This is a genomic window from Streptomyces sp. NPDC096310 (assembly GCF_044763125.1).
Lineage (GTDB): Bacteria > Actinomycetota > Actinomycetes > Streptomycetales > Streptomycetaceae > Streptomyces.
Window position 1 is genome coordinate 286,875 of the sequence record NZ_JBIWFO010000001.1, and the last position, 230,686, is coordinate 517,560.

Sequence of the window (230,686 nt, forward strand, 5' to 3'; positions counted from 1 at the left end):
CCCGTACCTCCTCGATCAGCAGCAGATCGCCCGGTGACAGATCCAGCGCGCGCTCCGTACACTCCTCGTCCGTCCACGCGTCCCGCAGGGTGGCGGAGACGGCGCCCGGGGGCAGCGAACACACCTCGCCGCCCCAGGTCCAGAAGCGGATGGTGTTGTGTTCCGGCCGCAGGACCAGGTGCGCCGGGCGCGCCGGCGGGCTCTCGGGGACGACCGGCTCGAAGATCTCCACCGACCCGCGCTCCTCCAGCACGGCCAGCTCCCGGTCGTCCAGGACGGTGCCGGTCTCGGGCCGGTCGCGCGGACCCAGCCGCCGTACGTCGACGGCCGCGAAGCGGAACGTCCCAAGCCCCAGGGACAGTTGACGTACCGTCTCGACGGCCACGAAGGCGCGCGCGTTGACCCCGTCGTGCATCGGATAGTCGATGAGCCGTACGTGCCGCCGTACCGAGACCCGGCGCCTGGCCGTGTCGAGATACGCCTCCGTCGCCACCGCGTCCTGCTGATAGCCGATCAGATCGCCCGTGTGGGCGAGGAGTTCGACCAACGTCATGCCGAGATCGGCGGCGTTGCGCTCGACCCAGCCCGGAGTGGTCAGCGCCAGCCGGTCCAGGATCACCTTGCGGATGGAGTCGTAGTCGCGCGCCGTGTAGTCGATGACCGGCGCGGGACGGTGGTCCGGCGGGCACCCCGGCGCCTCGTCCACACAATCGAAGGGCGTCGGACCGCCGGCCCGGAAGTCGAACCCGGCGGAGAAATACCGCTGGTCGAAGCCGGGGAACGGCTCGGTGCCAGGACGTCCGTACGGGTCCGTGTCGACGAGGGAGAGCCGGTAGCGGGACGTGTCCCCGGTCCGGTCGAGGGTGACGAACAGCCGGTCGTCGAGTTCCGGGTCCTCCTCGCGCTCGACGGAGACGTCCACGGCCTCGATGCCCGTGATCCGCCGGCCGCCGTCGATCCGTACGTTCTCCGGGCACAGCCCGTGCGGAGACTTCCCGAGAAAGGTGACGGTGAGTGTCAGCCCGTCGTCACCGACCTCGACCGCGTCCACCCCGCCGAGCCGCGCGGCCCGCACCCGCGCGCGCCGTCCGTCCTTCCGGCACTCCACCTGGCCTCCGGGCCCGCTCATGCCGGACCACTCCCCTCGAACACCTCGTCGCGCCGGCTCGCGGTGGAACGCACCACGTACCGCAGATACACCCGCACCACGTTCTCCTCGCTGATCACGTCCAGCGCCTCCACCTCGATCAGGTCCCCCAGCCAGCGCTGGAGCGACGCCTGTACGGACAGCTCCACCGCGGAGGCGAGTTCGGGGCTGTTGGGCGTGAAGACCAGATCGAGCAGGCCGCACCCGAAGTCGGGGCGCATCACCCGCTCACCCGGGCTGGTGAAGAGCAACTGCTCGATGAGGTCGCGCACATGGTCGTCGTACGCGGCATGTGCGGTACGTCCCCGGCGGTCGACCCGGAACGGAAAGGCGATGTCGCTCCGTACGGTCCCGTACCTCATCGCGTACACACCCCCCGCTCCGTCAGCGGAGTCACGACCGGCGGCCCCTGCGGCACGAGCGCGGCGCTGAAGCAGAGCGCGGACGTGCTGTCCAGCAGCGCGGCCGAACCGTCGATCCGTACAACATCCCTGCCCTGGCCCGGCGTCCAGCGGACCGTGACACACGGATACGGCACCCGGTCGACGGTGTGACGGCAGCCGGTGACGGTGAACGTGTCGGTCGCCGCGGGCACGGGCAGCCCGTCGAGCCGTACCCCCGACGAGGCACCGGACGCCGGTGCCACCCGGCCGCCGTGCGGACAACTGATCGTGAAACCCGTGCTGATGAGATTCCCGGACACCATATTTCTCCCCGTCGCTGTACTCATCGCTGCTGCGCTCGCCGCTTCCGCTTCCGCCTTCGTCGCGGCCGCGTTCATCGCTTCTTCGGCACGGTCAGCCGGCCCCCGTTGATGCTGACCTCGTCCCCGATCAACTCGATCGTCGCGCCACTGCCGTTGCCGACCGTCACGCCCCGCTCGTCGATCCGGATGTACGCGCCGCCCTTGGCCTCCAGCAGAATTCCGGTGCCGCCGGGCACGTCCGACATCACCAGCTTGTGGTTGCCGGGGGTCTGGATCACCACGGGCTGCGAGCCGGGCAGCTCCGCGCTCGCACGCGGCGGCAGCTCGGAGACGTCCCCATACCAACTCCCGGTCCAGATGGGGAAGCTGGGGTCGCCCTGCTCGAACTCCATCCACACGCCCGACCCGATCTCCGGGACGACGTACTGACCCGACTGACGCCCCGTGAACGGCAGGCAGGGCAGCGCCCAGGTGGACGCCTCGTCCCCGAGCACATCCGGCACCTGCGCCGTGATCCGCCCGATCCGCAGCGGATCCCTGTTGTCGACCACCCGGCCCCGGAACTTGCCGAGGAAGCGGTTGTTCGGTGCCGCCATACGAAGTAGCTCCTGCTTCTGGTCTGGTCCCTGGTGTCCTCTACGGACGGACGGTGGTGCTCCTGGCGATGAGGCCCTCGCGGGAGAGCGTGAAGTTCTGCTGGTACGAGCCGGGCCTGAGGTTGTGGGTGACGGACTTGACGTAGTAGTCGCCGTCGTACGTCACCCCGGCGCCGCGCACCCCCACCAGCTCGCGCGGGCGCAGGATGTAGCCGTGCCGGTTCACATCGAGCGACCCGGACCCGGAGATGGCGTCGGCGGACGTCGCGGCACGCGCCAGCGCCTCCGCCTCGGCCTGCCCCGGGTCCTTCTTGGCGGTGCCGGAGAGCGTCCTGCGCTTGAGCGCGGGCGTGGCGCGGCGGCCGAGAGGCGGGCGGAGCGGAGTGATGTCGGGCTGGGTAAGCAGGGTGACATCGCGGGTCCGCGGATCCTGCACGCGCGCCTGCGGCTCCTCGCGGGCGGTCCCGTCGTACGCGAACGTGAGCTGGTCGACGGTGGAGTTGTTGTCCATATTGACGTTGAGTGCGTGCTGCCGCTGCCCGAGCCGCTGCTCGGGCCCCCAGAACGCGACGGACCGCCCGGGGCGCGGCCCCGGATCGAGATAGAACGTGAAGCCGTTGGCCCTGGCCAGGTCGTTCACGTAACCGAGATCGGTCCCGGTCTGGTAGTCCACCCGCCACTGCTCGCGCGGTGGTTGCTGCACCTGCTCGCGGATGATGCGCGTATCGATGCCGTAATCGGCGTACTTGGCGAGGATCCGCTCGACCCGCTGGGACGGCGCGAGATTGGGATACCGGTCGGTCCGCTCCTCCAGGTCCATCAGCAGGGTGAGATCCTCGCCAGTGACGGTGAGGGTGGTCTGCCCCGGCTGATTGCTGGCCCCGACCTCCTGCCGCACGATCAGCCCGTCGAGCAAGACGGTCGAAACCCCTTTGACGGAGGCGCTGACGATGATCCGCGTACGGGGATCGAAGAACCCCTCGGGCAGCAACCGCCGGTTGATCACCCCGGTCTTGGTCAGATCGAACGCGATCTGGAACCCGCTGCGCTCCCCGGCGGTCGTCGTGATCTGCGCGGAGAGCAACGCCTCGGAAACTTCGGCGGGCACGGGCCGGGTGAGCTTGGGCCCCATGTGCAGGGTCAGATGAACAGGCCCGTTCCCGACCGGCTCGTCAGCCACGGCCACCCCCGGCGAACCCGCCAGGCAGCGGAACGTCGATGCGCCGACCGGGCTCGGCGGTCAACTCCCGTGGATCGAGCACCGGGTTCGCGTCGGCGATCTGCCACCACTGCCCGGGATCGCCGAAGTACCGCTGCCCGAGATGATCGGGCCGCTCACCACTGCTGACGGTATGCGGCGCGGTCGCACTCTCCGCGTCACCGAGGGCCGGCAGCAACCGTCGCTTGGCATACCGCACTTCGGTCCCGTCGGCCTGGACGTGCACCCCGATCTCGACATCGTGGTACCGACTGTCGCGGGGATACGGATGCGATCCGGGGATCGCGTCGAGGGCGCTCTCGTACGGCTCGATCATTCCGGTCTACCTCCCGATCCCGGCGCTGAAGCCAACGCCACCACTCAGCCCGAGACTCCCGAGCTGCCCACCCACAGCGGCGGCGGCGAGCCGCTCCTTCTGCGCGAGATGCGCCAGATACAACTCCGCCCCGCGATGCCCCGCGGGCAGATCGCTGACGGTGAGCACCTTGAGCCCGATGCTGAGGCTCGCCCGAATGGGATTGAGGTTCACGTCGAACGCCGACTCATTGACGGACAACTCGGTGAGCCGGACGGGCATCACCCGCTTGCTGCCCCAGGTGAAGAGGGTGAGCGGCGTCTCGATCGGACTGATCTCAATGGTCCCGTTCTGCGCGAGCCGCGAGGCGGCGCGGAGCTGCGCGGTGGTCGGCTGCACGAGCATTTCGAGCACGGCGAGCTGAGGATGAATCCCGTCGGGCGCGGCCACCTCGAACTGATCGGTGGCATCGATCTCGGCGGTGAACTTCCACGTCTCCTGCGCGGGCCCCTTGAGGCGCAGCGCCTCGTTGCGGTCCCCGCTTCCGCTCCCGCCACCGCCGGAATCTCCACTGCCGCCGGCCGATTGGGGCGAGACGGAGCGTTCGAGGGTGTCGGGGTTGAACTGGAGCACGATGATGCGCTGCGGGGTGCCGCGTTCGGGGTCGACGATGACGATGCCGGAGCGGATGGGTTTGGGTATGTCGGCGTAGCGGGTCACAGTCAACCGTCCTTCAAGCTCTCGATCAGCATCCGGGACCCCTCCCGGACCCGCTCGTCCGGGTCGTTTTCCGCAAGCCTCCGCAGCAGGAATTCACATTCGGCCCAGGAGAGGTAGACGGTCGCCCAGGCCGCGGCATTGCGGATTTCCGGATCGGAGTGCCCGGCGGCTGTCTGAATTTTCTCGAAGATTTCCGCGTCGAAGGCCTCGGACGCGGAGAGTGCCAGGCGGACGAGGTGGCGTGCTACCTCCGGCTTCGGCGTGTCCTCGCTGGGCGTAGTCAGGACATCTTGTCGTGAATAGGGCGTCAGGAGAGCGGAGATTCGGAGGGTGAGCGCCTCGACGGCGTTCCGGTCCACCCCGAACACGATCACGACGGAGACCTGGGTGATGAGGTCCTCGACATAGGTCACCCAGAGTTCGGATGTCACCCCCCAGGTGACGGTCTTCTTGTAGTTCGTGTCGCCGCGTTCCGCATTGGAGTCAACGACCTGCCAGCCGGCGCTGCGTGTGATGGCGTCCACAGCTTCCCACCCGGGCAGCTGCCGCAAGGGTAGATGGATCTCGGTGTAGTCGCTCTCAGACATTGATGCCTCGTTTCAGCCTGCTTTCAAATGCACTGTCTGCCGGAATTCCCACGATTCTGACCAGGTCCCGATAAATCTCCATCAAGAACTCCCCCTTGGCTTGGGGGTCGTTCGGGGAATAGGTGAGACCCTTGGCGTCCGCCCAGAGCTTCAGATTTGCGGCGGTGCGCCGAAGAACCTCTTCCGATGCCCTGCTGGGAGGCTGTAGTGCGGTCTTGTTCTTGATTTCCGACCCTACCTTCTGCCACAGTGCCGGGCCAACTCGCATATCCCCTTGTCCGCCGAGAGTGTAGGCTTTCTGAATCATCCAGCCCGGGACGCCCTTGAACTGCTTCCTCAGTTCATCGATACCGGGAGCGGGATGCCCGTTCTGCTTGACGTTCGGATTCTTCAGAAATCCTTTTCCTATCTTCTCGGTCACGGAGACGCCCGTACTGGTGTCCATGTAGCTGTCGCGTCCGGACTCGCGGCGTGCGGCAAGGAGCCAGGCCGTCTGCCGTCCCGCTGCCTGGCCGCCGACGACTTCGTAGCTGTCCCTGCCGAACTTCGCCACCTTGTCCTTCCGGTCGAAGCGCGCCGCGGCCCCGGACAGCGGAAGCCCTGTCACGAGGTCCGCGATATGCGGCCCGCCCAGCTTCGACGCGCTGACCGCAGCGATGTTCGGGACCATGGTGAACGGGGTGCGCCCCGTCTCGATGAGGCCGATGAGCGTCGCGGTGAACACGGCCTGGTCCAGAGTCTGGGCGTTGGGGACGGTATTGCCCTGCCACAGGTTCCGGTTTCCGGCCAGGGCGTCGAGGACGTGCTGGCCCATGAGAGCCCCGTTCGGCTCGGCCTCTCGCAGCGCCCTGGACTCCTGCCGGTACGACGGCAGATCTTCGCTGCCCTCGCGTTGGAGGGTGGTGCCACCGCCGCCCGCCTCCGTACGCTCCAGTGTCAGTCGGGAGTTGTACTGGGAATCCCCGGCCTCGACCTGGAACGTCTCCGGCTTCCGGTGCTCCGTCGGGCTGTCCATCACATTGCGCAGCATGGGAGCGGCGCCGACGTCCGAGGGGATCACACGGGTGCGTGCGGCAGCGGGACCGCCAGGGGGCGGGCCGATGCGCTGCGACTGGGCGATGACCTGGTTCGACTGCAGGACGTGGGCGACCATGGCGTCGACGGCGTCGGCGAGTTCGATGGTGTCCATCTTCAGCCCGTTGGCGACCGTTTCCTTCGGGTTGAGCAGGGCCTCGATCTGGAAGCGCTCGTTCTCGCCGGCTCTGAGCTCGGTGAGCCGGTACCAGGCGCGCATCGCAGCGAGGGACGCACGCAAGATAGGGCGTCCGATACCTCGGCGCAGCATGCCGTCGACGCGCGGGCGGATGCGGGCCACGATCTTCCGCAGCCGCTCGTCCTTCGACTCCTTGGAGTCCTCGCTCTTCTTATGCTGGTCCTTCTTGTTCTCCTTCTCCGGATCCTTGTCCTTCGGCCTCCGGTCCTCATGCCTGTCGCGCTTCAGCTTCTGGGCACCCTTTGTCTCGTGCTTGGGCTTCGGCTGTCTGGCGTCGTCGTTCTTCTTCGGCCTGCCCGGCTTGTCCCCGTCCTTGTCGGTCTTCGGCTTGCCCAGAGTGTCCTTGCCGCCGTCCTTGTTCGTCGGCTTGTGCGGGTCCTTGCCTTCGTCCTTCGGCTTGGCGGATTTCTTGTCCTGGGTCTTCGGAGCGGCGGAGTCCCCGCCCTTCGTCGGCTCGGGCCTCGGCTTGGCCGGAGGCTCTGCCTTCGGCGTCGGCTTGGCTTCCTCGTTCTTCGCCTTGCCGTTGTTGTCCTTGCCCGTGGTGGGCGTGGGTGTCTTGCCGTCACCCTGCGCCTTTGGCTTCCCAGACGTGCCGCCCCTGCCCTGGCCAGGCTTCGGCGCAGTAGCCGTCTGCGTCTTCGCGTCCATGCCCGGCTTCTTTGCGCTGTCGGTCGGGGGCTTCTTGCTTTCGCCCTTGTCGTCCGGGCTCTCCCTGCCCTTGCCCTTTCCGCCGCCCGGCTTGTCGCCCTTGCCCTTGCCCAGCCTCGCGGCCACGCCCTTCAGGCGCCGGCCCACCTTCGAGACGTACTTGCCGATGCCCGTCAGCAGCGCCTGGTACAGGACCTCCAGGAGGGCGACCACGCCGGCGGCCACTGCCTTGGCGAACAGGAGGCCCGCGCCGCCCAGGCGTACCGCCTTCAGCCAGTCCAGGACCATGCCGAGTGCGCTCAGGATCGCGCTCAGGGCGCCCCAGGCCGTGCGGATCGCGTCGATGACGGCCAGGGCCCAGCCTGCTCCCGGGATCAGTTTGGCGACGACCTTGGTTATGACCAGTTCGCCAATGATCAGGGGGAGTTGGGGGACGACCGCGTTCCACGCCTCCTCCACGATCTCCGACATCTTCATGCCGCCCTTGACCAGCTTGTCCAGGGTGGCCTTCGGGACGCCGATGATTTCCTGGATCTTGTCCTGGAACCACTGCTTGACAGCAGCCGAGACCTCCCGGAACAGGTGGTTCCGCGCGCCGTCCGCCGCTGAACTGCCTGCGCCGCTCAGCCAGCCGCCCGGGTCCATCAGGAAGTCGACCGCGATCATCATCCAGTCGCCCAGGGAGCTGAGAAGCTGGGACGCGAAGTCCAGGACCTGCTTCACCACGCTCATGACCGCGTCCACGACCGCCTGGAGCATCTTCTTCAGGAAGTCGAGGATGCTGCTCAGCATCTTGCCGATCGCGTCCAGCAGGTCGGTGATGATCTGCTTCAGCGCGTTGGCCAACTCCTGGACGAGGGCGATCGCTGCCTGGATCAGGTTGGTGATGAAGGTCCGGATCCGGTTGGCCAGTTCGACGATCGCCCGCACCATCGACTTGGCGAACTCGATCAGATCATTGATCAGGTTCTTGATCGTGTCGACGATGAACGTGCGCGCCGCGTTGATCCAACCCTCGACCGTCTCCTTGAAGTTCTTGATGAAGCCGATGACCGCGTCGCGCGCCTCCCGGATGACGCGGACGATCGCTTCCTTGATCTCGATGACCTTCTGCTTGATCCAGTCGAAGGCCTTGCTGACCCAGTTGCCCGACTCCTTGACGCTGTCGTCGCGCTGCTTCTCCGCGTCCTCCTCGGCCTTGGTGTTCGCGTCCTGGATCTTCTTGTCGCCGCTCTCCTTCTCCCTGCCTACGTCGTCGTCGGTGTCCTTCTCCTTCTTCTCGACGTCCTCACGGACCTGATCCTGCTTGTCGGTCTTCTTTGTACCGAGTGTCTTGAGTTCTTCGTCCTGCTCCTCGCGCCACTCCGTGCGCTCCGTCGTGACCTCGTCCAGGGCCTTGTCGCGCTCGTTCGTCTGGCTCCTGGTGTTGGCCTGGATCTCCTTCTCGACCTGCTGCTTGTGCTTCTCCTGGGAGGTACGGGAATCCTCGTCCTTGGTCTGCCGCCCGTCGGACATGCCCTTCTGACCGTCGGTGAACGCGGCCTGGAACTCATCCCCGCGCTCGTGCTCGGCCACCTCCGACAACGCCTCGGGGGGTACGGAACCGGACGGTGCCCCGAACTTCGGCGCGCCACCCCCGCCGCCCTTCCCGCCCGGGACCGTCGCCGCCATCCGCTCCGGGGGAGCGTCCGGGTAGACCTGGCGCTCACCCAAGTCGCGGGCGGCGTCGTCGCGGCCCGTCGTCAGGGTCTCCTGGCCCTTGGCGTCGACACTCGCCCCCTGCTCGGAGGAGGTCTCGCCCGCCGCCCCCTGCATCTCCACGCCCGGCGCGTTGCCTGCCTGGGCCTGCTTCAGCGCCTCGTCCTTGGTCGGCAGGCCGGCGAACTTCGCCGCCAGCTCCTGAGGGTCGACAACGGGCTCGTCGGCTCCGAAGAAGCCGGTGACCGCATTGACGACCTTGCCGCCGATGAAGCCCAGCGCCATCTTGAACGTGTCCCAGCCGCCCGGCTCCTCGGCCTTCTCCGCCTCGATCTCGCCCTCGGGCTCCTTGGCGCCCGTGACCTCGGCGTCCTCGCCCTCCGGGGTCTCGGACTTCTGAGCGGGGTCCTCGGAGTACTGGGCCGGTGCGTCGGTGCTCGGAGCCCCCTGGAGCGTCTGCGGCGCCCCCGACGGGCGCTGCATCGCGGGTGGCGACGCGGCAAGCGTCTTGTGCTCGTCGTCGACGGTACGGTCCACCGCGCCGTCCACACCCGACATGGCCTCGGCCGCCAGATGCGGCTTCAGCTTCGACGCCGTTGACAGGCCCGCCTCAGGGGTCGCCGCCGACAGGTCTGGCGCCGCGGCCGTGCTTTTCTTCGCCCTGGCCGCCCCTGCCGCCTTGGCACCCTTGCCACCGGCACCGCCGGCGCCCCTGCCCTTCGGCGGCTTGGCCGTGGGCGCCGGGGCGGTGGTGCGCCTCGCCTTCGTCGATGGGGCGGGCGATTCGACCGGCTCTGGAGACGAGGGCGGAGGTGGGGACACGGACGTAGTGGGTGCGGCCGGTGCGGGCTCCGATGTGGGGGTGGGGGAGGGGGCGGTCGTGGGCGCGGCTGATGCCTCGGATGCGGGCGCCGCCGCGCGCGTGGCGGCGGCCGGAGCCGTGTTCCTACGCTCTTGACTCGCCCCGGACTCCGGCGCCGCCGACGTACCGCCGACCGCCACCGGGGACGCCTTCTCCTGCCCGCCCGCCGATTCGGCCCCACCGGGCGCGGCCCCGCCCGCGACCGACGCCGCGCCCGTAGCACCCGTCGTGCCCGTGCCGGACTCCGACGTGCCGCCCGGTGCCTCCGCCACCGTCATCTGGGCGGCGACCGGACCCGCCTTCGGGTCCGCCCCGCTCTTCGGATCCTTCGACGCCGACCCGGGTGCGGGCACCGGTACGGGCGCTGCCGCGAGATCCGGGCCCGGTCCCTCGTCCGCGAGACGGCCCTGGGAATCGTCCCGCTCCGTCGACAGATCCGGCGTGTCCTCCGCGGGCTGCGGCTCGGTCTCGGCTTCCGCCGCCGCGTCCTCGGCGTCCTCCGCGTCCCGCTCCGCGTGCACCTGGTCGGCCTTGGTCGGCGGCGGCGAGGGGAACGTCGGCATAGGCGGTGTGGCGGACGAGGACGGGTCCAGCGTGTCAGCCGTCGGTACGGCGGAGACGTCCAGGTCCTGGGCGGGAAGGAAGTCCTCCGGCCGGAGCTTGACGTCCCAGGCGCTCTTCTCCTCACCGCCGACCTCCACCTCCGACTCGCTGCCCGCCCCGAACGGGTCCTCGTCCGGCGTCTCCTCAGGAGCCTCGATGTCCTGGTTGCGCGCACCGTCCAACGTGGACCGCACGCCCGGCAGTTCGGCGTCCTTCCCGGACGTCGTCGGTGAACCGGTCACCTTCTCCTGGCCGCTTCTGTCCTCCTGTTTCGGCTGCCGGTCAGCCACGGCCGGCTCCACCGCGCCCGTACGGTTCTTGGCGGCCGACTCCTCCTTGCTCGCCGCCGGAGCCGACTCCTGCCCTTGCGCCTCCGCCGATGCCGACTTCGATCCGTCTGTCTTGTCGCCGTCCGCCCCGCCGGACGACGTGGAGGTGCTCGCCGCGCTCCGCGGAGCCGCACCCTCCGAGCCCTCGCCGGACGGCGTGTTCGTGCCGGTCTGGGCGGTGCCTCGCCGGGCGTCCGCGCCCGCCTTCCCCTTCTGCCCAGGAGCAGGAGCAGGAGTGGGAGTGGGAGCAGGGGGCGCTTCCGGCGACGCGCTCGACTCAGGGTCGGGCTCCGGGGACTCCTGCCGCCGCTCCTCCTCGGCCTGCTGATCCGTCCTCTCCTCCGCCTCCGAACGGTGCTCCCGCTCCCTCTCTTCCTCGTACCACCACTCCGCCGCCGGGTCCGGCTCCACGGCCGGCGCGTCCAGCGCGCTCAGCTCCGGCTCGCCCTCGTACGCGACGTCGTCCACCAGATCGAGCAGCCGCTCGTGCTCCGGGGTCAGCAGCCTGGTCTCCAGCCGCTCCAACACCGCGTCCTGCAACTCGTCGGACATCCGGCCCAGTTGCAGACGGGTCCGCTTCGACCGGTCCTGGGGATCGCCGCGCAGCGAACGCACCACAGCGTTCGCCAGCCGGTCCACCAGCGTCGCCGGGTCGATCTGCTCCATCCGGTTCCGGTCCGCGTCCACCGTCGCATAGCGCAGCCATCCCGGAGTGGCCGGAGCCGGCGCGATTTCCGGGGCCGTCTCGGGGCCTCGCTCCTGGTTCCGTACGAGGGCCTGGGCCGTCCCCTCCGCCTCGCGTTCCATTCCGTCCTGCGGCAGGCTCACCGCGCCCAGGTCACGGCCCGCGCGCAGGGTGCCCAGGCCGTCCGGGTTCTGGATCGTGTGCAGCAACTCGTGGGCCAGCAGCCGCTGTCCGTCCACCGTGCCCGGGCGGTAGGCGCCCTCGCCGAAGAAGATGTCCTGACCCACGGCGACCGCGTCCGCGCCCAGCAGGTCCGTGAGGGTGCCCGCGTCGCGGTCGGTGTGGAGGCGTACCCGGCTGAGGTCATGGCCGAGCTGTTCCTCCAACTCCCGCCGCACGCTCGGGTCCAGCGGCTGGCCCGCGCCGCTGACGATGTCCTTGGGCTCGGGCGTACGGGACGCCGCCGCGCGCTCCTTGCGCCTGCGCCGTCTGGCCTCCTGCGCCGCCGTGGACGCCGTGTGCGCGCTCATCGCCCGCCCCCTCGTGGTCCGTCCGGCGAGGTGTACGTCGCCTCACCGCGGCCAGAAAGTCCGGCGTGCACCGCGCGGGCCAGTGCCTCGCCCAGACGGTGCGGCGAGGTGGTCGCGGGGAGGGGCGGCAGGCCGGAGAGGGTGTTCAGGGCACGGCCGCCGTCCGTGGCGAGGGGGATGCCCCGGTCGCGTACGAGCCGGGCCAACTCCGCCTCGAAAGCCGCCGATACGCGGTCGGGGTCCACCCGGTCGAAGCCGTCAAGGACCAGCGCGCCGATGTCCACCCGCAGGGTGCGCGGTGCCTCGTTCAGATCCATCCCTGGACCTCCGAAGGCGTCAAGGAACGGTCCAGCTTGAGATATTCGGTACGCGCCGCCGCCAGCATGTGGCGCATCTGGACGTGGTCGCCCTCCTCCGCCGCGAGGAAGGCGCCCGACAGTGCGATATTGCGGATGGAACCGCCCGCCACGGTCAGTTGGGCCAGCCGCGTGGGATCGATGCCCTTCATCGGGGCCCGCTCGGGCAGTACCCGCTGCCAGATCTCGGCCCGTTCGGACTCGCCGGGGAAGGGGAAGTCGACGACGAAGCGGATCCGGCGCATGAACGCCGTGTCCAGCGCCTGCTTCATGTTGGTCGTGAGGATCGCCAGCCCCCGGTACGCCTCCATCCGCATCAGCAGATAGCTGACCTCCAGGTTGGCGTACCGGTCATGGCTGTCCTTGACCTCGCTGCGCTTGCCGAAGAGTGCGTCCGCCTCGTCGAACAGCAGGAGCGCGCCGCCGCGTTCGGCCGCGTCGAAGACCTTGCGCAGGTTCTTCTCGGTCTCCCCGATGTACTTGCTGACGACCTGGGACAGATCGATGATGAAGAGATCCAGCCCCAGTTCCTTCGCCATCACCTCGGCGGCGAGGGTCTTGCCGGTGCCCGATCCGCCCGCGAAGAGCGCGGTGACGCCGAGGCCACGGCGCAGCGTCGAGGCGAAACCCCACTCCTGGTAGACGGTGGCCCGCTGACGTACATGGGCCACGGTCTCCCGGAGGATTTTCAACTGCCGCTCCGCCAGCACAAGGTCACTCCAGGCCGCCTGGGGCTCGATCCGCCGGCCCAGCTCGTCCATGCCCATCCGGGCTTCTTCCAGACCTGCCTTCCATGCCAGTGCGGTGGCGCCCGCGCCGTTCACGTGCGGAAGGTCCCGTACGACGGCGGCTCCGGCGGACCTGATGAGATGCGGCGGCAGCGAGAACTGCTCCACCAGGTTGCGCAGATCGTCCTCGGAGATGTCCGGTACGCCGTCGAAGGCCGCTGTCCACACACCGAGTTGTTCCTCGGAATCGAGTGCCGGTACGGTGACCCGCTCGCCGCGCTGTCGTTCGCTCGGCCGGGGATCGGTGCTGGAGACGCAGAGCGGTACGGCCGCGCTCTCGACGAACGCGTCCGCTGCGGCAGCCTGTTCACGGTCCAGGCTGTCGCCCGCCTCCACCAGCAGCGCGGCCGGCAGCAGTACGGCCTCGCGCTGCCAGAGCCGGGCCAGCAGGTCGCGTTCGGCCGGGGCGGCGGGCACGTCCTGCGCCGTGAGGGTGTAGAGCCCGAGCCCCGAACGGCGCGCCGCCGTCGCGGCGATGTCGGCGCGCGAGCGCGCGTCGCCGCCGACCAGTTCGACCCGGAGCGGAGCCCGCCCGGTGCTGGAGGCCCAGCCCGCCGCGATCCGGTCCGCCGCCAGACCGTACGAGGCGGGCAGTGTGTCCGGTACGGAGGTACGGCGCAGCAGCCCGTGCAGCCGGGCGTCGAGATAGGGCGAGCCGGCCAGGAAGTGCAGGATGCGTTCGTCGAGCCGGAGCCGGGACGTGGTCAGCCGTGTCTCGTCGGCCAGTTCGATCAACCGCCAGCGGCGCAGCGGAGCCACGGGTGTCAGCGCGCTCCAGTGCGGATCGGTGAGCGCGGCCAGGGCCAGGGAGAAGGTGGGGAACGCCCTGTCCTGGTCGCCGCAGGCCGCGGCGCAGCGGGCGCCCGTGGTGGGGTCCAGCTCCGCCGCCGCGGCGAGGAGCACCACCTCGCGTTCGAAGGCGCTGAGCCCGAAGCAGGAGGCGAGCGCTTCGAGAGGGGAGAGGCGGGGGGAGCGTGCGGGGGAGTGTGGCGGAGCGTGCGGGGGGTCGTCTTCGGAAGCGGTCGGCGCGTTCTCGGGGTGCGCGCGCCGTGCGTGGGCGTCGACGCGGGCGAGGACGGAGCGTACGGCCTCGGTCAGCGCGCTGCCGTCCGCAGCCGTGTCCGTGTGTCCCGCTTCCGTACGTGTGTCGTTGCGCCTGTCTGTGCCCATGTGCTCGCCTGCCCCCGTCTCGTCCACCTCCCTCAGTTCTCCTTGCCGTCGTCGCCCGCGCCCGCTTCGGTGTCGGTGTCAGTGGCGCGCGACGCCGTCCGGCCGCGTCCGCCCGTGGCCGTGGCCTTGCGGGTACGGGAGGCCGACGCCGCCCGTTTGGCCGCAGGGGCCTTGCCCTGGGTTCGCTTCTTCGTGGGCGAGGGCGGCGGGGCCTTTTCGTCGGCGGATTCTGCGGATTCGGCGGACGCGGCGGATTCGGCCGGCCCGGCGGGCCCGGCCGGTGCCCTGAGAGGCACCGCCCGTACCGTCCGCCGCTGTACGGCTTTCGCCGGCACCGGCTTCTCACGGCCCTCGATCAGCACCAGCGACGCCTGATAGGCCACGGACAGCGCGTACGGCGTCTGGTGGAGCATCCCCCAGAGCTTGGACGTCTCATCGATGTCCATCACCGTCGGCGTGAAGCGCACCCGCTGTGCGGACGCGGCGAGGTCGCTCCCGGCCAGATACGGCCGCTCGGCGGCCAGTTCGATCAAGTCCTGCGGCAGGACCGGGATTTCGTGCAGCGTCCGGACCACGCAGCCGATCAGCCGCTGCCCGACCAGTGTGGTCTCGTCCCCGTACGCGCTGATCAGGAAGTGCAGATCCAGCGCCGCCGCCGGGCGGTTGAGCAGGGTGCCGTCCGAGGCGCGGGTCGGCAGGTCGGTGTGGCGCATCGAGGGGTTCGGCGCGACCTGGTAGAGGAAGACGTGGATCGTCGGCTCGGTCGGCGGTTCGGCGGGTGGCTTACGGGTCTCCACCGTGACCGCGATGTCCATCTCGGGAGACAGGTTGTTCCCGATCAGCAGGGCCAGGGCCTGGGTGACCGTCGCGATGGCAAGTGCGTTGCTCATGGGGTCAGTTCCTCCTCTCGCCGCGGGCCAGGTAGTCGTCCAGGTTCAGCACGGGTGCGCGCCGGCCGGCGGGGGCCGGGCGGTCGGCGGCCCGAGCGCCGGGTGGTGGTGCCGCGCTCACCTCCAGCCGGCCAATCTGTACGTGGACGACCCGCTCGGCCGGCCGGGGCGCCCGGCGTCCCACCCCGTGCTGTGCGGCCCCGCGCGCGGTGGTCGTATCGGCGTCGCGGGGCCGGGGCGGTCCGACGGCGGCCCGGAGGGCGCCACTCGCGCCGGGCGCAGGGGCGGCGGGGGCGATGTCCGGCGCCGACCCGGCCCCGGTCTGCGCCGTACGGCGCGCGGAGCGCGAACCGTCGGCCGTGCCGTCGCGTCCTCCCGGTCGAGGAGCCGGAGCCGGGGAGGGCCTGGCCGAGGGCCTGGCCCGCTCCACCTCACGGAAGGGGTCCATGGCCCTCGCCCGTTCCACCGGGTCACCGGGCCGGGCCGCCTCGGTCCGTACGATCGTGTGCCGGTCCGTCCGTACCTCCCGTTCGCGCTCCACCAACTCGGCTGCTCCCCAGCCGGGTTGCGGAGCAGAGGGGACGAGGGAGGCGGGCGCGTCGGGCTCCTGCGCCGCCGTACGCAGCGCCTCGACGCGTTCGTACGGCCCGGGGAGCCGGGGCCGTATCCGGACCACCCTGTCCGTACCGCCCGCGTCGGTGATGCCCCCGCCGCCGTTGCCGGAGCCGTCCGCCGCCACCGGTGTGTACCGGGCGAGCAGCCGGTCGAAGTAGTCAGACATCCGCGCACAGCTCCAGGTAGTAGCGGCGCCGCAGCGGACTGAGCGCCAGGATCTCCGGCTCGCTCCACCCGTAGGCGGTGGCGAGCAGATGCACATCGAGGAGCAAGTCCCTTGCCCAGGTGTCGAGTTCCGCCCACAGATAGGAGGCGATGTCCAGCTCGGCGGGGGTGGCTCCACCGCACTCGGGACAGCTCACGTTCAAGGTCACCTCGGCCGCCGGGTCGGCCTCGGCCGCCGCCTCGGCCAGCCGCCGCCGCACCTCGGCCGGCAGCAGCGCCTCCAGCCGTTCCGGCGGAACGGCCTCCGCGCCCCGTACGGCCGAGACCGTGCAGCGCGCCACCAGCAGTCGGCGCGCCTCCACCGGATCGTCGGCGGCGCCGGCCGCCGCGAGATCGGCGACGGTGGGTGGCCGGAACTCGACGACCCACTCGCCCTCCGTCACGCGCAGTGGCCCGTCCTGGTCCTGCCCCCGGACGCCGAAGACCGTGGCGTCGAGGTCGAACTCCATATCGGCCCCGCAGGCGCCGCACTCGATCCGTACCTGCATGCGCTCGCCGAACAGCGCCCGGCGCAGCGCGAAGAGGTCCGCCTCCCGCTCGCCGACGGGCAGCGAAAGGAGGGTGTCGGTGGCGGCCCCGGGGCGGGCCGCGTGGTGCAGGAGCAGCGACCTTTCCGAGTCGTGCTGTGCCAGCCCGGCTTCCCAGGTGGCGAGCAGCTCGGCGGGGCCCGTCGGCGTCATCCCTCGTTCCTCCGTGTCGGGATCCGTGTCGGGAGAGGGAGGTCGTTAGGCCGGGTGGGTGAAAGAAGGTTCCACGGGCTCCTCCACCTCGTAATCCCGTTCCCAGCCCTCGCATTCGAGCTTGACGCTCTGGATGGCGACGGCGTTCGCGTTCGCGTCCAGCTCGCCGAGCACCTGGTATTCGCTCACCCAGGCCCGGTAGAGCTTGTGTGAGACGGCGACCTGACCGGCCTCGTTGAGAACCTGGATGATGATGTCCTTACGGAAATCACGCAGCGACACCTCGGCGCCGAGTCCGGCCCCGACCTGCCAGACCTTGTTGGCCCAGCGGTCGAACTCCGGGTCGTGGGTGACGCCGCGCTCCAGCGTGACGCCCTCGAATTCGGAGCGGCCGGGTGATTTGCGCGGGGAGCTGGGGTCGCCGCCGTGGCGGTGTTTGACCACCTCGGTGGTGCGCTTCAGCGGACTGATCTTGCTGACGCCCGCGACCGTTCGCCCGTCCCAGAGAACCAGGAACTTGAAATTCTTGTACGGGTCGAAGCGATGGGCGTTGATCTGGAACTCAGCCATCGGTTTCCTTCGGGTTCCTTTTTCCTCGGTCTGGTTTCCTCGGTCCGGTCAGGAAAGGTCGAACTCCCCGGCGACCTGCTGGATCTTCACGATGACGAACTCCGCGGGCTTGACCGGCGCGATGCCGACCACCACGTTGACCACCCCGTTGTCGATGTCGGCCTGGGTGGTGGTGTCCTTGTCGCACTTGACGAAGTACGCCTCGCGCGGCGTGCCGCCCTGGAACGCGCCCTGCCGGAACAGGTCGTTGAGGTACGCGGAGGCCTTCAGCCGGATCTGCTGCCACAACTGCTCGTTGTTGGGCTCGAAGACGACCCACTGGAGACCGCGGTACAGGGACTCCTCGACATGCAGCGCGAGCCGCCGCACCGGCACGTACTTCCACTCGCTGTCGAGCGCGTCGGAGCCCGCCAGCGTCCGGGCGCCCCACACGAGCGGGCCGACCACCGGGAACGTACGCAGGCAGTTCACGCCGAGGGGGCCCAGCAGGCCGTTCTCCCGGTCGGTAAGTTTGACCGTCAGCGAGCGCACCCCGGCCAGCTTCGCCTCGGTGCCGGCCGGCGCCTTCCACACCCCGCGCTCGCTGTCGACCCGGGCGATCACCCCGGCGACCGCACCCGACGGCGGGAACGCGCGCAGCCGCCCGGTGAGCGGATCAGTGAGCTGTACGTGCGGGAAGTACAGCGCCGCGTGATCACCGCGTACGGCGTCGAAGGCGCCGATCCCGGCCCGTGCGGCGTCCACGCTGCCCCAGGCGGAGGGCGAGTCCACGAGCAGGAAGATCCGCCGCTCCTGGCAGAGTTGGCCCGCCGCGGAGACCACCGTGACCATGTCCGCGGTGGACTCGTACGCCGAAAGCTCCGGCAGGACCAGCAGGTTGACGTCGTCGACATCGCGCAGGGCCTGCATGCCGGTCTTGGCCGTCTCGCTGCCGATGAGGTCGCGGGGGCCCGGCGGGTCGCCGTCCTCGCCGCCCTCCAGGGCGAAGGCGGGCGGGTTGACGGAGCCTTCCAGCCCCAGGTCGTTGGCGCACTCCCCGACGAAGCGCACCACGTCGGCGGGGTCGATGGACCCGGCGACGACCTGGATCCGGCGGCCGAACGGCGTGACCTGGACCCCGGCGTACGTGTGCTTCCCCGGCGCGTCCGGCAGCGAGCGCAGCTTGCGCTCCAGCAGCAGCGCCAACTCCACCACATTGGCGGGCTTCTCACCGTCGTGGTGCGGGTCGTGGAGTGTGAACTCGCGCTCCACATCGCCGATCTTCACCTTCAACTCGACGTGCAGATTGGGGAGTTTCGCGGCGAACGGCTTGGAGACGGTGCCGGAGGGGTCCGGCCGGTCCCGGTCCACGGCCTTGACCCGGACGAGGCCGGAGCCGCTGTTGACCACCGTCTCCACGAACCGACCGTGGCCGGGATCCATGGACAGGCCGGTGAAGGACTCGCGTGCCCCGCCGCGCGCGTCGAGGACCTGGAGGTTGAACGTACGGTCCGGGGCGGGGGTGTCGTGGTCGACCGCCACCCGCAGCCGTGAGCCCCAACTCCCCGGCTCCTTGGCGTGCACCTCCAGCACCGGGCAATCGCTCTTGCCCTCCGTGGAGTTGAGCGTGACGCACGCCTCCTTGCCGGTGCCGGCCCTGGCCACGCGCACGATCACCGCGACCGTCCCGCCGTTGCCGAAGAACTGGTGCACGGCGTAGCCGACGGCGCCGCGTGCGCTGAGCCCGCCGAAACGGCGCTCGAAGTCCGCGAAGCTGGTGACCCGTACCGGCTGATGGAGCGGGCCCCGGCGGGTGTGGCCCACGAACGCGGTCACCGAGGTGGTGACCGACGCGATGGTACGGACGCTGCTGGGGAGTTCTTCGATGTAAACGCCGGGGTAGCCCATATGCGTCGGCATTCCCCCTCCATTCCCTTCGCGCACCAAGATATGAGGAGGAAAGGTGAAGGTGTGGCGTCCGTGCGTAGAAGTCGAATACGCATGCGCACGCAATCCCTACGTTCCCCCGTCACACCCCCATGCGATAGCGGTACCGGTCTCGCGTGGTCATTCGTCCGACCGCCGACGGTGGTCATCCGCCCGGTCATCCGCATGATCATGCGTTGTGTCTCTTGATGTATGAGTGCCGCTTGCGAGTCTCGTTTCTTTCTCAAGGAATGGTCAAGAGATCGATTCAGTCATTGGCTGATCCTTTCCCCGGCGGACCGCCGGAATGGTGTAGCGCGTGGTCAGCGGCGCGTGACCGGAAAAATATGGAGGAGGATTCACGGTGGCTTCACAGAAGGGTCTCCGACCGTGGTACGAAACAAGCCGAAAAGAATTTCCTGCGGCGCGCCGCTTTGCCCGGGGATCGTGTCCGTGCGGGCCGCGGCGGGCGCCGGACGCTGATGTCGTTTTTCTGCCAGCCGGGATGCTCCGCATGCCCGATGCTTGACCCATGCACACCGCCACGCACCTCGCGATGCACGCCGACACGGAGCGCTGTGTCCGGGCCGTCAGGTCCAAGGACGCGCGCTTCGACGGCTGGTTCTTCACCGCGGTCCTCACCACCCGCATCTACTGCCGGCCGAGCTGCCCGGTGGTGCCACCGAAGGCCGAGAACATGACCTTCTACCCGAGCGCCGCGGCCTGCCAGCAGGCCGGGTTCCGCGCCTGCAAGCGGTGCAGGCCCGACACCAGCCCCGGCTCCCCGGAGTGGAACGCCCGCGCCGACACCGTCGCCCGCGCCATGCGGCTGATCCAGGACGGCGTCGTCGACCGCGAGGGCGTCCCCGGCCTCGCCACCCGCCTCGGCTACTCCGCCCGCCAGATCGAGCGCCAGCTCCGCGCCGAACTGGGCGCGGGGCCGCTCGCCCTCGCCCGCGCCCAGCGGGCGCAGACCGCACGGCTGCTCATCGAGACGACCGGGCTGCCGATGGCCGAGATCGCCTTCGCCGCCGGGTTCGCCTCGATCCGGGCGTTCAACGACACCGTGCGGGAGGTCTTCGCGCTCCCGCCGGGCGAACTGCGCGCCCGGGCCGCCCGGAGCGCGCGCGGTGCACACGCCCCGCGCCCCGGCGGACAAGCCCGCACGCCCGAGCGGAGCCGTACGTCCCCACAGCCCCCCGCCGCCGAGCTCGGCCGTACGTCCGCGCGGCCCCGTACCACCGCCGAGCAGACCCGCACCCCCGGCGTGATCTGTCTGCGCCTGCCGTTCCGCGCGCCTCTCACCCCGGACAATCTCTTCGGGCATCTCGCCGCGACCGCCGTCCCGGGCGTCGAGGAGTGGCGGGACGGCGCCTACCGCCGCACGCTCTCCCTCCCGTACGGGCACGGCGTCGTCGCCCTCACCCCGCGCCCCGACCACATCGCATGCCGGCTCTCCCTCACGGATCCGCGCGATCTCACGGTCGCCATCAGCGGCTGCCGCCGGATGCTCGACCTCGACGCCGACCCGGTCGCCGTCGACGAGCAACTGTGCGCCGATCCGCTGCTGGCCCCGCTGGTCGACAAGGCACCGGGGCGGCGGGTGCCCCGTACCGTGGACGCCGCCGAGTTCGCCGTACGGGCCGTGCTCGGCCAGCAGGTCTCCACCGCCGCCGCCCGGACGCACGCCGCCCGCCTCGTCCGGGCGTACGGCGAACCGGTCGACGACCCCGAGGGCGGGCTCACCCACCTCTTCCCCTCCCCGGTGGCGCTCGCCGCGCTCGACCCGGAGGGCCTGGCCCTGCCGCGCAGCCGGCGTACGACGCTCACCACCCTGGTCGCTGCGCTCGCCGACGGCAGCCTGCGGCTCGGCCCCGACAGCGACTGGGAGGAGGCACGGGCCCGGCTCACCGCGCTGCCCGGGTTCGGGCCGTGGACGGTCGAAGTGATCGTCATGCGCGCGCTCGGCGACCCGGACGCGTTCCTGCCCACGGACCTCGGGATCCGCCGGGCCGCCGCGGGTCTCGGGCTGCCCTCGACGCCCGCCGCGCTGACGGCGCGCGCCGCCGGCTGGCGGCCGTGGCGTGCGTACGCCGTGCAGTATCTGTGGGCCACCGAGGACCACGCCATCAATCACCTGCCAGCGTAAGGGAGTTGACCTCGTCATGAACGCCACGCGCACCACACGCACGGCTCTCACCGCTTACACCGCTCACACCGCTCACACGGTGATCGACAGTCCGTACGGGCCGCTGACGCTCGTCGCCACCGACGGAGTCCTGAGCGGCCTCTACATGCACGAGCAGCGCCACCGCCCGCCCGAGGAGTCCTTCGGTGTCCGGGACCCCGGGCCGTTCCCGGAGACCGTGCGTCAGCTCACGGCCTACTTCGAGGGTGAACTGACCGTGTTCGACGTGCCGTTGGCGCTGCATGGCACCCCGTTCCAGCGCCGGGTGTGGGAGCAGCTTCTGCGGATCCCGTACGGCGAGACCCGCTCGTACGGCGAACTCGCCGAACACCTCGGCAAGCCGGGCGCCTCACGCGCGGTCGGGCTGGCCAACGGCAAGAACCCGGTGAGCATCATCGTCCCCTGCCACCGGGTCATCGGCTCCACCGGCGGCCTCACCGGATACGGCGGCGGGCTGAGCAGCAAGCAGCGGCTCCTCGCCTTCGAGGGCGCCCCGGCGGCCGGTGGGGGAGTGGTGACCGACGGGCTGTGGTGAGGCGCGGCGCCGGGTGCGCGGCGGCGCGCCGGCCGCTCGTGCGCTGGGCGCCGGCACCCGGCCCGTGGTTCAGGACGTGCCCGCCGGTGTGAACGGGTTCGGTGTCAGCCCCGCCCAGCGGTGCAGGACCGCGCGGCCGGTCTGCCGGGTCACACCGCCGGGCTGGACGGTACCCGCCTCGGCGACGTAGTAGCGCCCGTCGTCCAGCGCGATCAGCCCGTACTGTCCGGCCGCCTCCCAGCCGTACACACCGGACGCCGCGTGGTGCAGCCCGCGCGGCAGCAGGGACAGCAATGTACCGCGCTCCGCGAGGCGTTGGCCGCGTACGGCGGCCCGCACCGGGCGCTTGGAGCCGTCCACGACGAAGAGGGAGTAGTTGGGGAACGCGGTCTTCTTTCCCTTGTACACGGCCATCAGCCAGTTGCCGCTGCGCGCGTCGTACTCCAGATTCTGCACGCCGTACGTGGTGTTGCCGGTGTACGCGAAGTACTTGCCGTCCGGCGCGGGCGGGCCCGAGGTGTGCGGGGCGTCCTCGGTCAGCGGGCGCTCGTACTTCCTCCATGCCCGGACGTCGTACTGGAGCAGGACCTGATGGTCGTTGTCCCGCCGGGCGGTGTTGGAGTAGATCCCGTACGCGACCGTGAGTTTGAGGCCGCCCCTCCCGTCGAACGAGGAGCCGAAGGCGACCCCGTCGATCCCGCTGCAACCGTAGCGGTGGTCCGGGGTGTCGGCGGTGTCGCCGTCGAAGACACCGTCGCCGTTCATGTCGGCGGTGTAGTCCTTCACGACCTCGTCGAGATGGACGGTGGAGACCACACCGGTGGACGCCGCGTCCATGTTCATCCGGTCGATACGGTCCCCGTCGAACACGGCGATGTAGAACGCCTTCGCCGCCTTGTACTCCAGGGAGCCGTACACCCGGCCGTCCGCCGTGTTGAAGTCCAGGTCCCCGAGATGGCCGGTGAAACCCGAGACGGAACCGAGGGGTCTGCCGTTCAGATCCGTCTTCACCAGCAGATTGGTGAAGGAGAAGTACATGACACCCTTGACGCGGTCCACGGCCATGCCCTGGAGATGCCCCGACTCCCAGGCGCCGCCGTCGACCGCCGCGGGCAGCGTGGGCAGGGCCGCCCCGGCGACCGGTGCCGCCGGTTTCCGTACGGTACGGGCCGCCCCCGCCTCCTCGGCATGGGCCGCGCCCCCACCGGCCACGACGGCGGAGCCGACGAGCACCGACGTGAAGAGGGCCGCCGTGAGCCGGCCGCGTGGCTGCCTTCGCATGATGCCTCCGGGGGTCGTGGGACTCCAGTGGGACACCAGGATGGTGCCGCGACGGCGTGCACGGGGGACCAACGCGGAATGAACGCGCGATTCGGCTCGAACGGCCCGTCATATCGGCTGTACGGCCGCCCGGTTCCTGGTCGCGTCCGCGAGCGCGCGCTGAGCGCAGGGTCTCGCGCGGGGTGGGCTGATGGCGGGCGAGGTAGTGCGCCGCGACACACGCCTCGTAGTCGTTCCCGGCCGCCTCCGCCTCCCAGGCCCGCAGGAACAGGGCCCGCGCCTCGTCGGCCCTGCCCTCGGTCTCGGCCCGTACGCCCTGCGCGCAGAGGACCACGACGGGGTTGCGCGGGTCCATCTCCGGGTCGGGGCGGCTGGTCGGCGTCATGTCAGTCCTCCGGGGCGGAGGTGAGGGCGACGGGCATGACCAGGGTGGTGAAGCTGCCCTGGTCCGCCGAGCGCACCACCACCGGTTCGGTCACGCCGGAGATCTCCAGCAGGACGTCGGGGCCGACGCTCGCTTCGAGCGCCGGGGCGAGGACCGCCGGGTCGAAGCCGATCCGCAGCGGCGACTCGCCGATACGGAGGGCGCGCAGGGTGGTGGACCCGTCGTCGGGCCCGGCCGGGCGGGGCGGCTGGTCCGGCCGTACGGACGGCGAGATGTGTACGTCGTCCTCGCCGAGCCGCAGGGCGACCGCCGGCACGCCGTCGCCATCGGCCCCGCCGTACGACCCGGCGCAGGCGGTCACGGCGTCGAGGAGCGCCGTCCGGTCCACGATCAGCCGGTGCCGGGCCTCGGGCAGTGCGCTGAGCAGATCGCGGTAGGCGGGGAACTCGCCGTCCCACAGCTTCAGTTCACGGGAGCCCGAGCCGTCCGTGTCGGATATCCGGGCCTCCTCGGTGTCGATCTCGACGGTCACCGCCGCACACCGCGCGGCCCAGGAGCCCGCCTCGGCCAACGGCCCCGCGTCCAGCAGGACGCGGCGGTCCCGGCCCTCCACCGCGACCACCGGCTTCAGGACCCGGGTCGAGAGGCGGTAGCGGTCGGTGGCCACCAGCCGGACCTCGCTGTCGTCGATCTCGACCAGGACACGGCCGAGGGCCGGATGGTCCGGATCGTCACCGACCGCCGCGGCCACCTGCCGTACGGCACCGGCCAGTTCGGCGCCGCCGAGCCGCACCCGGGTGACCGGCCCTGCCCCGTCATCGGTACCGCTCCCGTCCGCGGCCCAGGGCGCGCCGTCCGCGCCCCGCGCACCGGGCAGGGAGCGCAGCACGGCCGCGATCGTGGCATCGGCCGTCCGTGACCGCTCCCGTACGGTGCCGCGGTGGCGCTCCAGCACCGTACGGGCCGCGTCCGGGTCGCCGTCGAGCACGACCATGACCTCCGCGAGGGGCAGCCCCGCCTCGCGCAGGCTCCGCAGGACGCGGGCCCGCATCTCCTGGTCGAGGCTGTAGGAGCGGTAGCCGGTCGTGGCGTCGACCCGGGCGGGGACCAGGACGCCGCAGTCGTCGTAGAAGCGCAGGGCGCTCGGTGCGAGGCCGACGCGCCGGGCGAAGGCGCTGATGCTCAGCAGCTCCGGCTGGAAGAGGCCGATGGAGACGTCCACGGGGGTGGGGCGCGCGGGGGCCGATCCTGGCGGCGTGGCTCCGGATGGTGTGGTTCCGGACGAGGTGGCTCCGGACGGGGTGGGGTCTGAAGGGGCGGAGTCTGAGGATGGGGCGCCTGTAGTGCTGTCCATGGCGGTGATTGTCGAGGTTCAGGCAACCTGAAAGTCAACTCCGGGCTTCCGCTGCCGCCCGGCCACCGGTTCTCACGGATAGCTCGCCGTCAGCATCGAGGTCGCCAGCTCCACCCGGGAACGCAGCCCCGTACGCTGGAAAAGCCTGGTCAGCCGGCTCGCCACACTGCCCTCGCTGACCCCGAGCGCCGCCGCGAGCTGGCGGTTGGACAGCCCCTCCGCGACCAGCGTCGCCAGCAGCCGTTCGTTCTCCTCGGTCACGGTCCGCCGGTCCGGCACCGACAGCCCCGCGTCGCGCAGCGCCGTCCGGGTCCGGTAACGCCACAGCAGCGCGTCCACCTCCCCGAACAGGTCGTACGCCTCCCGGAGCCGCGCCTCGCGGAGGCGTATCTCGCTCCCCGGCCCCGTGCCCGCCGCCGTGCTTCCGGCGGCGCTCACCGGCGACGCGACGGCCAGCAGCGTACGGGCCGTCTCGAAGGGACGGCCGGAGGCCCGGGTCAGGGCCAGGGCCTCGCGTACGCACACGTCGGGGGCGGGCAGCGGCGAACCCAGCCCGGGGCAGTGCCGAAGGACCAGCACGCAGGTCAGCAGCGAGAGCAGCCGGGCGCTGTCACCGCCCACGGCGGCGGCCGTACGGTCCAGCCGGCTGAGACAGGCCGCCGCGCGGTCCTGGTGGCCCCGCTCGGCCTCAAGGACCGCGAGAGCCGCCCACAGGGGCTCGGTGCCGAAGACATAACCGTGTTCCGACGCCTGGGCCAGCCCCCGGCGCAGTGCCTTCTCGGCGCGTGAGTCCTCGCCCATCAGCCGGTGCACGGCGGCCTGTTCGGCGTCGAGCAGATACGTCATGGAGTTGGTGACGGACCGCGCGGTGTCCAGCACCGTCCGGGCGCGCGACGGCCAGCCACGGGCCAGTAGCATGGTCGAGGTCCGGGCGCGGGCCAGGACACTGGCGGGCATCCGGGCGGTCGCCGGGCTGTTGGCCATCAGCGAACGCGCGCCCGCCATCGCGTCGTCCCAGGACCCGCTCAGGTAGTTCATCAATACGGCGTGCCTGACGGGAAGTCGGTCCGCCGTCACGCCGCGCCGGGTGAGAAGTGAGCGGGTCTCGGTCAGTTCACCCATGCCGAGCAGGAAGTCGCACTGGAGAACGGTCAGTTCGAGCATCAGATGCGGTGCGGACGGCGCCTGCGCGAAGTGGTGCAGCGTACGGCGGAAAGGGGCGGCGTCCCCGGTCATCAGCCGCGCCGCCGTCTCGCACATCGTGACGAAGAGCCGGGCCACCGGATGCGGGTGAGTGTGGGCACGCGACCGCGCGATCAGCTCCAGGGCCTCGGACCAGAGGCCCAGCAGACAGAGGGCGACCACCCCCAGGACCTCCGGCTCGCGGTCGGCTCCCGCGCCGACGGCCCGGGCCCGGTGGAGGGTGGCGGGACCGCGTAGCGCGGTCAGGTCGCCGGAGGAGGCCAGCGCCGCCAGTTCGACCACCGCCAGCTCCAGCCGGGTCCCCGGTTCCATCTCGCGGGCGTGGCGCTCCAGCAGGGCCGCCGCGGCCTCCGCCGCGCCGGGCCCGTTCCCGGTGGAGTCGGCGGTGGCCGCGTACCGGGACAGGGTCGAGGCGAGCAGCGCGGGATCGTCGGTCAGCCCGGCGGCGGTCTCCAGCCAGCGGGACGACTCCGGCACCTCGGCGGCGTCCGACTTCCGTGCCGCGGCGAGCAGTTCGGCCGTCGCCCTGCACCGGTCGACGAACGGGCCGGCCTCGACGATGCGGTTCGCCAGATAGGAACGGCGTACCTCCGCGGCGTCCCGTGGCCCGGCCACCGCGCCACGGTGGGTGGCGGCCGCACCGTCCGCCGGGGCCAGGGGATCCGGTACGGCGGGCGGCGTGCGGTCGGTGGCCTCCCACAGGGCGTGCACGGCGGCGGCCGAGACGGCGCGGCGCTCGTACGGTCCGAGCCTGGCCGTCGCGGCGACGGCGACCAGCGGGATACGGAACGTCCAGCCCGGCCCGCGTTCCGTCGCGGCACCGTGCCCCGGCGCCGGGCACCGGCCGCCGGGCCCCACGAGGAGACCGGGTTCGGCCAGCCGGTGCAGCTCCCGGAGCACGGTGCGCTCGGGCAGCCCGGTGGCCGCCGCGACGAGCCCGGCCGTCCGCCCGCCCAGCGGCTCCAGCACACTCAGCGCCTTGGCCACACGCCACGCCGTGTCGCCGAGCCCCCGCAGGGCACGGACGAAGCGGTCGTCGTCCGGGAGTACGGGAACGGGCGCGCCCGCCACGAGATGCGCGTGGCCGATCAGGGTCCGGATCGCCCGCGAACCCGCCTGGAGCGCGGCCACCAGCGCCCCTGGATTGCCGCCGGTCAGCCAGTGCGCCTCGTCGACCAGCGGCTGCTCCGGCACGGCGCGCAACCGGTGGGTCAGGAACCGCGCGACCTCCTCCACCGTCAGCGGCGCCAGATCCACCACGCCGGCCGACCCGCTGTCGGCGAGCGCCAACAGGGCTTCCTCCCCGGCCTGTTGACCCCCGGTCCGGGCCGGCCCGAGAGGCGACACCCCGAGGATCAGCCGTACGGGGGATGAGACGAGCCGGGGCGCGAGCGCGCACAGCACCTCGGTGGTCTCCGGGTCGGCGAACTGCACGTCGTCGACCAGGACGACGGCCGGGGTACGGGCGCGCAGTGTGCGGGCCAGCAGGACGGACACCGCCTCGCCGGAGCCGCGAGGCTCGGTGTGGGAACGCAGCGCGTCGGCCAGCGACCTGTCCTCCGGGACGGCCCCGCCGGTCCCCATGCCTGCCGTACCGCCGACGCCTGCCGTACCGCCGGCGCCTGACGCACCACCGGAACCGGCCGTACCGCCGACGCCTGCCGTACCGCCGACGCCTGCCGTACCGCCGGCGCCTGACGCACCACCGGAACCGGCCGTACCGCCGACGCCTGCCGTACCGCCGGCGCCTGACGCACCACCGGAACCGGCCGTACCGCCGATGCCTGTCGCACCGCCGGCCCCGGCCACACCGCCCGCCCCGGGGGCACCGCCGCTGCCAGCTGTACCCGGAGCGGCGCCGGCCGGCTGCGCGGTGTCGCGCGCGGGCCTGGTCAGCGCGGTGATCAGCCGGTGGGCCAGCAGATGGGCGAGGAACTGGTCACCCGGCCGGCACGCCACCGAGTGCACCGGGAGGTCCGCCGCCCGTAATCGCTCCGCGAGCGCCCCGAGCAGTGCGGTCCGGCCGGCCCCGATCCCACCGCGTACGAGATGGATCGCCGGAGCCGACGGTGCGGTGGCGGCGTGCAGCATCCGTTGGATCACTTCGTCCCGGCCGAAGAGCTCGGGCCCCGCACGGGACAGCGGCCTCTCGCCCCCGGCCCGGAGGTCCCCCGTGATGTGCCCCGTCACCATCACCCCTTTTGCGCCACCGGGGCAGACAGCATCACCACCTGGCCCCCGTTGACCGATCGATCAATAGTAGACGAACGTCTGGACGAGGAATGGGAGGTTCGATCAACTCGTGAAGCCACCGGCGGATACGTTGAAGCCGGGCCCTCCCAACGGGCCCGCGGGGCTCTGGACGGGGGAGTGGTGCCGAACGATGTCGACCAACCGGAAGACCCAGTTCATCGGACGGAAGGAAGAACTGCGCGAGCTCGGGGCGGCGCTGCGCGGCACCGAGGGGGACGCCCGGCTGCTCGTCGTGCACGGCGAACCCGGCATGGGCAAAACCGCCTTGCTGGACGCGGCGCTCCAACCCGCCCTGCGGGAAAGGACGCTGGTGGTCCGGATCGGCCTTGCCGACTGCGCCGAACCGGTGTTGGACACCGTGGCGGACCGCCTCTGCGATCTGCTGACAGCCCAGGGCGACAACGCCGCCCTGGCCCTCGTCGCCGCCGTACGGCGCGCCCAGGCAGGGGCGGCCAGGGACCGGCGGCACTCCCTCCATCTGCTGCTGGAGGCACGGGCCGCCGTCCGGCACATCGCGGCCCACCGTCCGCCGGCCGTCGTCGTCGACGACGCGCACCTCGTCCCCGAGGCCGAGGTCGGCGCCCTCGGCGCACTGCTGCGCGCCATCCGCTCCGACGGTGTGCCGGTCGTGGTGTGCGGGCGCACGGAGCGCGGGGCCCCCGGCGTCGTCCACGCACTGGCGACTGCGGCCGACCGGGTTCTGGAGCTGCCGCCGTTGACCTGGGCCCAGACCAGCGCGCTGGCCGGCCGCAGGCTGGGGCTGCCGGCCGCCCCGGAACTGGTCTCCGCGCTGCGCCGGGCGCTCGGCCCGCTGGCCGGTAACCCCCGCGCCGTCCTCTCCGCCGTCGGCACGCTGTGGGAGCGCGACCGCCTGCTGCTGGTGGATGGCTCCGCGTGTCTCTCCGGCCCGGACACGCCCGTACAACTGCCCATCGGACGCGCGGAGGTTCACCGGATCTGGCGGATCGCCGGCGGCCCCGACTTCGCCGACGAGGCGTTCCTGGAGGAGACCCTGGCGCTGCTCACCCGGCTGACCGAGGCGGCGCGCACGACGGTGGACGACTTTCTCGACCTGGCACCCGAACTCGGCGGATCGGTGGCACACCTCGGCCGCGTACTCGACACTCTGGTCGAACACCGCCTGATCACCGTGGACGACAAGCAGAGCCTCAAGTGCGCCGTCCCCGGTCTGGGCGCCGATCTGCGCACCGTACGGACCCGGCGCCAGCTCGCCAGACTCCACGCCCGCGTGGTGACGAACGCGAGACGCCGGCTGGGCACCAGGAGCGGCACACCGGACCCGCGCCTGTGCGACCACGCGCTCGCCGCGGGTGCCGAACTGCCCGTCGCGCTCTCCAACGAGATCCTGCTGGCCGCGGTCCGCCGCGGCGGGGCGGGCGTGGAACGCCGGCGGGCGGCGCGCGCCGCCCTCGCGCTCACCCGCCAACTGGCCTCCGACGACGAGAGCCTGCCCGGCGTGCTGCGAACCACGATCGCGCTCATGCTCGACCACGGCGACGCCGGCGGGCTGCTGGAACTCGGCGGGCGGTTCCTGCCCGCGGGCACCCCCTGCCCGCCCCGGTCCCGGGAGTTCCTGCCCGACCTGGCCTCCGCGTGGGCGCTCGCCGCGCTCCACGAGCAGTGGCTCGGAACCCGCGTCGTCGACCACGACAGCCCGGCGGCCCGTACGGCGGTACGGTTCCCGTCCGCGGCGGCGCTGATGGCGATGGCCGCGCACACCCGCGGCGAGGCGCCGCGCGGGAAGCCGGTGGACGCGCCCGCCCATGCCCCGCTGTGCGGCTTCCACTTACCCGGCCGCCTCTTACCCGACGCACCGAGGGAGAGACCGGAACCGGAACCATCCGAGGGTTTGGACGATTCGGGCGGTCCGGCCGGTCCGTACGGACCGGGGGAGCCGGGGGAGCCGCGAGAACCGGAAGGACGGGGCTCGCCGGACGGACCGGGCGGAGGGCGAGAGCCGGACAGGACGGGAGGGCCCGGGACGAGACGGCCGTCGGAGGCACCCGCGCACCTGCCCCTCTCCTTCTCCCGGGACACCGACCTACCCGTGGGACTCGTCCCGGCCGCCGCCGAAACCCGCCTGGTCACCGGGACGTTGGGCACCCGCGCCGAGTTCGACGCCGCCCTGGCCGCCGTGCGGGGCCTGCGTTCTTCCAACGGCCTCACTCCGCTCGACGACACCGAACGGCTGCGCGAGGCAGCCTCGCTGGGCGACTGGGCCAGCGCGTTCGAGACGGTCCTCGGTGACCGCTGCGCGCAGTTCGAGGACAGTCCGCTGCGCACCTACCAGTCCCTGGTCCGCGAGTATCTGACCGGATCGTGGGAGGTCGCTCTCGCCCTGGCCCGCCGTATCGAGATGCACGCCGAGGGCGCCGGGCGCGGACCGCTCTACGACCACAGCCGCGGTCTGGCCTCCGAGATCTGCCGCTGGCAGGGCGACACCGACCGCGCCGCCGCGTGGCTCTCCGGCGTCGAGGCCCCCAGGGGCTGGGGACCGCTGCCGAGTTGGGCCCGTACGGGGCTGCGACATGTCGCGGGAGACCCCCTCGGCGCGTGGCGGGACGGGTGGCGCGACTACCGGATCCTGCGGGCGACCGGCCATCTCGCCGGACTGGAAAGGCTGTTGCTGCGCCTGCTGGGGTACGCGGTGGTCCAGGGGCACGACCGTGCGGTACGGGAGTCACTGGAGGCCCTGGAGGAGCTGCACGCGTCCGTCGACTCGCAGGCGACCCGCGTCACCACCCTGCTGGCCCGCGCGGTGGCCCACGACGACGTGAACAGCGCCCTCGCCGCCTACGGTCTCCTCGCCCGGCACGGTGACCAGAGCCTGTCCTTCATCGCCTGCCTGTGGCTCGCCCGCACCACCGGTACGGAGAAGTGGCTGGCCGAGGCGTGGGAGTGGAGCGAACGGCTCGGCGCACGGCGGGCCCGGCAGTCACTGGCCGATGTCGCCCACGGCCTCGGACACCCGCTGCCGAGGCGCCGCGCGACCCGGTCCGTCTTCAGCAGGCTGGAGGTGGAGGTGGTCGGGATGGTCGCCGACGGCTGGACCAACCGGCAGATCGCCGCCGTGCTGGCGCGCAGCGAGAAGAGCGTCGAGACGTATCTCGCCCGGATCTTCGAACGCACCGGCTGCCGCTCGCGGTTGGAGCTGGCCACCGCGTGGCTGGACGGCGGACTGGCGCGCTTCGTACCCGGCTGAGCGGCGCCGCCACGCTCCTACGGCCCCTCGGGGCGGCCCGGGACACCCCCGAGGCGGGCGGCCGCCCCGCACGATGTTCGGGCAGGGGTGGAGGTACGAACAGGCACGGAACGCGGTCGTGGTTGCGTCGGCGCGCGCGGCGGTGTTTTTCTGGGACCCGTTCAGGGTGAGGCCCGCGCGCACCCTCACAAGGCGCTCCGAGAGACCCGGAGTGCGGACGAGCGATCGCTGCACACAAGGGTGTTGGCACGGTGTGATCGGAGGCGCGCTGCGCGATGGACGACAGAGGACACCGCCGCCCCGCCGCGCCCGGATCACGGGACGACACCGTCCCGTACCCCATCACGGTCGCCCCTGCCGCTGCTGCCGTCGCCCCTGTTCCTGCCTCTGCCTCTGTCACCGTCGCCCAGGTCCCCGTATGCCGCCCGTCCTGACCGGCCCCGGGGTGCCTGGCGCGCCCGCCGTCGACCGCGCCGCACCGGGCCCCGCCGGCCGGTGCCCGGAGGCGGCGATGGCGCGGGCCGTGGTGCTGGCCCGCTCGGGCCGAGGCGGCGCGGCCCTCGACCTGCTCGACGCGGTGAGCGCGGATCCGGCCGCGGCCGACGACACCATCAGGGACGCGCGGGCGCTCCGTACGCTCGTCAGGGGCGAACACCCCGGCGAGCGCGGCGCGCCCAGGGCCCCGGCGCCCGGCGACTGGGGCCGCGCCCTCGCGGACGGGCCCGTGCGCGCGGCGGCCGACGCCTGGGCCGGGGTGCCGGCGGGCCTGCCGGCGCACGAGATCGCCCCGCGCGCCGACCAGGCCCTGGCCGCCCTCGCCGCGCCCGCCTTCCGCGTCCCGGGAGGCCCGTGGAGGGCGGCGGCGGCCGCCGCCGCGATCCGGGCCCTCCTGCACACCGACCGGCTCGGCGCCGCCGCCGCGTGGGGCGGGCGGCTGGCCACCCGGGCCGAACAGGACGATGACCGGGAGCGGCGGGCCGAGTTCCTGGTCCTGCTCGCCGTGACGGAGTACCGGCAGGGCGAGTTGACGGCAGCCCGCGCCCATCTCGCCACGGCCCTCGGCCTCGTGCCCGGCGGTGACGCCCAACCCTGGCGGCTGACCGCACTGTTGACGCGGGGCAGGGTCCTGGCCCTGACCGGTCACGCGGGGGATCCGGCGCCCCCGCCCGCCCCGGCCCACACCGCCGTGCCCGCATCCGCCTCCGTACCCGTACCCAACACACTCGCCCGGCACGCCGACGCCGTACCGCGCGCGCCGTCCCCCAACAGCCTCCAATGGGTGGACCACCTGTACTTCCGCGGCGAGACACGGCTGGCGCGCGGCAGGCCGGCGGAGGCGCTCATGGACTTCGTACGGTGCGGTCGCGCACTGCGCGACTGGGGCGCCGACCGGCCGACCGTCACCCCCTGGCGCTCCGGCGCGGCCCGCGCCCACCTCGCGCTCGGCAACCGCGGTCCCGCGCTGTCCCTCGCCCTCGCGGAGGTACGGCTCGCGCGGGAGTGCGCGGCCCCCCGGGCGCTCGGGATCAGTCTCCGTGAGGCCGCCACGGCGGCCGACCCGCTGTTCCGGATGGATCTCCTCCAGGAGTCGGCCCGGCTGCACGAGACCGCGGGCGCCCGGCTCGAACTGGCCCGCACCCTCTGTCTCATCGGCCGGGAGCGCCACCGAGCGGGCGACCGGAAGGCGGCCCGCGCCGACCTCAGCACCGCGTGCGAGGCCGCCCACGCGTGCGGTGCCGTGGCGCTGGAGAAGCGCGTACGCCAGGAACTCGCCGCGGCGGGCGGCCGGGTGTGCGGCAAGGCCGTACGCGACTCGGGAACACTGACGGCCCGTCAGCAACGGGTCGCGGAGCTGGCCGTCCAGGGCCACGGCAACCGCGAGATCGCGGCGCGGCTCTCCCTCACCGAAAGCACTGTGGAACAGCACATGACGCAGGTCTACCGGAAACTCGACATCGGAAAGAGAAGCGAGATACAGATCTCCCGGGAAACCCTCGGATAACGCCCGCCGGTGGGCGGTACGGCGCACGGATTTCATCCGGATCAATGCGGCACGGCGATGTCGGATCGCCGTGCCGCATCGCGCTGTCGTGGGTGGGAAACGCGCGGGAAAATCACTGTCCGATGCGCCACGGCATCACCTTCTGCATACCCCTCAAAACTGCCAGAATCGGGGAGTTGACTTAACGGCGTACACGGAGGCGGGGGACCGGTGGACCAGGAGAAGACGTCCGGAGCGGGCCGGCTGGCGGACCATATGGCGATCGCGCTGCTGACGACGGTGTTCCCACGCGCGGAGGTATGCGCGGCGGTCGAGGCGGCCGGCCGGCGCGAGCGGCGCCACCGGGCGCTGCCCGCCTGGCTGACGGCCTATCTGGTGCTGGCGATGTGGCTGGACCCGGACGCCGGGTATGTACGGGTGCTGCGCACCGTCCTCGGGGGGCTGCGCTGGGGCGAGCGCGAGCCGTACGCGTGCGGGGACACGGTGCCGACCGACGGGGCGATCTCCCGGGCCAGGACCCGGCTGGGCAGCGAGCCCCTGCGGCTCCTCTTCGAGGGCACCGCGCGGGCCGCCGCCCTGAGCGGGGCCGTCCCGGCGGGGGTCGGTGCCGGGCCCGGGGGTGAGCCCGGGGGCGGGCTGCGTGCGGTCGCCGTCGACAGCGCGGTCGTCGACCTCCCGCCCAGTGCGCGCAACCGGGCCGAGTTCGGCACACCGGCCGGTGACGTACGCCCGCAGGCCCGGCTCGTCGTGCTCGCCGACTGCGGGAGCCTGGCGCTGCTCGGCGCCGTACTCGACCCTCTCGACATCGGTGAGCGCCCGCTGTTGGAGGCCCTGTTCGACCGCCTCGGCCCCGGGACGCTGCTCCTGGCCGGGCGCGATGTCCCCACGTACGCGCTGTGCGAGCGGGCGGTGGCCGGCGGTGCCCAGATGCTGTGGGGGGTGACGGGATCCTTCGCCCCACCGCTCGGGGAACGCCTCCCGGACGGCACGTACCGGGCCGAACTGCGCGGCACGCACGCCGGTCAACGCCTGCCGGTCCGGGTGCTCGACCCCATGTTCCCCGACCCTATGTTCCCCGACCCCATGTTCCCCGGCCCCATGTTCGTCGGCCCTATGTTCCGCGCCCCCATGTTCCCCGGCCCCACGGCGCTGATCACCACGCTCCTCGACCCCGTGGCGGCCCCGGCGCCGTGGCTCGTACGCCGCTACGCCGCCCGGTGGCGGATCGCGGACCTGTGCCGCCCGCTCGGCCTCGACCTCCGCGGGCCCGGCGGCGCCCTGCGCTCGCGTACGCCCGACGGCGTACGCCAGGAGCTGTGGGCGCTGCTCTGCGTCTACCAGGCGCTGCGCACCCTGATGCCCCACCCCGAAACCCTTAAGTCATGACCCCGGGGGTGTAGGGGCTGGCCAGGGCGGACGGCGCGTCGATAGCTTCTCACCGGAATTCTCGGGCCTCGGGAATGTTCTCGTAGATCTCCCCGGTCTCCGAAAAGGAGCGGGAGGGATTCGGACAGTCTCGACCGTCCCGAAAGCCTCGACTACCACAAAGAGAAGAAGAGGTGGCCATGAGTTCTTTGGCTGACGCCTTGATCGGCGGCGCGGCGCCCGACAAGATCGAGCGGCTGTCGCTGCCCCGGGAATATCTGGCCACCCATCTCCGCAAGGACGACGCGGACATGTTCCGCGGCGTGGCCGACAAGGACGTACGGAAGTCGCTCCGGCTCGGTTCCGTACCCATGCCGGAGCTGGCGCCGGACGAGGTGGTCGTCGCCGTCATGGCCAGCTCGATCAATTACAACACCGTGTGGTCGGCGATGTTCGAGCCCATTCCGACCTTCCGCTTTCTGGCGCAGTTCGCCCGGCAGGGCGGCTGGGCCGCCCGGCACGACCAGCCGTACCACGTCGTGGGCTCCGACGGAGCCGGCGTGATCGTACGGGTCGGGTCCGGCGTACGGCGCTGGCGGATCGGCGACCATGTCGTGCTCAGTCCCGCCCATGTGGACGAGCAGGAGGCCGCCACCCACGCCGACGGGATGCTCGGCGCCGAGCAGCGGGCGTGGGGGTTCGAGACCAACTTCGGCGGACTGGCCGAGTACTCCGTCGTACGGGCCAGCCAACTCATCCCGAAACCAGGCCACTTGACCTGGGAGGAGGCTGCCTGCAACACCCTGTGCGCCGGGACGGCCTACCGGATGCTCGTCGGGGAGCACGGCGCCAGGATCAAGCAGGGGGACGCCGTGCTGATCTGGGGCGCGGCGGGCGGACTCGGTGCGTACGCCGTGCAGTTCGTCAAGAACGGCGGCGGCATTCCGATCGGTGTGGTCAGCTCGCCGGCCAAGGCGGACGCCGTTCGCAAGCTCGGCTGCGACATCGTCATCGAGCGCTCCGAGATCGGCCTCGATGACGATCCGTCGGACGACCCCGCGCGGGTCATCGAGACGGGCAAGCGGCTCGGCGCGATCATCCGCGGCCATATCGGGCGCGACCCGGACGTCGTCTTCGAGCATGTCGGACGGGCCACCTTCGGGATCTCCGTCTTCGTCGTACGGCGCGGTGGCACTGTCGTGACCTGCGGATCGAGCACCGGCTATCACCACGTCTTCGACAACCGCTACCTCTGGATGAAGCTGAAGCGGGTCATCGGCAGCCATATCGCCAACCTCCAGGAGCAGTGGGAGTGCGGCCGGCTCATCGACGCGGGACGGGTCGTGCCCACGATGTCCGCGCTCTACCCGCTGTCCGAGGTGGGCGAGGCGACCCGGCTCGTCCAGACCAACCAGCACCGGGGGAAGGTCGCCGTCCTGTGCATGGCCCCGGAACCGGGCCTGGGCGTCACCCGCCCCGAACTCCGCGCCCGGATCGGTGCGGAACGGCTCAACCCGCTCTGGGCGCCCGAGGGTTCCGAGGACTCCACCGGCGCTCCGGCAGAGGAGAGGTGAGGGCGATGACACCACGAGCCATCGGGTTCCTGGGCACCGGCTCGTACGTACCCGAGCGTGAGGTGACCAACGACGAGATCGTCGCGAAGGTCCCGGACATCACCGCCGAGTGGATCGAGCGGAAGACGGCCATCCTGTGCCGGCGGTACGCGGCCGAGGACGAGGCCACCTCCGACCTGGCGGCCAAGGCGGCGCTCGCCGCGCTGGACCGGGCCGCACTGACCGCCGACGACATCGACTACATCATCCTGTCGACCTCGACCGGCGACTTCCCGCAGCCCCCCACGGCGAGCATCGTCCAGCACCTCATCGGCGCCCACGACGCTGCCTGCTTCGACATCAACGCGGTGTGCGCCGGGTTCGTGTACGGCGTCGAGCTGGCCCGCGGCCTGGTGACCGCGCGCCCCGGCAGCCGCGCCCTGGTGATCGGCGCCGATGTCTACTCCCGCATCCTGGACTTCGACGACCGGCGCACCGCCGTACTGCTGGGGGACGGAGCCGGCGCCGTCGTCGTCGGCGAGGTCGCCGAGGGGTACGGGGTGCTCGCACTCGACCTGAGCACCCACGGGGAGGCGCAGGACCTCATCAAGGTGCACGCGGGCGGCAGCCGGACGCCGACCTCCGAGCGGACCCTGGCGGAGGGCGGACACTTCTTCACCATGCGGGGCCGCGGGGTCCGTGACTTCGTGATGGACAACGTGCCGCCCATGCTGGAGCGGCTGCTCGGCCGCGCCGGGGTCGGAGTCGACGAGGTCAACTGCTTCGTACCGCACCAGGCGAACGGCGTGCTGCTCGGCGAACTCGTCAAGCGCTGCGGTCTGACGGGCGCGCACACCCATCTCGTCGTCGAGAAGTACGGCAACGTGGGCAGCGCCTCCGTACCCGTGGCCCTGGACGACGCCGTCCGGTCGGGAGAGATCATCGACGGTGATCTGGTGCTGTTGTCGGCGTTCGGCGGCGGCATGTCCGCGGGCGCCTGCCTGCTGCGCTGGTCGTCCGCAGGGGGGCCGTCATGAGCGGTTTCGAGAGGATCGGCGTCGTCGGATGCGGGCTGATGGGCTCGGGGTTCGCCGAGGTCTGTGCCCGTGCGGGGCTGGGCGTGACCGTCGTGGTCCGTGGCGAGGACGCCGTGGACCGGGGCAGGGGACGGCTGGTGAAGTCCCTCGAACGAGCCCGGCGCAAAGGGCGGATCAGCGAGACCGAACGGGACGACGCGCTGGAGCGGGTCTCCTTCTCCACCGCTCTCAAGGACCTGCGGGACCACGACTTCGTCCTCGAATCGGTCAGCGAACGCCTCCAGGACAAGCTGGAGGTCTTCGCCGAACTGGACGAGATCGTCGAGGACCGGGACGCCGTACTCGCGTCGAACACGTCCTCCATCCCCATCATGAAACTCGGGCGCGCCACCCGGGACCCGGGCCGGGTGGCCGGGGCGCACTTCTTCAACCCCGTCCCGATGATGCCGCTGGTGGAGCTGATCGGCTCGCTGCGGACCCGGCCGGAGACGCTGGACCGGGTGGGTGACTTCGTCACCGGGCCGCTCGGCAAGGAAGTGGTACGGGGCCAGGACCAGCCGGGCTTCGTCGTCAACGCGCTGCTCGTGCCGTACCTCCTGTCGGCCGTCCGGATGCTCGAATCGGGCGCGGCCACCGCCGAGGCGATCGACCGGAGCATGATCCTCGGCTGCGGCCACCCGATGGGGCCGCTGGCGCTGATCGATCTGATCGGGCTCGACACGATCGCGTCCATCGGTGAGTCCATGCACGAGGAGCTGAAGGAGCCGCTGTACTCGCCCCCGCCGCTGCTGCTGCGGATGATCGAGGGCGGGTTCCTGGGCAAGAAGAGCGGCGAGGGCTTCCACTCGTACGCCTGAGCGAGGTCCGGCCCGTGCGTGTGTCACCTCGCGGGTATGGACGGATCGGCAAGTACGCGGGTGCGAACGGGCAGTTGTCGCCCGGCGTGGTTGCCCCCGCGCACACGGTGTGTTTCTCTGTCGGACGTTCCGGTCCGACGGGGGAGTGGGAGTTCACCGGTGACCGAGGTGCGGCGCGCGTCCGTCACGACGGACCGGCACGATCCCGGGGAACGCCTCGCCCGGCTGGGAGCGGCCCTCCGCCACGGACGTGATCCATGGACCGTGCTCCACCTCGCCGAACGGCTGATCAGGGCGGGGCACGGGGCACGGACCCTCGCCGTACTGGGGGAGTGGGAGAAGGGGCCGCCCGGCGCGCCGGGCGGGGCCCTGGGGGACGGCCGGTCGCGGGACGACCTGCGCGCCGTGCATACCCTGATGCGCTGCGACCACCCGGGAATCGACGGCGCCCCGCCCCCACCCGCGCCCGGGGCGTGGGAGGAGGTCCGGGCAGCCGGTCCCGCCGTGGCCGCCACCGCCGCACTGGCCGGCGCACTGGCGGGACTGCCCGCGTACGAGATCGCTCCCCGCGCCGAACTCGCCCTGACAACAATGGAGTTGGGGCGCCGATCGGCGCCCGCGGCCCTGCTGGCGATCCGGGCGCTGCTCCACGCGGACCGGCTCGTCACCGCCGCAACCTGGAGTCTGCGGCTGGCCCGCGAGGCCGACCGGGGCAACGCGCCCGCCTGGCAGGCGGAGTTCCTGGTCCTGCTGGCCGTCGCCGAGTACCGGCAGGGCCAACTGCCCTCGGCCAGAACCCACATCACCTCGGCGCTCGACACAACGCCGGCCGGGGAGCGCCGGCCGTGGCGGCGGTCCGCGCTGCTGATGAGGAGCGGGATCGACGCACTGATCGCCGGAGACCGAGCAGCGACCGGAGACGGAGCCGGTGACGGAGCCGGGCAGGGCGCCGGTGACGGGGACGGTGACGGAGAGGTTCATGAGGGCGCTTCGCCTCCGACCAGCCTGCTCTGGGCCGACCAGCTCGCTCTCCGGGGCCAGTTGAGGCTGGCGCGCGGCAGCAACAGCGCCGCGCTCGCCGACTTCCTGCGCTGCGGACGCGCCCTGCGCGCCTGGGACGTCGACCGTCCCACGGTGATCCGCTGGCGGTCGGGCGCCGCCCGCGCCCACGCGGCCCGAGCCGCACACGACGGCCGCCCCGGCCGGGGCCCGGCGGACGCGCTCGCCCTCGCGCTGGAGGAGGTACGGCTCGCCCGCGCCTGCGCCGCGCCCCGGGCCCTGGGGATCAGTCTGCGCAGGGCCGCGTCCCTCGCCGACGCCCCGTTCCGGCTCGACCTGCTCCAGGAATCAGCCCGGTCGCACGAGATAGCCGGTGCCCGGCTGGAGTGGGCGCGCACCTTGTACGCCACCGGTACGGAGCTGCTGGCCGCGCGCGACCGGGGCGCGGCGCGAAAGGCGCTGGACCAGGCGGCCCAGGCGGCGGGGGAGTGCCGGGCGACGGCACTGGCGGAGCGGATCCGTGTCGTACTCGCGGCGGCCGGCGGCGGGGGTCCGGGCGCCAGGACGCCGGTTCCGAGCCGGCCGGACCCGCGTCCGCCGGACCCGCTGACGGCGGGTCAGCGGCGAGTGGCACGGCTGGCGGCGGCGGGCCGCAGCAACCGCCTAATTGCCGAGGAGCTGTCGCTCACGGTCGGCACGGTGGAACAGCACCTCACCCGGATCTACCGGAAGCTCGGAATCAGGAACCGGGCGGAACTGGTCCGGCCGCCCGCGACGATCCCGTAACAGGTACCGCACGGCAACGGAACAACGTATTCCGTGTCCCCCGCACCGCTGCATATCGTGGAGGGAGCGGTTGAGATCGCATTTGGTAACCTGTTTGGAAAATAACTGTCGCAGGCGGTTCACATGGGAGAGCACCGCTGGTCGGTCGTGCCCGCAGGGCATGTCCGCGCCGCCCCGGGATTCGCGTGATTTTTCCCTACAACTAGCCCTCGGCCGGGGCGGAGTCGAAAATTCCTGCGGTGAGCGTGCGAGCATATCGATGCGTGTAACGCTGCGTGCTGTGGAAGGACCATTCGACCTGGGGGGAACGTTGGGGTTAATACGAGTGGCGGTCCATGCGGAAGATCCCATCACGTGCATGGGGCTGGTCGGTCCGATCGAGGCCAATCCGCACCTGGCTCTGAGTCAGTCGGAACCGGGGGTGGAGGCCGACGTCATGGTGGTGGCGGTGGAGACCGTCAATGCCACCACCATGGACCTGCTGAGGAAGCTTTGCACTGAATCGACCCGCTTTTGTCTGGTGGTGGACAATAGCTGGAACGCCGATTATTCGACGGCCGCCGAATACGGGGTGAGGGCGGTTCTCTGGCGCGCCGACTTCACTCCTGACAGGTTTGTTCATGTGATCCGTCTGGTCAATGATGGATGGGCAGACTTTCCTTCGTCTTTACAGGGCGGATTGGTCGATCACGTTCGTCGCGTTCAATGCGACGTGCTCACTCCGAGAGGACTCACCGCCTCCGGCCTTTCCGCCAGGGAGATCGATGTGCTGCGACTGGCGGCCGAAGGCCACGCCATCGCCGAGATCTCCCGGGAACTGTCCTACTCGGAACGGACGATCAAGAACATCTTCTACGGCCTGATGAAACAGCTCAATCTCAGGAACCGGACCCATGTGGTGTCGTACGCCATAAGGGCCGGTCTGATCTGATCTGATCCCGTGACACACGGCTGAATCGCCTGCCCGTACCACTGCGGCGGTTCAGCCGTTTCGTCATGCCCGGACATCCGCCGGGCGCGTGCAGCCGGGCAGTACGCCGGCCACGTGAAGGACGGAGGAAGGGCTCCGGGCCCGGGTCGCGATACATGGGCAACGTTGAGGTACGAACAGGCAGTCACCCCCGGCCGAGGTTGCCGCGCCGTCGCCCGTGGTGCTTGCCTGAGGGCCCGAACCGGGACCGCCCGTCATGGGCGCACCGAACCGGTCGGCCGCCGAGGGGATCGGCATTCGCACACTCACGATCGGCGTTCACCCAGAACTGTCTGGAGCTGCGATGTCTGAGACACACCTGCCGCACGACGAGGCGATAGCCGTCGTCGGGCTCTCCTGCCGGCTGCCCGGGGCCGGCAGCCCCCGGGAGTTCTGGTCCCTGCTCCGCGGCGGGACGAGCGCCATCACGCGGGTTCCGTCCGGGCGGTGGAGCACGGCCCGGTACCACGCGGGGGAGGAGCGGGCGGAGGGATTCGACCCGGACACACTCCCGGCGCCCCTGGCCGACGCGCGCTGGGGCGGATTCCTCGACGACGTGGCCGGCTTCGACGCGCCCTTCTTCGGTATCTCGCCCCGCGAGGCCGCCGCCATGGACCCGCAGCAGCGGCTGATGCTGGAGCTGGGCTGGGAGGCGCTGGAGAACGCCGGCCGGCTACCGGCCGAGCTGCGCGGCAGCAGGACAGCGGTCTTCGTCGGGGCGATCTGGGACGACTACGCCCTCCTCAACGACCGTCACGGACATGGCACTTCGGACCACCGTACGCTCACCGGTCTGCACCGCGGCCTTATCGCCAACCGGCTCTCCTACGTGCTCGGCGCGCAGGGTCCGAGCCTCACCGTCGACTCCGGTCAGTCCTCCTCGCTCGTCGCGGTGCATCTTGCCTGTGCCAGCCTGCGCGCGGGAGAGTCCGTGCTCGCACTCGTGGGCGGTGTGAACCTCAACCTCGTGGCGGAGAGCGCGTTCACCGTCGCGCGGCTCGGCGCGCTCTCCCCTGACGGCCGGTGCTACACCTTCGACTCCCGCGCCAACGGGTTCGTACGCGGCGAGGGCGGCGCCATGGCCGTCCTCAAGCCCCTCTCCCGCGCCCTCGCCGACGACGACCGCGTCTACTGCGTCATCCGGGGCAGCGCCGTGAACAACGACGGACCCAGTACCACCCTGACCACCCCCAGCGCGGACGCCCAGAGCGCCGTGCTGCGGAGCGCGTACCGGCGCGCCGGAGTGGACCCCCGCGCGGTGCACTACGTCGAGCTGCACGGGACCGGGACCAAGGTCGGGGATCCGGTCGAGGCGTCCGCCGTCGCCGCCGTGCTCGGAGCGGTGCGCACGGAGAGCGATCCGCCCTTGCTGCTGGGGTCGGCGAAGACCAACGTCGGCCATCTGGAGGGCGCGGCGGGCATCGTGGGCTTCCTCAAGACCGCCCTGGCGCTCAGCGAGGGCGAGATACCGCCCACGCTCAACTTCGCCGAGCCGGCGCCGGGGATCCCGCTCGCGGAGTGGAAGCTGCGGATGGCGCAGGACCTCACGCCCTGGCCGGCCGGGTCGCAGGACGGCCAACGGCTCGCGGGTGTCTCGTCGTTCGGTATCGGCGGCACCAACTGCCATCTCGTACTGGCCTCGGCACCGGCGAGCGGTTCGGCACCGGCGACCGGTTCGGCACCGGCGACCGTCGCCGCACGGGTACCTGCCTCCGCCCGAACACCCGACGTCGACTCCGACTCCGAGCGCGGTGTGCTCCCGTGGGTGGTGTCGGCGCGGTCCGCGGCCGGAGTGGCCGCACAGGCCGCCCGCCTGGCGGAGTTCGTGAAGGACCGTACCGGGGCCGGGTCCGGGGCCGGGTCCGGCTCCGGTACGGTGCCGCGCCCGGTGGACATCGGTCTCTCCCTCACCACCACACGCTCCGCGTTCGAGCACCGCGCGGTGGTCCTCGGGGAGACCCGTGACGACCTGCTGACCGCGCTGGACGCCCTGGCCGGCGGCGAGACCGCGGGCCAGGTGGTGACCGGGCGGGCCGGCTCCGGCCGTACGGTGTTCGTCTTTCCCGGCCAGGGCAGCCAGTGGACCGGCATGGCGGACGAACTGCGGTGCTCCTCACCCGCGTTCCGTGCCCGGCTGGAGGAGTGCGCGGACGCGCTCGCCCCCCACACCGGCTGGTCGGTGCTGGACGTACTGCGCGGCGCCGAGGGAGCGCCGCCGTACGACCGGGCCGACGTGGTGCAGCCCGTGCTCTTCGCGATGATGGTGTCGCTGGCCGCCGCCTGGAGCGCGCTGGGTGTGCAGCCGGACGCGGTGGTCGGGCACTCGCAGGGCGAGATCGCCGCCGCGTACGTGTGCGGCGCGCTCTCGCTGGACGACGCGGCCCGCGTCGTGGCTCAACGCGCCGACACCGTCCGTGCGTTGATGGGCACGGGCGGGATGGCTACGGTCCCGCTCCCCGCCGACGAGGTACGCGCGGACCTGGCCGCGTACGGCGACCGCCTCGGCATCGCGGGGATCAACAGTCCCGCGCGGACGACCGTGTCCGGGGAGCCTTCGGCGGTCGAGGAGTTGGCGGCCGCCTACCAGGCCCGGCAGATCCGGGCCCGCGTCCTCCCCTCCGTGGAGTACGCCTCGCACACCCCCAGGGTGGAGCCCGTCCGCGAGGAGCTGCTGACCCGGCTCGCGCCGATCGAGCCCCGTAGCTCGGACATCCCCTTCTACTCGACGCTGACCGGCGGGCTCTTCGACACCGCCGGGCTCGACGCCGCCTACTGGTACGCGAACCTGTCCCACCCCGTACGGTTCGAGGACGCCACCCGCGCGCTGTCCGCCGACGGATACACCGTGTTCGTCGAGAGCAGCCCCCATCCGCTGCTGACGTTCAGTGTCGAGGAGACCCTGGGCGACGCGGCGCTCGCGGTCGGGTCGCTCCACCGGGAGCAGTCCGGCCGCACCCGGATGCTGATGTCCCTGGCGCGGGCCTACGCGCACGGCACGCCGGTGGACTGGACGTCGTACTGGTCCGGCAGCGGCGCGCGCCGTGTCGCCCTGCCCACGTACGCCTTCCAGCGCGAACGCCACTGGCTGGACACCACCACCACGGCGGTGGACCCCCCGGTCGCGCCGGGCACCCCGGTCCCGAACGCACCGGTGGAAAAAGGCACTTCGCGCAGTGCCGTGGATCGTGCGCCCGCCTCCCTGGCCGGTCTCGTGCAGGGGGCGACCGCCGCCGTCCTCGGTCATCTGCGCCCCGGATCGGTCGAGTTGGACCGTACGTTCAAGGACCTCGGACTGGACTCCGTCAGCGGTGCCGAACTCGGCCGGCGGCTGTCCACCGCCACCGGCCTGAACCTGCCCGCCGGTCTCATCTTCGACTGCCCCACCCCGGACCAGGTCATCGCCCATCTGCGCGCCGCACTCGACACATCGCGGGCGCGGGACACCGGTTCCCCGGAGCGCGCCGCGCCGGACACCGACGGGCCGGACACCGGGGCGCGGGAGACCGGCGAACCCATCGCCATCGTCTCCATGGGCTGCCGCTACCCGGGGGACGTCCGCACCCCCGAACAGCTATGGGAGCTGATCGCCGCGGGCGGCGAGGGGCTGTCGGACTTCCCTGCCGACCGTGAGTGGGATCTCGACGGGCTCTACCACCCCGATCCCGCCCACGCGGGCACCTCGTACACCCGCAGGGGCGGCTTCCTGCACGACGCCACCCGGTTCGATGCCGGATTCTTCGGTATCTCGCCGCGCGAGGCGGCCTCCCTCGACCCGCAGCAGCGCCTGCTGCTGGAGGTGGCGTGGGAGACGGTCGAACGGGGCGGGATGGACCCCCGCACGCTGCGCGGCGGGCAGGTCGGTGTGTTCGTCGGCGCGATGGCGCAGGACTACGGGCCACGGATGCACGAGACGTCCGAGGGCACCGAGGGCGGCTTCATCCTGACGGGCACCACCGCCAGTGTGCTCTCGGGCCGGATCGCGTACGTCCTCGGCCTCGAAGGCCCCGCCGTGACCGTCGACACCGCCTGCTCGTCCTCGCTGGTGGCGCTGCATCTCGCGAGCCGCGCCCTGCGCTCCGGCGAGTGCGCGATGGCGCTGGCCGGCGGGGTCACGGTGATGTCGACCCCGGGGATCTTCGTCGAGTTCAGCCGTCAGCGCGGGCTCTCGGAGGACGGCCGCTGCAAGGCGTTCGCGGAGGGCGCCGACGGCACCGGCTGGGCCGAGGGCGTCGGGCTGGTGCTGCTGGAGCGGCTGTCGGACGCGCGGCGCCTGGGCCATCGGGTGCTCGGCGTGGTACGCGGCTCGGCCGTCAACCAGGACGGCGCGTCCAACGGGCTGACGGCGCCCAACGGCCCGTCGCAGCGCCGGGTGATCCGGCAGGCTCTGGCGGACGCCCGGGTACCGGCGTCCGAGGTGGACGTCGTGGAGGCGCACGGTACCGGAACCCGGCTGGGCGATCCGATCGAGGCGCAGGCGCTGCTGGCCACGTACGGGCAGGACCGCCCGGCGGACCGGCCGCTGCTGCTGGGCTCGGTGAAGTCGAACATCGGCCACGCGCAGGCCGCGGCCGGGGTCGCGGGCGTCATCAAGATGGTGCAGGCGATGCGCCACGGACTCGTCCCGCCCACCCTCCACGTCGACACCCCCTCCTCCCGTGTCGACTGGTCGGCGGGCGCGGTGGCGCTGGCGACGCGGGAGACGGCCTGGCCCACCACCGGGCGCCCGCGCCGCGCCGCGGTCTCCTCCTTCGGCATCAGCGGCACCAACGCGCATCTGGTGCTGGAGGAGGCCCCGGACACCGAACCGGCGGTGTCGGGTCCAGCGGATCCCGGCCCCGGTGCCACCGCCGGTGTGTGGTCCGGGGAAGCCGGCCCGGCGACGGCCTGGGTGGTCTCGGGGCGCGGCGCCGAGGCGCTGGCCGAGCGGAGCGGTCAACTGGCGTCCTGGGTACGGTCCCGGCCGACCGCGGGCTCGGACGCGGAGACGGCGGATACCGGTGCGGATTCGACAGGTACGGGTACGGGCACGGAGTGCGGCGAGGTGGCCCTCGCCCTGGCGACCGGCCGGTCGCACTTCGAGCACCGGGCGGTCGTCCTCGGCCAGGACACCGCGAGCCTGACGGCCGGCCTGGACGCGCTCGCCACCGGAACGGGCGCCCCCGGGGTGATCACCGGTGTCGCCGCGGGCTCCGGCACCGCCAGGACCGTGTTCGTCTTTCCCGGCCAGGGCCCCCAGTGGGCCGGCATGGCCGCCGGACTGCTGCGCGACTCACCGCTCTTCGCCGAGCGGATGGACGCCTGCGCACAGGCCCTGGAGCCCTACACCGACTGGCGGTTGCTCGACGTACTGCGCGGGCTGCCCGGTGCGCCGGGGCTGGACCGCGTCGATGTCGTCCAGCCCGCGCTGTTCGCCGTCATGGTCGGCCTGGCCGCACTGTGGCGCGCCCACGGCGTCGAACCCGACGCGGTGATCGGGCACTCCCAGGGCGAGATCGCCGCCGCCCACGTCGCCGGTGCCCTGACCCTCGACGACGCCGCCCGGATCGTCGCCCTGCGCTCCAAGTCGCTCTCCAGGGTGGCCGGTACGGGCGGAATGGCCTCCGTGCCGGTCCCCGCCGACCGGGCGCGTGCCCTGATCGGCGACCGTCCCGGACTGCATCTGGCGGCGGTCAACGGCCCGGCCACCACGGTCGTCGCCGGTGACACCGACGCACTGGCCCAACTCCTCGCCCACTGCGCGGCCGAGGACATCGACGCCAAGGCGATCCCCGTCGACTACGCCTCGCACACCCCTCATATGGCGGTACTGCGCGAGGAGTTGAGTGTCCTCCTGGAACCGGTGCGTCCCAACGTCGCCGACGTGCCCTTCTACTCGACCGTCACGGGCGGTCCGCTCGACACCACCGCGCTGACCGGAGCGTACTGGTACGAGAACCTGACCAGCCCGGTCCTCTTCCACTCCACCCTGCGCCAACTGGTGGACGACGGACACGGCCTGTACGTCGAGACCAGCCCGCACCCCGTACTGATCCCCAGCATCCAGCACATCCTGCACGCCGCCGGAGCCGACGGTGAGGGCGCCACCGACGGCCCGGGGGCGGTCGCCGTCGGGAGCCTGCGCCGGGACGCGGGCCGGTGGCCGCGGTTCCTGACCTCGCTGGCCACGGCGTACGCGCACGGCGCACCGGTGGACTGGCGCAGTGCGCTCACCCGGCCGGGCGAGCCTCCCGCGTACTCCTCCGTGGCGCCCGACCTGCCCACGTACCCCTTCCAGCGGCAGCGCCACTGGCTCACCTCCGCGCCCGTCCGCACCGACGCGGCCGGGCTCGGGCTCCAGAGCGCCGGACATCCCCTGCTGGCGAGCGCCGGCCATCTGCCCGACGGAACCTGGCACGCCACCGGCGTCCTGAGCACCGGCGGCACGCCCTGGCTGGCCGACCACGCGGTCACCCGCACCCCGCTGCTGCCGGCCACCGCGTATCTCGATCTCGCGCTCCACGCGGGCACCGCCACCGGCTGCCCGGCACTTGCGGAACTCACCCTGCACGCCCCGCTGATCCTCGACGGCGACCGGGCCGTCCATCTGCACCTCACCGTGACACCGCCCGATCAGGACGACGGTACGGGAGGCGGCGAGCGACGGCGCGTCGAGATCCACTCCCGGCCGGGGACCACCGACCCGGGACAGCCCTGGACCCACCACGCCACCGGCACCCTCACCGCCGCGTCGGCCGGGGCGGAAGCGGTGTCCGCGACGGAAGCGGCGTCCGGGGCGTGGCCGCCCGCCGGGGCCGAGCCGGTACCGGTCGACGGCCTCTACCCCGGGCTCGCGGAGCGCGGCTACGACTACGGTCCCGCTTTCCGTAACCTGCGGACCGCGTGGCGGCGGGACACCACCCTGTACGCCGACGTACGCCTCGCGGCCGACGCCCCCACCGGCGGCTTCGGGATCCATCCCGCGCTGCTGGACGCGGCCCTCCACACGCTCTTCCTCGCCCCCGGGCACACCGGGGAGACCGAGGGCGCCGGGGCCGCCCGGGGCGGGATCGAACTGCCGTTCTCCTGGGGCGGCGTCCATCTGCACGCCACCGGCGCCGACACCCTCCGCGTCCACCTCACCCCGACCGGCGAGCACACCGTGCGGCTCACGGCGAGCGACCCGGCCGGCCGGCCCGTCGTCACCGTCGACACCCTCACCCTGCGGCCCCTGGACGCGGGCGGGCTGACCCCCGAACACGACACCCGGCGCTCCCTGTTCCAGCTCGACTGGCATCCACTGCCGGAGGACGGGCCGCCCCCGGCCACCGGGGTACGGCGCCTCGCGCTGCTCGGGGCCCCGGGCCCCGGCCTCGACGCCGGCCCCGGCCCGTACGCGTCCCTCCCCAGGACCTCCGGTCCCACCCTCACCCGCCACGCGGACCTGGCCGGGCTCACGGCCACACTGGACGCGGGCGCCACGGGAGACGCGGTAGATTCCCCGGAATCCGATGTGCCCGTCCCCGACGTGGTGATCGCCGTCCTGCCCGCGCCCGCCCCGGAAGCGGAGAAGGGCGAGGACCGGGACGGTGACGCGAGCAGCGCGGACCGGAGACTGCCCGCCCGTACCGCGGCCCGTACCGCCACCGTCCTGCGGCTGCTCCAGGACTGGCTGGCCACACCCCACTACGTGGCGGGCACCCTGGTCCTGGTCACCACCCACGCCGTCGTCACCTCGGTCGCGGGCGCCCCGCCCGCCAATCCGGCCGACGCCGCCGTCTGGGGCCTGGTCCGGTGCGCGCAGGCGGAGAACTCCGGCCGGTTCCTCCTGCTCGACACCGACCACCACCCCCTGTCGGCCGAGACGCTGCCCACCGCGGTCGTCGCCGCACTCGCCGCCGGGGAGAACCAACTCGCCCTGCGCGAAGGCCGGATCACCGTGCCCCGGCTCACCCCGGCCACCGCGGGCGGCGCACTCGTCCCGCCCTCGGGCACCGACGACTGGCACCTTGAGGCGTCGGGCCGTGGCGGCACCCTCGACCAGGTGGTGCTGGCCGCCTCCGAGGAGCGCCCCGGGCCACTGGGCCCTGGGGAGATACGGATCGCCGTACGCGCCGCCGGTCTCAACTTCCGTGACGTCATGGTGTCGTTGGGCCTCGTCCCGATCAAGGTGCCGATCGGCGGGGAAGAGGCGGGGACCGTCACCGAGGTCGGCGACGAGGTCACGGGACTGGCCCCGGGGGACCGGGTGATGGGCATGTCCACCGTCGGCGGCATCGGCCCGGTCCGCGTCACCGACCCCCGGCTGGTCACCCGTATCCCCGACGACTGGTCCTTCACGGAGGCCGCCACCGTACCCGCGGCCTTCCTCACCGCCTATCACGCCCTGGCCGATCTCGCCCGGATCCGGCCCGGTGACAAGATCCTGATCCACACCGCCACCGGCGGCGTCGGCATGGCCGCGCTCCAGCTCGCCCGGCACTTCGGCGCGGAGATCTACGCCACCGCGTCCCCCACGAAGTGGGACACCCTGCGCGCCCTCGGGCTGGACGACGACCACATCGCCTCCTCGCGCACCCTCGACTTCGAGCAGGACTTCCTCGCCCACGCCCCCGAAGGGCTGGACATCGTCCTCAACTCCCTGGCCCACGAGGCCGTCGACGCGTCCCTGCGGCTGCTCGCCCCGCACGGCCGGTTCATCGAGATGGGCAAGACCGACATCCGTGACGCGGACGAGGTCACCGCGGACCACCCCGGCCTCCTCTACCGCGCCTTCGACCTGCTGGACCTCGGCCCCGACCGGATCGGCGCGCTCTTCGCCGACCTCGCCCGCCTCTTCGCCGACGGTACGCTGCGGCCCCTGCCGGTCACGACCTGGCCGCTCTCCCAAGCACGCCACGCCCTGCGCCACTTCAGCCTGGCCCGGCACATCGGGAAGATCACACTCACGCTGCCGCCCGCGCTCGATCCGGCCGGCACCGTACTGATCACCGGAGGCACCGGCACCCTCGGCGGACTCGTCGCCCGCCACCTCGTCACCCGCCACGGCGTCCGCCACCTCCTGCTGACCAGCCGCAGCGGCCCGGACGCCACCGGCGCGGCCGGACTCCGTACCGAACTGACCGCTCTCGGAGCCCAGATCACCGTCGCCGCCTGCGACGCCGCCGACGCGGACGCCCTCGCGTCCCTGCTCGACACGGTCCCCGCCGACCATCCCCTCACCGCGGTCGTCCACGCGGCGGGCACACTGGACGACTCCACCCTGGAGAACCTCACACCGCGCCACCTCGACACCGTCTTCCGGCCCAAGGTCGACGCCGCCTGGAACCTGCACCGGGCCACCGAAGGGCTCGACCTGGCCGCCTTCGTCCTGTTCTCCTCGGCCGCCGCCACCCTGGGCAGCGCCGGACAGGCCAACTACGCGGCGGCCAACGCCTTTCTCGACGCACTCGCCGCCCACCGGCGTGCCACCGGGCTGCCCGCCTCCTCGCTCGCCTGGGGGCTGTGGGCGGAGGCCAGCGGCATGACCGGCCATCTCGACACCGGTCAACGCCGGCGCGTCATCAGCCACGCCGGGATCACCCCGCTCGCCACCGACCACGCCCTCGCACTCCTCGACACCGCGCTCCGGCTCGACCAGCCCTTCCTGCTGCCGTCGCCGCTCACACCGCCCGACGACCCCGCCACCGTTCCCGCCCTGCTGCGCGCCCTGCCGGGCGCCCCCACCCGGCGTGCGGCGGCGACCACCGGCGGAGACCGCAACGGGAAGGGGGACGGCCACGGAAACGGCAACGGCGCCGGAAACAGCGACGGCAACGGACTGGCCGACGAGTTGGTCAGGCTCTCGTCCGAGGAACAACACCACTACCTGCTCGGCCTGGTACGGAGCCACGCCGCCACCGTCCTCGGCCACCCGACCCCCGACACCGTCACCCCGGCGCACGCCTTCAAGGAGATCGGCTTCGACTCCCTCACCGCCGTCGAACTGCGCAACCGGCTCACCGCCGCGACCCGGCTCCGGCTCTCGCCCACCCTGGTCTTCGACCACCCCACACCCACCGCGCTCGCCACCCATCTGCACACCCAGCTCAGCCCGCGCGCCGCCGACGTCGCACAGGACGTACTCCGGGACATCGACCGCCTCGACAACGCGCTGTCCGCACTCTCCGCGGACACCGCACGAGGCGGTGCGATCGCGAAACGCCTCGAAGGTCTGCTGTGGAAATGGCGCGAAACAACGGAGAGCGTCTCGCCGGACGGATCCGACGACGATCTCAGCTCCGCGACGGACGACGAGATATTCGACGTCATCGAGAACGAGTTCGGAATCTCCTGACCTTCAACGTGAGGATGGTCGCTTCTGATGTCGGACGAAGAGAAGCTCCGGGATTATCTGCGCCGTGTGACCGCCGATCTGCGCCGGGCCCGTCAGCGGCTGCGCGAGGTCGAGTCCGACCGGTTCGAACCGGTCGCGATCGTCGGCATGGGCTGCCGCTACCCCGGGGGCGTGGAGTCGCCGGACGACCTGTGGCGGCTGGTCAGCGAGGAGCGGGACGTGATCTCCGGCTACCCCACCGACCGCGGCTGGGACCTGGAGACGCTGTACGACCCCGACCCGGACGCCCAGGGCAAGAGCTACGGCCGCCAGGGCGGATTCCTCCACGACGCCGGTGATTTCGACGCCGCCTTCTTCAACATCAGCCCGCGCGAGGCCATCGCCACCGACCCGCAGCAACGCCTCGTCCTGGAAACCGCGTGGGAAACCCTGGAACGGGCCGGAATCGATCCGACCAGTCTGCGCACCACATCGACCGGCGTTTTCACGGGCAGTTACGAACACGATTACAGCACCCTGCTGACGGCGCATTCCTCCGCCGAGGTCGAGGGATACATTCCCACCGGCGGATTCTCCTCGGTGATCTCGGGCCGGGTCGCGTACGCGCTGGGCCTGGAGGGGCCCGCGGTGACCGTGGACACGGCGTGCTCGTCCTCGCTGGTGGCGATGCACCTCGCGTGCCAGTCGCTGCGCGCGGGGGACTGCACCCTCGCCCTGGCGGGCGGCGTCACCATCATGGCGACCCCGACCCCGTTCATCGCCTTCAGCCGGCAGCGCGGTCTGGCCCGTGACGGCCGGTGCAAGGCGTTCGCGGCGGCGGCCGACGGGACGAACTTCTCGGAGGGTGTGGGGCTGGTCCTGCTGGAGCGGCTGTCCGACGCGGAGCGCAACGGGCATGAGGTACTGGCCGTGATCCGGGGCAGCGCGGTGAACCAGGACGGTGCCTCGAACGGGCTGACCGCGCCCAACGGCCCTTCCCAGCAGCGGGTGATCCGCCAGGCGCTGGCCAACGCGCGACTGTCGGCGGCCGATGTCGATGTGGTCGAGGCACACGGTACGGGCACCACACTGGGCGATCCGATCGAGGCACAGGCCCTGCTGGCCACGTACGGGCAGGACCGCCCGGCGGACCGGCCGCTGTGGCTCGGCTCGCTCAAGTCGAACATGGGCCATACCCAGGCGGCGGCCGGGGTGGCGGGCGTGATCAAGATGGTGCTGGCGATGCGCCACGGCCTGCTGCCGAAAACACTGCATGTGGACGAGCCGAGCCCGCACGTCGACTGGTCGGCGGGTGCGGTCTCCCTGCTGACCGAGGAGCGGGCGTGGCCGGTGGTGGACCGGCCGCGGCGTGCGGCGGTGTCCTCGTTCGGTGTGAGCGGGACCAACGCGCATGTGGTGGTGGAGCAGGCCCCGGTGGCCCCCGAGCCGCCGGCGACGGCCGGGGACCCGGGCGTGGTGCCGTGGGTGGTGTCGGGAGCCACGGCAGCGGGCTTGCGGGCGCAGGCGGGGCGCTTGGAGCGGTATGTGCGGGAGCGGCCTGAGCTGGGGCCGGGTGAGGTGGGTCTGGCGCTGGCGGTGGGGCGCGCCCGGCTCGATCACCGTGCGGTGGTGGTGGGCACCGACCGGGACGCGTTGCTGTCGGGCCTGGCCGCGCTCGGACGAGGGGAGCCGGCCGCCGGTGTGGTGAACACGGAGGGGTCTCCGGCGACGGTCGACGGCGGCAGGGTGGTCTTCGTCTTCCCCGGCCAGGGCTCCCAGTGGGCGGGCATGGCACTGGAGTTGGTGGAGTCCTCGGAGGTCTTCCGGGACCGGCTGCTGGAGTGCGAGGAGGCGCTGCGCCCGCTGGTGGGCTGGTCGGTGCTCGATGTGTTACGCGGGGTGGCGGGCGCCCCCGACCTCACCCGGGACGATGTCGTGCAGCCGGTGCTGTTCGCGGTGATGGTGTCGTTGGCGGCGCGGTGGCGGGCGGCGGGGGTGGAGCCCGAGGCGGTGGTGGGCCACTCCCAGGGTGAGATCGCCGCCGCCTGTGTCGCGGGCGTGCTGTCCCTGGAGGACGCGGCGCGGGTCGTCGCCCTGCGGAGCGGGCTGCTGATGCGGCTGGCGGGACGCGGCGGACTGGTGTCGGTCGCGCTGCCGGTGGCCGAGGCGGAGAAGGGGATCGCGCGCTGGGGCGGCCGGCTGACCGTGGCGGCCGTCAACGGCCCCTCCGCCGTGGTGATCGCGGGCGACGCGGACGCCCTGCCCGAACTGCTCGCCTGGTGCGCGGAGTCCTCCGTACGGGCCCGGCAGATCCCTGTCTCCTTCGCCTCCCACTCCGCCCATGTCGAGGAGATCGAGAAGGACCTGCTGGACGTGTTGGCGTCGGTCGTGCCGCGTTCCGGCGGGGTGCCGTTCTTCTCGACGGTGACGGGTGAGCTGGTCGACGGTGGTGAGCTGGACGCGGGGTACTGGTACCGGAATCTGCGGGAGCCGGTGCGGTTCGAGCCGGTGGTGCGGTCGTTGATGGAGCGGGGCTTCGACACGTTCGTCGAGGTCAGCCCGCATCCGGTGATCACGGCCGCCGTGGAGGACATCGCGGCGGGAGCGGGCATCACCACCGTGACCGGGGGCACACTGCGCCGGGACCAGGGCGGCGAGGACCGTTTCCTGCTGTCGGCGGGACATCTGTCGGTGTGCGGGGTGCGGGTGGACTGGGGGTCGGTGTTCGCCGGGCGCGGTCTGCGGCCGGTCGCGCTGCCGACGTACGCCTTCCAGCGCGAGCGGTACTGGCTGTCCGGCGGTGGTGCCACGGGCGACGTGGCGGCGTACGGTCTGACCGCGACGGGCTCCCATCCGCTGCTGGGCGCCGTGGTCGAACTGCCGGACTCCGGTGGTGTGGTGGTGAGCGGCCGGCTCTCCGTGCGGGACCAGCCCTGGCTGGCCGGGCACCGGGTGCTGGGTGAGGTGGTGGTGCCCGGGGCGGCGCTGGTGGAGATGGCGATCCGGGCCGGTGACGAGGCCGGCTGCCCCGACCTGGACGAACTGGTCATCCACGTGCCGCTCGTGCTGGCCGGGTCCGATGCGTCGTTCGTACGGATCACCGTGGGCGACCCGGAGGACAACGGCAGCCGGCCCCTGACCCTGTACGCGCGGGCTCAGCGGGACGACGGCCCCTGGACCACCCACGCCACCGGGCTCCTGACCCGGCCAGGCGCCGCCCCCGCCGACGCGGTGGACGCGCTGGACGTGTGGCCTCCGGCGGGCGCGGAAGCCGTTCCGGTGGGTGGTGTGTACGAGGAGTTCGCGGCCCGTGGTCTGGAGTACGGCCCGGTCTTCCGCGGCCTGGAGGCGGTGTGGCGCCGGGGCGAGGAGACCTTCGCCGAGGTGGCCCTGGGCGAGGAGGGCCGGTCCGGCGTCGCCGGATTCGGTGTCCACCCGGCGCTGCTGGACGCCGTACTGCACGCGGTGGTGCTGAGCGACGCGGTGCCCGGTGTCGAGTCCGGTGTGCCCTGGCTCCCGTTCGTCTGGTCGGGGGTGCGGCTGCACGCGGTGGGCGCGTCCCGCGTACGCGTCAGGATCACCGCCGCCGAATCGGGAGTCCTGCGGGTCGAGGTCGCCGACCCGGCCGGCGGTCCGGTCCTCTCGGTGGCCGGACTGACACTACGGCCGCTGCCCTCCGGCGAGTTGACGGCGCGGACCCGGCGCGGCGACGACCTGTTCCGGCTGGACTGGGTGCCGGTGGCGACCGCGCCTGCCACGCCCGGGGCCGGGGCGCCGGAAACCGGCCCGGCGGACCCGGACGGAGACTGGGTACTGGTGGGCGAGGACCACCGCGGCCTGGGACTCAGGGCCTTCGCCGCTCTGGCCGAACTGGCGGGCCAAGAGCCCGAGGTGGTGGTGTGGTGTGCCCCGGGCGGCGCCGACCCGGCGGGTGCGCGGGCGAGCGCGTGCACCGCACTGGAGACGGTCCAGGGCTGGCTGGCCGAGAAGGCGTGCGCCGGCTCCCGGCTCGTCGTGGTGACCTCGGGCGGGGTCGCGGCGGACCCCGGCGCGCCGGTGGACGCGGGTGCCGCCGCCGTCTGGGGTCTGGTGCGCTCCGCGCACTCCGAGAACCCCGGCCGGATCACCCTCCTGGACCTCGCCCCGGGCGCCGAACCGACCGTACCCCTGCTGGCCGCGGCACTGGCCACCGGCGAACCCCAACTCGCCCAGCGCGACGGTGAATTACGAGCGGCACGCCTCGCCCGTGTCACGGACGAGCCCACGGGCACCGTCACCCTCGACCCGGCCGGGACCGTACTGGTCACCGGCGGAACGGGTGACCTGGGCGCCCTGGTGGCCCGGCATCTCGTGGAGCGGTACGGCGTACGGCATCTGGTGCTGGCGAGCCGGCGCGGCGCGACCGCCGAAGGAGCCGAGGAGCTACGGGCCGAACTGGCGGCCCTCGGCGCCGGGACGGAGATCCGCGCCTGCGATGTGACGGATCGCGAGGCCGTCGCGGAGCTGCTGGCCGGGATCCCGGCCGACCGTCCGCTCACCGGTGTCGTGCACTGCGCGGGCGCGCTGGACGACGGTGTCGTCCAGGCGCTGGACGCCGAGCGGATACAGCGGGTGTTCGCCCCGAAGACGGACGCGCTGAGCCATCTCGATTCCCTCACCCGCCATGCCGACCTGGGAATGTTCGCGGTGTTCTCCTCTGCGGCCGGTGTGCTCGGCACCCCGGGGCAGGCCAACTACGCGGCGGCCAACGCCGCCGTCGACGCCCTGGTGACCTCGCGCAGGGCGGCCGGACTGCCCGGTGTGTCCCTGGCGTGGGGCTGGTGGGGCAAGGGCAGCGGGCTGACCGGCGACCTGACCGAGACGGACCGGGAACGGTTCGCGCGGGGCGGTGTGGCCGCCATGACGGCCGACGAGGGCCTGGCGCTGTTCGATACGGCCCTGGCACACGACCTGCCGGTGGTGGTGCCGGTGAAACTGGACCTCGCCACGCTGACGGAAGCGGCGGGCACCGGGCCGGGCCCGGGCGCGCCGGCCACGGGCGCGCTCCCGCCGCTGCTCAGCGGCCTGGTCACCGGAGGAACGGCGGCCCGCAGGACCGCGCACGACGGGACCGCACAGAGCGGCGCCGACGCCCTGCGCCGCCGGCTCGACGCACTGCCGGAAGGCGAACAGACCCGGGAACTGGTCGAGTTGGTAACCGGACAGGTCGCCACGGTCCTCGGCCACGCGCGTGCGGCCGGACTGGAGGTGAGCAAGCCGTTCAGCGCACTCGGCTTCGACTCGCTCACCGCCGTGGAGCTGCGCAACCGGCTCTCGCAGGTCACCGGGTTGCGCCTGCCCGCCACCCTGACCTTCGACCATCCCACCCCGCTCGCCCTCGCCCACCACCTGCGCGGCGAACTGGTCCAGACCGAGGCGGAAACCCTCGAAAGGGTGCTGGGAGACCTCGACAAGGTGGCGGACATCCTGTCGCGGCTCGATCCGGACGACGCGGTACGCGCACGGGTCACCGAGCGGGTCAGGGCACTCCTCGCCACCGCCGGGGAGAACCCGGCGGAGACATCCGGGGACGAAGTGACGGAGCAACTGCAACTTTCCTCCACCGAAGAGCTGTTCCAGTTCGTCGACAAGCAATTGGGAGCCTGATCCGATGGATGAGAACGCCAAACTCCGCGATTATCTCGCCCGGGTGAGCGGGGAACTCCAGAACGCCCGGCTCCAACTGCGCGACCAGGACGAGAAGAACGCGGAGCCGATCGCGATCGTCGGAATGGCGTGCCGTTTCCCGGACGGGGTGGACTCCCCGGACGACCTGTGGCGACTGGTGGCCGAGGGGCGGGACGCCATCGCCCCGTTCCCCGAGAACCGCGGATGGGACGTCGAGGGGCTGTACGACCCCGACCCCGACGCGGCGGGCAAGACCTACTCGCTCACCGGCGGATTTCTCTACGACGCGGACGAGTTCGACGCCGGCCTCTTCGGGATCAACCCCCGCGAGGCCCAGTCGATGGACCCCCAGCAGCGGCTGCTGCTCGAATCCGCGTGGGAGACCTTCGAACGGGCCGGAATAGCACCGGAGTCGATCCGCGGCAGCCGCACCGGTGTGTTCGCCGGGGTCATCCAGCACGACTACGGCTCCTGGTCCGGCGCGGCCCTGGAAGCCATGGACGGTTACCAGGGCACGGGCACCGCCGGTGGCGTGGCCTCGGGCCGTATCTCCTATGTCTTCGGCCTTGAGGGCCCGGCCGTGACGATCGACACGGCGTGCTCGTCCTCGCTGGTGGCGATGCACCTCGCGTGCCAGTCGCTGCGTGCGGGGGAGTGCTCGATGGCGCTCGCCGGGGGCGCCTCCGTCATGGCCACCCCGGGCATGTTCGTGGACTTCAGCCGGCAGCGCGGTCTGGCCCGTGACGGCCGGTGCAAATCCTTCGCCGACTCCGCCGACGGGACGAACTTCTCGGAGGGTGTGGGGCTGGTCCTGCTGGAGCGGCTGTCCGACGCGGAGCGCAACGGGCATGAGGTACTGGCCGTGATCCGGGGCAGCGCGGTGAACCAGGACGGTGCCTCGAACGGGCTGACCGCGCCCAACGGCCCTTCCCAGCAGCGGGTGATCCGCCAGGCGCTGGCCAACGCGCGACTGTCGGCGGCCGATGTCGATGTGGTCGAGGCACACGGTACGGGCACCACACTGGGCGATCCGATCGAGGCACAGGCCCTGCTGGCCACGTACGGGCAGGACCGCCCGGCGGACCGGCCGCTGTGGCTCGGCTCGGTGAAGTCGAACATCGGTCACACGCAGGCGGCGGCCGGGGTCGCGGGCGTCATCAAGATGGTGCAGGCGATGCGCCACGGCATCGTCCCGCGCACCCTCCATGTCGACACGCCCTCCACCCACGTCGACTGGTCGGCGGGCGCGGTCTCCCTGCTGACCGAGGAGCGGGCGTGGCCGGTGGTGGACCGGCCGCGGCGTGCGGCGGTGTCGTCGTTCGGTGTGAGCGGGACCAACGCGCATGTGGTGGTGGAGCAGGCCCCGGTGGCCCCCGAGCCGCAGGTGACGGCCGGGGACCCGGGCGTGGTGCTGTGGGTGGTGTCGGGAGCCACGGCAGCGGGCTTGCGGGCGCAGGCGGGGCGCTTGGAGCGGTATGTACGGGAGCGGCCTGAGCTGGGGCCGGGTGAGGTGGGTCTGGCGCTGGCGATCGGGCGCGCCCGGCTCGATCACCGTGCGGTGGTGGTGGGCACCGACCGGGACGCGTTGCTGTCGGGCCTGGCCGCGGTGGGACAGGGCGCGCCGGCCACCGGTGTGGTGAGCGCCGAGGGGTCCCCGCTGGTGGCCGACGGCGGCCGGGTCGTGTTCGTCTTCCCCGGCCAGGGCTCCCAGTGGGAGGGCATGGCACTGGAACTGATGGAGTCCTCCGAGGTCTTCCGGGACCGGCTGCTGGAGTGCGAGGAGGCGCTGCTGCCCCTGGTGGGCTGGTCGGTACGGGACGCCCTGTGCGGCGGCGAGGACGCCCCTGACCTCAGCGAACTCGATGTCGTACAGCCGGTGTTGTTCTCGGTGATGGTGTCCCTGGCGGCGCTCTGGCGCTCGATGGGGGTGGAGCCAGAGGTGGTGGTGGGCCACTCCCAGGGCGAGATCGTCGCGGCCTGTGTCGCGGGCGCGCTCTCCCTTCAGGACGCGGCGCGGATCGTCGCCCTGCGCAGCCGGCTGCTCCTGCGGCTCGTGGGCCGCGGCGCGCTGGTGTCGCTCGCCCTGCCGCACGCGGAGGCGGAGAAGAGGATCGCGCGCTGGGGCGGCCGGCTGACCGTGGCGGCCGTCAACGGCCCCTCCGCCGTGGTGATCGCGGGCGACACGGAGGCCCTGGACGAACTGCTGGCGCTCTGCGGGACGGAGTCGGTACGAGCCCGCGAGATCGCGTCCTCCGTACCCTCCCACTCCGCCCATGTCGAGTTCCTGGAGGACGAGGTACGGGATGTGTTGGCGTCGGTCGTGCCGCGTTCCGGCGGGGTGCCGTTCTTCTCGACGGTGACGGGTGAGCTGGTCGACGGTGGTGAGCTGGACGCGGGGTACTGGTACCGGAACCTGCGGGAGCCGGTGCGGTTCGAGCCGGTGGTGCGGTCGTTGATGGAGCGGGGCTTCGACACGTTCGTCGAGGTCAGCCCACATCCGGTGATCATCGCCAGTGTGGAGGACATCGCGGCGGCGACCGGTTCGGGTGCGGTCGCCGGAGGCACACTGCGCCGGGGCGAGGGCGGCCTGGACCGCTTCCTGTTGTCGGCGGGACATCTGTCGGTGTGCGGGGTGCGGGTGGACTGGGGGTCGGTGTTCGCCGGGCGCGGTCTGCGGCCGGTCGCGCTGCCGACGTACGCCTTCCAGCGCGAGCGCTTCTGGATGACCGGCACGGAGACCGCCGGCGATGTCGGCACATACGGTCTGACCGCGACGGGCGGCCACTGCCTGCTGGGCGCCGTGGTCGAACTGCCGGACTCCGGTGGTGTGGTGGTGAGCGGCCGGCTCTCCGTGCGGGACCAGCCCTGGCTGGCCGGGCACCGGGTGCTGGGTGAGGTGGTGGTGCCCGGGGCGGCGCTGGTGGAGATGGCGATCCGGGCCGGTGACGAGGCCGGCTGCCCCGACCTGGACGAACTGGTCATCCAGGTACCGCTCGTGCTGACCGCGACCGGCGCCGCGGTGGTGCGGATCGTGGTGGACGAGGCCGACGGCTCCGGCCGGCGTGCCGTCACGGTCCACGCACGGGCCGAGGAGGGCACGGCCGCCTGGGTCCGCCATGCCACCGGCAGTCTGGCGAGCGCCGGGGAAGCCCCCCGGCCCGCCGCCGGGGAGCCGGCGGCCTGGCCGCCGGCGGGCGCCGAACCCGTACCGGTGGGCGAGGTGTACGAGGAGTTCGCGGCCCGTGGTCTGGAGTACGGCCCGGTCTTCCGCGGCCTGGAGTCGGTGTGGCGCCGGGGCGACGAGACGTTCTCGGAGGTCGGGCTGGCCGAGGAGGGCCGTGCGGAGATCGACGGGTTCGGTATGCACCCGGCCCTGCTCGACGCCGTACTGCACGCGGTGGTGCTCAGCGGCGCCGTGCCGGGCATCGAGTCCGGGGTGCCGTGGATGCCCTTCGTGTGGTCGGGGGTGCGGCTGCACGCGGTGGGCGCGTCCCGGGTACGGGTCAGGATCACCGCCGCCGAGCCGGGCGCGATGCGGCTGGATGTCACCGACGAGGCCGGCGGCCCGGTGCTCACGGTGGACTCGCTGACCCTGCGGCCGCTGCCGGAGGGCGGGTTGGCGCCCCCGGTCCGCACGGACGATCTGTTCCGGCTGGACTGGGCGCCGCTCGACGCCGAACCGGTCGCCGTCTCCCCGGACGAGAACTGGACGGTGGTGGGCGAGGACCCCCATGGTCTGGGCCTGCCGCCCTGCCGCTCGCTGACCACGTCCGCCGAAGCCGCCGGATCCGTCGAGGAGGCGCCGCCCACCGTGGTCGTGTGGTCGGCCCCCCACGAGGCCCGCGCCGGTTCCGTACCCGACGCCGACTCGATACGGTCGGTGACCTGCCAGGCCCTGGACACCCTTCAGCGGTGGCTGGCCGACGAGACGTGCGCCGACTCCCGGCTCGTCGTGGTGACCTCGGGTGGCGCCGATGTGGCCCCCGGCGAACCCGTCGACGCCGGGGCCGCCGCGGTGTGGGGCCTGGTCCGGTCCGCGCAGGCGGAGAACCCCGGCCGGATCACCCTCCTGGACCTCGCCCCGGGCAGCGAACCGACCGTACCCCTGCTGGCCGGTGCGCTGGCCACCGGGGAGCCCCAACTAGCCCTGCGCGCCGACGGGTTACGTGCCCCACGTCTCATGCGGATGGCGACCGGCGGAGCCGGGGTCCCGCTGCCCCTCGCGCCCCAGCGGCTCGCCGCACCGGAACCGGTGCTCGCCTCACCGGAACCGGCCGACGGACACAGCGACACCTTCGACGCGGTACGGATCGGCATGCGGGCCGCCGGATCGGCCGAGAACATGGAATGGCTCCCCGCCGACGACGTCCGGCGGGAACTGGCCCCCGGCCAGATCCGGGTCGCCGTCCGGGCCGCGGGGCTCAACTTCCGTGACGTTGTCGCCGGGTTGGGCATGATCGGCGGCGATGTGGGCCTGCTGGGCACCGAGGCCGCCGGTGCGGTGCTCGATGTCGGAGCCGAGGTCACGGATCTGGCGCCCGGCGACCGGGTCGCCGGGCTCGCGCTCGGCTCCTTCGCCACGGTGGTGGTGAGCGACCGGCGCGGCTGGGTGCGGATCCCCGACACCTGGTCGTTCGCGCAGGCCGCGACGGTCCCCGTGGTCTTCCTGACCGCCTACTACGGGCTGAACCGGCTGGCCCGGCTGCGGGCGGGGGAGACCCTGCTCGTGCACGCCGCCTCCGGCGGCGTGGGCATGGCCGCGATCCAGCTCGCCCGCCACATCGGCGCCGAGGTGTTCGCCACCGCCAGCCCGCCCAAGTGGCCCACCGTGGAAGGGCTGGGGATCTCCCCGGACCGGATCGCGAACTCCCGGACGCTGGACTTCGAGGAGACGTTCCGCGCCGCGACCGGCGGCCGGGGCGTGGACATGGTGCTCAACTCCCTCGCCGCGGAGTACGTGGACGCCTCGCTGCGGCTGCTCGCCCCGGGCGGACGGTTCCTGGAGATGGGCAAGACCGACATCCGCGACCCCGAGCAGGTGGCCGCCGTCCGTACCGACATCGCCTACCAGGCGTACGACGGTCTGGACGCCGGCCTCGACCGGGTCGCCGAGATGCTCGCCGAGGTGATGGAGCTGTTCGAGCGCGGGGTGCTGTCCCCGCTGCCCACCACCCTCTTCGACGTACGGCAGGCGCCCGAGGCGTTCCGCCTCATGGCCCAGGCCCGGCACACCGGGAAGATCGTCCTCACGGTGGACCGCGCCCCCGACCCGGCCGGTTCGGTCGTCGTGACCGGCGGGACCGGCGACCTGGGCGGGCTCGTCGCCCGCCACCTCGTGTCGCGGTACGGCGTACGGCGCGTGGTCCTCGCCAGCCGGAGCGGCGAACAGGCCGAAGGGGCTGCGGAGTTGCGAGCCGGGCTGGAGGCCCTCGGTGCCGAGGTCGACGTGGTGGCCTGTGATGTGACGAACCGTCAGGCCGTGGCGGAGCTGCTGGCCGAGATCCCGGCCGAGCGCCCGCTGACCGGCGTGGTGCACTGCGCCGCCACCCTGGACGACGGGGTGATCCCCGCCCTCGACCCCGAGCGGATACGGCGGGCCTTCGCCCCGAAGGTGGACGCCGTACACCACTTCGACGAGCTGACCCGCGGCGCGGACCTGAGCCTCTTCGCGGTGTTCTCCTCGGCGGCCGGTGTGCTCGGCAGCCCTGGGCAGGGCAATTACGCGGCGGCCAACGCGGCCGTCGACGCCCTGATGGCCGGGCGCAGGGCCGCCGGGCTGCCCGGCGCCTCGCTGGCCTGGGGCTGGTGGGGCCAGGGCAAGGGCCAGACCAGCGGACTCGGCCAGGCCGACCGGGAGCGGTTCGCGCGCGGCGGTGTGGCGCCGATGAGCCCCGACGAGGGGCTGGCCCTGTTCGACGCCGCGCTCGCGCACAACCTGCCGCTGACCGTGCCGGTGAAACTCGACCTCGCCCGGCTCGCCCGCTCCGGCCCGCTGCCCCCGCTGCTCAGCGCCCTGGCGCCCGCCTCGGCCGCCGGCCGGCGCACCGCGCTCGGCGGCGCCGAGCGGGACGGCGACGACGGCGCGCAGGGGCTGCGCCGCAGGCTCGCCGCCCTGTCCGCCGCCGAGCAGGACCGCCATCTGGTGGACCTGGTGGCCCGTCAGGTCTCCACGGTGCTCGGGCACGCGCCCTCCGTCGTCCTCGATGTGAGCAAGGAGTTCACGGCGCTCGGCTTCGACTCCCTGACCGCCGTCGAGCTGCGCAACCGGCTCTCCCGGTCCACCGGACTGCGGCTGCCCGCCACACTCACCTTCGACCACCCCACCCCGCTCGCTCTCGCCCACCACCTCCAGAACGAACTGGTCGACGGTCTGGCCGAGTTGACGGCGCCGCCGGAGTCCGCCGAGCCGACCGGACCCGTCGGGCACCGGCCGGGATCCGCGCACCCGGCCGGCGTCGTGGCGCTGCCCGCCGGAGGCCGGGCGCTGCCCGCCGCCCCGGCCGCGTCCGACGGGCCCATCGCGATCGTGGGCATGGGCTGCCGCTTCCCCGGCGGCGCCGCCGACCCGGAGCTGTTCTGGCAGAACCTGCTCGACGGCGTCGACGCCGCCTCCGAAGTGCCCCCGGACCGCTGGGACATGGACGCCTACTACCACCCCCGCAAGGGCGTACCGGGCAAGGCCTACACCAGGAAGGCGTCCTTCGTCCCCGATCTCGCCGACTGGGACGCCGAGTTCTTCGGCTGCACCCCGCAGGAGGCGTACCGGCTCGACCCCCAGCACCGGCTCCTCCTGGAGATGGTGTGGACCGCCATGGAGGACGCCGGGATCCCGGCGGAGCGGCTGCGCGGCAGCAGGACCGGGGTCTTCCTCGGGCTGAGCGACTCCAGCCAGTACTCGCGGCGGCAGGTGGAGACGGAGGGTCTGGCCTGCTTCGACGACCCGAGCTTCTTCCTCGGACTGTCCTCCAGCGCCGCCGCCGGCCGGATCGCGTACCACCTGGACCTGCGCGGCCCGAGCATGACCGTGGACACCGCCTGCTCCTCCGCGCTCACCGCCACGCATCTCGCCGTGCAGAGTCTGCGGCGCGGCGAGTGCGACCTGGCGATCATCGCCGCCGCCTCCGCGCTCATCGACCCGAGCGCCCTCGTCCAGGCGTGCAAGATGAGCATGCTCGCGGCGGACGGCCGGTGCAAAACCTTCGACGAGGCCGCCGACGGCTTCGTCGCGGGCGAGGGCAGCGCCGCCATCGTCCTCCAGCGCGCCGAGGACGCCGAGGCGGAGCACCGCCCCGCCCACGCCGTCATCCGGGGATCCGCCATGACCCAGGACGGTCGGAGCAACGGGCTGACCGCCCCCAGCAGGCCCGCCCAGGCGGCCGTGGTGCGCGCCGCGCTCTCCGACGCGGGCCTGCAGCCCGACGACATCGGCTTCGTCGAGGCACACGGCTCCGGTACGAGCCTGGGCGACGCCATCGAGTTCGGCGCCCTCCAGGAGGTCTTCGGCGACCGCCGGGTGGACCATCCGCTGCTGATCGGCGCGGTCAAGACCCATGTGGGGCATCTGCTGACGACCGCGGGAATGGCCGGCCTGATCAAGTCGGTGCTCGCCCTGCGCAGCGGCGAACTCCCCGCCAACCTGCACCTGGAGCGGCCCAACGCGGACGTGTCCCTCGACGGCCCCGTGCGCCCGGCGCAGTCCCGGCAGCCGTTCCCGGCCGCGCCCGGCGCCCCGCGGCGCGCCGGGGTCAGCTCCTTCGGCTGGTCCGGCACCAACATCCATCTGGTGGTCGAGGAGGCCCCGCCGGCGCCACAGCACGAGGAACCGGCCGACGAGCCCGCGGCGACCGAGCCGCGCCGGCTCGTCACCCTCTCCGCGACCAACGCCGCGAGTCTGCGCGAGGCCGCCGCCGCCCTCGCCGCCCATCTGGAGCGGGAGCCCGGGCTCGACCTGGCGGACGTGGCGTTCACCACCCAGACCGGACGCACGGCCTTCCCGGTCCGCAGGGCGCTGCTCTGCCGGGACCTCCCCGACGCGATCGAGCGGCTGCGCGACCCGGCCGGCGCCGACGGCACCGTCTCCCCGGCCCGCAAGCACCGCATCGGTCTGCTGCTGCCCGCCGACGAGGCGCCGTCCGGGGCCACGGGCGGGCTGTACGGTACGGAACCGGCGTTCCGCGCGGCGGTCGACGCGTGCGCCGAGCTGGCCGCCGAGCGGTTCGGCACCGACCTGGGCGGCCTGCGCGACACCCACCCCGGGCCGGTGGGGGACGGCGGGACGGCGGACGCCGCCGTACTGTCGGCCTTCACCGTGCAGTACGCGCTCGTCGCGCTGCTGGAGGCGTACGGCGTACGGCCCGCCGTCCTCCTGGGCCACGGCGTCGGCGCGTACGTGGCGGCCTGCGCGGCCGGGGTGTTCGCGCTGCCCGACGCGATGAGCCTGGCTCTGGACCCGGGCCGCGCCGCGTCGGTGACGCTCTACGAGCCCCGCGCCGGTCTGTTCTCCGCCGCGACGGGCCGCCCGCTCACCCCGGAGGAGTGCGCCGACCCCGCCTACTGGGCCGCGTTGCCCGGCCGCCCCGTCGCGGACGCCGACAGCGCGCAGGGTCTGGCGCGTTACGCCACCGTGCTGGTGGAGGCGGGCTGGGGCGGCACCCTGGACGCGACAGCCTCCCCGGAGGGGGCCCCGGTCACGGACGCCGCCGAGGCCCCCGTCCCCCCGGTGACCGTACGGCTGCTGCCCGCGCCCGGCGGCGCCGTCGACCGCGGGACATGGCTGGCGGGGATCGGCCGGCTGTGGGAGCTGGGCGTCACCGTCGACTGGGGCGCGGGCCGCACCGTCCGGCGGGAACTCCTGCGGCTGCCGGGTTACCGGTTCCAGCGCGCCCGCTACTGGCCGATGCCCGCCGCGCGGCCCGCCGCCACGGCCGGATCCGTCACCGCGAACGGCGACGCTCCCGCCGCGGACGCCCGGGGCACCCGCTTCCTCGCCTCGGCCTGGCGCCGACAGGACGCCCTGCCGACCGCGCCCGGGCCGACCGAGCCCGCGACCGTACTGGTCCTGGCCGACCGGGCCGGACTCGGCCGCCAGGTGGCCGAACAGGCCGAGGCGGCCGGGGACGAGGTGGTGTTCGCCGAGGCGGGCGACGGATATCTGCGGACCGGGGGAGGCGTGACGATCGACCCCCGGAGCCCGGAGGACTACGAGCGGCTGCTGACGGAGCTGAACCCGCCCCCGGCACCCGGCCCCAAGAACGCCAACGGCTCGAACACTACCGACGGCACTCACACCACCAACGGCACGAACGGCAGCCACAGTTCCGCCGCCGCGGCCGGTCCGCTCCGTATCGTGCACGCCTTCGGCCACCACCCCGACCCGGCGGCCGGGCTCGAACACGCCCTGGACCACGGCTTCTACAGCGTGCTGTGGCTGGTCCAGGCGATCGGCCGGGTCCTGCCGGGCCGGGACGTCGAACTCGTCGTCGCGCTCTCCGGGACCTTCGACGTCCTCGGCGGCGAGCGGGTGCGTCCGCTCTCCGCGCCGGTCGTCGGCCTCGCCCGCTCCATCGGCGTGGAGTACCCGCGGATCCGCACCCGCTGCGTCGACCTCGACCCGGAGGCCGGGCCGGACCGGGCGGCCGGCCAACTCCTGCGCGAGTTCGGCCTGCTGACGACCCCCGCCACCGCCCCCGCCGCCACCGGCTCCGACTCCTCCCCGAGCGCCTGGCGGCGAGGACGCCGCTGGCTCCCCGGCCTCGAAGAGGTGGGGCTGCCCGCCGTCTCCGACGACCAGGTCTGGCGGCCCGACGGTGTGTACGCGATCACCGGCGGCCTCGGCGGCCTCGGCATGGCGCTCGCCCGCAGGCTCGCCCCGATGGGCGCCAGGCTCGCCCTGATCGGCAGGACCGAACTGCCCGAACCCGACCTGTGGGACTGGTGGATCAGCAGCCACCGCGCCGACGACCGGATCAGCGCCGTCCTCCTCGCGATCAGGCAGCTCCGCGCGGCCGGCGCCGAGGTGCTGCCCGTCCCGGCGGACATCAGCAGGCCCGACGAGGCCGCCGAGGCGTTCCGTACCGTACGAGCCCACTTCGGCGAGGTGTACGGAGTGATCCACACCGCGGGCGTACCGGGCGAGGGGCTGCTCCAGTACAAGACCAAGGAGCAGGCCGCCGCCGTACTGGCCCCCAAGATCGCCGGAACGCTCGCCGTCGCCGACGCGCTGCGCGAGGCGCCGCCCGAACTGCTCGTGCTGTACTCCTCCACCGTCACCGCGGTCGGCGGACACGGCGAGGGCGACTACGGCGCGGCCAACGCCTTCCTCGACGCCTTCGCCGCGGCCGAGGACGGGGCGGGCGCGGTGGCAGGCCGTGTCGTCTCCGTCGGCTGGGGGGCGTGGCAGCACGACAGGTGGCAGACCAAGGCGTACGCGGCGGCCCCCGCCCTGCGGGACCGCGCCCGCCGGATCCGGGAGGAGTACGGCTTCACCGACGAGGAGGGGACCGCGGCGCTCGGCCGGATCATCGCTGCGGGACCGTCCCATCTCTACGCGCTCAACCAGCCGCTCGACGACCTCGTCGACGCCATGCGGATGCTCTCCGACCCGGACGCGCTGGCGGGGACCGGCACCGGACCGGGCACGGGTGCGGGGGCGACCGCGCCCGAACGCCGCTATCCCCGGCCCGACCTGCGGGTCTCGTACATCGCCCCGCGCGATGACACCGAACGCCGGGTCGCCGACACCTGGGGCGAACTGCTCGGTATGGAGCGGGTCGGCGTGCACGACCCCTTCTTCGAGCTGGGCGGCACCTCGCTCGTGGGGCTGGCCCTGGTGAACCGGCTTGCCGCCGAGTTCGGGGTCGAGCTGGCCGCGGCGAGCCTGTTCGAACACCCCACCGTCGCCCAGCTCGCGGAGCTGCTCGACAGCCTCGGCGCCGGTGGCTCCGGTACGGCCGGCTCCGGTACGGCCGGCTCCGGTGCGGGTGGCGCGGGCGGCGACGCCGACGTGCCCGCAACCCCCGCACCGGGCCGGGAGGACGGCAGTGCGGCACGTGGACAGCGGCGCAGGGCCCAGGCCGGTGCCTCGACCATCAAGCGCAGGAGGACAGGCAAGTGACGTTGAGCTGGCAGACGAGCGAGGACGACCCGCAGAGCGGCGCCGAGGGCACGGACATCGCCCTGGTCGGCATGGCGGGACGGTTCCCCGGCGCCGACGGCGTCCGGCAACTGTGGCACAACATCCGGGCGGGCAAGGACACCATCACCCGCTTCACCGAGGAGGAGCTGCGGGCCGAGGGCGTGTCCGAGGAGCTGCTCGCCGACCCGTCGTACGTACGCGCCGGATCGGTGCTCGACGGCATCGACCTGTTCGACGCGGGCTTCTTCGGCCACACCCCCAAGGAGGCCCAGCTCCTCGACCCGCAGCAGCGGCTGTTCCTGGAGACCGCCTGGCACACGCTGGAGGACGCGGGCGCCGACCCGGCGCGCTTCGCCGGATCGATCGGTGTGGTCGCCGGGACCGGCATCAGCTGGTACATGATGAACAACCTGTCCACCCGGCCCGACCTCGCCGAGTCCGTCGGCGAGGTGCAGATCGGTCTCGGCAACGACAAGGACTCCCTGGCCACCCGGGCGGCGTACGCCTTCGACCTCACCGGGCCCTGCTACAGCGTCCAGAGCTACTGCTCCACCTCGCTGGTCGCCGTGTCGCTCGCCTGCTCCGCGCTGGTCAGCGGCGAGGCCGACATGATGCTGGCCGGCGGGGTCTCCGTCCTCGTGCCCCACCGGGTGGGCTACCTCTACCAGGAAGCCGGGATGTCCTCCCCGGACGGTCGCTGCCGGGCCTTCGACGCCGCCGCCCAGGGCACCCCGGTCGGCAGCGGTGTCGGGGTCGTCGCCCTGCGCAGGCTGGCGGACGCGCTCGCCGACGGGGACCGCGTCTACGCGGTCATCCGGGGCTGGGCGGTCACCAACGACGGCGCCAACCGGGCCGGATTCACCGCTCCCGGCGTACGGGGCCAGTCCGGTGTGATGGCGGAGGCCCTGGCCAGCGCCGGGCTGACCGCGCCCGACATCGACTACGTGGAGGCCCACGGCACCGGCACCGGCCTCGGGGACGCCATCGAGATCGCCGCCCTCCAGCGCGTCTTCGACGTCGACGGGGTCACCCGCTGCGCCATCGGCTCGGTCAAGACCAACCTCGGCCATCTCGACCGGGCCGCCGGGGTCACCGGACTGATGAAGACCGCACTCGCCCTGCACCACGAGGAGATCCCGCCCACCCTCCACTTCGACCGGCCCAACCCTCAGCTCGCCCGCTCGGCGGGCCGCCTGGAGGTCGTGACCGACCTGCGGCCCTGGCCCCGGGGCGAACGGCCCCGCCGCGCCGGTGTCAGCGCCTTCGGCATGGGCGGCACCAACGCCCATGTCGTCCTGGAGGAGACCGCCGCGCCCACGCGGGACCCCCGCCCCGCCCCGCGCGACCACCAGGTACTGGTGTGGTCCGCGCGGACGGCGGACGCGGCCGACGAGACGACCGGGCGGCTGCGCGCCCTCCTCGCCGACCAGGGCGAGGGCCGCGCCTGGGAGCCGGAGGCCACCGGGGCGCGGGGCGTCACCGATGTCGCCTACACCCTTCAGACCGGCCGGGCCGTCTTCGACCACCGCCGCGCGCTGGTCACCTCCTCCGGCGCCGCCGGTACGGACGGGGGCGCCGTCGCCGACGCGCTGCGCGCCCTCGGCGAGGACGCCGACCACCGTGTCCTCGCCCGCCACGACGCCGTCACCCGCAGGCCGGCCGGCTTCCTGCTCGCCGGGGTCGGCGAGCACTACCAGGGGATGGTCGGCGGCCTCTACCGCTCGGAACCCGTCTTCCGTACGGCGATCGACGCCTGCGCCGACCTCTTCCGCGACCGGCTCGGCGTCAACCCCGTGGAGACCTTCCTCGCCCAGCGGCGCTCCGGCGCCCCCGACCTGGCAGGGCTCCTCGGCCGTACGGACACGGCGGCGCGGGACTCCGACGAGCCGGTCGCCACCGAGATCGTCCAGCCCGCGATGTTCGCCGCCGACTACGCGCTCGGCACGCTCCTGATGTCCTGGGGCGTCCAGCCCCGGCTGCTGCTCGGGTACAGCGTCGGGGAGTTCGCCGCCGCCTGCCTGGCCGGCGCGCTCACCCTGCCCGAGGCGACCGCGCTGACCGCCCACCGCGCCCAGCTCATCGCGGAGCTGCCCGCAGGCGCCATGACGGCCGTACCGCTCTCCGTCGCCGAACTCACCGGCCGCATCGGCCCGTTGGCCGGCACCGGGGTGGATGTCGCGGCGGTCAACGGGCCCGGCTTCACCGTGCTCTCCGGGCCCGTCGACGCCGTGGCCGAGATCTCCGACCGGCTCGCCGCCGCCGACGTACCCAGCCGCGGCCTGCGTACGACGCACGCCTTCCACTCCGCGACGCTCCGGCCGGTCGCGCCCGCCCTCACCGCGTGGGCCCGCTCCGAGCTGAAGCCGCGGGCCCCGAGGATCCCGTACCTCTCCAACGTGACCGGCGCGCCCGTCACCGAGCAGCAGCTCCGCGACCCCGGCTACTGGGCCGAACACATGTGCCGCACCGTGCGGTTCTCGGACATGCTCACCCACACCTTCGCCCAGGGCGACGACATCCTGCTGGAGCTGGGCCCGGGCCAGTCCCTCGGCGCGATGGCCCGCAACCACCCCGACTGCCCGCCGGAGCGCTGGCCGCTGCTGCTCCCGACACTGCCCGCCCAGGCCGATCCGTCGAGCGACGGCGAGGTGCTGGCCGGCTCGCTCGCGCGGATGTGGCTGGCGGGCGTCGACATCGACTGGCAGGCGTACCACGACGGCAGGAACCCCCGTAAGGTCTCCGTGCCCGACTACCCCTTCCAGCACGAGCGTTACTGGATCGACGCGGCCACCCCCGCACCCCGGCCCGCCATCGCGGAGCCCGTCGTGGCGTCCCCTGTGACCGCGCCGACCGACGCGGTGGACCCGCACGCCGCCCAGGGGCTGTTCGTCCCGCGCTGGACCGAGCGCCCGCTGCCCGCCGCCCCGGCGGCGCCCGCCCCGGCCGAAGGCCCTGTCTGGATCTTCGCCGACGATCGCGGCGTCGCCGACGCGCTCGCCGCCCGGCTCACGGCCGACGGCCGCGAGACCGTGCTCGTACGCCCGGACGGCGCCCCCGCCCCGGCCACGGGCCGGACCGTACGCCCTGCCGAACAGGACGACTACCAGGCCCTGTTGGAGAGCGCCGGAGCGCCACGCACCGTCCTCCACCTCTGGGGACTCGACCAGGACACCACCGGCCGCCACGCCCGCGAACGGGGCTTCGACAGCCTGCGCGCGCTCACCGCCACACTCGGCGACGCCACGCCCGCGGGACCGGTCTCCCTGCTGGTGGCGACCGAGTCGGCGCGCGCCGTCCGCGCCGACGACCCGCCGGTGGTCCCCGAACGCGCCACCGTCTTCGGCCCCTGCCTGGTCGCCCCGCAGGAGTACCCCGCCCTCGACGTCCGCACCCTGGACGTGACGCTCGGCGCCGAGGCGGACGCGGCCGACTCCCCGCAGGCCGTGGCGGCGGCCCTCCACCGCGAGCTGGCGGGCGACGGCCAGGGCCGGGTGGCCGCCCTGCGCGCCGGGACCCGGCTGGCCCTCGACCACGTACCGGCCCCGGAACCCGCCCCCGCACCGGTGGAGGACGGAACCTCCGACCCCCGGGACGGCGCGGTGACGCCCCGGCCCGGCGACGTCTGCCTGATCACCGGCGGACTCGGCCCCGTGGGCCTGCTCCTCGCCGAACACCTCGGGCGTACGTACGGCGCGAAGCTTGTGCTCACCGGGCGGCGCGGCCTCCCGCCGCGCGAGGAGTGGGACCGTATCGCCGCCGACGACACGGCCGAACCCGCCCTGCGCACCCGCGTCACCGTGCTGCTGCGCCTCGCGGAGCAGGGCCTCTCCGTGGAGGCGGTCGCCGCCGACGTCACCGACGACGACGCGCTGCGCGAGGTCGTCTCCTCCGTCGTGGCCCGCCACGGCGCGCTGCACGGCGTGATCCATCTCGCCGCCGTCACCGACGCCGAGAGCCTGAGCCCGATCTCCGGGCTCGCCCCCGAGCAGCGCGACGCGCACTTCCACGCCAAGACCGGTGGCGCGCTGGCACTGGAACGGGTGCTCCAGGACGTGCCCGCCGCGTTCTGCCTGCTGTTCTCCTCGATGTCCGCCGTGCTCGGCGGGATCGGCTTCGCCGGCTACACCGCCGCCAACTCCTTCCTGGACGCCGTCGTCGACCGCCACCGCACGGACGCCACCCGCTGGCTCGCCGTCAACTGGGACACCTGGCCGTCCACCGCGGCCGGCCTCGGCGGTCAGTCGTTCGGCGCCTCCCTCGTGCAGTACTCGCTGACCGAGCGCCAGGCACTGGACGCCGTCGACCGGGTACTGGCCCGGCCCCGGCCGCGTACCCTCGTCTGCGCCGGGGACCTTCCCGCCCGGCTCGTCCAGTGGGTGGAGCGGCCCGCCGCCCCGGCGGCGCCCGCCCCGGCCAGGCCCTCCGGCGAGCGCTTCCCCCGGCCCGAACTCGCCCAGCAGTACGTGCCCCCGAGCGGCGAGCGCCAGCGCAGGCTGGCCGAACTCTGGGCCGACCTGCTGGGGATCGACCGGGTCGGCGCCCGCGACAACTTCTCCGACCTCGGCGGCACCTCGCTGATGGCGCTCCAGCTCGTCAAACGTATCCGGCAGGCGTTCGGCGTCGCGGTCTCCCCGATCACCCTGTTCGAGGCGCCCACCGTGCACGCCCTGATCCAGCGGATCGACAGCCTCGGCGGCGACGGAAGCCCCGCCGCCGTACCGCACCCGGCACCGGCACCACGGGCCGCGGCGGTACGGGAGCCCGCGCGCGGCGACACACCGCGCACGGCGGAGACCGGCACCGTCCCCATCGCGGTCGTCGGACTGACCGGCCGCTTCCCCGGGGCCTCCGACATCGCGGCCTTCTGGCACAACCTCAGCCACGGCCTGGAGTCCGTCACCCGGTTCTCCGAGGAGGAACTGGTCGCCGCCGGACTCTCCCTGGACCAGATCCGTGACCCCGACTACGTCCCGGCGCGCCCGGTCCTCGACGACATCCGCACCTTCGACGCCGGATTCTTCGGCTACAGCCCGCGCGACGCGGCCCTCGCCGACCCGCAGCACCGGCTCTTCCTCGAATGCTGCTGGGAGGCGCTGGAACACGGCGGTTACGGGGCGGCCCGCGACCGGGGCCGGGTCGGGGTGTTCGCCGGGTCCAACCTCAGTACGTATCTGATGCTCCAGGCCGCGAACCTGGCCACGGCCGGTGAGGCGGACCTCTACTCCACGGTCATCGGCAACGACAAGGACTCGCTCGCCACCGGTGTCTCCTACAAACTGGGGCTCACCGGGCCCAGCCTCTCCGTGCAGACCTTCTGCTCCACCGCCCTGGTCGCCACCCATCTCGCCTGCCAGAGCCTGCGCGCCGGGGAGTGCGAGATGGCCATGGCGGGCGGTGTCGGCATCCATGTGCCCGACCGGGTCGGCCATCTCTACACCCCCGGTGGCATGGAGTCGCCCGACGGCCGCGTCCGTACCTTCGACGCCCGCGCCAAGGGCACCCTCTTCGGGGACGGCGTCGGAGTGCTGCTGCTCAAGCGGCTCGACGCCGCGCTCGCCGACGGCGACACCGTGCACGCGGTCATCCGGGGCTCCGCCGTCAACAACGACGGTTCCCTGAAGGTCGGTTACACCGCGCCCAGCGTCGTCGGCCAGGCCACGGTGGTCTCCGACGCGATGGCGTCGGCCGGTGTCGGCCCCGACGACGTCAGTTACGTGGAAGCGCACGGCACCGCCACCGAACTCGGCGACCCGATCGAAGTCACCGCGCTCACCCGGGCGTTCGGCGCCACCGACCGCAAGCAGTACTGCGCCATCGGCTCGGTGAAGACCAACATCGGGCATCTCGGCGCGGCCGCCGGGGCCAGCGGACTGATCAAGACCGTCCTCTCGCTGAAGAACCGCCAGATCCCGCCGAGCCTCAACTTCGAGGAGCCCAACCCCGAGATCGACTTTCCGGACAGCCCGTTCTTCGTCAACACCGCGCTCACCCCCTGGCGGGTCGAGGAGGGCCGCCGCCGGATCGCCGGCGTCAACTCCCTCGGCATGGGCGGCACCAACGTCCATGTCGTCGTGGAGGAGCCGCCCGAGCAGTCCCGCGTACGCCGGGGCGACGGCGAAGGCCCCGACCGGCGGTACGAGATCCTGCCCGTCTCCGCGCGGAGCGAGAAGGCCGCCGACGAGGCCGTCGCCCGGCTGTGCGCCCGGCTGCGCGAGGAGACCGACGCGGCCCCGCTGGACGTGGCGTACACCCTCCAGGCCGGGCGCGAACGGTTCGAGCACCGCAGGATCCTGGTCGCGGACTCCCTCGACGCCCTGCGCGCGGCCCCCGAGGGCGAGGAGGCGCCCGCACCGGTGGCGGGGATGATGCGCCGCACCGACGCCGTGCTCGACCGTCCCGTGGACTTCCTGCTCGCCGGAGTGGGCGAGCAGTACCCCGGAATGATCGGCGAACTCTACCGGCGCGAACCGGAGTTCCGTACCGCCGTCGACGAGTGCGCCGCACTGCTGGGCGACACCCTCGGCGACGGCGTCGACCTCGTCCGGCTGCTCACCACCGGCCGCGACCGCCCGGCCGGCGACGACGGCGCACTGTCGGCCATGCTCGGCCGGGGCCCCGCCCCCGACGCCGAGGCGGCAGCGGCAGCGGCGGAGCTGGCCAGGACCGAGATCGCCCAGCCCGCGGCCTTCGTCACCGACTACGCCCTCGCCCGGCTGCTGATGAGCTGGGGCGTGCGCCCCACCAGGATGCTCGGCTACAGCCTCGGCGAGTACGTCGCCGCCTGCCTGGCCGGAGTCCTCACCCTGCCCGACGCGCTGCGCCTGGTCACCTTCCGCGCCCGGCTCATCGCCCGGCTGCCCGCCGGGGCGATGCTGGCCCTGCCGCTCTCGCCCGCACAACTCGGCGCCCGGTTCGGCGACCTCGCCGGCCAGGGCATCGACATCGCCGTCGTCAACGGCCCCGAACTGACCGTCGTCGGCGGGGCGTGCGACGTCATCGACGCCTTCGCCGCCCGCCTCGCCGAGGCCGGCGTCCCCGGGCGGAAGCTCGCGACCACCCACGCCTTCCACACCCGGATGCTCGAACCGGTACGCGACGAACTCACCGCCTGGGCCGCCGCCCACCTGCGGCCCCGGGCACCCGAACTGCCCTACCTGTCCAACGTCACCGGCGAGCCCGTCACGGCCGGCCTGGTCGCCGACCCCGGCTACTGGGCCCGCCACATGTGCTCGACCGTACGGTTCTCCGACGGCCTGGCCCATCTCCTCGCCGACCCCGACCCGGTCCTGCTGGAGATCGGCCCCGGCCAGTCCCTCGGCGCCATGGCCCGGGTGCACCCCGACTGCTCCCGCGACCGGTGGCCGCTGGTCGTACCGACCCTGCCCGCCGCCGCCGACCCCCGCCCCGACGACCTGGTGGCCGCCGAGACCCTGGCCCGCCTCTGGCTCGCCGGCGCCGACATCGACTGGAACGCCTACCAGCGGGGCCGGGCGCCGCGCCGGATCCCGCTGCCCACCTACCCCTTCCAGCGCGCCGAGTACTGGCTCGCGCCGGCCGCGCCCCGGCCCACCGGCGGCGCCGCGCCCGTCCTCGAAGTGACCGACCTGGACGACGTACGGCGCTCCCCGCTGCCCCTGCTCCCCGAGGAGGAGTGGCTGCACGCCCTGGTCTGGCGGCAGACCGCGCCCCGCGGCGGACGGCTGCCGCTGGGCCGCTGGCTGATCCTCACCGACACCGGCGCCGCCGACGAGGTGAGCGGGCCGCTGGTCCGCCGCCTCACCGACGCGGGCGGCAGCGTCGTCCTCGTACGCCCCGCCACCGGACCCGAGGGCTTCGAGGGGCCCGACGAGACCGGCGCGTACCGGGTACGGCCCGGCGACGGCCCGCGGATACGCGAGCTGATGCGCCGGCTCAGGGACGACGGCGGACTGCCCGAGCGGATCGTCCACCTGTGGACGCTCTCCCTCCCCGAGTCCGAAGGCGCCACACCCTCCGCCGAGGAGGTCGAGACCGCACTGGTGCGCGGCACCGACACGCTCGTCGCGCTCGCCACCGGGGCCGGCGACGTCGGCGCGGAGAAGTGGTCGCTGGACGTGGTCACCTGCGGCACCCGCTCGGTGACCGGCGCCGAACGGATCCGCCCCGAACTGACCACCGTCACCGGCCCCGTACGCGGCATCCCGCTGGAGTACCCGGAGGTCTCCTGCCGGCTCATCGACATCGACCCCGTGCACCCCGCCACCGCGGAGCGGCTGGCCGGGCAGATCGCCGCCGAACTCGGCGACGGCGACGGCGAACCGGTCGTCGCGCTGCGCCACGGCCGGCGCTGGCTGCCCGACTACGAGACCCTGCCCGACCACACCCCGCAGCCCGCCGACGCCGAGGCGGGCCGACCGGTGCCCGAGCCGCTGCGCGAGGGCGGCGTCTATCTCGTCACCGGCGGCCTCGGCGGCATCGGCCTCGCCATGGCGGAGCGCCTGGCCCGCGACTGCCAAGCCAAACTGGTGCTGTTCGGCCGGACCGGGCTGCCGCCCCGCGACACCTGGGAGGCCGCGCTCGCCGACCCGGCGGTCAGCGACGAGGTACGGCGCCGGCTCACCGGCGTGCTCCGACTGGAGGAGTACGGCGCCGAGGTGGCCGTCGTCACCGGCGACGTGGCGGAATCCGCCGACACCGCACGGGCCGTCACCACCGCGCTGGAGCGGTTCGGCGCCCTGCACGGTGTCCTGCACGCGGCGGGACTCCCCGGCATCGGGCTCATGCAGTTCAAGACCACCGCCGAGATGCGCAAGGTGATGGCGCCCAAGATCCGCGGCACCCTCGCCCTGGCGGACGCACTCGACGGCGTACCGCTCGACTTCCTCGTGCTGTTCTCCTCCATCACCTCCGCGACCGGCGGCGGCCCGGGACAGGTCGACTACAGCGCGGCCAACGCCTTCCTCGACGCCTACGGGGAGGCGGCCCCCGCCGGCCGGGACGGCGCCGGCCGCCGGACCCTGACCATCGGCTGGGGCGAGTGGCAGTGGAACGCCTGGGAGGCCGGACTCGCCGGGTACGACGTGGAGATCCAGGAGTTCTTCCGCACCAACCGGCAGAAGTTCGGTATCGGCTTCGACGCCGGCTGGCGCGCCCTGCTCCGGGCGGTCTCCCAGGACCTGCCCTATGTCGTGGTGAACAGCCAGGAGTTCTCCCAGATGGAGCGGATGAGCCGGCACTTCACCATCGAACTGGTCGGCGGCGGCAAGAGCGCCCAGCGCCAGGAGGGCACCCGCCATCCGCGCCCCGACCTGGTCACCGAGTTCGTGCCGCCCTCCGGGGAGGTCGAGAGCGCGATCGCCGACGTCTGGTGCGACCTGCTCGGACTGAACGAGATCGGCGCCGACGACAGCTTCTTCGACCTCGGCGGCTCCTCCCTCATCGGCATGGAGGTGATGGCGCGCATCCGGCGCCGCCTCTCCGTCGACGAACTCGCGCCGCACATCCTCTACGAGGCGCCGACCGTCGCCCGGCTGGCACGGCTGCTCGCCGCGCGCACCGCCGGGGCACCCGGGGACGGCGCCGCGGACACCACCGCCGAGGACCAGGCCCGCAGCGACCGGCGCAGGCGCAGCCTGCGCCGTACCAAGAACCGGGAGGCGGAAGAGGCATGAGTGACACCAACGAGTCCGCGCTGGCCATCGTCGGAATGGCCGGGCGTTTCCCCGGCGCGGCGAGCGCGGACGCGCTGTGGGCGAACCTCACCCGGGGCGCGGGAGGGATCCGCGAGATCACCCAGGACGAGCTGACCGCCGCCCGGGTGCCGCCCGCCGCGCAGGCCGACCCCCGGTACGTACGGCGCGGCGCGCCCGTCGCGGACACCGAGCTGTTCGACGCCGCGTTCTTCGGCTACAGCCCCCGCGAGGCGGAGGTGGCCGATCCGCAGCACCGGATGTTCCTGGAGTGCGCCTGGGAGGCGCTGGAGAGCGCCGGTTACCGGCCCAACGCCGTACCGGGCCAGGTCGGTGTCTTCGGCGGCGTCGCCCCGAGCCAGTACGGCATGCGCCATGTGCTGATCCGCCCCGAGGTGATGGCCACCATCACCCTGGAGCAGTACGGCATGGGCACCACCGCCGACTCGCTGTGCGCGCTGGTCGCCTACAAACTCGGCCTGACCGGGCCGGTGGTGGGCGTGCAGACCAACTGCTCCACCTCGCTGGTCGCGGTGCACCTGGCGGCGCAGTCCCTGCTCACCTACGACTGCGACGTCGCCCTGGCCGGCGGCGCCGCGATCCCCGACCCGCTGCCGACGGGCTACCAGTTCGAGGAGGGCTCGATCACCTCGCCCGACGGGGTGGTGCGCAGCCTCGACGCCGACGCGGGCGGCACCGTCATGGGCAACGGCGTGGGCGTCGTGGCGCTGAAACGGCTCGCGGACGCCCGCCGGGACGGCGACCACATCTGGGCCGTTCTGCTGGGCAGCGCCATCAACAACGACGGTGCGGCGCGGGCCGGTTACTCCGCGCCCGGCGTCGACGGGCAGAGCGCGGTGATCGGTTACGGGCTGGCCGTGGCCGATGTCGACCCTGGCACCATCGGCTATGTCGAGTGCCACGCCACGGGCACCCGGCTCGGCGACTCCATCGAACTCGCCGCCATGGACCGGGCGTTCCCCCAGGTGCCCGCCGAGCCCCGGGTGCTGTCCACCCTCAAGCCGGACATCGGGCATCTGGACCGGGCCTCCGGGGTGGCCGGGCTGATGAAGGCGGCGCTGGCGCTGCACCACCGCGTCCTGCCGGCCACCCGTGGCTTCCGTACCCCCAACGCGGCCCTCGCCACGGCGGGTGACCGCTTCACCGTACTGACCGAGGACCGGCCCTGGCCGCGTACGGCGCACCCGCGCCGGGCCGGCGTCAACTCCTTCGGAGCGGGAGGCACCAATGTCCATGTCGTCCTCGAAGAAGCCCCCGAGCGAGCCACCGGACCGTCCGAACCGGCCCCGCCGGGCCCGCAGTTGCTGGTGCTGTCCGCCCGTACCCCGGCCGCTCTGGACACGGCCGTACGGCGCCTGCGCGGCCATCTGCACGACACCCTGGGGGAGGGGCGGCCCGGGGACGGCGGCCGGGCTCAGGACGCCGGGGCCCTGGCCGGCGGGGTCCTGGAACGGGACCGGTTCCTGGCAGACGTGGCGTACACCCTCCAGGCCAGCCGCAGCGGGTTCGCCCACCGGATGGCCGTCGTCTGCGACGGCGCCGAGGACGCCGTACGGGCCCTCGGGGACCCGGCAAGGACGGTCACCGCGGGACCCGTGACCGCCGGCGGCGCCCCGCACCGGACCGCCGATCCGCACGAGGCCGCCGAACGCTGGCTGAGCGGTGCCGACATCGACTGGACGGCGCTGCACCACGGGCCGCGCCGACGCGTCCCGCTGCCCACCTACCCCTTCGAGCGGCAGCGCTACTTCCTCGACCCGGCGGACCTCCCGGCCGGTTTCCCCGGTCTCGCCGCCGCCCAGGACGGCCCGGGACCGGCCGCGGGGGCCGCCCCCGAACAGGCCGGCGGGCGGCTGGCCGACATGGCCGACTGGTTCTCCCATCCCGTGTGGCGCCCGGTGCCCCTGCTGCGCGGCGCGGACGCCGGACGGCTGCGGGAGAAGGGCCCGTGGTGGGTCGTGGCCGGGGACGGCCCCGGGCTCGCCGCCGCCCACCGGCTCACGGACCTCGGGGCCGAGGTCGTCGTGTTGTGCCCGGTGGACCGGCCCGGCGGCAGGCCGACCGATATCGCGGGGCTGCGGGTGCGCGACATCGACCCCGCCTCGCGGGAGGACTTCGCCGCCGCGCTCGCCGACCTGGGGCGCCCGCGCGGCGTCCTGCACACCCTGGGCCTGGAGGCCGCCGGAACCGGGGCCGGGGCCACGGCCGGGGACGACGACGGCGACGCCGCGTTCGCCGAGGCCCAGCGGTACGGCTTCTACTCCGTCCTCGCCCTCGTCGGCGCCCTCTCCCAGGACGCCCAGCCCGGCGAGGTCGACCTGCTGCTCTGCACCGACGGCGCCGTCGAGGCCACCGGCGGCGATCTGCGCCGACCCCAACAGGCCACCCTGGCCGGGCTGCAACCCGTGATCAACCAGGAGTTCGGCGACCTCACCTGCCGGCTCGTCGACATCGACACCGAGGGCTGCGCCCGCGCGCGCGGCTCCCTCGACGCGCTCGCCGGCGAACTCCTCGCCGAGGCCGCCGACGGGGCCACCACGGACCCGGTGGCGCTGCGCTCCACCGACCGCTGGGTCCGGTCCTTCGCCCCCGTACGGGTCGGGCCGGTCCCCGCGGGCCGCCCGGTGATCCCGCGCGGCGCCACCGTCCTGATCACCGGCGGTCTCGGCACGGTCGGCTCCGCGCTCGCCGCGCACCTGGCCACCGCGTACGGCTGCCGCCTGGTCCTCACCGCGCGGACACCGCTGCCGCCCGAGGACGCGTGGGACGCCTGGCTCGCGGATCACCCCGGCGCGGACCGGACCGCGGACCGGATCCGTACCGTACGGGAACTGCGGGCGGGCGGCGCGTCCGTCCTGGTGGCCGGCGCGGACGTGGCCGACCGCGCCCGGATGGCCGAGGTGCTGGACCTGGCCAGGGATCACTTCGGCCCGGTCGACGTGGTCGTCCACGCCGCGGGCGCCCAGGGCCGCGAGTACTTCGGCTTCGCCCCCGGGCTGAGCCGGGCGGTCTGCGAGACGCACCTGCGCTCCAAGGTGACCGGACTGCGCGTGCTGGACGCCCTGCTCGGCCGGGACGAGGCGCCGGTCAGGATGACGATGTCCTCGCTGGCCGCGGTGCTCGGCGGCGTCGCGTACGGACCGTACGCCGCGGCCAACGCCGCGATGGACGCGTACGCCCGGACGCTCGGCGGCGGCCCCGAGGGCCGGTGGCTGCCCGTCAACTGGGACACCTGGAACCTGGGCGAGGACCCGCACGGCGACTTCGGCGTCACGATGAAGGACTACTTCCTCGACGCCGCCGAAGGGTGCGAGGTCTTCGAACGGGCGCTCTCCGTCGCGGGCCGGGTCCGCCAGCTCACCCTCTCCACGGGCCCCCTGGAGCGCCGCTTCGACCAGTGGACGCGGCTGGACCGCACGGCGCCCGCCCCGCCCCGCACCCGCTACCCCCGGCCGGACCTCCCGGTCCCCTACGAACCCCCGGCGTCCCACGAGGAGGCCGCGCTCGCCGAGATCTGGAACGAGATCCTCGGCGTGGACGGAGTCGGGGCCAACGACAGCTTCTTCGAGCTGGGCGGCCACTCGCTGGCCGCCGTCCGGATGATGGCCCAGGTCCGGGCCAGGTTCGGCGGATTCCCCGGCGACGTGCTGATCGAGAACCCGACGGTACGCAGCTTCTGCAAGGTCCTCACCGCGCGGAACTGACCCGCACCGCACACGCGCAAGCCACGCAAGCCACGCAAGCCACGCAAGCCACGCAACGAAAGCGACAACGAGAGAAGGAGCACCCCGTGACACACGTGGGAGTCGTCGGCGCCGGAGTCATGGGCGCCGGGGTGGCACAGAACCTGGCCCACTCCGGCCACACCGTCGCACTGGTGGACACCAGCCCCGACGCCGTCGAGCAGGCGCTGAGCACCGTCGAGACCAACTGCCGGATGAGCCGGCTGCTGGGCGGGCCCGAGATCGACGCGGACGAGGTGCTGAAGCGGATCGAGGGCGGCACCGAACTCTCGCTCCTCACCGACGCCGAGATCGTCATCGAGAACATCACCGAGAACTGGGAGCTGAAGCGCTCCCTCTACCAGGAGATGGACCCGCTGGTCCGGCCCGACGCCGTGTTCGTCGCCAACACCTCGGCGATCCCCATCACCCGGCTGGCCTCGCTCACCGGGCGCCCCCGGCAGTTCGTCGGCGTGCACTTCATGAACCCCGTGCCGATGAAGCCCGCCGTCGAGCTGATCCCCGGCCACCACACCTCGCCGGAGGCCCTGGAGACCGTACGCGAACTCCTCATGTCCATGGGCAAGAAGGCGATCCCTGTCAACGACGCCTGCGGCTTCGTCTCCAACCGGGTACTCATGCTCACCGTGAACGAGGCCGCCTGTTTGGTCTACGAGAACGTGGCCACCGCCGAGACCGTCGACGAGGTGTTCCGGAGCTGCTTCGGACACCCGATGGGACCGCTGGAGACCGCCGACCTCATCGGCGTGGACACGATCCTCTACAGCATCGAGGTGCTGTACGAACACTTCGCGGACAGCAAGTACCGGCCCTGCCCGCTGCTCAAGAAGATGACCGACGCGGGGCTGCACGGCCGGAAGTCCGGCGAGGGCTTCTACCGGTACGGCCCGGCCGGCGCCACGGCGCCCGCCCGCACATGAGAGCCACCGGCCCCAGCGGCGGGGGCGCCCCTGCCGCCACCGTCCCCGCCGTCACCCACCACAGCACCGCCGACACACCCGTACCCACGGCCGACCGAGGAGTCCACTGATCATGTCCGACGACGCACGCACCCCGATCCGCGCGTTCATCTCCGCCAAGTTCCCGCAGATCTCCCTCAAGGACGACGAGGACATCTTCGCCCTCGGATTCGTCAACTCGCTCTTCGCCATGGAACTGGTCATGTTCGTCGAGAAGACCTTCGGCGTCCGGGTGCCCAACGAGGAGCTGCGGATCGACAACTTCCGTACCCTCGACTCCATGGCCGCGCTGGTGGCACGGGTCTCCGGCGATGCCCGGATCTCGGCCGGCTGAAGGGGGGAGACCATGACCGTCCCCCTCACCGCCACCGGTGCGACCCTGGCGAGCCCCGAAGAGGTCCGCGCCTTCGTCGACACCGAGATCGTCCCGTACGCCGACACCTGGGACCAGGACGAGCGCCTGCCGGCCCCGCTGATGGCCCGGATGGGCGAACTGGGCCTGTGGGCCCCGTTCCTGCCGCCCGCCGCGGGCGGCAGCGGCACATCGTGGAGCGCCCTGGGCCGGCTCCACGAGGAGATCGGCCGGGGCTGCTCCTCGGTCCGCTCCTTCCTGACCGTGCACACCATGGTCACCTGGACGGTGCAGCGCTGGGGCAGCGACGCCCAGCGCGGGCGCTGGCTGCCCGGGCTCGCCACCGGGGAGATCCTCGGCGCCTTCTGCCTCACCGAGCCGGGCAGCGGCAGCGACGCCGCCGCGCCCGGCACCGTGGCCACCCCCGCCGGATCCGGCTGGGTCATCAACGGCGAGAAGAAATGGATGACGGCCGGGCAGGCCGCCGGCCTGCTGCTGGTGTTCGGGCAGACGGAGACCGGGATGAGCGCCTTCCTGGTGGACGCCCGGGCCCCCGGCGTGGAGATCACCCCCATCCGGGGCGTGATGGGCACCCGCGCCGGCATGCTCGCGAGCATCGCGCTGCGGGACGTGCGCGTCGGCCCCGACGCGCTGATCGGCCCGCCCGGCTGGGCGGCCGGCACGGTGATGACCGGCGCCCTCGACCTCGGCCGCTACAGCGTGGCCTGCGGCTGCGTGGGCATCGTCCAGGCCTGCCTGGACGCCTGCGTCGCCTACACCTCGGGACGCCGGGTCCGCGACGGGCAGCTCTCCGAACTCCAGCTCATCCGGCGGAAGATCAGCGACATGGTGGTCGGTGTCCGGGCGGCGAGGCTGCTCTGCGCCGAGGCGGGCCGCCTCAAGGACGCCGACGACCCCGCCACCATCATGGCGACCTGGGTGGCCAAGTACCACGCCTCCACCGCGGCGACCGCCGCCGCGAGCGACGCCGTACAGATCCACGGGGCCAACGGCTTCACCGCCGACCACCCGGCCGCGCGGCTCTTCCGCGACTCCAAGGTCGCCGAAGTCATCGAAGGGTCGACCGAGTTGCAGCAGATCACCATTGCGGGCGAGGCCTACCGGGAGGTGGCACGGTGAACGCCGGCCGGACCGTACCGAACGACACCGGCATCGAGCCGGGGCGCGGCAGGATCAAGTGTGTGGTGTGGGACCTGGACAACACCCTGTGGGACGGCGTCCTCCTGGAGGACGGCGGGGTCACCGTCAGGCCCGAGGTCGTCGCCGAGATCCGCCGCCTCGACGAACTGGGCATCCTGCACTCCATCGCCAGCCGCAACGACCACGACGCCGCCATGCGCCGCCTGGAGGAGGAGAACCTGACCGAGTACTTCCTCTACCCCCAGATCAACTGGAACCCCAAGTCCGGCTCCGTGGAGCAGATCGCCAAGTCCATCAACATCGGCCTGGACGCCGTCGCGTTCGTCGACGACCAGCCCTTCGAGCGCGCCGAGGTGGAGCACAACCTGCCCGCCGTCCTCACCGTGGACGTCGACGGACTCGCCGGGACCCTGCGCACCCCGGAGTTCCGGCCGAAGTTCGTCACCGACGAGTCCCGCAAGCGCCGCGAGATGTACCGCAGCGCCGTCGACCGCGACCGGGTGGAGGAGGAGTACACCGGCACCAGCGAGGAGTTCCTCGCCACGCTCGGCATGCGCTTCACCATCTCCGAGGCCCAGCGCGAGGACCTTCAGCGCGCGGAGGAACTGACCGTACGCACCAACCAGCTCAACTCCACCGGCCGCACCTACTCGTACGACGAACTCGACCACCTGCGCCAGGACCCGGACCATCTCCTGCTCGTCGCCGAACTGACCGACCGCTACGGCAGCTACGGCAAGATCGGACTCGCCCTCGTGGAGCGGGCCAGGCCCGCCTGGCATCTGCACATGATGCTGATGTCGTGCCGGGTGATGGCCCGCGGCGTCGGCACGGTCCTGCTCAACCATGTGATGTCGCTGGCCAAGGAGGACGGCGCCGTCCTGCGCGCGGACTTCGTCGAGACCGGCCGCAACCGGGTCATGTACGTCACCTACGCGTTCGCCGGCTTCCACGAGGCCGAGCGCGACGGCAACCGGGTGCTCCTCCAGTCCGATCTGGAGCGCATCCAGCCGCCGCCCGGATATCTGACCGTCACCGTACGGTGAGCGCCATGACAGCGAGGAGCCGTAACCGGCCATGAACCCGACCACCACGCAGTCGGCCGCCCGGGCCTGGCTGCCCTTCGGCGCGGCGCCGCCCTCCGGACCACGGCTCTTCTGCTTCCCCAACGCCGGTGCGGGCGCCGCGAGTTTCGCCCCCTGGCGCGGGCTCGCACCCACCGGGACGACCGTCTGTCCGGTGCAGCCGCCCGGCCGGGCGGAGCGGTTCAGGGAGACACCGTACGACCGCCTCGACACGCTCCTCGACGGCCTGACCGAGGCGCTGCGCACCCAGTTCACCGGGGTGTACGCCCTGTACGGCCACAGCGTCGGCGCGCTCGTCGCCTTCGAGCTGGCCCGGCGGCTGCGCCGGGCCGGCGCGGAACCTCCCGTACACCTCTTCGTCTCCGGCCGCGCCGCGCCCCATCTCCCGGACGGCCGGAAACAGTTGCGGGACCTGCCCGACGGCGACCTGCTCGACGAGGTCGCCGCCCTGGGCGGTACCCCGCCGGAGGTCCTGCGCGAGGAATCCCTCATGGCGGCGCTGCTGCCCCTGCTGCGCGCCGACTTCGCGGTCAACGAGACGTACGTGTACCGCGAGGAACCGCCGCTCGACCTCCCGCTGACCGTCTTCGGCGGGCGGGACGACCCGAGGGCCGAGGATGCGGAGCTGCGCGCCTGGGAAAGCCTCACCACCGCCGAGTTCGACATTCGGCTATTTCCGGGGGGCCACTTCTTCCTCCATGACACCGCGAATGTATTGCTCCAAAGAATGGCGAAATCGCTACTCGCCTGACAGGGTGTCGTACCATGTGCCCCCGGCCGCCTGTCGGGGGCATGCCCATGTGGCCAGAAATGTACTCCAAGTCCGTACATCTCCGATGGCTTAGCCCAATAAAAGAGCCTATCGTGACCGGGGGTTATCCCCACCAACAATTCGGGGGCGAGCCGGATCGGTGAACCAGTCGACCCTCCGTAATTTGAGAAGTCCGGAACGGCACTTCTCGAAACTCGGAGGACCCCCCATGGCCGCTCCACAGCAAACACGCGTGGCAGAGGACGGTGAAGCCGTCTGGCGCTCAGGACGCCGCGGGCGCGTGGGCTGGTATTGCTATGACGGCGCCAATTCGGTGTTCGCCACCACCGTGATCTCGATCTTCTTCGGCCCGTTCATCACCGATGTGTGCGAGCGGGCGGCCGATGGCGAAGGATATCTCCACCCCCTGGGCATTCCGGTGCTGGCCAGCTCCTTCTTCCCCTTTCTGGTGGGACTGTCCGTCCTTCTTCAGATCTTCGTGCTGCCGACGGCCGCCGCCCTGACCGAGCGATTCGACAAGGGCGTCCTGCTCGGCACCCTGGGCTTCTGCGGCGCCGGCGCCGGAATGGGCATGTACACCATCGGCGACACGGACTACCTGCTCGGCGGAACGCTTTTCGCGGTGGCCACCATGGCGCTGGGCGCCGCGAACACGGTCTGCAACACCTATCTGCCGGCCCTCGCGCCGCCGGAGCGCCGCGACCGCACCTCCACCCAGGCGTCCGCCACCGGATTCCTCTGCGGCGGCGTCGTCCTGATGGCCGCCCTGCTGGTGTACGCCCGCCACGAGACGTGGGGGATGACGGAGAACGAGGCCGTACGCCTCATCATGCTGGGCGCCGGCGTGTGGTGGCTGGTCTTCGGCGCCGTGTCCGTACGGCTGCTGCGCGGCTACGGCGCGCCCCCGGCGCCGACGGCGGACACCGTGGGACCGTCGGGCCGGGCGGGCACCTACCGCGCCCTGTTCGCGGCGGTACGGCAGATGCGCTCCTACCCCGGCGCGATCTGGTTCCTGGTGGCGTTCCTGCTCTACAACAACGGCATGCAGAGCGTCACCTCACTGGTGGGCACCTTCGCCGTGGAGGAGCTGGGACTGAAGCAGGACGACGTGGTCACCGCGGTGCTGGCGGTCCAGTTCGTGGCCTTCGTGGGCGCGATCGTGGGCGGGCGGCTCGCGGAGCGGTTCGGCGGCCGGACCGTCCTGCTGGGGTTCGTGGTGGTGTGGTTCGCGGCGGTGGTCGCGGGCGCCACCATCCCCGAACGGTCGGCCGCCGCGTTCACCACGCTCTGCGTCGGCGCGGGGTTCGTGGTCGGCGGGACGTACGCGCTGTCGCGTTCGGTCTTCGTCAGCCTGGTGCCCCGGGAACGCGCGGCGGAGTACTTCGGAATCTTCGAGACGGTCAACCGGTGCCTGGCCTTCCTGGGCCCGGCCGCCTTCGGCTTCGTACTCCAGTGGACGGGCAGCTACCGCGTCGCCTGGCTGTCCATCCTGGTGTTCTTCCTGGCGGGCGCGCTGGCCCTGGGTCTCGGTTCCGTGGCGGGTAAGGGAAGGGAACGGCGACAGAAGGAGATGACTCATGGCTGACCCCGAGGCGGACGCCCGTCGCTACCGCGTGCTGCTCACCGAGGTGTCCAGCGCCTCGGCCCGGGAGGTGCTCACCGTCCTGGGCCGCGGCGGACACGAGGTGGGCGTCATGGACAGCGGCGGAATCTCCTTCACCGCGCTCTCGCGATGGGTGAAACGCCGCCACCGGAGCCCGAGGTTCGCGGACGACCCGCTGGTCTACCTCGACGCGCTGCGCGAGGTCCTGGCGCACCACGCGTACGACATCCTGTTACCCACCCACGAACAGCTCGTGGCGCTCTCCCGGCACCGCGAGGAGTTCGGCCGGCTCGTCACCGGGCTGGCCGTGCCCGACTTCGCCGCCGTACGCAAGGTCCAGGACAAGGCCGCCTGTATCCGGCTCTTCGAGGAGCTGGGGCTCCCGCAGCCCGACACCGCGCTGGTCGGCGACGAGGACGCGCTGCTCGCGCGGAGCGACGCCCTGCCCGCCTACGTCAAACTGCCGGTGGCCACGTCGAGCCGGGGGGTGTGGCGGGCCGAGGACGCCGCCGCCCTCGCCAGGATCGCCGCCGAGCCCGCCGTACGGGACACCTTCGCCACCGGCGGCGAGGTGCTGGTGCAGCGGTCCCTGGCGGGCCCCGTCGTGATGGTCCAGGCCGTGTTCGACCAGGGCGCCCTGGTCGGGGTGCACACCGTCCTGCGGCGGCGCGAGGGCGTGCAGGGCAGCTCCTCGGCGAAGGAGTCGATCGTCCTGCCGGACATCACCCCGCACCTCACCCAGCTCGGCGCGGCGCTGGGCTGGCACGGCCCGATGTCCCTGGACGCGGTCCTCGACGAGGACTTCGGCCTCGTCCACTACATCGACGTCAACCCGCGCCTGGTCGAACCCGTCAACGCCGAACTGGCCGGCGCCGAGCTGGTAGGGCGCTGGCTGGCGGTCTCCCTCGGCGAGCGGACCGGACCGCTGCCGCCGCCCCGCGCCGGGGTGCGCAGCCATATGCTCCTGATGGCCCTCGTACGCCATGTGGAGGTGGGCCGGGGCCGCTGGGCCGTCCTGCGGGAGCTGGCGCGTGCGGTGACCCGCAGGGGCTGGTACGCGGGCAGCAAGGAGGAACTGCTGCCGATCCGCTCCGATCCGGCCGTCGCCCTGCCGCTGGGCGCCGTCAGCGCCCTCCTGCTGGTCGCTCCGCGGCTCTGGCAACGGGTGGCGGGCACCGGGGCCCCCGCGCACGCCCTGAGCGCCGAGGGGTGGCGCCAACTGCTCAAGGAATAGCCGGGGAAGGCGCGCGGACGCCGGACGGGAACAAGGCACGCGGACGCCGCACGAGAACGAGGCACGAGCCCGGTCGGGGACGCTCCCGACCGGGCTCGTACGCGTTCCTGAACTCGAACAACGCCCTTTCCGCGCAGAGCCGTTGCCGGTTTGACGCTTGTCGCTGCCCGAACGCACCCGGGGGAGGCGGACCGTACGGCGGGACCGGGGGGTAGCCCCCCAGAATCTAGGGGGCGGACCGGATCGATGGCACGTCGATTCCTCCGTAGCGTCATCAGTCCACCCGGTCGGTACGACCCCAGACTTCGGAGGCACCCCGTGGCCACGCTCAACCGCATCTCCCGCACCTCGATCCTGGCCGGCGGCGCGCTGCTCGCACTGGTGGCCGTCACCGGATGCGGTGAGTCGACGGGCGACGAGAACACCCCCGAGAAGCGCTCCTTCGGACCGGTCGGGGACCAGCTCACCATCGCCCGGAGCAACGGCGACCTCACGGTCAAGCCCGCCGACGTCGACGAGGTCGAGGTCACCCGCTGGTTCTCCGGCTGGTCCGCCGTCGGCGACAAGCCGAAGGCGTCCTGGAAGCTCACCGGCGACAAGCTCAGCCTGACCACCGACTGCGGATCCGTCATCAGCGACTGCAGCGCGCGGTACGAGGTGCTCGTACCGCGGAAGACCGCGCTCACCGTCGAGGGCGACAACGGCAGGACGACCGCGTCGGGGTTCACCACCGACCTGGACATCACCTCGGACAACGGGGCGGTCACCGTCGACGGCGTCTCCGGCGCCCTCACCGTACGCAGCGGCAGCGGCGAGGTACGGGCCACCGGCCTCAAGTCGCCCCGCGTCGAGGCCGGTTCGGACAACGGGAAGGTGCATCTCGCCTTCGCCGGCGTCCCCGACCAGGTGGGTGTGAAGACAAACAACGGCGGTGTGACGGTCGAGGTCCCGGACGGCACGTACAAGGTCACCACCAAGACCGACAACGGCAAGGTGGACGTCGACCTGCCGAGCGACGCGGGCAGCGCGCACGCGATCACGGCCACCACCGAGAACGGCGGGATCACTCTGCGCACCGCCGGCTGAGAACCCCTCCGCACCAGGCCAGGACAGCGGTCCCTCACACCAGGGAAATCCACCATGCGTTCCCCGTCCAGCGGTGTCACACCGCGGCACGGTACTCCGGGTATCGAATACCCCGGGTATCCCGGCGCCCCCGAGCACTCCGCCGCATCGGACCCCACCGCCCCTTCGCCCACCGCCTCCTCCCACCCCGACCGGCACGACGGCCCCGTCCCGCGCGTCCCGCGGGACGAGGTACGCCGCCGGCTGCTGACGGCCGCCGCGCGCTCCTTCGCCGAACTCGGTTACGACGACAGCCGGCTGGAGGACATCGCCAACGCCGCCGGCTTCACCAAGGGCGCCGTCTACTCGAACTTCGCCGGCAAGCGGGAGCTGTTCGGCGCCATCCTCGGCGACGGCGCCGACAGCGAGTTCGCCGCCGTCATGAAAGGGCTCGGCGACACCGACCAGCCGGCCGAGGCGGTCCGTCTGGCCGCCCGTACGGTCGCGCACCGCATCGTGGGCGACGCCGAACGCGGCCAGCTCGGGCTGGAGTTCGCGGCCCGCGCCGCCCGGGACGAGCGGACCAGGGCCATCCTGACCCCGCTGCGCCGGGCCCAGCGCGCCACCGCGGCCCGGTCGATCGCCGCCGTCGCCGAACGCACCGGCGCCCGTCCTGCCGTCCGGCCCGAACTCAGGGCCTCTCGTTCGGGTCCGGCTGGGCTCGCGTGCCCTGGCACCGCGCCTCGCCGCGTTGTCGTCACTCATCCCCAAGGTCTCGGCTTCGCTCGACCAGGGGAGACCCCATCCGCTCCCGCGTCGCCTCCCTCCTCCGCCTTGCGATCCACGGCACCAGACCCCGCTCCCTGATCCAGCCGGACCCAAACGAAAGACCCTCGCGGCCCTGATCCCGCACTGCCTGTGCAACGGCCTGTCGAACGAGTGCATCGCCGATCCGGAGGCGATCGGCGCCGACACCGTCGAAGAGGCGCTCGCCGCGGTCCTGACCGCCCTGATCGACCCGCACACCCCCGAAGCCCCGCACGACCCGCACACCCCGTCCACGGGGCCTTCCTCACCCACCGACCCTTCCGAACATCCCAACGGCTGAAGGAACATTTCGATGGCCACCCTGCTCTACTCGCTCGGCCGGACGGCGTTCCGTCACCGAGGCGGATTCCTCATCGGCTGGCTCCTCCTGATCGCGCTGACGATCGGCGGCTTAGCCACCTTCGGCTCGCATCTCGACAGCGAGGCCACCATCCCGGGCTCCCAGTCGCAGAAGGGCATCGACGTACTGGAGAAGACGCAGCCCGCCGCCACCGGTGTCACGGCGCAACTCGTCTTCGTCGCCCCCGAGGGATCCACCGTCAACGACCCGGCCTTCCGGGCCGTCATCCAGAAGACCGTACGGGAGGCCGCGAAGGCCCCCCAGGTCGAGACCGCCGTCGACCCCTTCGAGGCGAAGTCCGTCTCCGAGGACCAGCGCACGGCGCTCGCCCAGGTCCTCTACCCGATCAAGCGCGACGCCCTGGAGGACTCCAGCGTCACCGCCCTGGAGAAGATCGCCGGTTCGGCGCGCTCCAGCGGCCTCCAGGCCGAGGTCGGCGGCACGATCTACAGCACCGCCGGGCTGGCCGTCGGCATCGGTGAGGTGATCGGCCTCGGTGTGGCGATCATCGTCCTCATCCTCACCTTCGGCTCCCTGCTGGCCGCCGGGCTGCCGCTGCTCACCGCGCTGATCGGGCTGGCCATCGGGCTCGTCGGACTGCTGCTGGTGTCCAACATCGCCACCGTCTCCTCCACCGCGCCGAGCCTGGCGCTGATGGTCGGGCTCGCGGTGGGCATCGACTACGCCCTGCTCATTCTCTCCCGCCACCGTACCCAGTTGGCGAACGGCATGGACGCGGAGGAGTCCGCCGCCCGGGCCACCGGCACCGCGGGCAGCGCCGTGGTCTTCGCCGGGCTGACCGTGATCATCGCGCTCTCCGGGCTCTCCGTCGTCGGCATCCCGTTCCTGAGCGTCATGGGACTGGCCGCCGCCGGCACCGTACTGATGGCGGTGGCGGTCGCGATCACCCTGCTGCCGGCCCTGCTGGGCTTCGCCGGGACGCGGCTGCGCCCCAAGCCCGGCTCGCGGGCCGAGCGCCGTGAGCGCGCCACGGACGGCGGCCGGCGCCCGTCCGGCGGTGAGCGCTGGGCCCGGCTGGTCACCCGCAGGCCGCTCGCCACCGTGCTCGCCGTCGTCATCGCGCTGGGCGCCGTCGCGGTCCCGGCCTCCCAGCTCGCCCTGGCCATGCCCGACAACGGCACCGCCGCCCCCGAGTCCACCCAGCGCAAGGCGTACGACCTGATCTCCGACGCCTTCGGCCCCGGGCGCAACGGGCGGCTGCTCGTCCTCGTCCGGAGCGCGGACGGCGACCCGGCGCCCGCCGCCGCCGAGGTGGCGGCCGGACTGGGGCGGCTGGACCTGCCCGAGGTCGTCTCCATCGGCGCGCCCCAGGTCAGCGAGGACGGCACCACGGCGGTCCTCACCGTGGTCCCGAAGGCCGGGCCGCGTGACGAGCGTACGGAGCGACTGGTCCGCGACATCCGCGCCGAGACACCGGAACTGGCCGCGAAGGCGGACGCCGAGATCCTGGTCACCGGCTCGACCGCCGCGGCGATCGACGTCTCCGACAAGCTCAGCGCCTCCCTGCTGCCGTTCGCGTCGATCGTGGTCGGACTGGCGCTCGTCCTCCTGCTGCTGGTCTTCCGCTCGATCGTGGTCCCGGTCAAGGCGGCCTTCGGGTTCCTGCTCTCGGTCGGCGCGGCGTTCGGCGCGGTCGTCGCCGTCTTCCAGTGGGGCTGGCTCGCCGGTCTGATCGGTGTGCCGACCGCCGGGCCGGTGTTCAGCTTCATGCCGATCATCCTGATCGCGGTGCTCTTCGGACTGGCGATGGACTACGAGGTCTTCCTCGTCTCCCGGATGCGGGAGGACTTCGTCCACACCGGCAGGCACCAGGAGTCGGTGATCGCGGGTTCGCGGCACGCCTCGCGGGTCGTCACCGCCGCGGCGCTGATCATGTTCGCGGTGTTCGCGAGCTTCGTGACCGCCGAGGACCTCACGCTCAAGCCGATCGCCTTCGGTCTCGCCGTCGGCATCATGGTCGACGCGTTCCTCGTCCGGATGACGCTGGTGCCGGCCGTCCTCGCACTGGTCGGCAAGGGCGCCTGGTGGCTGCCCCGCTGGCTCGACCGGCTCCTGCCCGACCTGGACATCGAGGGCGCCAAGCTGGACAGGATCGAGCCCCAGGAGGACCGGAGCCTGCTGACCGCCGTCCGCTGACCTCACCGAACCGGGCCGCGTAAGGCCCTTGTCGACCCCCCACCGGCCCGGCCGCGACCTCCGTCGCGGCCGGGCCTTCCGCTGTCCGTACCGGAGGGCGCAGGCCCCAAGTACCCTAGGGCATTTCGGTTGTGAAGGTTTCGTTTGTGGAGATTTCCTGGCAACCCTTGTGGGTATCACAGGCAACCCTGTAAATCTGCCTAAGTCTGAATGAGGCTTGATATAGACCCTGAATGGGAGAGAGCATGTCATTAGAACCGCGCTCGGGCATTTACGAGATCCTGGACGAGAGGTTCCGTATCCCTGCCAACGGGGACCGGCGCCTGGAACTGCTCTTCGACGGCTCGCGCTGGTGCGAGGGCCCCGTGTACGTCCCCGCCTGGCGTCAGGTGATCTTCAGCGACATCCCCAACGACCGCATGCTGCGCTGGGACGAAGCGACCGGCGCCGTCGGGGAGTTCAGGACCGGCGCGGGCAACAGCAACGGCAACGCCCTCGACCGTGAGGGCCGGTTGATCACCTGCGAGCAGGGCAACCGGCGCATCACCCGTACCGAGTACGACGGTTCGATCACCGTGATCGCCGACCGCTACCGGGGCAAGAGGTTCAACAGCCCGAACGACGTGGTCGTGCACTCCGACGGCTCGATCTGGTTCACCGACCCGATCTTCGGCATCATCAGCGACTACGAGGGACACCGCGGCGAGAGCGAGATCGGCGCCAGCAACGTCTACCGGGTGGACCCCGGGACCGGCCGGGTCCGTGTCATGGCCGACGGCTTCGGCGCCCCGAACGGTCTGAGCTTCTCCCCGGACGAGCGGCAGTTGCTCATCGCCGACACCCTCGCCGGCCAGATCCGCGCCTACGACGTGTACGACGGCCAGAAGCTCTCGGACGGCACCGTCTTCGCCGAGGCGCCGCTCACGGACAGCCAGTTCGACAGCATCGGCTTCGACGACGAGGGCCGCGTCTGGGTGGCCGCCGGCGCCGGTGGCATGCACTGCTACGACCCCGACACCACGCTGATCGGGCGGATCGTCTTCCCGGTGGGCATCTCCAACATGTGCTTCGGCGGCCCCAGGAACAACCGGCTCTTCATCACCGCGTCGTCCACGCTCTACTCCCTCGTCGTCGCGGTGACCGGCGCCCCGGCCATCGGCAACCCCGGCGCCTGCCTGCGCGTCAGGTCCGAGCACGAGGTGGCGGCGGCCGCGACCAGATGGCGGATGAACGCGGGGACACCATCCTAGGACGGTGAAACCCACCCCCGAGGGCGGTGGCGGCGAACGGGCGGCGGACCCGGTCGCGGCCACCGCCCTTTCCCGGTCGGCGCCACCGCTTCTGGGCAGGAGCCACCCGTACGGATAAGGTCGGACCGGCGCGACTGCCTGTTCGAACGTAAGGGATGCACAGTGACGGACGGACCGGTGTCCAAGCCCGCGCGGGTACTGATCGCGGCGGACAAGTTCAAAGGATCGCTCACGGCGACGCAGGTCGCCGAGCGGGTGACGGCGGGACTCCGGCAGGTCGCTCCCGAGGTGGCGGTGGAGACCCTGCCCGTGGCGGACGGCGGCGACGGTACGGTCGCGGCGGCCGTGGCGGCCGGTTTCGAGCGCCACGAGACCCGCGTGACCGGCCCCCTGGGCGACCCGGTCACCGCCGCCTACGCCCTGCGGGACGGCACGGCCGTCCTGGAGATGGCCGAGGCGTCGGGCCTCCAGCACCTCCCCGAGGGCGTCTTCGCCCCCCTCACCGCCACGACGTACGGCTCCGGCGAACTGCTGCGCGCCGCGCTCGACGCGGGCGCGCGGACCATCGTCTTCGGCGTCGGCGGCAGCGCCACCACCGACGGCGGCGCCGGGATGCTCGCGGCCCTCGGCGCGCGCTTCCTGGACGCGGACGGCAAGCCCGTCGGCCCGGGCGGCGGCGGACTGCGGGACCTCGCCACCGCCGACCTCTCCGGCCTCGATCCCCGGCTCGCCGGTACGGAGATCGTCCTCGCCAGCGATGTCGACAACCCGCTGACCGGACCCCAGGGCGCCCCCGCCGTCTACGGACCCCAGAAGGGGGCGGGCCCCGAGGACGTCGACGTCCTCGACGCGGCCCTCGCCCACTACGCCACCGTCCTCGGGGCGGCCGTGGGGCCGCGGGCCGCCGCGCTCGCGCTCTCGCCCGGCGCCGGCGCCGCGGGCGGCATCGGCTACGGCGCGCTCGTCGGCCTCGGCGCCGCCTTCCGCCCCGGTATCGAGGTGATGCTCGACGTCCTGGGCTTCGCCCCCGCCCTGGCCAGGGCCACCCTGGTGATCACGGGGGAGGGCTCGCTCGACGAGCAGACCCTGCACGGCAAGGCGCCCGCGGGCGTCGCGGCGGCGGCCCGTGCGCAGGGCATCGAGGTGATCGCGGTCTGCGGCCGGCTGACCCTGCCGCCGGAGGCGCTGGGCAGGGCCGGCATCCGCCGCGCCTACGCCCTCACCCATCTCGAACCCGACCCGGCCCGCTGCATGGCCCAGGCGGGCCCGCTGCTGGAACGCCTGGCGGCCGGCATCGCCCGCGACTTCCTGAGCCGAGCCGAGCCGAGCTGAGTTCAGCTCGGCTCAGCCGCCGGGGAACGGCCGTACCGCGGACAGATCCGGGACCGGGCCTACGGACCGGTATACGGAGAGGGGCCCGGGCTGTCCGCCCGGGCCCCTCTCCATATACCGTCGCGCGCTGTTACGGGAGCTGCGCCGCCCGCGCCTCGCGGCGGTTGCCGCGGAAGGTGTTCACGCGCCGGGCCGTGGCGAAGAGCGGGATCACCGCGCCCGTCACCACCTGGAGCGCACAGCCGGTCTGGAGCAGAAGCTGACCGCCGGGCGCGTCGAACGCCCACGCCGCCAGCAGCCCCATCGCGGCCACGATCCAGCTCAGCATGGCCACCGCGAGGACACCCCGCGGCTTCGGGTACTCGACGCGGCTCACCATCAGCCACGCCACGCCGACGATCGCGAGCGTCGTCGGTACGAAGGGCAGCTCCAGCAGGACGATCGAGACGACCGTCAGCGCGCCGAAGGGGGACGGCATCCCCTGGAACATGCCGTCCTTCATCGTCACGCAGGAGAATCTCGCGAGCCGTAGCACGACGGCCAGCAGCACCACCACCGCGGCCAGCGCCGAGACCCGTTGATGCGCGTCATCCGCGACCATTCCGTACACCAGTACGAAATAGGCCGGGGCGAGACCGAAGCTGATCAGGTCGGAGAGGTTGTCGAGCTCCGCGCCCATCGGCGAGCTGCGCAGCTTGCGCGCCACGAGCCCGTCGAACAGGTCGAAGATCGCCGCGGCGAGCATCAGGATCACGGCGGTCGCGGCGGAGTGCCGCGCCATGCCGGTCTCGTCACTGCCCGTGAGGTGCGGGATCAGGATGCCGGTCGTGGTGAAGTACACGGCCATGAAGCCGCAGGTGGCGTTGCCCAGCGTGAGGGTGTCCGCTATCGACAGCCGCAGCGACAGCGGCATGTCCTCGGCGTCGTCCTCCGCCTCGGCCTCGGCATCCGCGGCCCACCCGGCTTGCGTGTCGGGATCAATCACGGTCAATTCGAGTCACCCCTGCGGTCGTGGTCTGGCCGACCTCGACGGCGACCTCGACACCTTCCGGAAGGTAGATGTCGACGCGCGAGCCGAAGCGGATCAGGCCGATGCGCTCGCCCTGCTCCACCTTGGTCCCCTGGGGCAGGTACGGGACGATGCGCCGGGCCACCGCGCCGGCGATCTGCACCATCTCGATGTCACCCAGCTCGGTGTCGAAGTGCCAGACGACGCGCTCGTTGTTCTCGCTCTCCTTGTTGAACGCCGGGACGAACCCTCCGGGGATGTGCTCCACGGACGTCACGGTTCCCGCGAGGGGAGCGCGGTTGACATGGACGTTCAGCGGGCTCATGAAGATGGCGACACGCGTACGCCCGTCCTTCCAGGGCATGATGCTCTGCACCACACCGTCGGCCGGGGAGATGACCCGGCCCTGCGTGATCTCGCGCTCCGGGTCTCTGAAGAACCACAGCATGCCCGCCGCGAGCGCGGTGGCGGGCACAGCGAGGACTGCCGCACGCTTGGAGCTGCGCGCGCGGGCCAGTCCGATCGCCGCGGTGGCGACGGTCGGGAGAAGCCACGGCGATGCTCCGCGAGCGATGCGGACACGGCCGCGTGGTGCAGAGGTTTGGCTGTGGGGCATGGATGACCTTCGTAGCGGATGATGCCGCGCTGGCAACGGGGGACGGCGGCTTTCCAGCGATGGTACTGGTTACAAGCCGCAACTGAGCAAGCCAGCACCCGAGTCGGGCGGCTTGAAGCGTGCGGCAGAGCACTGCGGGGTGTGACTTTCTTCGCCGCCAAAGCGGTGCAAAGCCGATAATTAACCCTGGAATCGGTACTCCTCCAGCAGCCGGCGACCGATGATCATTTTCTGGATCTCGGCGGTACCCTCGCCGATCAGCAGCATCGGTGCTTCGCGGTAGAGGCGCTCGATCTCGTACTCCTTGGAGAAGCCGTAACCGCCGTGGATCCGGAAGGCGTCCTCGACGACTTCCTTGCAGTACTCGGAGGCGAGGTACTTCGCCATCCCTGCCTCCAGGTCGTTTCGTTCCCCGGAGTCCTTTTTGCGTGCCGCGTTGACCATCATGGCATGGGCGGCCTCGACTTTGGTAGCCATCTCGGCCAGCTTGAACTGGATGGCCTGGTGCTGGGCGATGGGCCGGCCGAAAGTATGACGCTGCTGGGCATACGAGACGCCCAGCTCGAAGGCGCGCAGTGCGACGCCGCAACCACGCGCCGCGACATTCACCCGGCCCACCTCCACCCCGTCCATCATTTGGTAAAACCCTCGGCCGGTGGTCCCGCCGAGGACCCGATTGGCCGGAATGCGTACTCCGTCCATGATCAGCTCGGTGGTGTCGACCCCCTTGTACCCCATCTTGTCGATCTTCCCGGGGACGGTGAGCCCCGGCAGCACCTCACCGAAGCCGGGCTCCTTCTCCACCAGGAACGTCGTCATCGACCGGTGCGGAGGCGTCGACTCCGGGTGGCCCTCGTCCGTCCGGCACAACACCGCGACCAGATTCGACGTGCCGCCGTTGGTCAGCCACATCTTCTGGCCGTTCAGCACGTACGTGTCCCCGTCCCTGACCCCCTTCGAGGTGATCGCGGAGACATCGGAGCCCAGCCCCGGCTCCGACATCGAGAACGCGCCACGCACCGCGCCCTCGGCCATCCGGGGCAGGAACGTGTCCTTCTGCTCCTGGGTGCCGTGCTGCTTGAGCAGGTACGCCACGATGAAGTGCGTGTTGATGATGCCCGACACGGACATCCACCCCCGGGCGATCTCCTCCACGCAGAGCGCGTAGGTGAGCAGCGACTCGCCGAGACCGCCGTACTCCTCCGGGATCATCAGCCCGAACAGCCCGAGTTCCCGCAGGCCCTCGACGATCCGGGTGGGGTATTCGTCGCGGTGCTCCAGTTCGGTGGCGACCGGAAGGATCTCCTTGTCGACGAAGTCCCGCACGGTGGCCAGGATCTCCCGCTGGACCTCGGTCAGATCGGCGGTCTGGGCGAGTCGGCTCATGGGGTCACTTCTCCTGCGGCTCGGGGCGGCCGGGCTGTTCGCCGCCGCGTTCCTTCACATATGTGGCGGTCGGCACCATCACCTTGCGGCGGAAGACGCAGACGACCGTGCCGTCCTGCTTGTAGCCCTTGGTCTCCACATACACGACGCCCCGGTCGCTCCGGGACCGCGACGGTGTCCTGTCCAGCACCAGCGTCTCGCCGTACAGCGTGTCGCCGTGGAAGGTGGGCGCCACGTGGCGCAGCGACTCCACCTCCAGATTGGCGATGGCCTTGCCCGACACGTCCGGCACCGACATGCCCAGCAGCAGCGAGTAGACGTAATTGCCCACGACGACGTTCTTCCCGAAGTCCGTCGTGTTCTCCGCGTAATTGCTGTCCAGATGCAGCGGATGGTGGTTCATGGTGAGCAGGCAGAACAGATGGTCGTCGTACTCCGTGACCGTCTTGCCCGGCCAGTGCTTGTAGACCGCGCCGACCTCGAACTCCTCGAAGGTGCGTCCGAACCGCATCGCTCAGCCCTCCGGCGCTTCGAAGCTGGTGGTACGCCGCATCCCCGCGGCCCGGCCCTTGCCCGAGACCACCAGCGCCATCTTCCGGCTGGCCTCGTCGATCATCTCGTCGCCGAGCATCGCCGAGCCCTTCGCGCCGCCCGCCGCCGAGGTGTGCCACTCGTACGCGTCCAGGATCAGCTCGGCGTGGTCGTAGTCCTCCTGCGAGGGCGAGAAGATCTCGTTGGACGCCTCGATCTGCCCCGGGTGCAGCACCCACTTGCCGTCGTAACCGAGCGCCGCCGCCCGGCGCGCCACCTCGCGGTACCCGTCCACATCGCGGATCTGAAGGTACGGGCCGTCGATCGCCTGGAGATCATGGGTACGAGCGGCCATCAGAATGCGCATCAGAATGTAGTGATAGGCGTCCGCGCCATAGCCGGGCGGCTGTTCCCCGACCACCAGCGTCTTCATGCTGATCGACGCCATGAAGTCGGCGGGGCCGAAGACGATCGTCTCCAGACGCGGGGAGGCGGCGGCGATCTCGTCGACGTTCACCAGCCCTTTGGCGTTCTCGATCTGCGCCTCGATGCCGATCCGGCCGACCTCGAACCCCATCGTCCGCTCGATCTGGGTGAGCAGCAGATCCAGGGCGATGATCTGCTGCGCGTCCTGCACCTTCGGCAGCATCAGGCAGTCGAGGTTCTGCCCCGCGCCCTCCACGACCGTGATGACGTCGCGGTACGTCCAGTGTGTCGTCCAGTCGTTGACGCGTACGACGCGCGTCTTGCCCGTCCAGTCGCCCTTGTTGAGCGCGTCGACGATGGTGTGCCGCGCGCCCTCCTTGGCGAGCGGCGCGCACGCGTCCTCCAGGTCGAGGAAGACCTGGTCGGCCGGGAGCCCCTGGGCCTTCTCCAGGAAGCGCGGGTTGGAGCCCGGTACGGCGAGACAGGAGCGGCGCGGACGCGGCCGGTTCCCGGCGGGGCTCTCGGGGGTGGCGGGCGCGGTCATGAGGAGACCTCCAGGGGGTCGAGTTTGTTCGCTGTGCGGATCTCGTCGACGATACGGCCGATGATCTCCGTGATCCCGAAGTCCTTCGGGGTGAAGACGGCGGCCACTCCGGCCGCCCGCAGCGCCTCGGCGTCGGCGCCGGGGATGATCCCGCCGAGGACGACCGGCAGATCGCCCGCGCCGGCCTGGCGCAGCCGTCCGAGCACATCGGGCACGAGCGCGGCGTGCGAGCCCGACAGGATCGACAGGCCCACACAGTGCACGTCCTCGGCGAGCGCGGCCTCGACGATCTGCTCGGGCGTCAGCCTGATGCCCTGGTAGACCACCTCGAAGCCGGCGTCCCTGGCGCGTACGGCGATCTGCTCGGCCCCGTTGGAGTGCCCGTCCAGACCGGGCTTGCCGACCAGCAGCCGCAGCCGCCCCGAGCCCAGCTCCGCCGCGGTCCTGGCCACCTTCTCCCGTACGGCGGCGAGCGGCGTGCCCGGCTCGGCGGTCACCGCGACCGGCGCCCCGCCCACGCCCGTGGGCGCGCGGAACTCGCCGAACACGTCACGCAGCGCCCAGGACCACTCGCCGGTCGTCACCCCGGCGCGGGCGCACTCCACGGTCGCCTCCATCAGATTGGCGGTGGAGGCGGCGGCCTTCTTGAGGGCGGTCAGCGCGTCGGTGGCGCGGGTCTCGTCCCGCGCGTCCCGCCAGGCGCCCAGCGCCGCCACGACCCGGGCCTCGTTCGCCGGGTCGACCGTCATGATCGCCGTGTCGAGATCGGCGGTGAGCGGGCTGGGTTCGGTGGACTCGTAGCAGTTGACGCCGACGATCCGCTCCTCGCCGGACTCGATCCGCGCCCGGCGCTCCGCGTGCGCGGACACCAGCCGCGACTTGAGATAGCCGGACTCGACGGCCGCCAGCACACCGCCCATCTCCTCGATCCGGCCGATCTCCGCCAGGGCCCCCTCGGTCAGCTCCGCGACCCTGGCCTCGACGACATGCGAGCCCTCGAAGAGGTCCGGGTACTCCAGCAGATCGCTCTCGTGCGCCAGCACCTGCTGGATACGGAGCGACCACTGCTGGTCCCAGGGGCGCGGCAGCCCCAGCGCCTCGTTCCAGGCGGGAAGCTGGACGGCGCGGGCGCGGGCGTCCTTGGAGAGCGTCACGGCCAGCATCTCCAGGACGATTCGCTGCACGTTGTTCTCCGGCTGGGCCTCGGTCAGCCCCAGCGAGTTGACCTGGACGCCGTAGCGGAAGCGGCGCCGCGCGGCGTCCTCGATGCCGTACCGCTCCCGGGTGATCCGGTCCCAGATACGGGAGAAGGCCCGCATCTTGCACATCTCCTCGACGAAGCGCACGCCCGCGTTGACGAAGAAGGAGATCCGTCCGACGACGTCCCCCCGGCGCTCCTCGGGGATCCGGCCGGAGGCGAAGACCGCGTCGAGCACGGCGATCGCGGTGGACATGGCGTACGCGATCTCCTGGACGGGGGTCGCCCCCGCCTCCTGGAGGTGGTAGCTGCAGATGTTGATGGGGTTCCACCTCGGCAGGTGGTTCACCGTGTACGTGATCATGTCCGTGGTCAGCCGCAGACTGGGCACGGGCGGGAAGACATACGTCCCGCGCGACAGGTACTCCTTGACGATGTCGTTCTGCGTGGTGCCCTGGAGCTTGGCGGGATCCGCGCCCTGCTCCTCCGCGACCACCTGGTAGAGCGCCAGCAGCCACATGGCCGTGGCGTTGATGGTCATGGAGGTGTTGGTGCGCTCCAGGGGGATGTCCTGGAAGAGCCGGCGCATGTCGCCGAGGTGGGAGACCGGCACCCCGACCCGGCCGACCTCGCCGCGGGCGAGGAGGTGGTCCGGGTCGTAGCCGGTCTGGGTCGGCAGGTCGAAGGCGACGGACAGGCCGGTCTGGCCCTTGGCGAGATTGCGCCGGTACAGCTCGTTGGACGCCTCGGCGGTCGAGTGACCGGCGTACGTCCGCATGAGCCAGGGCCGGTCCTTGTGACGGTCGGTCATATGGAACCCTCAGACAATCAGATGTTCGGGAGTTCGGGTATGCGGGGCCTTCGGGGCTTACGGGGCCTACGGAGCTTGCCGGCGGGTCAGAGGTCTCTGAAGCGGTTGATGGCGTCGAGGTGACGGGCCCGCAGCTCTTCGTCGCGCACGCCCAGCCCCTCGCGCGGGGCCAGCGCCAGCACGCCGACCTTGCCCTGGTGCCGGTTGCTGTGCACGTCGTACGCGGCCTGTCCGGTGTCCTCCAGCGCGTACACCTTCGACAGGGTCGGGTGGATCTTCCCCTTGGCGACGAGGCGGTTGGCCTCCCACGCCTCGCGGTAGTTGGCGAAGTGCGAGCCGACGATCCGCTTGAGCGACATCCACAGGTAGCGGTTGTCGTACTCATGGGTGAAGCCGGAGGTGGAGGCGCAGGTGACGATCGTGCCTCCCTTGCGGGTGACGTACACACTGGCGCCGAACGTCTCGCGCCCCGGGTGCTCGAAGACGATGTCCACGTCCTCGCCACCGGTCAGCTCGCGGATGTGCGTGCCGAACCGTTTCCACTCGCGCGGGTCCTGGTGCTGTTCGTCCTTCCAGAACCGGTACTCCCCGGCGGTCCTGTCGATGATCGCCTCGGCGCCCATCCGGCGGCACAACTCGGCCTTGTGGTCGCTGGAGACCACACAGACCGGGTTCGCCCCGCCGGCGAGCGCGAACTGTGTGGCGTACGACCCGAGTCCCCCGCTCGCGCCCCAGATCAGCACGTTGTCCCCCTGCTTCATCCCGGCACCGTTGCGGGAAACGAGCTGGCGGTACGCGGTCGAGTTGACGAGTCCGGGCGCCGCCGCCTCCTCCCAGCTCAGATGCTGAGGCTTGGGCATGAGCTGATTGGACTTCACGAGCGCCAGCTCCGCAAGACCGCCGAAGTTGGTCTCGAAACCCCAGATCCGCTGTTCGGGGTCGAGCATCGTGTCGTTGTGCCCGTCGGACGACTCCAGCTCGACGGAGAGGCAGTGCGCGACGACCTCGTCCCCGGGGTGCCAGGCGTTGACGCCGGGTCCGGTACGCAGGACGACGCCCGCCAGATCGGAGCCGATGACGTGGTACGGCAGGTCGTGCCGCCTGGTGAGGTCGCTGAGCCTGCCGTACCGCTCCAGGAATCCGAAGGTGGGCAGGGGCTCGAAGATCGAGGTCCAGACGGAGTTGTAATTCACCGAACTGGCCATGACGGCCACAAGGGCCTCACCCGGGCCGAGTTCGGGCACCGGCACCTCGTCGAGGTGGAGCGAGGCGCGCGGGTCCTTCTCGCGGGTGGCCAGACCCGCGAACATCTCCGTCTCGTCCTTGTGCACGGTCACGGCGCGGTACGCGCCGGGCAGGGGCAGTGCGGCGAAGTCGGCGGATGTGGCGTCCGGCGACTGGATCGCGTCCAGGATGTCCTTCACGGTGGTGCCTCCGGCGAAGCTGGGATGCGAATGCGAGGGGTCGCTTGCGTGACTGCGGTGGAGGTACGGCGCCGATGCGGCGGGTCTGGCGGGCGCGGCGGTCGGTCCACCGCTGAACGGCGCCGGGTGGGCGCGGAGGTACACATGCCTGTGACGCAGGCGTCCGGGCGCACGGGCGGGATCGCTCGTGGGAACAGCCGGACAACATCAACGTATGGCACCCTGTGACACCTGGCAAGGCACTGGGTGCCAATTTTCTGGCTCAGTTGTCGGGCACGTGGCACGCATGAGCCATACCTACCGCCCGGAGGCCGTTACGTATCACTTCCGGGCGCGGCGGCGCCGGTGCGGGGATGCGGAACCAGGTGCGGGACGGGGCGGGACCAGGTCTCGGGCGTCAGGCGTCCTTGAGCGCCTGCTGGATCGCGCGCATGACCTCGTCCAGGGGCGCGTCCGTGCGCGCCACCGTCACCAGTACGTCCCCGCTGGTGCGGGCGGACGCGGCCGGCGGCTGCGGCGACCGGCCCATGGCCCGGCCCGCGCCGATCCCCGTGCCGAAGGCGGCACGGACGATCGCGAAGGCGTGGTCGAGCTGTCCCTCGACATCGCCTTCCCCGCCGGCCCGCAGCCAGCGGCGCAGCACATGGTTGTGCGCGGTGACGACGGCGGACGCGGCGACCTCGGCGAGCAGCGGGTCGTCATTGCCGTCGGTGTGGTCCCGCTCGTCGAAATGGCCCAGCAGATAGCGGGTGAACAGCCGCTCGTAACGGGCCACCGAGGCGATCTCGCGCTCCCGGAGCGTGGGCACCTCACGGGTCAGCCGGTAGCGCTCCACGGAGACCGCGGGAGAGGCCGCGTACATCCGCATGACCTCCTTGATGCCCCGGCACACCGTGTCGAGCGGGTGCTCGTGGGAGGGCGCGGCGTTCAGCACCGCCTCGGCCCGTACGAGGGTGTCGTCGTGGTCCGGGAAGATCGCTTCTTCCTTGGAGCGGAAGTGCCGGAAGAAGGTGCGGCGCGCGACCCCGGCGGTGGCGGCGATCTCGTCGACCGTCGTCGCCTCGTACCCCTTGGTCGCGAACAGCTCCATGGCCGCCGCGGCCAGTTCGCGGCGCATCTTCAGCCGCTGGGCGGCGGCACGGGTGCCCGCCGCGCTCTCCGGGGCGTCGGACCGGGTGCTCGTACGGGAGGACTTGGCGGGCTGGGACATGAGGTGAACGTACTGCATCTGCGCAGGAGAGCGCGCCCGAGCCCCTGGTCCGCCCGGCCAGGGTCCGCCCGGTCCCGGCCAGGGTCCGCCCGGTCCCCGCCCGGGCGGACCGTCCCGTACGGCGTCGGGGTCAGCGCCGCCCGTACTCACGGAAGCCGCGTCCCGTCTTGCGGCCCAGGCACCCCGCCGCCACCAGATGTTCCAGCAGCGGCGCCGGGGCGAGCCCGGGGTCGCGGAACTCGCGGTGCAGGGCGCGTTCGATGGCGAGCGAGACATCGAGGCCGACCACGTCGAGCAGTTCGAACGGGCCCATCGGATAGCCGCCGCCCAGCTTCATCGCGGCGTCGATGTCGTCGGGCGTCGCGTAGTGCTCCCCGACCATCTTGACCGCGTTGTTCAGATACGGGAAGAGCAGCGCGTTCACGATGAACCCGGCGCGGTCGCCGCAGTCCACCGGGTGTTTGCGGACGGTGGCGGCCACCTCGCGGACGGTGGCATGGGCCTCGTCGCAGGTCAGGACCGTACGGACCACCTCGACCAGCTTCATCGCCGGGGCGGGGTTGAAGAAGTGCATACCGACGACGTCCGCCGGGCGCGAGGTGGCACGGGCGCAGGCCACCACGGGGAGCGAGGAGGTCGTGGTGGCCAGCACCGCGCCGGGCCGGCAGACCTTGTCGAGCGTGGCGAAGAGCCGCCGCTTGACCTCCAGGTCCTCGGCCACCGCCTCCACGGCGAGATCCACCTCGGCGAGCGCGTCGGCGGAACCGGCCGGCACGATCCGCGCGAGGGTGGCGTCCCTGGCCCCGGCGCTGATCCTGCCCCGGTCCACCGAGCGGGCGAGGGAGGCGGCGATCCGCTCCCGGGCCGCCGCGGCCTTCTCCGGGCTCCGGGCGGTGAGGACCACGCCGTACCCCGCCACGGCGAAGACCTCCGCGATCCCGCTCGCCATCGTGCCGGAGCCCACGACGCCGACCGAGGCGACCTGACGGCCGGGGACGGCGCCCGCGGCGGGGGAGGGGGTGAGCGCGTCCGGTACGGGGACGGCGCTGCCCGGCGCCTCGTACGTGTAGAAGCCGCGCCCCGCCTTCCGGCCGGTCAGCCCGGCGTCGACGAGCTGCCGCAGCACTGGCGAGGGGGCGTGCAGCCGGTCGTGGGAGGCCGCGTGCATCGCGTCCAGCACGGTACGGGCGGTGTCGACGCCGATCAGGTCGAGCAGGGCGAGCGGCCCCATCGGCAGCCCGCAGCCCAGCCGCATCGCCGCGTCGATGTCCTCGCGGGAGGCGTACCCGCACTCGTACATCGCGGCGGCCTGGTTGAGATAGCCGAAGAGCAGCCCGTCCGCGACGAAGCCGGGCCGGTCGCCCACCGCGACGGGCTCCTTGCCCAGCTCACGGGCGAGCGCGGTGACGGCCGCGACGGCCCGGTCCGAGGTGAGCACCGAGGAGACCACCTCGACCAGTCTCATCACCGGGGCCGGATGGAAGAAGTGCAGCCCGAGCACGCGCTCGGGGCGGGCCGACTCGGCGGCCAGCCGGGTCACCGAGAGCGCGTTGGTGCCGGTGGCGAGGACGGCGGAGGGCGCCACGATGCCGTCCAGCGCGCGCAGGACCCCCAGCTTGGTCTCGTACGACTCGGGCACCACCTCGATCACCAGACCGGCGTCGGCGGCGGCCCGCAGGTCGGAGAAGGTGCGGAACCGGGCGAGGACGGCCCGCCGCTCCGCCGCGCTGATCCGGCCGCGCCCGACGGCCCGCGCGGTGGACGCCTCCAGGGCCCGGGCCGCCCGGCGGGCGGCGGCGTCGCTGATGTCGATACCGATGACCTCGCGGCCCGCGCGGGCCAGGACCTCGGCGATGCCGGTTCCCATGGTGCCGAGGCCGACGACGGCGATGGTGGGGAGAGGGATGTCCATCAGGGGACTCCAGGGGTGAGTGACGACTCGCTCAGGGGGCGCGCGGGCGCGGGGCGCGACGGGCGCGTGGGCCGGCGTGCGGGCACGCGGCGGAAGCACGGCACGAAGAAGCGTGAGGGAGAGCCGGCGGGCCCTGTTCCGGGGCCGCGCCGTGCCGCGGTGCCGAACCGACAGCACCGCCGATGAGCGCTCACGACGGCTGCGTCACCAGGCCTTCGCGAACGGCGGAGGTCATCCGCTCATCTGAGGTTAACCCACGGGTAACGAGCGCGCCAGGGCTGGGGCGCTGTGCGCTGTGTCACCCGGCCGGCCGTGCGCCCATGAGTGCCAAGAGTGGCCGGTCGGGGCGTGGTTGACGCTGGTGGGCGCCGATATCCTGGCCCCATGGACGAGGACTTCCGCTCGCTCGCCGACCGGACGAAGGACGAGTCCGGGGGTTCCCCCACCTACCAGCGGCTGATCGGCACCGACGACAGGGAAGCGCTGGCCGATGTGCTCGTCGGGCGCGGGCAGCCCCTGTGGGCGCTGGAGATCGCCGCCTTCCGGCTCGGTTGCGCCGGGGACGCGCGGGCCTTCGAGGCGCTGGTGCTGCTCCTCAACCACCGCGACCCGGAGCGGTGCGTCTCCGCCTCGTACGCCCTGGCCCGGCTCGGTGACCCGCGCACCTCCCGGGCCGCCGCCGCGCTCGCCACCAACGGCCTCCGCACGGCCTACGCGCTGCACCCCGTACGGCTGCTCACGGAGTTACGGGCGCCCGAGTCGGTACCGGCGCTGATCACCACCCTGCAACGGCTGCTGTCACCGGACGAGCCGCACTGGCGCGTCGCGCTCGCCTGCGTCGAGGGTCTGGGCCGCCTCGGCGACGACCGCGCCCGCCCCGTCCTGACGGCGGCCAGGGACCACCCACGGCTCACGACGGCGGCCGGCGAGGCGCTCGCCCGCATCCCGGGATAGACCCCGCCCCCGGCGGCTGTACCGGTCACAACAGCGTGAGCTGGGTCGCCCCCGGCTCCGGTGGCGCGGTCGCCGGCGAGGTGCGGATACGGCGTGCCGCGCCCCGGCCGGCCGGGCCGATGCCGAACTCGTGGGCTTTCGGCCGGATTGTCCCAGCGCATGAGTGCCTCCTCGGTAGCACTGGCGCCAGAATAGAACGCTTGTTCCCTTGGTCGCTTCCGACCCGGATTTGGGCGGGCGTGCCGGGGGGTGGTTGGGTGGCCGCACCCCGCTTAAGAACCGAGTGCTGGAGGAAGAGCCATGGCGCAGGTCGAGGCCACGACGGAGCGAATCATCGCGGCGGACCCGGAGGCGGTGTTCGATGCTCTGGCCGACTACGAGAACACCCGCGCGAAGCTCCTTCCGGGGCAGTTCAGCGAGTACGAGGTCCGCGAAGGCGGTGACGGTGAGGGCACCCTCGTCCACTGGAGGCTCCAGGCCACCAGCAAGCGCGTACGCGACTGCCTGCTGGAGGTGACCGAGCCCAGCGACGGCCGCCTGGTGGAGAAGGACCGCAACTCCTCCATGGTCACCACCTGGACCGTCACCCCGGCAGGTGAGGGCCGTTCGAAGGCCGTCGTCTCCACCGTCTGGAACGGCGCCGGCGGCATCGGCGGCTTCTTCGAGCGGACCTTCGCCCCCAAGGGACTCGCCCGCATCTACGACGAGCTGCTGGCCAAGCTCGCCACGGAGACCGAGAAGGGCTGACCCCCTCCGCCCGGCCCGGCACCGGGCCCGCTCGGGCTTTCCCGGGCTCACCGTTTCGAGTGGTCTTCCCCGCGGCGCGGTTGTGCGCCCCCGGCGCACGGCGTCGCGGGAAAGCCCCTGATGAGCGACCCGTTGCCACCTTTTCCCCTCAACTTCCCCCCGTCACACTCCTCTTCGGGGGAGAGCCTCCCGCTTGCTCCTGCTCGGCGGCCAATGCGAAGAATGACGCCGCGCAGGTGTGACGAGGGGAGCGGTACGTGGGTGGGACCACTCTGGTGACGGAAGGCGGACCGGTCGTCGAACACGACGACGGGGCCGCCCGCGGCGGGCCCGGCGACGGGCTCCACGCCCCGTACGGCAGGGCGCCGGACACCCCTGCCCCGGGAACGGGCCCCGTCGCCCCGCTCAGCCCCCGCCGGATCCGCCTGGTCTTCCTCGGGCTGATGCTCGCCCTGCTGCTGGCCTCGCTGGAACAGATGATCGTGGCCACCGCGCTGCCGAAGATCGTCGGCGAACTCCAGGGCCTGGACCGGATGTCCTGGGCGATCACCGCCTATCTGCTCACCGCCACGATCGGCCTGCCCGTCTACGGAAAGCTCGGCGACCTCCTCGGCCGCAAGGGTGTCTTCCAGTTCGCGATCGTCGTCTTCGTCATCGGCTCCGCGCTGGCCGGCTGGTCCCGCACGATGAACGAGCTCATCGCCTTCCGCGCCCTCCAGGGGGCCGGCGCCGGCGGACTCATGATCGGCGTCCAGGCGATCATCGCGGACATCGTCCCGCCCCGGCAGCGCGCCCGGTACATGGGGCTCATCGGCGCGGCCTTCGGACTCGCCTCCGTCGCCGGGCCACTGCTCGGCGGCTTCTTCACCGACCACGCCTCCTGGCGCTGGTGCTTCTACTTCAACGTGCCCTTCGGCCTGGTCACCCTCGCCGTCGTCACCGCGGTCCTCGAACTCCCCAAACCCGCCGCCCGCGCCCGGCTGGACGTCCTGGGCACGCTGCTCCTGGCCGCCGCGTCCACCTGCCTGGTGCTGCTGACCAGTTGGGGCGGTACGGAGTACGCGTGGGGCTCCCGCGTCATCCTCGGCCTCGTCGCGGGCGCCGCGGTGACCACGCTGCTCTTCCTGGTGGCCGAGCGGTTCGCCGTGGAACCCCTCATCCCGCCGCGCCTCTTCCGCGACTCCGTCTTCAACGTCACCGGACTGCTGGGCGCGATCGCCGGCGTGGCGCTGTTCGGCGCCGCCAGCTATCTGCCGACCTTCCTCCAGATGGTCGACGGGGCCAGCGCCACCGAGTCCGGGCTGCTGATGCTGCCCCTGATGGGCGGCATCGTCTGCTCCTCCGTCGTCGCGGGGCAGCTCGTCAGCCGTACGGGGCGCTACAAGATCTACCCGGTGCTCGGCTCCGCGCTCGCGGTGGTCGGCATGTGGCTGCTGTCCCGGCTGGGGGCCGACACCTCCCGCTTCGCCTGCGGGGTGGCGCAGGCCGTCCTCGGGCTCGGGGTCGGCCTGGTGATGCCGGTGCTGGTGCTGGCCGTGCAGAACTCCGTACGCCCCGCCGACCTCGGCACCGCCACCAGCGCCAACAACTACTTCCGGCAGATCGGCGGCAGCGTGGGCGCCGCCGTCTTCGGCACGCTCTTCGCGGGCCGCCTCGCCGGGGCGCTGGCCGACCGCGTCCCGCCCGGGGCCGGCCTGCCGAGCGCCGAGTCCATCACCCCGCAGATGGTCCACGCCCTGCCGCCCGCGCTCCGTGACGGCTACGTCCAGGCGTACGCGGACGCCATGCCTCGGATCTTCCTCTACCTCGTGCCGGTGCTCGCGCTCGGCCTGTTGACCGCCTTCTTCCTCAAGGAGAAACCGCTGGTGTCCCAGAACGCCTCCGCCGCCGAGCCCACCGCCGCCGAGCCGGCCGCGGTCCCCCTGCCCCGCGTGGCCCGGCCCGCCGCCGGGGCGCCGGGGGCGCCCGTGGCGTACGGCCCGGCGACGCCCGCCGCGTACGTCCCCGGTGTGGCCGTCTGCGGCACCGTCCAGCACCCCGACGGCTCCACCGTGCCCCGCGCCGCGCTCACCCTCATCGACGTCCAGGGGCACCAGATCGGGCGGGGCGCGAGCGGCGCCGACGGGCGGTACGCGCTGAGCGTGCCCGGGGCCGGCTCGTACGTGATGATCGCGGCGGCCGGCGGACACCAGCCGCAGGCCGTCACCGTGACCGTCGGCGAACGCCCGGTCGAGCTGGACGTGGTGCTCGGCGGCGCGGGGCGTCTGGCGGGCTCCGTGGTCACCGCGGACGGCACCCCCGTACGGGACGCCGCGGTGACCCTCACGGACGTCCACGGGGACGTCGTGGCGACCACCCGCAGCGGGCGCGAGGGCAGTTATGTGATCTCGGAGCTGGTGGCGGGCGAGTACACCCTGGCCGCGAGCGCCCCCGCCTTCCGGCCCGCCGCGCTCCCCGTCACGGTGCAGGCGGCGCGGGAGACCCGGCAGGACATCGAGCTGGCCGGCGGGGCGGTGCTGCGGGGGACCGTACGGGCCGGGGGCGGCCGTGCCGTCGAGGACGCCAGGGTCACCCTGCTCGACGCGGCGGGCAATGTGGTGGACACCCTCACCACCGGCGCCGACGGCACCTTCCGCTTCGTCGATCTCTCCTCCGGCGAGTACACGGTCATCGCCGCGGGCTACCCTCCGGTCGCCACCGTGCTCCGGATGGCGGGCGGCGGACGCACCGAACGCGATCTCCAATTGGGCCACGAGGACTGACCGGAATTCAGCGGACAAAGGGTTGTGCGCGGGCGCACTGCCTATTAGTTCATTGCCCGGCGCAACCTGTGCCGAAGTGCGTACCGTGGAGGGCGGAGCCGCGGACCTGGCGGCAGGGAAGGAGCCTCCCACCCATGGACAGGGGTATTCCGCCGGGGCCGCCGGAGCAGTTCGCGGCGGCCGGCCGGATTCCGCTCGCCGTGGTCGTCGTGGACGGCAACGGTCTGGTCTCGCACTGGTCGAGCGGAGCCCGACGGCTGTTCGGGCCCACGCGGGACGAGGCGGTGGGCCGGCCCGCGGCGGATCTGATGCCGGTGGCCGGAGCCCTCGCCCAGGACGAGCCGAGCGTGGCCCACGGCGCCTATGACGACCGCGACGGCCCGGACGAACTGGGCCAGGGGCTGCACACCCTCGGCTCCTACGCGACCGCCGGGAGCGCCAAGCTCTCCGAGCCGGGGCGCGGCAGGCTCGATGTGCTCTGGTGGGCCTATCCACTGGTCGGTCCCGGTCCCGGGCGCCATCTCGTACTCGCCGCCGACGCGGCCCAGTTCCGGGAGGCGGACGGCGGGGCGACCGGCGACCCGGACGGCGGCGCGCTGCGGATCACCCCTGCCTTCGCCCTGCACACGGAGTTCCCCGACGCCGACCGGCTGGCCGGACGGCTGCCGGACATCCTGCCGAACATGGGACCGGCCGCAGCCGGCCGCATCGTCTCGCAGGTCCTCGAACTCGGCTACCCCGTACTGGAGTTCAGTCATCAGGAACGGGTCCCCGTCACCCCGGACTGGGGTGTGCCGAAACGGGCCTCCGACCACCCGGGGCGCGCCGAGCCCGAGGCCGGCGCGGCACCGTACCGGCGGCGGGCGACGCCCCGGCCCGAACTCGACCTGGAGTACGCGGAGGTGCGTGAGCGCCTCGAATTCCTGAACGAGGTCAGTGGACGGATCGGCAGCTCCCTCGATCTGGCCCGCACCATCCGTGAGGTCACCAGCGCGGCCGTGCCCCGCTTCACCGACTTCGCCGGTACGCATCTGCGCGCCGCCGTCCTGGCCGGCGAGGGGTTCCCCGACGGGCCGCCCGACGTCACGACCATCTGGCACCGCGTCTGGGTCGAACACAACGACGAACCGGGCCGCTGGGACGACACGGTCCCGGTCGGCGAGGCCATCGCCTTCCCCGAACACACCCCGTTCTTCCAGTGCATGGTCACCGGCGAGCCCGTCCTCATCCCGCGGATCAGCGAGGAGCAGGGCAACCGGATCTCCGGCGAGTTCGAGAAGCGCGATCTGCGGCCCCTCATCAACCACCGCTCCATGCTGCTCGTCCCGCTCAAGGCGCGCGACGTGGTGCTCGGCTTCATGGTGCTGATGCGGCGGCCCGAGCGCGAGCCGTTCGACGCCATGGACCGTACGACCGGCGCCGAACTCGCCGCCCGCGCCGGGCTCGTCCTCGACAACGCCCGTATGTACACCTACCAGGAGAACGTCGCCGAGACGCTCCAGGACAGCATGCTGCCGCAGGTCGCGCCGCGCATGGCCGGGTGCGACATCGCCACCCGCTATCTGCCCGGCACCCGGCTCGGCCGGATCGGCGGCGACTGGTTCGACGCGGTCAAGCTGCCCGGGTCGCGTACGGCGCTGGTCGTCGGGGATGTGATGGGCCACGGTCTCAACTCGGCCGCGATGATGGGCCAGTTGCGTACCGCCGTCCAGACGATGGCCACCATGGAGATGCCGCCCGCCCAACTGCTGCGCAATCTGGACGACCTGGCGCAGCGGCTCGGCGAACAGTACCTGGCGACCTGCCTGTACGCGGTGTACGACCCGATCCGCTCCGAGGTCCAGATCGCCAACGCGGGCCATATCCCACCGGTGCTCGTGCGGGCCGAGGACGGCAGCAGCGAAGTCCTCGACGTGCCGACCGGAGCGCCCATCGGCGTCGGCGGTGTGGCCTTCGAGACCGCGACCGTACGGATCCGCCCCGGCGACCGGCTGGTGCTCTGCACCGACGGCCTGGTCGAGGTGCGCGGGGAGGACATCGGGGACGGACTCGCGGCGCTCTGCGCCTCCGCCGCCCACCCCGCCGCCTCGATGAACGACGCCTGCGACACGATCATCCGTGCGCTGAACACCCGCGACGGACGCAAGGACGACGTGGCGCTGCTGATGGCCAGGCTCAACGGCATCCCCACCGATGACGTGGCGGAGTACGAACTCGCCCTGGATCCCCGCGAGGTGGGACGCGCCCGGCGTCTGGTACGCGACCGGCTCCTCGGCTGGGACCTGCCCGCCACGGTGGTGGACACGGCCGAGCTGATGGTCAGCGAGCTGGTCACCAACGCCGTCAACCACGCCCGCTCGCACCGGGTCGGGCTGCGGCTGGTCCGTACGGACGCCCTGCTGTGCGAGGTCCTCGACGACGAACCCGCGCCCGCCACGCTGCTCAGCGCGGGCCGCTCGGACGAGTTCGGCCGCGGACTGCGGGTGGTGAGCGCGCTGGCCCGCGAGTGGGGCAGCAGCAGTTCGGCCCACGGCAAGACGGTCTGGTTCGAACAGGCACTTCCGCACACGGTGTGCGGCCGTGCGAAGGGCAGGTGAAGGAAGCACCTGGCCCTCTTGCCTCCCCCGTCCCACGGGCGGTACTCCAGGGTGCGACAGCTCACGCCCGGTGAGCCGTACATGGGGAGGGACCGACATGGATGTGTCGTCGCGCTACCGGGAATCCTGGGAAGGCTACTGGCGGGAGACTTCCGACGCGCCGGGCGAGGCGATCTGGGACTGCGACCCGTCGCTCGGCTCCGCGCCGCACAGCGAACTGCTCCTGCCGTACGCCGACGCCACCCTGCCCCTGGTCGACCTCGGCTGCGGCAACGGCACCCAGACGCGCTACCTCGCGACCCGCTTCGCCCGCGCGATCGGGGTGGACCTCTCGCACGCGGCGATCGAACACGCCCGCCGCGCCGACACCACGGGGGCGGCCGAGTTCGAACAGCTCAATCTGGTCGACCACGACGCCGTACGCGCGCTGCACGAGCGCACCGGCGACACCAATGTCTACATGCGCGCCGTGCTCCACCAGAGCGACCCGCAGGACCGGCCCGCGGTCGCCGCGGCCGTCGCGGAGCTGATCGGCTCACGCGGCCGGGCCTTCGTGGCCGAACTGACCCCCGCGTCCCAGGCAGTGCTGCGCGGGGCGGTGGAGGGGCCCGGCGGCCCGCCTCGGAAGCTGCGGCGGATCTTCGACCACGGGCTCAAGCCCGCGGGCGTGACCGACGAGGAGGTGCCCGAACTGCTGCGCGCGGCAGGCCTGGAGATCCTCGCCGACGGTGACACCGCGCTCCCGCAGACCGAGCACCTGTCCGACGGCACCCGCATCGACCTGCCCGCGCGCTGGTTCGTCCTCGCGGGGCGGTAACCGGCGACCGTACGGGTGCGGTGGTACGGGGACGGGGGACGGGACGCTGCGGCCCCGCGCGCGCCGCGTGCCGCAGGGGCGACGGCGGCCCGCGCGGGCCCGGTCCTCCGCGCGGGCCCGGTCAGGCGTCGCCGGCCCCCACCCCGGCCCCTGCCCCCGCCTTCGCCCCGGCCGTCGGGCGGCGGCGCGGGTGGGGGATGGGCAGCGGGAACCCGCCGGCCCGCCGGGGCGTCAGCGTCTGGAGCCGGATGACGGCCTCCAGGCCGCCGCCCGGCGCGGGCAGCAGCAGCGCTTCGCCGCCGCCGGCCAGGGTGAGGCGCTGGACCAGGGCCAGCCCGAGGCCGGTGCCGCCCTTGGGCGCGTCGGGCGCCCGCCAGAACCGGTCGAAGGCGCGCCGCCGCTGCTCCGCGGTCATCCCGGGCCCCTGGTCGGCGACATGGAGTTCCGCGCCGTTGCCGCGCAGCCGCCGGAACACCGTGACCGTGCTCCCCATCGGCGCCACCCGCAGGGAGTTGGAGAGCAGATTGTCCAGGATCTGTTCCACCGCTCCCGGTACGGCCAGGGCCCGGCCGATCGGATCGCCGAGCAGCAGCAGCCGTACGCCGTGCTGCTCGTAGAGGCCGTTCCAGGCGTGGACGCGCTCCGCCGCCGCCTCGTCCAGATCGACCGGCTCGGGAGTGAGCGCCGTCTCCTCCATCCGGGCCAGCGAGAGCAGCCCCTCGACCATTCTGGCCAGCCGATCGGTCTCCGTCATCGCGGCGTTGAGGTTGGCGCGCAGATGCGGCGGCACATCGGGTTCCAGATTGTCCAGGCGCAGCCGAAGGGCCGCGAGGGGTGTCTTGAGCTGGTGGGACGCCTCGCCCGCGAACGCGCTCTGGGAGGCGAGCAGATGCTCCAGCAGGGCCGCCGTCCGGTTGAACGTGGCCGCCAGCACCCGCACTTCGGGCGGTCCCGTGGTGACGGACGCCGGGGTGGTCAGGCTGCCGCCCGCCAACGTACGGGCCGCGCGCTCCAGTTCGCGGATGGGGCCGCCGATCCAGCGGGCCAGCGCGAACGCCACCGTACCGACGGCGAGCAGCACCCCGACCCCGCCGAGCGCGAGGCCCAGCCACACCTGGTGGACGTCGCGCGCGACCGCGTCGGTCGGGACGATGAGCCGTACGGCGCCCTGGAGCGTGGCACCGTGCCGGACCGGGACGGCCACCGAGAGCCAGTGGACCCCGCCGATCGAGGAGGTCCGCACATCGGCGCCGTTGCCGCCGAGCAGCGCCGCGGAGATCTCGGGACGCTTGGCCAGGCCCGTCCGCTCCTGCGCGTCGAGCGGGTGCGAGGTGGCGAGCGGGGCGCCCGCCGGGTCCACGACCAGCACCCGGCCGCCGATGCGCTCGGCGCAGGCGGTGACCTGCGCGGCGAGTTCCTCGGGGCGGCCGTAGGCGAGGGAGAGCGAGGCGTAGTCCGCGATCGCCTCGGCCTCCTCGTGGGCGGCGTTGGTGGCGCGTTCGCGCTCGGCGGCGCTGTAGACGTAGCCGAGCGGAATCTCCAGGCAGATCAGGACGAGTGCGGCGAGGGTCAGATAGCTGACCAGCAGTCTCTGTGTCATCAGAACCGTGACCCCGGGTGGTCGAAGGCGTGCTCGGCGCCGGCCCGCCCTTGGTGTTCCTGGTGCGGATCGGCCCTCACGGCGAGCCGCAACCCTACCCCGCGCAGTGTCTGGATCCACGCGGGGTTCCCCAACTTCCGCCGGAGCGTGGCGACATGGACATCGAGGGTCTTGGTCGGGCCATGGAAGTTCGGATCCCACACCCGGTCGAGTATCTGCTGGCGTGAGTAGACCGCGCCGGGATCCTCGGTCAGCAGGGCCAGCAGATCGAACTCCTTGGGAGTGAGGATCACCGACCGCTCACCGATCCAGACCTGACGGGTGCGCCGGTCGACGATCAGCGCGCCCGCGGCGGACGGCGGGGGCGTGGGCGCGGGCGCGGGTTTCGGCGGCGCCGCCGGGCGGGCCGCGGAGGGTCGGGATGCCGCGGGCCTGGCCGCGGGCGAGGGCGGCGCCGCCGGGGCCGGGGGAGTTGCCGGCATCGGGTACGGGAACGCCCCGCGCCCGTGTGTCACCTCGACGCCGATCGGCGCCGGGATCCCGCCGAAGGCACCCGAGGCCACGGTCGGGTCCGGCGGTACGGCGCCGGCCGGGGCCGCCCAGGCGGCGGTCCTGCGGGTCACGGCCCGGATCCGGGCGATCAACTCCCGTACGCTGAACGGCTTCGCGAGGTAGTCGTCGGCGCCCAGTTCCAGGCCGAGGACCCGGTCGGCCTCCGTGCCGCGCGCGGTGAGCATGATGATCGGCACGTCCGAGACCTGCCGGATACCCCGGCAGACATCGATGCCGTCCATGTCGGGCAGTCCGAGATCGAGCAGGACGATGTCGCCGTACGGCCCGCGCAGCCCTTCCGCGCCCGTGGACACCCGGCCCACCGTCAGGCCGTAGCGGCCCAGACCCTCGACAAGGGGCTCGGCGATCGTCTCGTCGTCCTCGATGAGCAAAGCCCTCAGGGTCATGTATTTCCGTTTCTCCGTGAATTCGACCGACACGAGTTCTCCGCCGTATTCACGCCGGGGCGAACACCGTACGATAAATGAATCCGGCGGACACGATGTTCGCAGGAGTGGGAGCCAGGTCACAGGTCACGGCCGAATCATGGCATTGCCTTAGTGTTCCTCTAACCTTCGTCTTGGGTAGCGCTCTCTACGGTGTTGAACCAGGTCCTGGCTCCAACCGCCCCCTGGGGAGGCACCATGAAGGCTCTGCTCGAACGCGCCCGCTCGTTCCGACGCCGGGTGGATTTCGAAAGCGAGACATATCGGAAACTGGCCGAGGGACAATTTCCGCAGGCGCTCTTCGTCGCCTGTTCCGATTCCCGCGTCATTCCCGCGTTGATCACGGGGGCACGACCCGGCGAGGTCTTCGAAATACGGAACGCCGGCAACATCGTCCCGCCGCACATGCCGCATCTCGTCTCCGGTGAGGCCGCCACCGTCGAGTACGCGCTCGAAGTGCTCGACGTACGGGACATCGTCGTCTGCGGACACTCGCACTGCGGCGCGATGGGCGCCCTGGCCTCCGGCAGGGATCTCTCCGACCTGCCGGGTGTGGGCGCCTGGCTGGAGAACGCCAGGCCGGGGCTGGCCGCCGTACTGGACCGCGAGCCGGCGGACGGTACGGATCCGGGGGACGCGCGCGTCACGGAGCTGGCGCAGCTCAACGTACGGGTCCAACTCGCCGCGCTGCGCGGGTACCCGGCGGCCGGGCGCCGCCTCGCCGAGGGCAGGCTGCGGCTGCACGGCTGGTACTACGAGGTCCACACCGGCGAGGTGTGGGAGCTGAACGAGGACGACGACACCTTCCGGGTGCACCCGTGCTGAGCCCGGGGCAGGGGTACGGCGGCCCCGTCCAGCCCGGCCCGCCCGGCAACGGCCGCCACCGGGGGCGGCACGCGGGACGCGGGCCGGGCCGGGCCCACGAACCCGAGCCGGAGCCCGAGCCCGAGTACGGCACGGTGCGGCCGGATCCGTTCGACGCCTTCGGCGCGGACCCGTACGCACCCACGGACCCGTACGCCGACCCGTACCCCGCCGCCGATCCCTACGCGGCCACGGACCCGTACGCCGCCCCCTACGGGACGGACCCGTACGCGAAGGACGCCCACGGGACGGACCCCCACGGGTCCGCGACGGCCCCCTACGGGGCGCCGTCGTCCGCGCCGCCCCGGCCGCCGGGCCCGCCGCGCCCCGCCGGGAAGGCGCCGGGCGCGGCGGCCGGGGCGCCCGGGAAGAAGAAGCCGGGGGCCGGCCGGAAGCCCGATCTCGCCACCGAGATCACCGCGTCCTTCGTCGTCTTCCTCGTCGCGCTGCCCCTGTGCATCGGTGTGGCCGTCGCCTCCGGCACCCCGCCCGAGCTGGGCATCATCTCCGGTGTCGTGGGCGGCCTGGTCGTCGGCATGGCGCGCGGCAGCACCCTCCAGGTGAGCGGCCCCGCCGCCGGTCTCGCCGCGCTGGTCGCCGAGGCGGTCCTGGAACACGGGCTCGCCACCCTCGGTGTGATCGTGCTGGCCTCCGGGGTACTCCAGATCGGGCTCGGGCTGATCAAGCTGGGCCGGATGTTCCAGGCGATCTCCATCGCCGTGGTGCAGGGCATGCTGGCCGGGATCGGGCTGCCGCTGATGTTCAGTCAGGCGTACCCGATGGCCGACGCCAAGTCCATCGGCGTACCGGTCGAGAACATGCTCGGCATCCCCGGGCTGATCGCGGACACCCTGGCCGACCCGCAGAAGCTGATCGCCGCCGCGCTCGGCGTCGGCACCGTCGTCCTCAGCTTCCTCTGGAAGAAGATGCCCGCGCCGGTGAACAAGGCGCCCGCCGCGCTGGTCGCGGTGGCCGGCGGTATGGCGGTCGCCGCCCTGCCCGGGGTGAACATCACCACCCTCCAGGTCGGCAACCTCCTGGCGTCCGTCCAGATCCCCGGGCCGTCCCAGTTCGCGCTGCTCGCCAACGGCGCGGTCCTCACCACCGTGCTCACCTTCACCATCATCGCCTCGGCCGAGAGCCTGTTCACGGCCGCCGCCGTGGACCGGATGCACACCGGCCGGCGCACCCGCTACAACGCCGAACTGATCGCACAGGGCGCGGGCAACACGCTCTGCGGATTCCTCGGCGCGCTGCCGATGACCGCCGTCGTCGCCCGCAGCTCCGCCAATGTGCAGGCGGGCGCCAAGACCCGGATCTCCCGCACCCTGCACGGCCTGTGGCTGCTCGCCTTCGCCGTGCTGCTGCCCGGGGTGCTCGCCCTCATCCCGATCTCCGTACTCGCGGGCGTCCTGGTGCACAGCGGCTGGAAGCTCTTCGCACCGGCGGAGTTCCCGAAGATGTGGCGCCAGGACCGGGGCGAGTTCGCCGTCATGACTCTCACCACGGTCGTGATCGTCGCCACCGCACTCCTCGAAGGCGTCCTGGTGGGCCTCGCCGCGGGCATCGTGCTGGCCGCGCTGCGGATGTCGCAGACCTCGGTACGCACCGAGGTGGCCGGCGACACCGCGAAGCTGGTCATGGCGGGCAACGCGACCTTCCTGCGGCTGCCGAAGCTGATCGACGCGCTGGAGGAGGTCGCCTCCGCCGGAATGCCCAGGATCCGCCTCGACCTGACCGCCGTCACCCACTGGGACCACGCCTGCCGCAGCCAGGTCGACGAGTTCGTGGCCCAGCAACGGGGCACCGGCGAGGTACGGGTGGAGCTGCTGCGGCCCAACGTCCCCGACGCGCCCGCCCCGCCGCCCTCCCCGGCCGCGGGGCAGGGCGCCCAGGGCGACCCGGCGGCGGCGCCGGGACCGACGGCGGAGTGGTTCTACCTCGACCCGACGCCGGTCGAGGAGTACCGGACCTCCGCCGGCCCGGCGGACCCCTTCGGCCCGATGGACCCGACGGGACAGGGCGGCCACCGGCCCTCGGCGCGTATGCGCTGACCCCCGCGTCCGCCCGGCGCTCTCGTCTAGGGTACGGCGCGCCCCCTGCCCGGGGGCGCGCCGTACACATGTGACGTACTGGCGAGGACATGCCCTTTTCGACGTGACCCTTACGGGGCAGGCGCTCTGTCGGTCTACACTCGCCCTGCCCTCAGGACCGGCGTGCGGCCGCGCGGCGCCGGGCGGAGAACGGAGCCACCTGTGAAGATCCTGATCAGCGCCGACATGGAGGGCGCCACGGGGGTGACCTGGCCCGCCGACGTCCTGCCGGGGACCCCGCAGTGGGAGCGCTGCCGCGCCCTGTTCACCTCGGACGTCAACGCGGCGGTGCTCGGCTTCCTCGACGGCGGCGCCGACGAGGTCCTCATCAACGAGGCGCACTGGTCCATGCGCAATCTGCTGCTGGAGCGGCTGGACGAGCGCGCCGAGATGCTCACCGGGCGGCACAAGTCGCTCTCCATGGTCGAGGGCGTGCAGCACGGCGACGTCGACGGCATCGCCTTCGTCGGCTACCACACCGGCGCCGGCACGGAGGGCGTGCTCGCCCACACCTATCTCGCCAACAGCCTCACCGGGGTCTGGCTGAACGGCGTACGCGCCAGTGAGGGCCTGCTCAACGCGCGGGTCGTCGCCGAGTACGGCGTCCCCGTCGTCCTGGTCACCGGCGACGACCTGACCTGCGAGGACGCGATCGGCTACGCCCCTGAGGCGCACAAGGTCGCGGTGAAGGACCATGTCTCGCGGTACGCGGCCGTCTGCCGCACCCCGGCGCGTACCGCCGCGGACATCCGCGCCGCCGCGAAGGACGCGACGGCCCTCGCCGTACGCCACGCCCCCGTCGACGGCGGCCCGTTCACCCTGGAGCTGGAGTTCGACGCGGCCCATCTCTCCGCCGCCGCCACGGTCGTCCCGGGCGTCTCGCTCAGCGGCGAACGGCGCGTCACGTACACCAGCGGGACGATGTACGAGGCCATTCGCACCTTCAAAGCGGTCACGACGATCGTTTCGTCCGCCGTGGAGGAGCAGTATGGCTGACATGAACACCAGCAACATCAGCAACACCGGTGACGCGGACGGCACCGGTGACACGAGCGTCACCGGCGACACCACCGGTGACGCCCTGGACACGGCGGCCCTCGACGAGGTGGTCGCCTTCACCTCCGACCTCATCCGTATCGACACCACCAACCGGGGCGGCGGGGACTGCCGGGAGCGGCCGGCCGCCGAGTACGTCGCGGAGCGCCTCGCCGCGGCCGGACTCGAACCCACCCTCCTGGAGCGGGCCCCCGGGCGCACCAACGTCGTGGCCAGGATCGAGGGCACCGACCCGTCCGCCGACGCGCTCCTCGTCCACGGCCATCTCGACGTCGTCCCCGCCGAACCCGCCGACTGGACCGTCCACCCCTTCTCCGGCGAGATCAGGGACGGGGTGGTGTGGGGCCGGGGCGCCGTCGACATGAAGAACATGGACGCGATGGTCCTGTCCGTCGTCAGGGCCTGGGCCAGGAACGGGATCCGGCCGCGCCGCGACATCGTCATCGCCTACACCGCCGATGAGGAGGCCAGCGCCGTGGACGGCTCCGGCTTCCTCGCCGACCACCACCCCGAGCTGTTCGAGGGGTGCACGGAGGGCATCAGCGAATCCGGCGCCTTCACCTTCCACGCGGGCCCCGGCATGACGCTCTACCCCATCGGCGCCGGGGAACGCGGCACCGGCTGGCTCAAGCTGACAGCCCACGGCAGGGCGGGGCACGGCTCCAAGGTGAACCGCGCCAACGCCGTCAGCCGGCTCGCCGCCGCCGTCGCCAGGATCGGCGACCACCCGTGGCCCGTCCGGCTCACCCCGACCGTACGGGCGGCGCTCGCCGAGGTCGCCGTGCTGCACGGCATAGAGACCGACGTGTACGCGGCCGACCTCGACGTGGACGGCCTGCTGGGCAAGCTCGGACCGGCCGCCGCGCTGATCGAGCCGACGGTGCGCAACAGCGCCAACCCGACGGTCCTGGAGGCCGGTTACAAGGTCAATGTGATCCCGGGGCAGGCCACGGCGTACATCGACGGGCGGACGGTGCCCGGCGGCGACGAGGAGTTCCGTACCACCATGGACATGCTGACGGGCCCCGATGTGGAGTGGGAGTTCCACCACCGGGAGGTCGCCCTCCAGGCGCCCGTCGACTCACCGACCTTCGCCAAACTGCGCGCCGCCGTCGAGCGCTTCGACCCGGCCGGGCACACCGTGCCGTACTGCATGTCGGGCGGCACGGACGCCAAGCAGTTCTCCCGCCTCGGCATCACCGGCTACGGTTTCTCCCCGCTCCGGCTGCCGCCCGGCTTCGACTACCAGGCGCTCTTCCACGGCGTGGACGAACGCGTGCCGGTCTCGGCACTGCACTTCGGTGTCCGGGTGCTCGACCACTATCTGAAGTCCGCCTGAACCCACATCGGATCCGGTCCGCCGGATCACATCCGAATACACCCGAGCAACGCCGTGCCGAGGAGCGAGGAACGTCCGTGATACTGCCCACCGGGCCCTACGGGACCTGGCCGTCCCCCATCGACGCCACCCTGGCGGCCTCGCACGACGGGCGCCCCGAGTACGTGGGGACGGTCGGCGGCGAGGTGTGGTGGACCGAGCCGCGTCCGGAGGAGGGCGGCCGGCGCGCGCTCGTACGCCGCCGCGCCGACGGCCACGAGGAGCCGGTGCTGCCCGCGCCCTGGGACGTCCGCAGCCGGGTGATCGAGTACGGCGGGCTGCCCTGGGCGGCGGTGGAGCGCCCGGCCGGCGGCCCGCTCGCCGTCTTCGTCCACCTCCCCGACCAACGGCTGTACGCGTACGAACCGGACGGCACGGCGCGACCCCGCCCGCTCACCCCGGTGTCGGCCGTCGGCGGCGGGCTGCGCTGGGCCGACCCGGTGATCCATCAGGACCGGGGCGAGGTCTGGTGCGTCATGGAGGAGTTCACCGGTGAGCGGCCCACCGACGTACGCCGGGCGATCGTGGCCGTACCGCTGGACGGCGCGGCCGCCGAGGACCGTACGGCCGTCACCGAACTCTCCGACGACCGGCACCGTTTCGTCACCGGACCCCGGCTCTCGCCGGACGGGCGCTCCGTCGCCTGGATCGCCTGGGACCATCCCCGGATGCCGTGGGAGGGCACGGTGGTGATGCTCGGTCAGGTCGCCGCCCCCGGCGCCGCCACCGGCACGGCCCCCTTCACCGGGGTCCGGCCGGTGGTGGGGGGCACCGACGAGTCGGTCGCGCAGGCCGACTGGGCACCGGACGGCTCGCTGCTCTTCGTCTCCGACCCGAGCGACTGGTGGGAGCTCCGGCGGGTCAGCCCCGACGGTCCTGGTGACGGGCTCGTCGCGAGCACGGCGCTCTGCACCGGCCGCCGGGAGGAGTTCGGCGGCCCGCTGTGGAAGATCGGCCTGCGGTGGTTCCAGCCGCTGGCGAACGGGCTGATCGCCGTCATCCACGGCCGTGGCTCCACCGCGCTCGGCATCCTCGACCCCGGGACCGGCGAACTCGTCGACACCGCGGGCCCCTGGACCGAGTGGGCCCCCACCCTCGCCGTCCGGGGCGACCATGTCATCGGCGTCGCCGCCAGCCCGCGCAGCGCGTACGAGGTCGTGGAGGTGGACACCCGTACCGGAGAGGCCCGCGTCATCGGCTCGGCGCACCACGACCCGGTGGACCCCGCGTACTACCCCGAGCCGCAGATCCGTACCTTCACCGGGCCCGACAACCGCGAGATCCACGCCCATGTCTACCCGCCGCACCACCCGGGACGCGGCGCCCCCGGCGACGAACTGCCGCCGTACGTCGTGTGGGCCCACGGCGGACCCACCGGGCACGCGCCGCTCGTCCTCGACCTGGAGATCGCCTACTTCACCTCGCGCGGCATCGGCGTCGCCGAGGTCAACTACGGCGGCTCCACCGGCTACGGGCGCGCCTACCGCGACCGGCTGCGCGAACAGTGGGGCGTGGTCGACGTCGAGGACTGCGCGGCCGTCGCCGAGGCGCTGGCAGCCGAGGGCACCGCCGACCGCGCCAGGCTCGCGGTACGCGGCGGCAGCGCCGGCGGCTGGACCGCGGCGGCCTCCCTCACCGGTACGGACGTCTACGCCTGCGGCACGATCATCTACCCGGTCCTCGACCTGGTCGGCTGGGCCACCGACGAGACCCATGACTTCGAGTCCCAGTACCTCCACTCGCTGATCGGCCCGTTCGCCGAGGTCCCCGGCCGCTACCAGGACCGCTCGCCCCTCCAGCACGTCGACCGGATCACCGCGCCCTTCCTGCTGCTCCAGGGGCTCGACGACGTGATCTGCCCGCCCGCCCAGAGCGCGCGCTTCCTGGCGCGTACGGCCGGACGCGGTATCCCGCACGCGTACATCGGCTTCGAGGGAGAGGGGCACGGTTTCCGCAGGGCCGACACGATGGTCCGCGCGCTGGAGGCCGAACTCTCCCTGTACGCACAGACCTTCGGCATCACCCGCACCGATGTGCCGCGTCTGGAGCTGACGACATGACGTCCCTGTCCGCACTACGGACGACGCCCCTCACCCGCCCCGCCCGGCTGCGGCCGGGGGCCCGCGTCGCCGTCGTGGCCCCCAGCGGCCCCGTCCCCGCCGACCGGCTCGACGCCGGACTCGCCGTCCTGCGCGGCTGGGACCTCGACCCGGTCGTGGCCCCCCATGTCCTGGACATCCACCCCCACGGCTACCTCGCCGGGAGCGACACGGACCGCGCCCGTGACCTCCAGGAGGCGTGGTGCGACCCGTCCGTCTCCGCCGTGTTCTGCGCCCGGGGCGGGTACGGGGCCCAGCGCATGGTGGACCTGCTCGACTGGACCGCGATCCGCGCCGCGGGCCCCAAGGTCTTCGTCGGCTACAGCGACATCACCGCGCTGCACGAGGCGTTCGCCGTCCGGGCGGGGCTGGCCACCCTGCACGGCCCGATGACCGCCACCCTCACCTTCCTCAAGGACCCCGGGACGCAGGAGTCGCTGCGCGCCACGCTGTTCGCGCCCGAGTCGGTACGCACCCTCGGCCTGGACACGGCCCGCGGGCTGGTCCCGGGGCGGGCGCACGGCGTCACCCTCGGCGGCTGCGTCAGCCTGCTCGCCGCCGACCTCGCCACCCCCTTCGTACGGCCCTCCGCCGCCGGCGGGCTGCTGATGATCGAGGACGTCGGTGAGGAGCCGTACCGCCTCGACCGCATCCTCACCCAACTGCTCCGCTCCGGCTGGCTGGACGGTGTCGCCGGCATCGGCCTCGGCTCCTGGGCGCAGTGCGGTCCGTACGAGGAGGTCAGGGCGGTCCTGCTCGACCGGCTCGGGGGACTCGGCGTACCGGTGGTCGAGGAGCTGGGCTTCGGCCACGGCGACACGGCGCTGACGGTGCCGCTGGGCGTGCCCGGGGTGCTGGACGCGGAGAGCGCCACGCTCACTCTGGACGTACCCGCGCTGACCTGACCCGGTGGGCCCGGGGACGGCCGGCGGCCGGCGGGCCCGGGGGTGCCGGTGGGCCCAGGTGGCCGGCGGCCCCGGGACGGCCGGTGGGCCCGTCTAGGCTGGCGCGATGCCCGGACTCCCCGCCCCGCTCGCCGAGGGCGCCCGCACCTACCTCCGCCCGTTCCGCCCCGAGGACGCCGACGAGTTCACCGCACTCGTCCGCGCCGGCAGGGAGCTGCACCGTCCCTGGCTCTTCCCGCCGGAGGAGCCGGCCGCGTACGCCGTGTATGCCGACCGGCTCATCGCGGACCCGGCACGGGCAGGCCATCTCGTCTGCGACCGCGAGGACGACCGCATCGCAGGGTTCGTCAACATCAACAACATCGTCCACGGCGCGTTCCGCTGCGGGGCGCTCGGGTACGGCGCGTTCGCGCACGCCGCCGGGCGCGGGCTGATGAGCGAGGGGCTGGGACTGGTCATCGGCCGCGCCTTCGGCCCGCTCGGACTGCACCGCCTCGAAGCCAACATCCAGCCCGCCAACACGGCGTCCGTCGCACTCGTACGGCGCGCCGGATTCCGGCTGGAGGGCTACTCACCGGAGTTTCTGCTCGTCGACGGCGAGTGGCGCGGCCACCAGCGCTGGGCGATCACCGCGGGGCCTGCCGCGACCCCTTCCGGTTGATCTTCATCGTGTCCAGATCGGTCACCGTGGACCTCAGCGCCCCGTGGCCGCAGCCCCGCTCCCGCAGCGCCGCCTCGGCACGCTCCTCGGCGAGCGCGCCCGCCATCTCCTCGCCGTCCGCCGCGTCCGAGACCACCTCGTAGCGGTAGCTGAAGTGCTTGAGCGCCGCGTCGTACGTGAGCGAGCCCTCCGGCGTGAACCGCATCTGCGCCAGCCCGTGCAGATCCAGCTCGGCGAGGAGCAGGGCGCGTTTTTCCTCCGTCAGCCCCTCCCACGTCCCACGCACGATCACCCGGTACGTGTGCTGAGTGCTCATTTCGCCGCTCACTTCCTCTGCCGTGCCGGGCCGGCGTCCGTGCCGGTCCCTGTGCGTCCGGGACCGCAGCGTACGACGGAGAGAAGGGCGCGCACGCGGAATATTTCGTGGTCGTCGACGCCCCCTCCAACCTCGGGCCGCGCCCGCCAGGACGGCCCGTCAGGTCGCGGGGACCACCTTGCGGTCGGCGTACTCGAAGACCGAGCCGTCCGGGTGGACGGCGATCAGATTGCGCCCCGCCGGGGTCGGCACCGGACCGGCGACGACCCGGGCGCCGCTCCCGGTGAGGACCGTGAGCGTCTCGTCGACGTCCTTGACCGCGATGGTCGCCTGCACCTTGCGCAGGACGTCGATCTCCGAGGCGGGACCGCTCATCAGGAGGAAGCAGCCGACGGCGGCGACCGAGACCCCGCCGCGCTCGAAGCGGAGCGCGGGGCTTCCGGTGAGACGTTCGTAGAACGCCACCGATGTCTCCAGGTCGTCGACGCAGATCCGCAGCGTGGTTCCCATGATTTCCATGCCCACCAGGTTAGTTGGCCCGAACGGGAAAGGGGGCGGTGAGGGGCGCGGGGCAGGGACCGGGTGTTCAGGCGCGGCAGCGGATCTCGGCGTGCGGGACCATGAACCAGGCGTCCGGCGCCTCGCCCCACTTCCGCCACCCCGCGGCGATCTCCGCGAGCTGTTCACGCGTCGCGTGTCCGCCGTCGACCGCCCGCCGAGCGTAGTCCGACGCGACCGTACGGTCCGCCCACAGCCCGCTCCACCACGCGCGCTCCTCGGGCGTGGCGAAACACCAGGTCGTTGCGGTCGCCTCGATCCCGGTGAACCCGGCGCGCCGCGCCCAGGACAGCAGCCGGCGCCCCGCGTCGGGCTCACCACCGTTGGCGCGCGCCACCCGGCGGTACAGCTCCAGCCAGCCGTCCAGCGCCGGTACGGCGGGGAACCAGGTGAAGGCGGCGTAGTCCGAGTCCCGCGCCGCGACCGTCCCACCGGGCCGGCAGACCCGGCGCATCTCGCCCAGGGCCCGGACGGGGTCGCCGACGTGCTGGAGGACCTGGTGGGCGTGGACGATGTCGAAGGAGTCGTCGGGGAAGTCCAGGGAGTGGACATCGGCGACCGCGAAGCGGACATTGGTCACGCCCGCGGCCTCCGCGGTCGCCCGCGCCGTGTCGAGGACGGCCTCGGAGGTGTCGACGGCCGTCACCGTACCCGGCGCGACGAGCGCGGCCAGATCGGCGGTGATGGTCCCGGGCCCGCACCCCACGTCCAGCACGTCCTGGCCGGAGCGGAGTTCGGGCAGGAGGTAGGCGGCGGAGTTGGCGGCCGTGCGCCAGGTGTGCGAGCGCAGCACGGACTCGTGGTGCCCGTGCGTGTAGACGGCGGTCTCCTTCGGCATGGCCGGACTCCCTCTCGTGAAGTGGTCAGGCCACGCTACGCCCCCATGTCGCATGATGAGATACGTGTCTTGTTATATGGACAGACGGGGCGGGGTGTCCGTCCAGGTCGGATGAGCCCGGTCCTCGCCCAATCCTCGCGCGTCAGTTCGTACGCGACATCGCCCTGCTCCGAGCCCTCGATCGTTTCCGGCCACTCCTCGAAGAACGTACGGACGTACCGCAGCCCCGCCTTCTCCAGCACCCGCCGCGACCCGGTGTTGACGGTCATGGTCTGCGCGGTCACCCGCTCCGCGCCGAGCGCGGTGAACGCCGTGAGGACCAGGTGGCGTGCCCCCTCGGTGGCGTACCCCCGGCCCCACGCGGCGCGGTGCAGCCGGTAGCCCAACTCCGGGGCGCGCCAGTCCGGTTCGCCCCCGGGTCCCGGTCCGGCGGGCGGCTCCAGGCAGAACCAGCCGAGCCACGCGCCCGTGGCCCGCTCCTCGGCCGCCCAGAATCCGGGGCCCAGCAGCCTCGGCAACGTCGTACGCCGGACCGTGTCCGAGGAGACGGGCCGCCCGCCGTCGATGAACCGCCGCACGCCCGGGTCGTTGTCGAGCGCGACGACCCGGGCCACCTCCGCCTCGTCGTCCGCGAAGGGGCGCAGGCGCAGCCTGCCGGTCTCCAGGATGTGTTCCGTGTCCACCCCGGCGATCCTCGGCCGTACGCCGGGGGCTGTCCAGCGGATATCCCCCGGCGAGGGCCGCTACAGCAGCGCCTGCGGCCGGTAGACCGTCAGTGCCTCGATCGCCTTGTCCAGCGTCAACTCCCGCGGGGCCTCGGCCACTTCACCGTCGAACGCGAGCCGGGTCCCTGGGGCGATGTTCCTGATCCGCACTCGGCGCATCCGAACCGCCGCGTGGACGGGCGAGCGGCTCAGCGGGCCGGCCAGCGCGGCGGCGAGCAGACGCGCGCCCGGCGCCCGGCCGCCGTGCACGATCCGCAGATCCAGCAGTCCGTCGGCCAGATTCTGCCGGTGGCCCGGCGTGGGGCCCATCTGCTGGTAGATCCCGTTGCCCGCGAACAGCAGCCACAGCGACCGCGGCCTGCCCTCGAACTCGGCGTCGATCTGGTGCTCGCCGCGCAGCACCCGCGCCGCCGCCAGCACCCCGGCGGGCCAGCCGCCGATCCGGGGCGCCCACTGCTCGCGCACCCGGACCAGCTCCGGATAGACGCCCAGGCTGAAGGTGTTGACGAAGTGGCCGGGCGTGCCGCCCTCAGGACCCGGGGTGAAACGCCCCAGATCTATCCGTACGGCGTCGCCGGCCGTCAGCGCCCGGCAAGTGTCGTGGACGCTCTCGATGCCGAGGTCGTACGCGAAGTGGTTGAGGGTGCCGCCGGGGAAGACCGCCAGCGGCAGCGTGTGGCGTACGGCGACCGACGCGGCCCGGTTTATCGTTCCGTCGCCGCCGAGGACACCCAGCGCGAGACAATCGCCCGCCGCCTTCTCCAGCTCCGTGCCCACCTCCTCCGGCGCGCAGACCACGACCCGCGCGAAGGGCAGCGCGTCGCGCACCAGCTCCGCCGAGTCCGAGGACCCCGAGGCGCGGTTGACGACGACGGTCAGCCCCCGGCCGCCGGGCAGCGCGGGCGCCTGGGTGTGCGGCCGTCCCGGGGCGGGCAGTTGCGAGCGCGTCGGCACCATCCCCCGTACCGCGTAGGCCGCCCCCACCCCCAGCGCCGCGCCCACCAGGACATCGCTCGGGTAGTGCACACCGGTGTAGACCCGGGACAGCGCCACGGCGGCGGCCACGGGCGCGACCGCGGCGCCCCACCCCTTCGACTCCAGCGCCACCCCGGTCGCGAACGCCGCCGCCGAGGCCGCGTGCCCCGACGGGAAGGACGAGGTGAACGGCTGCCGCTTGAGCCGCCGTATCACCGGGACGACATCGAGCAGCGGGCGCTGCCTGCGCACCGCGCGCTTGCCCACCGTGTTGATGGCGGCCGACGCCACAGCCAGCGACGCCACGCCCCGCAGGGCCGCCCGGCGCGAGCGCGCGCTGCCGCCCAGCGCGGCCATCCCGGCCGCCGCCCCGAACCAGAGCAGCCCGTGGTTCGCGGTGCGGCTCAGCCGGGGCAGTACGGGGTCGGCGCCCGGCCAGTGCCGGCCGGCGACCGCCCGGAAGGCCCGGTCGTCCCAGGATTCGAGCAGCGCGGCGATCCGGGCGCGGCTGACGGCGGAGGCGGAGGCAGCGGTGTTCGGCATGGCACGCGGGTACCCCGGCGAGGACGGGTCAAGCGGACCGGCCGGTACGGCGGACGGCCCCGGCGCGGGAAACGGGGCGGACCGGCGGGCGGCCGACGCGTCCGACGACGAGCGGGGCGACGGGGTGGCGGAACCCGAGAAGCGCACAGGAACAAACCTCCGTATAAAGGGCTCAAGATAGCGGGCTCACGGGACGGACCGGCCCACGAGCGGCCACGGAGGTGGCGCATATGCGGCGGACGGCTCCCGAGGGCCGTGGTCCCGTACGCTACGGCCCGCCCGCGCCAGAGGCGGGACTGCCCGCCCTGCCCGAGCTGACCGAGGCGTGCGCGGCGGCGGCCGGGCGGACCGAACCGGAGCCCCCGGGCGGCGGCGCGGTCCTCCGGGAGGCCGCCTGCGGCTACTGGTCCCGCCGCGGGCTGACCGGCGGCCTCGACGACGTGGCCGCCGCCCCCGGCGCACAGCCACTGCTCCTCGCACTGCTCGCCGCGTACGGCGGCGACGTGCTGATGCCCCGGCCCTGCCCCGCCTGGTGGACCCCGCAGGCCCGGCTGCTGGGCCGGCCCGCCTACCATGTGCCGTCGCCGGCCGACGCGGGCGGCGTGCCCGACCCGTACGCCCTGCTGGAGACCGTCCGCCGGGTCCGGGCGGAAGGCGGCGTTCCGAGGGTGCTGCTGCTCTCCCTCGCCGACGACCCCACCGCCACCGTCGCCCCGCCCGAACCGGTCCGGGCGGCCTGCGAGGCGGCGATCGGCGAAGGGCTCCACATCGTCAGCGACGAGACCTGGAGCGACACCCTGCACCGCCCGCACGAGACGGTGCTGCTCAGCCCGGCCCGGATGTGGCCCGACGAGGTCACCGTCGTCTGTGACGCGGTGGGCTCGCTCCTCCCGGCCGCCTGGCCCATGGCCGTCGCCCGCTACCCGGCGACCCCCGCCGGGGCCGCCCTGCGCGCCAGGACCCTCGATATCCTCACCGCGCTCGGCGCCTTCGTCGCGGGCCCCGTCGCCGCTGCCGCCGCCCACGCGCTGGACGAACCGGCGTCGGTCACGGCGCGGGCCCGGGACGCCGCCACGCTGTACGGGCGGATTGCCGAGGCCGCCCATCACGCGGTGCTCGCCTCCGGCGCCCTCGCGCGACCGCCCCGGGCGGGCCGCCACCTCTACGCCGACCTCGGGCCGCTGCGCCCCCGGCTGGCCGCGCTCGGCGTCACCGACTCCCTGGAGCTGGAGAACCATCTCGGCGCGCGGCTGGGGGCGGCCACCCCGGGTGGCCACCGGTTCGGCGAGGAACTGGGCGCCCTGCGCGTCCGGCTGCCCACCGGCCCGCTGCTCGGGGCGACCCCGGAGCAGCGTCAGGAATCCCTCAGCGCGGCGGCGCCCCTGGAACTGCCCCATGTGGCGCGGGCGCTGGACGACTTCGCGGCGGCCTTCGACACCCTGCGCTGACCCCGGCGGACCGCGGCGCCGCCCGCGCGGCGCGTCACGGCCGGCCGGCCTCCGGGCCGGGACGCGGTTCGGCGCCCGGCCGGGCCTCGGCGCCCGCGAGCCGGTCCGGCTCCGTACCGCCCGGCCCGTCCATGTCCCGCGTACGCCGCCGCAGCCTGCGCCAGAGCGCCGGGACGCCGCTGACCAGCACCGTCAGCACCACCGCGGCGAGCACGCCCTCCCACGGCTCGGCGAACAGCGAGCCGCCCGCCACGCCGATGAGCTGGTACGTCGCGGCCCAGGCCAGACACGCCGGCACATCGCCCCGGGCGAACCGGCGCAGCGGCCACTCCCCGAAGAGACAGGCCAGCATCACCGGGATCCGCCCGGCCGGCACCAGCCGGGACAGCACCAGCACCGTCACCCCGTGCTCCCGCAGCTTGCGCTGGGCCTGTTCGAGCCGGTCCGGCGGAGCGTTCCTGCGCAGCGCCGCCAGCCACCGCGAACCGTTCTTCGAGCCGACCCCGCGCCGCCCGAGCCAGTACAGCGCGACATCGCCGAGGAAGGCCGCGCAGGATGCCACGAGGAAGAGGAAGAGCATGGAGAGCGGCGAACTCTGATGGAACGCCACCACCGCCGCCGTACTCACCACCGCCCCCGTCGGCACCACCGGCACCAGCGCACCCAGCGCCACCAGCAGAAACACCGACGGGTAGCCCACGGCCTGCTGTGTCGACTCGGGAGGCAGCACCGAGAGCTGGGCCAGGAGCCGGTCGATCACCGTACGGCCTCCGGCCGCGTGCTCTCGCCGTGCCGCAGCAGATGTACGGCCACCTCCGGGGCGAGCCGCGCCGCCTTCCGTACGAACTCGTCGCCCGGCGCGTAGAACTCGTGCGGTCTGACCCCGTCGAAGCCGATCGGCCAGTACGTGCCGTAGTGCACCGGCACGGCGGCGCGCGGCGCCAGCCGGGCCAGCGCCTGGGCCGCGCGCCCCGCGTCGAGGTGTTCGGGCCCGAGATGCGGCCCCCAGCCGCCTACCGGGAGCAGCGCCACGTCCACCGGGCCCACCGACTCCGCCATGGTGTCGAAGAGCCCGGTGTCGCCCGCGAAGTACGTCCGCGTCTCGCCGGTGATCACATAGCCGAGCGCGGGGGAGCGGTGCGGCCCGACCGGCAGCCTGCGCCCGTCGTGGAGCGCGGGCACCGCCCGGACCCGTACCGGCCCGATCTCCACCTCGTCGCCCGCGCCCACCTCCGTGATCCGCAGCCCCGCCGGATTGCGGCGCGCGTCGAGCCGCCGGAGCCCGGGCACCGAACGCACCGCGTCGCGCGGCAGGATCAGCCGGGTGCCCGGCGCGAGCCTGGCCAGCGACCGCAGATGGAGATGGTCGGAGTGCAGATGCGAGACGAGCACGGCGTCGGCGACCCCCGCCTCGGGCGGCGGTACGGGGCCCAGGCGCCGGCGCAGATGCGCGAGCCGGCGCACGAACACCGGGTCCGTCAGGATCCGTACCCCGGAATCCTCGACCGTGCAGGTGGCATGGCCCCACCAGGTGATGACAGTTCCCAACCCGACCTCAGCTCCGTCCGCCCGGCGCGCACGGGGGCGCGGGGTGTCCCGCTCCCCACCCGGGGTTGCTCCTCGCCCTCAGCGTACGGCCGTCACCCGTCCGGGCGGAGAGGTGGCGCGGAGAGGCGGGGCGGCGTCGCTCCACCCCGCTTCTTCGCGCCACCTCGAACGCGGTGCGCCCGGACGCGCGCCTCCGACCGCCCCGTGCGCGCCTGCCTCACGAAGGCGCGCACGGGTTAGGGTCTGCGGAACGAAGGCGGGCCCCGGGGGACGGGCCCGGGGGTTGCGCGGGGGGAGCGGGGGAGCGGCATGGGCGAGGTACGCGTGACGGCGATCGCCAGCCTGACACCGCTGGAGGAGCTGGACCGCGACCCCTTCCTGGTGGACACCCACGGCCAGCACCAGATGTGCGCCCGCTGGGCCGCCGACAAGGGCTACACCGTCACCCGCCAGCTCTACTTCTACCGGCTGCGCCCCGACCACTGCGGCCTGTGGACCGATGTCGAGGAAGGACTGGTCGACCTCTTCGTCGCCGCCAGCGACCGGGTGCTCGACCGCGCGTTCACCTCCGTACCCGCCTTCGCCGCCGAGTGCGAGCGCCGGGGCGTACGGCTGGAGACGGCCGGCCTGGACGAGCCGTGCTACGACGCGGCGCGGAAGGCCGAGGTCCACCGCAGGCTCTCGATACCGGCGCGGGCGCGCCCCGCCCCGCTGTGACCTTCCGGGCCGCCGGGATGCGGGGGCCCGCGCGGCGCTGTGCGAGGCTGGGGGCCGAGCCCGTGAGCCGTACGGGCCGGACGTGAGGTGAAGGCGGAGTGCTGACGACCCGGTGCACGACAGCGAGCGGGCGCCCGACGCCCCACACCGGATCCGAAGCCGCGTGAAGCCGTCCGCCGCTCCACACTCCGCCGCTCCACACTCCGCCGTGCGCCGGGTTGTCGGCGGGCGATGGCGCACGACCGGCCGCGCCCTGCTGAGGGTGATCATCGTCTGGGCGGTGTCCACGGTGACGATGCTGGCGCTCGCCGGCCTCCTGCCCGACTTCGAGCTCCAGTCCGCCGACGGGGACAGCCCCACCAGGATCGCGGTCACCGCGGCCTGGGGAGCGGGTGCCTTCGGCCTGCTCGGCGCGCTGGTGTGGCCCGTGCTCGTACGGGCGCTGCTGCTGGTCCCGGCGCTCGTCCTCGGGCTGCTGGTGTTCTTCCTCAACGGCTCGCTGCTGCTGATCGCGCTGCGGCTCATCCCCGACGGCCGGGGCGCCGCCGACCCGCGGACCGCGGTGGTGGTCGCCGCCGTGATGTCCGCCGTCGCCTCCGCGACCGCCACCGGGCTCGCGGTCGGGGACGACGAGGCGTACCGGCACCGGCTCTCGCGCCTCGCCGATCGCCGGCGGCGCAGACGGGGCCGCGGCGGTGACGACGGCGGCCGGGGCGATGTGCCCGGCACGGTCTTCCTCCAGCTCGACGGCGTGGGCCACCAGGTGCTGCTGGACGCGGTCGCGGCGGGCGACGTGCCGCACATCGCGAGCTGGCTGGGGGAGCGCCCCACTCACCGGCTGACACCGTGGCGCACCGACTGGTCCAGCCAGACCGGGGCCAGCCAGCTCGGCATCCTGCACGGCTCCAACCACGACGTCCCCGCCTTCCGCTGGTACGAGAAGGACAGCGGCAGGGTCATGGTGAGCAACCGGCCCGCGAGCGCCGCCGAACTCCAGCGCCGGGCCATCGAGCGCACCGGCGACGGCGGGCTGCTCACCCTCGACGGCGCCAGCCGCGGCAACCTCTTCAGCGGCGGCGCCGACCAGCTCGCGCTGGTGCTCTCCATCGCCGCCCGGCGCGCCCGCGCCAACCGCTCCCGGGCCGGCTACTTCGCGTACTTCTCGGACCCGGCCAACGCCGTCCGTACGGTGGTCTCGTTCACCGCCGACGTCTGCCGCGAGATCGGCCAGTCCACCCGAGCACGGCTGCGCGGCGACCGGCCTCGGGTGGGCCGTGGCGGGCTGTACCCGTTCATCCGGGCCTTCGCGACCGTCGTCGAGCGGGACGTCGTGGTCGCGGCGGTGCTCGGCGACATGCTGGCGGGCCGGACCGCCGTCTACGCCGACCTGGTCGCCTACGACGAGGTCGCGCACCACTCGGGGCCGCACAGCCGGGACGCCGCGCGGGTCCTCGCCCGGCTCGACCGGTCGGTCGGCCTGATCGCCCGGGTCGCCGAGCACGCCCCCCGCCGGTACCGGATCGTGCTCCTCTCCGACCACGGCCAGAGCCCCGGCGAGACCTTCGAGGGCGCGTACGGGCTCACGCTCAAGGACCTCGTACGGGCCGGCTGCGGACTGCCCGTCTCCCGCCGGGCCGGGCGGACCAGGAGCGGCGCGGAGGCGCGCGACGCCGCGCGCCACGCCGTACTCGGCGCGCTGCACCGGCCGGAGCGCACCGACGACGGGGCGGAGCCCGCGCGCACCTCGGAGCCGGTGGTGCTCGCCTCCGGGAACCTCGGCCTGATCTCCTTCCCTGACGTGCCGGGCCGGATGAGCCGGGAGGAGATCGACCGGCGCCACCCGGCGCTGCTGCGGACGCTCGCCAGCCATCCGGGGATCGGATTCCTGCTGGTACGGAGCGAGGAGCACGGCTCCGTGGTGCTGGGCCACGGCGGTGCGGAGGTCCCGGTGGACGCGCTGGACGACGACGGGCCGCTGGCGGGGATGGGCCCCGGCGCGGCCGACGCCGTGCGACGTACCGACGGTTTCCCGCATGTCGCGGACATCATGGTCAACTCGATGTACGACCCGGGGACGGGCCGGGTGCACGCCTTCGAGGAGCAGATCGGCTCGCACGGCGGGCTCGGCGGCGAACAGGCGCGGCCTTTCCTGCTGTCGCCGCTGGTGCTCAGCGCGCCGGTGCCCGACCGCGGTGAACTCGTCGGCGCGGAGCAGGTGCACGCCGTGCTCCGGCGGTGGCTCCGCGAGGGCGGCGGGCCTCAGGTGCCGCTCGGGGCGGCGGTGACGGAAGGGTCAGAGGGGGCGGTAGAGACAGTGGTGGCGGAGGGGGCCGCGGTGACGGCCGCCACGGCGTCCGGCGCGGGCTCCGAGATGGGCTCCGGCGCCGGGGCGGGTACCCGTGTCCGTACCGAAGCCGGCGCCGACGGCGAGGCGAATGCGCTCTCTGCCGGAGCACGCACGACCGAGAACGAGCGGGACCCGGCGTAGCGCGCGTCCCTCGTGCGAGCGGTTTCCGCCGGTAGCAGGACCGGGCCGGGCCGCGCATGGGCAGGGGTGGCATGTCCCAGGAGGTCATGCCCATGCGCAGTGCCCCGCCTCTCGCCCCCCGCGCCGCGGCCGCGCACGCCGCCGCCGTGCGCCGGGCCGTGGTGGTGGGCCTGCTGGTACTGATCGCCTTCCTGGGGATCTCGCTCGCCTCCTGCTCCGCGACCGCGCGGGCCGTCGACCCCGTCCCGCCCGCCTCCGGTACCCCGGACCCGGGCGGCGAGGGAAGCGGCGAGGGACAGCAGGACACCGCCGAGACCGACCAGCACACCGACCCCGCCAGGACGGAGCGTCCGGCGAGGGCCCGGATGGCGCCGCCGGACCTGCTGGTGCCGGATGCCACGAGGCCGTTCCCGTGTCCCAGCCGCCGCGTCCCCGCGGGGCCGCCGCGGGTGGTGGGCCCCACGCGCTGTGCGGTGCTGCGCTGCTGACAGGACGAGCACCCGCGCGTCCCGGGGGAACTCCCCCGCCCCGTTCAGCAGCCTCCACCCCTTCACGCCAAGGACACAGCCATGCCCATTGACGCTTTCGCCGCACTCAACGCCCTGATCCGCGCGGAGGCCGCGCGCGCCGAGACACCGAAGCCGCGCCGCCGCTCCCCGAGCCCGAGTACGTCCGACCCCGCCGCCCCCGAACTCGTCCCGGCCGCCGAACGGGCGTCCGCCGACGGGGAACCCGGCGGGAGCGGTACGGCGGCGAGCTGATCGCCCGCGTACCTCCGGTCGTGCCGGCACCGTACGCGGGCACGACCGGACCACGCCGGGACCACGACGCCGGACCGCGACCGCACCGCGCCCCGCCGCCTCAGGCGCGGCCCCGGGCGAGGCTCTCGCGCTCGATCAGCCGGGGGAGCGGAACCTGTACGGCACGGGCCGCGCCGCCGTCGAGGAGCGCGGCCAGCTCGCGCGCGGCGATCCTGCCGAACGCGACCGAGTCCCGGGACAGCGCCGTCAGCCACGGCCGGACCAGCCGGCACAGCGCCGAGTCCTCCCAGGAGATGACCGAGACATCGCCGGGCACCGCGAGCCCGAGCCCGGCCGTGACCGCCGTGCCCGCCGCCGCCATCACGTCGTTGTCGTAGATCAGGGCCGTCGGCGGGCGGTCCTCCTCCAGCACCCGGCGGGTCACCGCCGCGCCCTGCGTGTCGGAGTAGTCGGTGGTCAGCGAGCGCACCTCGGAGAGGCCGTACCGCCGCGCCTCGGCGCGCAGCGAACGGATCCGCCGCTCGGTGTGGGCGAGCGAGGGCAGCCCGGCGATATGGACGATCCTGCGATGCCCCAGCTCGTACAGCCGGCCCACGATGGCGGCCATCGCGCCCGCGTCGTCCGCCCGTACCCGGGAGAGCGCCGGGTACGGGCGCGGGTCGCCGTCCGGCAGTTCGCCGATGACGACGGCGGGCAGCCCCAGCTCGTCCAGGACCCCGGGCCGTGGGTCGTCGGTCCTCGGGTCGACGACCAGGACGCCGTCGACCCGGTGCTCGGCCCACCAGCGGCGGTAGACCGCGCACTCGGCGGAGACGTCCTCCACCACCTGGAAGAGGAGGCCGAGCTGACGGTCTGACAGGATCTCCTGGATGCCGGAGATGAGTTGCAGGAAGAACGAGTCCACGCCGAGGGACGCCGCCGGGCGGGCCAGCACCAGGCCCACGGTGGCCGAGCCCTCGCCGGAGAGCGCGCGGGCGGCGGTGCTGGGGCGCCAGCCGAGCTGTTCGGCGACCCGGCGGACCCGGGCGCGGGTGACCTCGGAGACGCCGGGACGGTCGTTGAGGGCGAAGGACACGGCGCTCTCCGAGACCCCGGCGCGCTGGGCGATGTCCTTCATCGTCGGACGGCGCGCGGGCGTGCGGCGGACCGGTGGGGGGTCCTCGGTGGACGGTTGCTTCCCTGTCACCCCGGTGCCCCTTTTCCTGCCGTATCGGACGAGCCATCTGGACCCCGGACTAATGCGCTTGAGTCGCAGCATTCTAAAGCGCATTAGTACCCCATCGCAACTAAGTCGTAATAACCACTCTGACCTGCGACGAAACCAACATGGGCCGGGCTTGTGACGAGAATGTGTTGACTTTCACGCACGTGCATTGCAAGGTCTGCTGGGCATAAGGAGTCGGGGCGCCGAAGCTCCGGCTCGCCGACCGCACGTCTGGTCCGAGCAGAAGGAGCCGTTCACCGTGCGCATCTCCCGAAGAGCAGTCGCCCTCGCCGCTGTTCTCGCCACTGTCCTGCCTCTCAGTGCCTGTGGCGGAGGATCCGACGACGAGTCCTCCGACGCCTCGGGCGCCATCAAGGGCAAGATCACCTTCCAGACCTGGAACCTCCAGGCCAACTTCAAGGACTACTTCAACGGAGTCATCAAGGACTTCGAGAAGGAGTACCCCGACACGGAGGTGAAGTGGGTCGACCGGCCTGCCGAGGGCTACGCCGACAAGCTCAGCGCGGACGCGGCGGGCGGCACGCTCCCCGACGTCGTCAACATCTCCCCCGACCTGGTGACCCCGCTCGCCAAGGCCGGTCTCGCCCTTGACCTCGACAAGGACAAGACGGCCGCCGCGTACGGCAAGGAGTATCTGCCGGACGCCTGGAAGAGCCACCAGATACCGGGCCTGGAGGGCACGTACGGCTTCCCCTGGTACCTGAACACCGGCCCCACCTTCTACAACAAGCGCCTGTTCAGCGAGGCCGGGCTCGACCCCGAGAACCCGCCGACCACCTACGACCAGGTCTTCAAGGACGGGCTGAAGCTCGCCGAGCAGAGCAACGGCAAGATCGCCACCCTCGCCCAGGTGCCCACCATCGAGGACTTCGGCCGCTACGGCGTACAGCTCATGAACAAGGAAGGCACCGGCTTCGCCTTCAACGACGCCAAGGGCGTCGAACTGCTCACCAAGTACAAGGAGCTGTTCGAGGCCAAGGCGCTCGACTCCCAGGCGCTGACCGCGACCCCCGAGTCCTCCGGCACCAAGTTCCTCACCGAGTCCGTGGCCATGAACCCGGGCAGCGCGCTGGACCTGGAGAACTTCAAGAAGAACGCGCCGAAGCTGTACAAGAACATCGGGATCACGGACCAGATCAGCAACACCGGCAAGGTCAACATGTACGTCATGGGCGTCATGGTGAACTCCAAGACCAAGCAGAAGCCCGCCGCCGTCGCCTTCGCCCACTTCGTGACCGACGCGACCCGCCAGATGTCCTTCGCCAAGCAGGTCGCCATCTTCCCGAGCACCAAGGGCTCCCTGGACGACCCGTACTTCACCAAGGAGGACGGCACCGACGAGACCCGCGTCCGGATCGCCGCCGCCAAGTCCCTGAAGAAGGCGGAGAACTACACGCCCGTCCTGTTCAGCGAGCAGATGAAGACCGAGCTGCGCAACCAGGTCGCCAAGGCGCTCCAGGGCAAGCAGAGCCCCCAGGCCGCCCTCGACCAGGCCGTCGAGGCTTGTGACCGTCTGCTCAAGCAGAGCTGAGAGCTGAGCCTCGCACCATGACAAGCTCCACCGCCCCCCGGGCACTTCCCCCGGAATCCGCCGCGGCGGGGCCCACGCTCCGGAGCTCCGGCTCCGGCGGCCGTGGGCCCCGCCGCGGGCCCGTCCGCGGGATCCGGCGCCAACGTTCCTTCAGTCCCTGGCTGTTCGCGGCCCCGGGACTGCTGGTCGTCGGCGCCTTCAGTCTCTATCCGTTCATCAGCACCCTCATCAACTCCTTCACCGACCGCCGGACGCTGATCTCCGGCGGCTTCGTGGGCCTGGACAACTTCCGGGAGCTGATCCACGACGAGATGTTCTGGATCGGCCTGCGCAACAGCACGCTGTACGTCGTCTGTGTCGTCCCCGCCCTGGTCCTGCTGCCGCTGCTGCTGGCCATGCTCGTCCAGCGGCAGATCCCCGGTGTCACCTTCTTCCGCTCCGCCTTCTACACCCCGGTCGTCGCCTCGATCGTGGTGGTCGGCCTCATCTGGGTCTGGCTGCTCGACGACCGCGGACTGGTCAACTCGGTGCTGGAGGCCGTGGGCGTCGGCCGGATCGGCTTCCTCAGCGACCAGTGGCTGCTGCTGTTCAGCGCGATGGCCGTCACGGTCTGGAAGGGCCTCGGCTACTACATGATCATCTACCTGGCCGCGCTGGCCAACGTCCCGCGCGAGCTGCACGAGGCCGCGGCCGTCGACGGGGCCGGCGCCGTGCGCCGTTTCGTCACCGTCACCGTGCCCGCCGTACGCTCCACCATGGTCCTCGTCGCGGCGCTCTCCTCGGTCAGCGCCTTCAAGGTCTTCTCCGAGGTCTATCTGATGGCGGGCCCCAGCGGCGGCCCGGCGGGTGAGGACACCACCCTCGTCATGCTCGTCCAGCGGGTCGGCACCGGGCTGAGCGGCCGGGTCGGCTACGCCTCCGCGATCTCCGTGGTCGTCTTCGTCGTCACCGTCGCCCTGATGCTGCTGGTGCTCCGCGCCGACCGCAAGGAGGACGCGTGAGCATCCTGAAGATGACCGACGCCGACGGCCGGCGCATCGCGCCCTGGCAGCTCGTGCTCCGCTACACCCTGCTGCTCGTCATGCTCGCCGTGCTGATCGGGCCGTTCCTCTGGCAGCTCTCCACCTCGCTCAAGGGCCCGACGGAGGACATCTACAGCTATCCGCCGACCTTCTTCCCGGACGATGTGACCCTGCACAACTACGAGCGGGTCGCCCATGTCATCCCGGTGTGGGAGTACGCGTTCAACTCGCTCAAGGTGGCGATCGCCAATGTGATCACCAACTGTGTGGGCGCCGCCCTGGCCGGCTACGCGCTGGCGCGACTGCGTTACCAGGGACGTACGGCCGCGACGCTGGCGTTCATCCTCGCCATGCTCGTCCCCGTCGAGGGCATCATCATCGCCCAGTTCACCACCATGCGGGACCTCGGCCTGAACAACACCCTCATCGGTGTGCTGCTGCCGGGATCCATCGGCGCGATGAACGTGCTGCTGATGCGCAACGCGTTCCTCAACCAGCCGCAGGAGGTGGAGGAGGCGGCCTTCGTCGACGGCGCCAACGTCTGGCAGCGTTTCCTGCGCATCTCGCTGCCCGCCGTCAAGGGCACCCTCGCCGTCGTCGCGATCTTCGCCTTCATGGGCGCCTGGGACGACTTCCTCTGGCCGCTGATCGTTCTCAGCGACCCGGAGAACTTCACCCTGACCATCGGACTCAACTACCTCCACGGCACCTTCGCCCAGGACCCCCGGCTGGTCGCCGCCGGCACGATCATCGCCGTGGCCCCGCTCATCGTGCTCTTCGCCTGCCTCCAGCGCTACTTCTTCCGGGGCGTCGGCGAAGGCGCCGTCAAGGGCTGACACCCGTGCCGCACGCACCGCACGCACCACCGCACGCACCGCAGGGAAGCAGGACAACGTTGCCACCCACGAGCACCCCGGCGCCGCGCTTCGGCGTCAACTACACCCCCAGCCAGGGCTGGTTCCACCACTGGCTGGACTTCGACCTGGACGACGTACGCGCCGACCTGGACTCGATCGCGGCGCTCGGCCTCGACCACATCCGGGTCTTCCCGCTCTGGCCGCTCTTCCAGCCCAACCGCACCCTGATCAGGCCCCGCGCCGTCGAGCAGCTCGTCCAGCTCGCCGACGCCGCCGCCGAACGCGGCCTGGACGTCAATGTCGACGGACTCCAGGGCCATCTGTCGAGCTTCGACTTCCTGCCCGCCTGGACCCGGACCTGGCACCGGCGGAACCTGTTCACTGACAACGATGTCGTCTCCGGGCAGGCCACGTACCTCCGTACGCTCGCCGCCGCCCTCGCGGACCGGCCGAACTTCATCGGCATGACCATCGGCAACGAGATCAACCAGTTCTCGGGACCGCCGCACCCCGACCCGGACCCCGTCACCCCGGACCAGGCGGGAAACTGGCTGCGCACACTGCTCGCGGCGTGCGAGGAGGGCGCGCCCGGCAGGCTCCATCTGCACGCCGAGTACGACGCCGCCTGGTACCAGGACGGACACGCCTTCACCCCCGCGCACGCGGCCACGATCGGCGCCGTCACCGCCGTGCACTCCTGGGTGTTCAACGGCACCGCGCAGCGCCACGGCCGTACCGGCACCGCCACCGAGCACCACGCCGCGTACATGATCGAGCTGTCCAAGGCCTGGGCCCTGGAACCGCACCGGCCGGTCTGGCTCCAGGAGGTCGGCGCCCCCGCGCCGCTCATCCCCGCCGAGCACGCCGCGGCCTTCACCGAGGCCACCGTCGCCGCCGCGCTGGACTGCGCCGATGTCTGGGGCATCACCTGGTGGTGCTCCCACGACGTGTCACGCGCGCTGGCCGACTTCCCGGAACTGGAGTACGGCCTCGGCCTGCTGACCAACGACCGGAAGGTCAAACCGGCCGGGGAATCCCTCGCCCGGACCGTCGCCGCGTGGCGGGAGCGCACCTACGCGCCCGCGCCCCGTACGCTCGCGCTCGCCGTCGACACCGGGGACGACGCGACCGCGCCCACCCGCGCCACCTGCGCCCCCGGGGGCGCGTTCTTCGAGGCGTTCGCCCGGCTGGCCGAGGCGGGCGTCCGGCCCACCGCCGTCCTCGCGAGCCGGGCCGGGGACAGCGCCCATCTCGCGGCCCGTTCCATCACGGAGGTCGTCCACCCCGACGACGTCCCCTGACCGGACCGGCGCCGGTCCGGTCCCGGCGACGCGGTCACACTGGACACCCGCGTACGTACGGCACTCACGGCACCCCACGCACCCGACGCACTTCAGGAGCACCCCTCATGCACGACGACCGCACCCTCGTCGAAGGCCGCCTCAAGCGCGTCCTCGACGAACGCATCAGGCCCGCCGTCCACCCCGAGTCGATCCCGCTCGATGTCGCCGTCCGGCACGCGCCGGGTGAGCCCGTCCCCGTGGCGGAGGGCATCGCCGGGCCCGGCGAGCCGGTCGCGGTCGGCGACCGTTGGGGCGCGCCCTGGGGCACGAGCTGGTTCCGGGTCTCCGGGACCGTCCCCGAGAAGTGGGCGGGCCGCACCGTCGAGGCCGTCCTCGACCTCGGCTTCGACGAGAACATGCCCGGATTCCAGTGCGAGGGCCTGGTCTACCGCCCCGACGGCACCCCGGTGAAGGGCCTCAACCCGCGCAACCAGTGGGTACGGATCGGCGCGCCCGTGGCCGGCGGCGAAGAGGTGCTGCTGCATGTCGAGGCCGCGTCCAACCCGGTGATCCTCGACTACCACCCCTTCCTGCCGACGCGACTCGGCGACAAGGAGACCGCGGGCGACGAACCCCAGTACACCCTCGCCCGGATGGACCTCGCCGTTTTCGACGAGACCGTCTGGCAGCTCGTCCAGGACCTGGAGGTGCTCGGCGAGCTGATGGCCGAGCTGCCCGTGGAGGGCGCCCGCCGCTGGGAGATCCTGCGCGCGATCAGCCGCGCGCTCGACGCGATCGACCTCCAGGACGTGAACGGCACGGCCGCCGCCGCCCGCGACCTGCTCGCCGGCGTGCTCACCACCCCGGCGCCGGCCACCTCCCACAAGATCAGCGCGGTCGGCCACGCCCACATCGACTCCGCCTGGCTGTGGCCGCTGCGCGAGACGGTCCGCAAGGTCGCCCGTACGACGGCCAACATGACCGCGCTGCTGGAGGACGAGCCCGAGTTCGTCTTCGCCATGTCCCAGGCCCAGCAGTTCGCCTGGATCAAGGAGCACCGCCCCGAGGTCTACGCCAAGGTCAAGAAGGCCGTCGCGGAGGGCCGGTTCGTGCCGGCCGGCGGCATGTGGGTCGAGTCCGACACCAACATGCCCGGCTCCGAGGCGATGGCCCGGCAGTTCGTGCACGGCAAGCGCTTCTTCCTCGACGAGTTCGGCATCGAGAACGACGAGGCGTGGCTCCCCGACACCTTCGGCTTCGCCGCCGGGCTGCCGCAGATCATCAAGGCCGCCGGATCCAAGTGGCTGCTCACACAGAAGATCTCGTGGTCCACGATCAACAAGTTCCCGCATCACACCTTCCGCTGGGAAGGCATCGACGGCACCCGGATCTTCACCCACTTCCCGCCCGTCGACACGTACAACTGCTCCATGACGGGCGAGCAGATCGCCCACGCCGCGAAGAACTTCAAGGAGAAGGGCGCCGCCCGCCACTCGCTGGCGCCCACCGGCTGGGGCGACGGAGGCGGCGGCACCACCCGCGAGATGATCGCCAAGGCCGCCAGGCTGCGCAGCCTCGAAGGCTCGGCGACGGTCGAGTGGGAGACCCCGGCCGCGTTCTTCGCCAAGGCCGAGGCCGAGTACCCGAATCCGCCCGTCTGGGTCGGCGAGCTGTACCTGGAGCTGCACCGGGCCACGCTCACCAGCCAGGCCAAGACCAAGCAGGGCAACCGGCGCAGCGAGCACCTGCTGCGGGAGGCCGAGCTGTGGGCCGCCACCGCCGCCCTCCGCACCGGCGCCGCCTACCCGTACGAACTGCTCGACCGGGTCTGGAAGACGGTGCTGCTCCACCAGTTCCACGACATCCTGCCCGGCTCGTCCATCGCCTGGGTGCACCGCGAGGCGGAGAAGACCTACGCGAAGGTCGCCGAGGAGCTGACCGGTGTCATCGACGCCGCGCAGCGCGCCCTCGCCGGTGACCCGGCCGGCGGGACGCCCCTGGTCTTCAACGCGGCGCCGCACACGCGCGGCGGGGTCGCGGCGGGCGCGGCGGGACCGGCCGGCGCTGTCGCGGGCGCGCAGCTCACGGAGCGCGAGAACGGCGGGTACGTGCTCAGCAACGGCCTGCTGGAGGTCGAGATCGACGGCCGCGGCCTGGTCGTCTCGGCGTACGACATCAGCGCGGAGCGGGAGACGATCGCCCCGGGCGAGGCCGCCAACCTGCTCCAGATCCACCCCGACTTCCCCAACCAGTGGGACGCGTGGGACGTGGACGAGTTCTACCGCAACACCGTCACCGATCTGACGGACCTCGACGAACTCACCGGGATCGGGGCCGGCGACGCCACGGGCGGCGCTGTCGGCGTACGCGTCGTGCGCTCGTTCGGCACCTCGAAGGTCACCCAGCTCCTGACCCTCGCGCCGGGCACCAAGCGGCTCGACATCGACACCGAGGTCGACTGGCACGAGACCGAGAAGTTCCTCAAGGCCGCCTTCCCGCTGGACGTCCACGCGGAGCGGTACGCCTCGGAGACCCAGTTCGGCCATGTGTACCGGGCCACCCACACCAACACGAGCTGGGAGGCCGCCAAGTTCGAGGCGTGCAACCACCGCTTCGTCCACCTCGACGAGCCGGGCTGGGGCGTCGCGCTGGTCAACGACTCGACGTACGGACACGACGTGACCCGTACGGTCCGCGCGTCCGACGCCGGTACGACCACCACCGTCCGGGTCTCCCTGCTGCGCGCGCCGCGCTTCCCCGACCCGGAGACCGACCAGGGCGTCCACCGCTTCCGGCACGCGCTGGCCCCGGGCGCGACGATCGGTGACGCCGTACGGGAGGGCTACCGCGTCAACCTGCCCGAGCGCCGTCTCACCGGATCGGGAGAGGTCGCCCCGCTGGTCACCGTCGACAACGACGCGGTCGTCGTCAGCGCGGTCAAGCTGGCCGACGACGCGAGCGGCGACCTCGTCGTACGGCTCTACGAGGCGACCGGCGGCCGGGCCAGGGCGCGTGTCGGGCTGGGCTTCGACGCCACCGGCCTCGCCGTCACCGACCTGCTGGAGCGCCCGCTGACCGACCCGGCGGGCGGTGCGGGCCGACCGGAGCTGACGGACGGCGCGGTCCTGCTGTCGCTGCGTCCGTTCGAACTGGTCACGCTGCGGCTGACGCGCGGCTGATCGGCGGCTGATCCGCGTACGGAGGAGCGGGCGGCGTACCCCCTGACCGGGGTCCGCCGCCCGCTCGTACCGGTCCGGCGCTCATCCGCGGCGTTCCGGGCCCGCGCCGCCGAGCGCCTGTGCGGAGACCAGGTCGAGGAACGACCGTTCGTTGCCCGCCAGGCCCGCCGCCGTGAGCGCCGCGTCCGCCTCCGCGATCGGGGCCGCGAGCAGCGGCGCGGCCTGCGGCGCCCGTACGGGATCGTCCAGGACCGCGCGGACGGCCGCCAGCAGCCGCAGATAGGCGCGGGCCGCGGAGCGCTCGCCCGGGGCGCCGGGGGTGCGGGACGTGGATGTGGCCATCGTGGCTTCCTCCCCATGAATCCGTGGATCCGCGGATCCCGGAACTCCGGGAAACCGCCGGACCCTCAAGTCTGATCCATGGGTCTGACAACCGGGTCCCGCCCGCCGCGCGCCCAGTGCCGGGAGGGGGGGACTACTCCTCCACGAGCATCCCGGCGCGCAGCCGGGTGATGATCCGGTTGAGCAGCCGCGACACATGCATCTGTGACACACCCAGCTCGGCGCCGATCTGAGACTGCGTCATCTCCTGGCCGAACCGCATCGTCACGATGCCGCGTTCCCGCTCGTCGAGCTGTTCCAGCAGCGGCGCCAGCGCGTGCAGGTTCTCGACCTTCTCCATCGCCGGGTCCGCCTCGCCCAGCACATCGGCGAAGGTCCGGCCGCCGCCGGTGGTGCCCTCCTCGCTCGTGGGCATGTCCAGCGAACCGGCCGTGTAGCCGTTGGTCGCGACCAGGCCCTCGATGACCTCTTCCTCGGTGATGCCGAGCAGTTCGGAGAGCTCCTTGACGGTCGGATCCCGGTCCAGGACGGTCGCCAGGTGCTCCTTGGCCTTGGCCAGCTCGACACGCAGCTCCTGAAGGCGGCGCGGAACATGGACGGCCCAGCTCGTGTCCCGGAAGAAACGCTTGATCTCACCGACGATGTAAGGCACCGCGAACGAGGTGAACTCGACCTCACGGGAGAGATCGAACCGGTCGATGGCCTTGATCAGACCGATCGTGCCGACCTGGAGGATGTCCTCCATGTCGCCCGCGCCCCGGTTGCGGAAGCGGCCCGCGGCGAACCGCACCAGCGACTGGTTCATCTCGATCAGCGTGTTACGGGCGTACTGATACTCGGCCGTGCCCTCCTCCAGGACCTGGAGCTGGTCGAAGAAGAGCTTCGACAGCGCTCGCGCGTCCCGGGGGGCGATCTTGGCGGGGTCCTCGATACGCGGCAGCTCACCGGCCGCCCCGGGTGCCACCGCTCCGGCCGCCAGGACGCCCGCCATCTGCTCCGCCTCGGCGGCATTCACAGTACTGGTCGTCATGACACTCACCCTCCAACACAGCGGACCGTACAAGTTCGCCTCCTGCCCCGGCCTTCCGGGCTCATTCCTCTTTCTGCCAAGAGATTTTGAAACGCCCACGGCACACCGGCGGCCCCCGGCCGTCATGACCCGTCGCCGGCGCCCTCATCGGGAGCGACGCCAGGTACGCCACCGTCTCCGGATCCGCCGGGACGAACGTCTCGATGGCCAGTTCGGCGACGGTCACATCCATCGGCGTGTTGAACGTGGAGATGGACGAGACGAAGGAGAGCGTCCGGCCGTCGTGCTCGATCAGCATCGGCAGCGCGAGGAGCGGTACGGCCGGCCCCACCCCGGCGGCCGGCTCCCCGCGCCCCTCCGGCGCCGGATACGCGGCCACCTCCTCGTACAGCTCCCGCAGCGCAGAAGAGCGGTTCAGCGCGAGCTGACGGCCCATCTGGTCCAGGAGGTGCCCGCGCCACTCGGGCAGATTGCGGATCCGGGCGGCCAGCCCCTCCGGGTGGAGGGTGAGCCGCATGGCGTTCAGCGGCGGGGTGAGCAGCTTCTCCGGTACCCCGTCCAGCAGCATCGCGATCCCCCGGTTCGCGGCCACCACCGTGTACGTCCCGTCCACCACCAGCGCCGGGTACGGCTCGTACCCCCGCAGCAGCCGCGTCAGCCCCTCGCGCAGCGCGTCCAGGGCCGGGTCGTCCAGCGCGGTCCGGGTGAAGCGGGGCGCGTACCCCGCCGCCAGCAGCAGGGCGTTGCGCTCCCGCACCGGCACGTCGAGATGGTCGGCGAGCCGCAGCACCATCTCCTCGCTCGGGCGGGCCCGGCCCGTCTCCACGAAGCTGATGTGGCGGGCGGAGGAGTCCGCGCGCAGCGCCAGTTCGAGCTGGCTGAGCCGCCGCCGGGTGCGCCAGCCGCGCAGCAGCGGGCCGATCGCGGTACCGGGGGAGGAGGGGGGCGTCGTACCGTCTGCTGTCCTCGCGCGCGCCGCCATACGAGGACCGTAGTACAGCCGGGACCGGCCGTTACGCCCAGGCCCGGAGGCGGGCCTGGGTACGGCGCACCGAGGCGCGGCACGGCGCACCGGTGACGCGGGGCACGGACCGTATTCTCGGCCATGTCGCCCCGTCCGTCCCCCCGCCCCCGAGGAGCCCCGGCATGGCCAACGAACCGCTGTCGCAGGACGAGACCGAGGACCGGCTGCGGGAACTGCCCGGCTGGAGCCTGGCGAACGGGCGCCTCACCCGGACGTACCGGCTCCCCTCGCACCGCGCCGCCGCCGCGCTGGTCGCCCATGTCGCGGCGGTCCAGGACGAGCTGAACCACCACTCCGATCTGACCCTGGGATACAACACGGTCGCCCTCGCCGTGCACACGCACGACGCGGGCGGCGCCGTCACCGCCAAGGACATCGAACTGGCGCACCGTGTCGCGGAGCTGGCCCCGGCGCACGGCGCCCGCTGACCGGTACGACGGGCCCCGGCGGGGCCGGGGTCAGCTGATCTCCGCCGGGTGGCCGCCGAGGCGCTTGCCCTCGTCCAGTGCCGCGAACGCCGCCAGGTCGTCGGCGTCCAGCTCGAAGCCGAACACGTCGATGTTCTCCTGGATCCGGGACGGCGTCACGGACTTGGGGATCACCACGTTCCCGAGCTGGAGGTGCCAGCGCAGCACGACCTGCGCCGGGGTCCGCTCGTGCTTGCGTGCGATCGCCACCACCGTCGGGACGTCCAGCAGCCCCTTGCCCTGGCCCAGCGGCGACCACGCCTCGGTGACGATGGACCGCTCCGCGTGGAACGCGCGGGACTCGGTCTGCTGGAGCTGCGGGTGCAGCTCGATCTGGTTGACCGCGGGGACCACGGAGGTCTCGCCGGTCAGCCGCTCCAGGTGCTCGGGAAGGAAGTTCGAGACACCGATGGCCCTGGCGCGCCCGTCGGCGAGGATCTTCTCGAACGCCTTGTACGTGTCGACGTACTTGTCGGCGGCCGGGGTCGGCCAGTGGATCAGATACAGGTCGACGTGGTCGAGGCCGAGCTTGCCGAGGGACACGTCGAACGCGCGCAGCGTCGTGTCGTAGCCCTGCTCGGCGTTCCACAGCTTCGTGGTGACGAAGAGGTCCTCACGGGCGATGCCCGCGGTGGCCAGGGCCTTGCCCGTGCCCTCCTCGTTGCCGTAGATGGCGGCGGTGTCGATGCTGCGGTAGCCCGCCTCCAGAGCGGTCGTCACGGCCGGCGTCGCCTCGTCGTCCGGCACCTGCCAGACGCCGAAGCCGAGCTGGGGCATCTCGATGCCGTTGTTGAGAGTGAGGGTGGGGACCTTGCTCACGGGCGGTCGATCCTAACGTCGTCGATTCACTGCTCGGTCTTCCAACGATCTCAGAGCCGGACGGATTCCCGTCTCCCGGGATCACCGGTCCGTTGAGAACAGGGCTTCAACGGTAGAGCGCCGCGACCTCCACCGCGTAGGCGGCCTCGATCGCCTTCCGCTTGAGCTTCAGCGACGGCGTCAGCAACCCCTCCGCCTCGCTGAAGGGATGCGCCAGGATCCGGAACGTACGGATCGACTCGGCCTGCGAGACCGCCGTGTTCGCGGCCACCACGGCACGCCGGATCTCCGACTCCAGGTCCGGGTCCCGTACCAGCTCGGCGGCCTTGAGCGGCGGCTTGCGCCGGATGGCGAGCCAGTGGTCGACGGCCTCCTGGTCCACGGTCACCAGCGCGGCGACGTACGGCCGGTCGTTGCCGACCACGATGCACTGCGCGATCAGCGGATGCTCCCGTACCCGCTCCTCCAGCACCACCGGCGAGACGCTCTTGCCGCCGGAGGTGACCAGGATCTCCTTCTTCCGTCCGGTGATGGTCAGATAGCCGTCCTCGTCCAGCGACCCCAGGTCCCCGGTGGCCAGCCACCCCTCGTGGAGAACACCGTCGGTGGACTTGGGGTCGTTGAGGTAGCCCGCGAAGACATGGCCGCCGCGCAGCCAGACCTCGCCGTCGTCCGCGATATGGACGGAGGTGCCGGGGATCGGCTGCCCGACCGTCCCGTACCGGGTGCGCTCGGGCGGATTGGCGGTGGCCGCCGCGCACGACTCCGTCAGCCCGTACCCCTCGTAGACGCGGACGCCCGCGCCCGCGAAGAACAGCCCGAGCCGCCGGTCCATCGCGGAACCGCCCGACATGGCGTGCCGGACGCGCCCGCCCATCGCCTCGCGTATGCGCCCGTACACCGCCCGGTCGAAGAACTGGTGCTGCATCCGCAGTCCGGCGGAGGGCCCGGGCCCGAGGCCGAAGGCCCGCTGCTCCAGCGCCTCCGCGTACCGCACCGCCACCTCGACGGCCTTGTCGAAGGCGCCGGCCCGGTCCTCGGTCTCCGCCCTGCGCCGCGCCGCGTGGTAGACCTTCTCGAAGATGTACGGGACGGCCAGGATGAACGTCGGCCGGAACGCGGCCAGATCGGGCAGCAGCGCGCTCGCCTGGAGCGCCGGCTGATGACCGAGCTTGACCCGGCCGCGGACCGCCGCGATCTCGATCATCCGGCCGAAGACGTGCGAGAGCGGCAGGAAGAGCAGCGTCGACGCCTCGGCGTCCGACCGGGTGCGGAAGACCGGCTCCCAGCGGGCCAGGACGGTGTCCGCCTCGAACATGAGGTTCGCGTGGGTGATCACACACCCCTTGGGGCGGCCGGTGGTGCCCGACGTGTAGATCACCGTGGCCACCGAGTCCGGGGTGACGGCGGTACGGTGCCGGTGCACCACCTCGTCGTCGATCTCCGCGCCCGCCGCGTACAACTCCTCGACCGCGCCCGCGTCGAGCTGCCAGAGCCGTCCGAGCAGGGGCAGCCGGCCGATGACCGACCCGACGGTCATCGCGTGGTCCTCGTCCTCGACCACGCACGCCGAGACCTCGGAGTCGTGCATCATCCAGTAGATCTGCTCGGCGGAGGACGTGGGATACACCGGTACGGGCTGGGCGCCGACCGACCAGAGCGCGAAGTCGAAGAGCGTCCACTCGTAGCGGGTACGGGACATGATCGCGACCCGGTCCCCGAACCGCACCCCCTGGGCCAGCAGCCCTCTCGCCAGCGCCAGCACCTCGTCACGGAAGACCGCCGAGGTCACGTCGTACCAGCGGCCCTCCGCGTCCTTGCGGCCGAGCGCGACCCGGTCGGGGTCGTCCAGGGCATGGTCGAACACGGCGTCCGCGAGCCCACCGACGTGGGGCGCGGCCGTCAGAGGGGGGACGGTGAACTCGCGCAATGACCTGGCTCCTTGGTGGCGCTCCGCACAGCGCGGTGACGGTACCCCACCGCCGGAGCCGGGGGCAGTCGGCGCGCGCAACCGGTACCACTGGCCATCGCCGCAGGTCAGAGCGGGGCAGCGGCCCCGGCTCGCCGAGTAGCGGCCCCGTTCCGACTCTGGAGTAAGCAGACAACGCGGGAATCTCCACCGAATCCGTACGCCGTGCTCACCGGCGCTCTACCGCAGCGCGATTCCTGGTACGTACCTGTACGTATCCGGGGGTCAGCCGTCGGCGGGCGGCCGGTGCAGCCGGTCGCCGCCCGCCAGGATCGCCGCGGCCAGTGCGTCGGCCGCCTCCCGCGTCGCCGCGTTCCCCCGCCGCCGGTCCCCGTCCAGCAGGACGAACTCGACCCCGCCCAGTTCGGGCAGGTCCGCCCGGGCCGGGACCTGCGTCAGCCCGGGCGGGATCAGCCCGCGCGTGTGGGCCATCACGCCGAGCCCCGCCCGGGCCGCCGCTATGAGCCCGCTCAGACTGGCGCTGGTACACGCGACACGCCACCGCCTGCCGTGCGCCTCCAGCACCTCCAGCGCCCGGGCGCGGGTGATGCCGGGCGGCGGGAAGACGATCAGCGGCACCGGACGGTCGGGGTCCAGCCGCAGCCGCGGCGCCCCGATCCACACCAGCGTGGACCGCCAGACGGGCCGGCCGTGGGTGTCGCCCGGGCGCCGCTTCGCCAGCACCAGATCGAGCCCGCCGGCCGCGAGCTGTTGGTGCAGGGTGCCCGAGAGCCCGACCGTCAGCTCCAGATCGACCTCGGGGTGGTCGCGCCGGAAGGACTCCAGGATCTCCGGCAGCCGGGTGAGGACGAAGTCCTCCGACGCGCCGAACCGCAGCCGCCCGCGCAGCCGGGTCCCGGTGAAGAAGGCCGACGCCCGGTCGTGCGCCGCGAGGATCGTCCCGGCGAAGCCGAGCATGGCCTCGCCGTCCTCCGTCAGCTCCACGCTGTGGGTGTCCCGGGTGAACAGTGGCCGGCCCGTGGCGTCCTCCAGCCGCCGGACATGCTGGCTCACCGTGGACTGGCGCACCCCGAGCCGCCGGGCGGCCTGGGTGAAGCTGAGCGTCTGCGCGACGGCGAGGAAGGTACGGAGCTGTCCGGGGTCGTACATCCCTCCACGGTACGGGATCATCGCGAAACGTGATGACAGTCAGAGCGGCGTACGGGATTCCCGATCGGCTCCGGAGCGAGCACCATGGGGAGGCACGATCTGTACCGACCCGCGAGACCGCCAGTAGTGGAGCACATGAACCGCCGCACCGCCCCGGGCATCCTGTCCCGGCTGCCCGTCGACCCGTATGTCCTGGCCCTTCTCGCGACCGTCGGTCTCGCCGCGCTCCTCCCGGTCTCCGGCACCGCGGCGCGCTTCGCGGGCGGCGCCTCGACCGGCGCGGTGGGGCTGCTGTTCTTCCTCTACGGAGCCCGGCTCTCCACCCGTGAGGTGGTCGACGGGCTACGGCACTGGCGCCTCCATGTGACCGTCCTCGCCTGTACGTTCGTCCTCTTCCCGCTGCTGGGACTGGCTGCGCGCGGTCTGGTGCCGTTCGTCCTCACCCCGCAGCTCTACAGCGGGCTGCTCTTCCTCAGCCTGGTGCCGTCGACGGTCCAGTCGTCCATCGCCTTCACCTCCATCGCCCGCGGCAACGTCCCCGCCGCGATCTGCGCGGGCTCCTTCTCCAGCCTCGTCGGCATCGTGATCACCCCGCTGCTGGCGGCGCTGCTGATCGGCGGCGGTACGACCGGCTTCTCCGCGGACTCCCTCTTCAAGATCGTCGCCCAGCTTCTGCTGCCGTTCCTGGCCGGACAGCTCCTGCGCCGCTGGGTGACCGGCTTCCTCACCCGCCACAAGAAGGTGCTGGGCCTGGTCGACCGGGGTTCGGTGCTGCTGGTCGTCTACACGGCGTTCAGCGAGGGCATGGTGACAGGCATCTGGCACCAGGTGACCCCGGCCCGCCTCGGGGCGCTGCTGGCCGTGGAGGCGGTGCTGCTCGCGGCGATGCTGACGGCGAGCTGGTACGGGGCGAAGCGGCTCGGCTTCGTACGGGAGGACCGCGTGGCGATCCAGTTCGCCGGCTCGAAGAAGAGCCTGGCGGCCGGCCTGCCGATGGCGACCGTCCTGTTCGGGGCGCACGCGAGCCTGGCGGTGCTGCCGCTGATGCTCTTCCACCAGATGCAGCTCATGGTCTGCGCGGTCCTGGCCAGGCGCCGCGCGGGCGACCCGGAACCCGCCCCCTCGACCAAGGCCCCGGCCCCGGAAGAGACCGTATCGGCAGCGACACGCTGACCCCGGGGCTCGCGATTCAGCGGTGCCGGAGTCTTCGGCCCGCTCCTCCGCCTGGCCGACTTGCGGCGCCCCGGAGGCGAACCGAGCCCAAAAAAGAAAGGGTTCCCGGCCGACGCAGGGGGCGCTCCCCGCCGGCCGGGTCCCTTCCCGTGCCGCGGGGAGGGTCGCATCCCGGCGGGATTCATACGCCGGTGTGCAGTGCGATCCGTTCGTCTCCCGCGTACACGTTCATGGAGGGGCCGCGGAGGAATCCGACGAGGGTCAGTCCTGTTTCGGCGGCCAGGTCGACGGCGAGCGACGACGGCGCGGAGACCGCCGCCAATACGGGGATGCCCGCCATCACGGCTTTCTGCGCGAGTTCGAAGGAGGCGCGTCCGGAGACCAGGAGGATGGCTCGGGAGAGCGGCAGGAGGTCTTGGCGCAGGGCGCGGCCGACGAGTTTGTCGACGGCGTTGTGGCGGCCGACGTCCTCGCGGATGTCGAGGAGTTCGCCTTCCTCGGTGAACAGGGCCGCGGCGTGGAGTCCTCCGGTCCGGTCGAAGACGGCCTGTGCCGCCCGTAGCCGGTCGGGGAGGCCGGAGAGGAGGGCGGGTTCGATCCGGACGGGGGGTGTGTCGGAGATGGGGAAGCGGGCCGTGGTCCGTACGGCGTCGAGGCTGGCTTTGCCGCAGAGTCCGCAGGACGAGGTGGTGTAGACGTTGCGTTCCAGGGTGATGTCGGGGACGGGGACGCCGGGGGCGAGCTGTACGTCGACGACGTTGTAGGTGTTGGTGCCGTCGTCCTTCGCTCCGGCGCAGTAGACGATGGAGCGGACGTCGGAGGCGGCGGCGAGGACGCCTTCGCTGACGAGGAAGCCGGCGGCGAGTGCGAAGTCGTCGCCGGGGGTGCGCATGGTGATGGCGAGTGGTTTGCCGTTGAGGCGGATTTCCAGCGGTTCCTCGGCGACCAGGGTGTCGGGGCGGGTGGTGATGATCCCGTCCCGGATCCGGATGGTGCGGCGGCGCTCGGTGACCCGTCCCATGGTGATCAGTCCTACTCGTTACTCGTCGGGATGTCGGCCCGTTCAGCGCTGCTGTACATGCTGGAAGCCGAAGCGGCCCTTGATGCAGAGGTTGCCGTGCGTCACAGGGTTGTCGTGCGGTGATGTGACTTTCACGATCTCATTGTCCTGTACGTGGAGGGTCAGGTTGCAGCCGACGCCGCAGTAGGCGCAGATCGTGGTGGTTTCGGTCTGGGCCGTCTCGTTCCAGGTACCCGCGGCGCGCATGTCGAACTCGGTTTTGAAGCTGAGTGCTCCGGTGGGGCAGACCTCGATGCAGTTGCCGCAGTAGACGCAGGCGGAGTCGGTGAGCGGGGCGTCGTGTTCGGTGGCGACGCGGGCGTCGAAGCCGCGGCCGGCGATGGAGATCGCGAAGGTGTTCTGCCACTGTTCGCCGCACGCGTCGACGCATTTGTAGCACTGGACGCATTTGTCGTAGTCGCGGACGTACAGCTCGTTGTCGACTCTCGGTTCTTCGCCGAGCCGGGCGGCGTCCGGTCCGAAGCGGGCGGGTTTCGCGTCGTACTCCTCGATCCACTCGGCGGCCCCGGGGGTGGTGGAGAGGTCCGTCGAGGAGGCGAGGAGTTCGAGGACGATCTTTCTGCTGTGCCGGGCGCGTTCGCTGTCCGTGGTGACGGTCATGCCCGGTTCGGCGCGGCGTGAGCAGGCGGGGGCGAGGGTCCTGGCACCTTCGACCTCGACCACGCAGAGGCGACACGCGTTCTTCGGGGTGAGTGTGTCGCCTTCGCAGAGGGTGGGGATGTTCTTGCCCGCGGCGCGGCAGGCGTCGAGGATCGTGGCGCCTTCGGGGACCCGGGTCTCCTGGCCGTCGAGGGTGAACTCGACCAGCCGGCGCGGCGGCTGGAGCGGTATCGCGGTCACAGGGCCTCCTCGGTCTCGTGGGCGGTGCGGTAGACGTCCAGGCGGTCGATGGCGGATTCCACGGCGTTCCAGGCGGTCTGGCCGAGTCCGCAGATGGAGGCGTCCTTCATGGCCTGTCCCACTTCGCGGAGCAGTGCGATGTCTCCGGCCGCCGCCGCGCCCGTACGGTCGGCGATCCGGTGCAGCGCTTCTTCCTGACGGACGGTGCCGACCCGGCAGGGCACGCACTGTCCGCAGGACTCGTCGCGGAAGAACTCGGCGATACGCAGGAGCATCCGTGGCAGTTCGACGGTGTCGTCGAGGACGAGCACGACGCCGGAGCCGAGGGTGGTGCCGGCCGCGCGGGTGCCTTCGAAGGTGAGGGGGATGTCGCGTTCGTCGGGGCGTACGAAGCCGCCGGCGGCGCCGCCGAGCAGAATGGCGCGTACGGTGCCGGGCGCTTCGGCGAGGTCGAGGAGTTCGCCGAGGGTGGTGCCGAAGGGGAGTTCGTAGACGCCGGGGCGGCCGACGTTGCCGGAGACGCAGAAGAGTTTGGGTCCGGTGGATCCGGCGGTGCCGGTCGCGGCGTACGCCTGGGCGCCGCCGGTCAGGATGGGGAGCACGTTGATCAGTGTCTCGACGTTGTTCTCGGCGGTCGGTCTGCCGAACAGGCCCTTCTCCACGGGGAAGGGCGGTTTGGAGCGCGGTTCGCCCCGGTAGCCCTCGATGGAGTTGAACAGGGCGGTCTCCTCGCCGCAGATGTACGCTCCGGCGCCGCGCCTGATCTCGATGTCGAAGGTGTAGCCCTGGCCGAGGATGTCGTCGCCGAGCAGTCCGCGGGTGCGCGCCTGGCCGATGGCGTGCTGGAGCAGGCGCAGGGCGCGCGGGTATTCGCCGCGCAGGTAGAGGTAGCCGCGGTGCGCGCCGACCGCGTATCCGGCGATGGTCATCGCCTCGATCAGGGAGTACGGGTCGCCTTCCATGACCACCCGGTCCTTGAAGGTGCCTGGCTCCGACTCGTCGGCGTTGCAGACCAGGTAGTGCGGGTGGGCGGGCTGGGCGGCGGTGGCCTGCCATTTGCGTCCGGTGGGGAAGGCGGCGCCGCCCCGGCCGACCAGTCCGGCGTCGGTCACCTCGCGGATGATCCCGGCGGGGCCGAGGGCGAAGGCCCGGCGCAGCGCCGCGTAGCCGCCGTGCGCGCGGTAGTCGTCAAGGCTGTACGGGTCGACGACGCCGACGCGGCGCAGCAGGGTGAGTCCGGGCTGTCCGGCCTGGGGTACGGCGCTTCCGGCGCCGGGTCCGGCGGGGGCCGTGAGGGGCTCGGCGGCGGCGTGTGCGAGCGCGTCGGCGGTGGCGGGTGCGACGACGGCGGTGGCGTACGGGCGTTCCTCCGGGTTCGGCTCGCGCGCGGGTCCGTCGGTGGGTCCGGCCGCGGGTCCTGCGGTGGGTCCGGCGCCGGGTCCGACCGGGGCGCCCGCCTGGACGAGCAGTGCGGCGGGGGCGCGTTCGCACAGGCCGAGGCAGGGGCTGGGCTGCCAGACGAGTCCGCCGCCGGGGCCGCTGCCCGCCGGGGCGCCCGTCGGGGTGCCGGCGGGGCCGAGACGCTCCTCCAGGCCGGCGCGGAGCCCGGTGGCGCCGCGGCTCGCGCAGGCCAGGTCGGTGCAGACGTGCAGCACCTTCGCTGGGCGCGGGGCGACGGCGAACATCGCGTAGAACGTGGCCACGCCGTACGCCTCGGCCGGAGGGACGGTCAGCCGGCGGCAGAGGTAGTCGAGGGCGCCCTCGCTGATCCAGCCGATCCGGTCGTTGACCGCGTGCAGCCCCGGCAGCAGCAGATCGCGCCGCTCGCGCGCCTCCCGGCCGCCGCGCGCCCAGCGCAGGTCCGTGTCCGTACGGTCGTCCGCGCCCTCCCAGGCGGAGTCGGGAGGGCCGAGCAGGGCGTCGACCGCCGCGCGTTCCTCGTCGGTCGGTTTGCTGTCACCGAAGCGCAGATCCACCTGAGTCAACTCCTGCTCGGTAGGGGCAGCTTCTCGATCCGGATCGCGGACGCCTTGAACTCCGCGGTGCCCGCGATCGGGCAGTTGGCCTCGATGGTGAGCTGGTTGGTGTCCACCTCGTCCGGGAAGTGCATCGACATGAAGGCCAGCCCCGGGCGCAGCCCCGGGTCGATCCAGACCGGTGCCTGTACGGCGCCGCGCCGGGAGCTGACCCGTACCTCCTCACCGGAGGTGACCCCGTACCGCTCGGCGTCCTCCGGGCTCAGCTCGACGTACTCGCCCCTGCGCAGCGGTGAGGCGAAACTCCCGCTCTGCACGCCGGTGTTGTACGAGTCGAGGCGGCGTCCCGTGGTGAGCCTGATCGGGTAGCGCTCGTCCGTCAGGTCGACGGGCGGGTCATGGCGTACGAGGCCGAAGGGCGCGCGCCTGCCGCGCCGTTCGGGTTCGTCCTCCCACAACCTGCTGTGCAGGAAGGTCGGTTCGAGCCGGTCGGTGGCGGGGCACGGCCACTGGATGCCCTGGTGCTCGGCCAGCCGCTCGTAGGTCATGCCGTAGTGGTCGGGGGAGACCGAACGCAGTTCGTTCCAGACCGACTCGGCGTCCGCGTACTTCCAGGCGTGGCCGAGGCGGCCCGCGAGGTCGCAGATGATGTCGATGTCCTCGCGGGCCTCGCCGGGCGGTTCGACGGCCTTGCGGACGCGCTGCACACGGCGTTCGCTGTTGGTGGTGGTGCCGTCGGTCTCGGCCCAGGCGGCGGTGGCGGGCAGTACCACGTCGGCGAGTTCGGCGGTCCTGGTGAGGAAGATGTCCTGGACCACGAGGCAGTCGAGCCGCCGCATCCGTTCCACGGCCTGTTCGCTGTCGGCCTCGGACTGGGCCGGGTTCTCGCCGATGCAGTAGACGGCCCGGAGCCCGCCGCTCTCCATCGCCTCGAACATCTCGGTCAGGTTGAGCCCGTAGCGCGGCTGGATGACGGTGTCCCAGGCGGTCTCGAACTTCCGCCGGATGTCCGGCTCCAGGATGTCCTGGAAGCCGGGCAGCCGGTTCGGGATGGCGCCCATGTCGCCGCCGCCCTGCACGTTGTTCTGGCCGCGCAGCGGCTGTACGCCGGAGCCGTACCGTCCGACGTGTCCGGTGAGCAGCGCGAGGTTGATCAGGGCGCGTACGTTGTCGGTGCCGTTGTGATGCTCGGTGACGCCCAGGGTCCAGCAGAGCTGGGCGCGTTCGGCGCGGGCGTAGGCGTGGGCGAGGTCCCTGATCGCCTCGGCGGGCACCCCGGTCACCTGCTCGGCCGCGCTGAGCGTCCAGGGCTCGACCTCGGCGGCGTACGCCTCGAACCCGGAGGTCGCGCGCGCGATGAACGACGTGTTGTGCAGCCCCGCGCGGATGATCTCGCGGCCGACCGCGTGGGCCATCGGGATGTCCGTGCCGACGTTCAGCCCGAGCCAGCTCTCGGCCCATTCGGCGGTGGAGGTGCGGCGCGGGTCGACGGCGTACATCCGCGCGCCGTTCCTGATGCCGCGCAGGACGTGCTGGAAGAAGATCGGGTGCGCGAAGCGGGCGTTGGAGCCCCACATCACGATCAGGTCCGTGTGGTCGACCTCCCCGTACGAGGAGGTGCCGCCGCCGGATCCGAAGACGGCGGAGAGCCCGGCGACGCTCGGCGCGTGACAGGTCCGGTTGCAGGAGTCCACGTTGTTGGTGCCCATGACCACCCGCGCGAACTTCTGCGCCACGTAGTTCATCTCGTTGGTGGCGCGGGCGCAGGAGAACATCCCGAACGCGCCGCGCGCCGCGCCCAGTCCCTCGGCCGCCCGCTCCAGCGCCTCGTCCCAGGTCGCCCGGCGCAGAGGGCCGCCCTTGCTGTCCCGCACCATGGGATGCGTGATGCGGGCGTAGGTCTTCGGCGTACGGTCTCGCTTCTTCACGCTGCGCTCTCCTCAGGGGTGAGGGTCGGCGGCCGTATCAACGGATGTGCATACAGTATTCTGTAGGCGGGTGCGTGGCGGAAGCCCCATGGACCGGGATTCGGCCACGCGCGCGCCGGATCGGGCGGCGGCACACTGCCGGAACGACCCGTCCAGCGGATCGGAGATCGGTGACGCTCTCCGTTCGGTCGAGGGGGCCGAGGGAATGGCTCTGCCTCGCCGATCCGCTGTGCCGATTTCGCTGTTACGGCCTCTCTGTGCCGACCTTCTGTCTACGAAATACTGTCTACAGTATGGAATTCGGTGTCGGCGAGGTTTCCGGCGGACCGGGCTTCCGCCGGACCCGCGGACGGCGCCTGCCAGGGAATTTCTTTCCGGTCGGGCAGTTGTAGATCTTCCCAACAGGGCACACGGGTTCCTAGAGTCCGTGACCATGACCCCACCAATCGCACCCGCCGGCTGGAGCCGCTGGCTGGTGCCCCCCGCCGCGCTGTCGGTGCACCTCTCGATCGGCCAGGCCTACGCCTGGAGCGTGTTCAAGCCCCCGCTCGAATCCGCGCTCGGTCTCTCCGGTACCCAGAGCGCCCTCCCGTTCCAACTGGGCATCGTGATGCTCGGTCTGTCGGCCGCCTTCGGCGGCACCCTCGTCGAACGCAACGGGCCGCGCTGGGCGATGACCGTCGCCCTGTGCTGCTTCTCGTCCGGCTTCCTGATCGCCGCGCTCGGTGCCGCCACCGAGCAGTTCTGGCTGATCATCCTCGGTTACGGATTCGTCGGCGGGATCGGCCTCGGCATCGGCTACATCTCCCCGGTCTCCACCCTGATCAAGTGGTTCCCCGACCGGCCCGGCATGGCCACCGGCATCGCCATCATGGGGTTCGGCGGCGGCGCGCTCATCGCCTCCCCGTGGTCCGCGCAGATGCTGAAGTCGTACGGCACGGGACCGGAGGGCATCGCGTACGCCTTCCTGACCCACGGGCTGGTCTACGCGGCCTTCATGACGCTCGGCGTGCTGCTGGTCCGGGTCCCCCCGCCCGGCTACCGGCAGAAGGCGCCCGGGGAAGCGCCGGTGGCGGGCGCCCCGGCTCCCACCGCGCAGGTCTCCGCCCGGTCCGCCGTGCGCACCCCGCAGTTCTGGTGCCTGTGGCTCGTCCTGTGCATGAACGTGACCGCCGGGATCGGGATCCTGGAGAAGGCCGCCCCGATGATCACGGACTTCTTCGCGGAGACGTCCACGCCGGTCTCCGTGTCGGCCGCCGCCGGGTTCGTCGCCCTGCTCTCCGCCGCCAACATGGCGGGGCGGATCGGCTGGTCCTCCACCTCCGACCTGATCGGCCGGAAGAACATCTACCGTGTCTATCTCGGCGTCGGCGCCCTCATGTATCTGCTCATCGCGCTGTTCGGCGACGCCTCCAAGCCGCTGTTCGTCATCTGCGCGCTGGTGATCCTCTCCTTCTACGGAGGCGGCTTCGCCACCATCCCGGCCTACCTCAAGGACCTCTTCGGCACCTACCAGGTGGGCGCCATCCACGGCCGGCTGCTGACCGCCTGGTCCACCGCCGGTGTGCTCGGCCCGCTCATCGTCAACCGTGTCGCCGACAGCCAGGAAGAGGCGGGCAGGAGCGGCGCGGGACTCTACGGGCTCTCGTTCACGATCATGATCGGACTGCTGGTCGTCGGTTTCGTCGCCAACGAATTCGTCAGGCCCGTCCACCCCCGCCACCACGTCCCCGCACCGAGGGAGGCCCCCGATGACCAGCTCGTCGGCGACCAGCGCCACCACGCCTGAACCCCGCCGTACCGGTCTGATCGTCTTCGCCTGGCTTTGGGTGGGGATCCCCCTCGCGTACGGTGTGTACGAGCTGGTCCTGAAGGCCGCCCAGCTTTTCACCGGATAAGGCGGAGTCTCCAACCGGGACGGAAGAATCCTGTTGGTTCCCCTGCACCCTTACCGGTGAGTCGCTGACGAGACTGGAGCATTCCTGTACGTCGACGAAGAGGGGGTCCGGGGCATGACCGGAACTCGTATCGCCGCGCTGGGGCACTATCAGCCCGCCAAAGTGCTCACCAACCACGACCTGGCGGCGATGGTCGACACCAGTGACGAATGGATCACCAGCCGGGTCGGGATCAAGACCCGGCATGTGGCGGGTCCCGACGAACCGGTGGATGAGCTGGCCGCGCACGCGGGGGCCAAGGCCCTCGCCGCGGCCGGTCTCACCCCGGCCGACATCGACATGGTGCTGGTCGCCACCTCCACGGCGATCGACCGGTCGCCGAACACCGCCGCGCGGGTCGCCGCGCGGCTCTCCATGGGGTCTCCGGCCGTCATGGACCTGAATGTGGTGTGCGCGGGCTTCACCCACGCCCTCGCCACCGCCGACCATGCCGTACGGGCGGGCGCCGCCACCCGGGTCCTGGTCATCGGCGCGGACGAGATGGCCGCCGTCGGCGACTGGACCGACCGTACGACGTGCGTCCTGCTCGGGGACGGCGCGGGCGCGGCCGTGGTCGTGGCGACCGAGCCCGGCGAGGAGCCGGGGATCGGCCCGGTGCTCTGGGGCTCGGTGCCCGAGATGGGGCGCGCCGTACGGATCGAGGGCACCCCGCCGGTCTTCGCCCAGGAGGGCCAGGCCGTCTACCGCTGGGCCACCACCCAGCTCCCGCCGATCGCCCGCAAGGTCTGTGAGCGCGCCGGAGTCACCCCCGAGGAGCTGGGCGCCGTCGTGCTGCACCAGGCGAATCTGCGGATCATCGAGCCCGTCGCGCAGAAGATCGGCGCGGTCAACGCGGTCATCGCCCGGGATGTCGTGGAATCCGGCAATACGTCCGCCGCCTCGATCCCGATGGCGCTCTCCAAGCTCGTGGCGCGCGGGGAGATCCCGTCCGGGGCTCCCGCGCTGCTCTTCGGCTTCGGCGGCAACCTCTCCTATGCGGGTCAGGTCATCCGCTGCCCCTGAATCCGGCGGATCTCGGTAGACTGTAGACGATAGCCAATGTGGTGACGCCCTCACATTCCCGGTGCGGGCGCTCCGCCACTGGCTGTCGCCACCGTCATCGACACTGCCGGCCAGGAGGGGGACCGCGATGCTGTCCGCGAAGTTGGCGCAGGGATCCGTGCCCAGGCTCGAACGACCGGGTCCACTGCGGGAACGCGTCTACGAGGCCCTGCTCGAACTGATAACGACCCGCGCGCTCCAGCCGGGCCAGCATCTCGTCGAGAGCGAACTCGCGGGCCACCTCGGGGTGTCGCGGCAGCCGGTGCGCGAGGCGCTCCAGCGCCTCAACACCGAGGGCTGGGTCGATCTGCGCCCGGCGCAGGGCGCGTTCGTCCACGAGCCGACCGAGGAGGAGGCCGACCAGCTCCTCTCGGTCCGTACGCTGCTGGAGGCGGACGCCGCCCGGCTCGCCGCCGCCAACTCCGGTACGGCGGGGATCGCCGCCCTGGAGGAGCTGTGCGCCCTGGGGGAGCGCGCCGTGGCGGACGACGACGTGGATCTGGCGGTCGCCACCAACGCCGCCTTCCACGCCAAGGTGATGGAGCTGGCGGGCAATCTCGTGCTGGCGGAGCTGGCCGCGCAGGTGGACCGCCGGGTGCGCTGGTACTACACACCGGTCGCCCGGCAGCGCGGCAAGCAGTCCTGGATCGAGCACCGCGAGCTGATCGCGGCGATCGCCGCACGGGACGAGGGGCGCGCCACCGAGGTCATGAAGGCGCACACGGAGCACACCCGCACCACGTACCACCAGCGCGAACGTACCTGACACCCCGGCCGCCGCCCTCTCGGCCCGCCGTACACCCTCGCACCCCCGGCACACCCCCGGCCGCCACGCGGAATCCGCGTGGCGGCCGTCGTGCTGTCCGGATCCGGGTGGTCTCCACCCCGGCTTTGTCCTCGGTGTGGAGAAAGTTGGTACGGATTCATGCGCAACTTCTTCCCCCTGCGGGCAAGCGCTGCTACGTTCCCTCGAAAGCGCGGCAACGGAAACCCGGCCGCACACACCGACGTATACGGCCGAGAAGGCGGGGAGGGGCGCGTGAGACGGATGACCGCACGACCCGCAAACGCTCACCAGGCGCGACTGCTCCGGCTGTTGCGCGACGGTGGACCCAACTCCCGTGCCCAGCTCGGGGACCAGGTCGACCTCTCACGCTCCAAGCTCGCCGTCGAGGTGGACCGGCTGCTGGAGACCGGCCTCGTGGTGGCCGACGGACTCGCCGCCTCGCGCGGCGGCCGGCGCTCCCACAACATCCGGCTGGCGCCCGGCATGCGCTTCCTCGGTGTCGACATCGGCGCCACCTCCATCGATGTGGCCGTCACCAACGCCGAGTTGGAGGTCCTGGGCCATCTCAACCACCCGATGGACGTCCGTGAGGGCCCCGTCGCCGTCTTCGAGCAGGTCCTCGTCATGGCCGCGAAGCTCAAGGTCAGCGGGCTGGCCGAGGAGTTCGACGGCGCGGGCATAGGGGTGCCGGGCCCGGTCCGCTTCCCCGAGGGTGTGCCCGTCGCACCGCCGATCATGCCCGGCTGGGACGGCTTCCCGGTACGGGAGGCGCTCAGCCAGGAACTGGGCTGCCCGGTCATGGTCGACAACGACGTGAACCTGATGGCGATGGGGGAGCAGCACGCGGGCGTCGCACGCTCCGTCGGCGACTTCCTCTGCGTCAAGATCGGTACGGGCATCGGCTGCGGGATCGTGGTCGGCGGCGACGTCTACCGGGGGACGACCGGCAGCGCCGGCGACATCGGCCATATCCAGGTCGAGGCGGACGGCCGCCCCTGTGCCTGCGGCAACAAGGGCTGCCTGGAGGCGTACTTCAGCGGCGCCGCGCTCGCCCGGGACGCGGAGGACGCGGCCCAGGCCGGCCACTCGCCCGAACTGGCCGCCCGTCTCGACGAGTCGGGCGGACCGCTCACCGCCGTGGATGTCGCCGCCGCCGCGGCCGCGGGGGATCCGGCCGCGCTCCAGCTCATCCGTGAGGGCGGCAACCGCGTCGGCCAGGTCATCGCCGGACTCGTCAGCTTCTTCAACCCCGGTCTCGTGGTGATAGGCGGCGGGGTGACCGGCCTCGGCCACACCCTGCTGGCCAGCGTACGGACCCAGGTCTACCGGCAGTCGCTGCCGCTGGCCACCGGCAATCTCCCCATCGTCCTGGGCGAGTTGGGGCCGGCCGCCGGGGTCACCGGCGCGGCCCGGCTCATCAGCGACCACCTGTTCTCACCGGCCTGACGCCGGTGCGGTACCACTGATCCGCCCGCACCACTCGTACCACCTGTACTACCGGAAGATCAGCGCCACCGGTACCACTGCCTCACCAGCACCACCGGTACCACCGCCTCATCCGTACCACCAGCACCACCGGCACCACCGCGCCACCCGTACCACCGGCGCTTTCGCGCCACCCGTACCACCGCACGAGCCGCACCGCGTCACCGAGCCGCACGAGCCGTCAGAGCCGCACCACTCGCCCACTCGCACGAGTCGCGCCACACCGTGTACGGACGGCACCCACGTCCGTACACCTCCTCCGTACACCACAGCCGTCAGCTCCATCGCACCCTGCCCGTGGGCCGCCGCGCCCCGTGGACCGGGCCGCCATCCGCCGAGGGGATTCGCCATGGCACCAGCTCCACCACCGACCCCGCTGCTCACCATGTCCGGCATCACCAAGACGTTCCCCGGTGTCCGCGCCCTCGACGGGGTGGACCTGGAGGTCGAGGCCGGTGAGGTGCACTGTCTGCTCGGGCAGAACGGCGCCGGCAAGTCCACTCTCATCAAGACGCTCGCCGGGGCCCACCAGCCCGACGGCGGTGTGATCACCTGGCAGGGCGAGGCGGTCACCCTCAAGTCGCCCATCGCCGCCATGCGGCTCGGCATCGCGACCATCTATCAGGAACTCGACCTGGTGGAAGGGCTGTCGGTCGCCGAGAACATCTTCCTCGGACACGAACCCACCACCGCCGGATTCGTGGTCAGGGGCCGCGAGGCGCGGACCAGGGCGACCGCGCTGCTGGCCCGCCTCGGCCACCCCGAGATCCAGGCCACCCGCGCCGTCGGCTCGCTCTCCGCCGCCCAGCAGCAGATCGTCTCCATGGCCCGCGCCCTCTCCCACGAGGTACGGCTCATCGTCATGGACGAACCGTCCGCGGCCCTCGACCCCGACGAGGTCGACAACCTCTTCCGTACCGTCGGCACCCTCACCGCCGACGGGGTCGCGGTCATCTACATCTCCCACCGGCTGGAGGAGATCCGCCGCATCGGCGACCGGGTCACCGTTATCAAGGACGGCCGCACCGTCGCCGTCGCGCTGCCCGCCAAGGAGACCCCGACCCGCGAGGTCGTCGCGCTGATGACCGGCCGGAACGTCGAGTACGTCTTTCCCGAGCGGCCCGCCGCCTCCGCCACGGACGGCGTGCCGCGCCCGGAGCCGGTGCTGCGCGTCGAAGGGCTCGCCAGGGAAGGGGAGTTCGCCCCGGTCGACCTGGAACTGCGGCCCGGCGAGATCGTCGGGCTCGCCGGTCTCGTCGGCTCCGGGCGCTCCGAGATCCTGGAGACGATCTACGGGGCGCGCCGGCCCAGCGCGGGCCGGGTCCTGGTCGACGGCGTACCGCTGCGCCCCGGCAGCGTCCGCGCCGCCGTCCGCGCGGGTCTCGGTCTCGCCCCCGAGGAGCGCAAGGCGCAGGGCCTGTTGATGCTGGAATCCGTCACCCGCAACGTGTCGGTGTCGTCGCTGGGCCGTTTCTCCCGGGGCGGCTGGCTCGACCACACCGCCGAGCGCGCCGCCGCGCAGAGCGCCACCAGGGAACTCTCCCTGCGCCCCGACAACCCGGACGCCCGTATCCGTACCCTCTCCGGCGGCAACCAGCAGAAGGCGGTCCTCGCCCGCTGGCTGCTGCGCGGCTGCCGGGTGCTGCTGCTCGACGAGCCGACGCGCGGGGTCGACGTGGGCGCCCGCGCCGAGTTGTACGCCGTGATCCGCCGGCTGGCCGACGAGGGCCTGGCCGTACTGCTCGTCTCCAGCGAGGTCCCCGAGGTGCTGGGCCTCGCGGACCGGGTGCTGGTGCTCCGGGAGGGCAGGGTCGTCCACCGGGCGCCGGCCCAGGAGCTGGACGAGCACCGTGTACTCGATCTTGTGATGGAAGGGAGTCCGACGCCATGACACAGCCCGCCTCCGAGGAACGGCGGGGCGGGCCCGACGACGCGCCCGCGTCCGGGCCGCCCACTTCGCCCGCCTCGTTCGCCGAACCGGCCGGTCCGGCCAACGCCACGGCCGCCACGGCCACCGCCACCAAGGCCGCTCAGGCCGCCAAGCCTCCGCAGGGAAACGGCGGTTGGCGCGCCCTCGGCATGCGTCTCGATGTCCGTAACCTCTCCCTGCTCGGGGTGCTCGCCGCGCTGATCGTGGTCGGCGGCATCACCAAGCCCGACCAGTTCCTCGACACCAACAACCTCCAACTGGTGCTCACCCAGGCCTCGGTCATCGGTGTGGTCACCGTCGGCATGACCTTCGTGATCACCAGTGGCGGCATCGACCTGTCGGTGGGCGCGATCGTCGCCCTCTCCTCGGTCTGGGCGACGACGCTGGCCACCCAGGAGTACGGGTTCGCCGGCATCCTCTTCACCGCGGTACTCGTCGGCCTCGGCTGCGGTCTGGTCAACGGGGTGCTGATCGCGTACGGCGGGATGGTGCCGTTCATCGCGACCCTCGCGATGCTCGCCTCCGCCCGGGGGCTCGCGCTCCAGATCACCGACGGCAAGACACAGATCGTCACCGTGAACTCGGTCCTCGACCTCGGTGTCCCCGACGCGTACATCCTGGGGATCCCGCCGCTCGTCCTGGTCTTCGCCCTTGTCACCGTCATCGGCTGGCTGATCCTGAACCGTACGACCTTCGGCCGGCGCACCGTCGCGGTCGGCGGCAACGCGGAGGCCGCCCGGCTCGCCGGGATCGACGTCCGCAGGCAGCGGCTCTACCTCTATCTGCTCTCCGGGCTGTGCTGCGGTATCGCGGCCTTCCTGCTGATCATCCTGGCGGGCTCGGGACAGAACACCAACGGAAACCTGTACGAACTGGACGCCATCGCCGCGGCGATCATCGGCGGCACGCTCCTCAGCGGGGGGCGCGGCACCATCGTCGGCTCCGTCCTCGGGGTCCTCGTCTTCACCACGATCACCAACATCTTCGCTCTGAACAACCTCCAGAGCGACGTCCAGCAGATCGCCAAGGGCGCCATCATCGTCGCCGCCGTACTGGTCCAGCGCCGCACCGCGCGCAACGGCGAGGCCTGATCTCCCGCCTCGTACCCGCTCACCGTCGTACCGCCCTATCCGAAGGGTTGAACCGCCATGCCAGAAACCAGCCGCAGAGGACTCCTGTTCGGCACCGCCGCCGTCTCCGCGGGTGCCCTCCTCACCGCCTGCACCAGCAACGAGCCCGCCGCGAGCAAGGAGACGGCGGCCGAGAACGTGCCCGCCGCCGACGACAAGCCCGGCAAGGCCCTCACGATCGGCTTCGCGGGGCCCCAGGCCGACCACGGCTGGCTCAACGCGATCAACGAGCAGGCCAAGGCGCGGGCGAAGAAGTACTCGGAGATCACCCTCGACATCACCGAGGGCTCCAACGACATCGCCGCGCAGATCGGCCAGGTCGAGACGCTCATCAACAAGAAGGTCGACGTCCTGGTGATCCTGCCGGCCGACGGCAAGGCCCTCACCCAGGTCGGCCTGAAGGCCATGCGCGCCGGGATCCCGGTCATCAACCTCGACCGGATCTTCTCCAACCCGCAGGCGTACCGCGCCTACATCGGCGGCGACAACTACGGCATGGGCGTCAGCGCCGGCAACTACATCGGCGAGAAGCTCAAGGGCAAGGCGAACGCCAAGGTCATCGAGCTGGCCGGGGTCGACAGCCTGGAGCTGACCCAGCAGCGCAGCAAGGGGTTCGACGACGCGCTGAAGAACTACCCGAACATCAAGAAGGTCGCCCGTCAGGCCGCAGACTTCACCGTCGAGTCCGGCCAGGCGAAGATGGCCCAGCTCCTCCAGGCGCAGTCCTCCTTCGACGCGCTGTGGAACCACGACGACGACCAGGGCGTGGGCGCCCTGCGCGCCATCCAGCAGGCGGGCCGTGAGGACTTCCTGATGGTCGGCGGCGCCGGCGCCAAGTCGGCGATGGACGCGATCAAGGCCGACAACAGTGTGCTCAAGGCCACCGTTCTCTACCCGCCGACGATGGCCGCCTCCGCCATCGACCTGGCCCGCGCCCTGGGCAACGCCAAGGGCATCAGCGGGATGGCGGAGCTGGAGATCCCCGCCTCGGTCACGCTGTACTCGGCCGTGGTCGACAAGGGCAACGTCGACGAGTACCTGCCCACCGGCTTCAACTAGTGCCGCGACCGGCATTAGTGCCCCTCTCGGCATCAGGCCAGGGCCCGGGGGCCTCCGTCCGGACCGGGCCGGATCAGGGAGCGGGGCCGGCGCGCGCGAGCCCGGCAGGATCCGGACGAGAGGCACCTGACCGGACCCGCCCGTGCCGGAAGGGGCACGGGCGGCACCGGGCCACCCCCCACCGAGCGAGAGACGAGGAGTACTCCGTATGACCCCCAGGGAAGCGGCGGAGCAAGCCGCCGGTGCACCGCCGACACTCGGCATCGGCATGATCGGATACGCGTTCATGGGCGCCGCCCACTCACAGGGGTGGCGCACCGCGGGACACGTCTTCGACCTGCCGATGCGGCCCGTGCTCGCCGCGATCTGCGGCCGGGACGAGGCCGCCGTCCAGGCGGCCGCGCGGAAACACGGCTGGGCAGCGGCCGAAACGGAGTGGCGGGAGCTGATCGCGCGCGACGATGTGCAGGTGGTCGACATCTGCACCCCCGGGGACAGCCATGCGGAGATCGCGATCGCCGCGCTGGAGGCGGGCAAGCACGTCCTGTGCGAGAAGCCCCTCGCCAACTCGGTGGCCGAGGCCGAGGCGATGGTACGGGCGGCACGGGCGGCCCGCTCCCAGGGCCGGCTCGCCATGGTCGGCTTCAACTACCGCCGGGTGCCGGCCGTCTCGTACGCCCGGCAGCTCATCGCGGAGGGCCGGCTCGGCACCCTGCGCCATGTACGGGTCACGTACCTCCAGGACTGGCTGGCCGATCCGGCGGCCCCGCTGACCTGGCGGCTCAAGCGCGAGCACGCCGGGTCGGGGGCGCTGGGCGACCTGGGCGCGCATATCGTCGACCTGGCCCAGTTCCTGACCGGTGAGGTGCTGGTGGGGGTCTCGGCGCTCACCGAGACCTTCGTCAAGGAGCGGCCCGTCCTCAGCGGCGCGACGGCCGGCCTGTCCGGGGCCGGCGGCACCGAGACCGGCGCGGTGACCGTCGACGACGCCGCGGTGTTCACCGGGCGGCTGGCCTCGGGCACGCTGGCCTCCTTCGAGGTGAGCCGGATGGCCTCGGGGCGCAAGAACGCGCTCCACCTGGAGATCAACGGCGAGCGCGGCTCGCTCGCCTTCGACCTGGAGCGGCTGAACGAGCTGTCGTTCCACGACCACACCGAGCCCGCGCCCTCGTCCGGCTTCCGCCGGATCCTGGTCACGGAGCCGGAGCATCCCTATCTGGAGGCGTGGTGGCCGCCGGGCCACGCGCTGGGGTACGAGCACACGTTCGTGCACGAGGTGCGCGACCTGGTGGAGGCGGTGGCCGCCGGGCGCGATCCGGTGCCGTCGTTCGAGGACGGACTCCAGGTGCAGCGGGTGCTCGCGGCGGTGGAGGACAGCGCGGCGAAGAACGCCGTGTACACGCCCGTACCGCCACCGTCGGCGCCCTCGTCCGCACCGCCCACCGATCAGCGTTCCTGATTCCCGAAAGAGTCAGGGACTTCCCAGAAGGAGGTCCGAATGCCACGTCCGTTCACGCTCTTCACCGGCCAGTGGGCCGATCTGCCCCTGGAGGAGGTGTGCCGGCTCGCCCGTGACTTCGGTTACGACGGTCTGGAACTCGCCTGCTGGGGCGATCACTTCGAGGTCGACAAGGCCCTCGCCGACCCCGCGTATCTGGCCGGCCGCCACCAGCTGCTCGACAAGTACGGGCTGAAGTGCTGGGCGATCTCCAACCACCTTGTCGGCCAGGCCGTCTGCGACCACCCCATCGACGAGCGCCACCAGGGCATCCTGCCGTCCCGGATCTGGGGCGACGGCGAGCCCGAGGGAGTCAGGCGGCGTGCCGCCGCCGAGATCCAGGACACCGCGAGGGCCGCGGCGGCCTTCGGGGTCGACACGGTCGTGGGCTTCACCGGCTCCTCGATCTGGCATCTCGTCGCGATGTTCCCGCCCGTGCCGCCCGGCATGATCGAGCGGGGGTACGAGGACTTCGCGGAGCGGTGGAACCCGATCCTGGACGTCTTCGACGCCGAGGGGGTCCGCTTCGCGCACGAGGTCCACCCGAGCGAGATCGCGTACGACTACTGGACCACGCACGAGGCGCTGAAGGCGGTGGACCACCGTCCGGCGTTCGGGCTGAACTTCGACCCGAGCCACTTCGTGTGGCAGGACCTGGATCCGGTCAACTTCCTCTACGACTTCCGCGACCGGATCTACCACGTCGACTGCAAGGAGGCGCGCAAGCGCCTCGACGGGCGCAACGGACGGCTCGGCTCGCATCTGCCCTGGGGCGACCCGCGGCGCGGCTGGGACTTCGTCTCGGCCGGTCACGGCGATGTGCCGTGGGAGGACGTCTTCCGGATGCTGCGGTCGATCGGGTACGAGGGGCCCGTCTCCGTCGAGTGGGAGGACGCCGGCATGGACCGGCTGGCCGGGGCGCCCGAGGCGCTGGCCGGCCTGAAGCGCTTCGACTTCGACCCGCCGAGCGCGTCCTTCGACGCCGCGTTCGGGGGCGGGGAGTAGCTCCGGCAGCGGGTACGGGGCCCGCCCCCGTACCCGCGCCTCCCGGGTGCCCGGAAGGCGCGCCTTCCGGGCACCCGGGAGGCGGCTCGCGCCGCCGGGCGGTCCCGGCTGCCCGGCGGGTGCTTTGTCCAGAAACTGGAAGAAGTTCAACTTCACCCGTGCGCAAGGTCTTTCGGTACGGGACGAACACGGCTACCGTCCATGACATTGAGTTGTACAGAACAACACGCAGCACACAGCACCACGGTGGTCCCCGATGTGACGGCGCACGTCGGTGACACAGCCACCTCCACGGGGACCCGGTGCGGGACGAGCACCCCCCGGGAGGCGAGAGCGCGAGGGACCGCGCTCTCCCGGCACCCCGCAGGTACGGAACAGCCCACTGTGGAGGACTTTCGTGCACAGAAAACGCCCCAGAGCCGGCCAGCACCCCCGAGCCAGAAACCTCCTCGCACTCCTGACGGGCGCCCTGCTCGCCGGGTCGAGCCTGAGCGCCGTACCCGCGTCCGCCGCGGGAGCGGGGCCGTCGGCCGCGGAGGAGAGCTTCCAGCAGGTGACCCTCGCCAAGGGCGCCGACGAGGTGGGCGAGCCCATGTCGCTCGCCGTACTCCCGGACCGCCGCGTCCTGCACACCTCGCGCGACGGCACGCTGCGCCTCACCGACGCCGGCGGAGACACCATGGTCGCCGGCACCCTGGACGTCTACAACCATGACGAGGAGGGTCTCCAGGGCGTCGGGGTGGACCCCGGATTCGCCGAGAACCGGGCGATCTACCTCTACTACGCGCCGAAGCTGGACACCCCCGCCGGCGACGCCCCCGAGAACGGGGCGCCCGCCGACTTCGCCCCCTTCGACGGGATCAACCGGCTCTCGCGGTTCACCCTGAACGAGGACGGCACGCTCGACAAGGCGAGCGAGAAGAAGGTCATCGACGTCGCCGCCACCCGCGGCACCTGCTGCCATGTCGGCGGCGACATCGCCTTCGACGCCGACGGCAACCTGTTCCTGTCGACCGGCGACGACACCAACCCCTTCGCCTCCGACGGCTACACCCCGATCGACGAACGGACCGACCGCAACCCGGCGTTCGACGCCCAGCGCAGCGCGGGCAACACCAACGACCTGCGCGGCAAGCTGCTGCGCATCAAGGTCGCCGAGGACGGCTCGTACACTGTCCCCGAGGGCAACCTCTTCGCCCCGGGCACCGAGAAGACCCGCCCCGAGATCTACGCCATGGGGTTCCGCAACCCGTTCCGTATCTCCGTCGACCAGCAGACCGGCGTCGTGTACGTGGGGGACTACGGCCCCGACGCGGGCGCCGCCTCCCCGGCCCGCGGCCCGGCCGGCATGGTCGAGTTCGCGCGGGTCACCAAGCCCGGCAACTACGGCTGGCCGTACTGCGTCGGCAAGAACGAGCCGTTCGTCGACTACGACTTCGCCACCAAGGAGTCCGGCGCCGCCTTCGACTGCGCCGCGCCGAAGAACACCTCGCGGAACAACACCGGGCTCACCGATCTGCCGCCCGCCCAGCCCGCCTGGATCGACTACGACGGCAGCAGTGTGCCCGAGTTCGGCACCGGCTCCGAGTCCCCGATGGCCGGCCCGGTCTACCGCTACGACGCGGACCTCGACTCCCCGGTGAAGTTCCCCGAGGAGTACGACGGCGATTTCTTCGCCACCGAGTTCGGCCGCCAGTGGATCAAGCGGATCGAGCAGGACGAGGACGGCACGGTCGAGAAGATCAACCCCTTCCCGTGGACCGGCACCCAGGTCATGGACTCGGCCTTCGGCCCCGACGGCGCGCTCTACGTGCTCGACTACGGCCTCTCCTGGTTCGGCGGTGACGAGCACTCCGCGCTCTACCGCATCGAGAACTCCACCGGCGGCAAGTCACCGATCGCCGTGGCCGCCGCCGGCAAGACCTCCGGCACCACCCCGCTGAAGGTCACCTTCTCCTCGGCCGGCACCCAGGACCCCGACGGCGACGCGCTCGGCTACGCCTGGGACTTCGGTGATGGCGCCACCTCCACCGAGGCCAACCCGGTCCACACGTACCGCAAGAACGGCACGTACACCGCGCGGCTCACCGTCACGGACCCGACGGAGCGCACCGGTACCGCCTCCGTGCGCGTGGTCGTCGGCAACACCGCGCCCAAGGTGACCCTCGAACTCCCCGCCGACGGGACCCTCTTCAACTTCGGGGACAAGATCCCCTTCAAGGTGAAGGTCAGCGATCCGGAGGACGGCACGATCGACTGCTCCAAGGTCGTCGTCCGCTACATCCTGGGCCATGACAGCCACGGTCACCCGATCACCTCGGAGAACGGCTGCGAAGGCACCATCACCGCGCCCGCCGACACCGAACACGACCCCAACGCCAACATCTTCGGTGTGATCGACGCCGAGTACACCGACGGCGGAGGCGGCGGCCAGGCCGCGCTCACCACCCATGACCAGGCGCAGCTCCAGCCGCGCCACCGGCAGGCCGAGCACTTCAACAACTCCTCCGGTGTCACGGTCATCGAGAAGGCCGCGGCCAACGGCGGCAAGACCGTCGGCGACATCGACAACGGCGACTGGATCTCCTTCAAGCCGTACAACCTGACCGGGTCGAAGACGCTCACCGCCCGGATCTCCTCCGGCGGCGCCGGCGGCTTCCTGGAGGTACGGACCGGCTCCGCGACCGGCAACCTGCTCGGCTCCGCGCCGATCCCGGCCACCGGCGGCTGGGAGACCTTCCAGGACATCGACGTACCGCTGCGCTCCGTACCGAAGAAGACCACCGAACTCTTCCTGGTCTTCAAGGGCGGCTCGGGCGCGCTCTACGACATGGACGACTTCCAGCTCTCCAACGCCGTGCCCGGCAAGACCGAGAAGCGGGTCCTGGTCTTCTCCAAGACCGCCGGATTCCGCCACGACTCGATCCCCGCGGGCGTCACCGCCCTCAAGGAGCTGGGGAAGACGACCGGGATCACCGTCGACGCCACCGAGGAGGCAGGCCAGTTCACCACCAACAACCTGGCCCGGTACGACGCGGTGGTCTTCCTCTCCACCACCGGTGATGTGCTCAGCGCCGACCAGCAGAAGGCGTTCGAGAACTATGTCGCCACCGGCGGCGGCTACATGGGCGTGCACGCCGCGGCGGACACCGAGTACGACTGGAAGTTCTACGGCGGCCTCGTCGGCGCCTACTTCGACTCGCATCCGGCGATCCAGCCCGCCACCGTACGCGTCGAGGACCACGACCACCCGGCGACCGCGCACCTGGACGACGAGTGGCAGCGCACCGACGAGTGGTACAACTACCGCACCAACCCGCGCGGTCAGGCCCGTGTCCTCGCCACCCTGGACGAGACCACCTACCAGGGCGGCACGATGAAGGGCGACCACCCGATCGCCTGGTGCCAGACCTACGAGGGCGGCCGGTCCTTCTACACCGGGGGCGGCCACACCAAGGAGTCCTACGCCGAGGCGCCCTTCCGCGAGCACCTGCTCGGCGGACTGCGGTACGCGGCCGGCCAGGTCAAGGCCGACTGCAAGCCGAGGACCGGCTACCGCTCCCTCTTCAACGGCAAGACCCTCGAAGGGTGGAAGCAGGCGGGCCCCGGGAAGTTCGACGTCGTCGACGGCGAACTGCGCTCGGAGGGCGGCATGGGGCTGCTCCGGTACCAGGCCAAGGAGCTGGGCTCGTACTCCCTGAAGCTGGACTGGAAGATGGCCGGGGACGACAACTCCGGTGTCTTCGTGGGCTTCCCGGCCTCCGAGGACCCCTGGTCCGCGGTGAACAACGGGTACGAGGTGCAGATCGACGCCACCGACACCCCCGACCGCACCACCGGCTCGGTGTACGGCTTCAAGTCCGCCGACCTCAAGGCCAGGGACCGGGTGCTGCGCCCGCCGGGCCAGTGGAACAACTACGAGATCAAGGTCCAGGGTGAGCGGCTCCAGATCTTCCTCAACGGAGTGAAGATCAACGACTTCACCAACAAGGACCCGGCCCGCAGCCTGAAGAACGGTTACATAGGGCTCCAGAACCACGGGTCCGACGACCAGGTGTCGTTCCGCGACATCCAGCTCAAGGAACTGCCCTCCTCCTGACGGGCGGGCCGCCGGCCGGCGGCGGGCGGGGAGGCGCCCTACCCCCCGCCCGCCGTCACCCACCCCCTCGCGCCATCGCACGACATGACCGCAAGCCACCACCACCAGGTACCACCCTCAGGTGCCACCAGGCACCACGCTCCATCGCACCACCATCACCGCGCCCCACCATCACCGCGCACCACCACCCCATCGCACCACCGCAAGGAGGCGGCCCGTGACCACCACCGGTACGGAATCGACAGCAGCGGGAACGGCCGGGGCCGCCGTACGAACGGGAGTGTGGTTCGTCGGTGCGCGCGGCTCGGTCGCCACCACGGCCGTCGCGGGCTGCGCGGCCGTCACCGCCGGACTCCACCCCCCGACAGGCATGGTCGCCGAGACCGCGCCCTTCGCCGCGGCCGGACTGCCCGCCCTGAACTCGCTCGTCTTCGGCGGACACGACACGGCGAGCTGTCCGCTCCCCAAACGCGCGGAGGCACTGACCACCGCCGGTGTCCTGCCGCACGGGCTGCCCGCGGCGATCCACGCCGAACTCACCGCCGCGGACCGGGAGATACGGCCCGGCGGACCCCACCCCGGGGACACCAGGAGCGACGACGAGATCATCGACGGCTTCGCCGCCGACCTCACCGACTTCGCGCGCCGCACCGGCGTCACCCGCACCGTCGTCGTCAACGTCTCCTCTACCGAGGCCGAACCGGACCCGAACGACCCGCGTCTGCCCGCGAGTTCGCTCTACGCGGCGGCGGCGGTACGGGCCGGCTGCCCGTACGTCAACTTCACCCCCTCGACCGGGCTGCGCACCGCGGCCCTCACCGCCGCCGCGGCGGCCCGTGGGCTTCCCCACGCGGGCCGCGACGGCAAGACAGGCCAGACGCTGCTCCGTTCCGTACTCGCCCCCATGTTCGTCCAGCGGGCCCTGACCGTCCGGGCGTGGTCGGGGACGAACCTGCTGGGCGGCGGGGACGGAGCGGCGCTGGCCGACCCGGCCGCGGCGGCGGCCAAGAACGCGGGCAAGGAGCGCGTCCTCACCGACACCCTGGGCACCGCCCCCGAGGGCGAGGTCCACATCGACGACGTTCCGGCGCTCGGCGACTGGAAGACCGCCTGGGACCACATCGCCTTCGACGGCTTCCTCGGCTCGCGCATGGTCCTCCAGACCATCTGGCAGGGGTGCGACTCGGCCCTCGCCGCACCCCTCGTCCTCGACCTCGCCCGGCTGGTGGCCCGCGCCCACGAGGCCGGACTGAGCGGCCCGCTGCCCGAACTCGGCTTCTACTTCAAGGATCCGGACGGCGGCCCCGCCGCCCTCGCCGAACAGTTCGAGGCGTTGCTCTCCTTCGCGGAGCGGCTGGGGGAGTCCGGATGAGCGCTCGCACCGGGAGCCCGGACACCGGCCGGCTCGGTGCCTGGGCCGAACTGCTGCGCGTCTCCGCCCTGTTCACCGTGGTCGGCGACGGGCTCGCGGGCGCGGCATCGCTCGGGGTGCGGCCAGGACGTGCCACCGCGCTCGCCGTGGGCGCCTCGCTCTGCCTGTACGAGGCGGGCATGGCGCTCAACGACTGGGCCGACCGCGAGGAGGACGCCGTCGACCGCCCGCACCGCCCGATCCCCTCGGGCCGGATCTCGCCGCCCGCGGCCCTCGCGGCGGCCGGCGGACTGACCGCCGCCGGCCTGGCGCTCGCCGCCCGCGCGGGGCGCCCCTCGCTGGCGGTGGGCACGGCGCTGGCGGCCACGGTCTGGGCGTACGACCTACGCCTCAAACACACCCCGGCGGGTCCGGCGGCGATGGGCGCGGCCCGCTCCCTGGACCTGCTGCTCGGGGCCACCGCGGCGGCGGGCGCTCCCGGCCCCGGAGGCCGCGCCGGGAGCGCCGGGCGCGCGAGCGGGATCGGGGTACGGGCCGCGCTGCCGGCCGCCGCCGTGCTCGGTGTGCACACCGCCGCCGTCACCACCGTCTCGCGCCGCGAGACCCGGGGCGGTTCGACCGCGCTGCCGCTCGCCGCGCTCGCGGTGACCGGCACGGTGGGGGCGCTGCTCGGCCGCCGGCCGCCGCCGCCGCGCCCCGGCGCCCCGGCGGCCACGGACACCGGTGCCACCGGCCGGACGGCCCGCCACGCGCTGGCTGCCGGGCTCGCCGCCCTCTACGCGGGAACCGCCGGGCGGCCGCTGCTGCACGCCGCGCTCAACCCGTCCCCCGCCCTCACCCAGCGCGCCGTCGGCGGCGGGATCCGGGCCATGATCCCGCTCCAGGGCGCGCTGGCCGCGCGCGGCGGGGCGGCCGGGGTGGCGCTGGGAGTCATGGGGCTGGCACCGCTGGCCCGCACCGTCGCACGGAAAGTGAGCCCCACATGAGTCCGCGTCTCGGATACGGCACCAACGGGCTCACCGATCTGCGGCTGGACGACGCCCTCGGCCTCCTCGCCGACCTCGGCTACGACGGCGTCGGACTCACCCTCGACCACATGCATCTCGACCCGGTGGCGCCCGAACTGGCCGCCCGCACCCACCGGGTCGCCGACCGCCTCGCGGAACTCGGGCTCGACGTCACCGTCGAGACCGGCGCCCGCTACGTCCTCGACCCGCGCCGCAAACACGGCCCCACCCTGCTCGATCCGGACCCCGCGGGGCGCGCCGCCAGGACCGGGCTGCTCGTCACCGCCGTCCAGGTCGCCGCCGACCTCGGCGCCCATGCCGTGCACTGCTTCAGCGGCGTCACCCCGGACGGTACGGACCAGGACACCGCGTGGAAGCGGCTCGAAGAGGCGATGGGGCCCGTGCTCGACGCCGCCGAGGCCGCCGGCATCCCGCTCGCGATCGAGCCGGAGCCCGGCCATCTCGTCGGGGACCTCGCCGGATTCCATGAACTCAGACGCCGCCTCGGAGACCCCGAACCGCTCGGTCTCACCCTCGACATCGGCCACTGCCAGTGTCTGGAGCCCGCGTCGCCCGCCGACTGCGTACGGGACGCCGCGCCCTGGCTGCGCCACGTCCAGATCGAGGACATGCGACGCGGGGTCCACGAGCATCTGCCGTTCGGCGACGGCGAGATCGACTTCCCGCCGGTGCTCGACGCGCTGGCCGCCACCGGCTACCAGGGCCTGACCGTCGTGGAGCTGCCCCGCCACTCCCACGCCGGACCCGAACTCGCCCGCACCTCCATGGACTTCCTGCGGGCGCTGGAGGTACGCGCATGACACACGGACACCCGGAACCGGCGGGCGCTCTCGCTCCGGACGCCGCCGCCTGGCTCGACGCGGCACTGACCGAGGCGAGCGCCGCCGCAGGACGGGCGGACACCGGCGCCGCCGCGCCCTGGGAGCTGCGCTTCGCCGCCGCCGGACGCCACTGCGGCCAGGACCAGGCCGACACCGTCCGTATCCTGCTGCTCCACCGGGCCGCGGCCGGAACCGCCACCCTCACCCGGCTCTACCACCGGGGCACCGCCGCCGAGCGCCGCGCCGTGCTGCTCGCCCTGCCCGAACGCGTCACCGGGCCCGGCGCGCTGCCCCTGGTCGAGGACGCGCTGCGGACCAACGACACCCGGCTCGTCGCGGCGGCCGTCGGACCGTACGCCGCCACCCATCTCGACACCCACGCCTGGCGCCACGCCGTCCTCAAGTGCCTCTTCACGGGCGTCGCGCTCGACACCGTCGCCGAGCTGGCCGTACGCGCCCACGGGGACGCCGAACTGGCCCGTATGCTGCGCGACTTCGCCGCCGAGCGGTCCGCCGCCGGCCGCCCCGTACCCGCCGACCTGCACCGTGCGCTCCAACTGACCGGCGAGGAGTCCTGATGCGTATCTTCGACCCCCACATCCATATGACGTCCCGCACCACGGACGACTACCGGGCGATGTACGCCGCCGGTGTGCGCGCCCTCGTCGAACCGTCCTTCTGGCTCGGCCAGCCCCGCACCTCGCCCGCCAGCTTCTACGACTACTTCGACGCGCTGCTCGGCTGGGAGCCGTTCCGCGCCGCCCAGTACGGCATCGCCCACCACTGCACCCTCGCCCTCAACCCCAAGGAGGCGGGCGATCCGCGCTGCACCCCGGTCCTGGACGAACTGCCTCGCTATCTCGTCAAGGACGGCGTCGTCGCCGTCGGAGAGATCGGCTACGACTCCATGACCCCGGCCGAGGACACCGCGCTCGCCGTCCAGCTCCAGCTCGCCGCCGACCACGGCCTGCCCGCCCTCGTCCACACCCCGCACCGCGACAAGCTCGCCGGGCTGCGCCGCACCATCGACGTCGTACGGGAATCCGCCCTGGCCCCGGACCGGGTACTGCTCGACCACCTCAACGAGACCACCGTCAAGGAAGCTGCCCGGAGCGGCAGTTGGCTCGGGTTCTCCATCTACCCGGACACCAAGATGGACGAGGACCGGATGGTCGCCGTGCTCAAGGAGCACGGCACGGAGAAGGTCCTCGTCAACTCGGCCGCCGACTGGGGCAACAGCGACCCCCTCAAGACCCGCAAGGTCGCCGACGCCATGCTCGCCGCCGGATTCGATGCCGACGACGTCGACCAGGTCCTGTGGCGCAACCCCGTCGCCTTCTACGGACTCAGCGGCCGGCTCCAGCTCGACGTGCCCGCCCCCGCCGCCCACCATGAGGGCAACTCCGTGCTGCGCGGCGGGGAGTGAGCCGATGCGCTTCCGCCACCCCGACGGATCCACCGTCCACCTCGCGTACTGCACCAACGTCCACCCCGCCGAAACCCTCGACGGTGTCCTCGCCCAACTGCGCGACCACTGCGAGCCGGTACGCAAACGCCTCGGCCGGGACCGCCTCGGCATCGGCCTCTGGCTCGCCAGGGACGCCGCCCAGTCCCTGATCAACGACCCGGTCGCGCTGCGCGCACTGCGCGCCGAACTCGACCGGCGCGGCCTGGAGGTCGTCACCCTCAACGGCTTCCCGTACCAGGGCTTCGGCGCCGAGGAGGTCAAGTACCGGGTCTACAAGCCCGACTGGGCCGATCCCGAGCGGCTGTCCCACACCGCCGACCTGGCCAGGCTGCTCGCCGCACTGCTGCCCGACGATGTCACCGAGGGCTCGGTGTCCACCCTGCCGCTCGGCTGGCGCACCGCCTGGGACGACACCGCCGCCCACACCGCCCACACCGCGCTCACCACCCTCGGCGGACGCCTCGACGCCCTGGAGGAGCTGACCGGCAAGTCCATCAGGATCGCCCTGGAGCCGGAGCCCGGCTGCATCGTGGAGACCACTGCGGACGCGATCGGCCCCCTCTCCGCGCTTCCCGGCGACCGGATCGGCATCTGCGTCGACACCTGCCATCTGGCCACCTCCTTCGAGGACCCGGCCACCGCCTTCGACGCGCTGGACGCCGCCCGCATCCCCATTCCCAAGGCGCAGCTCTCCGCCGCCCTGCACGCCGAGAACCCGCACCTGCCCGAGGTACGGGAGGCGCTGCGCGCCTTCGACGAGCCCCGCTTCCTCCACCAGACCCGCACCAGCACCGCCGCCGGACTGCGCGGCACCGACGATCTGGACGAGGCGCTGGCCGGCGGGTCGCTGCCCGAAGGGGCGCCCTGGCGCGCCCACTTCCACGTACCGCTGCACGCCCCGCCCGCCCCGCCCCTCACCTCCACCCTCCCCGTGCTCCAGGAGGCGCTGGGCCGGCTGGTCGGCGGAGCCGAGCCGCGCACCCGGCACCTGGAGGTCGAGACGTACACCTGGCAGGCGCTCCCGCCCGAGCTGCGGCCCCGCTCGCGCGGCCGGCTCGCCGAGGGGATCGCCGCCGAACTCACCCTGGCCAGGGACCTGCTGGTCGACCTCGGCCTCAAGGAGCTGCCATGAGCGACACCCAGGCCGGTCCCCCGGCCGAAACCCCGTCCGACACCCCGGGCGCGCGCCCGACCCCGCTGCTGGTCCTCGACGTCGTCGGCCTCACCCCGCAACTGCTGCGTCACATGCCGCACTTGACGAAACTCGCGGGGGCCGGCTCGCAGGCCCCGCTGGCCACCGTGCTGCCCGCCGTCACCTGTAGCGCGCAGTCCACCTTCCTCACCGGCACCCTCCCCGCCGAGCACGGCATCGTCGGCAACGGCTGGTACTTCCGCGAGCTGGGCGACGTCCTGCTCTGGCGCCAGCACAACGGACTCGTCTCCGGCGACCGGCTCTGGGACGCGGCCCGCCGCGCCCACCCCGGCTACACCGTCGCCAACATCTGCTGGTGGTACGCGATGGGCGCGGACACCGACTACACCGTCACCCCGCGCCCCGTCTACTACGCCGACGGCCGCAAGGAACCCGACTGCTACACCCGGCCGCCCGCACTCCATGACGAACTCACCGAGAAATTCGGCACCTTCCCCCTCTTCCACTTCTGGGGACCCGGCGCCGACCTGGTCTCCTCGCGGTGGATCGTGGACGCGACCCGCCACATCATCGCCACCCGCCACCCCGACCTGGCCCTCTGCTACGTCCCGCACCTCGACTACGACCTCCAGCGCTACGGCCCCGACGACCCCCGCTCCCACCGGGCCGCCGCCGAACTCGACACGGTCCTGGCCCCGCTGCTGGCGGACGCGAAGGCCGAGGGCCGTACCGTCGTCGCGCTCTCCGAGTACGGCATCACCCGGGTCTCCCGGCCCGTCGACATCAACCGCGCGCTGCGCCGGGCCGGGCTGCTGGAGGTCCACACCCAGGACGGCATGGAGTATCTGGACACCATGGCCTCCCGCGCCTTCGCCGTCTCGGACCACCAGCTCGCGCATGTCTACGTACGCCGGTCCGAGGACCTGGAGGCGACCCGCGAGGCGCTGAAGGACCTCGCCGGGATCGACCAACTCCTGGACGACGAGGGCAAGAAGGCGCACGGACTCGACCATCCCCGCTCCGGCGAGCTGGTGGCCGTCGCGGAACCCGACGCCTGGTTCACGTACTACTACTGGCTGGACGACGACCGGGCGCCCGACTTCGCGCAGCTCGTGGAGATCCACCGCAAACCGGGCTACGACCCCGTCGAGCTGTTCATGGACCCCCTCGATCCGTACGTACGCGTCAAGGCGGCCACGGCGATCGCCCGCAAGAAGCTCGGCATGCGCTACCGGCTCGCCGTCGTCCCCCTCGACCCTTCCCCCATCCGCGGCAGCCACGGCCGCCTCCCCGCGAGCGACGACGAAGGTCCGCTCATCCTCTGCTCCACCCCCGACGCCGTCGGTGACCGCGTCGCGGCCACCGAGGTGAAGAGCCTGCTTCTCCACCTTGCCGGACTGCACTGACCGAAGGAGTTCCGCAATGAGCCGCAAGACGTCAGCAGACCCCGAACTCGCGCACCAGCTCAGCCGGCGCGGCATGCTCGGTGTCGCCGCCGGAGCCACCGCGGCGGCGGTGGTCGGCGCCACGGCCGCCGCCACCCCGGCCGCCGCCCACGGCACAGGACAGCGGCCGGGCCACGGCCACGGCAAGGGAGCGCCCGTCCTGCCGCCGGGACGGCTCGGCATCCAGCTCTACTCCCTGCGCGACAAGGTGTCCACGATCGGCTTCGCCAAGGTCTTCGACGAGCTGGAGCGCTTCGGCTACGACGAGATCGAGTTCGCGGGCTACACCCAGGGCAGCGCCGGCGCCATCACCCTGCCGCAGCTCAGGAGACTGGCCAGGGACCACGGCCTCAAGCCCATCGGCAGCCATGTCAACTACGCCGACGACAACAACCCCAACGCCTACAGCTTCGCCCAGAACCTCACCAAGGTCCTGGACGACGCCCAGGAACTCGGCCTGGACCACATAGGCACCGCGTCAGGACCCTTCCGGTACGGATCGACCGTCGACGCCTGGAAGCGGGCGGCCGCCGACTTCAACACCTACGGCGCGGCGGCCAAGCGGCGCGGCATGAAGTTCTACCAGCACAACCACGCGGAGGAGTTCTCCTTCGCCACCGACCAGCCGGACGTACGGCTCTACGACGTCCTGCTCGCGGAGACCGACCCGAGCCTGGTCTATCTGGAGATGGACATCTACTGGGCGTACGCCGGTCAGTTCCGCTTCAGCAAAACCCCCGAGGGCAGGCCCGCGCCCTTCGACCCGCTGCGGTACGTCCTCAAGCAGCCCCACCGCTATCCGCTCTTCCATGTGAAGGACGGCATCGAGGACAGCACGGCCCGCGACGGCTACCAGATGGTGGACGTCGGCGACGGGGACATCGACTACCGGCGCTTCATCTCGGCGGTCAACAAGACCCACGGCGGCCGGCGCGGCCACCACTGGCAGGTGGAGCACGACCAGCCGGTGGACTCCCTCGCCTTCGCCCGCAAGTCCTCCGCGCATCTGCACGGGCTGCGCGAGAAGCGGTGACCCCGGGGAAGCGGTAACTCTGAGGGAGACGGACACGACGGCGGCCCTCCGCGCGGTGGTACAGCGCCGCGGGGAGGGCCGTCTGTCCGTCCGTGGTCAGGCGGTCGCCTGCCCCGGCTGCCGCACCCGGGGCAGCCGGACCGTACGACGCCCGTGGTCCGGGCCGCCGGGCCGGCGCAGGGCCAGCGAGAGCCCCGCGGCGATCAGCGAGACCACACCGGACGCCACATACGCGCCGATGTACCCCCAGGAGGCGACCACGACCGCCCCCATCCCGCCGCCGAACAAGCCGCTGACCAGCTTCGCGCTGTAGACCATGCCGTAGTTGGACGCGTTGTAGTTCTCCCCGAAGTAGTCCGGGACCAGCGCCGCGAACAGCGGATAGAACGCCCCGCCGCCGAAGCCGGACAGGAACGCGAAGACGAGGAAGAGCGTCTGGTTGCCGGTCTCACCGGCCCACAGCACACCGAACTGCGCCACGGCCAGCACCAGACACACGTACGTCAGGGTCGGCCGCCGGCCCAGCTTGTCCGAGAGCCAGCCGACCACACCCCGCCCCGTCCCGTTGATCACCGACATCAGCCCCATGGACGACGCCGCGATCAGCGGGCCGAACCCCATCTCCTTGGCGAACGGCACCTGGAACGAGATCCCGAAGATCGAGACGCCCGCGCAGCACAGCATGCACAGCCACATCAGGGGCACGACCCCGGTCCTTAACGCCTCCTTCGGTGTGTACTGCTTCACCGCGGGCGGGTTCTTGGCCAGCGCCAGCGACGACTTGGTGTCCCCGGAGCGGTGCAGCGGGTCCACCTCCTCGGGCCACCAGTTCTTCGGCGGATCCTTGAAGAACAGCCCCGCCACCAGCGTCAGCACCAGTACGTACACACCGACGAGGTCCAGCACGGTGTGGAAGTTCGAGGTGTCGAAGCCGTATGTGAAGAGGAAGACGAACGGCACCGCGCCATAGGCGAACGCGCCGTTCACCAGGCCCGTCTTGCCGCCCCTGCGCTCGGGGTACCACTTGCCGACCATGTTGACGCAGGTCGAGTAGATCAGACCGGAGCCGAGCCCGCCCAGCAGCCCGAAACCGGCCAGCGCGAACCAGAAGTCGGGCGCGTGACTGAGACTGACGAATCCGAGCAGTGAGCAGAACGAGCCGGTCAGCATCGCCGCTCTGCTGCTCAGGATGCCCTTCTCCCGTAACCGGCCGGCGGGGAAGGAGACCGCCGCCTGGAAGAAGATCCAGACACTGAGCACCCAGAAGGTGTTCGTGGAGGTCCAGTGATGTGCCCTGGACAGGGTCTCCTCGGCCGCTCCGAAGGCGTACTCGAAGACACTGATGGCGAGCATGGCGAGCCAGGGCAGTGCCACCATCGTCCAGCGGGGGAGGCCGAGGATCTGCCGGTCGGACTCGCCGACCCGGTAGACACGGCCATGGGCGTCGGTGATCTCGCGGTAGTCCCCGCCGGCGGTGGCCGACGCGGACGTCCCCGAGAGTGGTTCCGTGGTCATTTCAGGTGATCTCCCGGCCGATCGGATTCGGGTTGGGTCGGATCTTCTTGACGTCGGGCCTGCCAGGCGCCTTCAGGAACACCGCCAGTACGGCGGAGGCGAGCCCGATGCTGCCGGCGATGACGAAGGCGCCCTGGTAGTCCCAGGCACCCACCACGACAGCCCCCACACCGGAGCCCACGAGGCCCGATATGAGCTTGGAGCTGTAGACCATGCCGTAGTTCGAGGCATTGTTGTTCTCCCCGAAGTAGTCCGCGGTCATCGCCGCGAACAGCGGGAAGATGGCGCCGCCGCCGAACCCGGAGACCATCGAGCAGAACAGGAAGAACGGCATACTGCCCAGCGTCCCGGAGACCAGCACACCGAACTGCGCGCTGCCGAGCACCAGACAGACGAAGATCAGGGTGTGACGGCGTCCGTACCGGTCGGAGATCCAGCCGATGACACCGCGCCCCGTGCCGTTCACGATCGCCTTGAGCGACATCGCGGTGGCCACGATCCCGCCCGCGAACCCCATGTCCTTGCCGAAGGGCACCTGGAACGCGATGCCGAAGATGTTGATCCCCGCCGTGCAGAGCAGGCAGAACCACATCAGCCACAGCACCGGTGTGCGGGCCGCCTCCCGCGGTGTGTACTGCTTCACCGCCGGCGGGTTCTTCTCCAGCGCGCGCCGGACCCTCGGGTCGTCGGAGACCTTCAGCGGGTCCGCGCCCCGCGGCCACCAGTACTTCGGCGGGTCCTTGAAGAACCAGCCGGCGGTCGCGACGACGAGGCAGCACATCACCCCGACGAAGACCAGGACGCCCTGGTAGTTGCTCAGATCCATGTACGAGGTGAAGAGGAAGACGAACGGCACCGAGCCGTAGGCGAAACCGCCGTTGACCAGGCCGGTCTTGCCTCCCTTGCGCTCCGGGTACCACTTGCCGACCATGTTGACGCAGGTCGCGTAGACCAGACCGGCGCCGATACCGCTGAACATGCCGAACCCGAGGTACGCCACGATCACATGCGGGGCGTACGCCAGGGACAGATAGCCCAGCAGCGTCCCCAGCGCGCCCAGCATCATGGCGTAACGGGCGGGCAGCCTGCCGCTCTCCCTGAGCTGCCCGGCGGGAAAGGCGACGGCCGCCTGGAAGAAGACCCAGACGCCCATCAGCCAGAAGATGTGTCCGCTGCTCCAGAGATGGGCCTCGTGCAGCGTGTCCTCCGCGGAGGTGAACGCGTACTCCGACGAGCTGATGCCGAGCATGCCCATCCAGGGGAAGATCACCATCGTCCAGCGTGGCCGGCCCATGATGTCCCGGTCGCTCTCGCCGATCCGGTAGACGCGTCCGTTGTGGTCCGTCACCTCCTTGTAGGGGACGGAACTGTTGAGTTGAGTCGTTGTTGTTTTCATGATGGTCTCTCGCACCCCTCGCATCGAAAGAACTGGCCAGCGCCCCCTGTCCAAAACCTTCGTGCCGTGCCCGGGCGGTGTCAGGTCATGAACCGCCTCCCAACAGCCCCGCCGCCCGCGCCCACGCGGCGGCGGCGCTCCCGGGGGTCAACCCCCGGACCCCCGGCCGGTGTCGGCCGCTGTTCGTGCGTCACAGCAGCCCCGCCGCCCGCGCCCACGCGTACTTCGCGCCGAGCACGGCGACCGGCTGCTCCGTGGTGTACGGGTAGGCCACCACCCCGTGGTCGAAGAGGTACTGGCACGCCTCCTCGACCTCGACGTCGCCCGCGAGGGAGGCCACCACCGGCTTGTGGATTCCCCGCTCCCGGAACTCCGCCACGACCCGCGCCGTCAGTTCGGCGAAGACCATGGGCGGGGTGACGATGGTGTGCCAGTACCCGAGGACCAGCGCGTGGATCCGCGGGTCCTCCAGACCCAGCCGGATCGTCGCCTCGTACGTGGACGGCGGTTCGCCCCCGGTGATGTCCACCGGGTTGCCGGCCGCCCCGAACGGCGGGATGAACGCGCGGAACGCCTCGTCCAGATCCGGTGGAATCTCCATCAGGGAGAGCCCGTTGTCGACGATGGCGTCCGAGAGGAGCACCCCCGAGCCGCCGGCGCCCGTGATGATGACTACGTTGTCACCCTGCGGCGTGGGGAGCACGGGCAGCGCCCGCGCGTACTCCAGCATCTCGTTCAGCCCCGGCGCCCTGATCACCCCGGCCTGGCGCAGGATGTCGTCGTACACCGCGTCGTCCCCGGCGAGCGCTCCGGTGTGCGACCCCGCGGCCTTCGCGCCGGCCGCCGTACGCCCGGCCTTGAGGACGACCACCGGCTTCTTCGGTACGGTGGCCCGCGCCGCCGCCACGAACGCGCGGCCGTCCTTGAGGTCTTCGAGGTGCATCGCGATGCACTCGGTGTGCGGGTCCTCGCCGAACCAGGTCAGCAGGTCGTCCTCGTCCAGGTCGGACTTGTTGCCGAGGCCGACGATCGCCGAGACCCCCGTCCTGGTGGACCGCGCGAAGCCGAGGATGGCCATCCCGATGCCGCCGGACTGCGAGGTCAGCGCCACACCGCCCTTGACGTCGTACGGGGTGCAGAAGGTCGCACAGAGGTCCTGCCAGGTCGAGTAGTAGCCGTAGATGTTCGGCCCCAGCAGCCGTACGCCGTGCTCCTCCGCGATCGCCACGATCCGCGCCTGCAACGCGTGTTCGCCGGTCTCGGCGAAGCCGGACGGGATCAGCACGGCGTTGGGGATGCCCTTGCGGCCGACCTCCTCCAGCGCGGCGGGCACGAACTTCGCGGGGATCGCGAAGACCGCCACATCGGGCTCACCGGGAACATCCATCACGCTCTTGTACGCCTTGCGGCCGAGAATGTCATCGGCCTTGGGATTCACCGGGTGGATGTCGCCGGGGAAACCCCCGTCGATGAGGTTCCGCATGACCGAATTGCCGATCTTCCCCTGCTCGTTGGAGGCACCGATCACTGCCACGGAGCTGGGTTTCATCAGCCGCCGCATCGAGACCAGGATCTCCTCGCGGCCGTACACGCGCCGCCCGGCCGGCCGTTCGGCGTCCAGCAGGATCCGTACGTCCGCAGCCATCACCCCGTTCGCCGAGGCGAACACCGGGTTGAGATCGACCTCCGCGATCTCGGGGAAGTCGGTCGCGAGCCGCGACACCTTGACGATCAGCCCGGCCAGCGCGTCCCGGTCGACGGGCGCGGCGCCGCGCACCCCGCGCAGGATCTCCGCCGCGCGGATCCCGTCGAGCATCGACAGCGCGTCGTCCGTGGAGGCGGGGGCCAGCCGGAACGTGACGTCCTTCAACACCTCCACCAGCACCCCGCCGAGACCGAACGCCACGATCTTGCCGAAGGTCGGGTCGGTGACCGTGCCGATCAGCACCTCGGTGCCCTCGGGCACCATCTGCTGGATCTGCACGCCCAGGATCCGCGCGTCCGGGGCGTAGGCACGGGCGTTGGAGACGATCGCGGTGAACGCGCCCCGCACCTCGGCGGCCGAGCTCAGCCCGATCCGCACCCCGCCCGCGTCCGTCTTGTGCAGGATCTCCGGCGAGACGATCTTCATCGCCACCGGGAAGCCGATCCGGTCGGCCAGCGCCACCGCCTCGTCGGCGCTCTCGGCGAGCGCCTCGGCCGGCGTGGGGATCCCGTACGCGTCCGTGACGGCCTTGCCCTCGGGCGCGGTGAGCGCCGTGCGGCCCTCGGCGAGTGCCGAGTCCAGCAGCGCTCGTACGGTCTTCCTGCTCTCTTCGTTGCTGTCCACCGCTAGATGACTCCGTCCGTCTTGAGAAGCCGCAGTTCCTCGTCGTCCAGGCCCAGTTCGCCCCCGTACACCTCGCTGTTGTGTTCACCGAGCAGCGGCGAGGTGAACACGTCCACGGGGGAGTCGGAGAGCTTCAGCGGGCTGCCGACCGTGGTGAACGAGCCGCGCTGGGGGTGGGGGACCTCGACGACCATCTCGTTGGCCGCGAGCGAGGCGTCCTCGATGATCTCCTTGGTGGAGAGGATCGGGCCGCAGGGGATGTTGTGGGCGTTGAGCCGCTCCAGCACCTCCCACTTGGGAAGGGTCGACGTCCACTCCTCGATGAGCTGGAACATCTTGCCGAGCTTGGGCAGCCGTGCCTCGGGCGTCGCCCACTCGGGGTCGTCCGCCAGCTCGGGGCGGCCCATCAGCTCGGTGACCGGCTTCCACCCGACCGGCTGCACGATCACGTACACGTAGTCGTTGGGGCCGCCCGGCGCGCACTTGACGGCCCAGCCGGGCTGTCCGCCGCCGCTCGCGTTGCCGCTGCGCGGCACCTCGTCGCCGAAGTCGTCGTTCGGGTACTCCGCGAGCGGTCCGTGGGCGAGCCGCTGCTGGTCGCGGAGTTTCACCCGGCAGAGGTTGAGCACGGCGTGCTGCATCGCCACGTTGACACGCTGGCCCCGCCCGGTGTGCTCACGCTGGAAGAGCGCGGCGAGTATCCCGGCGACGGCGTGGATCCCCGTGCCGGAGTCGCCTATCTGCGCGCCCGTGGCGAGTGGCGGCCCGTCCTCGAAGCCGGTCGTGGACATCGAGCCGCCCATGGCCTGCGCGACCACCTCGTACGCCTTGAAGTTGGTGTACGGGCCCTCCCCGAACCCCTTGATGGAGGCGTAGACGATCCGCGGGTTGATCTCCTGGATGCGTTCCCAGGTGAACCCCATCCGGTCCACGGCTCCGGGGCCGAAGTTCTCCACCATCACGTCGGAGCGGCGGATGAGTTCGGTCAGGATCTCCTTGCCGCGCTCCGTCTTGGTGTTGAGGGTGATGGACCGCTTGTTGCAGTTGAGCATCGTGAAGTACAGCGAGTCCACGTCGGGCAGATCGCGGAGCTGCTTGCGGGTGATGTCACCGCTCGGCGCCTCCAGCTTCACCACGTCCGCGCCGAGCCAGCCGAGCAACTGCGTGGCGGAGGGCCCCGACTGGACATGGGTCATGTCCAGGACGCGTACGCCCGAGAGGGCCTTGGGGGCGGCTGCGGCGGGCGAGGTCTCAAGAGCCTGGGTCATGGGAGGGCTCCTTCACTTGTACATGGTCTGGTTCATGGTTCCGGGGGCGTACGCGTCGGGGTCGACCCAGACGTTGATCAGCGACGGCAGTCCGGACTCGCGGGCGCGCCGCAGCGCGGGCGCGATCTCGGCCGGGTCGCGGACCTCTTCGCCATAACCGCCCAGCATCTGGGCGAACTTGTCGTAGTGGACGTCGCCGAGGGTGTTGCCGACCCGCTCGCGCTCGTCGCCGTACTTGGCCTTCTGGCCGTAACGGATCTGGTTCATCGACGAGTTGTTGCCGACGATGCCGACGAAGGGCAGGTTGTAGCGCACCAGCGTCTCGAAGTCCCAGCCGGTCAGCGAGAAGGCGCCGTCACCGAAGAGCGCCACGACCTCCTTGTCGGGCCTGGCCTGCTTGGCGGCGAGCACGAAGGGCACCCCGACGCCGAGGGTGCCGAGCGGCCCCGGGTCCATCCAGTGTCCCGGCGACTTGGGCTGGACGACCTGCCCGGAGAAGGTGACGATGTCGCCGCCGTCCCCGATGTAGATGGAGTCCTCGGTGAGGAAGTCGTTGATCTCGCTGACCAGCCGGTACGGGTGGATGGGCGAGGCGTCCGAGCGCAACTGCGGCAGCCGCTTCTCGATGGCCGTCTGCTCGGCGGCGCGCAGCTCGTCCAGCCACGCCTTCCGCTTCACCGAGCCGCCGTTGATCCGCCCGCTCGCGGCCTGGGTGACCGAGGAGAGCACGAGCCCGGGGTCTCCGACGATGCCGAGGTCGATGTCGCGGTTCTTGCCGACCGTACGGTAGTCGAGGTCGATCTGGACGACGGTCGCGTCCGGCGAGAGCCGCTTCCCGTACCCCATACGGAAGTCGAAGGGCGTCCCGACGATGACGATGAGGTCGGCGTTGGAGAAGGCGTAGCGCCGGGAGAGCTGGAAGTGGTGCGGATCGCCGGGGGGCAGGGTGCCACGGCCGGCGCCGTTCATGTACGCGGGGATGTTGAGCGTCCGCACCAGTTCGGTCGCCGCGTCGGTCCCCCGGGTCGTCCAGACCTGGCTGCCGAGCAGGATCGCCGGCTTCTCGGCGTGCACGAGCAGATCGGCGAGCTTCTCGACGGCCTCGGGGTCGCCGGCCGAGCGGGTGGAGGCGCGGTACTGCCCGGCGGCGGGGACCCGGGCCTTGTCCACGGGCACCTTGGCGTCCAGCACATCGCGCGGGATCTCCAGGAAGGAGGGGCCGGGAGCGCCGTGGTAGCACTCGCGGAACGCCATCGAGACCATGTCGGCCGCGCGCGCCGTGTCCGGCACGGTGGCGGCGAACTTGGTGATGGGGGTCATCATGTCGACATGGGGGAGGTCCTGGAGGGACCCCATCTTGTGCTGGGTGTGCGCCCCCTGGCCGCCGATCAGCAGCATGGGCGACTCGGCGCGGAAGGCGTTGGCGACCCCGGTGACGGCGTCGGTGGTGCCGGGTCCGGCGGTGACCACCGCGCACCCCGGCTTTCCGGTGATCCGGGCGTAGCCGTCCGCGGCGTGGGCGGCCACCTGCTCATGACGTACGTCGACGACGTCGATGCCCTCGTCGACGCAGCCGTCGTAGATGTCGATGATGTGGCCGCCGCAGAGGGTGTAGATGACCTCGACACCCTCCGCTTTGAGTGCCTTGGCGACGAGATGGCCACCGGAGATGAGTTCCTGGCTGTCGTCGGGCATGAGGAGGTCCCTGTCCCTTCGTAGTCCTTCGCCGGGGAGGGGCGAGCGCCCGCCCCGGTACATTGCATACAGTCGACGAATACTGTATGAAGCTTGTTATCCCGCATCCGGGCGGGCGGTGTCCAGGGGGCGTGCGCCACTTTTCGTCAATGGGGAAGCAAGGGAAGGGGAGCAGCCATGGATCTGTACGAACACCAGGCAAGGGAACTCTTCGCGGAACACGGCGTCGCGGTACCGAAAGCCGAGGTCGTGACCGCCGCCGAGGGCGCCGGGCCCGCCGCGCGGCGGCTCGGCGGGCGCGTGGTCGTCAAGGCCCAGGTGAAGACCGGAGGGCGCGGCAAGGCGGGCGGTGTGAAGCTCGCGGCCGACCCGGCGGCGGCCGAACTCACCGCACGTCAGATACTCGGCATGGACATCAAGGGGCACACCGTCCACGCGGTGATGCTCGCCCAACCCGTCTCCATCGAGGCCGAGTTCTATGTGAGCTACGTGCTCGACCGGGCCGCCGGGACCTTCCTCGCCATCGCCTCGGCCGAGGGCGGCATGGAGATCGAGGAGGTCGCGGCCGTCCGCCCGGAGGCGGTGGCCCGGGTCCCCGTCGACCCGGTGGAGGGCGTCACCGAGGCCGTGGCCGCCCGGATCGCCGCCGCGGCCGGACTGCCGGACGAGGTCGTCCCGGTGCTCCGGGCGCTGTGGCGGGTGCTGGTCCGCGAGGACGCGCTGCTGGTCGAGGTGAACCCGTTGGTCCGCACCACGGAAGGGCTCATTCTCGCCCTCGACGGCAAGGTCACCCTTGACAGCAACGCCCTCTTCCGGCAGACGCGTTGGGGTGGGTCGGAGACCGGACCCGGCGCCGACCCGCTGGAGGCGCGGGCGGCGGCCAAGGGGCTCAACTACGTGAAGCTCGACGGCGAGGTCGGCGTCATCGGCAACGGCGCGGGCCTCGTCATGTCCACCCTCGACGTGGTGGCCGGCTGCGGCGCCCGCCCCGCCAACTTCCTGGACATCGGGGGAGGGGCGTCCGCCCAGGTGATGGCGGACGGACTCGCCGTCATCCTCTCCGACCCGGCGGTGAAATCCGTCTTCGTCAATGTCTTCGGCGGCATCACGGCCTGCGACGCGGTCGCCGACGGCATCGTACGGGCCCTGGAATCAGTGGAGTTGACCCGGCCGCTCGTGGTCCGCCTCGACGGCAACAGCGCGGCCCGCGGCCGGGCGATCCTCGCCGAGCGCGCCCATCCGCTCGTACAGCAGGCCACCACCATGGACGGGGCGGCCCGGCAGGCCGCCGCGCTCGCGAACGCCGGATGAGGAGAGGAACACCATGGCCATCTTCCTGACCAAGGAGAGCAAGGTACTCGTCCAGGGCATGACCGGCGCCGAGGGCATGCGGCACACCCGGCGGATGCTCGCCGCGGGCACCGCCGTCGTCGGCGGCGTCAACCCACGCAAGGCGGGCACCCACGTCGACCTCGACGGAACCACCGTGCCCGTCTTCGGCTCCGTACGCGAGGGCATCGAGGCGACCGGCGCGGACGTCAGTGTCGTCTTCGTGCCACCGCGGTTCGCCGAAGCGGCCGTGACCGAGGCGGTGGACGCCGGGATCGGGCTCGCCGTCGTCATCACCGAGGGTATCCCCGTGCACGACGCGGTCGCCTTCACCGTGTACGCCAAGGAGCGCGGCACCCGGATCATCGGCCCCAACTGCCCCGGCCTGATCAGCCCCGGGCAGTCCAACGCCGGGATCATCCCGGCGGACATCGCCACCAAGCCGGGCCGGATCGGACTCGTGTCGAAGTCCGGCACGCTCACCTACCAACTCATGTACGAACTGCGGGAGATCGGCTTCTCCTCGGCGGTCGGCATCGGCGGCGACCCTGTCGTGGGCACCAGCCACATCGACTGCCTCGCCGCCTTCGAGGACGACCCCGACACCGAACTCGTCGTCCTCATCGGCGAGATCGGCGGCGACGCGGAGGAACGCGCCGCCGCCTACGCCGCCGAGCGGGTCACCAAGCCGGTCATCGGCTACATCGCCGGATTCAGCGCGCCCGAGGGCAGGACGATGGGGCACGCGGGCGCGATCGTCTCCGGCTCCTCCGGCACCGCGGAGGGCAAGCGCAAGGCCCTGGAGGCGGCCGGTGTACGGGTCGGCTCGACCCCCTCCGAGACCGCGCGGCTGGTCCTGGAACAGCTCGCGCCCGCGCCGGACGTCACCCATACTTGAGAGCGAGTGCGTGCCACCACACCACCGGTTCACCACCGTCGTGCGACCGCGAGACACCGGCCGCCGGACGGCGGCCGGGCCTGAACCGGACCATGCACCCCTCCCGCCTCGTCCGAGCGGAGCCCCCCAATGGCACCGACCTCACTGATCCTCAAACCGGGCACGGCCTGGTCGGACGCCTGGGAGCGCGGCCTCGCCGCCGCGCCCGAGGCCTTCCACGACGACCGGGTACGCAACCTCTGGGCCGCGGCGTGGCGTTCCGACGGCCGCGCCCTGCCCGCCACCAGCCCCGTCGACGGCAGTCCGATCGCCGGCCCGCCCCGGCTGGACGCCGCGACCGCCCGGCAGGCGGTGCGCGCCGCGCTGGACGCGCACCGCGCCTGGCGCCACATCCCGCTGCCCGAGCGGGCCGCCCGCGTCGGCGCGACGCTCGACGCGCTCACCGCACACCGCGAACTGCTCGCCCTCCTGCTCGTCTGGGAGATCGGCAAGCCCTGGCGCCTCGCCCAGGCCGACGTCGACCGTGCGATCGACGGCGTGCGCTGGTACGTGGACGGCGCAGGGCCGATGCTGGAGGGCCGTACCCCGCTGCCGGGGCCGGTCTCGAACATCGCGAGCTGGAACTATCCGATGTCCGTCCTCGTCCACGCCCTGCTGGTGCAGGCGCTGGCCGGCAACGCGGTCATCGCCAAGGCCCCCACCGACGGCGGCGTCGCCTGTCTGACCCTGGCCTGTGCGCTCGCCGCCCGCGAGGGCGTCCCCGTCACCCTGGTCAGCGGCAGCGGCGGCGAACTCTCCGAGGCGCTGGTGCGGGCGCCCGAGATCGGCTGTGTCTCCTTCGTCGGTGGCCGGGACACCGGCGCCAGGATCGCCACCGCCGTCGCCGACCTCGGCAAACGCCATGTCCTCGAACAGGAGGGACTCAACACCTGGGGCGTCTGGAACTGCACCGACCTCGGCGCCCTGACCGCCGTGATCCCCAAGCTCTTCGACTACGGGAAGCAGCGCTGTACGGCCTACCCCCGCTTCGTCGTGCAGCGCTCCCTCTTCGCGGACTTCCTGGCCGCGTACCTGCCCGCCGTACGGTCGATCCGCGTGGGCCACCCCCTGGCGGTCGAGTCCCCGGACGACCCGCCGCCGGAGCTGGACTTCGGGCCGCTCATCAACGCCGCCAAGGCCAAGGAGCTGGCCGATCAGGTCACCGAGGCGATCGGCCGCGGCGCCGTACCGCTCCACCGGGGCGCCCTGGCGGACGCCCGCTTCCTCCCCGGCCAGGACACCAGCGCGTATCTGGCCCCCGTCACCCTGCTGGGCCCGCCCCCGTCCTCCCCGCTGCACCACGCGGAACCCTTCGGGCCGGTCGACACCATCGTCCTGGTCGACACGGAGGCGGAGCTGCTGGCCGCGATGAACGCCTCGAACGGCGCCCTGGTCGCGACCCTGTCCACCGACGACCCGGCGACATACGCACGGCTGGCCCCCCAGATCCGCGCCTTCAAGACCGGCCACGGCACACCCCGCTCCCGGGGCGACCGCGACGAGCTGTTCGGCGGCTTCGGCCACTCCTGGCGCGGCGCCTTCGTCGGCGGCGAACTCCTGGTCCGCGCTGTGACGGACGGCCCGCCCGACGAGCGCCCGCCGGGCAACTTCCCCGACTACCACCTGATGCCCTGACCACCCGGCGGTACGACTCGTACGCGCAGGGCGACGGTCCGTGCGCACCGCCCCTGAGCAGGCCGATCGCGCACCGCTGACCACCGGATATACGGGTGAGGGGCACCTCGAACCCCTGGTATCGTTGTCTCTGTCGCCGCGGGGAGACCGACCGCGGATCGACCACTCGTCCGGGTGGCGGAATGGCAGACGCGCTAGCTTGAGGTGCTAGTGCCCTTTATCGGGCGTGGGGGTTCAAGTCCCCCCTCGGACACTCACACTCAGGGTATTTCACAGAAATACCCGGGTCGGATTCACGGAACTCCCAGCCCGGACTCGTCCGGGCTGGGAGTTCCGCTGTGTCGGGCGAGGGACCCGTCAAGGAGACACGTACCCGTCCCCGACCAGCTCCCGTCCGGACGAGATGATCAGCATTCCCCTGCCCTCAGGGAGCTGATGTTGTCTTCCCGGCCGTACTGGGAAGTATTGCCTTGCCAGGCCCCCACCGCCCACGTGGCGCCTTTGTAGTCATTGTCCACATACGTGCAGAAGATCTGGCCGCTTCGGTTCCATACCGAGGAGATCTTGTCGTTCATCCCGAAGTCGCTGAGTTTCTTGACGCCGTTCTGGAAGCGCACCATCTTGCCCTGTCCGCCTTTGTGCTCCCAGGCGCAGAACCAGCCGGCCGGGCAGTCCGCATACGTCTTGACGGTGGTCGGGGACGCCTGGGCGGTGGGCATGGCTGCCATGGCGACCGCGGCGAGACCCAGAGCCGCGCAGAGTGCTGTCTTCTTCATCTGTACTCGTTTCTTCGTGCTCCCGAAGGAGCGATCGGCCCTACGGGGCCCGGGTTTCGGGTGCGGGCGGTCGCCGGCGCCCGGTGGTGCGGGGGATGGCGCGGGGAGTCGGTGTCCTCGCCGGTGGTACGGGTATTCGTGTCCCGCGTGATGCGTGCATGGGTGTCCTCTCCGTGGTACGCGGTGTCACAACTGCCGCGTCGGGACCGGGCTTTCCGCCTCATGATGGGTCAACGGGGCGGCTGTACGCGACATTTCATGACGGTCCGACCAGAATCCGCCCAAAGTTTTCGAGTCGCGATCGCCCTTCTCGCGGATTCGTCCCCGAGGCCGGGGACACCGCCGCGCTCGTCGCGCGCCACCGGCGCCGTACCGGCCTGTTCGATTCCCGCCGTCCGGTCGCCGGCGGGGCCGCACTGCGGCGGGCGAATCCACCCACGCGCCGGAAAGTCCTGTCCACTGTCTTGACGTGGGCCCGCCCGGGGTCGAAGGTGCTCGTTAATGCGCATTACTAATGCGCATTAACGATCGACGGCAGCCCTCGGGCAGTCGTCCCGAGGAGGAGTGCCGGTGGAGGAACCACGCAAGCGAGCCAGGCCGGGACGCGTCCCCGCGCCCCCCGGCCGCCGCACCTCACGGCCGCGTCAGGCCGAGGTCGCGCGGCTGGCCGGAGTCTCGCAGGCCACGGTCTCGCTGGTGCTCGGCGCCAAGAAGCAGGGCGCGGCGATCTCGGCGGAGACCCGGCAGAAGGTCCTCGACGCGGCCCGGAGCCTCGGCTACGTGCCCGACCCGGCGGCCCGCAGACTCGCCGCCGCGCGCAACGACCTGCTCGGCGTCTTCAGCTTCACCGCGACCTTCCCTACGGATGTGCAGCACTCGTACTACCCCTTCCTGATCGGTGTGGAGCGGGAGGCCGCCGCCCGCGGCTACGACCTCGTGCTCTTCACCGGCTCCAGCTCCGGCGGCGCCGGGGCCGGCGGACCGGACGCGCTCAGCCGGGTCCGGCTCGCCGACGGCTGTCTCTTCCTCGGGCGGCACGCGCCCACCGAGGAGCTGGGCCGCCTGGTCGCGGACGGCTTTCCCGTCGTCCACCTGGGCCGCAGGGACGAGCTGGAGGGCCTGGCCTGGGTCGGCGCCGACTACGTGAGCGCGAGCCACGAGGTCGTCACCCGGCTCGCCGCGCTCGGTCACCGGCGCTTCGTGCTGATCCGCGAGGACGACGACGCGCCCGCCTCCACCGACCGTGAGCACGGCTTCCTCAAGGGACTGGAGAGCGCCGGACTGCCCGCGGGCCCCGACGCGGTCTTCCGCACCGCCGACCCGGCCCGCACCCTCACCCCCGAGCGGCTGCGCCGGTGGCTCGACGAGGGCGTGACCGCCTTCGTCGCCGAGGAGACCGACACCGGCAGCCCGTGGCGGGCCCTGCGCGCCGCCGTCCACGCGGCTGGCCTCGACTGCCCCGGCGAGCTGAGCCTCGCCCTGCTCGGCAGCCCGCCCGCCGACCTCGCGGCGGAGGCGGTCCCCACCGGTTTCGACATCCCCCGGCCCCAGCTCGGCGCCGCCGCAGTACGGCTGCTCGCCGCTCTGGTCGCGGGGGAGGACGCCGAAGAACCCCTCGTCGTCTGCCCGTTCAGGGACGGCGCCACGGCGGGAGCACCGCCCCACCGCGCCTGACCCCCGTACGACCGCCTCACCACGCACCACAAGGAGAACCGTGATCAGCCAACCCGACATCCTCGTCGTCGGCGGTGGACTCGGCGGAGTCGCCGCCGCCCTCGCCGCCTGCCGCGCCGGCCGTACGGTCGTCCTCACCGAGGAGACCGACTGGATCGGGGGCCAGCTCACCTCCCAGGCGGTCCCGCCGGACGAGCACCCGTGGGTCGAGCAGTTCGGCGTCACCGCCTCCTACCGCGCGCTGCGCGAGGCGATCCGCGGCTACTACCGCGACTGGTACCCGCTGCGCGCCGAGGCCGCCGCCCTGCCCACCCTCAACCCCGGCGCCGGCCGGGTCAGCAAGCTGTGCGCCGAGCCCCGCGCCGCGCTCGCCGCGCTGGAGGCGCTGCTCGCCCCGCACCGCTCCTCCGGCCGGCTGACGCTGCTCACCGAGCACCGCCCGGTGGCCGCCGAGACCGACGGCGACACCGTACGGTCCGTCACCCTGGAGGATCTGCGCGGCGGTGGCCGGCGTACCTTCACCGCCCCGTACGTCCTCGACGCCACCGAGACGGGCGAACTGCTGGAGCTGGCCGGCGTCGAGTACGCGCTCGGCGCCGAGTCCCGCGCCGAGTTCGGTGAACCGCACGCCCCTGAGCAGGCCGACCCGCTCAACCAGCAGGGCATCACCTTCTGCTTCGCCCTCTCCCACCACGAGGGGGAGGACCACACCATCGAGAAGCCCGCCGACTACGACTTCTGGCGCGCCTACACGCCGGACTTCTGGCCCGGCCCGCTGCTCGGTTTCCTGGCGCCCGACCCGCGCTCGCTGGAAGCGGTGCCGCGTACCTTCGTACCGAACCCGGACCTCGACCCGCTCGCCGTCAGCGCCGACCAGTCCGCCGACGCGGGCGACAAGGAACTCTTCGGCTTCCGCCGCATCCTGGCCAGGAAGCTCCACCGGGACGGGGCCTTCGACTCCGACATCACCCTGGTCAACTGGCCCCTCAACGACTACTGGCTCAAGCCGCTGATCGGCGCCGGCGAACAGACCGCGGCCGAAGCGGTCCGCGAGGCCCGGCAGTTGTCGCTGTCCGTCCTGTACTGGCTCCAGACCGAGGCCCCGCGCCCCGACGGCGGCACCGGCTTCCCCGGGCTGCGGCCGCGCCCCGACGTCATGGGTACCGAGGACGGCCTCGCCAAGGCCCCGTACGTACGCGAGTCCCGCCGGATCAAGGCCGTCACGACCGTCACAGAACAGGACGTGGCGATCGACCTCGTCGGCCCCACCGGCGGCACCCGCCACCGCGACGCGGTCGGCGTCGGCAGTTACCGCATCGACCTGCACCCCTCCACCGGCGGCGACAACTACATCGACATCGGCTCCGTGCCCTTCGAGATCCCGCTCGGCGCACTGATCCCGCGCCGTACGCGCAACCTGCTGCCCGCCGCGAAGAACATCGGCACCACCCACATCACCAACGGCTGCTACCGGCTGCACCCTGTGGAGTGGAACATCGGCGAGGTCGCCGGCGCGCTCGCCGCCCACTGCCTCGACGAGGGCGTCGAACCGTACGAGGTGCAGGCCGAGGAGAAGCGGTTCGAAACCTTCGCGGCCCTGCTCGACCGGGCCGGAGTCGAACGCCACTGGCCGCAGGTACGCGGCTACTGAACCCCACCGGAACCGGGAAGCAGCACGGCGCGCCCGGTCTCCCGAGGGCGGGACGGCCGGACGGGAGCAGCTCCACCTGCCCCGCCCGGCCCACCGCCCGCGTCAGCGCCGACCCAGCACAAGGAGGTGCCCGGACATGAACACCCACCGCATACGCGTCGGCATCGACGTGGGCGGGACCTTCACCGACGCCGTGGCCGTGGACGCCACGACCCTCGACCTGCTCGGACAGGTGAAGGTTCCCACCAGCCACCATCATCAGGACGGGGTGGCCCACGGCATCGTGGAAGCACTCGACCGCCTGCTGGCCCAGACCGGACACGCCCCTGAGGACGTCGCCTTCCTGGCCCACGGCACCACACAGGCTACCAACGCCCTGCTGGAGGGCGACGTGGCCACCGTCGGACTGCTCGGCATCGGCACCGGAGCCGGGGCGGCCTTCACCCGCCGCCTCGCCTCCCTCGCCAAGCTCGAACTCTCCCCCGGCAAGCGGCTCCCGCTGACCTACGCGCACATCGCCGACCCCGGGGACCGGGCCGCCGTCGAGTCCGCCGTCGACGCGGCGGCCCGCGGCGGCGCCCAGGTCCTGGTCGCCACCCAGCCCTTCAGCGTGGACCGCCCCGAAGGGGAGGACGCGGTACGGGAGGTGGCCGCCGAGCGCGGTCTGCCGATGACCGCCGCCCACGACATCACCTCGCTGTACGGCCTGCAGAAGCGCAGCCGCACCGCCGTCGTCAACGCCGCGATCCTGCCCAAGATGTTCGCCACCGCCGACCTCGTGGACGCCTCCATCACCAAGGCCGGCGTCACCGCCCCGCTCATGGTGATGCGCTGCGACGGCGGTGTCATGTCACTCGACGAGATGCGCCGCCGCCCCCTGCTGACCGTGCTGTCCGGCCCCGCGGCCGGCGTCGCCGGGGCGCTGATGCGCGAACGCGTCAGCGAGGGCGTCTTCCTGGAGACCGGCGGCACCTCCACCGACATCAGTGTCGTACGCCGGGGCAAGGTCGCCGTGCGCCACGCGACCCTCCTCGGCAGGTCCTCCTACCTCTCCGCGCTCGACGTACGCACCGTAGGCGTCGGCGGCGGCTCGATGATCCGCATCGGCGGCGGGAAGGTCACCACCGTCGGCCCGCGCAGCGCGCACATCGCCGCACTGCCCTACGCCTGCTTCGCCCCCGCCGACGATCTCGCCGGCGCACGGCTCGCCACCGTACGCCCGCTGCCCGAGGACGCCGCGGACCATGTGGTCCTCGACGCCGCGGGCGGCCGCTACGCGCTCACCCTGACCTGCGCCGCCAACGCCCTGGGCCGGGTGCCCGAGGGCGACTTCGCGCGCGCCGACCGCGAGGTGGCCCGCGCCGCGCTCGCCCCGCTGGCGGCCGCGCTCGGCACCGACATCGACACCGCCGCCACCCAGGTGCTCGACGCCGCGATCGCCCAGATCGGCACCGTCGTCGACGCCATGATCGACGACTACCGCCTCGACAAGGACACCGTCCAGCTCGTCGGCGGTGGAGGCGGCGCCGCCGCCGTCACTCCGCACCTGGCCGCCACCACCGGCCACCAGGGCCGTATCGCCGCGCACAGCGAGGTCATCAGCCCCATCGGGGTCGCCCTCGCCCTCGTCCGCGAACAGGTCGAACGGATCATCCCCGGCGCCGGCCAGGAGGACATCCTCGCGGTGCGCTCCGAGGCCGAACGGGCCGTCGTCGCCCAGGGCGCCGTCGCCGACGCCGTCGAGGTGGAGGTCACCGTCGACCCGCAGACCAACACCGTGCGCGCCGTCGCCACCGGCGCCACCGAACTGCGCACCCAGGACCGCGCCCACCGCGCCGACGACGCCGAACGTCTGCGACTGGCCGCCGCGAGCCTCAAGGTCCCCGAACACCGGGTCGACATCCTCGCGGGCACCCCCGCCTACACCGTCTACGGCACCGAACTGCGCCGCAGACTGCGCCGCGTACGCCGGCCCGTGCGCGTCGTCGACGCCGACGGCGTGGTCCGGCTGCACGCCCCCGACGCGCGGGTGAGCACCACCACCGTCGCCTCCGCGCAGCAGACCCTCGCCGCGCTTGTCGGCGAGGCCACCGCCTACGGCGACGGCGGGGTACGGGCTCCCGCGCTGCGGCTGCTCATCGGCTCCCGCATCGCCGACCTCTCCGGGGTGCTCGACCCGGGGCCCCTGCTCGCGCTGGCCCGCACCGAGATGGAAGGCCGCCCCGGCGACGAGCCCGTCGTCGCCATCGTGGAGGAGCGGTCATGACCCGCCCCACCGCCACCCCGCCGGCCGCCGGCCTCGCCGCCGTCGACGACATCGAGTACGGCGCGCGCTTCCTCGGCTCCCTCTCGCTGCACGAGGGCCGCGACCCCGTACTGCTGCGCCACTGGGCCGCCACCGCCGCCGGGTTCGGTGCCGCACTGGCCCCCGCGGAGACGTCCGCCCCGCTGCGGATCGTGGAGCGCGAAGGCGGCCTGGAGCGCGGGCTCCTCGCCCGCTACACCTCCCGGCCCCCCACCGTCGAGCTGTACACGGACTCCCTCGCCGCGGCGGAGCGCCTGGTGACCGCCCACGGCTGGCGGGAGTGGTTCCCGGCCGGCTCGGTGCGCGCCGCCGCCCTCGCCCACGAGACCGTCCACGAACGGCTGCACCACGGTCCCGGGCGCACCGCGCTCAAGGAGGCCCTCGGCCACACCGCGCTGCGCCTCGGGCGCCTGCGGGTCCTCGCGCATGTCGCGGGCGCCGACGAACTCGCCGCGCACGCCTACGCGCAATCCGTCTGCGGCCTGGGCCGCAGCCCGCTCCTGCTGTCCGCCGCCCTGGCCGCGTCCGCCGCCCCGGCAAGAGAGAAGTAAGTCATGGGCATCGTCATCCTGATCATCATGGCGGCCGGTGTCGCCGCGATGCTCACCAAGAAACTCCCCACCGCCTTCGCGCTCGTCCTGCTCGGCGTGGTCATCGCCCTCGTCTCGGGCGCCCCGGTCACCGGCGAGAACAGCGTCTTCGACACGGTCCTCCAAGAGGGCGCCCCCATGCTCGCCGCGACGATGATCGCGATCCTGCTGGGCTCCTGGCTGGGGAAGCTGCTCGACGAGACCGGCATCGCCGGCACCCTCGTCCGCAAGATAGTCGAGTTCGGCGGCGACCGGCCCACGGTCGTCGCGCTCGGTGTACTGATGGTCTCGACCCTCATCGGCACCGTGACCGGCTCCGCGCCCGCGGCGATGCTCGCCGGCATCATCGGCATCCCCGCCATGATCGCCGTCGGCATCCCCAAGGTGACCGCCGCCGGGACGATCCTCATGGGCATCGCCGCGGGGATGCCCTTCGAGCTGCCGGTGTGGCAGTTCTTCTCCAGCGCCCTCGAACTGCCGGTCCCCGAGGTACGCGACTTCATGATCAAGCTCTTCCCGTTCGCGCTGACCGCCGCCGTCCTGTTCGTCCTTGTCGAGTCCCGCAGGCGCGGGGTCGAACACGCCTGGGCCTTCCGTACGGAGGAGCCGCGCACCCGGGCCGGCCGACGGCGCGCCCTCCTCGGCGACGCCCCCTGGTACGCGCTGCTCACCCCGGTCGTCCCCCTCGTACTGGCCCTCGGGTTCGAGATCGCGATCATCCCCTCGCTGCTCGCCGGGGTCCTCTACGCACTCGTGACCACCACCCGCCCACGCGACATGAACCGCCGGCTGCTGCGCACCCTGTACAACGGCTTCGAGGTGGCCGCCGCGCCCATCACCCTGTTCGTGGCCATCGGCATCCTGCTCGCCGCGGTCAAGCTCCCCGGCGCCGTGAACGCGCTCGAACCCCTCGTCAAGGCGGTCAGCCCGCAGAACCCGGTGCTGTTCGTCGTGGTCTTCACGGCGCTGGTGCCGCTGTGCCTGTACCGGGGACCGCTCAACGTGTACGGCCTCGGCGCGGGCATCGCGGGCGTCCTCATCGCCGCCGGCATCTACCCGGCCGTCGCCGTCCTGGGCCTCACCGCCTCCTACAACCAGGTGTTCGGCGTCGCCGACCCCACCAGCACGCAGACCGTGTGGAGCGCCCAGTACGCGGGGGTCGGCCCCCAGCAGGTGATGGCGCGCACCCTGCCCTACGTCTGGTTCGTCGCCCTCGGCGGTTTCTGCGTCACCGCGGCCACCGCCCTCTGACCGCCCATCTCCGGTACACCCCTACCACCCATCGGGACGGAGCACTCCATGCACGAGACACCCCAGCCCAGCCGCCGTATCCTCCTCAAGTCGGCGGGCGCGACCGCCGCGGCGCTCGCCGTCGGTGCCACGGCCTCCCCGGCCTCCCCGGCGCTGGCCGCCGCACCGGCCGCGGCCCCGGGCGGTTTCCCCGACTACCGTTACGTCAAAACCCTTCTGACGCCCTCACAGCTCACGTACAACCCCACCGGCGAGATCATCTTCCCCTGTATCCGGGGCACCAAGGGGCGGCTGTCGGCGCCGCTGGGCCGCTACTACCTCTACTACGCGCCGCACGACGCGCCCGGCGGGATCTGCCTCGCCTACGGGGACCACATAGAAGGTCCCTTCACCGAGTACCCGCGCAACCCGATCGTCGCGAACGTCTGGCAGCCGCACTACTCCGTGAGCCATGTGTCCTCCCCCCATGTGATGTGGAACGAGAGCGCCAAGGAGATGTGGCTCTACTTCCACGGCGAGAACACCACGACGCGTCTGGCCCGGTCCAAGGACGGCATCAACTTCACCTACGACAAGACGGTCCTCACCACGTCGATGCTGCCGGCCGGCACCACCGAGACCTCGTACGCCCGGGTCTTCCCGCACGAACTGGCCGCGAAGAACGCCCACTACGTGATGCTCTTCATGCTGAACAACAAGTCCAACCACCGGGACATCCACTGGGGCTGGTCGGCGGACGGCCGCACCTGGACCTTCGACCAGAAGGCCCTCGTCAGCCACACCGACGTGTCGGCCGTCAACATCGGCGGCCCGCACCTGCTGACCCGCAACGGCAGCGCCTACGTCGTCTACAACAAGGACAAGTCGAGCGGCGGCGACCTCATGATCACCGAGGTCGGGAAGGACTTCACACTCCGCCGCCACCTCGGCCGCTTCTACGACTCCGGGAGCGGCGCGCCCGACAACGGCCGCAGCGCCGCCCCCAGTTTCGGCACCGAAGGGGGCGTGCCCTACATGGTGTACGAGGCCGGTGAACGCCTCAAGGGCAGCATCGCGGTCGCCAGGGGCTGACCGCCACGCGGGCCCTCCCGCACCGGAGCGACCCGATGCCGTTCGCACGGGCCGCTCCGGTACGGGCCACGTGAGCTCCGGCTGGGCCGGGCGGCCGGTCAGACGGCGGGGACGGGGAGCAGCCGGTAGGCGTTCCCGTCCGTGATCACGCGGCCGGCGGTGGGCGGTGCGAAGTGGGTGCCGAGGAGGAGGGTGTCCGTACCGGCCAGGGCGCCGAGCAGTTCGTGGCGCGTGGCCTCGGAGCGCCGCGGGTCGATGTCGACGCAGGCGCCGATGGCGGGGTGGGCGAGCTGGACCGGGTGGTGGACGCAGTCGCCGGTGATCAGCGCCGTCCCGCCCCGGCTGGTCAGCCGGACGGCGACATGGCCGGGGGTGTGGCCGGGCGTGGGGACCAGGCGCAGCCCCGGGACGATCTCGGCGCCCTCGGCCGGCACATCGACGACGTCCAGCAGACCCGCCCGCTCGACCGGGATCACGGAGTCGCGGAACATCTGCCGGCGCGCCTCGTCCATGGCGTAACCGGCCCAGAACTCCCGCTCGGTGCGGGAGGTGAGGTAGCGGGCGCGGGGGAAGGTGGGGACCCATGCGCCGTCCGCCTTCCGGGTGTTCCAGCCGACGTGGTCGGCGTGCAGGTGGGTGAGGATCACCAGGTCGACGGAGTCCGGAGGGAATCCGCCGGCGGTCAGGCGCTCCAGGAAGTCGGTCCGCAGGTCGTGCCAGGCCGGGTTGGCCCGCTCCTTGCCGTTGCCGATGCCGGTGTCGACCAGCACACGTACGCCGTCCACGGTGAACGCGAAGCTGTGGCTGTCGAGCCGCAGGACGCCCGCGCGGTCGGCGAAGTCGGGGCGCAGCCAGTTCCGGCCGGTCACCACCTCGGGGGTGGCGTCGGGCAGCAGCCACGGTCCGGTCGCGGGCGGCAGAGCGACCTCGTCGACGCGGTGGACGGTGAGGTCGCCCACGGTCCAGGAGGGCAGGGGAGTGGCGGGAGGGGTCCGCATGGTTCGTCTTTCCTTTGCTCTTCGGTGGAGACGGGCGTCGGCGTCGCCCGGACCCGGGCGGCCCGGCCCGAGCCGTACGCGGCTGCGTCGGACAGGGCGCTGGACAGGGGACTTCGTCACAGGGGACTTCGTTCGATAAACGCAATCTATTTGCTTTAAGTCACCGTAGAACCTACAGTCGCACTAAAGCAAACCAATAGCTTTTGTTGTGGCGTGCCACGTCGCTCCCACCCCCATCACCCCGATCACCCCGACCAGGAGAGAACGCCCATGTCCTCCTCCGCCCTCACGCCGCCCGAGGCCGCCCGCTGGGCCGCCCGTGCCGGACTTCCGCTGCCCGCCGACCGCCACCATGCGGTCGCGGCCACCGCGGATCACATCCACTCCGTCGTCGCCGTCCTGCGCGAGCTGGACTTCGGCGACACCCCGCCCGCCGCGGCCTACCGCGCCGGAGAGGAGCCGCACGATGCGACCGTATGAGCTGTCCCTGGCCGCCGCCGCGGACGCGATCCGGGCCCGCCGGCTCTCCCCCGTCGAACTGGTGGACTCGGTCCTCGACCGCATCGAGCAGGTAGAACCGCACGTCGGCGCCTATGTCACGGTCACCGCGGAGCGGGCGCGCGGGGCGGCGCGCGAGGCCGAGCGCGACATGGCTCGGGGCAGCCACCGAGGGCCCCTGCACGCCGTCCCGACCGGGCTCAAGGACCTGATCGACGTCGCCGGACTGGCCACCACGGCCAGCTCCCGGGTCCGCGCCGGCCATCGCGCGCGGGCCGACAGCACGGTCGCCGCGCGGCTGACGGAGGCCGGCGCGATCCTCGTCGGCAAGACGCACACCCACGAGTTCGCCTATGGACTGACCACCCCGCAGACCACCAACGCGTGGGACCGCGACCGGATCGCCGGCGGCTCCAGCGGCGGGTCCGCCGTCGCCGTCGCCTCGGGCGCGGCCACCTTCGCCCTGGGTACCGACACCGGAGGGTCGATCCGTGTGCCCTCGGCGCTCAACGGGGTCGTCGGCCTCAAACCGACCTACGGTCTCGTCCCCCGTCACGGCGTCACCTCCCTGTCCTGGTCGCTGGACCACGTCGGCCCGATCACCCGCACCGTCGAGGATGCGGGCATCGTCCTGACCGCGCTCGCCGGGCACGACCCGCGCGACCCCGCCTCCCTGGCCACCCCCGCCGTGGACCACCGCCCCGGCGGGGGTACGGACCTGACGGGGGTACGGATCGGCGTGCCGCGTACCTACTACTTCGACCGGGTCGACACGGAGGTGGAGAGCGCCGTCCGGCGCGCCATCGAGGAGCTGGCGGCCCTCGGCGCACACCTCGTCGACGTCGACATCCCGATGACCCGCTACATCCAGGCCGTGCAGTGGGGGCTGATGGTGCCGGAGGCCACCGCCTACCACGCGGACACCCTGCGTACGGCCCCCGAGCTGTACCAGGCGGACGTCCGTATCCTCCTGGAGGCCGGTGAGCTGATGCCCGCGGGCGACCATCTGCGCGCCCAGCGCGCCCGGACGCTGATGCGGGGGGAGTGGGCCCGCATGCTGGCGGAGGTCGACGTGATCGCCGCCCCGACGGTCCCGATCACCGCGGTGCGGGCCGGTCAGGAGGCGGTCACCTGGCCCGACGGTACGGTCGAGGGCGTCTCCGACGCTCTGGTGCGCCTCTCCGTGCCCGCCAACATCACCGGGGTGCCGGCGCTGTCCGTCCCGGTCGGCCATGACGCGGCGGGCATGCCGATCGGCATGCAGCTCCTCGGCCGGCCCCTCGGGGAGCGCGCGCTGCTGAGGGTCGGTCACGCGTACGAGCGGACGCGGCCGGCCAGGTCGCTGGCGCCGGTGGCCTGAGAGCGTCGCGGGGTGCCGGAGTGGGGCCGGTCCTGAGCGGGACCGGTCCGGGGTGGGGGCCGGTCCGGCCGCTACGCCGGTCGGGTGACACCTAAACGCAAGGAATGTGCTTTAAGCTGGCTTCATGAGCCGTAGACAGATGGTGCGCCCCGGTGGCCGCAGCGCCCGGGTCCAGGCGTCGGTGCACACCGCTGTACGCGAACTCCTGGCCGAGGTGGGCCGCGACGCCCTGACAGTGCCGCTGGTGGCCCAGCGCGCCGGAGTCACCCCTTCGACGATCTACCGCCGCTGGGGCGATCTCCAGGAGCTGCTGTCGGACGTCGCGGTGGAGCGCCTGCGCCCCGACACGGCGCCGGAGAACCACGGCGACCTGCGGTCCGACCTGACGGCCTGGGCCGAACAGTTCCTCGACGAGATGGCGTCGCCCTCGGGCCGCGCCTACATCCGTGACGCGCTGCTCGGTGACCCGGACGGCGACAACGCCGGCCGGTGCTCCGCCTACGCGGCCGGGCAGATCGATGTCGTCCTCGCCCGCGCGACCGACCGCGAGGAGCACACCCCCACGGTCGAAACGGCCATGGACCGCGTCGTCGCGCCCCTGATGTACCGCATCCTCTTCCGCCCGGCCGGACTGGACGCCGCGTACGCGCGCCGCCTCGTGGACGACCTCCTCGGCAACGGCGCCCCGGCCGGCCGGTGAGCGGGGAGGGTCGGTCCACCATGGAGCCTGTATACCCTGGGAATCCGGCCGGTACTGTGGGATTTTCCCCGGGGCGTCACACGGGTGTGACGCTCCTGACAGTACGAGAACGGCCCCCTGGCAGGGGCTTCCGGGCAGATGCGCTGTACGCGGTACGAGCGGGAAATGAGGCAAGGCCGGTGAGCGCGCCGCTGTACCAACTGAAGGCCGAGTTCTTCAAGACACTGGGGCACCCCGTCCGTATCCGGGTGCTCGAACTGCTCAGCGAGCGGGAGCACGCGGTCTCCGAGATGCTTCCTGAGGTCGGGGTGGAGCCCGCCCAGCTCTCCCAGCAGTTGGCCGTACTGCGCCGCGCCAATCTCGTCGTGACGCGCCGGGAGGGCTCGGCCGTCCACTACGCGCTCGCCCATCCGTATCTCGCGGACCTGCTGGGCGTCGCACGGGCGATTCTCTCCGGGGTACTGGCAGGGCAGGCCGAACTCCTCGCCGATCTGCGCGCCGCGGATTCCGGCGCCACCCCGCCGCGGGGCCGCCGGTAGCCCTACACGTCCACCTCGTGCTCGATCCGCTTCAACTGGTGGCGCGCCATGGCCAGATTGGCGCGCGCCCGGTCCAGTACGAGATACAGGAACAGTCCCTGGTCGGCCGAGCCGGACAGGGGCCGGATCACGTGGTACTGGGAGCCCAGCGTGATCAGGATGTCCTCGATGGCGTCCCGGATGCCGAGCGTTTCCAGGGTCCGCATCTTGGCCCGTACGACATCGGTGTTCCCCGCCGCGGCGACGGCGAGGTCCAGATCCCTGCTCCCACCCAGCGTGCCCAGCGCCATACCGCTGGTGTAGTCGACCAGAGCGGCGCCCATGGCGCCCTCGATCATCATCGCGTCCTTCAGTGCCACGTCCGCGCTTGCCATGAACCCCGGTCCTCTCGCCCTGTGAACCCTCAGGATGACAAGTTTATCGACTAACGACTTATGTGGGATGGTGAATTGAAGATATCTTCAACTAGAAGACGCGATTCCGCTTGCGTCACCCGTCCGCCCCGTTCAGAGGCGCGGCCGTGGCTGCTCGGGCCACTCCCAGGAGACGCCGTGGATGCCCGCGGGGCAGCGGCCGGGCGCCGAGTGGACGGTGTGCGAGGCGTCCAGCGCGACCCGGTGGTTGTAGCTCTTTTCCGCCCCGGAGTGCTCGCGGTAATAACGGTGGCTGACCGCCGGGAGCGCCGCCGGATGAAAATAGACATGGAGCAGATAATCCCGCAGCCGGACGCGGGTGCGGCGCTCGTAATGGTCGTCCGTGCCGTCCCCGGGATCGACGGAGAGGGTGTAGTCGATGACCACCGTCTCGTTCTTCGCGAGTTTCCGTCCGAACTCTATGTCGAGGACGACCGTACTCACTTCGGGAAGAAAGCGGACAGGTCCGGGAATTCCGCAGCGCACCGTGGTACGCACCGCGCGGGCCCCGCTGTCGACGGTGTGGACGGCGGTGAGCCGGTCGGCGCCCTCGCGGGCCGCGCGCAGCACCTGCTGGATGGCGATGGAGCACAGCCGCCGGTTCTCGTCGATGGTGACGGTCTCCCGGATACTCAGCGTGCTGATGGCCTCGTTGAGCCGCGCGAAGTCGGGGCCGAGGATCTGTTCCGCCAGGGAGTTCTCCCCGAACACACGGTGGGAGGAGCTGAGGTCGTGGGCGGGAGACGCGACCCGGCCACGGGGGCGGTACGGACCGATCAGCGAGCGCAGCGTGCCGGGCGGCAGTTCGAGGATGGTCTCCAGTGCGTCCACGGCCCGCAGCGAATCGGCCCGTTCGGGCTCGCTGCGCCCCCGCTGCCAGTAGCTGAGGGTGGTCAGGCTGATCTGGATGGACTGTTCCGCGAGCCGGCTGCGTACGCGTTCCAGGGCGAGCCCGCGTCTCTTGATGGCCTGCTGGAAGACCTCGGCGAAGACGGGCGAGGAGGGATCCGGGTCCTGGTCCACTGGATTCCCCCTCCGGGTCGAGCGGTGCCGGCGCGCCGTGCCCGCACGGGCAGGACCGCCCACCGTATCCGATGGGCGGTCCTGGGGGCCGGTGGGGGCGGCCCGTGGTGCGACGCTCCGGGCGTGACCGCCCGGGAGCGTTCAGTTGGTGTTGAGGGTGAGACCGTAGTACGAGAGGGCGTCGCCCAGCGGCTGGAAGTAGGAGGAGCCGGGCGAGTTGACACTGCCGGTGCAGCGCTGCGCGGACGGGCCGCCCGAGGTCATCCCCTGGGCCTGGTTGCCGGAGATGTAGGCGCCGCCGCTGTCGCCGCCCTGGGTGCAGACCGAGGAGCTGCCCAGGCCGGTGACGACCGTGTCGGGGCCGCCGTTGGCGTCGCTGTAGGTGACGGTCACGTTGTACGAGTTGACCTTGCCGCAGGTCCAGAAGGTCGTACGGCCCGACTTGCACAGGGCGGCGCCGGACGCGGCCCGCGTGCTGCCCTGGACGGCGACGGTGCCCGCGCTGCCGTACGTGCCGACCTGCGTGGCGATGGAGCTGCCCGAGTCGACGGCCGCGATGCCCATGTCGACGCTGCGGCTGCCGACCGCGAACCGGGTGTTGGTGCCCTGGGCGAAGCGGGTGCCCTTGTACGACAGGACGGGCAGGTCCTCGATGCAGTGGCCGGCGGTGACGAGGTACTGGCGGCCCGACGCGTCACGGGCGCCGTAACCGACCGAGCAGACATACCCGTTGAAGGACATCTCGTCGCCCGGGGAGACGACGGCCTGGGTGGACAGCTCCTCCTTGCCCTCGACCACGCGGACCGCGTCGCCGTGGGCCTTCGCGGCCTTGAGGAAGGACTGCGCCGCCGCGCCCCGGGCGCTGTTGACCTCGACGGTGACGGTGTCGGTGGCGAGATCCACCGACCAGGCGCTGACGCCCTCGGGCGTCTGCTTGAGGGCCTTGGCGTCCAGCTCCGCCTTGATGCGGTCGAGCGCGGCCTGGCCGTGCTCGGCCACCCGCGGGGTCAGGCCGGCGTCCTCGATGCGCTGTTCGGCGCGGGTGTCGGCGGCGTTGACGACGAGGGAGCCGGATCTGTCGAAGAAGGCGCCGTCGGTGGCGACCCCCTGCTGGTCCAGCTTCGAGAGCTCGGCCTGCTGGTCCGCCTGATCGTCCAGCCGGTCCACGGCCGCGCTCTCGCTGACTCCGAGCGAGGTGGCCAGGGCCTTGACCATCGCCGGGTCGTAGCGCTCGGTGGTCTGTTCGCCCGCCTGGGCTCCGGTCACCACGGTGACGGAGAGCAGCGCGCCCGCGGCGGCGGCCGCGAGGATGTTCCGGGAGACTCGCACAGTCATTCCTTCCGGTTCACGGAACACACGGCCGTGCATGGGGGGAGGAAAACGGCGTGGGGAAGCCGGTTTCACAGAGGGGGAGCCGTGTGTCCGGCGGCAACCAGGGTGCTTGGCCGCCGCGTTCGGAACTCTGGCCTATTTTCTCGGGCCGATTCAAGAGAGTTCCGTCGGTAGAAATTCAACAGAGTTGGACCGCCCTGTTGAAATGCCGCGAAGGGAAAGGGAAAAAGAGGAATATGCCGGGCGTCGGGTCCGGTGAATGTGGCCGAACGGTGTGCTCACGGCGGGTGTTCGGTGGAGGGGGGTTTCGCGCGGTGCGGCGGATCGTGCCGGGGAGGGGCCCCGGCGCCCCGCCCGCCGGGACGTTGACGCCTCCACCCGGCCTCTGTTTCCGACTGTGCCGCCGGGGAGTCGCGGCGGCGACGACCGGGGGACGCCGTGGGCCCCGGACCGGACACGGCTTCGGGCAGGCGCGAGGGCGCCCGACCCGCGCGGCGCTTTCCGTACCTCAGGAGGCCGTACCGCACGGCACGGTATACTCGTTGTATGCAGCCGCGGGGGAAGTCGTGACGTCGGGCCGGGAGAAGGCGTACGCGTTCCTCAAGGAGGAAGTCCTCACCGACCCCGATCTCCAGGGCGGGTTCCTCTCCGAACAGGAGATCGCGGACCGTATCGGAGTCTCCCGTACCCCCATCCGCGAGGCGCTGCTGCTGCTCGCCGCCGAGGACCTGGTCCGGCTCGTCCCCAAGCGCGGCGCGCAGATCGTCCCCCTCTCCGGGCGGGAGATCACCGAACTGATGGAGCTGCGCGGCATCGTCGAACGCTACGCGGCCCAGCAGGTCGTCCCGGAAGGCCGGGCGCCCGTCGCCGAGCTGACGGCGCTGCTGGAGCGGCAGCGCGAGCTGAGCGGGTCCCAGCACGCCAAGGAATTCATCGCGGTGGACCACCAGTTCCACGCCACGATGATCGCCGCCGTGGGCAACGCGCTGCTCACCCGCCACTACGACGGGCTGCGCAGCCGGCAGATCCGGGCCGGGGTGGTGGCGCTCTACAACCAGCAGGGCCGGCAGGAGGCCGTGCTGCGGGAACACCAGGCCATCCTGACCGCGATCGCCGCGGGCGACGCGGGGGCCGCGTGCACGGCGATCGACGGTCATCTGGAGACGACCCTCAAGGTCCTCCTCGCGGGCTAGGGTCTGTCGTTCTCGGACCGGTCAACTCAACTCGGAGAGACGGCGGTTGGCCAGTACCGGCACCGCGCGGCGTACGGACGTGACCTCCTCCGGGTCAAGGTCGGCCAGCAGCATCCCCGGTCCCGGGCCGAGCGACTGGCGTACCGTGCCGTCGGGGCCGATGACCGCGCTGTGGCCGATCCCGGTGGGCGCCTTCGACCGGGTGGGTGCGCCGGACGCGGCCGGGTCCGCCTGGTCCACGGCGGCGACCCAGAGGGTCGCGTCGAGCGCGCGGGCGCGCGTCAGCAGCTCCCACTGCTCCCGCTTCCCCGGCCCCGCGCCCCAGGACGCCGGCAGCAGCGAGGCGACCGCGCCCGCGTCGGCATGAGCGCGGAACAGCTCGGGGAAGCGGACGTCGTAGCAGGTCGCCAGGCCGATCCGGAGACCGTCCACATCGATCGTGACCACCTCGGAGCCGGGCGCCACGGTGTCGGACTCGGCGAAGCCGAAGGCGTCGTAGAGGTGGATCTTGTCGTACGACGCCTCCACCCCTGGCCCGGTGGCCAGCAGTGTGTTGGTCACCTTGCCGTCCGGCGCGGGGGTGAACATCCCCGCGACCACCACGAGCCCGGTGTCCCCGGCGATCCGGCGGACCCCCTCGGCCCAGGGGCCGTCGAGCGGTTCGGCCAGCGGGGCGAGCCGGGTGCCGAAACAGGCCATCGCGGCCTCGGGGAAGACGACGGCGCGGGCGCCCCCGTCCGCCGCGCGCCGGGCCTCGTCGCGCAGGAGCCCGAGGTTCGACTCGGGGTCGGGGCCGGTGGTGAGCTGGCTCAGCGCGATGCGCATGGGCGGTTCCTTCCGTGTGTACGGGGTGGGGCGTGCGGGGTGCCCTGGGCCGGGGAAGCCGGGGTGGCTCGGTCAGCGGGTCGGTGCCTCGTCCGACCCTACGGATGCCACGGCCGCGCCCCCGGCGGGCGGGGTCAGCGGCTCTTCCTGGTCGGCGTCCGCGCCGTCGCGGCCCAGCCACACACCGCCGATCGTGACGACCGCGGTGATCGCGATGTAGAGCGCCAGCGGCACCCACGAGTGGTACGCGTCGAGCAGCGCCGTGAACAGCAGCGGAGCCACCGCCCCGCCCACGACCCCGGCCAGGGTGTAGGCGAGCGAGGAGCCCGTGTAGCGCAGCCGAGGGGAGAACTGCTCGGAGATGAAGGCCGCCTGCGGACCGTACATCAGCGAGTGGATGGCGAGCGCCACCACCACACCGGCGGCGAGCAGTGGCCAGCTCCCGCCCGAGGTCAGCGGGAAGAACAGGAACGGCCACACCCCGGCCGCCGCAGCCGAGATCCCGTACAGCAGGCGCCGGTTGACCCGGTCCGAGAGGGCGCCGGCCAGTGGGATGAGGAAGATCTGGAACGTCGAGCCGATCAGGACGGCGGCCAGCGCCGAGCCGCGTGACATGCCGAGCTCGCCGGTCGCGTACGTCAGGACGAAGACGGTGAACAGCGCGTAGAGCACATCCGGGGCGATCCGGCTGAGGATCGCCGCGGCCAGTGCCCGCGGGTGGGTGGTGAAGACCTCCCTGATCGGGGCCTCGGGGCGCTTCTCCTCCGCCTCCATGGCCTGGAAGACCGGGGTCTCCTCCAGCTTCGTACGGATCCACAGCCCGAAGACGACCAGGACCCCGGAGAGCAGGAACGCCACGCGCCAGCCCCAGCTGACGAACTGCTCGTCCGTCAGCAGGATACCGAGAGCGGCGAGAACGCCGTTGGCCAGCAGATTTCCGGCGGGCGGGCCGACCTGCGCGGCCGAGGCGTAGAAGCCGCGCCGCCGCGGATCGCCGAACTCGCTGGACAGCAGTACGGCGCCGCCCCACTCGCCGCCGACCCCGACGCCCTGCGCGAAGCGGAGGATCACCAGCACGATCGGGGCGGTCACACCGATCGTCGCGTACGACGGGAGCAGGCCGATGAACAGGGTCGCGACGCCGATCAGGACGAGCGTCGCGATGAGGACCTTCTTGCGGCCGATCTTGTCACCGAGGCGGCCGAAGACGAAACCGCCCAGCGGGCGGGACACGTAGCCCACGGCGTACGTGGAGAACGCCAGCAGGGTGCCGGTGGCCGGGTCCTCCGAGGGGAAGAACACCTCGCCGAAGACCAGGGCGGCGGCCACGGAGTAGATGGCGAAGTCGTACCACTCCAGGGCGGTTCCGGTGAGGCTGGCGAAGAAGGCGCGGCGGACCGCGGAGCCGCCGGGCGGCGATTGTTCCGTGCTCGTGCTGGTGTGGTTCACGACATCCGTCCTTGGGTGGGGCGCGCCGCCGTCGGGGGAGGGCGCACTGTCGACCTTCCGGCATACTTCTTGTATACAGGTGGTATGCGCAAGCCTTCCGCGCAAAGTTAACCTCGCCGATACCGCGAACGATGTGGAGAACTCCCATGGCGCTGCTCACCTTCGAACTGCCCGACGGCACCACCCGGCAGGCCGACGTCGTCCAGGTGCTCAACGCCGGCTACGCGGGCCGCAGCCAGGACGACGTGGCCGCGCACGTGGCCGAGCTGGCCGAACTCGGCGTGCCCGCGCCGTCCGTCACCCCCGCCCTGTACCCGGTTTCCCCGTACCTCGCCCAGCACACCGAGCGGGTCAGCGTTCAGCACGGGCGCACCTCCGGCGAGGCGGAATGGGCCCTGGTCGTGGACGGGGAGGGCGAGCTGCTGCTGACCGCCGCCTGCGACCACACCGACCGTGAGCTGGAGGTGCACGGGGTGGCCTGGAGCAAGAACGCGGGCCCGGACGTGCTCGCCCGCCGTGCCTGGCGGCTGGCCGATGTGCAGGACCGGCTCGACAGTCTCACCCTGCGGGCCTGGGTGGGCCGCGAGGGTGGGGAATCCCTCATCCAGGACGGCACGCTCGCCGAGCTGCTGACCCCCGCGTACTGGGCGGAGGTGCTGCGGGAGCGCGGTGATCTGGTGCCCGGCACGGTGCTGATCTCCGGCACGATCCCCATGGTCGAGGGCGTGGACCAGTTCGCCGACCGCTGGCGGGTGGAGCTGGGCGACCCGGCCACCGGCGACACGATCGGGCTCGCGTACGACGTGGTGCCCATGCCGGCGCCCATCGGCTGAACCGCGCCACCGGCCCGGGCCCGCAGGCGCGCGCCACCGGTGAGCAGACAGTGTTCGACACCCTCTTCGTCGCGGACCGCGATGAACATCGGCCCGGTGCTGGGTGTCGCCACGGCCGCCACACCGCTCACCCTCTCCGGGGGCGGGCCGCCGGACACCGGGCCGAACGGGGCGGTGCCGTACCGGGCGGTGCCGTACGGCGGAGGGGAGGAAGCCTTCCTCTCCGCCATGGGCTTCACCCTGCCGGTCCTCACGGCCGTCGCCGTGCTCGACGCGCGGCTCGCGACCGGGCTGCCCGGCCCCGGGACGGACCCGGCGCGTGGCTCCGGCCTAAACGTCCGGACCCTGGCCAGGCGTTCCCAATAGTCCGCCCCGTGTGTAGCGTCTAGACGCCGGGCGCCTGGTGAACCGGCTCTCACGCCCTGCTCGACCACAGGAGAGTTCGTTGAAACGACCGCCCTATCTCGCCGCCGCCGACCGCTACGAGGGTATGCGGTTCCAGCGCAGCGGTCTGAGCGGTGTACGGCTGCCGCAGGTCTCTCTGGGGCTGTGGCACAACTTCGGTGACACCGCCCCGCTGGAGAAGCAGCGCGCCGTGCTGCGCCGCGCGTTCGACCGGGGCGTCACCCACTTCGACCTCGCGAACAACTACGGTCCGCCGTACGGCAGCGCCGAGGCGAACTTCGGGACGGTCTACGCGCAGGACTTCCGGCCCTACCGCGACGAGCTGTTCCTCTCCACCAAGGCGGGCTACGACATGTGGCCCGGCCCGTACGGCGAGTTCGGTTCCCGCAAGCACCTGCTGTCGAGCCTCGACCAGTCGCTGGGCCGGATGCGCGTCGAGTACGTCGACCTCTTCTACTCGCACCGCTTCGACCCGGACACGCCCCTGGAGGAGACGGTGGGGGCGCTGGCCTCGGCCGTACAGCAGGGCAAGGCCCTGTACGCCGGACTGTCCAACTACCCGCCCGAGCAGATGCGGCGCGCCTCCGAACTCCTCAAGGAGCTGGGCACCCCGCTGCTGATCAACCAGCACGCGTACAACATGCTCGACCGCCACATCGAGCACAACGGGCTGATCACCGCCTCCGATGAGGTCGGCGCCGGGGTCATCGCCTTCTCGCCGCTCGCACAGGGGCAGCTCACCGACCGCTATCTCGACGGGGTGCCCGCCGACTCGCGGATGGCTGTCGGCCACTTCCTCAAGCGGGACGCGCTCAGCGACGAGAAGCTGACCCTGCTGCGCGCGCTCGACAAGCTCGCGGGTGAGCGCGGCCAGACTCTGGCCCAGCTCGCGCTGACCTGGGTGCTGCGCGACCCGCGTGTCACCTCGGTGCTGATCGGCGCCAGCAGCGTCGGCCAGCTCGACCAGAACCTGGCCGTCCTGGACGCCACGCCTCTGACGGAGCCGGAACTGGCCGCGATCGACGCACTGCTGGCGCGGAGCGCGGTGGCGTAGCCGCGGACGCCGGGCCGCAGGGCCCGCGTACGAGGGGGCCGACCGGAGGAGAAGCCGGCCGGCCCCCTCGGCGTGTCCGGCCCGCGGTGGTGTCCGGCGCTCCCGGCCGCCCGTTCAGGGGGACGGGCTCAGAGTTCCCGGCGGAAGGCGGCCAGGAGCTGTTTCGTGTGGTTCGCGGGTTCCGCGTGGGTGACCATCCGGTCCATCGCCTGCATGTGCGCGGACACCTCGTGGGCCTCGTCCAGATAGAGCGCCCCGGTCAGGTACTCGATGTAGACCATGTCGGGCACTTCGGGGATGTCGAAGCGGAACAGGACGAACGGGCTGTACGTACCGGGGTGCGGCCCGGCGCCGAACTCGGCTATCTGGAGTGTCACGTTCGGCAGTTCGAGCGTCTCGATCAGCCGGTCGATCTGGGCCCGCATCACGGCCTTCGAGCCGACGGGCCGGCGGAGCACCGTCTCGTCGAGGACGGCCCAGAAGGCGGGGGCGTCGGGGCGTGTGAGCAGCGCTTGTCTCTCCATCCGCAGGGCGACATGGCGCTCGATCCGGTGCGGGTCGGTGGTCCGGCCGACCGCCCCCGTGGCCAGGACCGCGTGCGCGTACTCCTCGGTCTGGAGCAGGCCCGGCACGAAGTGCGGCTCGTACGAGCGGATGGTCTTCGCGGCCTCTTCGAGGCTGACGTACCCGCTGAACCAGTCGGGGAGTATGTCATGGAACCGCTGCCACCAGCCGGGCTTGTTGGCCTCCTCGGCCAGTCGCAGGAAGACCTCGGTGTCCTCGGGGCCGAGCCCGTACTCCGGGAGCAGGAACTGGAGATAGGGGATCTTGAGGGAGACCTCGGCGGTCTCCATCCTGCGGACGGTGGCGGCGGTGACCCGGAGCAGCCGCGCCGACTGCTCCCGGCTGAGTCCGGCCCGCTCGCGGAGTGACTGGAGCTGTCTGCCGAGAACGAGCTGCCCGATGGTGGGCGCAGACCGAGGTTCGCTCACACTCCACCCCCGACGACCGGTGCCATACCGGCGAGTTTGTCACAGCGGTACGGGGGTGTGGAGGCCCTGTTGACGACTCGTGATGTCTGTGCGGCAGCCCCGTGCGGGCTCTCGTCGGCGTGCTCCCCACTCCGCCCCAACGGGCCTGTCACGGGCCTTGACACCGTACGACGCGAATCTCACGGCACCGAGTGCCGATCAGCGGAACGGAATCTCAATGAATAGGACTTCGGGGTGCGCTTGGCCGGTCGGTTCCTACACGGCGGCGGTGAGTGCGCCGGTCATCGCCCTGGTGATGCTGTGCGTGGCCGTGACGGGATTCAAGAGCATCAGCCCGATCTTCTGGTCCATCGTGCAGGGGATCGTGCGTCCGATGGCGGTCGGCATGGCCGTCGCGCGCATCGATTCGATCGCCAAGCTCGGCGGATGCGTCGACCGTACGGATTCGGTCTGGTGCAGGAGCGGACAGGCAGCACGCCCTGGGGGCTCATCGCCCTGGTGGCGTTCTCCCCCGTGGCGGCGTGCGCGGTGTTCTTCCTCTCCGACTCCTCGGCGGAAAGGAGAGAGAAGGTGGCGGAGGATGTCCCGGATTCCGACGGCGCCGTCGGCCGCCCACCTCCGTAACTGGAACCATGTCCCATTGGACGGTACGTCCTTGCCGCCGTGGCGGCGAGCACGCCCGACTCTTCCCCGGGGAATCATCCTCATGCGCCTGGCCACACTCATCCACCGGGGACGGCGACGGCTCGTCAACGGGCCGGACACCGACGGCGCGTGGCGGCTCGCGCCGCCCTCGGCCACGCTCGCCGGTGTCATCGCCGACGGTGTCCTGCCGGCCGGGGACGGCGATCCGGTCGACGGCACCGACCGGATCGACGATCGCGGCCCGGCCGGTGGCTCTGGCGGGCCCGTCCTCCCGTACCCTCCGGCCACACTCCACGGGATCGGCCTCGACTACCGTGAAACCATCGCGGAGATGGGGCGGCAGACACCCGGCGAGCCCTGTCTCTTCCCGAAACTCTCCTCCAGTGTCATCGGCACGGGTGAGTCGATCGTCTTCGACACCGAGCTGACCCGGCGCCTCGACCGGGAGACCGAACTCGCCGTCGTCATCGGCACCGAGGCGCGCCATGTCACCGAAGAGGACGCGCCGCGGGACATCTTCGGCTACACCGTCGCCAACGACATCTCCGCGCGACCTCCAGGAGAGCGACGGGCAGTGGGTGCGCGGCAAGGGCCTGGACACCTTCTGCCCGCTCGGCCCCCTCGTCGTCACCGCCGGCGCGATCCCCGACCCGCACGCGCTGCGGGTCCGTACCTGGGTCAACGGCGAGTGTGTCCAGGACGGCAGGACGGCACGACGGCCGACATGGTCTTCCGGATCCCCGAACTGATCGCCTACCTCGGCCGGTTCTTCACACTCCGCCCGGGGACGTGGTGCTCACCGGGACCCCGGCGGCCTGCGGCGACTACATGACCCCACGGCGCGCCCTGCGCCCCGGAGACCTGCTGGAATCGGAGGTCGAGGGGATCGGACGCCTCGCCAACCCGGTGCTGAGCGCCGCCGGGGGCGCCGGCCCGCTCCGTCCGGGTCAGGTGGCGGGCGGCAGGTAGCCGAGATCCGCCGACAGTTCCCGGCAGACCTGGGCCACGACCGGGCCGTACGTCGGGACGAGCGGCTCCATCCGCTCGGCCACGCCCGCCACGCTGATGCAGGCGACCGGCAGGCCGGTGTGGTCGTGGACGGCCGCGCCGCAGGAGCAGCTCGACTCGTCGAACTCCCGCAGGTCCTGCGACCAGCCGCGCCTCCGGGTCCGCTCGATCGCGGCGTGCAGATCCGAGACGGTCGCCGCCGTCACCGGCGACAGCGGCGAGCGCACCAGCTCGATCGGCGTCTCCTCCTGGTTGGGCTGCGGCAGCGCCGCCGGATAGGCGCGGCCGAAGGACGTCGAGTGCAGCGGGCGGGAGGCGCCCAGTTCGGCGGTGACGGCGGCGGGCCGCGTCCCGCGCTCCCGGTGGACGAACACCATCGTCAGCCCGTTGGGCACACCGAGGCTGACGGTCTCCTGGGTGAGTTCGGCGAGCTTGCACAGGGCGGGGGCCGCCGCGTCCCGGAGGTTGGTCGACGCCACCGCGGCGGACGCCAGCCGTACCGCCGCCGAGCCGAGCCGCCACTTTCCTGCGGCCGGGCCGTGCGCCGGCCACCCCTGCTCGTGCAACCGGTCGACCAGCCGGTACGCGGTGCTGCGGGTCAGCCCCAGCGCCTGGGCGATCTCGGGGGTCGAGGCGCCGCGCGTCCTGGCCACATGCGTCAGGATCGCCGGCCCCCGGTCCAGGGCGCCCGTGGCCCGCTCGCCGGAACCTGGAGCCGATACGCCTCCGGCGACCACACACGGTGACACCAGGCACGGCCTCAACGAGGGATACACGACACCTCAACATGCGATCTCATCAGTCCCGAGGCCGGATCACTTGCGAAGTCGAGAACGGTACTCGCCCGGGGCCGTGCCTCGGGCACGTCTGAAGGCACGGCTGAAAGAGTGCGGAGAGGCGTAGCCGACCGCGCCGGAGATCGACTCGACCGGCTCATCGGTATCGCGGAGCCGGACGGACGCCAGGTCGATGCGCCACTGCGTCACGTACGCGCCCGGCGTCTGTCCGAGGGCGGACCGGAAACGCCTGGACAGCGTCGCCCGGGAGACGCTCGTCGCAGCGGCCAGGGTCTCCGTGGTCCAGGGGTGTTCCGGTTGGGCGTGGACACATGCCAGGGCGTCGCGCACGACCGGATCACGCATCGCTCCCAGCCATGAGCCGGACTGCTCCTGCGGGTGGCGGGCCAGCCAGGCGCGTACGAACTGGACGAGCAGAAGGTCGACGATGCTGTTGATGGCGGCGGTGGTGCCGATCTGCGGCTGTGCGAGCTCCGCAGCGAGAAGTTCGGCGGTCCTTCCGAACTGCGCGTTCTGGCGGGCTGTGACGTGCATCGGCCGGGCGAGGGAGGTAAGCACCGGTGTGCGCACCTCCGGATCCTGCTCATAGTGCAGGACGATCACTTCCGTCTGCACCGGCGCCGAGCCCAGCCGCAGGGCCCGGCCATCGCCAAAAGCCCGGGCCGCCGCCTCACGGTCGCAGGAACCCATCGTCACGTCGGCGCCGCCGGCTATCCCGTGTGCGGTGCCCGGCGACACCAGGACGGCGTCTCCGGCCTGCACCTGAAGAGGTTTCTCGCCTGTGACGTGGAGCCACATAGTGCCGCGCGACACCACGTGCAGTGCCGCTCCTGGATAGGAGTCCAGCCACAGGCCCCAGGTTCCTCCGGCCTTCAGCATGACCCCGAGCGCCCCACGCGCACCCGAAACACGCAAGACCTCCGCCAGCACATCCATGGGTCCATTCTCGTCCACCGCCGCGACCCGCCCATCGGCGGGCGACGGCGCATGTGTCCTCGTCCACAGCGTCAGGCCACGTCAAGAATGACCTTCCCGTGCACCTTCCGCGCGAACAGCGCCTGGACGGCGTCGTCCACGCCCTGCCAGTCGCCTCGCAGTCCGACCGGTGCCGAGAGCCTCCCGGCGGCCATGAGGCCCAGCAGGTCCGTCAGCTCCCCGCCGGTCGGCGTCATGTCGCCGTAGGTGGCGATGCTGCGGGGCTCACCGAAGCCGAACAAGGCCCCTGACGGGAAGGTGGTTTCCTGCCCCGAGGAGTAACCGACCAGGTGGATGGTGCCTCCCTCGGCGAGGGAACTCCACGCCTGGGCCACCAGCGGCCCGCCGACCGTGTCCAGGACGAGGTCGAACCGGTCCCCGGTCTCGGCCAGGTCGGTCAGGACCTTGTCGGCCCCGAGTTCACGGAGCCCGGCGGCCCGCTCCGGCGAACCGACGAGTGCCGTCACCCGGGCGCCCGCCAGCGCAGCCAGCTGGACGGCGAAGTGCCCCACGCCCCCGCTGGCGCCGGTGACCAGAACGTTGCGCGCCAGCAGGGAACGCTTGCGCAGCACCCGGAGTGCGGTGACTCCGGCGATCCCCAGCGCGGCGGCGTCGGCCAGGTCCACGCCCTCGGGGACGGTGCCGAGCGAGGCCGGGCTGACTGCCACCCGCTCCGCCCACGCGTGGGGAGCCATTCCCACTGCGACGCGCGTACCTTCGGGTGGCCCCGAGCCGTCGGATGCGCCGCGCACCACGACGCCGGCCGCGTCGTGACCGTGCACAGCGCCGGCCGGCCACTGGTGCACGTAATTCAGCTCTCCGAAGTTGAGACCGATGTGCCGGATCTCCACCAACGCCTCACCGGTGGACGGCACGGGCTCATCGACATCGGCGAACCGGATGGGTCCGGCCTCACTGTGATCGACCACAAGGGCGCGCATAGGGGGTGTGTTTCCTTCTCTCGTGGATACGCCTGAACACTCGGCGCGGCAACGGATCGAGTGCGCAAATGCCGCACTGCCGCCTTCTTGGAACTCTACGCAGGACCGGGACAGCGACCAGACCCGTGAGAATCAATCAGTTGACGATCTGTGTCAGTGCGACTCGCGGCGCGTCGAGCCCTGCACCCATGCGGTGGATGACGCTGGGACGGGCACAGACATGCCCGGCAATGTAATGATCTTGAGGCGTCAGCGCTTCTGCCGGCCGTCGATGACCGCGATGGGGACGGCAGGGGAGCGCAATCGCCGATTCCGCCCCCGTGAACCCGGTCAGCCTCTCCAAGTCCACCTACGGGAGATCGGCGTCCCGCCACAGCGCGGCAGGACCTCCGCGATCCGCCAACTCGTTTTCCAAGCCCCCGCCCCTGTCATCGCGAAGGCCCTCGACTACCACGACAAGACCGCCACCCGCCTCGTCACCGAAGCCGGAGGCACGTGGAGCCGATACGCCCCCGGCGACCACACACGGTGACGCCAGGACCCACTTCAACGAGGAATACGCGACACCTCAACATGCGAGCCCACCAGTCCCGAGGCCGTATGACCGTCCCCGGCCGCCCGGGCCTCGGCCTCTCCCTCAGCGACCGGGCGGCGGCCTGGACGACGGACGACATCACCGTCACCGGCTGAGTCACCGCGGTCCACGGGCTCCCTTACCCCTTTTCGCGTCGATGTGCAGTCGAACAGCCGAATTCATGCATATTCGGGTCCACTCGGTGCGCTGCGGGTCTAGGCTCGTCACGTGACCTGGGCGCTGTCCGAGAGGGAGGGGAGGGATGCCGGTGCATCCGCCGGAGCAGATGGGCGCTCTCCCGCTGCTGGAGCGTGAACCCGAACTGGCCGCCGCGGCCCGCGCGGTGGACGCGCTGTGTGGAGCCGCGCCGTCGGGCGGGGTCCTCGTGTACCGGGGCGCCGCCGGGCTCGGCAAGACCGCGCTGCTCTCCGAAGTACGCCGGCTCGCCGCCGGGCGCTGCGCCGTATGGTCGGCGCGCGGCGGCGAGAGCCTGACCTCCGTACCGTTCCATGTCGTACGGCAACTCCTCCAGCCCGCACTCGTCGTCGCCGGGACACCGGACGGGCAGGGCGAGTGCGCGGAGCCGGATGAGGACGACGGGTACGTCGACGCGGCCGCCCTGCTCGGCGAGCGGTACGAGATCGTCGGCCCCGCGCTCGGCATACTGCCGCCCGGTGACCAGCCGGCCGCCCCGCAGGGCGTCAGGGACGGCCTCGACGCGTTCGTCGAACGGCTCGCCGAGGTCCACGGCCCGCTCCTGCTCACCGTGGACGACGCGCAGTGGGCCGACCTGGAGACCCTGGCCTGGCTCGCCTCCTTCGCACGGCGCCCCGGACGCGCCCTGCCCGTCCTGGTGGTCGTCGGCTACCGCACCGAGGAAGCCCTCGGCGAGGCCGAGGAACACCTCAGGACGCTGGGCACGGCGGCCAGACTGCTGGTCACCCTCCGCGAACTCACCCCCGACGCCACGGCCGGGCTCACGCGCGCCGGGCTCGGGGAGCACGCGGACGACCCGTTCTGCCGCGAGGTGTGGGAGGTGACCGGCGGCAACGCGTACGAGACCGTCGAACTCCTCGCCAAGGTACGGGACAGCGCGATCGCCCCGGTCGGCGGCAACGCCGGGGAACTGCGCGCCCTCGGTGCCTCGGCGCGCGGCACCGGACTCATCGCCCGGCTGGAGGAACTGGGCACGGCCGCCACCCGGTTCGCCTGGGCCGCCGCGATCCTCGGCACCGACATCTCCCTCGACCTGACCATCTCCCTCGCGGGCATGAGCGACGAGGAGGCCGCCGAGTGCGCGCAGCGGCTGCGCACCGCGCGGATCCTCGTCGGCAGCGACCCGCTGGAGTTCGTCCATCCGCTGATCGCCGGGGCCGTCTACCGCGCCATCCCGTCCGCCGTACGCGCCGCCATGCACGGCCTCGCCGCCTGGGCGGTCTCCCGCAGCGGCCGGGGAGCCGCCGCCGCGGCGCCCCACCTTCTCGAAGTGCACCCCGACGGCGACCCCGAACTGGTCGAGCAGTTACGCGAGGCCGCCGCCGAACATCTCGCGGTCGGAGCCCCCGACGCCGCCCGCCGCTGCCTCGAACGCGCCCTGGCGGAACCGCCGTTGTCCACCGTCCGGGGACCCCTGCTGTACGAGCTGGGCTGCGCCACCCTGCTCACCTCGCCCGCCACCACCGTCGGACACCTGCGCGCCGCACTCGACACCCCGCACCTCGGCGACGCGCTCCGCGTCGACGTGGTGTTCCGGCTCGCGCAGGCCCTGACGCACAACAACCAGACCGGCGACGCCGCCCATGTCGTGGCCACCGAGGTCGCCCGTACCGGGGACGGACCCGCCAGGATGCGGCTCCAGGCCGCGCACTTCCTCTGGGAGGGTGTCCAGGCCATAGAGGAGGACGGTGCGGACCGCTCGCGCCGCCTCGCCCGTACGGCGGCTCCGCTCACCGGACGGGACAACGCCGAACGCGTCCTGCTGATGCTGCGCGCCTTCGACGGAACGGCCCGCGGCGAGAGCGCCGAAGAAATCGTCCAGATCGGCGAACGGGCCCTGAGGGACGGCGCGTTGCCGCCCGGCGTCGGCTGGGCCGACCAGGGGTGGGGCTTCGAACCCCCGGCCCTCCTCGGGCTCTCGTACGCCTTCGCCGACCGGCTCGACCGCGCCGAGAGCCTGTTCACCGAGGCGCTGCGCGCCTTCGAGATCTCCGGCTGGAACGGCGGCCATCTCGCCTTCGCCCACGCCCTGGTCGGCTACGTCCACCGCAGGCGCGGCCGGCTCGCCGACGCCGAGATGTATCTGCGCGAGAGCCTGCGCATGGCCGACCGGGTCGGCAACGGCCTGCCGGTGAACTGGGACGCCGTCTGCATGTTCATCGACACCCTGCTCGCCCGCGGTCATGTCGACGAGGCCGCGGAGGCCGCCGAACGGTACGCGTTCGCGCCGCCGTACTCCTCCACGATCGTCATCCCCGACGCCCCCTCGGTCCGCGGCCGGCTGCTGCTCGCCCTCGGCCGGAAGGACGAGGCCGTCGCCGAACTGGACGCTGCCGGGCAGGCGTTGCGGGCCCGGGGACGGCACAACGTCGTCATGGCCCCCTGGTCGCTCGACCTCGCGCGGGCGCTCGCCGACGAGGACCCGCGCCGCGCGGCCCACCTCGCCTCGTACGCCCGGGACCGCGCCGAACGCTTCGGCACCCACACCGCTATCGGGGTGGCGCTCTGCTGCACCGCCTCCCTGCGGGAGGGCGCGGAGCGGGTCGAACTGCTCGCCCAGGCCGTCGCGCATCTCGAAGCGTCGCCCTGCGCGTACGAACGCGCCGTCGCACGGGTCGAGTACGGCATCGCCTCCGGGTTCCACGCCGAACTGTCCTGCGGGCTCGAACTCGCCGAGAGCTGCGGCGCCGACGGACTGGCGGCCCGGGCGCGCCGGGCGATGGAGTCCCATCACGCGCAGCGCTGAGACACCGGAGCCACGGGCGGGAGGTGTGCGGGTCCGAGGCGTGCGGGGGCGCGCGGGGCATGGAGGAGGACGGGCACGGGGAGGACGGGGCCGGCGGGAGTGCTGCCAGTAGGCTCTGACCGCACCCCCTTCCGTGACAGGAGACCGGCCCCCTTGTCCCACCAGCCCGATCGCACCACCCACAGCTCCGGCGACGCCGCACTCGACGACCCGGGGCTGCGGGCCGACTGCGCGAACTGCTTCGGACTGTGCTGCGTCGCCCTGACCTTCTCCGCCTCGGCCGACTTCCCCGTGGACAAAGCCGCCGGGGAGCCCTGCTCCCATCTCCGTACGGACTTCCGCTGCTCCGTCCACCGCGAGCTGCGCCCCCGCGGCTTCCAGGGGTGCACGGTCTACGACTGCTTCGGCGCCGGCCAGAAGATCTCCCGGATCACCTACGGCGGACAGGACTGGCGGCAGGCCCCGGGCACCGCCGACGCGATGTTCGCGCTGCTCCCGGTGGTGCGCCAGCTCCAGGAACTCCTGCGCTATCTGACCGAGGCCCTCACCCTGGAACCGGCCCGCGCACTCCACGGTGAGCTCCGCACCGCCCTGGAGGAGACCGAACGCCTCACCCTCGCCGACCCCGCCACCCTGCTGGCCCTGGACGTCGCGGCCCGCCGCGCCGCCGTCAACCCCCTGCTGCTGCGGACGAGCGAACTCGTCCGCGCCCAGGTCAAGGGCAAGAAGAAGAACCGCAGGGGCGCCGACCTCTTCGGCGCCCGGCTCAGGGGCGCCGATCTGCGCGGCGCTGACCTGCGCGGGGCGTATCTGATCGCCGCCGATCTGCGCGGCGCCGACCTCAGGCTGGCCGATCTGATCGGGGCCGACCTCCGGGACACCGATCTGCGCGGCGCCGATCTGACGGGCAGCATCTTCCTCGTCCAGACCCAGGTCAACGCGGCACGCGGCGATACGGGCACCAGGCTGCCGCCGTCTCTCGTGCGCCCCGCCCACTGGTAGCCGCCGCGCCCCGCGTCACCTGTCCCGGCCGCCCCGGGCCGCCCCGCGCCGTACGAGGAAGAGCGCGAGCGCCGAGAGGGCGGCCGCACCGATGAACGCCACCGGCAGAACGCCCCCCGCCCCGGGCCCGGCCGCCCGCGCGTGCACGGCGGGCGTCGTCGACGGTACGGGGTGGGCCCGTACGGCGTTCTCGACGGGACCCGGCTCCGGGCCCGCGGCCTCCACCGTCGGGTGCGGCGGCAGGGGCGCCGGGGGCGGCTGGAGCGAGCCCACCGGGGTCACCCGGCCCTGCGCGCCGAACCCCCAGTCCAGCAGCTCCCTGGCCTCCTCGTACACGGCGTGGACGCCGCCCCACTGCGGGTTCATCACCGTCACCAGCAGGGTGCGGTCGCCGCGCCGGGCGGCGGCGACCAGGGTGTAGCCGGCGTCCGTGGTGTAGCCGTTCTTGACTCCGATCAGCCCCGGATACGCCTCGACCCCGTCGGCGCCGGTCAGCAGCCGGTTGGTGTTCATGATGCCGAAGGTGCCGCCGTAACCGGGGAACTCGGCGTCGAGCGTCGAGCTGTACCGGACGAAGTCGGGCGAGGCCAGCCCCGTACGGCCGAAGACCGCCAGGTCGTACGCCGAGGAGACCTGGCCCGGGGCGTCGTAGCCGTCGGGGGAGACCACATGCGTGTCGAGCGCGCCGAGCAGCTTCGCCTTGTCCCGCATCTGCTTGACCGTCGTGTCCAGGCCGCCGTTCATCTCGGAGAGGACGCGTACGGCGTCGTTGCCGGAGCTGAGGAAGACGCCCCGCCACAGGTCGGCCGCCTCGTACCGGACGCCGGGGACGACCCCCACCAGGCTGCTGCCCGGACCGATGTCGTCCAGTTCCTCGTCCGTGACCAGGTGTTCGGCGTGCGCGGACAGGCGCGGCAGCGTGGTGACGGCGAAGAGCGTCTTGAGGGTGGAGGCGGGCGGCAGCTTGCGGTGCGCGTCGCGCGCGGCGAGCACCTCACCCGTCCGGGCGTCGGCGACCAGCCAGGACAACGCGGAGAGCTCGGGCGGCGCGGGGGTGCCCCGCGCGGGCAGCACCTGGACGCCGTCGCGGCGCAGCAGCGAACCGTCCAGGGCGGCGGCGGCGGGGGCCGCGCCGGGGCGGGCGGGCGTGGACGGGGCGGCCGAGCGGCCGGGGGAGGACGCGCCGCCCGGGGCGGGCGAACCGCTCGGGGCGGGAGCGGCGGGAGCGCCCGGAGCGCCCGGAGCGCCGGGTGGGGCCTGGGTGCCGGGGGCGCCCGCGACGGCGATCGCGGCGCCCGCGGGCAGGCCCGGGGCCCGTACGACCGGATCGGTACGGGAATCCGCGGCGGCCGGGTGGGACGCCGGCAGGAGAACCAGCACGCCGGCGGCGAGAGCCGCCGTGCCGGAGAGCGCGGAACGCATCACGGATCTGGTGATCATTCGGCCACGGTAGGAACGGACCGGCGCGCGCGCCCCCCGCGTGGGCCGACCGGATGTATCACCGCCCCGGTCGGCCCCTCGGGGCCGTGCGCCCGAACGGGTGAGGAGGCGGGGAGGTCAGCGCTCGGCGGGCGCGGGGTCGGCTGCGGGACCTGTGCCGGAGCCCGGCTCCTGTGCGGGCGGCTGTGCGCCCCCTCCGGTGCCGGTGGCGTCCGTGCCGATGACGTCCGTGCCGATGACGTCCAGCAGAGCGAGCTTGTCGGCGGCGCCGGTCCCGGGCGCGGCCGAGTAGGCGGCGATCCGCAGGTCGCACCCCGGCACGGTGAGCGTGTCGCGATCGACCGTCACGGGCCCGACGTCCGGGTGATGGACGGTCCAGGTCCCGGTGGTGTGGGCGTCGGAGATCCGGGAGTTCCAGAGCCCCGCGAAGCGGCTGCTGACGCGCCGCAGCTCACCGATGAGGAAGCGCAGCCGTACATCGGTCGGGTAGCGGACGGTGGCCGCCCGCAGATCGGCGACGAGCGCCGCCTCGAACCCGGCCTCCTGCTCCACGGTGTGGACGATCCGGCTGGGCCCGCCCGTGAAGTGCTGCCAGGCGGCGTTGCGCCCGCGCGGCGGGGCCTGCGCGGGGTCACCCAGCAGGGCGGCCCACAGCGGGTTCCAGGTGATCAGGTTCCAGGACGCGTCATGGACCCCGACGGGGGTCCCCGCGAGCCGCCCGAGCAGCCGCCGCACGCTGGCGGGAACGTGGTCGGGGACCCGGCCCACGGCGGGCGGGGACTGTCCGGCGAGCAGGAAGAGATGGCGGCGCTCGTCGTCGGAGAGCCGCAGGGCGCACGCCAGCGAGGTGAGCACCTGCACGGAGGGGGAGGT

The 230,686-nt window shown here is 72.2% G+C and carries 158 protein-coding genes, 1 tRNA gene and 2 pseudogenes (2 of these 161 only partly in view); 93 read left to right on the forward strand and 68 right to left on the reverse strand.

Features of this window, described 5'->3' with window-relative positions; genetic code table 11:
* The 16 genes from ACIQ7D_RS01175 to ACIQ7D_RS01250 all read right to left on the reverse strand — a co-directional run.
* Positions 1-1,129 carry the beginning of a putative baseplate assembly protein gene (locus ACIQ7D_RS01175; RefSeq protein ID WP_403932044.1) on the reverse strand. It extends 2,099 nt beyond the left edge of the window, so 1,129 of the gene's 3,228 nt are visible here — the first part of the coding sequence; it begins with the start codon at positions 1,127-1,129; its stop codon lies beyond the left edge, outside the window.
* Positions 1,126-1,509, reverse strand: a complete 384-nt coding sequence (locus ACIQ7D_RS01180; protein WP_403932047.1) for a GPW/gp25 family protein — start codon at positions 1,507-1,509, stop codon at positions 1,126-1,128. The genes ACIQ7D_RS01175 and ACIQ7D_RS01180 overlap by 4 nt, the downstream gene beginning before the upstream one ends.
* Positions 1,506-1,853: a hypothetical protein gene (locus ACIQ7D_RS01185; protein ID WP_403932050.1), complete on the reverse strand. Its 348-nt coding sequence runs from the start codon at positions 1,851-1,853 to the stop codon at positions 1,506-1,508. Before ACIQ7D_RS01185 ends, ACIQ7D_RS01180 begins: the two co-directional genes overlap by 4 nt.
* A gap of 71 nt (positions 1,854-1,924) precedes the next feature.
* Entirely contained in the window at positions 1,925-2,449 is a 525-nt protein-coding gene (locus ACIQ7D_RS01190) for a phage baseplate assembly protein V (protein WP_403932054.1), read from the reverse strand.
* Between the two features lie 40 nt (positions 2,450-2,489).
* Positions 2,490-3,629, reverse strand: a complete 1,140-nt coding sequence (locus tag ACIQ7D_RS01195; protein ID WP_403932057.1) for a hypothetical protein — start codon at positions 3,627-3,629, stop codon at positions 2,490-2,492.
* Complete coding sequence (locus tag ACIQ7D_RS01200) at positions 3,622-3,984, reverse strand: hypothetical protein (protein ID WP_403932060.1); 363 nt, start codon at positions 3,982-3,984, stop codon at positions 3,622-3,624. The genes ACIQ7D_RS01195 and ACIQ7D_RS01200 overlap by 8 nt, the downstream gene beginning before the upstream one ends.
* Positions 3,985-3,990: 6 nt before the next feature.
* On the reverse strand, positions 3,991-4,683 hold the full coding sequence (locus tag ACIQ7D_RS01205) for a hypothetical protein (protein ID WP_384991071.1): 693 nt from the start codon (positions 4,681-4,683) through the stop codon (positions 3,991-3,993).
* A gap of 2 nt (positions 4,684-4,685) precedes the next feature.
* Positions 4,686-5,270 (reverse strand): hypothetical protein, encoded by a 585-nt coding sequence (locus tag ACIQ7D_RS01210; RefSeq protein ID WP_403932064.1) that lies wholly within the window; start codon positions 5,268-5,270, stop codon positions 4,686-4,688.
* On the reverse strand, positions 5,263-11,898 hold the full coding sequence (locus ACIQ7D_RS01215; protein WP_403932067.1) for a DUF4157 domain-containing protein: 6,636 nt from the start codon (positions 11,896-11,898) through the stop codon (positions 5,263-5,265). Before ACIQ7D_RS01215 ends, ACIQ7D_RS01210 begins: the two co-directional genes overlap by 8 nt.
* Positions 11,895-12,215 (reverse strand): hypothetical protein, encoded by a 321-nt coding sequence (locus ACIQ7D_RS01220; RefSeq protein ID WP_403932070.1) that lies wholly within the window; start codon positions 12,213-12,215, stop codon positions 11,895-11,897. The genes ACIQ7D_RS01215 and ACIQ7D_RS01220 overlap by 4 nt, the downstream gene beginning before the upstream one ends.
* A complete protein-coding gene (locus ACIQ7D_RS01225; RefSeq protein ID WP_403932073.1) occupies positions 12,206-14,212 on the reverse strand; it encodes an ATP-binding protein in 2,007 nt (668 codons plus the stop codon). Before ACIQ7D_RS01225 ends, ACIQ7D_RS01220 begins: the two co-directional genes overlap by 10 nt.
* 32 nt (positions 14,213-14,244) lie before the next feature.
* Complete coding sequence (locus ACIQ7D_RS01230) at positions 14,245-15,102, reverse strand: DUF4255 domain-containing protein (RefSeq protein WP_403932076.1); 858 nt, start codon at positions 15,100-15,102, stop codon at positions 14,245-14,247.
* 4 nt (positions 15,103-15,106) lie between these two features.
* A complete protein-coding gene (locus ACIQ7D_RS01235) occupies positions 15,107-15,883 on the reverse strand; it encodes a hypothetical protein (protein WP_403932079.1) in 777 nt (258 codons plus the stop codon).
* Positions 15,876-16,622 (reverse strand): hypothetical protein, encoded by a 747-nt coding sequence (locus ACIQ7D_RS01240; RefSeq protein WP_403932082.1) that lies wholly within the window; start codon positions 16,620-16,622, stop codon positions 15,876-15,878. The genes ACIQ7D_RS01235 and ACIQ7D_RS01240 overlap by 8 nt, the downstream gene beginning before the upstream one ends.
* A gap of 45 nt (positions 16,623-16,667) precedes the next feature.
* A complete protein-coding gene (locus ACIQ7D_RS01245) occupies positions 16,668-17,192 on the reverse strand; it encodes a phage tail protein (RefSeq protein WP_382885789.1) in 525 nt (174 codons plus the stop codon).
* A 48-nt stretch (positions 17,193-17,240) separates the two neighbouring features.
* Positions 17,241-19,091, reverse strand: a complete 1,851-nt coding sequence (locus tag ACIQ7D_RS01250; RefSeq protein ID WP_403932085.1) for a phage tail sheath family protein — start codon at positions 19,089-19,091, stop codon at positions 17,241-17,243.
* 562 nt (positions 19,092-19,653) lie between these two features.
* Between ACIQ7D_RS01250 and ACIQ7D_RS01255 the strand changes: the two genes are divergently transcribed.
* The gene (locus ACIQ7D_RS01255; protein WP_403933749.1) at positions 19,654-21,246 is read left to right on the forward strand and encodes an AlkA N-terminal domain-containing protein; all 1,593 of its coding nucleotides are present in this window, start codon (positions 19,654-19,656) and stop codon (positions 21,244-21,246) included.
* Between the two features lie 16 nt (positions 21,247-21,262).
* Complete coding sequence (locus ACIQ7D_RS01260; protein ID WP_403932087.1) at positions 21,263-21,820, forward strand: methylated-DNA--[protein]-cysteine S-methyltransferase; 558 nt, start codon at positions 21,263-21,265, stop codon at positions 21,818-21,820.
* Positions 21,821-21,889: 69 nt separating this feature from the next.
* On the opposite strand, the gene ACIQ7D_RS01265 is transcribed toward ACIQ7D_RS01260, so the two are convergent.
* From ACIQ7D_RS01265 to ACIQ7D_RS01275, 3 genes are all read right to left on the reverse strand, one after another.
* Positions 21,890-23,101: a hypothetical protein gene (locus ACIQ7D_RS01265; protein WP_403932090.1), complete on the reverse strand. Its 1,212-nt coding sequence runs from the start codon at positions 23,099-23,101 to the stop codon at positions 21,890-21,892.
* A gap of 386 nt (positions 23,102-23,487) precedes the next feature.
* Positions 23,488-24,708, reverse strand: coding sequence for a MerR family transcriptional regulator (locus ACIQ7D_RS01270; RefSeq protein WP_403932093.1), 1,221 nt, complete (start codon positions 24,706-24,708; stop codon positions 23,488-23,490).
* A 204-nt stretch (positions 24,709-24,912) separates the two neighbouring features.
* Entirely contained in the window at positions 24,913-28,233 is a 3,321-nt protein-coding gene (locus ACIQ7D_RS01275) for an AAA family ATPase (protein WP_403932096.1), read from the reverse strand.
* A 193-nt stretch (positions 28,234-28,426) separates the two neighbouring features.
* On the opposite strand from ACIQ7D_RS01275, the gene ACIQ7D_RS01280 reads away from it, so the two are divergent.
* The 3 genes and pseudogenes from ACIQ7D_RS01280 to ACIQ7D_RS01290 form a co-directional block, all read left to right on the forward strand.
* On the forward strand, positions 28,427-31,519 hold the full coding sequence (locus ACIQ7D_RS01280; protein ID WP_403932099.1) for an AAA family ATPase: 3,093 nt from the start codon (positions 28,427-28,429) through the stop codon (positions 31,517-31,519).
* Between the two features lie 418 nt (positions 31,520-31,937).
* Positions 31,938-33,521 carry a LuxR C-terminal-related transcriptional regulator gene (locus tag ACIQ7D_RS01285; RefSeq protein WP_403932102.1) on the forward strand — a complete coding sequence of 528 codons (1,584 nt, stop codon included), beginning with the start codon at positions 31,938-31,940 and terminating at the stop codon, positions 33,519-33,521.
* Positions 33,522-33,776: 255 nt separating this feature from the next.
* Positions 33,777-34,064: pseudogene (locus tag ACIQ7D_RS01290) on the forward strand (transposase domain-containing protein); the annotation flags it as partial.
* Between the two features lie 479 nt (positions 34,065-34,543).
* Here ACIQ7D_RS01290 and ACIQ7D_RS01295 read toward each other — a convergent pair.
* Complete coding sequence (locus tag ACIQ7D_RS01295; RefSeq protein WP_403933751.1) at positions 34,544-34,651, reverse strand: hypothetical protein; 108 nt, start codon at positions 34,649-34,651, stop codon at positions 34,544-34,546.
* A gap of 435 nt (positions 34,652-35,086) precedes the next feature.
* On the opposite strand from ACIQ7D_RS01295, the gene ccrA (ACIQ7D_RS01300) reads away from it, so the two are divergent.
* From ccrA (ACIQ7D_RS01300) to ACIQ7D_RS01405, 22 genes are all read left to right on the forward strand, one after another.
* A complete protein-coding gene (gene ccrA, locus ACIQ7D_RS01300; protein ID WP_403932105.1) occupies positions 35,087-36,460 on the forward strand; it encodes a crotonyl-CoA carboxylase/reductase in 1,374 nt (457 codons plus the stop codon).
* A 5-nt stretch (positions 36,461-36,465) separates the two neighbouring features.
* On the forward strand, positions 36,466-37,476 hold the full coding sequence (locus ACIQ7D_RS01305; protein WP_403932108.1) for a 3-oxoacyl-ACP synthase III family protein: 1,011 nt from the start codon (positions 36,466-36,468) through the stop codon (positions 37,474-37,476).
* Positions 37,473-38,333 (forward strand): 3-hydroxybutyryl-CoA dehydrogenase, encoded by an 861-nt coding sequence (locus ACIQ7D_RS01310; protein WP_403932112.1) that lies wholly within the window; start codon positions 37,473-37,475, stop codon positions 38,331-38,333. Before ACIQ7D_RS01305 ends, ACIQ7D_RS01310 begins: the two co-directional genes overlap by 4 nt.
* A gap of 159 nt (positions 38,334-38,492) precedes the next feature.
* Positions 38,493-40,118, forward strand: coding sequence for a LuxR C-terminal-related transcriptional regulator (locus ACIQ7D_RS01315; protein ID WP_403932115.1), 1,626 nt, complete (start codon positions 38,493-38,495; stop codon positions 40,116-40,118).
* 358 nt (positions 40,119-40,476) lie between these two features.
* Positions 40,477-41,049 (forward strand): response regulator transcription factor, encoded by a 573-nt coding sequence (locus ACIQ7D_RS01320; protein WP_403932118.1) that lies wholly within the window; start codon positions 40,477-40,479, stop codon positions 41,047-41,049.
* Between the two features lie 343 nt (positions 41,050-41,392).
* On the forward strand, positions 41,393-51,400 hold the full coding sequence (locus ACIQ7D_RS01325; RefSeq protein WP_403932121.1) for a type I polyketide synthase: 10,008 nt from the start codon (positions 41,393-41,395) through the stop codon (positions 51,398-51,400).
* Between the two features lie 27 nt (positions 51,401-51,427).
* Positions 51,428-57,025 (forward strand): SDR family NAD(P)-dependent oxidoreductase, encoded by a 5,598-nt coding sequence (locus ACIQ7D_RS01330; RefSeq protein ID WP_403932124.1) that lies wholly within the window; start codon positions 51,428-51,430, stop codon positions 57,023-57,025.
* Positions 57,026-57,029: 4 nt separating this feature from the next.
* Complete coding sequence (locus ACIQ7D_RS01335; RefSeq protein ID WP_403932127.1) at positions 57,030-68,159, forward strand: SDR family NAD(P)-dependent oxidoreductase; 11,130 nt, start codon at positions 57,030-57,032, stop codon at positions 68,157-68,159.
* The gene (locus ACIQ7D_RS01340; protein WP_403932130.1) at positions 68,156-77,830 is read left to right on the forward strand and encodes an SDR family NAD(P)-dependent oxidoreductase; all 9,675 of its coding nucleotides are present in this window, start codon (positions 68,156-68,158) and stop codon (positions 77,828-77,830) included. The genes ACIQ7D_RS01335 and ACIQ7D_RS01340 overlap by 4 nt, the downstream gene beginning before the upstream one ends.
* Positions 77,827-81,573, forward strand: coding sequence for an SDR family NAD(P)-dependent oxidoreductase (locus tag ACIQ7D_RS01345; protein ID WP_403932133.1), 3,747 nt, complete (start codon positions 77,827-77,829; stop codon positions 81,571-81,573). Before ACIQ7D_RS01340 ends, ACIQ7D_RS01345 begins: the two co-directional genes overlap by 4 nt.
* An 86-nt stretch (positions 81,574-81,659) precedes the next feature.
* Positions 81,660-82,532, forward strand: a complete 873-nt coding sequence (locus tag ACIQ7D_RS01350) for a 3-hydroxyacyl-CoA dehydrogenase family protein (RefSeq protein WP_403932136.1) — start codon at positions 81,660-81,662, stop codon at positions 82,530-82,532.
* Between the two features lie 112 nt (positions 82,533-82,644).
* Positions 82,645-82,905 (forward strand): acyl carrier protein, encoded by a 261-nt coding sequence (locus tag ACIQ7D_RS01355; RefSeq protein WP_403932138.1) that lies wholly within the window; start codon positions 82,645-82,647, stop codon positions 82,903-82,905.
* A 12-nt stretch (positions 82,906-82,917) separates the two neighbouring features.
* Positions 82,918-84,063, forward strand: a complete 1,146-nt coding sequence (locus ACIQ7D_RS01360; protein WP_403932140.1) for an acyl-CoA dehydrogenase family protein — start codon at positions 82,918-82,920, stop codon at positions 84,061-84,063.
* A complete protein-coding gene (locus ACIQ7D_RS01365; protein ID WP_403932143.1) occupies positions 84,060-85,130 on the forward strand; it encodes an HAD-IIIC family phosphatase in 1,071 nt (356 codons plus the stop codon). The genes ACIQ7D_RS01360 and ACIQ7D_RS01365 overlap by 4 nt, the downstream gene beginning before the upstream one ends.
* Positions 85,131-85,161: 31 nt before the next feature.
* Positions 85,162-85,920, forward strand: a complete 759-nt coding sequence (locus tag ACIQ7D_RS01370; protein ID WP_403932146.1) for a thioesterase II family protein — start codon at positions 85,162-85,164, stop codon at positions 85,918-85,920.
* Between the two features lie 229 nt (positions 85,921-86,149).
* The gene (locus tag ACIQ7D_RS01375) at positions 86,150-87,526 is read left to right on the forward strand and encodes an MFS transporter (RefSeq protein WP_403932149.1); all 1,377 of its coding nucleotides are present in this window, start codon (positions 86,150-86,152) and stop codon (positions 87,524-87,526) included.
* A complete protein-coding gene (locus ACIQ7D_RS01380) occupies positions 87,519-88,778 on the forward strand; it encodes a hypothetical protein (RefSeq protein ID WP_403932152.1) in 1,260 nt (419 codons plus the stop codon). Before ACIQ7D_RS01375 ends, ACIQ7D_RS01380 begins: the two co-directional genes overlap by 8 nt.
* 318 nt (positions 88,779-89,096) lie before the next feature.
* Complete coding sequence (locus ACIQ7D_RS01385; RefSeq protein WP_403932155.1) at positions 89,097-89,864, forward strand: DUF4097 family beta strand repeat-containing protein; 768 nt, start codon at positions 89,097-89,099, stop codon at positions 89,862-89,864.
* Between the two features lie 54 nt (positions 89,865-89,918).
* Positions 89,919-90,710 carry a TetR/AcrR family transcriptional regulator gene (locus tag ACIQ7D_RS01390; protein ID WP_403932158.1) on the forward strand — a complete coding sequence of 264 codons (792 nt, stop codon included), beginning with the start codon at positions 89,919-89,921 and terminating at the stop codon, positions 90,708-90,710.
* Positions 90,711-90,963: 253 nt separating this feature from the next.
* On the forward strand, positions 90,964-93,168 hold the full coding sequence (locus ACIQ7D_RS01395) for an MMPL family transporter (RefSeq protein ID WP_403932160.1): 2,205 nt from the start codon (positions 90,964-90,966) through the stop codon (positions 93,166-93,168).
* Positions 93,169-93,413: 245 nt separating this feature from the next.
* Positions 93,414-94,418: an SMP-30/gluconolactonase/LRE family protein gene (locus ACIQ7D_RS01400; RefSeq protein WP_403932162.1), complete on the forward strand. Its 1,005-nt coding sequence runs from the start codon at positions 93,414-93,416 to the stop codon at positions 94,416-94,418.
* Between the two features lie 162 nt (positions 94,419-94,580).
* Positions 94,581-95,750, forward strand: a complete 1,170-nt coding sequence (locus ACIQ7D_RS01405; RefSeq protein WP_403932165.1) for a glycerate kinase — start codon at positions 94,581-94,583, stop codon at positions 95,748-95,750.
* 130 nt (positions 95,751-95,880) lie between these two features.
* Here the strand turns inward: ACIQ7D_RS01405 and pssA are convergent, their stop codons facing one another.
* The 9 genes from pssA to ACIQ7D_RS01450 form a co-directional block, all read right to left on the reverse strand.
* Positions 95,881-96,735 carry a CDP-diacylglycerol--serine O-phosphatidyltransferase gene (gene pssA, locus ACIQ7D_RS01410; RefSeq protein WP_403933753.1) on the reverse strand — a complete coding sequence of 285 codons (855 nt, stop codon included), beginning with the start codon at positions 96,733-96,735 and terminating at the stop codon, positions 95,881-95,883.
* Complete coding sequence (locus ACIQ7D_RS01415) at positions 96,728-97,375, reverse strand: phosphatidylserine decarboxylase (RefSeq protein WP_329827884.1); 648 nt, start codon at positions 97,373-97,375, stop codon at positions 96,728-96,730. The genes pssA and ACIQ7D_RS01415 overlap by 8 nt, the downstream gene beginning before the upstream one ends.
* 180 nt (positions 97,376-97,555) lie before the next feature.
* Positions 97,556-98,761 carry an acyl-CoA dehydrogenase family protein gene (locus ACIQ7D_RS01420; protein WP_403932168.1) on the reverse strand — a complete coding sequence of 402 codons (1,206 nt, stop codon included), beginning with the start codon at positions 98,759-98,761 and terminating at the stop codon, positions 97,556-97,558.
* Between the two features lie 4 nt (positions 98,762-98,765).
* Positions 98,766-99,272 (reverse strand): MaoC family dehydratase, encoded by a 507-nt coding sequence (locus tag ACIQ7D_RS01425; RefSeq protein ID WP_403932170.1) that lies wholly within the window; start codon positions 99,270-99,272, stop codon positions 98,766-98,768.
* Positions 99,273-99,275: 3 nt separating this feature from the next.
* A complete protein-coding gene (locus ACIQ7D_RS01430; RefSeq protein ID WP_403932173.1) occupies positions 99,276-100,262 on the reverse strand; it encodes an HpcH/HpaI aldolase/citrate lyase family protein in 987 nt (328 codons plus the stop codon).
* Positions 100,259-102,271 (reverse strand): protein meaA, encoded by a 2,013-nt coding sequence (locus tag ACIQ7D_RS01435; RefSeq protein WP_403932176.1) that lies wholly within the window; start codon positions 102,269-102,271, stop codon positions 100,259-100,261. The genes ACIQ7D_RS01430 and ACIQ7D_RS01435 overlap by 4 nt, the downstream gene beginning before the upstream one ends.
* Positions 102,272-102,357: 86 nt before the next feature.
* Positions 102,358-103,695, reverse strand: a complete 1,338-nt coding sequence (ccrA, locus tag ACIQ7D_RS01440; protein ID WP_403932178.1) for a crotonyl-CoA carboxylase/reductase — start codon at positions 103,693-103,695, stop codon at positions 102,358-102,360.
* A gap of 397 nt (positions 103,696-104,092) precedes the next feature.
* A complete protein-coding gene (locus ACIQ7D_RS01445; protein WP_403932181.1) occupies positions 104,093-104,905 on the reverse strand; it encodes a TetR family transcriptional regulator in 813 nt (270 codons plus the stop codon).
* A 130-nt stretch (positions 104,906-105,035) separates the two neighbouring features.
* Positions 105,036-106,817: a 3-hydroxyacyl-CoA dehydrogenase family protein gene (locus ACIQ7D_RS01450; protein WP_403932183.1), complete on the reverse strand. Its 1,782-nt coding sequence runs from the start codon at positions 106,815-106,817 to the stop codon at positions 105,036-105,038.
* 384 nt (positions 106,818-107,201) lie between these two features.
* On the opposite strand from ACIQ7D_RS01450, the gene ACIQ7D_RS01455 reads away from it, so the two are divergent.
* The 5 genes from ACIQ7D_RS01455 (at position 107,202) to ACIQ7D_RS01475 (ending at position 114,694) form a co-directional block, all read left to right on the forward strand.
* Complete coding sequence (locus tag ACIQ7D_RS01455; RefSeq protein WP_403932185.1) at positions 107,202-107,771, forward strand: adenylosuccinate lyase; 570 nt, start codon at positions 107,202-107,204, stop codon at positions 107,769-107,771.
* 300 nt (positions 107,772-108,071) lie between these two features.
* A complete protein-coding gene (locus ACIQ7D_RS01460) occupies positions 108,072-108,518 on the forward strand; it encodes an SRPBCC family protein (protein WP_403932187.1) in 447 nt (148 codons plus the stop codon).
* Positions 108,519-108,775: 257 nt separating this feature from the next.
* Entirely contained in the window at positions 108,776-111,280 is a 2,505-nt protein-coding gene (locus tag ACIQ7D_RS01465; protein WP_403932190.1) for an MFS transporter, read from the forward strand.
* A 134-nt stretch (positions 111,281-111,414) separates the two neighbouring features.
* A complete protein-coding gene (locus tag ACIQ7D_RS01470) occupies positions 111,415-113,877 on the forward strand; it encodes a SpoIIE family protein phosphatase (RefSeq protein WP_403932193.1) in 2,463 nt (820 codons plus the stop codon).
* Between the two features lie 97 nt (positions 113,878-113,974).
* Positions 113,975-114,694, forward strand: coding sequence for a class I SAM-dependent methyltransferase (locus tag ACIQ7D_RS01475; RefSeq protein ID WP_403932196.1), 720 nt, complete (start codon positions 113,975-113,977; stop codon positions 114,692-114,694).
* A gap of 121 nt (positions 114,695-114,815) precedes the next feature.
* Here the strand turns inward: ACIQ7D_RS01475 and ACIQ7D_RS01480 are convergent, their stop codons facing one another.
* Positions 114,816-116,294, reverse strand: coding sequence for a sensor histidine kinase (locus ACIQ7D_RS01480; RefSeq protein WP_403932199.1), 1,479 nt, complete (start codon positions 116,292-116,294; stop codon positions 114,816-114,818).
* Positions 116,294-117,253: a response regulator transcription factor gene (locus tag ACIQ7D_RS01485; RefSeq protein WP_403932202.1), complete on the reverse strand. Its 960-nt coding sequence runs from the start codon at positions 117,251-117,253 to the stop codon at positions 116,294-116,296. The genes ACIQ7D_RS01480 and ACIQ7D_RS01485 overlap by 1 nt, the downstream gene beginning before the upstream one ends.
* 237 nt (positions 117,254-117,490) lie before the next feature.
* Between ACIQ7D_RS01485 and ACIQ7D_RS01490 the strand changes: the two genes are divergently transcribed.
* From ACIQ7D_RS01490 to ACIQ7D_RS01520, 7 genes are all read left to right on the forward strand, one after another.
* Positions 117,491-118,117 carry a carbonic anhydrase gene (locus tag ACIQ7D_RS01490; RefSeq protein WP_403932204.1) on the forward strand — a complete coding sequence of 209 codons (627 nt, stop codon included), beginning with the start codon at positions 117,491-117,493 and terminating at the stop codon, positions 118,115-118,117.
* Positions 118,111-120,210: a SulP family inorganic anion transporter gene (locus ACIQ7D_RS01495; protein ID WP_403932207.1), complete on the forward strand. Its 2,100-nt coding sequence runs from the start codon at positions 118,111-118,113 to the stop codon at positions 120,208-120,210. The genes ACIQ7D_RS01490 and ACIQ7D_RS01495 overlap by 7 nt, the downstream gene beginning before the upstream one ends.
* Before the next feature lie 201 nt (positions 120,211-120,411).
* Positions 120,412-121,245, forward strand: coding sequence for a M55 family metallopeptidase (locus tag ACIQ7D_RS01500; RefSeq protein WP_403932210.1), 834 nt, complete (start codon positions 120,412-120,414; stop codon positions 121,243-121,245).
* Positions 121,238-122,644 (forward strand): M20/M25/M40 family metallo-hydrolase, encoded by a 1,407-nt coding sequence (locus ACIQ7D_RS01505; RefSeq protein ID WP_403932213.1) that lies wholly within the window; start codon positions 121,238-121,240, stop codon positions 122,642-122,644. The genes ACIQ7D_RS01500 and ACIQ7D_RS01505 overlap by 8 nt, the downstream gene beginning before the upstream one ends.
* 80 nt (positions 122,645-122,724) lie before the next feature.
* The gene (locus tag ACIQ7D_RS01510; RefSeq protein WP_403933755.1) at positions 122,725-124,743 is read left to right on the forward strand and encodes a S9 family peptidase; all 2,019 of its coding nucleotides are present in this window, start codon (positions 122,725-122,727) and stop codon (positions 124,741-124,743) included.
* Positions 124,740-125,687 (forward strand): LD-carboxypeptidase, encoded by a 948-nt coding sequence (locus ACIQ7D_RS01515; protein WP_403932216.1) that lies wholly within the window; start codon positions 124,740-124,742, stop codon positions 125,685-125,687. The genes ACIQ7D_RS01510 and ACIQ7D_RS01515 overlap by 4 nt, the downstream gene beginning before the upstream one ends.
* A 106-nt stretch (positions 125,688-125,793) precedes the next feature.
* Positions 125,794-126,348, forward strand: a complete 555-nt coding sequence (locus ACIQ7D_RS01520) for a GNAT family N-acetyltransferase (RefSeq protein WP_403932219.1) — start codon at positions 125,794-125,796, stop codon at positions 126,346-126,348.
* On the opposite strand, the gene ACIQ7D_RS01525 is transcribed toward ACIQ7D_RS01520, so the two are convergent.
* The 5 genes from ACIQ7D_RS01525 to ACIQ7D_RS01545 all read right to left on the reverse strand — a co-directional run bounded on the left by ACIQ7D_RS01525 (position 126,314) and on the right by ACIQ7D_RS01545 (position 130,303).
* Positions 126,314-126,664, reverse strand: a complete 351-nt coding sequence (locus ACIQ7D_RS01525; protein ID WP_403932222.1) for a DUF6204 family protein — start codon at positions 126,662-126,664, stop codon at positions 126,314-126,316. The genes ACIQ7D_RS01520 and ACIQ7D_RS01525 overlap by 35 nt on opposite strands.
* A 159-nt stretch (positions 126,665-126,823) precedes the next feature.
* Positions 126,824-127,183 (reverse strand): VOC family protein, encoded by a 360-nt coding sequence (locus ACIQ7D_RS01530; protein WP_403932224.1) that lies wholly within the window; start codon positions 127,181-127,183, stop codon positions 126,824-126,826.
* A 67-nt stretch (positions 127,184-127,250) separates the two neighbouring features.
* Entirely contained in the window at positions 127,251-128,060 is an 810-nt protein-coding gene (locus ACIQ7D_RS01535; RefSeq protein WP_403932227.1) for a methyltransferase domain-containing protein, read from the reverse strand.
* A 35-nt stretch (positions 128,061-128,095) separates the two neighbouring features.
* Complete coding sequence (locus tag ACIQ7D_RS01540; RefSeq protein WP_403932230.1) at positions 128,096-128,743, reverse strand: GNAT family N-acetyltransferase; 648 nt, start codon at positions 128,741-128,743, stop codon at positions 128,096-128,098.
* Between the two features lie 60 nt (positions 128,744-128,803).
* The gene (locus ACIQ7D_RS01545) at positions 128,804-130,303 is read right to left on the reverse strand and encodes a bifunctional phosphatase PAP2/diacylglycerol kinase family protein (protein WP_403932233.1); all 1,500 of its coding nucleotides are present in this window, start codon (positions 130,301-130,303) and stop codon (positions 128,804-128,806) included.
* Between the two features lie 230 nt (positions 130,304-130,533).
* On the opposite strand from ACIQ7D_RS01545, the gene ACIQ7D_RS01550 reads away from it, so the two are divergent.
* Positions 130,534-131,751, forward strand: coding sequence for a pyridoxal phosphate-dependent aminotransferase (locus tag ACIQ7D_RS01550; protein WP_403932236.1), 1,218 nt, complete (start codon positions 130,534-130,536; stop codon positions 131,749-131,751).
* A 34-nt stretch (positions 131,752-131,785) separates the two neighbouring features.
* Here ACIQ7D_RS01550 and ACIQ7D_RS01555 read toward each other — a convergent pair whose 3' ends face one another.
* On the reverse strand, positions 131,786-132,508 hold the full coding sequence (locus tag ACIQ7D_RS01555; protein WP_403933756.1) for a DedA family protein: 723 nt from the start codon (positions 132,506-132,508) through the stop codon (positions 131,786-131,788).
* Positions 132,508-133,299: an MBL fold metallo-hydrolase gene (locus ACIQ7D_RS01560; RefSeq protein WP_403932238.1), complete on the reverse strand. Its 792-nt coding sequence runs from the start codon at positions 133,297-133,299 to the stop codon at positions 132,508-132,510. Before ACIQ7D_RS01560 ends, ACIQ7D_RS01555 begins: the two co-directional genes overlap by 1 nt.
* Before the next feature lie 309 nt (positions 133,300-133,608).
* Between ACIQ7D_RS01560 and ACIQ7D_RS01565 the strand changes: the two genes are divergently transcribed.
* The 4 genes from ACIQ7D_RS01565 (at position 133,609) to ACIQ7D_RS01580 (ending at position 137,265) form a co-directional block, all read left to right on the forward strand.
* The gene (locus tag ACIQ7D_RS01565) at positions 133,609-134,016 is read left to right on the forward strand and encodes a hypothetical protein (RefSeq protein ID WP_403932241.1); all 408 of its coding nucleotides are present in this window, start codon (positions 133,609-133,611) and stop codon (positions 134,014-134,016) included.
* 295 nt (positions 134,017-134,311) lie between these two features.
* A complete protein-coding gene (locus ACIQ7D_RS01570) occupies positions 134,312-136,504 on the forward strand; it encodes an alkaline phosphatase family protein (RefSeq protein WP_403933757.1) in 2,193 nt (730 codons plus the stop codon).
* 92 nt (positions 136,505-136,596) lie between these two features.
* Positions 136,597-136,992 carry a hypothetical protein gene (locus ACIQ7D_RS01575; protein ID WP_403932244.1) on the forward strand — a complete coding sequence of 132 codons (396 nt, stop codon included), beginning with the start codon at positions 136,597-136,599 and terminating at the stop codon, positions 136,990-136,992.
* Between the two features lie 81 nt (positions 136,993-137,073).
* Positions 137,074-137,265 carry a hypothetical protein gene (locus tag ACIQ7D_RS01580; protein ID WP_403932247.1) on the forward strand — a complete coding sequence of 64 codons (192 nt, stop codon included), beginning with the start codon at positions 137,074-137,076 and terminating at the stop codon, positions 137,263-137,265.
* Positions 137,266-137,365: 100 nt separating this feature from the next.
* Here ACIQ7D_RS01580 and ACIQ7D_RS01585 read toward each other — a convergent pair whose 3' ends face one another.
* Positions 137,366-138,382, reverse strand: coding sequence for a LacI family DNA-binding transcriptional regulator (locus tag ACIQ7D_RS01585; protein ID WP_403933759.1), 1,017 nt, complete (start codon positions 138,380-138,382; stop codon positions 137,366-137,368).
* Between the two features lie 346 nt (positions 138,383-138,728).
* Here ACIQ7D_RS01585 and ACIQ7D_RS01590 point away from each other — a divergent pair, with 346 nt between their 5' ends.
* The 5 genes from ACIQ7D_RS01590 to ACIQ7D_RS01610 all read left to right on the forward strand — a co-directional run bounded on the left by ACIQ7D_RS01590 (position 138,729) and on the right by ACIQ7D_RS01610 (position 146,362).
* Positions 138,729-140,021, forward strand: coding sequence for an ABC transporter substrate-binding protein (locus ACIQ7D_RS01590; RefSeq protein ID WP_403932249.1), 1,293 nt, complete (start codon positions 138,729-138,731; stop codon positions 140,019-140,021).
* Between the two features lie 17 nt (positions 140,022-140,038).
* A complete protein-coding gene (locus ACIQ7D_RS01595; protein ID WP_403932252.1) occupies positions 140,039-141,022 on the forward strand; it encodes a carbohydrate ABC transporter permease in 984 nt (327 codons plus the stop codon).
* Between the two features lie 11 nt (positions 141,023-141,033).
* Positions 141,034-141,879, forward strand: coding sequence for a carbohydrate ABC transporter permease (locus tag ACIQ7D_RS01600; protein ID WP_403933761.1), 846 nt, complete (start codon positions 141,034-141,036; stop codon positions 141,877-141,879).
* 59 nt (positions 141,880-141,938) lie between these two features.
* Positions 141,939-143,201, forward strand: coding sequence for a glycosyl hydrolase (locus ACIQ7D_RS01605; RefSeq protein ID WP_403932255.1), 1,263 nt, complete (start codon positions 141,939-141,941; stop codon positions 143,199-143,201).
* A gap of 107 nt (positions 143,202-143,308) precedes the next feature.
* Complete coding sequence (locus tag ACIQ7D_RS01610) at positions 143,309-146,362, forward strand: alpha-mannosidase (protein WP_403932258.1); 3,054 nt, start codon at positions 143,309-143,311, stop codon at positions 146,360-146,362.
* A gap of 81 nt (positions 146,363-146,443) precedes the next feature.
* Here ACIQ7D_RS01610 and ACIQ7D_RS01615 read toward each other — a convergent pair whose 3' ends face one another.
* The 3 genes from ACIQ7D_RS01615 to ACIQ7D_RS01625 all read right to left on the reverse strand — a co-directional run bounded on the left by ACIQ7D_RS01615 (position 146,444) and on the right by ACIQ7D_RS01625 (position 148,716).
* On the reverse strand, positions 146,444-146,704 hold the full coding sequence (locus ACIQ7D_RS01615) for a hypothetical protein (RefSeq protein WP_403932261.1): 261 nt from the start codon (positions 146,702-146,704) through the stop codon (positions 146,444-146,446).
* 133 nt (positions 146,705-146,837) lie between these two features.
* On the reverse strand, positions 146,838-147,734 hold the full coding sequence (locus tag ACIQ7D_RS01620; RefSeq protein ID WP_403932264.1) for an RNA polymerase sigma factor SigF: 897 nt from the start codon (positions 147,732-147,734) through the stop codon (positions 146,838-146,840).
* 61 nt (positions 147,735-147,795) lie between these two features.
* Positions 147,796-148,716, reverse strand: coding sequence for a helix-turn-helix domain-containing protein (locus tag ACIQ7D_RS01625; RefSeq protein ID WP_403932267.1), 921 nt, complete (start codon positions 148,714-148,716; stop codon positions 147,796-147,798).
* A 164-nt stretch (positions 148,717-148,880) separates the two neighbouring features.
* Between ACIQ7D_RS01625 and ACIQ7D_RS01630 the strand changes: the two genes are divergently transcribed.
* Positions 148,881-149,186 carry a 4a-hydroxytetrahydrobiopterin dehydratase gene (locus ACIQ7D_RS01630; RefSeq protein WP_403932270.1) on the forward strand — a complete coding sequence of 102 codons (306 nt, stop codon included), beginning with the start codon at positions 148,881-148,883 and terminating at the stop codon, positions 149,184-149,186.
* Between the two features lie 30 nt (positions 149,187-149,216).
* Here the strand turns inward: ACIQ7D_RS01630 and ACIQ7D_RS01635 are convergent, their stop codons facing one another.
* The 3 genes from ACIQ7D_RS01635 to ACIQ7D_RS01645 all read right to left on the reverse strand — a co-directional run bounded on the left by ACIQ7D_RS01635 (position 149,217) and on the right by ACIQ7D_RS01645 (position 153,123).
* A complete protein-coding gene (locus ACIQ7D_RS01635; protein ID WP_403932273.1) occupies positions 149,217-150,044 on the reverse strand; it encodes an aldo/keto reductase in 828 nt (275 codons plus the stop codon).
* Positions 150,045-150,150: 106 nt separating this feature from the next.
* A complete protein-coding gene (locus ACIQ7D_RS01640; RefSeq protein WP_403932275.1) occupies positions 150,151-151,974 on the reverse strand; it encodes an AMP-dependent synthetase/ligase in 1,824 nt (607 codons plus the stop codon).
* Positions 151,975-152,238: 264 nt separating this feature from the next.
* Positions 152,239-153,123, reverse strand: coding sequence for a LysR substrate-binding domain-containing protein (locus ACIQ7D_RS01645; protein ID WP_403932278.1), 885 nt, complete (start codon positions 153,121-153,123; stop codon positions 152,239-152,241).
* A 135-nt stretch (positions 153,124-153,258) separates the two neighbouring features.
* On the opposite strand from ACIQ7D_RS01645, the gene ACIQ7D_RS01650 reads away from it, so the two are divergent.
* Positions 153,259-154,296 (forward strand): bile acid:sodium symporter family protein, encoded by a 1,038-nt coding sequence (locus ACIQ7D_RS01650; RefSeq protein ID WP_403932281.1) that lies wholly within the window; start codon positions 153,259-153,261, stop codon positions 154,294-154,296.
* Between the two features lie 181 nt (positions 154,297-154,477).
* Here ACIQ7D_RS01650 and fdhD read toward each other — a convergent pair whose 3' ends face one another.
* From fdhD to ACIQ7D_RS01670, 4 genes are read right to left on the reverse strand one after another with little or no spacing between them, the layout of a single operon-like run.
* Positions 154,478-155,317, reverse strand: a complete 840-nt coding sequence (gene fdhD / locus ACIQ7D_RS01655; RefSeq protein WP_403932284.1) for a formate dehydrogenase accessory sulfurtransferase FdhD — start codon at positions 155,315-155,317, stop codon at positions 154,478-154,480.
* Positions 155,318-155,359: 42 nt separating this feature from the next.
* Positions 155,360-156,217: a 2Fe-2S iron-sulfur cluster-binding protein gene (locus tag ACIQ7D_RS01660; protein ID WP_403932287.1), complete on the reverse strand. Its 858-nt coding sequence runs from the start codon at positions 156,215-156,217 to the stop codon at positions 155,360-155,362.
* Positions 156,214-158,193, reverse strand: a complete 1,980-nt coding sequence (locus tag ACIQ7D_RS01665; RefSeq protein ID WP_403933763.1) for an NADH-ubiquinone oxidoreductase-F iron-sulfur binding region domain-containing protein — start codon at positions 158,191-158,193, stop codon at positions 156,214-156,216. The genes ACIQ7D_RS01660 and ACIQ7D_RS01665 overlap by 4 nt, the downstream gene beginning before the upstream one ends.
* A gap of 5 nt (positions 158,194-158,198) precedes the next feature.
* Positions 158,199-160,121, reverse strand: coding sequence for a molybdopterin oxidoreductase family protein (locus ACIQ7D_RS01670; protein WP_403932290.1), 1,923 nt, complete (start codon positions 160,119-160,121; stop codon positions 158,199-158,201).
* 433 nt (positions 160,122-160,554) lie between these two features.
* On the opposite strand from ACIQ7D_RS01670, the gene ACIQ7D_RS01675 reads away from it, so the two are divergent.
* The 19 genes from ACIQ7D_RS01675 (at position 160,555) to ACIQ7D_RS01765 (ending at position 184,433) form a co-directional block, all read left to right on the forward strand.
* On the forward strand, positions 160,555-161,910 hold the full coding sequence (locus tag ACIQ7D_RS01675; protein WP_403932293.1) for an OFA family MFS transporter: 1,356 nt from the start codon (positions 160,555-160,557) through the stop codon (positions 161,908-161,910).
* On the forward strand, positions 161,873-162,019 hold the full coding sequence (locus tag ACIQ7D_RS01680; RefSeq protein ID WP_403932296.1) for a hypothetical protein: 147 nt from the start codon (positions 161,873-161,875) through the stop codon (positions 162,017-162,019). The genes ACIQ7D_RS01675 and ACIQ7D_RS01680 overlap by 38 nt, the downstream gene beginning before the upstream one ends.
* A gap of 114 nt (positions 162,020-162,133) precedes the next feature.
* Positions 162,134-163,081 carry a beta-ketoacyl-ACP synthase III gene (locus ACIQ7D_RS01685; RefSeq protein WP_403932299.1) on the forward strand — a complete coding sequence of 316 codons (948 nt, stop codon included), beginning with the start codon at positions 162,134-162,136 and terminating at the stop codon, positions 163,079-163,081.
* 127 nt (positions 163,082-163,208) lie between these two features.
* Positions 163,209-163,886 (forward strand): GntR family transcriptional regulator, encoded by a 678-nt coding sequence (locus ACIQ7D_RS01690; protein WP_403932301.1) that lies wholly within the window; start codon positions 163,209-163,211, stop codon positions 163,884-163,886.
* Between the two features lie 282 nt (positions 163,887-164,168).
* Complete coding sequence (locus tag ACIQ7D_RS01695) at positions 164,169-165,353, forward strand: ROK family protein (RefSeq protein ID WP_403932304.1); 1,185 nt, start codon at positions 164,169-164,171, stop codon at positions 165,351-165,353.
* A 388-nt stretch (positions 165,354-165,741) separates the two neighbouring features.
* Positions 165,742-167,283 (forward strand): sugar ABC transporter ATP-binding protein, encoded by a 1,542-nt coding sequence (locus tag ACIQ7D_RS01700; RefSeq protein ID WP_403932307.1) that lies wholly within the window; start codon positions 165,742-165,744, stop codon positions 167,281-167,283.
* The gene (locus ACIQ7D_RS01705) at positions 167,280-168,413 is read left to right on the forward strand and encodes an ABC transporter permease (protein WP_403932310.1); all 1,134 of its coding nucleotides are present in this window, start codon (positions 167,280-167,282) and stop codon (positions 168,411-168,413) included. Before ACIQ7D_RS01700 ends, ACIQ7D_RS01705 begins: the two co-directional genes overlap by 4 nt.
* Before the next feature lie 57 nt (positions 168,414-168,470).
* A complete protein-coding gene (locus tag ACIQ7D_RS01710) occupies positions 168,471-169,511 on the forward strand; it encodes a substrate-binding domain-containing protein (RefSeq protein WP_403932312.1) in 1,041 nt (346 codons plus the stop codon).
* A 208-nt stretch (positions 169,512-169,719) separates the two neighbouring features.
* Complete coding sequence (locus tag ACIQ7D_RS01715; RefSeq protein WP_403932315.1) at positions 169,720-170,970, forward strand: Gfo/Idh/MocA family protein; 1,251 nt, start codon at positions 169,720-169,722, stop codon at positions 170,968-170,970.
* A 39-nt stretch (positions 170,971-171,009) separates the two neighbouring features.
* Positions 171,010-172,014, forward strand: a complete 1,005-nt coding sequence (locus tag ACIQ7D_RS01720) for a sugar phosphate isomerase/epimerase family protein (RefSeq protein ID WP_384996154.1) — start codon at positions 171,010-171,012, stop codon at positions 172,012-172,014.
* A gap of 397 nt (positions 172,015-172,411) precedes the next feature.
* Positions 172,412-176,113: a ThuA domain-containing protein gene (locus ACIQ7D_RS01725; protein ID WP_403932318.1), complete on the forward strand. Its 3,702-nt coding sequence runs from the start codon at positions 172,412-172,414 to the stop codon at positions 176,111-176,113.
* A gap of 217 nt (positions 176,114-176,330) precedes the next feature.
* Positions 176,331-177,485: an inositol-3-phosphate synthase gene (locus ACIQ7D_RS01730; RefSeq protein WP_403932320.1), complete on the forward strand. Its 1,155-nt coding sequence runs from the start codon at positions 176,331-176,333 to the stop codon at positions 177,483-177,485.
* On the forward strand, positions 177,482-178,471 hold the full coding sequence (locus tag ACIQ7D_RS01735) for an SCO3242 family prenyltransferase (protein ID WP_403932323.1): 990 nt from the start codon (positions 177,482-177,484) through the stop codon (positions 178,469-178,471). The genes ACIQ7D_RS01730 and ACIQ7D_RS01735 overlap by 4 nt, the downstream gene beginning before the upstream one ends.
* Positions 178,468-179,313: a sugar phosphate isomerase/epimerase family protein gene (locus tag ACIQ7D_RS01740; protein WP_403932325.1), complete on the forward strand. Its 846-nt coding sequence runs from the start codon at positions 178,468-178,470 to the stop codon at positions 179,311-179,313. Before ACIQ7D_RS01735 ends, ACIQ7D_RS01740 begins: the two co-directional genes overlap by 4 nt.
* Positions 179,310-179,912, forward strand: coding sequence for an EboA domain-containing protein (locus ACIQ7D_RS01745; protein ID WP_403932327.1), 603 nt, complete (start codon positions 179,310-179,312; stop codon positions 179,910-179,912). The genes ACIQ7D_RS01740 and ACIQ7D_RS01745 overlap by 4 nt, the downstream gene beginning before the upstream one ends.
* The gene (locus tag ACIQ7D_RS01750; RefSeq protein ID WP_403932330.1) at positions 179,912-180,760 is read left to right on the forward strand and encodes a TatD family hydrolase; all 849 of its coding nucleotides are present in this window, start codon (positions 179,912-179,914) and stop codon (positions 180,758-180,760) included. Before ACIQ7D_RS01745 ends, ACIQ7D_RS01750 begins: the two co-directional genes overlap by 1 nt.
* A 4-nt stretch (positions 180,761-180,764) precedes the next feature.
* A complete protein-coding gene (gene eboE, locus ACIQ7D_RS01755) occupies positions 180,765-181,934 on the forward strand; it encodes a metabolite traffic protein EboE (protein ID WP_403932333.1) in 1,170 nt (389 codons plus the stop codon).
* Positions 181,931-183,361 carry a nucleotide pyrophosphatase/phosphodiesterase family protein gene (locus ACIQ7D_RS01760; protein ID WP_403932336.1) on the forward strand — a complete coding sequence of 477 codons (1,431 nt, stop codon included), beginning with the start codon at positions 181,931-181,933 and terminating at the stop codon, positions 183,359-183,361. The genes eboE and ACIQ7D_RS01760 overlap by 4 nt, the downstream gene beginning before the upstream one ends.
* A 16-nt stretch (positions 183,362-183,377) precedes the next feature.
* Entirely contained in the window at positions 183,378-184,433 is a 1,056-nt protein-coding gene (locus ACIQ7D_RS01765; RefSeq protein WP_403932339.1) for a sugar phosphate isomerase/epimerase family protein, read from the forward strand.
* A 96-nt stretch (positions 184,434-184,529) separates the two neighbouring features.
* Here ACIQ7D_RS01765 and ACIQ7D_RS01770 read toward each other — a convergent pair whose 3' ends face one another.
* The 5 genes from ACIQ7D_RS01770 to ACIQ7D_RS01790 form a co-directional block, all read right to left on the reverse strand.
* Positions 184,530-185,948 carry an OFA family MFS transporter gene (locus ACIQ7D_RS01770; protein WP_403932341.1) on the reverse strand — a complete coding sequence of 473 codons (1,419 nt, stop codon included), beginning with the start codon at positions 185,946-185,948 and terminating at the stop codon, positions 184,530-184,532.
* 1 nt (position 185,949) lies between these two features.
* Positions 185,950-187,344: an OFA family MFS transporter gene (locus ACIQ7D_RS01775; protein WP_403932345.1), complete on the reverse strand. Its 1,395-nt coding sequence runs from the start codon at positions 187,342-187,344 to the stop codon at positions 185,950-185,952.
* Between the two features lie 190 nt (positions 187,345-187,534).
* Positions 187,535-189,673 carry an acetate--CoA ligase family protein gene (locus ACIQ7D_RS01780; RefSeq protein ID WP_403932348.1) on the reverse strand — a complete coding sequence of 713 codons (2,139 nt, stop codon included), beginning with the start codon at positions 189,671-189,673 and terminating at the stop codon, positions 187,535-187,537.
* A gap of 2 nt (positions 189,674-189,675) precedes the next feature.
* On the reverse strand, positions 189,676-190,941 hold the full coding sequence (frc, locus tag ACIQ7D_RS01785) for a formyl-CoA transferase (protein WP_403932350.1): 1,266 nt from the start codon (positions 190,939-190,941) through the stop codon (positions 189,676-189,678).
* 12 nt (positions 190,942-190,953) lie between these two features.
* Positions 190,954-192,636 carry a thiamine pyrophosphate-binding protein gene (locus ACIQ7D_RS01790; protein ID WP_403932353.1) on the reverse strand — a complete coding sequence of 561 codons (1,683 nt, stop codon included), beginning with the start codon at positions 192,634-192,636 and terminating at the stop codon, positions 190,954-190,956.
* A 177-nt stretch (positions 192,637-192,813) separates the two neighbouring features.
* Between ACIQ7D_RS01790 and sucC the strand changes: the two genes are divergently transcribed.
* The 4 genes from sucC to ACIQ7D_RS01810 all read left to right on the forward strand — a co-directional run bounded on the left by sucC (position 192,814) and on the right by ACIQ7D_RS01810 (position 196,790).
* Positions 192,814-193,947: an ADP-forming succinate--CoA ligase subunit beta gene (gene sucC / locus ACIQ7D_RS01795; protein ID WP_403932355.1), complete on the forward strand. Its 1,134-nt coding sequence runs from the start codon at positions 192,814-192,816 to the stop codon at positions 193,945-193,947.
* 13 nt (positions 193,948-193,960) lie between these two features.
* Complete coding sequence (sucD, locus tag ACIQ7D_RS01800; RefSeq protein WP_403932358.1) at positions 193,961-194,863, forward strand: succinate--CoA ligase subunit alpha; 903 nt, start codon at positions 193,961-193,963, stop codon at positions 194,861-194,863.
* Positions 194,864-194,992: 129 nt separating this feature from the next.
* A complete protein-coding gene (locus ACIQ7D_RS01805) occupies positions 194,993-196,537 on the forward strand; it encodes an aldehyde dehydrogenase family protein (protein WP_403932361.1) in 1,545 nt (514 codons plus the stop codon).
* Positions 196,538-196,705: 168 nt separating this feature from the next.
* Positions 196,706-196,790, forward strand: a tRNA-Leu gene (locus tag ACIQ7D_RS01810).
* A 154-nt stretch (positions 196,791-196,944) separates the two neighbouring features.
* Here the strand turns inward: ACIQ7D_RS01810 and ACIQ7D_RS01815 are convergent.
* On the reverse strand, positions 196,945-197,313 hold the full coding sequence (locus tag ACIQ7D_RS01815; RefSeq protein WP_403932364.1) for a peptidase inhibitor family I36 protein: 369 nt from the start codon (positions 197,311-197,313) through the stop codon (positions 196,945-196,947).
* A 570-nt stretch (positions 197,314-197,883) separates the two neighbouring features.
* Here ACIQ7D_RS01815 and ACIQ7D_RS01820 point away from each other — a divergent pair.
* From ACIQ7D_RS01820 to ACIQ7D_RS01845, 6 genes are all read left to right on the forward strand, one after another.
* Positions 197,884-198,987 carry a LacI family DNA-binding transcriptional regulator gene (locus ACIQ7D_RS01820; protein WP_403932367.1) on the forward strand — a complete coding sequence of 368 codons (1,104 nt, stop codon included), beginning with the start codon at positions 197,884-197,886 and terminating at the stop codon, positions 198,985-198,987.
* A 40-nt stretch (positions 198,988-199,027) separates the two neighbouring features.
* Entirely contained in the window at positions 199,028-200,638 is a 1,611-nt protein-coding gene (locus ACIQ7D_RS01825) for an FAD-dependent oxidoreductase (protein WP_403932370.1), read from the forward strand.
* A 136-nt stretch (positions 200,639-200,774) separates the two neighbouring features.
* The gene (locus ACIQ7D_RS01830; RefSeq protein WP_403932374.1) at positions 200,775-202,904 is read left to right on the forward strand and encodes a hydantoinase/oxoprolinase family protein; all 2,130 of its coding nucleotides are present in this window, start codon (positions 200,775-200,777) and stop codon (positions 202,902-202,904) included.
* The gene (locus ACIQ7D_RS01835; protein ID WP_403932377.1) at positions 202,901-203,494 is read left to right on the forward strand and encodes a hypothetical protein; all 594 of its coding nucleotides are present in this window, start codon (positions 202,901-202,903) and stop codon (positions 203,492-203,494) included. The genes ACIQ7D_RS01830 and ACIQ7D_RS01835 overlap by 4 nt, the downstream gene beginning before the upstream one ends.
* A 3-nt stretch (positions 203,495-203,497) precedes the next feature.
* A complete protein-coding gene (locus ACIQ7D_RS01840; RefSeq protein WP_403932379.1) occupies positions 203,498-204,784 on the forward strand; it encodes a TRAP transporter large permease subunit in 1,287 nt (428 codons plus the stop codon).
* Between the two features lie 48 nt (positions 204,785-204,832).
* Entirely contained in the window at positions 204,833-205,855 is a 1,023-nt protein-coding gene (locus tag ACIQ7D_RS01845) for a hypothetical protein (RefSeq protein WP_403932380.1), read from the forward strand.
* Between the two features lie 98 nt (positions 205,856-205,953).
* Here ACIQ7D_RS01845 and ACIQ7D_RS01850 read toward each other — a convergent pair whose 3' ends face one another.
* Entirely contained in the window at positions 205,954-206,853 is a 900-nt protein-coding gene (locus ACIQ7D_RS01850; RefSeq protein WP_403932383.1) for an MBL fold metallo-hydrolase, read from the reverse strand.
* 270 nt (positions 206,854-207,123) lie between these two features.
* Between ACIQ7D_RS01850 and ACIQ7D_RS01855 the strand changes: the two genes are divergently transcribed.
* The 4 genes from ACIQ7D_RS01855 to ACIQ7D_RS01870 all read left to right on the forward strand — a co-directional run bounded on the left by ACIQ7D_RS01855 (position 207,124) and on the right by ACIQ7D_RS01870 (position 209,950).
* Positions 207,124-207,333, forward strand: coding sequence for a hypothetical protein (locus ACIQ7D_RS01855; protein WP_403932386.1), 210 nt, complete (start codon positions 207,124-207,126; stop codon positions 207,331-207,333).
* A complete protein-coding gene (locus tag ACIQ7D_RS01860; protein WP_403932389.1) occupies positions 207,320-208,711 on the forward strand; it encodes an amidase in 1,392 nt (463 codons plus the stop codon). The genes ACIQ7D_RS01855 and ACIQ7D_RS01860 overlap by 14 nt, the downstream gene beginning before the upstream one ends.
* 139 nt (positions 208,712-208,850) lie before the next feature.
* On the forward strand, positions 208,851-209,411 hold the full coding sequence (locus ACIQ7D_RS01865; RefSeq protein WP_403933765.1) for a TetR/AcrR family transcriptional regulator: 561 nt from the start codon (positions 208,851-208,853) through the stop codon (positions 209,409-209,411).
* A 179-nt stretch (positions 209,412-209,590) separates the two neighbouring features.
* Positions 209,591-209,950, forward strand: coding sequence for an ArsR/SmtB family transcription factor (locus ACIQ7D_RS01870; protein WP_403932391.1), 360 nt, complete (start codon positions 209,591-209,593; stop codon positions 209,948-209,950).
* Between the two features lie 2 nt (positions 209,951-209,952).
* Here the strand turns inward: ACIQ7D_RS01870 and ACIQ7D_RS01875 are convergent, their stop codons facing one another.
* The 3 genes from ACIQ7D_RS01875 to ACIQ7D_RS01885 form a co-directional block, all read right to left on the reverse strand.
* Positions 209,953-210,324, reverse strand: a complete 372-nt coding sequence (locus ACIQ7D_RS01875; protein WP_403932393.1) for a hypothetical protein — start codon at positions 210,322-210,324, stop codon at positions 209,953-209,955.
* A gap of 132 nt (positions 210,325-210,456) precedes the next feature.
* Positions 210,457-211,386, reverse strand: a complete 930-nt coding sequence (locus ACIQ7D_RS01880; protein WP_403932395.1) for an XRE family transcriptional regulator — start codon at positions 211,384-211,386, stop codon at positions 210,457-210,459.
* A gap of 141 nt (positions 211,387-211,527) precedes the next feature.
* Positions 211,528-212,715, reverse strand: coding sequence for a S1 family peptidase (locus tag ACIQ7D_RS01885; protein WP_403932398.1), 1,188 nt, complete (start codon positions 212,713-212,715; stop codon positions 211,528-211,530).
* A gap of 569 nt (positions 212,716-213,284) precedes the next feature.
* Here ACIQ7D_RS01885 and ACIQ7D_RS01890 point away from each other — a divergent pair.
* Positions 213,285-213,911, forward strand: coding sequence for a GntR family transcriptional regulator (locus ACIQ7D_RS01890; protein WP_403932401.1), 627 nt, complete (start codon positions 213,285-213,287; stop codon positions 213,909-213,911).
* 21 nt (positions 213,912-213,932) lie between these two features.
* On the opposite strand, the gene ACIQ7D_RS01895 is transcribed toward ACIQ7D_RS01890, so the two are convergent.
* Both ACIQ7D_RS01895 and ACIQ7D_RS01900 read right to left on the reverse strand, forming a co-directional pair.
* A complete protein-coding gene (locus ACIQ7D_RS01895) occupies positions 213,933-214,736 on the reverse strand; it encodes a carbon-nitrogen hydrolase family protein (RefSeq protein ID WP_403932404.1) in 804 nt (267 codons plus the stop codon).
* Between the two features lie 72 nt (positions 214,737-214,808).
* Complete coding sequence (locus tag ACIQ7D_RS01900) at positions 214,809-216,185, reverse strand: MFS transporter (RefSeq protein WP_403932407.1); 1,377 nt, start codon at positions 216,183-216,185, stop codon at positions 214,809-214,811.
* A 146-nt stretch (positions 216,186-216,331) separates the two neighbouring features.
* Here ACIQ7D_RS01900 and ACIQ7D_RS01905 point away from each other — a divergent pair, with 146 nt between their 5' ends.
* The 3 genes from ACIQ7D_RS01905 to ACIQ7D_RS01915 all read left to right on the forward strand — a co-directional run bounded on the left by ACIQ7D_RS01905 (position 216,332) and on the right by ACIQ7D_RS01915 (position 218,477).
* Positions 216,332-217,018: a DUF2848 domain-containing protein gene (locus ACIQ7D_RS01905; protein WP_403932410.1), complete on the forward strand. Its 687-nt coding sequence runs from the start codon at positions 216,332-216,334 to the stop codon at positions 217,016-217,018.
* A gap of 81 nt (positions 217,019-217,099) precedes the next feature.
* On the forward strand, positions 217,100-217,384 hold the full coding sequence (locus ACIQ7D_RS01910) for a hypothetical protein (RefSeq protein ID WP_403932412.1): 285 nt from the start codon (positions 217,100-217,102) through the stop codon (positions 217,382-217,384).
* A gap of 124 nt (positions 217,385-217,508) precedes the next feature.
* The gene (locus tag ACIQ7D_RS01915; RefSeq protein WP_403933767.1) at positions 217,509-218,477 is read left to right on the forward strand and encodes an aldo/keto reductase; all 969 of its coding nucleotides are present in this window, start codon (positions 217,509-217,511) and stop codon (positions 218,475-218,477) included.
* Between the two features lie 128 nt (positions 218,478-218,605).
* Here ACIQ7D_RS01915 and ACIQ7D_RS01920 read toward each other — a convergent pair whose 3' ends face one another.
* Entirely contained in the window at positions 218,606-219,469 is an 864-nt protein-coding gene (locus tag ACIQ7D_RS01920; protein ID WP_403932414.1) for a helix-turn-helix domain-containing protein, read from the reverse strand.
* 255 nt (positions 219,470-219,724) lie between these two features.
* Positions 219,725-219,886, reverse strand: a complete 162-nt coding sequence (locus ACIQ7D_RS01925; RefSeq protein ID WP_403932417.1) for a hypothetical protein — start codon at positions 219,884-219,886, stop codon at positions 219,725-219,727.
* Positions 219,887-219,895: 9 nt separating this feature from the next.
* Here ACIQ7D_RS01925 and ACIQ7D_RS01930 point away from each other — a divergent pair, with 9 nt between their 5' ends.
* The 3 genes and pseudogenes from ACIQ7D_RS01930 to ACIQ7D_RS01940 all read left to right on the forward strand — a co-directional run bounded on the left by ACIQ7D_RS01930 (position 219,896) and on the right by ACIQ7D_RS01940 (position 221,083).
* Positions 219,896-220,093: a hypothetical protein gene (locus tag ACIQ7D_RS01930; protein ID WP_403932420.1), complete on the forward strand. Its 198-nt coding sequence runs from the start codon at positions 219,896-219,898 to the stop codon at positions 220,091-220,093.
* A 352-nt stretch (positions 220,094-220,445) separates the two neighbouring features.
* Positions 220,446-220,863 (forward strand): annotated as a pseudogene (locus ACIQ7D_RS01935) (fumarylacetoacetate hydrolase family protein).
* A 79-nt stretch (positions 220,864-220,942) separates the two neighbouring features.
* On the forward strand, positions 220,943-221,083 hold the full coding sequence (locus ACIQ7D_RS01940) for a hypothetical protein (RefSeq protein WP_403933769.1): 141 nt from the start codon (positions 220,943-220,945) through the stop codon (positions 221,081-221,083).
* On the opposite strand, the gene ACIQ7D_RS01945 is transcribed toward ACIQ7D_RS01940, so the two are convergent.
* From ACIQ7D_RS01945 to ACIQ7D_RS01955, 3 genes are all read right to left on the reverse strand, one after another.
* Entirely contained in the window at positions 221,062-221,898 is an 837-nt protein-coding gene (locus tag ACIQ7D_RS01945; RefSeq protein WP_403932423.1) for an IclR family transcriptional regulator, read from the reverse strand. The two genes, ACIQ7D_RS01940 and ACIQ7D_RS01945, sit on opposite strands and share 22 nt — an antisense overlap.
* Positions 221,899-221,937: 39 nt before the next feature.
* Positions 221,938-222,855, reverse strand: coding sequence for a cupin domain-containing protein (locus tag ACIQ7D_RS01950; RefSeq protein WP_403932425.1), 918 nt, complete (start codon positions 222,853-222,855; stop codon positions 221,938-221,940).
* A 71-nt stretch (positions 222,856-222,926) separates the two neighbouring features.
* Positions 222,927-223,835 (reverse strand): zinc-binding dehydrogenase, encoded by a 909-nt coding sequence (locus ACIQ7D_RS01955; RefSeq protein WP_403932427.1) that lies wholly within the window; start codon positions 223,833-223,835, stop codon positions 222,927-222,929.
* A gap of 836 nt (positions 223,836-224,671) precedes the next feature.
* Between ACIQ7D_RS01955 and ACIQ7D_RS01960 the strand changes: the two genes are divergently transcribed.
* Both ACIQ7D_RS01960 and ACIQ7D_RS01965 read left to right on the forward strand, forming a co-directional pair.
* The gene (locus ACIQ7D_RS01960) at positions 224,672-227,371 is read left to right on the forward strand and encodes an AAA family ATPase (protein WP_403932430.1); all 2,700 of its coding nucleotides are present in this window, start codon (positions 224,672-224,674) and stop codon (positions 227,369-227,371) included.
* Positions 227,372-227,524: 153 nt separating this feature from the next.
* A complete protein-coding gene (locus ACIQ7D_RS01965; protein WP_403932433.1) occupies positions 227,525-228,373 on the forward strand; it encodes a pentapeptide repeat-containing protein in 849 nt (282 codons plus the stop codon).
* A gap of 15 nt (positions 228,374-228,388) precedes the next feature.
* Here the strand turns inward: ACIQ7D_RS01965 and ACIQ7D_RS01970 are convergent, their stop codons facing one another.
* Positions 228,389-229,813, reverse strand: coding sequence for a D-alanyl-D-alanine carboxypeptidase family protein (locus ACIQ7D_RS01970; RefSeq protein WP_403932435.1), 1,425 nt, complete (start codon positions 229,811-229,813; stop codon positions 228,389-228,391).
* Positions 229,814-229,930: 117 nt separating this feature from the next.
* On the reverse strand, positions 229,931-230,686 hold the 3' portion of the coding sequence (locus ACIQ7D_RS01975) for a helix-turn-helix transcriptional regulator (protein ID WP_403932438.1). It continues 180 nt past the right edge of the window; 756 of the gene's 936 nt are visible here — the last part of the coding sequence; its start codon lies beyond the right edge, outside the window; it ends in the stop codon at positions 229,931-229,933.

Bases quoted from the DNA above. Each gene is read 5' to 3' on its own strand.
- ACIQ7D_RS01180 (WP_403932047.1), bottom strand. From the start codon at position 1,509: ATGAGGTACGGGACCGTACGGAGCGACATCGCCTTTCCGTTCCGGGTC.
- ACIQ7D_RS01185 (WP_403932050.1), bottom strand. From the start codon at position 1,853: ATGGTGTCCGGGAATCTCATCAGCACGGGTTTCACGATCAGTTGTCCG.
- ACIQ7D_RS01190 (WP_403932054.1), bottom strand. From the start codon at position 2,449: ATGGCGGCACCGAACAACCGCTTCCTCGGCAAGTTCCGGGGCCGGGTG.
- ACIQ7D_RS01200 (WP_403932060.1), bottom strand. From the start codon at position 3,984: ATGATCGAGCCGTACGAGAGCGCCCTCGACGCGATCCCCGGATCGCAT.
- ACIQ7D_RS01210 (WP_403932064.1), bottom strand. From the start codon at position 5,270: ATGTCTGAGAGCGACTACACCGAGATCCATCTACCCTTGCGGCAGCTG.
- ACIQ7D_RS01215 (WP_403932067.1), bottom strand. From the start codon at position 11,898: ATGAGCGCGCACACGGCGTCCACGGCGGCGCAGGAGGCCAGACGGCGC.
- ACIQ7D_RS01220 (WP_403932070.1), bottom strand. From the start codon at position 12,215: ATGGATCTGAACGAGGCACCGCGCACCCTGCGGGTGGACATCGGCGCG.
- ACIQ7D_RS01225 (WP_403932073.1), bottom strand. From the start codon at position 14,212: ATGGGCACAGACAGGCGCAACGACACACGTACGGAAGCGGGACACACG.
- ACIQ7D_RS01230 (WP_403932076.1), bottom strand. From the start codon at position 15,102: ATGAGCAACGCACTTGCCATCGCGACGGTCACCCAGGCCCTGGCCCTG.
- ACIQ7D_RS01235 (WP_403932079.1), bottom strand. From the start codon at position 15,883: ATGTCTGACTACTTCGACCGGCTGCTCGCCCGGTACACACCGGTGGCG.
- ACIQ7D_RS01240 (WP_403932082.1), bottom strand. From the start codon at position 16,622: ATGACGCCGACGGGCCCCGCCGAGCTGCTCGCCACCTGGGAAGCCGGG.
- ACIQ7D_RS01245 (WP_382885789.1), bottom strand. From the start codon at position 17,192: ATGGCTGAGTTCCAGATCAACGCCCATCGCTTCGACCCGTACAAGAAT.
- ACIQ7D_RS01250 (WP_403932085.1), bottom strand. From the start codon at position 19,091: ATGCCGACGCATATGGGCTACCCCGGCGTTTACATCGAAGAACTCCCC.
- ACIQ7D_RS01255 (WP_403933749.1), top strand. From the start codon at position 19,654: ATGCACGCCGACACGGAGCGCTGTGTCCGGGCCGTCAGGTCCAAGGAC.
- ACIQ7D_RS01260 (WP_403932087.1), top strand. From the start codon at position 21,263: ATGAACGCCACGCGCACCACACGCACGGCTCTCACCGCTTACACCGCT.
- ACIQ7D_RS01265 (WP_403932090.1), bottom strand. From the start codon at position 23,101: ATGCGAAGGCAGCCACGCGGCCGGCTCACGGCGGCCCTCTTCACGTCG.
- ACIQ7D_RS01280 (WP_403932099.1), top strand. From the start codon at position 28,427: ATGTCGACCAACCGGAAGACCCAGTTCATCGGACGGAAGGAAGAACTG.
- ACIQ7D_RS01285 (WP_403932102.1), top strand. From the start codon at position 31,938: ATGCCGCCCGTCCTGACCGGCCCCGGGGTGCCTGGCGCGCCCGCCGTC.
- ACIQ7D_RS01295 (WP_403933751.1), bottom strand. From the start codon at position 34,651: ATGGGGGCGCGGAACATAGGGCCGACGAACATGGGGCCGGGGAACATG.
- ccrA (WP_403932105.1), top strand. From the start codon at position 35,087: ATGAGTTCTTTGGCTGACGCCTTGATCGGCGGCGCGGCGCCCGACAAG.
- ACIQ7D_RS01305 (WP_403932108.1), top strand. From the start codon at position 36,466: ATGACACCACGAGCCATCGGGTTCCTGGGCACCGGCTCGTACGTACCC.
- ACIQ7D_RS01310 (WP_403932112.1), top strand. From the start codon at position 37,473: ATGAGCGGTTTCGAGAGGATCGGCGTCGTCGGATGCGGGCTGATGGGC.
- ACIQ7D_RS01320 (WP_403932118.1), top strand. From the start codon at position 40,477: ATGGGGCTGGTCGGTCCGATCGAGGCCAATCCGCACCTGGCTCTGAGT.
- ACIQ7D_RS01325 (WP_403932121.1), top strand. From the start codon at position 41,393: ATGTCTGAGACACACCTGCCGCACGACGAGGCGATAGCCGTCGTCGGG.
- ACIQ7D_RS01330 (WP_403932124.1), top strand. From the start codon at position 51,428: ATGTCGGACGAAGAGAAGCTCCGGGATTATCTGCGCCGTGTGACCGCC.
- ACIQ7D_RS01335 (WP_403932127.1), top strand. From the start codon at position 57,030: ATGGATGAGAACGCCAAACTCCGCGATTATCTCGCCCGGGTGAGCGGG.
- ACIQ7D_RS01345 (WP_403932133.1), top strand. From the start codon at position 77,827: ATGAGTGACACCAACGAGTCCGCGCTGGCCATCGTCGGAATGGCCGGG.
- ACIQ7D_RS01355 (WP_403932138.1), top strand. From the start codon at position 82,645: ATGTCCGACGACGCACGCACCCCGATCCGCGCGTTCATCTCCGCCAAG.
- ACIQ7D_RS01360 (WP_403932140.1), top strand. From the start codon at position 82,918: ATGACCGTCCCCCTCACCGCCACCGGTGCGACCCTGGCGAGCCCCGAA.
- ACIQ7D_RS01370 (WP_403932146.1), top strand. From the start codon at position 85,162: ATGAACCCGACCACCACGCAGTCGGCCGCCCGGGCCTGGCTGCCCTTC.
- ACIQ7D_RS01375 (WP_403932149.1), top strand. From the start codon at position 86,150: ATGGCCGCTCCACAGCAAACACGCGTGGCAGAGGACGGTGAAGCCGTC.
- ACIQ7D_RS01380 (WP_403932152.1), top strand. From the start codon at position 87,519: ATGGCTGACCCCGAGGCGGACGCCCGTCGCTACCGCGTGCTGCTCACC.
- ACIQ7D_RS01390 (WP_403932158.1), top strand. From the start codon at position 89,919: ATGCGTTCCCCGTCCAGCGGTGTCACACCGCGGCACGGTACTCCGGGT.
- ACIQ7D_RS01395 (WP_403932160.1), top strand. From the start codon at position 90,964: ATGGCCACCCTGCTCTACTCGCTCGGCCGGACGGCGTTCCGTCACCGA.
- ACIQ7D_RS01400 (WP_403932162.1), top strand. From the start codon at position 93,414: ATGTCATTAGAACCGCGCTCGGGCATTTACGAGATCCTGGACGAGAGG.
- ACIQ7D_RS01415 (WP_329827884.1), bottom strand. From the start codon at position 97,375: ATGCCCCACAGCCAAACCTCTGCACCACGCGGCCGTGTCCGCATCGCT.
- ACIQ7D_RS01420 (WP_403932168.1), bottom strand. From the start codon at position 98,761: ATGAGCCGACTCGCCCAGACCGCCGATCTGACCGAGGTCCAGCGGGAG.
- ACIQ7D_RS01425 (WP_403932170.1), bottom strand. From the start codon at position 99,272: ATGCGGTTCGGACGCACCTTCGAGGAGTTCGAGGTCGGCGCGGTCTAC.
- ACIQ7D_RS01430 (WP_403932173.1), bottom strand. From the start codon at position 100,262: ATGACCGCGCCCGCCACCCCCGAGAGCCCCGCCGGGAACCGGCCGCGT.
- ACIQ7D_RS01435 (WP_403932176.1), bottom strand. From the start codon at position 102,271: ATGACCGACCGTCACAAGGACCGGCCCTGGCTCATGCGGACGTACGCC.
- ACIQ7D_RS01445 (WP_403932181.1), bottom strand. From the start codon at position 104,905: ATGTCCCAGCCCGCCAAGTCCTCCCGTACGAGCACCCGGTCCGACGCC.
- ACIQ7D_RS01450 (WP_403932183.1), bottom strand. From the start codon at position 106,817: ATGGACATCCCTCTCCCCACCATCGCCGTCGTCGGCCTCGGCACCATG.
- ACIQ7D_RS01455 (WP_403932185.1), top strand. From the start codon at position 107,202: ATGGACGAGGACTTCCGCTCGCTCGCCGACCGGACGAAGGACGAGTCC.
- ACIQ7D_RS01460 (WP_403932187.1), top strand. From the start codon at position 108,072: ATGGCGCAGGTCGAGGCCACGACGGAGCGAATCATCGCGGCGGACCCG.
- ACIQ7D_RS01470 (WP_403932193.1), top strand. From the start codon at position 111,415: ATGGACAGGGGTATTCCGCCGGGGCCGCCGGAGCAGTTCGCGGCGGCC.
- ACIQ7D_RS01475 (WP_403932196.1), top strand. From the start codon at position 113,975: ATGGATGTGTCGTCGCGCTACCGGGAATCCTGGGAAGGCTACTGGCGG.
- ACIQ7D_RS01480 (WP_403932199.1), bottom strand. From the start codon at position 116,294: ATGACACAGAGACTGCTGGTCAGCTATCTGACCCTCGCCGCACTCGTC.
- ACIQ7D_RS01485 (WP_403932202.1), bottom strand. From the start codon at position 117,253: ATGACCCTGAGGGCTTTGCTCATCGAGGACGACGAGACGATCGCCGAG.
- ACIQ7D_RS01490 (WP_403932204.1), top strand. From the start codon at position 117,491: ATGAAGGCTCTGCTCGAACGCGCCCGCTCGTTCCGACGCCGGGTGGAT.
- ACIQ7D_RS01505 (WP_403932213.1), top strand. From the start codon at position 121,238: ATGGCTGACATGAACACCAGCAACATCAGCAACACCGGTGACGCGGAC.
- ACIQ7D_RS01515 (WP_403932216.1), top strand. From the start codon at position 124,740: ATGACGTCCCTGTCCGCACTACGGACGACGCCCCTCACCCGCCCCGCC.
- ACIQ7D_RS01520 (WP_403932219.1), top strand. From the start codon at position 125,794: ATGCCCGGACTCCCCGCCCCGCTCGCCGAGGGCGCCCGCACCTACCTC.
- ACIQ7D_RS01525 (WP_403932222.1), bottom strand. From the start codon at position 126,664: ATGAGCACTCAGCACACGTACCGGGTGATCGTGCGTGGGACGTGGGAG.
- ACIQ7D_RS01530 (WP_403932224.1), bottom strand. From the start codon at position 127,183: ATGGAAATCATGGGAACCACGCTGCGGATCTGCGTCGACGACCTGGAG.
- ACIQ7D_RS01535 (WP_403932227.1), bottom strand. From the start codon at position 128,060: ATGCCGAAGGAGACCGCCGTCTACACGCACGGGCACCACGAGTCCGTG.
- ACIQ7D_RS01545 (WP_403932233.1), bottom strand. From the start codon at position 130,303: ATGCCGAACACCGCTGCCTCCGCCTCCGCCGTCAGCCGCGCCCGGATC.
- ACIQ7D_RS01550 (WP_403932236.1), top strand. From the start codon at position 130,534: ATGCGGCGGACGGCTCCCGAGGGCCGTGGTCCCGTACGCTACGGCCCG.
- ACIQ7D_RS01565 (WP_403932241.1), top strand. From the start codon at position 133,609: ATGGGCGAGGTACGCGTGACGGCGATCGCCAGCCTGACACCGCTGGAG.
- ACIQ7D_RS01570 (WP_403933757.1), top strand. From the start codon at position 134,312: ATGCTGGCGCTCGCCGGCCTCCTGCCCGACTTCGAGCTCCAGTCCGCC.
- ACIQ7D_RS01575 (WP_403932244.1), top strand. From the start codon at position 136,597: ATGCGCAGTGCCCCGCCTCTCGCCCCCCGCGCCGCGGCCGCGCACGCC.
- ACIQ7D_RS01580 (WP_403932247.1), top strand. From the start codon at position 137,074: ATGCCCATTGACGCTTTCGCCGCACTCAACGCCCTGATCCGCGCGGAG.
- ACIQ7D_RS01585 (WP_403933759.1), bottom strand. From the start codon at position 138,382: ATGAAGGACATCGCCCAGCGCGCCGGGGTCTCGGAGAGCGCCGTGTCC.
- ACIQ7D_RS01595 (WP_403932252.1), top strand. From the start codon at position 140,039: ATGACAAGCTCCACCGCCCCCCGGGCACTTCCCCCGGAATCCGCCGCG.
- ACIQ7D_RS01600 (WP_403933761.1), top strand. From the start codon at position 141,034: ATGACCGACGCCGACGGCCGGCGCATCGCGCCCTGGCAGCTCGTGCTC.
- ACIQ7D_RS01610 (WP_403932258.1), top strand. From the start codon at position 143,309: ATGCACGACGACCGCACCCTCGTCGAAGGCCGCCTCAAGCGCGTCCTC.
- ACIQ7D_RS01615 (WP_403932261.1), bottom strand. From the start codon at position 146,704: ATGGCCACATCCACGTCCCGCACCCCCGGCGCCCCGGGCGAGCGCTCC.
- ACIQ7D_RS01620 (WP_403932264.1), bottom strand. From the start codon at position 147,734: ATGACGACCAGTACTGTGAATGCCGCCGAGGCGGAGCAGATGGCGGGC.
- ACIQ7D_RS01625 (WP_403932267.1), bottom strand. From the start codon at position 148,716: ATGGCGGCGCGCGCGAGGACAGCAGACGGTACGACGCCCCCCTCCTCC.
- ACIQ7D_RS01630 (WP_403932270.1), top strand. From the start codon at position 148,881: ATGGCCAACGAACCGCTGTCGCAGGACGAGACCGAGGACCGGCTGCGG.
- ACIQ7D_RS01645 (WP_403932278.1), bottom strand. From the start codon at position 153,123: ATGTACGACCCCGGACAGCTCCGTACCTTCCTCGCCGTCGCGCAGACG.
- ACIQ7D_RS01650 (WP_403932281.1), top strand. From the start codon at position 153,259: ATGAACCGCCGCACCGCCCCGGGCATCCTGTCCCGGCTGCCCGTCGAC.
- fdhD (WP_403932284.1), bottom strand. From the start codon at position 155,317: ATGGGACGGGTCACCGAGCGCCGCCGCACCATCCGGATCCGGGACGGG.
- ACIQ7D_RS01675 (WP_403932293.1), top strand. From the start codon at position 160,555: ATGACCCCACCAATCGCACCCGCCGGCTGGAGCCGCTGGCTGGTGCCC.
- ACIQ7D_RS01680 (WP_403932296.1), top strand. From the start codon at position 161,873: ATGACCAGCTCGTCGGCGACCAGCGCCACCACGCCTGAACCCCGCCGT.
- ACIQ7D_RS01685 (WP_403932299.1), top strand. From the start codon at position 162,134: ATGACCGGAACTCGTATCGCCGCGCTGGGGCACTATCAGCCCGCCAAA.
- ACIQ7D_RS01690 (WP_403932301.1), top strand. From the start codon at position 163,209: ATGCTGTCCGCGAAGTTGGCGCAGGGATCCGTGCCCAGGCTCGAACGA.
- ACIQ7D_RS01695 (WP_403932304.1), top strand. From the start codon at position 164,169: ATGACCGCACGACCCGCAAACGCTCACCAGGCGCGACTGCTCCGGCTG.
- ACIQ7D_RS01700 (WP_403932307.1), top strand. From the start codon at position 165,742: ATGGCACCAGCTCCACCACCGACCCCGCTGCTCACCATGTCCGGCATC.
- ACIQ7D_RS01705 (WP_403932310.1), top strand. From the start codon at position 167,280: ATGACACAGCCCGCCTCCGAGGAACGGCGGGGCGGGCCCGACGACGCG.
- ACIQ7D_RS01710 (WP_403932312.1), top strand. From the start codon at position 168,471: ATGCCAGAAACCAGCCGCAGAGGACTCCTGTTCGGCACCGCCGCCGTC.
- ACIQ7D_RS01715 (WP_403932315.1), top strand. From the start codon at position 169,720: ATGACCCCCAGGGAAGCGGCGGAGCAAGCCGCCGGTGCACCGCCGACA.
- ACIQ7D_RS01720 (WP_384996154.1), top strand. From the start codon at position 171,010: ATGCCACGTCCGTTCACGCTCTTCACCGGCCAGTGGGCCGATCTGCCC.
- ACIQ7D_RS01735 (WP_403932323.1), top strand. From the start codon at position 177,482: ATGAGCGCTCGCACCGGGAGCCCGGACACCGGCCGGCTCGGTGCCTGG.
- ACIQ7D_RS01740 (WP_403932325.1), top strand. From the start codon at position 178,468: ATGAGTCCGCGTCTCGGATACGGCACCAACGGGCTCACCGATCTGCGG.
- ACIQ7D_RS01745 (WP_403932327.1), top strand. From the start codon at position 179,310: ATGACACACGGACACCCGGAACCGGCGGGCGCTCTCGCTCCGGACGCC.
- ACIQ7D_RS01750 (WP_403932330.1), top strand. From the start codon at position 179,912: ATGCGTATCTTCGACCCCCACATCCATATGACGTCCCGCACCACGGAC.
- eboE (WP_403932333.1), top strand. From the start codon at position 180,765: ATGCGCTTCCGCCACCCCGACGGATCCACCGTCCACCTCGCGTACTGC.
- ACIQ7D_RS01760 (WP_403932336.1), top strand. From the start codon at position 181,931: ATGAGCGACACCCAGGCCGGTCCCCCGGCCGAAACCCCGTCCGACACC.
- ACIQ7D_RS01765 (WP_403932339.1), top strand. From the start codon at position 183,378: ATGAGCCGCAAGACGTCAGCAGACCCCGAACTCGCGCACCAGCTCAGC.
- ACIQ7D_RS01770 (WP_403932341.1), bottom strand. From the start codon at position 185,948: ATGACCACGGAACCACTCTCGGGGACGTCCGCGTCGGCCACCGCCGGC.
- ACIQ7D_RS01775 (WP_403932345.1), bottom strand. From the start codon at position 187,344: ATGAAAACAACAACGACTCAACTCAACAGTTCCGTCCCCTACAAGGAG.
- frc (WP_403932350.1), bottom strand. From the start codon at position 190,941: ATGACCCAGGCTCTTGAGACCTCGCCCGCCGCAGCCGCCCCCAAGGCC.
- ACIQ7D_RS01790 (WP_403932353.1), bottom strand. From the start codon at position 192,636: ATGCCCGACGACAGCCAGGAACTCATCTCCGGTGGCCATCTCGTCGCC.
- sucC (WP_403932355.1), top strand. From the start codon at position 192,814: ATGGATCTGTACGAACACCAGGCAAGGGAACTCTTCGCGGAACACGGC.
- sucD (WP_403932358.1), top strand. From the start codon at position 193,961: ATGGCCATCTTCCTGACCAAGGAGAGCAAGGTACTCGTCCAGGGCATG.
- ACIQ7D_RS01805 (WP_403932361.1), top strand. From the start codon at position 194,993: ATGGCACCGACCTCACTGATCCTCAAACCGGGCACGGCCTGGTCGGAC.
- ACIQ7D_RS01815 (WP_403932364.1), bottom strand. From the start codon at position 197,313: ATGAAGAAGACAGCACTCTGCGCGGCTCTGGGTCTCGCCGCGGTCGCC.
- ACIQ7D_RS01830 (WP_403932374.1), top strand. From the start codon at position 200,775: ATGAACACCCACCGCATACGCGTCGGCATCGACGTGGGCGGGACCTTC.
- ACIQ7D_RS01835 (WP_403932377.1), top strand. From the start codon at position 202,901: ATGACCCGCCCCACCGCCACCCCGCCGGCCGCCGGCCTCGCCGCCGTC.
- ACIQ7D_RS01840 (WP_403932379.1), top strand. From the start codon at position 203,498: ATGGGCATCGTCATCCTGATCATCATGGCGGCCGGTGTCGCCGCGATG.
- ACIQ7D_RS01845 (WP_403932380.1), top strand. From the start codon at position 204,833: ATGCACGAGACACCCCAGCCCAGCCGCCGTATCCTCCTCAAGTCGGCG.
- ACIQ7D_RS01850 (WP_403932383.1), bottom strand. From the start codon at position 206,853: ATGCGGACCCCTCCCGCCACTCCCCTGCCCTCCTGGACCGTGGGCGAC.
- ACIQ7D_RS01855 (WP_403932386.1), top strand. From the start codon at position 207,124: ATGTCCTCCTCCGCCCTCACGCCGCCCGAGGCCGCCCGCTGGGCCGCC.
- ACIQ7D_RS01860 (WP_403932389.1), top strand. From the start codon at position 207,320: ATGCGACCGTATGAGCTGTCCCTGGCCGCCGCCGCGGACGCGATCCGG.
- ACIQ7D_RS01865 (WP_403933765.1), top strand. From the start codon at position 208,851: ATGGTGCGCCCCGGTGGCCGCAGCGCCCGGGTCCAGGCGTCGGTGCAC.
- ACIQ7D_RS01875 (WP_403932393.1), bottom strand. From the start codon at position 210,324: ATGGCAAGCGCGGACGTGGCACTGAAGGACGCGATGATGATCGAGGGC.
- ACIQ7D_RS01895 (WP_403932404.1), bottom strand. From the start codon at position 214,736: ATGCGCATCGCGCTGAGCCAGCTCACCACCGGCCCCGACCCCGAGTCG.
- ACIQ7D_RS01905 (WP_403932410.1), top strand. From the start codon at position 216,332: ATGGCGCTGCTCACCTTCGAACTGCCCGACGGCACCACCCGGCAGGCC.
- ACIQ7D_RS01910 (WP_403932412.1), top strand. From the start codon at position 217,100: ATGAACATCGGCCCGGTGCTGGGTGTCGCCACGGCCGCCACACCGCTC.
- ACIQ7D_RS01915 (WP_403933767.1), top strand. From the start codon at position 217,509: ATGCGGTTCCAGCGCAGCGGTCTGAGCGGTGTACGGCTGCCGCAGGTC.
- ACIQ7D_RS01930 (WP_403932420.1), top strand. From the start codon at position 219,896: ATGCGTCGACCGTACGGATTCGGTCTGGTGCAGGAGCGGACAGGCAGC.
- ACIQ7D_RS01940 (WP_403933769.1), top strand. From the start codon at position 220,943: ATGACCCCACGGCGCGCCCTGCGCCCCGGAGACCTGCTGGAATCGGAG.
- ACIQ7D_RS01950 (WP_403932425.1), bottom strand. From the start codon at position 222,855: ATGGATGTGCTGGCGGAGGTCTTGCGTGTTTCGGGTGCGCGTGGGGCG.
- ACIQ7D_RS01955 (WP_403932427.1), bottom strand. From the start codon at position 223,835: ATGCGCGCCCTTGTGGTCGATCACAGTGAGGCCGGACCCATCCGGTTC.
- ACIQ7D_RS01960 (WP_403932430.1), top strand. From the start codon at position 224,672: ATGCCGGTGCATCCGCCGGAGCAGATGGGCGCTCTCCCGCTGCTGGAG.
- ACIQ7D_RS01970 (WP_403932435.1), bottom strand. From the start codon at position 229,813: ATGATCACCAGATCCGTGATGCGTTCCGCGCTCTCCGGCACGGCGGCT.